The sequence below is a fragment of the Pseudomonas sp. H3_E07 genome, from assembly GCF_054668895.1.
Genome location: NZ_CP162795.1, coordinates 1,457,018 through 1,687,703, shown reverse-complemented (window position 1 = coordinate 1,687,703; position 230,686 = coordinate 1,457,018). Strand labels below are relative to the sequence as shown.

The 230,686-nt window shown below is 60.8% G+C and carries 197 protein-coding genes and 3 pseudogenes (2 of these 200 cut by a window edge); 113 read left to right on the top strand and 87 right to left on the bottom strand.

Annotation, left to right across the window (positions count from 1 at the left end; translation table 11 throughout):
• From AB4O08_RS07645 to yaaA, 10 genes are all read right to left on the bottom strand, one after another.
• Positions 1 to 1,517, bottom strand: the 5' portion of a protein-coding gene (locus tag AB4O08_RS07645; protein ID WP_010212981.1) for an MBOAT family O-acyltransferase. It extends 16 nt beyond the left edge of the window; 1,517 of the gene's 1,533 nt are visible here — the first part of the coding sequence; the start codon lies at positions 1,515 to 1,517; the stop codon falls past the left edge of the window.
• Positions 1,518 to 1,743: 226 nt separating this feature from the next.
• Complete coding sequence (locus AB4O08_RS07640; protein WP_010212979.1) at positions 1,744 to 2,853, bottom strand: mannuronate-specific alginate lyase; 1,110 nt, start codon at positions 2,851 to 2,853, stop codon at positions 1,744 to 1,746.
• An 8-nt stretch (positions 2,854 to 2,861) separates the two neighbouring features.
• Entirely contained in the window at positions 2,862 to 4,310 is a 1,449-nt protein-coding gene (locus tag AB4O08_RS07635; protein WP_010212978.1) for an alginate O-acetyltransferase, read from the bottom strand.
• Positions 4,311 to 4,321: 11 nt separating this feature from the next.
• A complete protein-coding gene (gene algG / locus AB4O08_RS07630) occupies positions 4,322 to 5,911 on the bottom strand; it encodes a mannuronan 5-epimerase AlgG (protein WP_029529241.1) in 1,590 nt (529 codons plus the stop codon).
• A complete protein-coding gene (locus tag AB4O08_RS07625; RefSeq protein WP_460114787.1) occupies positions 5,911 to 7,398 on the bottom strand; it encodes an alginate export family protein in 1,488 nt (495 codons plus the stop codon). Before AB4O08_RS07625 ends, algG begins: the two co-directional genes overlap by 1 nt.
• Positions 7,395 to 8,819 (bottom strand): alginate biosynthesis TPR repeat lipoprotein AlgK, encoded by a 1,425-nt coding sequence (algK, locus tag AB4O08_RS07620; RefSeq protein ID WP_392397716.1) that lies wholly within the window; start codon positions 8,817 to 8,819, stop codon positions 7,395 to 7,397. Before algK ends, AB4O08_RS07625 begins: the two co-directional genes overlap by 4 nt.
• An 89-nt stretch (positions 8,820 to 8,908) precedes the next feature.
• Positions 8,909 to 10,075, bottom strand: coding sequence for an alginate biosynthesis protein Alg44 (locus AB4O08_RS07615; protein ID WP_010212971.1), 1,167 nt, complete (start codon positions 10,073 to 10,075; stop codon positions 8,909 to 8,911).
• A gap of 38 nt (positions 10,076 to 10,113) precedes the next feature.
• Positions 10,114 to 11,595: a mannuronan synthase gene (alg8, locus tag AB4O08_RS07610; protein ID WP_032882964.1), complete on the bottom strand. Its 1,482-nt coding sequence runs from the start codon at positions 11,593 to 11,595 to the stop codon at positions 10,114 to 10,116.
• Between the two features lie 83 nt (positions 11,596 to 11,678).
• Positions 11,679 to 12,995 carry a nucleotide sugar dehydrogenase gene (locus tag AB4O08_RS07605; RefSeq protein ID WP_010212967.1) on the bottom strand — a complete coding sequence of 439 codons (1,317 nt, stop codon included), beginning with the start codon at positions 12,993 to 12,995 and terminating at the stop codon, positions 11,679 to 11,681.
• Between the two features lie 836 nt (positions 12,996 to 13,831).
• Positions 13,832 to 14,611, bottom strand: a complete 780-nt coding sequence (gene yaaA, locus AB4O08_RS07600) for a peroxide stress protein YaaA (protein WP_010212966.1) — start codon at positions 14,609 to 14,611, stop codon at positions 13,832 to 13,834.
• A 169-nt stretch (positions 14,612 to 14,780) separates the two neighbouring features.
• On the opposite strand from yaaA, the gene AB4O08_RS07595 reads away from it, so the two are divergent.
• The 7 genes from AB4O08_RS07595 to AB4O08_RS07565 all read left to right on the top strand — a co-directional run bounded on the left by AB4O08_RS07595 (position 14,781) and on the right by AB4O08_RS07565 (position 25,012).
• Positions 14,781 to 15,905 carry a polysaccharide deacetylase family protein gene (locus AB4O08_RS07595; protein ID WP_154847405.1) on the top strand — a complete coding sequence of 375 codons (1,125 nt, stop codon included), beginning with the start codon at positions 14,781 to 14,783 and terminating at the stop codon, positions 15,903 to 15,905.
• Positions 15,906 to 16,244: 339 nt separating this feature from the next.
• Entirely contained in the window at positions 16,245 to 17,639 is a 1,395-nt protein-coding gene (locus tag AB4O08_RS07590) for a PhoH family protein (RefSeq protein ID WP_005785025.1), read from the top strand.
• 167 nt (positions 17,640 to 17,806) lie between these two features.
• Positions 17,807 to 18,280: a cyclic pyranopterin monophosphate synthase MoaC gene (moaC, locus tag AB4O08_RS07585; RefSeq protein WP_010212961.1), complete on the top strand. Its 474-nt coding sequence runs from the start codon at positions 17,807 to 17,809 to the stop codon at positions 18,278 to 18,280.
• A complete protein-coding gene (gene moaD / locus AB4O08_RS07580) occupies positions 18,277 to 18,519 on the top strand; it encodes a molybdopterin converting factor subunit 1 (protein ID WP_010212960.1) in 243 nt (80 codons plus the stop codon). Before moaC ends, moaD begins: the two co-directional genes overlap by 4 nt.
• A 2-nt stretch (positions 18,520 to 18,521) precedes the next feature.
• Complete coding sequence (gene moaE, locus AB4O08_RS07575; protein ID WP_069672387.1) at positions 18,522 to 18,971, top strand: molybdopterin synthase catalytic subunit MoaE; 450 nt, start codon at positions 18,522 to 18,524, stop codon at positions 18,969 to 18,971.
• A gap of 246 nt (positions 18,972 to 19,217) precedes the next feature.
• Positions 19,218 to 20,189, top strand: a complete 972-nt coding sequence (locus AB4O08_RS07570) for a hypothetical protein (protein ID WP_069672386.1) — start codon at positions 19,218 to 19,220, stop codon at positions 20,187 to 20,189.
• Between the two features lie 53 nt (positions 20,190 to 20,242).
• Positions 20,243 to 25,012: an RHS repeat domain-containing protein gene (locus AB4O08_RS07565; RefSeq protein ID WP_460114786.1), complete on the top strand. Its 4,770-nt coding sequence runs from the start codon at positions 20,243 to 20,245 to the stop codon at positions 25,010 to 25,012.
• Positions 25,013 to 25,127: 115 nt separating this feature from the next.
• Here the strand turns inward: AB4O08_RS07565 and rhlB are convergent, their stop codons facing one another.
• Together rhlB and AB4O08_RS07555 are read right to left on the bottom strand one after the other, a co-directional pair.
• A complete protein-coding gene (gene rhlB, locus AB4O08_RS07560) occupies positions 25,128 to 26,591 on the bottom strand; it encodes an ATP-dependent RNA helicase RhlB (protein ID WP_010212956.1) in 1,464 nt (487 codons plus the stop codon).
• Positions 26,592 to 26,693: 102 nt separating this feature from the next.
• Complete coding sequence (locus tag AB4O08_RS07555) at positions 26,694 to 27,350, bottom strand: alpha/beta hydrolase (protein ID WP_010212955.1); 657 nt, start codon at positions 27,348 to 27,350, stop codon at positions 26,694 to 26,696.
• A 346-nt stretch (positions 27,351 to 27,696) separates the two neighbouring features.
• On the opposite strand from AB4O08_RS07555, the gene AB4O08_RS07550 reads away from it, so the two are divergent.
• From AB4O08_RS07550 to AB4O08_RS07525, 6 genes are all read left to right on the top strand, one after another.
• Complete coding sequence (locus AB4O08_RS07550; protein ID WP_010212954.1) at positions 27,697 to 28,728, top strand: amino acid ABC transporter substrate-binding protein; 1,032 nt, start codon at positions 27,697 to 27,699, stop codon at positions 28,726 to 28,728.
• Positions 28,729 to 28,800: 72 nt separating this feature from the next.
• A complete protein-coding gene (locus tag AB4O08_RS07545; RefSeq protein WP_010212953.1) occupies positions 28,801 to 29,982 on the top strand; it encodes an amino acid ABC transporter permease in 1,182 nt (393 codons plus the stop codon).
• 10 nt (positions 29,983 to 29,992) lie between these two features.
• Complete coding sequence (locus tag AB4O08_RS07540) at positions 29,993 to 31,090, top strand: amino acid ABC transporter permease (protein WP_021491844.1); 1,098 nt, start codon at positions 29,993 to 29,995, stop codon at positions 31,088 to 31,090.
• A gap of 11 nt (positions 31,091 to 31,101) precedes the next feature.
• Positions 31,102 to 31,866 (top strand): amino acid ABC transporter ATP-binding protein, encoded by a 765-nt coding sequence (locus tag AB4O08_RS07535; RefSeq protein WP_003171943.1) that lies wholly within the window; start codon positions 31,102 to 31,104, stop codon positions 31,864 to 31,866.
• A gap of 212 nt (positions 31,867 to 32,078) precedes the next feature.
• Entirely contained in the window at positions 32,079 to 32,738 is a 660-nt protein-coding gene (locus AB4O08_RS07530) for a FadR/GntR family transcriptional regulator (protein WP_045791294.1), read from the top strand.
• Positions 32,728 to 33,993 carry a CynX/NimT family MFS transporter gene (locus AB4O08_RS07525; protein ID WP_183701201.1) on the top strand — a complete coding sequence of 422 codons (1,266 nt, stop codon included), beginning with the start codon at positions 32,728 to 32,730 and terminating at the stop codon, positions 33,991 to 33,993. The genes AB4O08_RS07530 and AB4O08_RS07525 overlap by 11 nt, the downstream gene beginning before the upstream one ends.
• Here AB4O08_RS07525 and AB4O08_RS07520 read toward each other — a convergent pair.
• The 9 genes from AB4O08_RS07520 to AB4O08_RS07480 form a co-directional block, all read right to left on the bottom strand.
• Positions 33,990 to 34,628 (bottom strand): DUF1120 domain-containing protein, encoded by a 639-nt coding sequence (locus AB4O08_RS07520; RefSeq protein ID WP_010212946.1) that lies wholly within the window; start codon positions 34,626 to 34,628, stop codon positions 33,990 to 33,992. The two genes, AB4O08_RS07525 and AB4O08_RS07520, sit on opposite strands and share 4 nt — an antisense overlap.
• Before the next feature lie 17 nt (positions 34,629 to 34,645).
• The gene (locus AB4O08_RS07515; protein ID WP_460114785.1) at positions 34,646 to 35,770 is read right to left on the bottom strand and encodes a DUF1120 domain-containing protein; all 1,125 of its coding nucleotides are present in this window, start codon (positions 35,768 to 35,770) and stop codon (positions 34,646 to 34,648) included.
• Between the two features lie 10 nt (positions 35,771 to 35,780).
• The gene (locus AB4O08_RS07510) at positions 35,781 to 38,222 is read right to left on the bottom strand and encodes a fimbria/pilus outer membrane usher protein (RefSeq protein WP_460114784.1); all 2,442 of its coding nucleotides are present in this window, start codon (positions 38,220 to 38,222) and stop codon (positions 35,781 to 35,783) included.
• A 124-nt stretch (positions 38,223 to 38,346) separates the two neighbouring features.
• On the bottom strand, positions 38,347 to 39,069 hold the full coding sequence (locus tag AB4O08_RS07505) for a fimbria/pilus chaperone family protein (RefSeq protein ID WP_080923181.1): 723 nt from the start codon (positions 39,067 to 39,069) through the stop codon (positions 38,347 to 38,349).
• A 79-nt stretch (positions 39,070 to 39,148) separates the two neighbouring features.
• Complete coding sequence (locus AB4O08_RS07500) at positions 39,149 to 39,775, bottom strand: DUF1120 domain-containing protein (RefSeq protein ID WP_010212939.1); 627 nt, start codon at positions 39,773 to 39,775, stop codon at positions 39,149 to 39,151.
• Positions 39,776 to 39,827: 52 nt separating this feature from the next.
• Positions 39,828 to 40,451: a DUF1120 domain-containing protein gene (locus tag AB4O08_RS07495; protein WP_044286668.1), complete on the bottom strand. Its 624-nt coding sequence runs from the start codon at positions 40,449 to 40,451 to the stop codon at positions 39,828 to 39,830.
• 82 nt (positions 40,452 to 40,533) lie between these two features.
• Positions 40,534 to 41,160, bottom strand: coding sequence for a DUF1120 domain-containing protein (locus tag AB4O08_RS07490; RefSeq protein ID WP_187516725.1), 627 nt, complete (start codon positions 41,158 to 41,160; stop codon positions 40,534 to 40,536).
• A gap of 46 nt (positions 41,161 to 41,206) precedes the next feature.
• Positions 41,207 to 41,827, bottom strand: coding sequence for a DUF1120 domain-containing protein (locus AB4O08_RS07485; protein ID WP_010212936.1), 621 nt, complete (start codon positions 41,825 to 41,827; stop codon positions 41,207 to 41,209).
• A gap of 41 nt (positions 41,828 to 41,868) precedes the next feature.
• A complete protein-coding gene (locus AB4O08_RS07480) occupies positions 41,869 to 42,498 on the bottom strand; it encodes a DUF1120 domain-containing protein (RefSeq protein WP_047541258.1) in 630 nt (209 codons plus the stop codon).
• A 417-nt stretch (positions 42,499 to 42,915) separates the two neighbouring features.
• Between AB4O08_RS07480 and AB4O08_RS07475 the strand changes: the two genes are divergently transcribed.
• The 7 genes from AB4O08_RS07475 to dacB all read left to right on the top strand — a co-directional run bounded on the left by AB4O08_RS07475 (position 42,916) and on the right by dacB (position 50,491).
• Positions 42,916 to 43,743 carry a response regulator gene (locus tag AB4O08_RS07475; protein WP_021491839.1) on the top strand — a complete coding sequence of 276 codons (828 nt, stop codon included), beginning with the start codon at positions 42,916 to 42,918 and terminating at the stop codon, positions 43,741 to 43,743.
• A 181-nt stretch (positions 43,744 to 43,924) separates the two neighbouring features.
• A complete protein-coding gene (locus tag AB4O08_RS07470; protein ID WP_029529239.1) occupies positions 43,925 to 44,560 on the top strand; it encodes a response regulator in 636 nt (211 codons plus the stop codon).
• Between the two features lie 104 nt (positions 44,561 to 44,664).
• Complete coding sequence (locus AB4O08_RS07465) at positions 44,665 to 45,135, top strand: nuclear transport factor 2 family protein (RefSeq protein WP_010212931.1); 471 nt, start codon at positions 44,665 to 44,667, stop codon at positions 45,133 to 45,135.
• A gap of 37 nt (positions 45,136 to 45,172) precedes the next feature.
• Entirely contained in the window at positions 45,173 to 45,448 is a 276-nt protein-coding gene (locus tag AB4O08_RS07460) for a GIY-YIG nuclease family protein (RefSeq protein ID WP_010212929.1), read from the top strand.
• A 75-nt stretch (positions 45,449 to 45,523) separates the two neighbouring features.
• Positions 45,524 to 46,459 (top strand): glutathione S-transferase family protein, encoded by a 936-nt coding sequence (locus AB4O08_RS07455; protein WP_460114783.1) that lies wholly within the window; start codon positions 45,524 to 45,526, stop codon positions 46,457 to 46,459.
• 108 nt (positions 46,460 to 46,567) lie between these two features.
• Positions 46,568 to 48,994 (top strand): TonB-dependent siderophore receptor, encoded by a 2,427-nt coding sequence (locus tag AB4O08_RS07450; RefSeq protein WP_154847646.1) that lies wholly within the window; start codon positions 46,568 to 46,570, stop codon positions 48,992 to 48,994.
• A 51-nt stretch (positions 48,995 to 49,045) separates the two neighbouring features.
• Positions 49,046 to 50,491: a D-alanyl-D-alanine carboxypeptidase/D-alanyl-D-alanine endopeptidase gene (dacB, locus tag AB4O08_RS07445; RefSeq protein ID WP_154847643.1), complete on the top strand. Its 1,446-nt coding sequence runs from the start codon at positions 49,046 to 49,048 to the stop codon at positions 50,489 to 50,491.
• A 1-nt stretch (position 50,492) separates the two neighbouring features.
• On the opposite strand, the gene AB4O08_RS07440 is transcribed toward dacB, so the two are convergent.
• Positions 50,493 to 51,272 carry an IclR family transcriptional regulator gene (locus tag AB4O08_RS07440; RefSeq protein WP_010212925.1) on the bottom strand — a complete coding sequence of 260 codons (780 nt, stop codon included), beginning with the start codon at positions 51,270 to 51,272 and terminating at the stop codon, positions 50,493 to 50,495.
• 120 nt (positions 51,273 to 51,392) lie between these two features.
• Here AB4O08_RS07440 and hmgA point away from each other — a divergent pair, with 120 nt between their 5' ends.
• From hmgA to AB4O08_RS07420, 4 genes are read left to right on the top strand one after another with little or no spacing between them, the layout of a single operon-like run.
• Positions 51,393 to 52,676: a homogentisate 1,2-dioxygenase gene (gene hmgA, locus AB4O08_RS07435; RefSeq protein WP_010212923.1), complete on the top strand. Its 1,284-nt coding sequence runs from the start codon at positions 51,393 to 51,395 to the stop codon at positions 52,674 to 52,676.
• A gap of 3 nt (positions 52,677 to 52,679) precedes the next feature.
• Positions 52,680 to 53,966 carry a fumarylacetoacetase gene (fahA, locus tag AB4O08_RS07430; RefSeq protein ID WP_044286673.1) on the top strand — a complete coding sequence of 429 codons (1,287 nt, stop codon included), beginning with the start codon at positions 52,680 to 52,682 and terminating at the stop codon, positions 53,964 to 53,966.
• Between the two features lie 12 nt (positions 53,967 to 53,978).
• Positions 53,979 to 54,620, top strand: coding sequence for a maleylacetoacetate isomerase (maiA, locus tag AB4O08_RS07425; RefSeq protein WP_460114782.1), 642 nt, complete (start codon positions 53,979 to 53,981; stop codon positions 54,618 to 54,620).
• A 39-nt stretch (positions 54,621 to 54,659) separates the two neighbouring features.
• Positions 54,660 to 56,027 carry an MFS transporter gene (locus AB4O08_RS07420; protein ID WP_021491836.1) on the top strand — a complete coding sequence of 456 codons (1,368 nt, stop codon included), beginning with the start codon at positions 54,660 to 54,662 and terminating at the stop codon, positions 56,025 to 56,027.
• Here AB4O08_RS07420 and AB4O08_RS07415 read toward each other — a convergent pair.
• Positions 56,024 to 56,827, bottom strand: a complete 804-nt coding sequence (locus tag AB4O08_RS07415) for a SirB1 family protein (RefSeq protein WP_010212919.1) — start codon at positions 56,825 to 56,827, stop codon at positions 56,024 to 56,026. The two genes, AB4O08_RS07420 and AB4O08_RS07415, sit on opposite strands and share 4 nt — an antisense overlap.
• Positions 56,828 to 57,014: 187 nt before the next feature.
• On the opposite strand from AB4O08_RS07415, the gene AB4O08_RS07410 reads away from it, so the two are divergent.
• Entirely contained in the window at positions 57,015 to 58,034 is a 1,020-nt protein-coding gene (locus AB4O08_RS07410; RefSeq protein WP_045791286.1) for a Leu/Phe/Val dehydrogenase, read from the top strand.
• 8 nt (positions 58,035 to 58,042) lie between these two features.
• Here the strand turns inward: AB4O08_RS07410 and AB4O08_RS07405 are convergent, their stop codons facing one another.
• Entirely contained in the window at positions 58,043 to 59,350 is a 1,308-nt protein-coding gene (locus tag AB4O08_RS07405) for an acetamidase/formamidase family protein (protein ID WP_154847638.1), read from the bottom strand.
• Between the two features lie 247 nt (positions 59,351 to 59,597).
• Here AB4O08_RS07405 and AB4O08_RS07400 point away from each other — a divergent pair, with 247 nt between their 5' ends.
• Positions 59,598 to 60,311 (top strand): dienelactone hydrolase family protein, encoded by a 714-nt coding sequence (locus tag AB4O08_RS07400; RefSeq protein ID WP_021491833.1) that lies wholly within the window; start codon positions 59,598 to 59,600, stop codon positions 60,309 to 60,311.
• An 89-nt stretch (positions 60,312 to 60,400) separates the two neighbouring features.
• Here AB4O08_RS07400 and AB4O08_RS07395 read toward each other — a convergent pair whose 3' ends face one another.
• Positions 60,401 to 60,661 (bottom strand): YebG family protein, encoded by a 261-nt coding sequence (locus AB4O08_RS07395; RefSeq protein WP_010212914.1) that lies wholly within the window; start codon positions 60,659 to 60,661, stop codon positions 60,401 to 60,403.
• A gap of 274 nt (positions 60,662 to 60,935) precedes the next feature.
• Here AB4O08_RS07395 and AB4O08_RS07390 point away from each other — a divergent pair, with 274 nt between their 5' ends.
• The gene (locus AB4O08_RS07390) at positions 60,936 to 61,424 is read left to right on the top strand and encodes a phosphate-starvation-inducible protein PsiE (protein WP_016978246.1); all 489 of its coding nucleotides are present in this window, start codon (positions 60,936 to 60,938) and stop codon (positions 61,422 to 61,424) included.
• Here the strand turns inward: AB4O08_RS07390 and AB4O08_RS07385 are convergent.
• The 3 genes from AB4O08_RS07385 to AB4O08_RS07375 form a co-directional block, all read right to left on the bottom strand.
• Positions 61,421 to 61,735, bottom strand: a complete 315-nt coding sequence (locus tag AB4O08_RS07385; RefSeq protein WP_010212911.1) for a DUF3509 domain-containing protein — start codon at positions 61,733 to 61,735, stop codon at positions 61,421 to 61,423. The two genes, AB4O08_RS07390 and AB4O08_RS07385, sit on opposite strands and share 4 nt — an antisense overlap.
• A 277-nt stretch (positions 61,736 to 62,012) precedes the next feature.
• Complete coding sequence (locus AB4O08_RS07380; RefSeq protein ID WP_042571693.1) at positions 62,013 to 63,299, bottom strand: serine/threonine transporter; 1,287 nt, start codon at positions 63,297 to 63,299, stop codon at positions 62,013 to 62,015.
• A 61-nt stretch (positions 63,300 to 63,360) separates the two neighbouring features.
• Positions 63,361 to 64,737, bottom strand: coding sequence for an L-serine ammonia-lyase (locus tag AB4O08_RS07375; protein ID WP_010212908.1), 1,377 nt, complete (start codon positions 64,735 to 64,737; stop codon positions 63,361 to 63,363).
• 137 nt (positions 64,738 to 64,874) lie between these two features.
• Here AB4O08_RS07375 and AB4O08_RS07370 point away from each other — a divergent pair, with 137 nt between their 5' ends.
• Both AB4O08_RS07370 and AB4O08_RS07365 read left to right on the top strand, forming a co-directional pair.
• Positions 64,875 to 65,822: a LysR substrate-binding domain-containing protein gene (locus tag AB4O08_RS07370; RefSeq protein ID WP_010212907.1), complete on the top strand. Its 948-nt coding sequence runs from the start codon at positions 64,875 to 64,877 to the stop codon at positions 65,820 to 65,822.
• A 212-nt stretch (positions 65,823 to 66,034) separates the two neighbouring features.
• A complete protein-coding gene (locus AB4O08_RS07365) occupies positions 66,035 to 66,445 on the top strand; it encodes an HPF/RaiA family ribosome-associated protein (protein ID WP_010212906.1) in 411 nt (136 codons plus the stop codon).
• Between the two features lie 64 nt (positions 66,446 to 66,509).
• Here AB4O08_RS07365 and fecA read toward each other — a convergent pair whose 3' ends face one another.
• The 3 genes from fecA to AB4O08_RS07350 all read right to left on the bottom strand — a co-directional run bounded on the left by fecA (position 66,510) and on the right by AB4O08_RS07350 (position 70,364).
• A complete protein-coding gene (gene fecA / locus AB4O08_RS07360) occupies positions 66,510 to 68,846 on the bottom strand; it encodes a TonB-dependent Fe(3+) dicitrate receptor FecA (RefSeq protein ID WP_029529237.1) in 2,337 nt (778 codons plus the stop codon).
• A gap of 91 nt (positions 68,847 to 68,937) precedes the next feature.
• On the bottom strand, positions 68,938 to 69,879 hold the full coding sequence (locus AB4O08_RS07355; RefSeq protein ID WP_042571695.1) for a FecR domain-containing protein: 942 nt from the start codon (positions 69,877 to 69,879) through the stop codon (positions 68,938 to 68,940).
• Positions 69,876 to 70,364: a sigma-70 family RNA polymerase sigma factor gene (locus tag AB4O08_RS07350; RefSeq protein WP_010212902.1), complete on the bottom strand. Its 489-nt coding sequence runs from the start codon at positions 70,362 to 70,364 to the stop codon at positions 69,876 to 69,878. Before AB4O08_RS07350 ends, AB4O08_RS07355 begins: the two co-directional genes overlap by 4 nt.
• Positions 70,365 to 70,534: 170 nt before the next feature.
• On the opposite strand from AB4O08_RS07350, the gene AB4O08_RS07345 reads away from it, so the two are divergent.
• Genes AB4O08_RS07345 through AB4O08_RS07325 form a run of 5 tightly spaced genes read left to right on the top strand, consistent with a single transcriptional unit; the run spans position 70,535 to position 74,296 of the window.
• Positions 70,535 to 70,837, top strand: coding sequence for a DUF3649 domain-containing protein (locus tag AB4O08_RS07345; RefSeq protein ID WP_010212901.1), 303 nt, complete (start codon positions 70,535 to 70,537; stop codon positions 70,835 to 70,837).
• Complete coding sequence (locus tag AB4O08_RS07340) at positions 70,834 to 72,408, top strand: PepSY-associated TM helix domain-containing protein (protein WP_460114781.1); 1,575 nt, start codon at positions 70,834 to 70,836, stop codon at positions 72,406 to 72,408. The genes AB4O08_RS07345 and AB4O08_RS07340 overlap by 4 nt, the downstream gene beginning before the upstream one ends.
• Positions 72,409 to 72,735 (top strand): DUF3325 domain-containing protein, encoded by a 327-nt coding sequence (locus tag AB4O08_RS07335; protein WP_106118903.1) that lies wholly within the window; start codon positions 72,409 to 72,411, stop codon positions 72,733 to 72,735.
• Positions 72,736 to 72,743: 8 nt separating this feature from the next.
• Positions 72,744 to 73,322 (top strand): RNA polymerase sigma factor, encoded by a 579-nt coding sequence (locus AB4O08_RS07330; RefSeq protein WP_010212898.1) that lies wholly within the window; start codon positions 72,744 to 72,746, stop codon positions 73,320 to 73,322.
• Entirely contained in the window at positions 73,319 to 74,296 is a 978-nt protein-coding gene (locus AB4O08_RS07325; RefSeq protein WP_010212897.1) for a FecR family protein, read from the top strand. Before AB4O08_RS07330 ends, AB4O08_RS07325 begins: the two co-directional genes overlap by 4 nt.
• On the opposite strand, the gene AB4O08_RS07320 is transcribed toward AB4O08_RS07325, so the two are convergent.
• Both AB4O08_RS07320 and yejK read right to left on the bottom strand, forming a co-directional pair.
• On the bottom strand, positions 74,297 to 74,647 hold the full coding sequence (locus tag AB4O08_RS07320) for a glutaredoxin family protein (protein WP_010212895.1): 351 nt from the start codon (positions 74,645 to 74,647) through the stop codon (positions 74,297 to 74,299). It lies immediately after the preceding gene.
• Complete coding sequence (gene yejK / locus AB4O08_RS07315; protein WP_010212893.1) at positions 74,647 to 75,651, bottom strand: nucleoid-associated protein YejK; 1,005 nt, start codon at positions 75,649 to 75,651, stop codon at positions 74,647 to 74,649. Before yejK ends, AB4O08_RS07320 begins: the two co-directional genes overlap by 1 nt.
• Positions 75,652 to 76,047: 396 nt before the next feature.
• Here yejK and AB4O08_RS07310 point away from each other — a divergent pair, with 396 nt between their 5' ends.
• Positions 76,048 to 76,329: an HU family DNA-binding protein gene (locus tag AB4O08_RS07310; protein WP_005785131.1), complete on the top strand. Its 282-nt coding sequence runs from the start codon at positions 76,048 to 76,050 to the stop codon at positions 76,327 to 76,329.
• Positions 76,330 to 76,395: 66 nt separating this feature from the next.
• On the opposite strand, the gene rlmF is transcribed toward AB4O08_RS07310, so the two are convergent.
• The 5 genes from rlmF to AB4O08_RS07285 form a co-directional block, all read right to left on the bottom strand.
• The gene (gene rlmF / locus AB4O08_RS07305; RefSeq protein ID WP_460114780.1) at positions 76,396 to 77,412 is read right to left on the bottom strand and encodes a 23S rRNA (adenine(1618)-N(6))-methyltransferase RlmF; all 1,017 of its coding nucleotides are present in this window, start codon (positions 77,410 to 77,412) and stop codon (positions 76,396 to 76,398) included.
• Between the two features lie 238 nt (positions 77,413 to 77,650).
• Positions 77,651 to 80,497, bottom strand: a complete 2,847-nt coding sequence (locus AB4O08_RS07300; RefSeq protein ID WP_010212889.1) for a valine--tRNA ligase — start codon at positions 80,495 to 80,497, stop codon at positions 77,651 to 77,653.
• Between the two features lie 212 nt (positions 80,498 to 80,709).
• Entirely contained in the window at positions 80,710 to 81,093 is a 384-nt protein-coding gene (locus tag AB4O08_RS07295) for a hypothetical protein (RefSeq protein WP_010212888.1), read from the bottom strand.
• Positions 81,094 to 81,100: 7 nt separating this feature from the next.
• Positions 81,101 to 81,529 carry a DNA polymerase III subunit chi gene (locus AB4O08_RS07290; RefSeq protein WP_010212887.1) on the bottom strand — a complete coding sequence of 143 codons (429 nt, stop codon included), beginning with the start codon at positions 81,527 to 81,529 and terminating at the stop codon, positions 81,101 to 81,103.
• A 67-nt stretch (positions 81,530 to 81,596) separates the two neighbouring features.
• Entirely contained in the window at positions 81,597 to 83,087 is a 1,491-nt protein-coding gene (locus tag AB4O08_RS07285; protein WP_010212886.1) for a leucyl aminopeptidase, read from the bottom strand.
• Between the two features lie 283 nt (positions 83,088 to 83,370).
• Between AB4O08_RS07285 and lptF the strand changes: the two genes are divergently transcribed.
• The 10 genes from lptF to tadA all read left to right on the top strand — a co-directional run bounded on the left by lptF (position 83,371) and on the right by tadA (position 93,905).
• On the top strand, positions 83,371 to 84,489 hold the full coding sequence (gene lptF / locus AB4O08_RS07280; protein ID WP_042571699.1) for an LPS export ABC transporter permease LptF: 1,119 nt from the start codon (positions 83,371 to 83,373) through the stop codon (positions 84,487 to 84,489).
• The gene (gene lptG, locus AB4O08_RS07275; protein ID WP_010212884.1) at positions 84,482 to 85,561 is read left to right on the top strand and encodes an LPS export ABC transporter permease LptG; all 1,080 of its coding nucleotides are present in this window, start codon (positions 84,482 to 84,484) and stop codon (positions 85,559 to 85,561) included. Before lptF ends, lptG begins: the two co-directional genes overlap by 8 nt.
• Positions 85,562 to 85,712: 151 nt before the next feature.
• Positions 85,713 to 87,512, top strand: a complete 1,800-nt coding sequence (lepA, locus tag AB4O08_RS07270) for a translation elongation factor 4 (protein WP_460114779.1) — start codon at positions 85,713 to 85,715, stop codon at positions 87,510 to 87,512.
• 5 nt (positions 87,513 to 87,517) lie between these two features.
• Complete coding sequence (gene lepB / locus AB4O08_RS07265) at positions 87,518 to 88,372, top strand: signal peptidase I (RefSeq protein ID WP_010212881.1); 855 nt, start codon at positions 87,518 to 87,520, stop codon at positions 88,370 to 88,372.
• A gap of 150 nt (positions 88,373 to 88,522) precedes the next feature.
• Entirely contained in the window at positions 88,523 to 89,212 is a 690-nt protein-coding gene (gene rnc / locus AB4O08_RS07260; RefSeq protein ID WP_010212880.1) for a ribonuclease III, read from the top strand.
• Positions 89,205 to 90,107 (top strand): GTPase Era, encoded by a 903-nt coding sequence (era, locus tag AB4O08_RS07255; protein ID WP_010212878.1) that lies wholly within the window; start codon positions 89,205 to 89,207, stop codon positions 90,105 to 90,107. The genes rnc and era overlap by 8 nt, the downstream gene beginning before the upstream one ends.
• A gap of 165 nt (positions 90,108 to 90,272) precedes the next feature.
• On the top strand, positions 90,273 to 90,959 hold the full coding sequence (gene recO, locus AB4O08_RS07250) for a DNA repair protein RecO (RefSeq protein WP_021491823.1): 687 nt from the start codon (positions 90,273 to 90,275) through the stop codon (positions 90,957 to 90,959).
• A 51-nt stretch (positions 90,960 to 91,010) separates the two neighbouring features.
• Complete coding sequence (gene pdxJ, locus AB4O08_RS07245; protein WP_460114778.1) at positions 91,011 to 91,754, top strand: pyridoxine 5'-phosphate synthase; 744 nt, start codon at positions 91,011 to 91,013, stop codon at positions 91,752 to 91,754.
• A gap of 277 nt (positions 91,755 to 92,031) precedes the next feature.
• Entirely contained in the window at positions 92,032 to 93,408 is a 1,377-nt protein-coding gene (locus tag AB4O08_RS07240; RefSeq protein ID WP_029529236.1) for a multicopper oxidase family protein, read from the top strand.
• Entirely contained in the window at positions 93,408 to 93,905 is a 498-nt protein-coding gene (gene tadA / locus AB4O08_RS07235) for a tRNA adenosine(34) deaminase TadA (RefSeq protein ID WP_010212871.1), read from the top strand. The genes AB4O08_RS07240 and tadA overlap by 1 nt, the downstream gene beginning before the upstream one ends.
• Positions 93,906 to 93,983: 78 nt before the next feature.
• On the opposite strand, the gene cmoB is transcribed toward tadA, so the two are convergent.
• The 6 genes from cmoB to AB4O08_RS07205 all read right to left on the bottom strand — a co-directional run bounded on the left by cmoB (position 93,984) and on the right by AB4O08_RS07205 (position 100,459).
• Complete coding sequence (gene cmoB / locus AB4O08_RS07230; protein WP_010212870.1) at positions 93,984 to 94,940, bottom strand: tRNA 5-methoxyuridine(34)/uridine 5-oxyacetic acid(34) synthase CmoB; 957 nt, start codon at positions 94,938 to 94,940, stop codon at positions 93,984 to 93,986.
• Positions 94,937 to 95,680, bottom strand: coding sequence for a carboxy-S-adenosyl-L-methionine synthase CmoA (cmoA, locus tag AB4O08_RS07225; protein WP_010212868.1), 744 nt, complete (start codon positions 95,678 to 95,680; stop codon positions 94,937 to 94,939). The genes cmoB and cmoA overlap by 4 nt, the downstream gene beginning before the upstream one ends.
• Positions 95,681 to 95,716: 36 nt before the next feature.
• Positions 95,717 to 96,373, bottom strand: coding sequence for a lysoplasmalogenase (locus AB4O08_RS07220; RefSeq protein ID WP_042571702.1), 657 nt, complete (start codon positions 96,371 to 96,373; stop codon positions 95,717 to 95,719).
• Between the two features lies 1 nt (position 96,374).
• The gene (locus tag AB4O08_RS07215; protein WP_010212864.1) at positions 96,375 to 96,764 is read right to left on the bottom strand and encodes a protease inhibitor I42 family protein; all 390 of its coding nucleotides are present in this window, start codon (positions 96,762 to 96,764) and stop codon (positions 96,375 to 96,377) included.
• Between the two features lie 192 nt (positions 96,765 to 96,956).
• Positions 96,957 to 99,377, bottom strand: a complete 2,421-nt coding sequence (gene lon, locus AB4O08_RS07210; RefSeq protein ID WP_154847632.1) for an endopeptidase La — start codon at positions 99,375 to 99,377, stop codon at positions 96,957 to 96,959.
• Positions 99,378 to 99,469: 92 nt separating this feature from the next.
• The gene (locus AB4O08_RS07205) at positions 99,470 to 100,459 is read right to left on the bottom strand and encodes a GntR family transcriptional regulator (protein WP_042571704.1); all 990 of its coding nucleotides are present in this window, start codon (positions 100,457 to 100,459) and stop codon (positions 99,470 to 99,472) included.
• Between the two features lie 337 nt (positions 100,460 to 100,796).
• Between AB4O08_RS07205 and AB4O08_RS07200 the strand changes: the two genes are divergently transcribed.
• The 9 genes from AB4O08_RS07200 to AB4O08_RS07160 all read left to right on the top strand — a co-directional run bounded on the left by AB4O08_RS07200 (position 100,797) and on the right by AB4O08_RS07160 (position 111,859).
• Complete coding sequence (locus AB4O08_RS07200; RefSeq protein WP_044286684.1) at positions 100,797 to 102,119, top strand: amidase; 1,323 nt, start codon at positions 100,797 to 100,799, stop codon at positions 102,117 to 102,119.
• Positions 102,120 to 102,130: 11 nt separating this feature from the next.
• Positions 102,131 to 103,009, top strand: a complete 879-nt coding sequence (locus tag AB4O08_RS07195; RefSeq protein ID WP_021491817.1) for a polysaccharide deacetylase family protein — start codon at positions 102,131 to 102,133, stop codon at positions 103,007 to 103,009.
• A 140-nt stretch (positions 103,010 to 103,149) separates the two neighbouring features.
• Complete coding sequence (locus AB4O08_RS07190) at positions 103,150 to 104,490, top strand: MFS transporter (protein ID WP_010212856.1); 1,341 nt, start codon at positions 103,150 to 103,152, stop codon at positions 104,488 to 104,490.
• A 10-nt stretch (positions 104,491 to 104,500) separates the two neighbouring features.
• Positions 104,501 to 105,262 carry an SDR family NAD(P)-dependent oxidoreductase gene (locus tag AB4O08_RS07185; RefSeq protein WP_042571706.1) on the top strand — a complete coding sequence of 254 codons (762 nt, stop codon included), beginning with the start codon at positions 104,501 to 104,503 and terminating at the stop codon, positions 105,260 to 105,262.
• Positions 105,263 to 105,304: 42 nt separating this feature from the next.
• Positions 105,305 to 106,054: an SDR family NAD(P)-dependent oxidoreductase gene (locus AB4O08_RS07180; protein WP_010212852.1), complete on the top strand. Its 750-nt coding sequence runs from the start codon at positions 105,305 to 105,307 to the stop codon at positions 106,052 to 106,054.
• A 13-nt stretch (positions 106,055 to 106,067) separates the two neighbouring features.
• Positions 106,068 to 106,361: a hypothetical protein gene (locus AB4O08_RS07175; protein ID WP_205517942.1), complete on the top strand. Its 294-nt coding sequence runs from the start codon at positions 106,068 to 106,070 to the stop codon at positions 106,359 to 106,361.
• A gap of 87 nt (positions 106,362 to 106,448) precedes the next feature.
• Positions 106,449 to 107,423 (top strand): CobW family GTP-binding protein, encoded by a 975-nt coding sequence (locus tag AB4O08_RS07170; RefSeq protein ID WP_038452746.1) that lies wholly within the window; start codon positions 106,449 to 106,451, stop codon positions 107,421 to 107,423.
• Entirely contained in the window at positions 107,420 to 108,595 is a 1,176-nt protein-coding gene (locus tag AB4O08_RS07165; protein WP_460114777.1) for an ABC transporter substrate-binding protein, read from the top strand. The genes AB4O08_RS07170 and AB4O08_RS07165 overlap by 4 nt, the downstream gene beginning before the upstream one ends.
• Before the next feature lie 927 nt (positions 108,596 to 109,522).
• The gene (locus tag AB4O08_RS07160; RefSeq protein WP_021491812.1) at positions 109,523 to 111,859 is read left to right on the top strand and encodes a putative bifunctional diguanylate cyclase/phosphodiesterase; all 2,337 of its coding nucleotides are present in this window, start codon (positions 109,523 to 109,525) and stop codon (positions 111,857 to 111,859) included.
• A 61-nt stretch (positions 111,860 to 111,920) separates the two neighbouring features.
• On the opposite strand, the gene AB4O08_RS07155 is transcribed toward AB4O08_RS07160, so the two are convergent.
• Both AB4O08_RS07155 and AB4O08_RS07150 read right to left on the bottom strand, forming a co-directional pair.
• Positions 111,921 to 114,338: a glucose/quinate/shikimate family membrane-bound PQQ-dependent dehydrogenase gene (locus AB4O08_RS07155; RefSeq protein ID WP_460114776.1), complete on the bottom strand. Its 2,418-nt coding sequence runs from the start codon at positions 114,336 to 114,338 to the stop codon at positions 111,921 to 111,923.
• Between the two features lie 380 nt (positions 114,339 to 114,718).
• Positions 114,719 to 116,737, bottom strand: coding sequence for a TonB-dependent receptor (locus AB4O08_RS07150; protein ID WP_044286686.1), 2,019 nt, complete (start codon positions 116,735 to 116,737; stop codon positions 114,719 to 114,721).
• Positions 116,738 to 116,877: 140 nt separating this feature from the next.
• Between AB4O08_RS07150 and AB4O08_RS07145 the strand changes: the two genes are divergently transcribed.
• The 12 genes and pseudogenes from AB4O08_RS07145 (at position 116,878) to AB4O08_RS07090 (ending at position 127,324) form a co-directional block, all read left to right on the top strand.
• Positions 116,878 to 117,111, top strand: a complete 234-nt coding sequence (locus tag AB4O08_RS07145) for a VF530 family protein (protein ID WP_010212838.1) — start codon at positions 116,878 to 116,880, stop codon at positions 117,109 to 117,111.
• A gap of 4 nt (positions 117,112 to 117,115) precedes the next feature.
• On the top strand, positions 117,116 to 117,739 hold the full coding sequence (locus AB4O08_RS07140) for a Pr6Pr family membrane protein (protein WP_010212837.1): 624 nt from the start codon (positions 117,116 to 117,118) through the stop codon (positions 117,737 to 117,739).
• Positions 117,740 to 118,441: 702 nt separating this feature from the next.
• The gene (locus tag AB4O08_RS07135) at positions 118,442 to 118,951 is read left to right on the top strand and encodes a fimbrial protein (RefSeq protein WP_032883091.1); all 510 of its coding nucleotides are present in this window, start codon (positions 118,442 to 118,444) and stop codon (positions 118,949 to 118,951) included.
• A 50-nt stretch (positions 118,952 to 119,001) separates the two neighbouring features.
• A pseudogene (locus AB4O08_RS07130) lies at positions 119,002 to 119,561 on the top strand (fimbrial protein).
• Between the two features lie 19 nt (positions 119,562 to 119,580).
• On the top strand, positions 119,581 to 122,184 hold the full coding sequence (locus AB4O08_RS07125; protein ID WP_021491809.1) for an outer membrane usher protein: 2,604 nt from the start codon (positions 119,581 to 119,583) through the stop codon (positions 122,182 to 122,184).
• Complete coding sequence (locus AB4O08_RS07120) at positions 122,181 to 122,942, top strand: fimbria/pilus periplasmic chaperone (RefSeq protein ID WP_010212832.1); 762 nt, start codon at positions 122,181 to 122,183, stop codon at positions 122,940 to 122,942. Before AB4O08_RS07125 ends, AB4O08_RS07120 begins: the two co-directional genes overlap by 4 nt.
• Before the next feature lie 21 nt (positions 122,943 to 122,963).
• Positions 122,964 to 123,536 carry a fimbrial protein gene (locus tag AB4O08_RS07115; protein ID WP_010212831.1) on the top strand — a complete coding sequence of 191 codons (573 nt, stop codon included), beginning with the start codon at positions 122,964 to 122,966 and terminating at the stop codon, positions 123,534 to 123,536.
• A 10-nt stretch (positions 123,537 to 123,546) separates the two neighbouring features.
• A complete protein-coding gene (locus tag AB4O08_RS07110; RefSeq protein ID WP_010212830.1) occupies positions 123,547 to 124,041 on the top strand; it encodes a fimbrial protein in 495 nt (164 codons plus the stop codon).
• Between the two features lie 13 nt (positions 124,042 to 124,054).
• Entirely contained in the window at positions 124,055 to 124,534 is a 480-nt protein-coding gene (locus AB4O08_RS07105) for a fimbrial protein (protein ID WP_010212829.1), read from the top strand.
• Between the two features lie 11 nt (positions 124,535 to 124,545).
• Positions 124,546 to 125,094, top strand: coding sequence for a fimbrial protein (locus AB4O08_RS07100; RefSeq protein WP_042571708.1), 549 nt, complete (start codon positions 124,546 to 124,548; stop codon positions 125,092 to 125,094).
• Between the two features lie 98 nt (positions 125,095 to 125,192).
• Positions 125,193 to 126,158, top strand: coding sequence for a fimbrial protein (locus tag AB4O08_RS07095; protein WP_010212825.1), 966 nt, complete (start codon positions 125,193 to 125,195; stop codon positions 126,156 to 126,158).
• Between the two features lie 194 nt (positions 126,159 to 126,352).
• Positions 126,353 to 127,324 carry a fimbrial protein gene (locus AB4O08_RS07090; protein WP_047541288.1) on the top strand — a complete coding sequence of 324 codons (972 nt, stop codon included), beginning with the start codon at positions 126,353 to 126,355 and terminating at the stop codon, positions 127,322 to 127,324.
• A gap of 14 nt (positions 127,325 to 127,338) precedes the next feature.
• Here AB4O08_RS07090 and AB4O08_RS07085 read toward each other — a convergent pair whose 3' ends face one another.
• On the bottom strand, positions 127,339 to 128,106 hold the full coding sequence (locus AB4O08_RS07085) for a siderophore-interacting protein (RefSeq protein WP_021492549.1): 768 nt from the start codon (positions 128,104 to 128,106) through the stop codon (positions 127,339 to 127,341).
• Positions 128,103 to 128,672 carry a PadR family transcriptional regulator gene (locus tag AB4O08_RS07080; RefSeq protein WP_044286688.1) on the bottom strand — a complete coding sequence of 190 codons (570 nt, stop codon included), beginning with the start codon at positions 128,670 to 128,672 and terminating at the stop codon, positions 128,103 to 128,105. Before AB4O08_RS07080 ends, AB4O08_RS07085 begins: the two co-directional genes overlap by 4 nt.
• A gap of 158 nt (positions 128,673 to 128,830) precedes the next feature.
• Between AB4O08_RS07080 and AB4O08_RS07075 the strand changes: the two genes are divergently transcribed.
• Together AB4O08_RS07075 and AB4O08_RS07070 are read left to right on the top strand one after the other, a co-directional pair.
• Positions 128,831 to 134,533 (top strand): dermonecrotic toxin domain-containing protein, encoded by a 5,703-nt coding sequence (locus AB4O08_RS07075; protein WP_460114775.1) that lies wholly within the window; start codon positions 128,831 to 128,833, stop codon positions 134,531 to 134,533.
• A gap of 431 nt (positions 134,534 to 134,964) precedes the next feature.
• Positions 134,965 to 139,050, top strand: a complete 4,086-nt coding sequence (locus AB4O08_RS07070; RefSeq protein WP_460114774.1) for a hypothetical protein — start codon at positions 134,965 to 134,967, stop codon at positions 139,048 to 139,050.
• A 42-nt stretch (positions 139,051 to 139,092) separates the two neighbouring features.
• Here AB4O08_RS07070 and AB4O08_RS07065 read toward each other — a convergent pair whose 3' ends face one another.
• From AB4O08_RS07065 to AB4O08_RS07055, 3 genes are all read right to left on the bottom strand, one after another.
• Positions 139,093 to 144,189 carry a dermonecrotic toxin domain-containing protein gene (locus AB4O08_RS07065; protein ID WP_460114773.1) on the bottom strand — a complete coding sequence of 1,699 codons (5,097 nt, stop codon included), beginning with the start codon at positions 144,187 to 144,189 and terminating at the stop codon, positions 139,093 to 139,095.
• Positions 144,190 to 144,272: 83 nt separating this feature from the next.
• Positions 144,273 to 147,374, bottom strand: a complete 3,102-nt coding sequence (locus tag AB4O08_RS07060; RefSeq protein ID WP_010212813.1) for a transglycosylase domain-containing protein — start codon at positions 147,372 to 147,374, stop codon at positions 144,273 to 144,275.
• Positions 147,375 to 147,485: 111 nt separating this feature from the next.
• Positions 147,486 to 148,115, bottom strand: coding sequence for a hypothetical protein (locus tag AB4O08_RS07055; RefSeq protein ID WP_047541302.1), 630 nt, complete (start codon positions 148,113 to 148,115; stop codon positions 147,486 to 147,488).
• A gap of 480 nt (positions 148,116 to 148,595) precedes the next feature.
• Between AB4O08_RS07055 and AB4O08_RS07050 the strand changes: the two genes are divergently transcribed.
• Complete coding sequence (locus AB4O08_RS07050; RefSeq protein WP_010212811.1) at positions 148,596 to 150,014, top strand: amino acid permease; 1,419 nt, start codon at positions 148,596 to 148,598, stop codon at positions 150,012 to 150,014.
• A gap of 96 nt (positions 150,015 to 150,110) precedes the next feature.
• Here AB4O08_RS07050 and AB4O08_RS07045 read toward each other — a convergent pair whose 3' ends face one another.
• From AB4O08_RS07045 to AB4O08_RS07015, 7 genes and pseudogenes are all read right to left on the bottom strand, one after another.
• Complete coding sequence (locus tag AB4O08_RS07045) at positions 150,111 to 151,259, bottom strand: OpgC family protein (protein ID WP_021492543.1); 1,149 nt, start codon at positions 151,257 to 151,259, stop codon at positions 150,111 to 150,113.
• A gap of 132 nt (positions 151,260 to 151,391) precedes the next feature.
• Positions 151,392 to 151,490: pseudogene (locus tag AB4O08_RS07040) on the bottom strand (cupin domain-containing protein); the annotation flags it as partial.
• Positions 151,491 to 151,583: 93 nt separating this feature from the next.
• Entirely contained in the window at positions 151,584 to 153,203 is a 1,620-nt protein-coding gene (locus AB4O08_RS07035) for an FMN-binding glutamate synthase family protein (RefSeq protein WP_010212809.1), read from the bottom strand.
• A gap of 104 nt (positions 153,204 to 153,307) precedes the next feature.
• On the bottom strand, positions 153,308 to 154,708 hold the full coding sequence (locus AB4O08_RS07030; RefSeq protein ID WP_010212808.1) for an ATP-binding protein: 1,401 nt from the start codon (positions 154,706 to 154,708) through the stop codon (positions 153,308 to 153,310).
• On the bottom strand, positions 154,705 to 156,522 hold the full coding sequence (locus AB4O08_RS07025) for a DAHL domain-containing protein (protein WP_106118915.1): 1,818 nt from the start codon (positions 156,520 to 156,522) through the stop codon (positions 154,705 to 154,707). The genes AB4O08_RS07030 and AB4O08_RS07025 overlap by 4 nt, the downstream gene beginning before the upstream one ends.
• Positions 156,519 to 157,454, bottom strand: coding sequence for a cytochrome-c peroxidase (locus AB4O08_RS07020; protein WP_231501110.1), 936 nt, complete (start codon positions 157,452 to 157,454; stop codon positions 156,519 to 156,521). Before AB4O08_RS07020 ends, AB4O08_RS07025 begins: the two co-directional genes overlap by 4 nt.
• Positions 157,455 to 157,512: 58 nt before the next feature.
• A complete protein-coding gene (locus AB4O08_RS07015) occupies positions 157,513 to 159,387 on the bottom strand; it encodes a putative bifunctional diguanylate cyclase/phosphodiesterase (protein WP_010212803.1) in 1,875 nt (624 codons plus the stop codon).
• Positions 159,388 to 159,602: 215 nt separating this feature from the next.
• Between AB4O08_RS07015 and AB4O08_RS07010 the strand changes: the two genes are divergently transcribed.
• The 3 genes from AB4O08_RS07010 to AB4O08_RS07000 are packed head-to-tail and all read left to right on the top strand — an operon-like array spanning position 159,603 to position 161,866.
• Positions 159,603 to 160,904: a response regulator c-di-GMP phosphodiesterase, NosR family gene (locus tag AB4O08_RS07010; RefSeq protein ID WP_010212802.1), complete on the top strand. Its 1,302-nt coding sequence runs from the start codon at positions 159,603 to 159,605 to the stop codon at positions 160,902 to 160,904.
• A gap of 45 nt (positions 160,905 to 160,949) precedes the next feature.
• Positions 160,950 to 161,357 carry an NUDIX hydrolase gene (locus AB4O08_RS07005; protein WP_010212801.1) on the top strand — a complete coding sequence of 136 codons (408 nt, stop codon included), beginning with the start codon at positions 160,950 to 160,952 and terminating at the stop codon, positions 161,355 to 161,357.
• Positions 161,354 to 161,866 (top strand): GNAT family N-acetyltransferase, encoded by a 513-nt coding sequence (locus tag AB4O08_RS07000; RefSeq protein WP_010212799.1) that lies wholly within the window; start codon positions 161,354 to 161,356, stop codon positions 161,864 to 161,866. Before AB4O08_RS07005 ends, AB4O08_RS07000 begins: the two co-directional genes overlap by 4 nt.
• Here AB4O08_RS07000 and metR read toward each other — a convergent pair.
• The gene (gene metR, locus AB4O08_RS06995; protein ID WP_021492540.1) at positions 161,863 to 162,780 is read right to left on the bottom strand and encodes a transcriptional regulator MetR; all 918 of its coding nucleotides are present in this window, start codon (positions 162,778 to 162,780) and stop codon (positions 161,863 to 161,865) included. The genes AB4O08_RS07000 and metR overlap by 4 nt on opposite strands.
• Before the next feature lie 91 nt (positions 162,781 to 162,871).
• On the opposite strand from metR, the gene AB4O08_RS06990 reads away from it, so the two are divergent.
• Complete coding sequence (locus AB4O08_RS06990) at positions 162,872 to 162,994, top strand: hypothetical protein (protein ID WP_021492539.1); 123 nt, start codon at positions 162,872 to 162,874, stop codon at positions 162,992 to 162,994.
• On the opposite strand, the gene AB4O08_RS06985 is transcribed toward AB4O08_RS06990, so the two are convergent.
• Positions 162,991 to 168,642 carry a dermonecrotic toxin domain-containing protein gene (locus AB4O08_RS06985; protein ID WP_460114772.1) on the bottom strand — a complete coding sequence of 1,884 codons (5,652 nt, stop codon included), beginning with the start codon at positions 168,640 to 168,642 and terminating at the stop codon, positions 162,991 to 162,993. The genes AB4O08_RS06990 and AB4O08_RS06985 overlap by 4 nt on opposite strands.
• Before the next feature lie 206 nt (positions 168,643 to 168,848).
• Here AB4O08_RS06985 and AB4O08_RS06980 point away from each other — a divergent pair, with 206 nt between their 5' ends.
• From AB4O08_RS06980 to AB4O08_RS06960, 5 genes are all read left to right on the top strand, one after another.
• Positions 168,849 to 169,868 carry an alpha/beta fold hydrolase gene (locus tag AB4O08_RS06980; RefSeq protein ID WP_460114771.1) on the top strand — a complete coding sequence of 340 codons (1,020 nt, stop codon included), beginning with the start codon at positions 168,849 to 168,851 and terminating at the stop codon, positions 169,866 to 169,868.
• Positions 169,869 to 169,923: 55 nt separating this feature from the next.
• On the top strand, positions 169,924 to 170,577 hold the full coding sequence (locus AB4O08_RS06975) for a DsbA family oxidoreductase (protein ID WP_010212791.1): 654 nt from the start codon (positions 169,924 to 169,926) through the stop codon (positions 170,575 to 170,577).
• Positions 170,578 to 170,659: 82 nt separating this feature from the next.
• Positions 170,660 to 171,580 (top strand): arginase family protein, encoded by a 921-nt coding sequence (locus AB4O08_RS06970; protein WP_010212790.1) that lies wholly within the window; start codon positions 170,660 to 170,662, stop codon positions 171,578 to 171,580.
• Positions 171,577 to 171,957, top strand: coding sequence for a DMT family transporter (locus tag AB4O08_RS06965; protein ID WP_010212789.1), 381 nt, complete (start codon positions 171,577 to 171,579; stop codon positions 171,955 to 171,957). Before AB4O08_RS06970 ends, AB4O08_RS06965 begins: the two co-directional genes overlap by 4 nt.
• Positions 171,954 to 172,358 (top strand): DMT family transporter, encoded by a 405-nt coding sequence (locus AB4O08_RS06960; RefSeq protein WP_010212788.1) that lies wholly within the window; start codon positions 171,954 to 171,956, stop codon positions 172,356 to 172,358. Before AB4O08_RS06965 ends, AB4O08_RS06960 begins: the two co-directional genes overlap by 4 nt.
• A gap of 80 nt (positions 172,359 to 172,438) precedes the next feature.
• Here the strand turns inward: AB4O08_RS06960 and AB4O08_RS06955 are convergent, their stop codons facing one another.
• On the bottom strand, positions 172,439 to 173,311 hold the full coding sequence (locus AB4O08_RS06955; RefSeq protein WP_010212787.1) for a fatty acid desaturase: 873 nt from the start codon (positions 173,309 to 173,311) through the stop codon (positions 172,439 to 172,441).
• A 55-nt stretch (positions 173,312 to 173,366) separates the two neighbouring features.
• Positions 173,367 to 174,137, bottom strand: a complete 771-nt coding sequence (locus AB4O08_RS06950) for a MipA/OmpV family protein (RefSeq protein WP_010212785.1) — start codon at positions 174,135 to 174,137, stop codon at positions 173,367 to 173,369.
• A gap of 228 nt (positions 174,138 to 174,365) precedes the next feature.
• Between AB4O08_RS06950 and AB4O08_RS06945 the strand changes: the two genes are divergently transcribed.
• Genes AB4O08_RS06945 through AB4O08_RS06920 form a run of 6 tightly spaced genes read left to right on the top strand, consistent with a single transcriptional unit; the run spans position 174,366 to position 181,713 of the window.
• Positions 174,366 to 175,067, top strand: a complete 702-nt coding sequence (locus tag AB4O08_RS06945) for an MtnX-like HAD-IB family phosphatase (RefSeq protein WP_021492535.1) — start codon at positions 174,366 to 174,368, stop codon at positions 175,065 to 175,067.
• Entirely contained in the window at positions 175,060 to 176,454 is a 1,395-nt protein-coding gene (locus tag AB4O08_RS06940; protein WP_021492534.1) for an aspartate aminotransferase family protein, read from the top strand. Before AB4O08_RS06945 ends, AB4O08_RS06940 begins: the two co-directional genes overlap by 8 nt.
• Positions 176,451 to 177,401: an alpha/beta hydrolase gene (locus AB4O08_RS06935; protein WP_010212779.1), complete on the top strand. Its 951-nt coding sequence runs from the start codon at positions 176,451 to 176,453 to the stop codon at positions 177,399 to 177,401. The genes AB4O08_RS06940 and AB4O08_RS06935 overlap by 4 nt, the downstream gene beginning before the upstream one ends.
• A 31-nt stretch (positions 177,402 to 177,432) precedes the next feature.
• The gene (locus AB4O08_RS06930; RefSeq protein ID WP_460114770.1) at positions 177,433 to 178,557 is read left to right on the top strand and encodes a GNAT family N-acetyltransferase; all 1,125 of its coding nucleotides are present in this window, start codon (positions 177,433 to 177,435) and stop codon (positions 178,555 to 178,557) included.
• Positions 178,557 to 180,326: a sensor histidine kinase gene (locus AB4O08_RS06925; RefSeq protein WP_010212774.1), complete on the top strand. Its 1,770-nt coding sequence runs from the start codon at positions 178,557 to 178,559 to the stop codon at positions 180,324 to 180,326. The genes AB4O08_RS06930 and AB4O08_RS06925 overlap by 1 nt, the downstream gene beginning before the upstream one ends.
• Entirely contained in the window at positions 180,316 to 181,713 is a 1,398-nt protein-coding gene (locus AB4O08_RS06920) for a sigma-54-dependent transcriptional regulator (protein WP_460114769.1), read from the top strand. Before AB4O08_RS06925 ends, AB4O08_RS06920 begins: the two co-directional genes overlap by 11 nt.
• A 34-nt stretch (positions 181,714 to 181,747) precedes the next feature.
• On the opposite strand, the gene AB4O08_RS06915 is transcribed toward AB4O08_RS06920, so the two are convergent.
• The 11 genes from AB4O08_RS06915 to AB4O08_RS06865 form a co-directional block, all read right to left on the bottom strand.
• On the bottom strand, positions 181,748 to 182,077 hold the full coding sequence (locus tag AB4O08_RS06915) for a GlpM family protein (RefSeq protein WP_176332300.1): 330 nt from the start codon (positions 182,075 to 182,077) through the stop codon (positions 181,748 to 181,750).
• An 8-nt stretch (positions 182,078 to 182,085) separates the two neighbouring features.
• Positions 182,086 to 183,366, bottom strand: a complete 1,281-nt coding sequence (gene aauR / locus AB4O08_RS06910; RefSeq protein ID WP_231501111.1) for a two-component response regulator AauR — start codon at positions 183,364 to 183,366, stop codon at positions 182,086 to 182,088.
• A 65-nt stretch (positions 183,367 to 183,431) separates the two neighbouring features.
• Positions 183,432 to 185,333: a two-component sensor histidine kinase AauS gene (gene aauS, locus AB4O08_RS06905; protein WP_010212767.1), complete on the bottom strand. Its 1,902-nt coding sequence runs from the start codon at positions 185,331 to 185,333 to the stop codon at positions 183,432 to 183,434.
• A gap of 158 nt (positions 185,334 to 185,491) precedes the next feature.
• On the bottom strand, positions 185,492 to 186,226 hold the full coding sequence (locus AB4O08_RS06900) for an amino acid ABC transporter ATP-binding protein (protein WP_010212765.1): 735 nt from the start codon (positions 186,224 to 186,226) through the stop codon (positions 185,492 to 185,494).
• Entirely contained in the window at positions 186,223 to 186,894 is a 672-nt protein-coding gene (locus AB4O08_RS06895) for an amino acid ABC transporter permease (RefSeq protein WP_010212763.1), read from the bottom strand. The genes AB4O08_RS06900 and AB4O08_RS06895 overlap by 4 nt, the downstream gene beginning before the upstream one ends.
• A complete protein-coding gene (locus AB4O08_RS06890) occupies positions 186,894 to 187,640 on the bottom strand; it encodes an amino acid ABC transporter permease (RefSeq protein ID WP_010212762.1) in 747 nt (248 codons plus the stop codon). Before AB4O08_RS06890 ends, AB4O08_RS06895 begins: the two co-directional genes overlap by 1 nt.
• A gap of 193 nt (positions 187,641 to 187,833) precedes the next feature.
• Positions 187,834 to 188,760 (bottom strand): glutamate/aspartate ABC transporter substrate-binding protein, encoded by a 927-nt coding sequence (locus AB4O08_RS06885; protein ID WP_010212760.1) that lies wholly within the window; start codon positions 188,758 to 188,760, stop codon positions 187,834 to 187,836.
• Positions 188,761 to 189,065: 305 nt separating this feature from the next.
• Positions 189,066 to 190,604, bottom strand: a complete 1,539-nt coding sequence (gene glpD, locus AB4O08_RS06880; protein WP_460114768.1) for a glycerol-3-phosphate dehydrogenase — start codon at positions 190,602 to 190,604, stop codon at positions 189,066 to 189,068.
• A gap of 299 nt (positions 190,605 to 190,903) precedes the next feature.
• A complete protein-coding gene (locus AB4O08_RS06875; RefSeq protein WP_010212755.1) occupies positions 190,904 to 191,659 on the bottom strand; it encodes a DeoR/GlpR family transcriptional regulator in 756 nt (251 codons plus the stop codon).
• Positions 191,660 to 191,742: 83 nt separating this feature from the next.
• Positions 191,743 to 193,248 (bottom strand): glycerol kinase GlpK, encoded by a 1,506-nt coding sequence (glpK, locus tag AB4O08_RS06870; protein WP_010212752.1) that lies wholly within the window; start codon positions 193,246 to 193,248, stop codon positions 191,743 to 191,745.
• Positions 193,249 to 193,326: 78 nt separating this feature from the next.
• Positions 193,327 to 194,184 (bottom strand): MIP/aquaporin family protein, encoded by an 858-nt coding sequence (locus AB4O08_RS06865; protein WP_010212751.1) that lies wholly within the window; start codon positions 194,182 to 194,184, stop codon positions 193,327 to 193,329.
• Between the two features lie 327 nt (positions 194,185 to 194,511).
• On the opposite strand from AB4O08_RS06865, the gene ybaK reads away from it, so the two are divergent.
• A complete protein-coding gene (gene ybaK / locus AB4O08_RS06860) occupies positions 194,512 to 194,982 on the top strand; it encodes a Cys-tRNA(Pro) deacylase (protein ID WP_010212749.1) in 471 nt (156 codons plus the stop codon).
• A 142-nt stretch (positions 194,983 to 195,124) separates the two neighbouring features.
• On the opposite strand, the gene AB4O08_RS06855 is transcribed toward ybaK, so the two are convergent.
• Positions 195,125 to 196,234, bottom strand: coding sequence for an ABC transporter ATP-binding protein (locus AB4O08_RS06855; protein ID WP_010212748.1), 1,110 nt, complete (start codon positions 196,232 to 196,234; stop codon positions 195,125 to 195,127).
• On the bottom strand, positions 196,231 to 197,151 hold the full coding sequence (gene argF, locus AB4O08_RS06850) for an ornithine carbamoyltransferase (RefSeq protein WP_010212747.1): 921 nt from the start codon (positions 197,149 to 197,151) through the stop codon (positions 196,231 to 196,233). Before argF ends, AB4O08_RS06855 begins: the two co-directional genes overlap by 4 nt.
• 435 nt (positions 197,152 to 197,586) lie before the next feature.
• Here argF and AB4O08_RS06845 point away from each other — a divergent pair, with 435 nt between their 5' ends.
• Together AB4O08_RS06845 and grxD are read left to right on the top strand one after the other, a co-directional pair.
• A complete protein-coding gene (locus AB4O08_RS06845) occupies positions 197,587 to 199,695 on the top strand; it encodes a molybdopterin oxidoreductase family protein (protein WP_047541310.1) in 2,109 nt (702 codons plus the stop codon).
• 77 nt (positions 199,696 to 199,772) lie between these two features.
• Complete coding sequence (gene grxD / locus AB4O08_RS06840; protein ID WP_010212745.1) at positions 199,773 to 200,111, top strand: Grx4 family monothiol glutaredoxin; 339 nt, start codon at positions 199,773 to 199,775, stop codon at positions 200,109 to 200,111.
• Positions 200,112 to 200,180: 69 nt separating this feature from the next.
• Here grxD and bfr read toward each other — a convergent pair whose 3' ends face one another.
• Positions 200,181 to 200,651, bottom strand: a complete 471-nt coding sequence (gene bfr / locus AB4O08_RS06835) for a bacterioferritin (RefSeq protein WP_010212744.1) — start codon at positions 200,649 to 200,651, stop codon at positions 200,181 to 200,183.
• Positions 200,652 to 200,852: 201 nt separating this feature from the next.
• A complete protein-coding gene (locus AB4O08_RS06830) occupies positions 200,853 to 201,071 on the bottom strand; it encodes a bacterioferritin-associated ferredoxin (protein WP_003208706.1) in 219 nt (72 codons plus the stop codon).
• A gap of 244 nt (positions 201,072 to 201,315) precedes the next feature.
• Here AB4O08_RS06830 and AB4O08_RS06825 point away from each other — a divergent pair, with 244 nt between their 5' ends.
• Positions 201,316 to 201,918 (top strand): peroxiredoxin, encoded by a 603-nt coding sequence (locus tag AB4O08_RS06825; protein ID WP_003172097.1) that lies wholly within the window; start codon positions 201,316 to 201,318, stop codon positions 201,916 to 201,918.
• A gap of 106 nt (positions 201,919 to 202,024) precedes the next feature.
• On the opposite strand, the gene rnt is transcribed toward AB4O08_RS06825, so the two are convergent.
• Both rnt and pyrC read right to left on the bottom strand, forming a co-directional pair.
• Positions 202,025 to 202,696 (bottom strand): ribonuclease T, encoded by a 672-nt coding sequence (rnt, locus tag AB4O08_RS06820; protein ID WP_010212742.1) that lies wholly within the window; start codon positions 202,694 to 202,696, stop codon positions 202,025 to 202,027.
• On the bottom strand, positions 202,693 to 203,739 hold the full coding sequence (pyrC, locus tag AB4O08_RS06815) for a dihydroorotase (protein ID WP_198831893.1): 1,047 nt from the start codon (positions 203,737 to 203,739) through the stop codon (positions 202,693 to 202,695). Before pyrC ends, rnt begins: the two co-directional genes overlap by 4 nt.
• Positions 203,740 to 203,895: 156 nt before the next feature.
• On the opposite strand from pyrC, the gene AB4O08_RS06810 reads away from it, so the two are divergent.
• The 3 genes from AB4O08_RS06810 to AB4O08_RS06800 all read left to right on the top strand — a co-directional run bounded on the left by AB4O08_RS06810 (position 203,896) and on the right by AB4O08_RS06800 (position 207,407).
• Positions 203,896 to 204,804, top strand: a complete 909-nt coding sequence (locus tag AB4O08_RS06810; protein ID WP_010212739.1) for a flagellar protein MotY — start codon at positions 203,896 to 203,898, stop codon at positions 204,802 to 204,804.
• A 129-nt stretch (positions 204,805 to 204,933) separates the two neighbouring features.
• Complete coding sequence (locus AB4O08_RS06805; protein WP_010212738.1) at positions 204,934 to 206,151, top strand: argininosuccinate synthase; 1,218 nt, start codon at positions 204,934 to 204,936, stop codon at positions 206,149 to 206,151.
• A 623-nt stretch (positions 206,152 to 206,774) separates the two neighbouring features.
• Positions 206,775 to 207,407: a response regulator transcription factor gene (locus tag AB4O08_RS06800; RefSeq protein WP_010212736.1), complete on the top strand. Its 633-nt coding sequence runs from the start codon at positions 206,775 to 206,777 to the stop codon at positions 207,405 to 207,407.
• Positions 207,408 to 207,491: 84 nt separating this feature from the next.
• Here AB4O08_RS06800 and AB4O08_RS06795 read toward each other — a convergent pair whose 3' ends face one another.
• From AB4O08_RS06795 to metG, 4 genes are all read right to left on the bottom strand, one after another.
• Positions 207,492 to 207,674: a PA3496 family putative envelope integrity protein gene (locus AB4O08_RS06795; RefSeq protein WP_010212735.1), complete on the bottom strand. Its 183-nt coding sequence runs from the start codon at positions 207,672 to 207,674 to the stop codon at positions 207,492 to 207,494.
• A gap of 107 nt (positions 207,675 to 207,781) precedes the next feature.
• Positions 207,782 to 208,420 carry an endonuclease III gene (nth, locus tag AB4O08_RS06790; RefSeq protein ID WP_010212734.1) on the bottom strand — a complete coding sequence of 213 codons (639 nt, stop codon included), beginning with the start codon at positions 208,418 to 208,420 and terminating at the stop codon, positions 207,782 to 207,784.
• 65 nt (positions 208,421 to 208,485) lie between these two features.
• Positions 208,486 to 209,439, bottom strand: a complete 954-nt coding sequence (gene rsxB, locus AB4O08_RS06785) for an electron transport complex subunit RsxB (protein WP_460114767.1) — start codon at positions 209,437 to 209,439, stop codon at positions 208,486 to 208,488.
• A gap of 214 nt (positions 209,440 to 209,653) precedes the next feature.
• Positions 209,654 to 211,705, bottom strand: a complete 2,052-nt coding sequence (metG, locus tag AB4O08_RS06780) for a methionine--tRNA ligase (protein ID WP_021492527.1) — start codon at positions 211,703 to 211,705, stop codon at positions 209,654 to 209,656.
• Positions 211,706 to 211,876: 171 nt separating this feature from the next.
• Between metG and apbC the strand changes: the two genes are divergently transcribed.
• Positions 211,877 to 212,971, top strand: coding sequence for an iron-sulfur cluster carrier protein ApbC (gene apbC, locus AB4O08_RS06775; RefSeq protein ID WP_010212730.1), 1,095 nt, complete (start codon positions 211,877 to 211,879; stop codon positions 212,969 to 212,971).
• 489 nt (positions 212,972 to 213,460) lie between these two features.
• Here the strand turns inward: apbC and fdxA are convergent, their stop codons facing one another.
• The 4 genes from fdxA to AB4O08_RS06755 form a co-directional block, all read right to left on the bottom strand.
• A complete protein-coding gene (gene fdxA, locus AB4O08_RS06770; protein ID WP_003208688.1) occupies positions 213,461 to 213,784 on the bottom strand; it encodes a ferredoxin FdxA in 324 nt (107 codons plus the stop codon).
• Between the two features lie 142 nt (positions 213,785 to 213,926).
• Positions 213,927 to 216,518, bottom strand: coding sequence for a DNA mismatch repair protein MutS (gene mutS, locus AB4O08_RS06765; RefSeq protein ID WP_460114766.1), 2,592 nt, complete (start codon positions 216,516 to 216,518; stop codon positions 213,927 to 213,929).
• A gap of 169 nt (positions 216,519 to 216,687) precedes the next feature.
• Positions 216,688 to 217,059, bottom strand: a complete 372-nt coding sequence (locus AB4O08_RS06760) for a hypothetical protein (RefSeq protein ID WP_010212726.1) — start codon at positions 217,057 to 217,059, stop codon at positions 216,688 to 216,690.
• Entirely contained in the window at positions 217,052 to 217,540 is a 489-nt protein-coding gene (locus tag AB4O08_RS06755; protein ID WP_010212724.1) for a Panacea domain-containing protein, read from the bottom strand. The genes AB4O08_RS06760 and AB4O08_RS06755 overlap by 8 nt, the downstream gene beginning before the upstream one ends.
• Before the next feature lie 267 nt (positions 217,541 to 217,807).
• On the opposite strand from AB4O08_RS06755, the gene AB4O08_RS06750 reads away from it, so the two are divergent.
• The 21 genes and pseudogenes from AB4O08_RS06750 to AB4O08_RS06650 all read left to right on the top strand — a co-directional run.
• Entirely contained in the window at positions 217,808 to 218,542 is a 735-nt protein-coding gene (locus tag AB4O08_RS06750; protein ID WP_010212723.1) for a LexA family transcriptional regulator, read from the top strand.
• A gap of 597 nt (positions 218,543 to 219,139) precedes the next feature.
• Entirely contained in the window at positions 219,140 to 219,484 is a 345-nt protein-coding gene (locus tag AB4O08_RS06745) for a phage holin family protein (RefSeq protein WP_021492472.1), read from the top strand.
• Positions 219,485 to 219,505: 21 nt separating this feature from the next.
• Entirely contained in the window at positions 219,506 to 220,021 is a 516-nt protein-coding gene (locus tag AB4O08_RS06740) for a hypothetical protein (protein WP_021492471.1), read from the top strand.
• A 3-nt stretch (positions 220,022 to 220,024) separates the two neighbouring features.
• The gene (locus AB4O08_RS06735) at positions 220,025 to 220,636 is read left to right on the top strand and encodes a phage baseplate assembly protein V (protein WP_010212718.1); all 612 of its coding nucleotides are present in this window, start codon (positions 220,025 to 220,027) and stop codon (positions 220,634 to 220,636) included.
• A 9-nt stretch (positions 220,637 to 220,645) separates the two neighbouring features.
• A complete protein-coding gene (locus AB4O08_RS06730) occupies positions 220,646 to 220,978 on the top strand; it encodes a phage baseplate protein (protein ID WP_010212717.1) in 333 nt (110 codons plus the stop codon).
• Positions 220,975 to 221,970: a baseplate J/gp47 family protein gene (locus tag AB4O08_RS06725; RefSeq protein ID WP_044286706.1), complete on the top strand. Its 996-nt coding sequence runs from the start codon at positions 220,975 to 220,977 to the stop codon at positions 221,968 to 221,970. Before AB4O08_RS06730 ends, AB4O08_RS06725 begins: the two co-directional genes overlap by 4 nt.
• Positions 221,967 to 222,605 (top strand): phage tail protein I, encoded by a 639-nt coding sequence (locus tag AB4O08_RS06720; RefSeq protein ID WP_021492468.1) that lies wholly within the window; start codon positions 221,967 to 221,969, stop codon positions 222,603 to 222,605. Before AB4O08_RS06725 ends, AB4O08_RS06720 begins: the two co-directional genes overlap by 4 nt.
• A complete protein-coding gene (locus AB4O08_RS06715) occupies positions 222,602 to 223,132 on the top strand; it encodes a hypothetical protein (protein WP_106118926.1) in 531 nt (176 codons plus the stop codon). Before AB4O08_RS06720 ends, AB4O08_RS06715 begins: the two co-directional genes overlap by 4 nt.
• A 48-nt stretch (positions 223,133 to 223,180) precedes the next feature.
• Positions 223,181 to 223,963: a hypothetical protein gene (locus tag AB4O08_RS06710; RefSeq protein ID WP_010212713.1), complete on the top strand. Its 783-nt coding sequence runs from the start codon at positions 223,181 to 223,183 to the stop codon at positions 223,961 to 223,963.
• Position 223,964: 1 nt separating this feature from the next.
• Positions 223,965 to 224,267 carry a hypothetical protein gene (locus tag AB4O08_RS06705; protein WP_010212711.1) on the top strand — a complete coding sequence of 101 codons (303 nt, stop codon included), beginning with the start codon at positions 223,965 to 223,967 and terminating at the stop codon, positions 224,265 to 224,267.
• An 88-nt stretch (positions 224,268 to 224,355) separates the two neighbouring features.
• On the top strand, positions 224,356 to 224,529 hold the full coding sequence (locus tag AB4O08_RS06700; RefSeq protein ID WP_010212710.1) for a hypothetical protein: 174 nt from the start codon (positions 224,356 to 224,358) through the stop codon (positions 224,527 to 224,529).
• Between the two features lie 2 nt (positions 224,530 to 224,531).
• Positions 224,532 to 225,698: a phage tail sheath protein gene (locus AB4O08_RS06695; protein WP_042571729.1), complete on the top strand. Its 1,167-nt coding sequence runs from the start codon at positions 224,532 to 224,534 to the stop codon at positions 225,696 to 225,698.
• Positions 225,698 to 226,204, top strand: coding sequence for a phage major tail tube protein (locus tag AB4O08_RS06690; protein ID WP_010212707.1), 507 nt, complete (start codon positions 225,698 to 225,700; stop codon positions 226,202 to 226,204). The genes AB4O08_RS06695 and AB4O08_RS06690 overlap by 1 nt, the downstream gene beginning before the upstream one ends.
• A gap of 52 nt (positions 226,205 to 226,256) precedes the next feature.
• Positions 226,257 to 226,829 (top strand): phage tail assembly protein, encoded by a 573-nt coding sequence (locus AB4O08_RS06685; RefSeq protein ID WP_010212706.1) that lies wholly within the window; start codon positions 226,257 to 226,259, stop codon positions 226,827 to 226,829.
• Entirely contained in the window at positions 226,826 to 226,951 is a 126-nt protein-coding gene (locus AB4O08_RS06680; protein WP_010212704.1) for a hypothetical protein, read from the top strand. The genes AB4O08_RS06685 and AB4O08_RS06680 overlap by 4 nt, the downstream gene beginning before the upstream one ends.
• A gap of 5 nt (positions 226,952 to 226,956) precedes the next feature.
• Complete coding sequence (locus AB4O08_RS06675; RefSeq protein WP_460114765.1) at positions 226,957 to 228,423, top strand: tail tape measure protein; 1,467 nt, start codon at positions 226,957 to 226,959, stop codon at positions 228,421 to 228,423.
• Entirely contained in the window at positions 228,423 to 228,806 is a 384-nt protein-coding gene (locus tag AB4O08_RS06670; RefSeq protein WP_010212701.1) for a phage tail protein, read from the top strand. The genes AB4O08_RS06675 and AB4O08_RS06670 overlap by 1 nt, the downstream gene beginning before the upstream one ends.
• The gene (locus AB4O08_RS06665; RefSeq protein ID WP_010212700.1) at positions 228,799 to 229,011 is read left to right on the top strand and encodes a tail protein X; all 213 of its coding nucleotides are present in this window, start codon (positions 228,799 to 228,801) and stop codon (positions 229,009 to 229,011) included. The genes AB4O08_RS06670 and AB4O08_RS06665 overlap by 8 nt, the downstream gene beginning before the upstream one ends.
• 9 nt (positions 229,012 to 229,020) lie before the next feature.
• Positions 229,021 to 230,028 carry a contractile injection system protein, VgrG/Pvc8 family gene (locus tag AB4O08_RS06660; protein ID WP_010212698.1) on the top strand — a complete coding sequence of 336 codons (1,008 nt, stop codon included), beginning with the start codon at positions 229,021 to 229,023 and terminating at the stop codon, positions 230,026 to 230,028.
• 6 nt (positions 230,029 to 230,034) lie between these two features.
• Positions 230,035 to 230,593, top strand: a pseudogene (locus AB4O08_RS06655) (glycoside hydrolase family 19 protein).
• Positions 230,557 to 230,686: the 5' end (the start) of a lysis system i-spanin subunit Rz gene (locus AB4O08_RS06650; protein WP_010212694.1), read on the top strand. 365 nt of this gene lie beyond the right edge of the window; 130 of the gene's 495 nt are visible here — the first part of the coding sequence; the start codon lies at positions 230,557 to 230,559; its stop codon lies off the right edge, out of view. The pseudogene AB4O08_RS06655 and the gene AB4O08_RS06650 overlap by 37 nt, the downstream one beginning before the upstream one ends.

The following is a 230,686-nucleotide window of genomic DNA, read 5'->3' as shown; positions in this document are numbered from 1 at the left end:
AGGAACGGCGAGAAACTCTGCGCCGACAGTTTGAGAATCGACGCCACGAACAGCAGCAGCACCGCAGCGCGCATCGCGTAGCGTGGCCAGTCAGCGGTCCAGTAGGCCGGTTGCACGGCGGCATCTTTGCCCACGGTGAAACCGGGTTCGTGGATGCTGCCTGGGTTGTCGCCCGGCACAGCCTTGATCAGGCTAGGGTCGGCCGGTTTGGTCTTCTCGGCAGGACGATTGGTGTAGAAGTCGCGCAGGCCGAAGAACGCCAGGGTTGCATACGCCACCACCAGGGTTGCCACTTGCAGGCCGGTGAGGTTGGCGCGGTTGAGTTCCGACAGCGACCACTCGCCAAAGCTGAACATCGCACCGTACATACGGCCGGCGACGTGCAGGTTCTCGGCGCGGAAGATCACCCAGCCCATCACCACCAGCAGGAAGGTGAAGGCCCAACGCACCGGGTTGAAGCTGCGCGGCGAAGTGTTGAGGCCGATGGCTTTTTCAATCGCCAGCCACATGCCGTGCCATGCACCCCACACGATGTAAGTGATGTTCGCACCGTGCCACAGGCCGCCGAGCAGCATGGTCAGGAACAGGTTGCGGTAGGTGGTCAGCGTGCCTTTACGGTTGCCGCCCAGGGTGATGTACAGGTAGTCACGCAGCCAGGTGGACAAGCTGATGTGCCAGCGCCGCCAGAACTCGGTGATCGACTGGCTGATGTACGGCTGCTTGAAGTTCTCCATGAAACGGAAGCCCATCATCAAGCCCAGGCCGATGGCCATGTCGCTGTAGCCGGAGAAGTCGAAGTACAACTGCGCGGTATAGGCCAGCGCGCCGAGCCAGGCATCGCCCGTCGTCGGGTTTTGCAGGGCGAAGCAATGGTCGGCCACCACCGCCAGGGTGTCGGCGATGAAGACCTTCTTGATGAAACCCTGCATGAACCGCGTGCAGCCCTCGGAGAACTTGTCGAGGGTGTGGGTGCGGTTGTTGAACTGATCGGCCAGGTCGCGGAAACGCAACACCGGGCCGGCAATCAGGTGCGGGAAGATCGCCACGAACGCCGCAAAGTCGATCAGGTTGCGGGTTGCAGGGGTATCACCGCGATACACGTCGATGATGTAGCTGATGGACTCGAAGATGTAGAACGAGATCCCGATCGGCAGCAGCACGTGGGTGAGAATGAACGGCTCCAGGCCGGCCGACTTCATCATCACGTTGATGCTGTCGACGCCAAAGTTGGCGTACTTGAAGTAGCCGAGGATGCACAGGTCGACCACCACGCCCAGCAGCAGCCAGCGCTGGGCCGGCTTGGTGCGCACGCCTGCCGCACCGACCTTGAGGCCGATCCAGTAATTCCACAGCGTCACGGCGGCGAACAGCGCCAGGAAGTCCACTCGCCACCAGGCGTAGAACACGTAGCTGGCCAGTAGCAGCAGCAGGTTGCGATAGCGTTGCCCGCTCAAGTAGTACAAGCCGAGAAAGATCGGCAAGAACAGAAACAGGAACACATTGGACGAGAAAACCATCCCGATCTCTCCATGTTTAACCAACAGTCAAGGGCCAGAGCCCCCCCAAACCCCCCCACGATTTCGGGGGAGGGCTGTATTGCATTCTCACTGTCGAAACCGGGTTAACCGTGGGAGCGGGCTTGCTCGCGAATGCGGTGGTTCAGTAACAGATGTGTCGATTGACACACCGCATTCGCGAGCAAGCCCGCTCCCACATTGGGACCCTGCTTCGTCAGTTGATTTTTCAGCTGCCTTTGTTGCCTTTTTCGTGCGCCGGGTCGTAGACCTTGGTCAGGTCACCCCCGAGGCGGAACGTCTTGAAAGGCTGCATCCCGTGCTTGCGCTCGATCACATCCGGCGCACAGGTGTAGAGGGTGCAGAACGGCTCAAGCCAGGCATATTTCATGTCCTCCTTGAGGTCTTTCATATCCTGCTCTTTGCCGTTCTTCTGTTCGAAGATCTCCGGATCCTTGACCCCGGCCAGCACTTTTTCGCCCAGGCGCTTGAGCGCGCTGTTGTTTTCCTGGCGCAGGTCCACACCGTTGACCAAGGCAAAGCTGGCGATCATCGACAGCGGCGGCAGGGCGTAGTTGTGGTACGACAGGGCGCGTTGCTGGCGCTTCAATTCGTTCGGCAGGAAGCCTTGGTCGTCGACCTGATTCGCGCCGACCTTGTATTCCTTCACGGCCCAGTCGAACAGGTCGCGACGGTTGGTGGCGACGGACGTTGCCATCACCGACCAGGCGGCCCAGTAAGAGTGGTTGTTGGTTTTTTCCAGCGGCAGGTTGTCCCAGTCGCTCACCACCTGGTCGGCCAGTTTGTTGAACCAGGCTTCGATCAGCTGCGATTCCTGCTGGTGGTTGGCCAGCGGGTGCGACTCGGAGAACTTCAAGCGCACATAGGCCGACGCCATGCTGCCCAGTGCCCATTTGCGCATGGACTTGCCGGTGTGGTTGAAGTCTTTGGACATCAACGCATCTGCCCGAGCCCATGTAGCCAGCCAGTTGAGCGTGCATTCCAGTTGTTCGGGCCGGCCATCGCGCATGAACTGCATCACCCGCTTGCTGGTGTCTTTTTCCAGCTTGGTGATGTCGGCGGTGCTGTCACGAAAGGCTTTTTCGGATTGCACATTCAGCGTGGAACGGGCCTTGTCCGAGCCTTCGTACTTGCTGCGAAATTGCAGCGAGCCGGTGTACGGCGCGGGCATGGCGTCGCAGTCATTCTTGAAGTCGCCGGTCTTGAACGCTTCAATCGGTGCGAAATAACCCTGGGGTGGACGCAGTGGGGCGGCGGCGTTGACTGAGCCGGCGAACATCGCCAGGCCGAGTAACGTGGGAATCAATAACTTCTGCATAAGTAACCTCATTGCCCAGTTGAGGCGGTCTGTTGACCACCGGCTGGGAATACGTTGCGTGTGCAAATTTTCGCTTCGACTTTCTGCGCGGCAGCGCCCGCTTCGGGACCCTGCACTTCCACGGCCAGCAAGTTCTGCGAGGCCCAGTCTTCATCGGTGCGCAGTTCAAAGGCGAAACGCCCGTCTGTATCGGATGTTTCGGGTTTTTCGATCTTGATGTCCTCGTGGCGCCCGTTCATGTACCAGAGGGTGGCTTGCAGGGTTTTCACCGACGGGTCGGCGAAGCGGATATCAACCTGGTGGTTGGCGTTGCGCAGGTCTTTATTCGAACTGTTAACCAGCAATTCGTTCTTGCCGGGCTTCAATGTCGTGCTGGCGGTCATCTGCGCGGTCTTGCCTTCGCAGCCGTTGTCCAGCAGCGCCATCATCTGGCGGTAGATGGTCTCCTGGTCCAGGCGATACAGCGGCGAGAATTCCCAGATCAGAATCTTTGGCGGGGTCTTCTGGAACTCTTCGCTGCCCAGGTACTGGATCATCGAGCCTTCCAGGCCACCGCCGGGGAAGGCGACGTTGAGGATGTCAGCACCGATTTCCTGCTCCAGGAAGCCGGCGAAGTTGTAGTTCTTGCCACTGTGACTGGTGCCCACCAGCGTGATCTGCGGGTTGCCCGAATCGCTGAACAGGTCGCCGTCGCCCGCTTCGCCCTTGGGCTCGGTGGAGAACTGATCCATGTACTGGATCGCGTAGCTGGTGCCACACAGTTGCCCGGCCATGTTGTGCAGGGTGCCGGTCTTGCCCATGCGTCCGGACACTTTGGTCTCGAATTCACGCTTGGGAATATCGGCAAATTCAGGCATTGCACGCACTTTGGCGCCGACGATTTTCGCCGTGCGCTGGGCACCATACGGGGTCCAGTGCTGGTCGCCACGGAAGTAGAAATCGTGGGCTGGCAGCTCATCCGGCAGTTGCTCGTTGGTCAACGGCGACAGGTCCGGCACCACGTAGCCCATCTTGGCGAAACGGCCGAGCATGGTCTTGTAGTTGGCCAGTGCCTTGTCGAAATCGAACTTGGCTTTTTCTTCCGGGTTGAGCTTGTTGCGGTTCACCAGGCCACGGGTCGGCTGGTAGACCACCACCAGTTCCACGCCCTTGGCCTTGAACGCATCGTGCAGCTGTTGCATGCGCTTGTAGCCGGACGGGGTGGTATCGAATTCGGTGCGCAGGTCTTCCTGGGTCCGGAACAACCAGTCGCCCTGGGCTTGCACCAGGGTGGTGAAGTTCTGCTGGTAGCGCGTGGTGTAGTTGCGCGCATCGTGGGCGGCCGGACACAGGCTGCAGCACGGCTCGGCGGTGAAGGTCGGCGCCTTGACTTCGTCGGCGCGCACGCCCTGGCTGGCCGCGAGCAGGCCGAGGGTCAGACCCGAGAGGCTCAACAGTTTGATCATGTGTGGGTGCATAAGGGTCATCCTCAGTCCTGCAATTCGGTCTGGCGTTCGACAGGGTCGATCAGCACGGCTTTCTGCTGGCGTACCAGCAGGTCGAGAATCTCTTCCTGGCGATCGCCCAGCACGCCGTTGAAGCTGATGCCGCTGGATTTGGTCGGCGCCAGCATCGACACGCGGTACAGCTCCACGCTCAACGGCGAGTCGATGGACAGCGGCCCGCTGCCGTTACCCGCCAGTTCACCACCGACCACGATCAGCGAGACCTTGGCGTCGAACGGGTCGAGGGCGATGTCGCGGTCGGTGTCGGTCAAGTCCTTGATGTGGCCATAAAGCCCGGTCAGGCCGTTGGCCATCGAGGTGTTTTCGTACAGCTTGATGTTCACGCTGTTACGCACGCGAATACCGTGGCGACGGTTGGCAATCACTTTGTTGCCCCACAGCAGGTTGTCGCCGCTCTCATAGAGGGTGATGCCGTCGGTGTGGTTACGGTAGAACTCGTTGTCGGCCACGATGTTGTTGACGCTGTTACGGTCGAGTACCAGGCCCGAGAGCTTGTTGTCGTAGCTGCGGTTGTTGAAGATGAAGCTGTCGTTCACTTCCCGGGAAATGATGATGCCGTGCTTCTTCTTGGTGCCGTAGACGGTGTTGTCCGCGATGATCAGACCGTGGGAACGGTCGTGGGGGTCAATGCCGTAGACGATGTTGTCTTTGTAGGTATTGCCCTTGATCACGAAGTTCGTGGTCTCGTAGCAGTAGAAGCCGTACCACATGTCCGAGAACTCGGAGTTGATGATCCAGCCGGTCGGCTCTGGACGCTTGAGCACCTTGGCCATGTTCGGCGTGTACTGGGAAATACTCACCCCGTACGACTTACTGTTGGCGTAGCCGAAACTGGCCATCTTGGTGTTGGAGATGTAAGTCTCGGTGCCGCCCCACGCCAGTAGAAACGGACGGAATTCCTTTGGCGACTTGAACAGCGCCGGGCCGTTGGCTTTTTCGCTCCAGCCGGTGACTTTGGTGTCACGCACAAACAGCTGGCCGTCGTTGATCAGGAACGAACCGCCTTCCTGGGACAGGCGCAACTCCTGGGTTTTCTTGTCGATTTCCAGGATGCCCTTGCGACCGACCACGATTGGCAACTTGGCCAGGAATACACCCGGCGATGTCTCGCTCAGGTACTGTTTGGGCACCTTGCCCAGCAAGTCCTTGAGGTTCATGTAGCCGTCGTCGACAAAGATCGCCTGGGGAATGCCGTGCTGGCGCACCACCCATTCGGCCATCTTGTTGTCACCGCCGATGAAGTCCTTAAGGGCATCTTCCTGCATCATGCGGCGGATGCTGATCTTGCCTGGCTTGGCGCGCACGATCTTTTTTTCCATCGCCGCGTCGGTATAGCCCGACAGGTCCGGCAGGGCCGGCTTGGCCATTTCCAGCGGCGCGGTCGGCGGGCTGGAGATGGTGTAGGTCTTGGCCTGTTGCAGCTCTTTGGCGATGGTCGGCGCTTTAGCCTGCGGCGCGACATCGGCCATGGCAGCAGCGCTGGCCAGCAGCATCGCTGCCGCCAACATGGCCGAGCCTTTGAGGGCTTGAGGGTTCATTGCGCAGGCTCCCATCAGAACTTCCAGATCACGTCGACAAAGGCGCGATGCATGTACGAGTCAACCTGGCTGCCATAGGCGTCGCCCGGCTTGAACACACCTGCACGGAAACGCACCAGGGCCGATGGCTCGTCGATCGACTGGCTGAGCGCAGCCGGCAACAGGCCGGTCTTGAAGTACTTGGTGACCACCAGGTCCATCTCCTGGCCCAGGTCTTTCTTGCCGTCTTCGAGCGGCAGGGAAGTGCTGGACAGGATCGCGCCGGTCACGTCATCGGTGTTGTTCTGTATGGCATCGATGCCGTTGCTGCCCACCGGCTTGTTGCCGTCGACGCGCCAGAACTTGTGGTACACCAGGCTGGCGTCGTAGTCCTCGCGCAGCTGCCAGGAGCCGAACAAGCTCATGGACTGCATGTTGTTCATCTCGCCACGGAAGGCTTCGCCGAAGCGGTGCACGCGGGACTGGGTGCCGGTCCAGTTCGAACGGTTGCTTTGCAGGCCGTTCTGCTCGTATTCGGCGCTGGCGCGGGAGTAGGCCGCACCGACTTGCCACTGTGGGTCCAGGCGCAGGCGGATACCCAGGTCGGTGGCCCAGCCATTCACGTCATCGCTGCGCTTGGCCGTGGTCGGACGGGTGCCGTCGGCGTTCAAGGCGTTGACCGTGTCGCGGTCGCCCTGCATACCGGTGATGCTCGCCCAATAGTTGACGGTGTTGGTGTTGCGCCAGTTGTAGGCGTCGCTGTTGGCTTCGATGCCGAGCCAGGTCAGGTCGCCGTTCTCGCGCTTGTCCAGCGAGTCAGTGGCGACGCCCGGTTCCGGGTAGTCCAGCTTGCCGTCGTCATGGGTGTGGTGAGCGCGCAGGCCGATCCACTGGCCTGGCGTCCACTGGTAGGCGGCGTCGGCGTAGAGGTGCTGACGGTCCTTATCCTTGGGCGACAGTTCCTTGAGGTCGGTGCGGTATTCGCTGAAGCGTTCAGCGACGCCGACGTTGGCCTTGAGCAAGGTGGTGTCGAAGGTCCAGTTCAGCGCTTCGATGTTGGTGTCGCGCCATTGGCCGTCGTCATTGCGCAGGCGTTGGCGGCCCAACTTGAGGATCTCGCCAGGGTAAGGCGTGAAGCCGCTGTAGCCGACCCAGAACTCACGCATGGCCAAGTAGTTTTTCTTAGTTTTGCGGTCGTTGTTGGTGGTCTGCTGGTTTTCGTCATCCGCCGACTGCTGCAGCGTGTCGGTCTCGATGATGTCGCTCGATACTACCGCCTGGCCCATGGCATAGGCGCTCCACGCGCCGCTTTCACCGTAGATCCACGGGCGCAGGTCGAGGCCGATACCGTTGACGTCGCCGCCTTTCTGCGTGCCGAGGTCGCGGTCATCTTCGGACTGGACGGTGGCTTTGACTTCCAGGCCGAAGTTTTTGGCTTCGGTCAGCGCGGCCAGGGTAGGGCACGACCACAGCAGGGCGAAGGTCAGGCCGATGCCGGCCTTGACGAATGGGTTGAGCTTCATAGGGATTCCTCGCCGTCTTCTTCTTCCAGGGCGTGCAGTTGCAGCGTGCTCTGAGCCAGGGTGCCGCGAGCGGCCAGTTCCTGTTGCACCAGGCGTTGGCCTTGGGCGCGTTGCTCCGGAGTCAGTGGGGTTTCCAGCTGCGTGGCCAAGTCATTGGCCTCTGGCGTGTCTTGGGCTTTAGCCAACTGGCTGAAGACATAGGCATTCAATGGGTCGGGCTTGGTGCCCTTGCCTTGGGAAAACAATTGGGCAATCGCGAAATCGGCGCTGTTCTGGCCATTGCGCGCAGCGGTCAGCAAGTGGTCCAGGGCTTTTTGCGGGTAAACCTTGCCCAGGTAGCCACGGCGATAGATCTGGCCGAGGTAGTAATCGGCGGCCACTTCCTTGCCCACGGCTTTTTCGAAGTGTGCTTCGGCGGCCTTGGCGTCGGCGGGCACCCACTTGCCTTCGTAGTAGAGCTTGCCCAGCAACAGCTCGGCGCGCGGTTGGTCGGCGGCGCGGCCGTTGTCCAGGTACTTCATCATCTGGTCGACATCGCCCAGTTCGGGGAAGTCGTAGAGCAGTTGTGCCAGGCTGACCCACGAAGCCGGGTAGCCGGGGGCGATTTTTTCCAGCAGCGCCTGGGCGGTTTTTTCGTCGGTCTTGCCAAGCGATGCATCACCCAATACACGGGCTACGCTGTCGACGCGTTGTGCAGTGACGGTGCCACGGCTGTAGCCGGCTTCCATCTGTTTGAGCAGCTCGGCCTGCTTTTCCGGCTCGGCTTTTTTCTGGTAAACCGTGGCCAACTCGACGTAGCAGATATCGGTGGTATTCAGCGCGGCCTTGCAGATGCGCTCCACGTCATCCAGATGCTGGTCGTAAGTGTCCTGAGTGCGATACAGCAGCACTTGGGCGAGGCCGGCTTCCGGGTAACCGGCGGCCTGCCATTGGCTGATCTGCTGCTGGGCATTCACATTCGGGAAGCTGTGCGGGTATTGCAGGTACAGCATCGCCAGTGGAATCAGGGTGTTGCCTTCGCCATTGGCAAAGGCTTTTTTCAGCAGGCCTTCGGCTTCATGGTGTTCGGCTTCGGTGCTGCCAGGCTTGGCCACCAGCAGGCGACCGAGACGGGCCTGGGCGCGGGGCGAAGTGTCCGCCGCGGCGCGGTAGGTGGCTTCAGCCTGTTTGATTTGCGCCGGATCGCGGGTGCCGACCTGGATGTCAGCCAGGCCCACCTGGGCCTCGCTGTAACCCAGGTCTGCCAGTTGCTGGTAATTCTGCTGGGCGGTGACGGTGTCGCCACGTTTCAACGCTTCGTTAGCCAGGCGTTGGTCGGGCAGGCCGGCGCAACCGGCGAGGCTGACTGCAACAGCTAGCAACGCCGCAGTACCCATGTGGGAGCGGGCTTGTTCGCGAAGGGGCCCTGTCAGTTGATGCATGTGCTGGCTGACACACTGCTTTCGCGAGCAAGCCCGCTCCCACAGGGATTGCGGTGTTTTTGAGAAAGTCGTCACAGGCATGTCCTCGCTTACAGACCGTGGGCCATGGCTTTATCGATCAGCCAGTTCAGGGACGGGCCACGGTCGCTGGTCACTTCCACCGGGCGACCGGCGTAGGTGCTGTCCAGCGGTGCGTCAGGCTTGATCTGCACGCGAATGTCGGAGGACAGGTCGGCGCTGTTCAGGCTGGTGCTGCTGACGATGGTGCCGGTACGGATCTGTTCTTCGTCGGCCACCTGGAAGCTCACCGGTGTACCTGGGCGAACGTCGGCGAACTGGCGATAGGTGAAGCGCGCTTCAACATTGGCGAGGCTGCCGCGCGGCACCAGTTGGAAGATCACATCACCTTTGTTGGCGTACTGACCGTCCGCGACCATTTGCTGGGCCACCACGCAATCGCAGGGCGACGTCAGGGTGCCGGTCATTTGCTTGCCGAACAGCTCTTCAACCTTGGCCGGTTGCAGTTGGTCTTCGTCCAGGTGACCCTTGAGCACGTCCAGCATGCTGGTGCTGAAGGTCGCCAATGGCGCGCCTTTGGCAGCGATCCCGTCACCCTTGAGCAGGCTTTGCACAGTGCCGTCGCGCGGCATGGTCACGTTCATGCCGGGTACGTTGACCAGGCCTGCCTGGGCGTGGCTGACGAAGTACATGCCGTAGATCGACTTGAAGACAAAACCGAACGCGGCGAGGCCGACTAGGAAGATCGCCAGGCTGAACGTCACGGCGCGCAGGCGGCCGAAGGCGCTCATGTTGCTGCCGCCGTCCTTGACCTTGCGCGCCTTGGTGAAGTTGTCGCGTTGCAGGGTCGCCAGCACGTCGCCCATGGTCACGATGTCACCGGACAGGTGCGAGGTGATCAGGTGGCGCAGGGTGGAAATGTCCTGAGCGTCGAGGTTCTGGAACTGGCAACCGGTACGGCCGCTCTGGCGATCGTAGGAGCGGATCTGCAACTCCACATCCATGGCCAGGCCGAGGTTGTCGATGACGAATTGCAGACGACCCTTGTGCACTTCCCCCACGGTCAGCGGCTGCGTGGCGGTGAACGCCAGGCCGCCAGCCGACAGGTCGATGACCCGTGCTTCGGTCTGGGTGCGGTCGGTGTTGAAGAAGCGCAGCTTGGCCGGGATTTTTACCCGGGCATGTTGGCGCTGGGCTTCGGATTCGTGGACAACGTTGGCGTTTACTTGGCTGTTCATGACGGTGTAATTCCTTGGTTAATTCAGGCTTGGCAGGGTCAGACCATCATCAGCAACACGGCGACGAAAATGCTGCCGGCGGAGAAGGTCATGGTCCGAGACGACCAGGTGTTGAACCAACGTTGAAAGCTGGCCAAATCGCGGGTCAGTTTGGTGTCCTGGCGGGTCCAGGACTGTTGATCAAGGCGGAAGAACACGTAGATCTTCACCAGCGCGCCCATGATCTGGTTGTAATAGAGAATCACCGGGTACGCCGGGCCGATCTTGTGGCCGGAGCACGACAGCAGCAGGGTCAGAATCAGACGGGTGATGCCGATCCACAGCAGGTACGCGAGGATGAACGCGCCGCCGTACTTGAAGGTGGCGATAATTGCCACGGTCAGGCCGAGCAGGGAGGTCCACATCGAGACGCGCTGGTCGAACAACACGATGCTGGTGAACAGGCCCAACCGACGCATACCCAGGCCCAGGGCACGGGAGTTCTGGCGCAGGTTGTTGCCGTACCAGCGGAACATCAGTTTGCGGCTGGCCTTGATGAAGCTCTTTTCCGGCGGGTGTTCCACGGTGTGGATCGCCGCGTCCGGCACGTAGAACGTGTCGTAGCCCAGGCGCATCAGGCTGAACCAGCTGGACTTGTCATCACCGGTCAGGAACTTGAAGCGGCCCAGGCGCCAGTGTTGCAGCGAGTCGCTTTCCACGTCGGCGATAAAGCCCGGGTCGGTCACTACACTGGCGCGGAACACTGACATACGACCGGTCATGGTCAGTACGCGCTTGGACAGGGCCATGGAGCACATGTTGATGTGGCGCTGGGCGAAGCGCAGCTTGTGCCACTCGCTCATGATGTAGCCGCCGCGCACTTCGCAGAACTCGTTGGTGGTCAGGCCGCCGACATTGTCGAACAGCTGGAACCACGGCACGGTTTTGCGTACCACGCCTTCGGCGAGCACGGTGTCGCCATCGATCACCGCAACCACTGCGCGGTCATCCGGCAGGTGGCGGGAGATGGCGCGGAAACCGAAGGCCAGGCCGTCGCGCTTGCCGGTACCGGCGATACGCACAAAATCGAGCTTCACATGTTCCGGCGGGTTCATGCGTTCCCACAGGCTTTTCACCAGCAGCTCATCGGACATTTCCACCAGCGAGCAGACCACGGTGGTGGGAAAGCCACATTCGATGGCTTCACGGATCACCGAGCTGTAGACCTGCGCGGTGGTCAGCGCATCGATACGGAAACTGGTGACCATCAGGAACACATGGGATGGGTCGGCAGCTTTGCCCAGCTTGCGCACTTTACGGCGCAGGTGTGGGTAGACCACGTAGAGAAACAGCATGCCGCGAAAGAAATGCGTAGCACCCATCGAGTAGCGCCAGATGCCGACGGCGCCAATCAGGAAAATAAAATTCTTCGACTCGGAGTCGAACGTACTCGCCGGCAAAAGCAGGGCGAGTCCCATCAGCAGGCTCAGAAAGAACAGCCAGCCGGCGGATTGGAGCAGTACGTGTTTTAACTTGGACATAAGCGTCATCCGAAGGTGAAGAAGGCTCCAGGCTGCAAGCGCTGGGGATGGGTACGCTTGCAGCCCGGAACTTGCCGTTGCTCTTACCAGCAAATACCTTCGGTGCGGCTACCGGCGCTGGTGGCATTGGCCATGAAGCCCACCAGGTCGATCACTTGCTTGCCGTGCGGTGCGTTATGCGCCAGGGCACGGAACTTCTCATCGCGGTTGCCCAGGATGATCACGTCGGAGTTGTTGATCACGTCGTCGAAGTCCGAGTTGAGCAGGGACGACACGTGCGGGATCTTGCCTTCGATGTAGTCTTTGTTCGCGCCGTGGACACGGGCGTACTCGACGTTGCTGTCGTAGATGCTCAGATCGAAGCCTTTGCCGATCAGCATTTCGGCCAGCTCCACCAATGGGCTTTCGCGCAGGTCATCGGTGCCGGCCTTGAAGCTCAGGCCCAGCAGCGCGACTTTGCGTTTATCGTGGCTGGAAACGATGTCGAAGGCGTTCTGTACCTGGGATTCGTTGCTGCGCATCAGCGAGTTGAGCAGCGGTGCTTCCACATCCAGGGAACTGGCGCGGTAGGTGAGGGCACGCACGTCTTTAGGCAGGCACGAACCACCGAAGGCGAAGCCAGGGCGCATGTAGTACTGGGACAGGTTGAGGGTCTTGTCCTGGCAAACCACTTCCATCACTTCGCGACCGTCGACGCCGACGGCCTTGGCAATGTTGCCGATCTCGTTGGCGAAGGTCACTTTGGTGGCGTGCCACACGTTGCAGGTGTACTTGATCATCTCGGCAACGGCGATGTCCTTGCGGATGATCGGTGCGTCGAGTTCTTCGTACAGCGACTGCAGGACATCGCCGGAGGCTTTGTCGAATTCGCCAATGACCGTCATCGGTGGCAGGTCGTAGTCGGCGATGGCGGTGGATTCACGCAGGAATTCCGGGTTGACCGCGACACCGAAGTCGACGCCGGCTTTTTTGCCGGAGCAGTCTTCGAGAATCGGGATTACCACGTTGGCCACGGTGCCCGGCAGTACGGTGCTGCGCACGACCACGGTGTGGCGGGTGGCTTTGTCACGCAGGACCAGGCCGATTTCGCGGCATACCGCTTCGATGTAGTCCAGTTCCAGATCGCCGTTTTTCTTGCTCGGCGTACCGACGCAAATCATCGACAGGTCGGTATCACGGATGGCTTCGGCGAAGTTGGTCGTGCCGCGTAGTCGGCCGGTTTCGATACCCTGGCTCAACAACTCGCCCAGACCCGGTTCAACGATTGGCGATTTGCCGGCATTGATCAGGTCAATCTTGTCCTTGGAGATGTCTACGCCAACCACTTCGTGGCCACGGGCAGACAAGCAACCGGCACATACTGCGCCAACGTAACCGAGACCAAATATGCTGATGCGCATCGCATTTACCTCTTTGTCATTGAAGACTGTATTAATCATGCCAATTAATGGCCGGAGTTCATGTTTGCAAGCGTCACTGATGCCACGGAAGTTGGGCGAATAGACGCCGACTTACCGCGTACAGGCATGTTAATTAGTGAGTGACTAACTATTGCACTCAAGTTGTGCGCAACTTGGCCTTGTTATTGGGGCTTGCCCTGAAATGCAGCCGGCCTTCCTGGTGGAAGGTGCCGACGCCAGTGCCTCAGGGTGCAGATAGAAGCTTTAAGCCTTTAACTATCAACACCTTGGGTGTCATCACTGACACATTTGGGTAAGCGCTCCCTTGGCCTATAGGGGATAGCAATTCATCCTTATCGCCGCCCTCAACTCATATCAGTTGATGTTATGACCCATGAGTCAAAGTTGATGGGGCAACTTTGCTACTTCCTTGGGTCATGGTGTAAGTCATCTCCTACAGAAACAGAGAATTTCGTTACCGGTGGTATGAGCCGTGCGTTTAGACGAAGTTCCAGGCCGCTCATCCTGTTTCCGGAAATTTCTTGAAATATTAGTAAAGATGGCACTGGTACTATATTGATAGCACTTGCTACTTGGGCCAGTAGTTGTGGGGCGTTGGTACAGGGAGATAGTTTTGTGCCACTACGTTTTAAAAAAAGTGGTGCCACTACGAAAAAAAACGACGAATGTCGAGTGAAAGAATTGTCAGAGAGGTTTAGGAATATTTTTTGACGTCAAAATAATGACTATTTTCTGAGTGAGCTGGATAAAAAAAGTGGGAGCTGGCTTACCTGCTCCCACAGTTGATATTCCGTGCGATGACGGGCGGAGCCGCCTTATTCCGGTGCGTGATCGCGCAAAAACACCAGGTTATCCGGCTTCGATTGCTCGGCATTGAAGCGGTAACCCTGCACATCAAACGCCTTGAGCTTGGCCGGGTCATTGATGCGTTCTTCGATCACAAAGCGGCTCATCATGCCCCGTGCTTTCTTGGCATAGAAGCTGATGATCTTGTACTGGCCGTTCTTCAGGTCCTTGAACTCGGTGTTGATGATCCGCGCGTTCAGGGCCGTACGCTTGACCGCCGAGAAGTACTCGTTGGAGGCCAGGTTCAACAGAACGTCATCGCCTTGTTCAGCCAACGCTTCGTTCAGCCATTCGCTGATACGTGTGCCCCAGAACGCGTACAGGTCCTTGCCACGGGCATTGGGCAGCTTGGTGCCCATCTCCAGGCGGTACGGCATCATCAAGTCCAGGGGGCGCAGCAGACCGTACAGGCCCGAGAGCATGCGCAGGTGGTCCTGGGCGTAGGAGAAGTCGGCATCGCTGAAAGTGTCGGCATTCAGCCCGGTGTATACGTCGCCTTTGAACGCCAGCAGCGCTTGCTTGGCATTGGCGGGGGTGAACGCCGGGGTCCAGCTGCCGAAACGGGCGGCGTTGAGGCCGCCGATCTTGTCGGATACGTGCATCAATTCGCTGATTTGCGCCGGGCTGAACTCGCGCAGTTGCTCGATGAGCTCCTGAGAGTGGTCCAGGTACTGCGGCTGTGTAAAGCGCTGGGTCGCAGGCGCGGTCTCGAAATCGAGGGTCTTGGCGGGTGAAATCACCATCAGCATGAAGTCGTCTCCTGTAATCGTGAAGGGATTCTAGGGGCTGGGGCGTTTTGACTCCACCTATGAAGCCCATAGATACCCCGATTTCTGTAGGCGCGAGCAAGCGCGCGCCGACGATAATCGGCAGTTAGTCCGCTATGATGGCCGGTGACTCTGGAGAGGGAGACCCCGTGTGCGAATAGCGCTTTTGTTGTTGGCTTGTATGTTGTGCCTGAATGCCCGGGCGGCGCCCGTGGATGTGGCCAGCCTGGACCGTGGCACCTGGCCCGAAAAACTCGGCAGCCCGGCGTTGTTCGACGTGGCCTCACGCGCCGAAATCCTGATGTTCGCCCACAGCCTGCTGGCCAGCGAGAATCAGGACGAAGCCGCGCTCAAGCAGCGCCTGGGCCTGAAGATCATTAACCTCTCCGCCATTGACGACCTGCGTCGCCAGCTCTGGCAGCGATTGTTGGAGAACTACACCTTTGCCCAGCAGAGCTGCGAGGTAGATGCCTCATTCTGCTACCTGGTAGAGAGCATGGACGACCTGCGCGAGCAGGCGGGCAAGTTCGAGGTCAGTGCAGATTCCTTCTATATAGGCTGGGCCGACCCCAGCCGGCACTTTCATGAGCGCTATCTGGACGAGCTGCTGCGCAAGGCCGCGCTGTTCCCGCAGATCAGCAGCGAAATCGCGCGCTTTGGCGACCATGAGCGTAATGGCGATGAATTCAACGACCGCCTGTTCCTGCTGACCTTCGACGGCGGCCCGGCCCCGGTCAGCGGCAATACCGACTGGCTCACCGACTACCTGCGCAAGCAGAAGATGAACGCCACGTTCTTCGCCCTCGGCAGCAGCCTGCAAACCCGTGTCGAACGCAGTTCGGTTGCCGATGTGCAGGCGCTGTACCAGGGCCAGTGCGTGGGCACCCAAGGTTGGCAGTACCGCTCCCACAGCCATTGGGTGGACTGGCAGAGTTCCATCACCCGCAGCGCGACACTGGCGCAAAACCTGATGCCGGAAAACTACGTGCCGCTGTTCCGTCCTCCCTATGGTCAACGTCGCGCAGACAGCCAGGGTTTCTTTCAAGCCCAAGGCTTGCAAGTGGCATTGTGGGACATCGATTCCCAGGACGAGCCGGGCAAGCTCAAGGCCGATGAGTCGGCGCAGCGGGTGCTGACGTTGATGCTGCTGTGGCGCAAAGGCGTGATTGTGTTTCACGACACCCAGGACAAGGCGCGGGTAGCATTACCCATGCTGTTGCAGGCGACGGCGCAGAGTGGTCTGGGTTGGCAGGACTGCCGGGAGGCATTTCGCTGAAGTGCCCGGCCCTGTTGGGTGTAAGGCGATTTCGGGGTGATTTCGTGCGAGATTTCGATGCAGGCGGACTTCCGACTTTAGCGGGGTACGTGGCACGCGGCTAGTGCTATTCGTCATCCTGAAAAATAAACTTCAAAAAAACGTCAAAGTGCTTTTTTCTGTCACACGTTTTGCGGTATTACGAAGTCAGATCGCCGAAACCTGCAGCACAGGTGGCGTCTTCCAAGACTCCTCAGGTGGGCACTGCGCTTGACGTCACTCAGGTGCAGTCGGTGGTCGAATCGAGGCGCAGCACCGCCCAGGTATTGCGTCGACTGGCTCCCACAAAGGTGACCGAGTATGGATGATCATGGACGTAACCCTTCTTCCGACCAGCCAATCCTTTATGTGCTTGATACCAACGTACTGATTCACGATCCAAACGCACTGCTCAACTTCGAAGAACACCACGTCGCCATCCCGATGATCGTGCTTGAGGAGCTCGACAAACTCAAAAGTGGGCACCACAGCGTTGCCGCCGAATGCCGCCAGGCCATCCGCCTGATCGACAAGACATTGGGCGAAGCGTCGCCGGAGGACGTCGAAGTCGGCGTACCGATCCAGCGCGGCAAAAGCGGGCCCAAGGGCTTGCTGTCGATTCTGATGAGCAAGCGCAGCGAGCCCAACAGCCTGCTGCCGGAGAATCTGAACGACAACAAAATCATCAACCAATTGATCGACCTGCACGCCCGCGACAAGGACCTGCGCGTGGTGCTGGTGACCAAAGACATCAATATGCGTCTCAAGGCCCGAGCGTGTGGGATCGCGGCCGAGGACTACAGTACCGACCAACTGGTCGACGACGTGTCGATGCTGTCCCGTGGTTATCACATGATGACTGGCTCATTCTGGGACCGCGTCAGCAAGGTCGAAACCCGCCAGGACCATGGCCGCACTTGGCACCAGGTGCAGTTGATCGACAACCTGCCGGCCGTGCACATCAATGAATTCATCGTCGACGAACAAGGCTTCGTGGGCTGGATCAAAGAGATCCAGGTCGACAAGCTGCTGATCCTCGACCTGCATCAGGAACCCCTGTTGCACCAGGAAGCCTGGGGCCTGAAACCGCGTGACATCTACCAGAGCCTGGCGCTGTATGCGCTGCTCGACCCGGACATCCACCTGGTCAACCTGACCGGTGCTGCCGGTTCCGGTAAAACCATTCTTGCCCTGGCTGCCGCCATCGAGCAGACCATGGTGACCAAGCGCTATCGCCGCATCATCGCCACCCGCAGTGTGCAGGGCCTGGACCAGGAAATCGGCTTCCTGCCCGGCACCGAAGCGGAAAAAATGGAACCGTGGCTGGGGGCGATTACCGACAACCTCGAAGCCTTGCACATGGATGACGAAAACACCCATGGCAGCGTCGACTACATCCTCAGCAAAGTGCCGTTGCAGTTCAAATCCCTCAACTACATCCGAGGTCGCAGCTTCCAGCAGAGCCTGATTTTGATCGATGAATGCCAGAACCTCACCCCGCACCAGATGAAAACCATCATTACCCGTGCCGGCGCCGGTTCCAAAGTGGTGTGCCTGGGTAACCTGGCACAGATCGACACCCCTTACCTGTCCGCGACCAGCTCCGGGCTGACCTACCTGACGGAACGCTTCAAGGACTTCCCGAACGGCGTGCATATTGCGCTGCAAGGGGTACCTCGTTCGATTCTGGCTGAATACGCCGAATCGCATTTGTAAACGCAATCACTGTGGGAGCGGGCTTGCTCGCGAAAACGGTGTGTCAGTCGCCGGCTTTATTGGCTGACACGCCGCATTCGCGAGCAAGTCCGCTCTCACGTAAGGCTGCTGCCACATTTTGATCGGTGTTAGGTTTACAATCGACGCTCCTGATCAGGAGTATCCCCGTGCTGACTCATCTCGATTCCCAAGGTCGCGCCCATATGGTCGACGTCACCGACAAGTCCGTGACGTTCCGCGAGGCGGTGGCCGAAGCGCGCGTGCGCATGTTGCCCGAGACCCTGCAAATGATTGTCGACGGCGCCCATCCCAAGGGCGACGTGTTTGCCGTGGCCCGCATTGCCGGGATCCAGGCCGCGAAAAAAACCAGTGACCTTATCCCGCTGTGCCATCCGCTGATGCTGACCGGCGTCAAGGTCGAATTGAGCGCCGAGGGCGCAGACTCCGTACACATTGTGGCGCGCTGCAAACTCTCGGGGCAGACCGGCGTGGAGATGGAAGCGCTGACGGCCGCCAGTGTCGCCGCATTGACCCTCTACGACATGTGCAAGGCCGTGGACCGCGGCATGACCATCGAAAACATCCGCCTGCTGGAAAAGCTCGGCGGTAAAAGCGGGCATTTCAAGGCGGATCAGGCATGAGCATCAACGTATTGTTTTTTGCACGTTACGCAGAGGCCGTGGGCTTTGATTCGCTGGAGATGGAGGGCGATTTCGCCACCGTCGATGCTGTGCGCCTCGCGTTGGCCAGCGACCCTGCGTTTGCGGTACTCAACGAGACCAGCCTGATGTGCGCGCGCAACGAAGAGTTGTGCGACCTCGAGGAACCGGTGCAGGCAGGTGACGACGTGGCGTTCTTCCCCCCCGTGACGGGAGGCTGACCATGGCCGTTCGTGTGCAAGCCCAGGCGTTTGATCCGGGCGTCGAGGTGAATGCCATGCACGCGGCCAATGTCGGCGTGGGGGCGGTGGTGAGCTTTGTCGGCTATGTGCGCGACTTCAACGACGGCCTGGATGTGGCGGGAATGTTCCTTGAACACTACCCCGGCATGACCGAAAAAGCCCTGGCCAAGATCACCGTCGAAGCCGAGCAGCGCTGGCCGTTGCTCAAGCTGGAAGTGCTTCACCGCATCGGCGCGCTGGAGCCGGGCGAGCCGATTGTGTTTGTCGCGGCAGCCAGTGCCCATCGTCAGGCAGCGTTTGATGCCTGTGCGTTTGTGATGGATTACTTGAAGACGCGGGCGCCGTTCTGGAAGAAGGAAAATACGCCTCAGGGCCCCCGCTGGGTAGAAGGTCGCAGTAGCGACCATGATGCGGCGCTGCGCTGGAAGTAATGCAAGGTTAAAAACCTCGTTAATACATGCTCAAGGTGATAACGAGGTTTGAGCGCATGGCTCAGTTGAAACGCTCTGAGCGACAGTCTTTTAATTCAAAACTAATCTGAAAAACACCGCTTGCCTGTCAGTTCTGACAGTAGGCACGGTGCCGCGCTGAATATTAAATAAGTCTAGGTAGTTAAATTTACTTTGATGGTCATGCCGCCAGTGCGACAGCATGAGGCATGCGTGAAGGAGAGCGTTATGGCCGCGGGCGACATTGTTATAAGAGCCTTTGAGGTGAAGCTGCCTAACGGGCAGAACTGGACTAATGAGCTTTATGCCAACGGTCGGCATCAATGCCAGTTAAATATATTGATAAAGAAAGAAGTCGAAGATGCCAATGGCAGCTACATTGAAACTCCGTTAACTACAACTGAGCGCAATAGCGCAACAATTACGGCTTATGGTTTCCCTGAATCCGTACTTCCTCGGGGGTGGTCGTGCGATAAAACTAAAAACCAATTCGACGTAGGCCTGCGGCCGCTAGGCACGGAAGACTCCGCGGAAGAGCCTAGGGCAGAATTCGACCCTGTTGACAGCAGTTTTGAATTGATAAAGTTGTATATGAGAGCCGGTACGAGCGCGTCCATAGGGACCGAAAGGTTAATGGCAAAAATTTACGTAGGGGGAAAAACGTATACCACCAATGGATCGGTGGGGGGGGTACCCTTTCAGAGTTACGTGGATATCCAACTCACTAGACCCTACCGGTTAGAGATTAACGAGCTGAGTACCTATGTCGACCTTGATGCGTACTCCCACAACCACAATAAAGTCGATATAGATATCTATTATATGACGCCAACCGTTAAAGGTATTCGTTTTGTTGAAAATCGGGGTTTGGATTCGCCCGTGGTTGTCGAGGGAGAAGGGTCACATTTTCATACCTCGTATGTTCAGCATACGAACGATGGGATCCGGTTTAAAGGTGGTGTTGTAATGGTTGAGAGCGGTAGGTTAACAGTGGATAAAATTCAGAAGGACAATGGTTCGGGGGAGGTTCTTTATAATAAGATGTCTACCATTATGCGTGCTGCGCGATATAGAGGGTGGATCAATACTCCCGATGACAACCGGCAAAGTGGATGGCGTCTGTGGGATAACTATGGGTGTGAGCACGTTTTTTATATTGGCTTCACCGACAAAGGAAATGTGCTGGTGTTAAGAACTTAGTTGTTGATTGGGGTTGTGACGCGCATCTATTTTGAATAGGGGCTTTCACTTTTATGAACGTTTACTCCAATGCTTTTAACTTCAATAGCCGCCTCAATGGCGTTGTCGACACGCGCACGGGTCAGTACGTTTGCCGTATTGCACTGGCCACACTCTACCCGCAGGGGCCGTTGGAAATAAGTCGTGAAATTGCACTCTCCTTCTCCCTGTTGAACTCAGATGTCTCAGGTAACTATGGCGCCGGGTGGCGCCTTGACAACACGGAGTTTGATCTGGCGACTTCAAAGCTGACGTTGTTGACAGGTGAGCAATACCAAACCCATGGGCTGCCGTCTGTGGGGCGCACATTGGTGATCAAGGACCGAAAGCTCAAGGACCTGGTGGTCCAGCGTGTCGGCGAGTCCACGCTTCATGTGATTTATAAGGACGGCACCCTTGAAATCCTAGGGCGCCCGAGTAGCTCTGGGCCTTACAAGATCACAGCCATTCAGTTTGAAAACGGTGAGCGCTTGCGCTTTTCTTATCTCCAGGGGGGGCCGTTGGAGCGCATTCAGAACGATCAAGGGCAAGACTTGTTGGTGTTGACCTACATGGGCGCCTTACTTGTGGAGGCCGACGTTTTGATTGACGGTGGCCGGTATGCCCGTACTCGAATTGCCTATGGGAATGTTAACAACCAACTAGTGCGCGTCACTGTCCCTTACGATCGTACACAGGCTCCGGAAACTGCGGCCTATACATTTGTCTACCACAGACCGTTTCGCAACGGCCTCATCGCGATCAGCGAAGTCAACTCACCGATGGGGGGTAACACACTCATCAGCTACGAAGAGAATGGCCATCAATACGCAAACAATCAGTACATCCCGCGCGTGGTGGGGTGGCGGCAAACCCCGGGGGGTAATCAGCCACCGATCGGTCGTAAGTACAGTTACAGTGCGGGGACTAACTTCACAGGTTATCCCTACTCGGGTGGCTTCACTCCGGGTGAAGAAAACATGTACCTGATTGCCGGTGACTATGCCTATTGGGGCGAAGAGACGGTCATTGATGTGAGCAACAATGATGCCCCGTTGTATGCCACCCGCATGACCTATAACAAGTTCCACCTGTTGACCGAGGAGCGCGTGACCCGCGAAGGGACCCGAACCACCACAAGTCTTGCCTATAACATCCTCCCTGGAAAATTGTTCCCTGATCAGCCGCCCAACCTGCAATTGCCTCGGCAGGTGGTCAGACGCTTCGAATTGGTTGCTGGCGGCAACGCTCGTGAAGAAGTGCAAACCATGGAGACCGATGACTATGGCAACGAGCTAAGTCGTACCGAAGCCTCTGGCGTTTGTGTCGAACGCAGCTATTACCCGGTCGCGGGCGAGGCGGGAAAGTGTCCGGCCGACCCCCATGGTTTGTTCCAGCGCTTCGTGAAGCAAGAGCGCCTTGTTGCCGCAGGCGATACGCCAGCCGCACGACTCACCGAGTACACACATACCCGTGTGCCACAGACGGGTAACAGCTACTTTGTGGTGCAGGAGTCGGTGACTCAACCTGACCTGTTCAGCACGCGGCATACCTACTACGACACACCCGTCTTGTTGGTTGGTCGATTGAAAAGCACGTCCAATACAATCGACGAGCTCGCGTTGACCAGTCACTTCACCTACACCGTTGCGGCGGGCAACCTTGTTGAGACCCGGCGCATGATGGGGCGTGAGGGGCAATGGCTTGAGTCGGCACGCACGCTCTCGCTGGTCAATCGGCGGTTGCTGTCGATGACTCGAGACGGTGGTTGCTCACTGGATCTGGCGTTCGATGTCAGTGGCCGTTTGACAGCGGAAACAGTTTCTCTCGGCAAACCCCAGCAAGCCGGGCGGCGTTACGCCTATCATTTTGCGACGCCGGAAAAACGTGCTCATTTGATCACCACTGATGCGCAAAATAACCAGGTCATTACCTACTTTGATGGTGTCGGGCGCCAAGTGTCCGAAGCTCAATTGATCGGTGCCAACCGTGACCAGGAGCGTGTCACCAGAACGTGGCGTTACGACGCGTTGGAGCAACTATCGGAAGTGGTCAAGCACGATTACCTGACCGATGGGCAGCGCTCATTGAAAAGCACCTACTCCTATAACCATTGGGGCAACTCCAGTCGTGTGACCCGCGCCGATGGCAGTGTGCAGATCGATGAGTACGATCCACTGCTCAACCTCAGGGTCGAAGGAGTTGAAGGCGGCGAGCGCTTGAGGCGTTACTTCAATGAGCACAATCAGCCGGTAAAAGTGGAACGTCTCGACGCAGGCGGCGCGACTGTCGAAGTGGAGTCGCGCACCTACGATGGCTTGGGGCGCTGCCTGTCGGTACTGGATAATATGGGCAACAAGCGCACCGAGTTTACCTATGATGCCTTCGACCGGTTAATGACGACCCTTGAAATACCGCTTGATGGCACGCCGCAAAGGCTGCAAAAAACGGACTATGCCCCCGGCACCAGCGACGCAATGATCAGTGCGTTGGCGGTCGATGGCAAGTGTCTGGGGGCCCGTACTTATGACAGCCTGGGCCGCTTGACCAGTCAGACGCGCGGGACGGGGCAGGCCACAACCTGGGAGTATGAGCCTGGATGGAATGAGCCTGTCGCCATGACTTCCCCACGGGGTCATCGTCAGACGCTGACTTACGATAAGGAGTTGGGTGTACCGATCCGTAGAGAGATGACAGGGCTTCCGGTGAGCGCCTACCGACATGATGCAACTACCAGCATGTTGACCCGCTCGGAAACCGATGGCCTGATTCACGAGTATTTTCAGGACGCGAATGGCCATCCAGAAAAGGATATTCAAACCGCCAACGGTGCGTCACTCACTGCGCTGTATAGCCATTCTCCTGGTGGGCGCCTGTTGTATCAAACGGCTGCCGATGGTCAGCTCAGCACGCTTGAGTACGATATTTACGGGCGTTTTTCCCGGATCACCACCGGGCCCCTGGTGATCGAGCAAGGCTACGATACCCTTGGCCGGCCTCAGGACCTGACCACGGTCTATGAGGACACGACGGTGGTGACCAAGGTGTCTTATGATGCATGGGGACGGGAAGCCGAACGCCGCTTCGAGGAGAACGGTGTACTGCTGCAGGTGATGACCAATACGTATCACGCCAACAGTCTGTTGGCGACCCGCTTTCTTCGAGACGCGAGTTCGCGGGTGGTGATTGGTGAAACGTTCACCTACGACGCTTTCTTACGGTTGAAAACCTACCGTTGCGAAGGCCTCGAACAGCCTCAGGATCATTTGGGGAGAGGCATTGTCGGGCAGGACTTCAGCTTAGATGGCCTCAACAATATCACCGGCGTAGTGACCACCTTTGTCGATGGCACGCAGGACATCTGCGAGCGATTTTTCACCGGCGCCGATCCGACACAATTGACTCGCCTGACCCATACGGCACCACCACAAGATGTGACCCTGACGTACGATGCGGCGGGCAACCTGCAGGCAGGACCGTCTGGGCAGGTCTATACGTACAATGCCTTTGAGCAACTGACAGGTGTGCACGCCGGTTCCGACCAGTACAGCTACCAGTACGATGCCGACTCCCGACAGGTCGTTGCATCCCGGGGCGATGAGCCGCCAGTGAGGTTGGCCTATAGCGGCGAACGCCTTGAACTACTGGTTGAGGGGAACAAAACCATCCGTTACGCCAACGGCGATGATCAAGTGATGGCACTCAGCGGTGGGGTGGATGGGGTGCAGTTGTATGCCAACGATGCCTCTGGCAGCGTGCGCGGCATAACCGCCCCAAGCGAGGCTCATGTGCGGCGACACTACACGCCCTATGGCGATACGACGATATCGCTGGACGATGGTAAGGCCCGCAGCATGGCCGACCTGCAACTACCTGGAATCAATGGCCAGCGACTGGACGTAGCGACCAACCTCTACGTCCTCGGCAGCGGCGTGCGCGCCTATGACCCGCGCCTGATGATATTTCTGCAGGCTGATCCGCTGAGCCCTTTCGATGAAGGTGGGGTCAATGGTTATGGGTACGCTGCGTGTAATCCGACCAACATGATGGACCCCAGCGGGTTGTGGCCGACCTGGTTGAAGTGGGCTTTCACGGGGGCTGCGTTGGCGTTTGGCGTTGTGACACTGGGGGCAGGTTTGGCAGGCATTGCTGCTGCTGGTTTAGCCGCCGTTACCTCGGCCCAGATAGTAGCCGTCGTCGGAGCGACGATGGGTGTCATTGGCAACATCTTAGGGGTGACCGCACTGAGTATAGAAGCGGTTGATAACGCAAACGGATGGGATCGCTCCCATCACATTAAAAATCTGGGGTGGGCGTCTTTCTCCTTTTCCATCGCCAGTTGGTCAGCCAGTGGATACAACGCCTGGGGGGCTGCGAGTAAAGCGTATGGCGCGGCGAAGACGGGGGTGGATGTAGGGAAGAACACAGCTGGTTTTGTTGTCGACGTCCCACTGCGTGAGGCGCTGAGGAGTGGGAGCAAATTAATCTTGGGTCGAACCTTTAAATTCGGTAAAGCGGTGACCACTAGCAGTAAGGCGTTCGGTTCCACACGAGCATTTGTCAGAACGGCTAATTTGATGCGCTCGTTGGTGGCGCGTTACGACGCTCTCGACTCCCCTTCCGAAGTGGACGACGCGACTAAGGGGGAAAGACGTGAGGCGCAGTCGCAATCACGTTCGGAGCTGGCGCACATCGCCGACATGCCAGACACCGCAAACCGGTTTTATCAGGCGTTCAGGGAGGAGGCTTTACGTATTCGTCAGCCGATCCTGAGTGAGCTTTACCAGGCGGCACCACAACGGTAAGGGTGATTCAAACACATCAGCAACGTGGAAAGCGTTGCGGCGATGTCGCTCCGCAGGAAATAGTGGACAAAAAAGCAGGTACATAAAGCCCTGCTTCTTCGTCCTTGGTTCAGGCTTACGGGCGTTTGCGCTCGACAGGGCGCAACAGGTGCGTCGGCGGCGTTTCACAGCTGATCTTGCGCCCCAGCAGCGTCTCGATCGACGGCAACTGATACGAGTCATCTTCCCCGGCAAAGCTGATCGATACACCCGCCGCCCCGGCACGACCGGTACGGCCGATACGGTGTACGTAATCGTCCGGCACTTCCGGCAGGGTGAAGTTGATCACATGGCTGATGCCATCGATGTGAATCCCGCGACCGGCCACGTCGGTGGCCACCAGCACGCGGATCTTGCCTTCGCGGAAGCCTTCGAGGGTCTTGATGCGCTTGTGCTGCGGCACATCGCCCGACAGTTGCGCAGCGTTGACGCCGTCACGCACCAGGCGTTCTTCGATGCGACGCACTTCGTCCTTGCGGTTGGCAAAGACCATCACGCGCTCCCAACCGTTGTCGTTGACCAGGTTGTAGAGCAGCTTGTACTTGTCGGCACCGGCCACGGCATAGATGTGCTGCTCGACGTTCTCGCTGGCGACGTTTTCTGCTTCGATCTCGACGATGGACGGGTCGGTGGTCCACTGCTTGGCGAGGTTCATCACGTCTTCGGTGAAGGTCGCGGAGAACAGCAGGGTCTGACGCTCGGATTTCGGCGGGGTCTGACGAATGATCTGACGCACTTGTGGGATGAAACCCATGTCGAGCATGCGGTCGGCTTCGTCCAGTACCATCACTTCTACCATGTCCAGGTGCACGTCGCCGCGCTGGTTGAAGTCCAGCAGTCGGCCCGGCGTGGCTACCAGAATGTCGCAGTGACGGGCTTCGAGGTGCTTGAGCTGTTTATCGAAGTCCATGCCGCCGACGAACGTCATTACGTTAAGGCCGGTGTACTTGGTCAGGTCTGCGGCGTCCTTGGCAATCTGTACCACCAGCTCCCGGGTCGGGGCGATGATCAGCGCGCGCGGCTCACCCATGTAGCGTTCTTTCGGCGGCGGCGTCTGCAGCAACTGGGTAATGATCGAGATCAGGAACGCGGCGGTCTTGCCGGTGCCGGTCTGTGCGCGACCGATGGCGTCTTTGCCGGCCAGGGTGAAGCCCAGCACCTGCGCTTGGATCGGTGTGCAGTACGGGAATCCCAGGTCCTGGATGGCGTGCATCAGTTCAGGCGCCAATTTGAAATCGTGGAAGCGCGTCTTGCCTTCCTGCGGCTCGACGACGAAGTCTTCGAGTTTCCATGGGATCACCGGCGGCGTTGGCGCACGTTCGCGACGTGGCTTCGGTGCCACTGGCGCGGCAGCGGGTTCAACCGGCTTTGCCTGTTCAGGCGGTGTCACCGTTGGCTTCTTTGGCTGGGCAGCCGGTGCGTGCCGTGCGGGCTGTTTGCCGTCATTGCGGCTACCGGCTGTCGGAGCAGGAGCACTGGAATCAGGCGCGAGCGGCTCAGCCTCGCTTTTGCCGAACATCTTCTTGAGTGCTTTGAGCACGGTGATCTCATTAATTGGTTAAGGAATGTACGCCGGCCAGTGTAATGCAAGAATCGGGCGCGGCGTAGTGCGTCTGTCATACAGCTACATAAACTGTGGTTTTCAGCCCAGGCGAACGGTCAACCAGGCACCGATATCGCGTATCTCCTCGGGTAACACTTCGTGGCCCATTGGGTATTCCTGCCATGTCACGGTGACACCACGGGTTTTCAAATGCTCGTAAGCGCTGCGGCCCATGGCGTTCTGTACCACATCGTCGTACTGGCCGTGCAGGCACAGGGCGGGAATGCGCTGTTGGCTGGCTGATAATTCCAGCTCGTCGCTGAACGTAGGGGCATAGGTGGAGAGGGCGATCACGCCACCCAAGGGACCTTCCCAGTTCAGGAATGCGGTGTGGAAAACCACGGCGCCGCCCTGGGAAAAACCGGCGAGGAAAATTCGCGAAGCGTCTATTCCGGTTCTCTTCTGCGCTTCGATCAGGTCCGTGACCATTTTTGATGATGCTTCCAGTTCTTCCAGGCTGATCGAACGGGCCGGGCTCATGGCCTTGATGTCGTACCAACTGGGCATTTCATAGCCCCCGTTGATCGTCACCGGACGGGTCGGTGCCTGAGGCAAAACGAAGCGAGTGGTCAGCAAGCTTTCTTGTAGCGCCTCGGCCACCGGCAGGAAGTCGTAGCGATCGGCACCCAGGCCATGCAACCAGATTACGCAGGCATCTGCGGGCTTGGCGGGCTGAAGAATCAAGGGGTCGGTCATGTCTGCTCCATTAATGTGCGTGCGCTCCGATTAAGTGCGACGGAACGGTGCGTGGCTTGTCGATCTGTTAAGAGAATGTCGCAAGGTTGAATCTTTTGCACTTGATCATGGGCTGAAACGGCTCAGCCAGCACTCTGGTACGCGCCTTGCTACGTGTAGGTCGATGTCAGAACTTTCCTCAAGCGGTAACACTATCAGTGCATGCCGCTTGTAGGAAACAAGCTGGAATTACTGCGACAACTTCATGCCGCTTGACCCTAAAAAAAGCCAACACGGGTCGATATCGCCTCATAAGGGTGCGCTGAGGTTCGAGCTCCGACACAACAAGAGCAAACTGGAGGTTTGAATGAAGGTATTGAAATCCACCCTGGCCATCGTTTCCGCGGCGGCCGTTCTGGGTGTCAGCGGTTTCGCCCAAGCCGGCGCCACTCTGGATGCCGTGCAGAAGAAAGGCTTTGTGCAATGTGGCGTGAGTGACGGCCTGCCGGGTTTCTCGGTGCCGGATGCCAGCGGCAAGATCCTCGGGATCGACGCTGATGTGTGCCGCGCCGTGGCCGCTGCCGTTTTCGGCGACGCTACCAAGGTCAAATTCAGCCAGTTGAATGCCAAGGAGCGTTTCACCGCGCTTCAGTCCGGCGAAGTCGACATTCTGTCCCGTAACACGACCATGACCAGCTCCCGCGACGCCGGCATGGGCTTGAAATTCCCAGGCTTCATCACTTATTACGATGGCATCGGCTTCCTGGTAAACAACAAGCTGGGCGTGAAAAGTGCCAAAGAGCTGGACGGTGCAACCATCTGCATCCAGGCCGGTACCACCACTGAGCTGAACGTTTCCGACTACTTCCGCGGCAACAACCTGAAATACACCCCGATCACCTTCGATACCTCCGACGAAAGCGCCAAGTCGCTGGAGTCCGGGCGTTGCGACGTGCTGACCTCCGACAAGTCCCAACTGTTCGCCCAGCGCAGCAAGCTGGCCGCACCGAAAGACTACGTGGTACTGCCGGAAACCATTTCCAAAGAGCCATTGGGCCCCGTCGTGCGTAACGGCGACGACGAGTGGCTGGCCATCGTGCGCTGGGTTGGCTACGCCATGCTCAACGCTGAAGAAGCCGGCATCACTTCGAAAAACGTTGAAGCTGAAGCCAAGTCCACCAAGAACCCGGACGTTGCACGTCTGCTCGGTGCTGACGGCGAATACGGCAAAGACCTGAAAGTGAAGAAAGACTGGGTCGTACAGATCGTCAAGCAAGTCGGTAACTACGGTGAAGTGTTTGAGCGCAACCTGGGCAAGAGCACCCCGCTGGAAATCGACCGTGGCCTGAACGCGCTGTGGAACAACGGCGGCATTCAATACGCACCCCCTGTGCGCTGATCGCTGATGGTTCTGTCACCCGGTGGGCCAACCGCCGGGTGATGTTCTGTTCCATTATTTTCGGGGCATTTCATGCAAAAACAAATCGGCGCACCCAAGCAGAAGCTCAGCTTCAGCGATCCCAAATTGCGTGCGTGGCTCTTCCAGATCATCACGATTGTGGCGGTGGTCTCGCTGGGCTGGTACCTCTTCAACAACACCCAGACCAACCTTCAGCACCGAGGCATTACCTCGGGTTTCGATTTTCTTGAACGCAGTGCCGGCTTCGGCATCGCGCAGCATTTGATCGACTACACCGAATCGGACAGTTATGCCCGGGTGTTTGTGATCGGTTTGCTCAACACCTTGCTAGTGACTTTTATCGGCGTGATCCTGGCGACGCTGCTCGGGTTCGTCATCGGCGTGGCGCGGTTGTCGCCGAACTGGATGATCAACAAGCTGGCGACCGTGTATGTGGAAGTGTTCCGCAACATCCCGCCGCTGCTGCAAATCCTGTTCTGGTACTTCGCGGTGTTCCTGACCATGCCGGGGCCACGCAACAGCCACAACTTCGGCGACACCTTCTTTGTCAGCAGCCGTGGCCTGAACATGCCGGCAGCGATTGCCGCTGACGGTTTCTGGCCATTTGTGGTCAGCATCGTGGTTGCCATCGTGGCAATCGTGCTGATGGCGCGTTGGGCCAACAAGCGCTTTGAAGCCACCGGCGTACCGTTCCATAAGTTCTGGGCGGGCCTGGCGCTGTTCATCGTGATCCCGGCGTTGTGCGCCTTGATCTTCGGTGCACCGCTGCACTGGGAAATGCCCAAGCTGCAAGGTTTCAACTTTGTCGGTGGCTGGGTACTGATCCCTGAACTGCTGGCACTGACCCTGGCGCTTACCGTGTACACGGCAGCGTTTATCGCCGAGATCGTGCGTTCGGGTATCAAGTCCGTCAGCCACGGCCAGACCGAAGCCGCGCGCTCACTGGGCCTGCGCCCTGGGCCGACGCTGCGCAAGGTCATCATTCCGCAGGCCCTGCGGGTGATCATTCCCCCGCTGACCAGCCAATACCTGAACCTGGCGAAAAACTCGTCGCTGGCAGCCGGTATCGGTTACCCGGAAATGGTTTCGTTGTTTGCCGGCACGGTGCTCAACCAGACCGGCCAGGCCATCGAAGTCATTGCCATCACCATGAGCGTGTACCTGGCGATCAGCATCAGCATTTCCCTGCTGATGAACTGGTACAACAAGCGCATTGCGCTGATCGAGCGGTGAGGAAACGCCCATGAGTTCACATACTTTCAAACCGGATATGCCGCCGCCGAACAAAGTGTTCGGGCCGATGGCATGGATGCGCGCCAACCTGTTTTCCAGCTGGCTCAACACCCTGCTGACGCTGTTGGCGTTCTACCTGATCTACCTGGTGGTGCCGCCGATCCTGAGCTGGGCGATCATCGACGCCAACTGGGTTGGCACCACGCGTGCCGATTGCACCAAAGAGGGCGCCTGCTGGGTGTTTATCCAACAGCGCTTCGGGCAGTTCATGTACGGCTACTACCCCGGCGACCTGCGCTGGCGCGTGGACCTGACCGTGTGGCTGGCCATCGTCGGTGTGGCGCCGTTGTTTATCTCGCGTTTCCAGCGCAAGGCGGTCTACGGCCTGGGTTTCCTGGTGCTGTACCCGATCATCGCGTTCTTCCTGCTACACGGCGGGGCGTTTGGCCTGACCAACGTGGCGACCAGCCAATGGGGCGGCCTGATGCTGACCCTGGTAATCGCCACTGTCGGCATCGCCGGCGCCTTGCCGCTGGGCATCATGCTCGCGTTGGGGCGGCGCTCGAACATGCCGGCGATTCGGGTGGTCTGCGTGACCTTCATCGAGTTCTGGCGCGGTGTACCGTTGATCACTGTGCTGTTCATGTCCTCGGTGATGCTGCCGTTGTTCCTGCCGGAAGGCATGGGCATCGACAAACTGCTGCGGGCGCTGATCGGCGTGATCCTGTTCCAGTCGGCCTACGTGGCTGAAGTGGTGCGCGGTGGCTTGCAGGCGATTCCCAAAGGTCAGTACGAAGCGGCCGCTGCGATGGGCCTCGGCTACTGGCGTTCGATGGGCCTGGTGATTCTGCCGCAAGCCCTGAAGATGGTGATCCCCGGCATCGTTAACACCTTTATCGCGTTGTTCAAGGACACCAGCCTGGTGATCATCATCGGCCTGTTCGACCTGCTCAACAGCGTCAAGCAAGCCGCCGCCGACCCGAAATGGTTGGGCATGGCCACTGAAGGCTACGTGTTCGCGGCCCTGGTGTTCTGGATTTTCTGTTTTGGTATGTCGCGCTATTCCATTCATTTGGAACACAAGCTCGACACTGGCCACAAGCGTTAGGAGTTGATGTTATGAGCGAAGCGATCAAACAGCCTGTGAGCCCTGAAGGCATTATCCAGATGCAGGGCGTCAACAAGTGGTACGGCCAGTTCCACGTGTTGAAAGACATCAACCTCAACGTCAAGCAAGGCGAGCGTATCGTGCTGTGCGGCCCCTCGGGTTCGGGCAAGTCCACCACCATCCGCTGCCTCAACCGTCTGGAAGAGCACCAGCAGGGCCGCATCGTGGTCGATGGCGTGGAGCTGACCAACGACCTCAAGCAGATCGAAGCGATCCGCCGTGAAGTGGGTATGGTGTTCCAGCACTTCAACCTGTTCCCACACCTGACCATCCTGCAGAACTGCACGCTGGCGCCGATGTGGGTGCGCAAGATGCCTAAGCGCAAGGCCGAGGAAATCGCCATGCACTACCTGGAGCGCGTGCGCATCCCGGAGCAGGCGCACAAGTTTCCGGGCCAGCTCTCTGGCGGCCAGCAACAGCGTGTGGCGATTGCCCGTGCACTGTGCATGAAGCCGAAAATCATGCTGTTCGATGAGCCGACTTCGGCACTCGATCCGGAAATGGTGAAGGAAGTTCTGGACACCATGATCGGTCTGGCTGAAGACGGCATGACCATGTTGTGCGTGACCCACGAAATGGGCTTTGCGCGCACCGTGGCCAACCGTGTGATCTTCATGGACAAGGGCGAGATCGTGGAACAGGCGGCGCCAAATGACTTCTTCGACAACCCGCAGAATGACCGGACCAAGTTGTTCTTGAGCCAGATTTTGCATTGATCGATGTCTGAAAAAATAAACCCGGCCAAGTGCCGGGTTTATTTTTGCCTGCTGAAAATTTTCAGGAGGCTTGTAGGGCGAGTTGTTGTGCGTCAATCGAAAATACCGCTCCTTTTTCCTACCTAAGAACCCCTAGTGCGTTGCCTTTGTAGGTCAGTCCGAATAGGCTGTAGGAAAATTCATCCTATGATGGGACGAAAGCGCAAAATCCTATGACAGACATCGCCCCCCTGATCAAACGCTCTCTGGTCGACCAGGCCCTGGAGCAACTGCGCCAGCGCATCAGCCAGGGCATATGGGCCATCGGCGAGCGCCTGCCCACCGAGCCCGAGCTTTCCGCAGAGTTGGGCATCAGCCGCAATACCGTGCGCGAAGCCATGCGCGTATTGGCGTTTTCCGGCTTGATCGAGATCCGTCAGGGCGACGGCAGTTACCTGCGCTCGATGACCGACCCGCTGGGCGCCATGCGCGCGTTGTCCCATTGCACTCTGGAGCAGGCGCAGGAGACGCGGCAGATCCTGGAAGTGGAGGCCATCGGCCTGGCCGCCCTGCGTCGTACCGAGCAAGACCTGCATCGGTTGCGCGCGGCGCTCGACACCAGCGCCGCGCTGTACCACGGGGAACTGGAGGCCTACATCAGCGCCGATCTGGTATTCCACCAACAGTTGGTGGACGCGGCGCACAACCCGGCGTTGAGCGAGTTGTACCAATACTTTTCCAACATCATCGGCGCGCAACTGCGCCAGACCCTGAACCTCTCGCCGCGCCGCCAAGCGGTGTTCGACCTGCACACCGCCCTGCTTGATGCCGTCGCACAGCAAGATGCGGAGCGCGCCAAATCCCTTTGCCGGCAGTTGATCAATGAACCTTGATGCCCCACGCACGCCTGAGTTGGAACAACTGCTGATTGACGCCGAGGCCGATGACGATGAGGTCCAGCACAGCCCCCCGCCAGTGAGCCGGCCGTGGCTATTGCTGCTGGGCCTGGTGCTGGTGGCGCTGAACCTGCGCCCGGCCCTGTCGAGCCTGTCGCCGCTGCTCAGTGAGGTTTCCAACAGCCTGGGGTTGTCGGCGGCCAGGGCCGGTTTGCTGACCACCTTGCCGGTGCTGTGCCTGGGTCTGTTCGCGCCGCTGGCGCCGATCCTTGCCCGGCGTTTCGGCGCCGAGCGGGTGGTGCTGGGGATTTTGCTGATGCTGGCCGGCGGTATTGTGCTGCGCAGTGCGTTCGGAGAAGTCGGCTTGTTTGTTGGCAGCCTGATCGCCGGCGCCAGCATCGGCATCATCGGCGTGTTGTTGCCCGGTATCGTCAAGCGCGACTTCGCCAGACAGGCGGGCACCATGACCGGGGTCTACACCATGGCGCTGTGCCTGGGCGCGGCGTTGGCGGCGGGGGCCTCGGTGCCCTTGAGCGACTACTTCGGCCACCGTTGGAGCATCGGGTTGGGCTTCTGGATGCTGCCGGCGTTGCTGGCCGCGTTGTGCTGGTTGCCGCAAATCGGGCACAAGCATGGCGCGCATCGCGTTGCCTACCGGGTGAAGGGCTTGCTGCGTGATCCGCTGGCCTGGCAAGTGACCTTGTACATGGGCCTGCAATCGTCCCTGGCCTACATCGTGTTCGGCTGGGTGCCGTCGATCCTCATCGACCGCGGCCTGAGCGCCACCGACGCCGGGCTGGCGCTGTCCGGTTCGATCATCGTGCAACTGCTCAGCGCCCTCACCGCGCCGTGGCTGGCCACGCGCGGCAAGGACCAGCGCCTGGCCATCGTGGTGGTGATGCTGCTGACCCTCGGCGGGCTGATGGGCTGCCTGTATGCGCCGCTCGACGGGCTGTGGGGCTGGGCGATCCTGCTGGGCCTGGGGCAGGGCGGCACGTTCAGCCTTGCGCTGACCTTGATCGTGCTGCGTTCGCGGGATGCCCACGTCGCCGCCAACCTGTCGGGCATGGCCCAAGGTATCGGTTACACCCTGGCGTCCCTTGGCCCGCTCGCGGTGGGCCTGATTCACGATTGGACCGGTGGCTGGGCCGCCACCGGCTGGGTTTTCGCGGTGATCGGCCTGGGCGCCATCGTCGCCGGTCTCGGTGCGGGGCGGGCCAAGTACGTCGGCGTGTGCAGCGAAAAAGTCTAGAGGTACACCACCTCCAGGGTCGCCGAACCGTCCATGAGGATGTCGGTGCTCAGGTCCAGATTCTGTTTGGCGTTGATCACCGTCTCCAGGGTCAGCGTGCTGGTCAGGTTCTGGATCGCCATGGGGCCGGCGGTGCTGCCCGCAGTATCGGTGAAGCCCAGCAGGCTTTTGGCGCCCACGTCGATCGGGTTGCGGTTGGCCGTGCGCCAGGCCAGGCCGCCGGTGGTGGATTCGGTGCCGTAGACCTCGGCCACGGCGTCCACCACGGTCAGCGTTGGATCGAACGTCACTGAGTACACGCCGATCTTGTTCGCGCTGTTGTCCAGGCCCAATCCGTAATAAATCTCGCTGTTGACGTAGGCGGTGCCGTCGCGGTTGTCGCGCATGCGCAATGCGTAACGCACCGGGCCGTTGCAGGTCACCGTCAGGCCCAGGGACTTGAGCGGCAGCCGCGTGCCCGTCGTGAGGTTGAGGTCTTGCTGGGCGATCTTGCCGAAGTCCACCTGCCCGTTGTCCGACAGGCTCGGCACACAGGACGCCGGGGTGATTGTGCCGTTGACGTTCAGGTCGACAGCGGCGGCCTGCGCCGGTTGGCTGAACAGCAGGGGTACGAGGATCAGGTAGCGAGTAATCATGGGAGCCTCCGAGGTGCTTAGAAGTAGGTGATTTCCAGGGTCGCCGAACCGTCGAGCCGCACTTCACTGCTCAGGTCCAGGCTGTCGAGCGGCGCGACAAAGGCTTTCAGGCTGAGTAGCGCGCTGAGGTTTTGCAGGGCCGTCGGGCCTTCTGTGCTGCCGGTTGTGGCGGTAAACCCCAGGAGGCTGCGTGCGCCCAGGGGAATTGTGCTGGCGCTGGCGTTGCTCCAGGCGGCGCCGCCGGTGGTGGAGTCGGTGCGATACAGCTGTGGCAGGTTGTCGGCGCTGGCCTGGGCGGGGTCGACCAACAGGTAATAGCGGCCGATTTTCTGCCCGCGTGCATCCAGGCCCAGGCCGTAGGCGGTTTCATCGATGCCGCCGGTGGCTGAGCCGGCGCGGTTGTCGTGCATGACCAGGGCAAACGGGGTCGGGCCGTCACAGCTGACCGTGAGACCCAACGCGCGGGCGGGCAGGGCGGTGTCTTTGTCGCGACGCAAATCGCTGACCGACAACTTGCCAAAGTCCACCGTGCCGTTGTTGGCCAGGGTGGGCGTGCAGGCCGCTGGCGCGAAGCGCGCTTGCAGATGCAGCTCGCGCGAGCGTCCGGACGCGGGGGCATCGACCAGCGCCGAGGCGTCCCAGATCTCGGCATCGCGCACCCGAAACGCCTCTTCCCGGGCCCAGGCATTGACCTGCAGTTGTGCAGAAAAACTGCGCCCGGCGACGGGCTGGCCGTCGTGCAGCGGGACGATGCCATGGTCGGCGCGCCAAGTCAGGCTCGCCGCCACCTGGGCGGGCGCCTGGCCGGGGCCGGCGAGCAGGCCCAGTTGCACCGCGCGGCCATCGAGCACGGCGTCATGCACTTGCACGCGGTAACTGCCACCGTCGGTGAAGCGCAAACGCTCGGTGCCGGCGGCCAGGGCGCGGTAGAACAGGCTCATGTCGGCGGTTTCCGGGCAGTTGAGGGTCAAGGACAGGCGTCGTTCACCGAGCAGTCGCTCGGCGGTCGGCGTTGACGCAATGGCGCGGTTCATCAGGCCAAAATCCAGGCGCGATTCGCTCAGGTCCAGGCGGCAGTCGTCCTGGGCCAGGGCGGTGCCGGTACACAGCAGCAGGGCTGCCAGGCAGTGGTGACGTTTCATGGGGCGTTCCTCAAGGCCGCTGGCAGCGAGCCGGGGCGGTTTCGAAATACACGTGGGGGTCGGCCTTGGCCGGCAGTTCAAAGCGCAAGTGGCAGCGCGGCTGATCGGCGGCCTTGATCCAAAGCGAACGGGTGTCGAGCACGTCGGACAAGAACACTTGGTTGCCTTCCTGGACCAGCGTGATGAACTCGCCGTCCTCGGTGGTCACGGTCGAGCCGCGTGGCATCGGGGTGTCCAGGGTCAGCAGCGCGCGGCGGGTGAGCGACACGCCGAACTCGATGCGGTCCACCGCGCCGCGCCCTGCCGAGACCACCGCGAGCCCGTTGTGGATGTCCGCATTGCGCGGCAGCGAGCGGGTTTGCACTTCCAGCGGGCTGCGCCCATAGGCGCTGAGCTGGGGCGCGACGGCCTGACCCTGCCAGTCGGTCCACACCGGGCCGCTGGGGGTATTGACCTTGATCCCGGCCATGTCGCCCACCGACAGCACGGCAAAGGTGTCGCGCACCGGGTAGGGCGAGAACGTCAACCCGTCGCTGTGCAGTACCACCGCGCCGCGTGCGCCGCCCTGGTAGCTGGAGCGTTCGGCGTCGGAGCGGGTGTAGTTGAAGTCCAGCTGGCTGTAGAACGGCAGGGCCGAAACGCCCAGGGACGACTCGACCTCGCGGTCGCGGGTGTCATGTTCGACGCCGACCCGATACGCCAAATGGTCGTTGATCTGTTCGTTGAGCCCAAGCCCGGTGCGGTGCTCGCCGCCGGAATTGCGCACCCACGCGCGGCCACGGCGGCTTTCGCCCAGGGGCAGACTGACCGTCAGGTACAGGCTGTCGTCGTTATAGCGACGCCCGCCCATGTGCCATTCGGCGGTGGCGGACACCGACATGCCGGCGATTTGCGTGCCCCAGGACGCCAGGGCACGGCTGCTGCTGTCGCCCTGGAACGAGGACGAACGCGAAAACCCCGCGCTGAAGGCGCCCAGCCACGGATGCGACCACGAGGTGGTGGCGCTCTGCTGGTCGCGGTAGCGCGTGCGTTGCTGCTCGCGGGTGTCGACGATGTAGGTCGACTCGCTGAGGTCGCGGTAGCCCAAGGTGCGCCAGGAATTGGCCGCCGTGAAGGCCCAGCGCTCGCTCAGTTTCTGCGACCACGACAGGTCGGTCTGCACACCGCGCTCCTGGGTGCGCCGCGAGGCTTCGGAGGCGACCACGGCGACTTGCACCTGGCTATCCTGCCAAGGCAACAGCCCCAGGCTCAGGCCCGCCGAGCGATAATCCTCGGCCGCCAACAGCCCGCTGCCGAAGCTGACCTGCGGATGCGGCGAGGCGCTCCAGCCCGCACTCACCACCCAGGGCTCGGCGCCCGGGCCGTCGCCGATATTGCGCACCCGCCCGGCCGCCACCGAGTAACCAGGCGCGGGCAGGCCCAGGCCGAGCATGGCGGCGGGCACGGTGAACCGGCGTTCTTCGCCGGTGCTTTCCTTGACCGTGACTTCGACGTCGGAGCGCCCATTCAGGCGCGGCACATTGCTCAGGCTGAACGGACCGGCGGGTACCACCGTGGAGTTAATCAACGTGCCGTTCTGGCGCACTTCCACCTGGGCCGGGCCATTGGCGATGCCATCGATGGTCGCGCCCTGGTTCTGATCTTGCAGGGCCTGTTCGGTGAGCACTTGCACGCCGGTGATTTGCGCGCCCGCGAGCACCGGGTTGTAGAGGTTGATCTGCCCGGCCTGCAACACCGCCTGGTGGCTGGCGAAGGTGCGCTGGGCGTAGGCGTCCAGGTGGGTGGTGCTTGAGGTGCTGTCTTGCCAGGTCTGCACTTGGCGGCTGCGCACGATCCAGTCGCCGGCATTGAAGCCGACCTCGGTATTGGCCGAGCCGAAGCGGCTGGCGTCGTCGCCGTAGTGGTTGTACAGGCCGGTCACGTCGTAGTTGAGCAGCGCGGCAAACCCGCCGGTCTGATAGCCGGAAATGTCCTGGGTGACCGGGCGCAGCGCCTGGGTCGGTACCACCAGGTTCAGGTTCAGGTTGGCCGGGTCATGCTCAATCACGGTTTGCGGGTATTGCTGGAGAAAGTCGTAGCAACGGCTTTCCTCGGCCGGGCCCGAAGACGGCGTCACCAACTGCGCGGCGTTCAGCAGCGGCGGGTCGAAGCAGGTTGCGCCGTGCTGATCGATGCTCACATCGACGCGCCCGCGCCGCTGGCCGTTGACCGTCAGGTTGAGCGCGTGGCGGCCTTGGGTAAACCGCGGGGCCTGCATCAGCAGGCTCGCGAGTTCAGGGTCGATGCCGCGCTGGAGCAGGGTCTGTGGGTCAAAGGAATCGCTCGACGACGGCGTCTGTGCCCAGGCCAGGTTTGTCGGCAACCCCAGGCTGAGTGTCAGCACAAGCAAGGCGAGGTGCGGTGAAACGCCGGGCACGGCTTTGCCGTCACGGTAATGAATGACTGTGTTCACACAAATGCACTCGGATGATGGAAGTACCCGGCGTGATTCCCTATCGCGTCAGGTCTTCCCGGTGGCCTTCAGTGGGTGGCCACTTCGTTATCGTGGCGCCGTTGCATCCCTGGGCGCCGTTGCATCACAGGGTTATGGGCGCGTCGTGGGGCTCGACGGCAAAGCCATACACGGTGGCCGGTTGCAGGCGCACGCGGGTGGCGCCGGTGCCGGTGCCGCTGGCGGTCATGGTCAGTGTTTCGCCGGGCAGCACATAGGTGCGCGGCAGCATCGCCGAGGCATTGCCGGGCAGCAGTTGCAGCTCCTGGGCCAGGCGCACTACATACGGGGTAGGGTTGTGGACGCTGAGTTGGTCGGCCTTCAAGGTCCAGCTCAGGCCCAGCCACGGTGTGCGATTCGGTGCCAGCCCCTTGGGATGAATGATCACCGGCAGGTTCTGGCGTACCGTCACGCCCACTTGCGCGCGCCCGGCCTGGGCCGGGTCGCGTTGGGCGGGCATGCCTTCGAATATCGCGCGCTTGAGGCGCTGGGTTTGCAGCGGCGCCTGGGTTTGCAGGATGAAGCGCACCAGCTGGCTCTTGGACGCTTCGACGCGGGTCAGGGGTGGGGTCACGAACAGCAAGGTGTCGCTGTCCTCGGGAATGTTTTCGAGGGTGACGTGCAGCAGGGCCATTTTGTTGTCGGTGTTGGTGACCGAGACCGTAGCCTCGCCGTCGGCCTCGTTGACGATCACCACCGAGGTGTCCGGGACCATGCCGTCGGCACGCGCGACGGTTGCGCCGAAGACGGCCAGTGCCACGCAGCAGAGGCGCGGCATCGCACGCCAAACGGAAAGAAACAGGTTCATAACAGGGCTCTTCAATACAAGGTGCTTCAAGGGGGCCGCCATGTGCTCGGCACGTGACCGGGGCGCTGACGACGCAGGGTCAGAGGTAACGCAGGTTCAGCGTGATCGAGCCATCGAGGGGCACCTCTTCGTGGAGCGTCAAGGTGTTGGCCGGGCTGATCGAGGTGTCGACCCGCAGAGAGGCCACCAGCAGCCGGATCGGCGCGGGCAACGCATCGCCAGCGTGGGCGAAGCCCATGAACAGGCCGGGGTACACGTAAGGCTCGGGTTTCCAGGTGGCGCCCTGGTCGGATGAGGTCAGGGTCTGCATCAACTGCGAATCGCCAACCGGCCCGCGCAATGACAGGCTGACCGAGCCGAGGCGTTCGTCGGGGGCGTGAGGGTTCATGCCCAGCCCATAGAAGTAGTCCGGCGCCAGCGATGACTCGCGTTTGTTGTCGATGCCCACCAGAGCGAACAACACCGGTCCTTCGCAACTGATGCTCAAGCCCATTTGCTGATTCGGCAGCACGGTGTACTCACTGGGGTGCAGTGTCGTCGCGAGGATCCTGCCGTGGTCGACAAGGCCGTTGTCCGACAACGATACGGTGCAGGCGCTGGGGGTTATTCGCCCGTTGACGTCCAACTCCACAGTCGAGAGGGCGAAGGCCAAGGGCGTCGTCAGCAACAGCGAGGCGAGGGCCGGCAAGCGAATAAGCAGGGTCATGGCGTGAGTTACCTGGTGTTGAACGGTGGTACGGGCATCGGCTCAGGCGGCGTTACAGGTACTTGACTTGGATCGTGACCGAGCCATCAATCGGGGTATCGTCTGTGAGCGTCAGGTTCTTTGCCGCCAGGATGAACGGCCTTACCGCGAGCTCCATCGCGGTGTTCTTGGCCGCGACAGGGATGCGCCCTGCGTTGGGGTCGCGGATTGAAATAATGAGGTTTTTTGACCAGTTAGTGTCCGGATCATGGGTGCCCCAACTGGCGCCGTTGTCCATCGAGAAGATATGTGTGACGGCAGCCCCGTCGGCGACCCCTTTGTCGAGGAGCATGATGTAACCACCGATACGCTCACCCGCGAGCGTCTTGCCGATGCCATATCGGCCGATGTCACCGGAGTCTGCCCGGTTGTCAGTGGTCTGCATGGCAAACAGTGTCGGTGCCTCGCAGTCGATGCCCAATTGCAGGGTGGCCGGGGTCAGCCAGGTTGACGCCTCCGGGTTCAGGTCTTTGACCGAAATCCGGCCGACGTCGACGGTGGTGGCCGACAGGCTTGGCGTACACGCCGAGGGTACGATCAGGCCCTTGACGCTCAGGTCGACGGTGGATGCGGCGAATGCCGGGAATGCGCTGGCGATCAACAGGCCGGCAACGCTGGTGCTGAGTAGTTTTTTCATCAGGGGTAAAGCTCCAGGGAAAGGGGGCATGCCCAGCCCATACAGGTGAACGGCGATACGGGCTTCGGAAAGGGCAGTGGCGTTACAGGTACTTGACTTCGATGGTGGCCAAACCATCGATCGCGGTGTCTTCGCTGATGGTCACGTTCTTTGCCGGGTGGATGAACGGGTTGACGGAAAGCGCCATCAGCGTGTTCTTGGCCGGGATGGGTGTTGACGCCGTACCGATTGCCTTGATCGAGATCAGACTCGTGGATTGCCAAAGGTCGTCTTCATAATGAGTGAACCAGGTGGTGCCGCCGTTGTAAGAAACAATGGTTTGGACGGCGACCGCGTCGGCCACGGCGTTGTCGAGAAACAGACCGTAGCCGCCGATCGGTTCGCCGGCGGCGGTCTTGCCGATACCAAACTCGCCGGCGTTGGCACTGGAATCAGTGCGGTTGTCGGTGGCCTTCATGGCGAACAGCGTCGCGGCCTCGCAGTCGACGCTCAGCGTCAAGGTGCTCGGGGTCAGCAGGGTGCGGCTTTCCTGATTAAGGTCCTTGACCGACACCCGGCCCACGTCGACGGTGTTGGCCGACAGGCTTGGCGTACACGCCGAGGGCACAATCAGGCCCTTGACGGTCAGGTCCACGGTGGACGCGGCGAGTGCCGGTAATGCGCTGGCGATCAACAGACCGGCAACGCTGGTGTGGAGTAACTTTTTCATGCGGGTAAAGCTCCAGGGAAGGATAGGCATACAGGGGGTGCAGGGGTTACAGGTAACGCACTTCGACGGTCACGTGCCCGTCGAGGGGGGCTTCATCGGTCAGGGTCAGGCCGTCGGCGCGGGCGATCCGGGTGTAGAGCGCAACGTCCGCGTCGAAACGCGTCACCGCCATGGGCCGGGTGGTGTTGTCGGCCGAAGCAGCCGCGAGCAGGTTGAGGTGGCTCAGCTGGGTTCCGGCGGCCCAACTGGTGCCGCCATCCAGTGACACGATGGTGCGCGCGGCCGCCTCATCCGCCACCGGGTTGCTCAAAGCCAGGGACACGCTGCCCAGGTTCTCGCCTTGGGACGTCGTGCCCAGGCCGTGATGGTTGGGAATCACCGCGGTGCCTTGACGGTTGTCGATGGTGGTCAAGGCAAAGAGCGTCGAGCCCTCGCATTGCACGCTCAGGTGCAGGGAATTGGGGGGCAACAGCGTGTGTCGGTCCGGGTTGAGGTCGCGCACGGTGACTTTGCCGTGGTCGATCACGCCGTCGTTCGACAAGCCCGTGATACAGGCTTTGGGCGTGATCGCGCCGGTCACGCGCAGGTCGGTTTGGCTGCCAGCCAAGGCGCTGGGCACAGTGGCCAGTAACAGGCTCGCCAGCAGCGCTGGGACATATTTATCCATGGAACGAACAACCTCTCTGGGTAATGTCCTGAGTGGATGGGTCACAGGTACTTGACTTCGATCGTGGTGGAGCCGTCGATCAGCACTTCATTGCTCAGGTCCAGGCTGTTGGCGGCGGCGATCTGGGTGTCGACCAACAGGTCGACGATCACGTTTTTGAGCGGGATCGGCTTACGGTTTTGCCCCGTCGAACCGTCGCCGAACGCCGCCAGGTACTGGCTCTGCCACATCACATCGTCGATGGAGCGCCAGCTCACGCCGTCCAATGACTCGATGGGCTCGGCGGCGACGTTGTCGGCCACCGGGCTCCTGAGGGAAATCCAGAACGTGCCGATTTTTTGCAGGTTGTTGATCAAGCCCAGGCCGTAACCGTAGCTGCTGGTCGACGACCCGGCGCGGTTGTCGGTGGTGCGCAGCGCAAACAGGGTCTGGGCTTCGCAGTCGACGTTGAATTGCAGCCGGGCGGTGGGCAGGTTGGTCGCCGTGGTGAGGTTCAGGTCTTTGGCCGAGAGCTTGCCGTGATCCACCAGGCCATTGCCGGACAACGTCGGTGTGCAGGCACTCGGGGTAATCACGCCAACGACCGCCAGTTCCACGGTGCTGGCGGCAAACGTCATGCCGCTGCAGACAAGGGCGACGGCGGCGGTGAGGGCGGCTAAGGGCTTTTTCATGTGATCGAGCTTCCAGTGCAAAGCTGATTGCCGAGGGGTCAAGGGAGGACGCGTCGGCAACGAGGTGGCGAACGCCTGGAGTGGCCGGTCGCGTCCCGCTTAGGGGATGCCGGGCAATTTATCGGGGGGAAGGCGTCTGGCAAATACAACAAATACGACAATGGGCGGGTGTCGCACACGCCCAATCGACTTGTCGGAACTCGTTTTAGTGTGTGTAGGAAATTTAAGGATTTCGTAGTTGTTGTATCGCTTCAGCGCGCTCATTCAACTAGCGTTCCGGCCGATAGTTTTTCCACAGCACATTCGAACAGGTCTGAGCGTCAGCGCTTGAACCGCGGCCCCTCCGTCGGTGGATGGTGTGCCAGCCGTTGAGGTTGCCGATTCCGGCGCCGCGCGCTTTTTGAAGTTGAGGTAGTCATGTCTTCAGACCCTATCCCAGGCGACCAAGCAGGGGATGACCGGGTCGCGCAGCCCCCGTCGACCGTGCATTGGCGTGAGCTCAAGGTGTTGTTGGTGGACGATCACCCCGCGTACTGCCTGCTGATGGGCGCCATGTTCGAGCGGCTGGGGCTGGCTTTTGAAGTGTGCGCACATGGCCAGGCCGCGTTGGCGTTTCTGGATGTGACCTGTGTCGACCTGATTTTCAGCGACTGCCAAATGCCGGTGATGGACGGCTTTGCCATGACGCGCGAACTGCGCCGCCGCGAACAGCGCGCCGGAACGCAGGGCGTGCCGGTCATCGCGTTCACCGGCAAGCTGGGCGCGCATGAAATCCAGCAGTGCCAGGCCGCCGGCATGGATGCCTGGTTGGACAAACCGGTGACTTTCCAACAACTGCGCCAGGTGCTCGGCGACTGGCTGCCCGGCCCACGTATCAGCGAGGCGGTGCAGCCGATGGTGGCGGTCGAAGGGCGCTGGCCGAGTCGCGCACGGCTGGGTCAACTGTTCGGATGCCCGGAGGCGTTGCCCGGCATCCTGGCGAGCCTGGTGTACGAAGCCGAGATCGATCTGCATGCGCTGGCCCAGGCCGCCGACGGCCTGCACGCGCAGGCAACGGTCGAGCACTTGCACCGCTTGATCGGTAGCGTGGCATTCTTCGGTGCCACACCGCTGGAAAGGCGTGGTCAACTGTTGATCGAAGCGATCAACCGCGACGGCGTGGCCATGCACCTTCCGCGCTTGCTCGCATTGCGCAGTGACTTGATCGGGTATTTGAACTATTTGTCGGCGTTAGGAAATGGATGACAGCTCATGCTGATGCGTGTTGTAGGTCTTCGGAGTGGGGTATTTCCTTTTTTTCTGTAGGGCAAAATCCTGTTTCCAGGGATTGCTGGGCTATCTGCCATTACTGCTTTCAGGGGCGGTTGTTGCTGATCCGATCCGGGAGTATTTTGCGCGGATTCAAGTTGCCATCATGGTGGTGCTCATGCTTCGCGTAATTATTGCTGACGATCATCCCATTGTGCGTATCGGGCAGAAAGTGGTGATAGAAGCCAATGGCCGATGCAAAGTCGTTGCCGAGGCCGACGGTCCGGATCAGTTGCTGGCGCTGGTGGACAGCACGCCGTGCGACATCCTGGTCACGGACTTTGCCATGCCGGGTAACCAGCAAGCCGACGGTTATAGCTTGCTGGGCCTGATGCAGCGCCGGCATCCGGACTTGCCGGTGATTCTGGTAACCATGTTTGCCAGTGTCGCCACCTTGCGCGAATCGTTTGCCCAGGGGGCCCGGGCGGTCCTGGCCAAAAGCGCGTCGGCCCGTGAACTGCCGCTGGCGATTGCCGCCGTCAGTGAAGGGCGCACCTTCGTCAGCGAATGTTTGCGTGCGCAACTGGCGGAGGCCGGGACGGGCAACCAGCAAGCCGTGCCGCAGTTGTCCTGCAAGGAGCGCGAAGTGGTGCGCATGCTCGCCAGCGGCATGACCGTCAGCCAGATCGCGGCGCGGGTCAACCGCAGCATTTCGACCATCAGCAAGCAGAAAAGCACGGCGATGAACCGGCTGTGCATTTCTACCGATGTGGATCTGTTCGCCTACGCCCGCAGCAGCGGCATGGTGCCCTGAGCCCGGCGCGGCAAGCCGCCCATTTGCGCGGCGAATGTTGCTAGCCTTGGCGCTGCCGGCGGCTTATCGTGCGGCTATCTTTTCGACGCCAGCGGACCCTGCCCATGAGTGATGCCCATAACGCCCTGATCACCGAGTTCTACAGCGCCTTCCAGCGCCTGGACGCTGAAGCCATGGCCGCCTGCTACACCGACGACGTGGTGTTCAGCGACCCGGCCTTTGGCGAGCTGCGTGGCCGCGATGCCGGGGATATGTGGCGCATGCTCACCACCCGTGCCAAGGACTTCTCCCTGACCTTCGACCATGTGCGCAGCGATGACAGCACCGGCAGTGCGCATTGGGTAGCGACTTACCTGTTCAGCGCCACCGGCAATACGGTGGTCAACGACATCGGTGCGCGGTTCGTGTTTCGCGATGGCAAAATCTGCGAGCACCATGACCACTTCGATCTGTGGCGTTGGTCGCGCCAGGCCCTGGGCTTGAAAGGCCTGCTGCTGGGCTGGTCGCCTGCGCTGAAAAACGCCGTGCGCGCCCAGGCGCTCAAAGGGTTGAAGGCATTCCAGGCCGGTCGTTGATAAGATTAGCGTTCCTCTGGTTTGCAGACATCGCCCCGTGACTGATCCTTCCGCACCCAAACCCTGGTTCGTCTACCTGGTGCGCGCCGCCAATGGTTCCCTGTATTGCGGCATCAGCAATGACCCGGTGCGCCGCTTTGCCTCGCACCAGAGCGGCAAGGGCGCCCGGTTCTTTTTGTCGAGCCCTGCCGTGGCGTTGGTGTACACCGAGCAATGCGCGTCCAAGGGCGAAGCGCTGCGCCAGGAACGCCTGATCAAGAAGTTGAAGAAGAGCGCCAAGGAGTGCCTGGCGGCCAGTGGCTCATTGATTTGACTGATGGGTTCCCATCGCCCCGTTTCCTGTGGTTGCAGGCTAAGCTAGCGGTTCATTTCTAGCGCGGAGCCTGGCATGTCTGAGTTAATCCTCCACCATTACCCGCAGTCCCCCTTTGCTGAAAAAGCCCGCCTGCTTCTGGGTTTCAAGGGATTGTCCTGGCACTCGGTGCATATCTCGCCCGTCATGCCCAAGCCTGACCTGACAGCCCTCACCGGCGGTTATCGCAAGACCCCGGTGTTGCAGGTCGGCGCAGATATCTACTGTGACACCGCCTTGATTGCCCGTCGCCTGGAGCAGGAAAAGTCTGCGCCGGCACTGTTCCCCCAAGGCCTGGAACTGGTCACTCAAGGCTTCGCGGCCTGGGCGGACTCGGTGGTGTTTTCCCATGCTGTGGCGCTGGTGTTCCAGCCGGAATCCCTGGCGGTGAAATTTGCCAAGGTGCCGCCGGAAATGATCCAGGTGTTGGTGGCGGATCGCAGCAAGCTGTTCAGCGGCGGCACCGCAACCCGTGTGCAATTGGACCAGGCCAAGCACCAGTGGCCGACGATCATCCACCGCATCCATCAGCAGTTGCAGCACCCGGCGGGGGATTTCCTGTTCGGCGAGCCGTCGATTGCCGACTTTGCCCTGGCCCACCCACTGTGGTTCCTCAAAGGCTCTTCAGTGACGTCGCCGTTGGTGGACGCCTATCCGACCGTCGCTGCCTGGCTGGACCGTGTGCTGGGGTTCGGCCATGGCACCTCTATCCAGATGAGCGCCGAGCAAGCCTTGGAGGTATCGCGTAACGCTGCACCGGCTGTTTTGCCTGAAGAAGTGTTCGAGGACTTGAACGGCTTCAAGGCCGGCCAGCAGGTGACCATTTCCGCCACCGACTACGGCACCGACCCGGTCGCTGGGGAACTGCTGTTCGCCGGGCGCGAAGAGCTGATCCTGCGCCGTACCGACGAACGTGGCGGCACCTTGCATGTGCATTTCCCGCGCCTGGGGTTTTGCATCCAGGCGCAATAAACAAAAAAGTTGCAAATAAAAGTGAGGTAAATCCACGGCCCATCCGTGTAGTGCTTGAAACTGCGATCTATTCGCATTAACAGCGTTTTCTACACGGGTTCTCACAGCATGAAGTCGACGGCGGGCGGTTGGGTTAAACAGTGGCTGGGAGCCTCGGTATTGGCGGTATCGGGGCTGGCGCTGCTGCCCTTGAGTGTGGCGCAGGCGCAGGAGCAGCAAAGCGCCCGGTTCAACTTCGCCCTGACGGCCAAGCCGCTGCCCCAGGCCTTGAGCGATTTCAGCCGCGTCACCGGCATCAGCGTGATCTACACCGATGAAGCGCCCTACGGCCTCAGTGCCCCGGCGGTCAACGGGCAAATGAGCGCGACCCAAGCCCTGCAACGGCTGCTGAGCAACACCGGCTTCACCTTCCGTCAGATCGATGCCCGCACCCTGGCGCTTGAGCCGGTGCCGACGGAGGGCGCGGTCAACCTCGGCGCAACCACCATCAGCGGTGTCGGCCAGCAAGTCGAGGACAGCACCAGCTACCAGCCGCCGCCCACCAGTTCGGTGATGCGCTCCCACGCGCTGCTGCTGGAAACCCCGCAAACCGTCAACGTGGTGCCTGCCCAAGTACTGCGTGACCAGACCCCGCGCAATCTGGATGACGCCCTCGCCAACATCAGCGGCATCACCCAGGCCAATACCTTGGCCAGCACCCAGGACGCCGTGATGCTGCGGGGCTTCGGCGACAACCGTAACGGTTCGATCATGCGCGACGGCATGCCCATCGTGCAGGGGCGCGCGCTGAATGCTACGGCCGAGCGCGTCGAAGTGCTCAAGGGCCCGTCGTCGCTGCTGTACGGCATTCAGGACCCGGGCGGCGTGGTGAACATCGTCAGCAAAAAGCCGGAGCTGATGCGCTCCACTGCTCTGACCGTGCGCGGCTCCACCTTTGGTGACGGCAAGAACGGCAGCGGCGGCAGCCTCGACACCACCGGCCCGATTGGCGACAGCGGCTTGGCCTACCGGCTGATCGTCGACCATGAAGACGAAGATTACTGGCGCAACTTCGGCACTCACCGTGAGAGCCTGATCGCGCCGTCCCTGGCCTGGTACGGTGACAGCACCCAATTGCTGTTTGCCTACGAACACCGCGAATTTCTCACGCCGTTCGACCGTGGCACCGCCATCGATCCCAAAACCAATCACCCGCTGGACATCCCGGCCACACGCCGTCTGGATGAACCTTTCAACAACATGGAAGGCCGTTCCGACCTGTACCGCTTCGAAGCCGATCATGACCTGAACGATGATTGGAAAGCCCATTTCGGCTACAGCTGGAACCGCGAGACCTACGACGCCAGTCAAGTGCGTGTGAGTGCGGTGAACGCCAACGGCACGCTGACCCGCAAGATGGACGGCACCCAGGGCGCGATCACCACGGACCGCTTCGCCACGGCGAGCCTGGAAGGCAAAGTCAATGTGTTCGGCCTGCAAAACGATGTGGTGTTCGGCCTGGATGACGAGTACCGCAAGATCTACCGCGCCGACCTGATCCGCCAGAGTTCGCGCGCCACCAGCTTCAACTACAACAATCCGGTGTACGGCAACGAAGTGGCGGGCACGACCGTCAGCCCCGCCGACAGTGCCCAGACCGACCTGCTGCGCAGCGATTCGTTGTTCTTCCAGGACGCCATCCACCTGAACGAACAGTGGATTTTTGTCGCCGGCGCGCGCTACCAGATGTATGACCAATACGCCGGCAAAGGCGTACCGTTCAAGGCCAACACCAACGGCAACGGCCAGGCCTGGGTGCCGCGCGCGGGCCTGGTGTATCGCTACACCGATGAGTTGTCGTTCTACGGCAGCTACACCGAGTCGTTCAAACCCAATTCCACCATCGCCGCCTTGGCCGATGGCAGCACCTTGACCGGCGACCTCACGCCCGAGGAGTCCAAGTCCTGGGAACTGGGGGCCAAGCTCGACATTCCGGGACGCATCACCGCCAGCGCAGCGTTGTTCAATATCGACAAGCGCAACGTGCTCGTCTCTGTCGGCTCAGGCGCCAACACCGTCTACAGCATTGCCGGCCAGGTGCGTTCCCGTGGCCTGGAACTCGACGCTACCGGGCAGTTGACCGACAAGGTGAGCCTGATCGGCAGCTACGCTTACACCGATGCGCTGGACGTCAAGGACAAGGACCCGACCCTGGAAGGCAACCGTCTGCAAAACGTCGCCAAGCACACCGGCTCGTTGGCTGTCGCCTATGACTTCGGCAACATCTTTGGTGGCGACCAGTTGCGGGTGGGGACCGGTGCACGTTACGTCGGTGAACGCGCAGGCGATGCGGCCAACGATTTCACCTTGCCGGGGTATACCGTGGCGGATGCGTTCGCCACCTACGACACCAAGATCGATGGGCAGAAGGTCAAGTTCCAGCTCAACGTGAAGAACATGTTCGACCGCGTCTACTACACCTCGGCGGCGAGCCGCTTGTTTGTGTCCATGGGCGATGCACGGCAGGTGTCGGTGTCCAGCACCCTGGAGTTCTAAGGGGGTTGTGGTAGCGTTGCCGCCATTGATGTCTTGGCGGAAACGATACTGATGCATTTTGGACGATGGCTACATCTGCTGTGCTTGAGTTTTTTGCTGGGTGGTTGCGCGAGTGTTTCACCGACTTCCACCCCGGCAACCCTGGAGCAACTCCTGGCTGACCCGGCCCTCAACGGCGCCACTGTTTCCCTGATGGTGCGTGATGCCCGTAGCGGTAGCACGCTCTATCAACACAACTCGCGTACACGGTTGATCCCCGCGTCCAATCTCAAATTGCTCACCACCGCAGCGGCGATGGATGTGCTGGGGCCGCAGTACCGTTTTTCTACCCAATTGCTGAGTAATGGCACGCTGCAAGGCGAGCGCCTCACCGGTAACCTGTACCTCAAGGGCCTGGGTGATCCGACCACGCAGTTCGCTGATTACCAGGCATTGGCGGCACAGCTTGCAGCCCAAGGCGTGCGTCAGGTCCAGGGCGACCTGGTTTTCGACGATACCTTTTTCGACGCCGAGCGCCTGGGTGTGGACTGGGCTCACGACGATGAAAGTACCTATTACGGTGCGCAGATTTCAGCGTTGACCGTATCGCCGAACACGGATTTTGATGCGGGGACGTTGCTGGTCACGGCGAAGGCCCCTAGCGGGGTTGGCCAACCGGTCAGCGTGGTGGTGAGCCCGTCTACCGACTACGTGCAACTGAGCAACCGTGCTGTCAGCGGCCCCGGCAACAACTACGGCATCACCCGCCAGCATGGCACCAATCTGTTGCAGCTCACCGGCACGCTGGCGCCGGGCAAGCAAAGTCGACAGTGGGTGAGTGTGTGGGAGCCGACGCAACTGGTGGCCAATCTGTTTGAGCAGGCGTTGGCGCAGCAGGGCATTCAGGTGCTGGGGCGGCGTGTGATCGGTGGCGCAAGTCCGGTCACGGCCAGGGTGCTGGCCGAGCATCAATCGGCGCCGCTGCAGGCACTGCTCACACCGCTGCTCAAACTGTCGAATAACAACATGTCCGAAGCCTTCCTCAAGGCCATGGGCCGCAAGGCGTCCAATGCAGGGACGGCGCAGGCCGGTGTCGCGGCAGTGGCAGACTTTATCCGACGCCAAGGTTTGGACCCGATGACGCTGAGCCAGGTCGATGGTTCGGGCTTGTCGCGGCGCAATCTGGTGTCGTCGCAAAACCTCACCGATCTGCTGCTGGCGACGGCCAAACAACCCTGGTTCGAGGCCTGGTACAACGCCTTGCCGATCGCCGGTAACACCGATCGCATAAGCGGCGGCAGCCTGCGTTATCGACTGCGCGGGACGCCGGCCGAAAATAACCTGCATGCCAAGACCGGCTCCATGGCCGGCGTGTCATCGTTGAGCGGCTACATCACCGACGCCCAGGGCCGGCGCCTGGTGTTTTCTATTATCAGCAACAACTACCTGAGTACCGCCGCACCGATCCGCGCCCTGGAAAACCGCGTGGCGCTGGCCCTGGTCCAGTGGCACGACTAGTTCAGGGCTGATAGCCCATGCGCCAACTCACGGCCCGGGTCGCCGCCAGCAAGTGCTGCGCCGCCGGGCCATCTTCGTCGGCATGGAACAACGAGGTGGGGCCAACGACGGTCATCACCGCCGCCACTTGGCCGATGGCATTGAAGACCGGCGCCGACAGGGCATCGACGCCGGGCATCAACAACCCGTGCACGAAGTGCAGACCACGGCTGCGGATCTGCTCGCAGGTGGTGGCGTAGGCCTGGTCATCCGCCAGGGCATGAGCGATGCCGGCCTGGATTTCCCGCTCACGCAGCTCCACGGTTTCCCGCGACGGCAGGTAAGCGCTGAACACCAGCCCGGTGGACGAGCTGAGCAGCGGCAGCACCGAGCCCAATTGCGTGACCACTGTTACCGCGCGCACCGCCGGCTCAATCTGCACGACGGTGGCGCCCTGGTTGCCCCACACGGCTAAAAAGCAGGTTTCATTCAGTTCATCGCGCAGCTCCGCCAGGGGCATCGCGCCGACTTTCAACACATCCATGCTGCCCAGCGCCGCCAAGCCCACGCGCAACGCTTCACGGCCCAGGCCGTAGTGGTTGGTGGCGGTGTTCTGTTCGGCAAAACCCGAGGCGATCAGCGCCTGTAAATAGCGGTGCACCTTGCTCGCCGGCATCTGCACGTGCTCGGCCAGGCGTGACAGCGAAGTGGCCGGCGACAGTTCGGCCAGAGCCTTGAGGATATCGGTGCCGACTTCGGCCGAGCGGACTTTCTGTTTACCGGTGTCGCGGGGCTTTTCCATGGAAGGGCGAGAATCCGAGAGATGAATGGGCGTCTTTATAGCTTGACGGTCGATGGTGATCAAATTACGTTATGCGTAACTGGATTACGATAAAAACAACTTCCGTGTAGAGGACGATCCATGAACCTCGAATACCTGTCGGGCTTCGGCAATGAATTCGCCAGCGAAGCCTTGCCCGGCGCGCTGCCGATCGGCCAGAACTCCCCGCAAAAAGCGCCCTACGGGCTGTACACCGAACTGTTCTCTGGCACTGCGTTCACCATGGTGCGCAGTGAAGCCCGGCGGACCTGGCTGTACCGCATTCAGCCGTCGGCCAATCACCCGGCATTCATCAAACTTGAGCGGCAACTGGCCGGGGGGCCGTTGGGGGCGGTAACGCCTAATCGCTTGCGCTGGAACCCGTTGGATATGCCGAGCGAACCGACGGACTTCATCGATGGGCTTGTAGGAATGGTCGCCAATTCAGGGGCAGAAAAGCCCTCAGGCATCAGCATCTACACCTACCGCGCCAACCGTTCCATGGAGCGTGTGTTCTTCAACGCTGATGGCGAGTTGTTGATTGTGCCGGAGCTGGGGCGCCTGCGTATTGCTACCGAACTTGGCGTGCTGGAGGTGGAACCGCTGGAAATCGTCGTGTTGCCCCGTGGTCTGAAATTCCGCGTCGAGTTGCTGGATACGCAAGCGCGCGGTTACGTCGCCGAGAACCATGGCGCGCCGCTGCGTCTGCCGGACCTGGGCCCTATCGGCAGCAATGGCCTGGCCAATCCACGCGACTTCCTGACGCCGGTTGCCCGCTACGAAGATGTGAAAAAACCAACAACGCTGGTGCAGAAATTCCTCGGCGAACTCTGGGCCTGTGAGCTGGACCATTCGCCACTCAACGTGGTCGCCTGGCACGGCAACAACGTGCCGTACAAATACGATCTGCGCCGCTTCAACACCCTTGGCACCGTGAGCTTTGACCACCCGGATCCGTCGATCTTCACTGTGTTGACCTCACCTACCAGCACCCACGGCCTGGCCAACCTCGACTTCGTGATCTTCCCGCCACGTTGGATGGTGGCTGAGAACACCTTCCGTCCGCCGTGGTTCCACCGCAACCTGATGAACGAATACATGGGCCTGATCCAGGGGGCCTACGACGCCAAGGCCGAAGGCTTCCTGCCCGGTGGCGCGTCGCTGCACAGCTGTATGAGCGCCCACGGCCCGGACGGCGAGACCTGCACCAAGGCCATCAACGTGGACCTGGCGCCGCACAAGATCGATAACACCATGGCCTTCATGTTTGAGACCAGCCAAGTGCTGCGTCCCACCCAGTTCGCCCTGGACTGCCCGCAACTGCAAAACACTTACGACGCGTGCTGGGCCTCGCTGCCCGCCACCTTCAACCCGAACCGGAGATAACCCATGACTCAGCCTACACTTACCCGCAGCTGGGTGGCCTCCGCCAATGGTCACACCGATTTTCCCCTGCAAAACCTGCCGTTGGGCGTGTTCAGCGTCAACGGTTCGACCCCGCGTGCTGGCGTGGCGATCGGCGACTCGATCCTGGATCTGCAAGCCGCCATCGATGAGTTTGACGGTGAAGCCCGCCGTGCGGTCGAAGCGACCGCGGGTGGCCAACTGAACGCGTTTTTTGCACTGGGCCGCGGCCCGCGCGTGGCCTTGCGCGAGCGTCTGCTGGAGTTGCTGGCCGAGGGCAGCACGTTGCACACCCGTGAAGCGCAGGTGCTGCATCGCGCCGCCGATTGCCAGATGCACGTTCCGGCGCGGATCAATGACTACACCGACTTCTACGTCGGCATCGAGCACGCGCAAAACGTCGGCAAACTCTTCCGCCCCGACAATCCTCTGCTGCCCAACTACAAGTACGTGCCGATTGGATACCACGGCCGTGCGTCGACTATTCGCACCTCGGGCACCGATGTACGCCGCCCCAAAGGCCAAACCCTGCCGGCCGGCCAGAGCGAGCCGACCTTCGGCCCGTGCGCACGCCTTGACTACGAACTGGAGCTGGGCATCTGGATCGGCCAGGGCAATGAGATGGGCGACTCGATTGCCATTGGCGATGCGGCCGATCATATCGCCGGTTTCTGTTTGCTCAATGACTGGTCGGCACGGGATATCCAGGCCTGGGAATACCAGCCGTTGGGGCCGTTCCTGTCGAAAAGCTTTATCACCACTATCTCGCCTTGGGTGGTGACGGCCGAAGCCCTGGAACCGTTCCGCAAAGCGCAGCCGGCGCGCCCTGAAGGCGACCCGCAGCCGCTGTCGTATCTGCTGGATAAACGTGACCAGGCCGCAGGTGCCCTGGATATCGAGCTGGAAGTACTGCTCACCACCGCCGCCATGCGCGAGCAGAACCTGCCGGCCCATCGCCTGGCCTTGAGCAACAGCCTGCACATGTACTGGACTGTCGCGCAATTGGTGGCGCACCACAGCGTCAACGGTTGCCAATTGCAGGCGGGCGATCTGTTTGGTTCGGGCACCTTGTCCGGCCCGCAAGCCGGCCAGTTCGGCAGCCTGCTGGAAATGACCGAAGGCGGTAAAAAGCCGGTCGAATTACCGTCCGGTGAGGTGCGCAAGTTCCTCGAAGACGGTGATGAAATCATCCTGCGTGCGCGCTGCAACCGTGAAGGCTTCGCCTCCATCGGCTTCGGCGAATGCCGCGGCACCGTGATCGCGGCACGCTAGGAGGGCAGGGCGATGGAACTCTACACCTACTACCGTTCCACCTCGTCGTATCGGGTGCGCATCGCCCTGGCGCTCAAGGGCCTGGACTTCACCGCCGTGCCGGTCAACCTGCTGGTGCCGGCGGGCGGTGCCCATCGCCAGCCCGAGTACCTGGCGATCAACCCGCAAGGTCGTGTCCCGGCCTTGGGTACCGAGGAGGGCGAACTGTTGATTCAGTCGCCGGCGATCATCGAGTACCTCGACGAACGTTATCCACAGGCGCCGCTGCTCTCCAGGGACCTGGCGACCCGCGCTCATGAGCGTGCGGTGGCCTCGATCATCGGCTGCGATATCCATCCGCTGCATAACTCCAGCACCCAGAATCTGCTGCGCCAATGGGGGCATGACGAGGCGCAACTGTTGGAGTGGATCGGGCATTGGATCAGCCAGGGCTTGGGCGCGGTGGAACAGTTGATCGGCGACCAAGGGTTTTGCTTCGGCGAGCAGCCGGGGTTGGCCGATACGTTCCTGATCCCGCAACTGTATGCGGCCGAGCGCTTCAAGGTGCCGTTGGCCAGTTACCCGCGCATTGGACGGGTGGCGGCGTTGGCGGCCCAGCACCCGGCATTTGTGCGGGCACACCCCGCCAATCAACCGGATACACCCGCTGCCTGATTCCTGCTGTTCCATAAAAATAAAAAACAGGTACTTGCGATGCACAATCAGCTTGCCAGCTTTCGCGCGGCACTCGACGCCCGTCCGGTGTCGCGCTATCAGTGGTTGATTCTCCTGTTGCTGGCGCTGCTGCTGGTGACCGACGGCTATGACGCCCAAGTGCTGGGTTACGTGGTGCCGGCGCTGGCCCAGGACTGGGGGCTGGAAAAGGCTGCATTTGGCCCGGTCTTCAGCGCCAACCTGCTGGGGCTTACCTTGGGGTCGTTGCTGGTGACGCCGCTGGCGGATCGGTTCGGCGTGCGGCGCATCCTGCTCGGCTGTGTGCTGATCTACGCCAGCCTCACCGTGTTGATGGTGTTCGCCAACTCGCTGACCACACTGATGGCCGCCCGGTTTATCTGCGGCATCGGTATGGGGGGCGCGATGCCGAGTGCGATGGCGTTGATGTCGGAATACTCGCCGCCGCGCCTGCGTACCTTGATGGTGACCTTGGCGGCGTGTGGCTTCTCGTTCGGCGGTGCGGCGGGCGGGTTTGTGGCGGCGGGGTTTATCGAAGGCTTTGGGTGGCAGGCGGTGTTTCTGGCGGGTGGCGTGACGCCATTGCTGTTGTTCCCGTTTCTGGTATGGCTGCTGCCGGAATCATTGCCGCGTTTGCTGCGTGATGCACCACCCTATGCACGGTTGCAGAACGTGACGTCACGCATGCTGCCGGGCTGGCAACCGCCGCTGGCGACCGAGGCCGAAAACCAACAGGAGCAGGGCAGCAAACTGACGGTGGTGGAACTGTTCCGCAATGGCTACGCACGTCCGACGCTGCTGATCTGGTCGACGTTTTTTGTCAGCCTGATCCTGCTGTATTTCATGATCAGTTGGCTTCCGTCGTTACTGCTGGAGAGTGGGTTGGCGTTGAAAGAGGCCAACCTGGTGACCTCGATGTTCCTGTTCGCCGGTACTTTGGGTGCCATCGCCATGGCCTGGTTCGCCGACCGCTTGAAACGCAAAGTGCGGCTGTTGTCCGGCGTACTGGCCGCCGCAGCGGTGTGCACGCTTCTGCTCGGCCTGAACCATGATAACCCGCGCTACTTGGTGGCCTGTGTCGTTGCGGCCGGTTTTTGCATCATCGGTGGTCAACTGACCCTCAATGCCTTCGCCAGTAACTTCTACCCCGCGCATGTACGTGCCACCGGTACGGGGTGGGCGCTGGGAGTGGGGCGTTTTGGTTCAATCCTGGGGCCGTTGTTTGGCAGCCTGTTGCTGGCAATGCATATCCCGGTGCAGCAGATTTTCTTTTTCTGCGCGATCCCGGCGGTGATCGCGGCTCTGTTGATCATTCAGGTGCGTTCGCCCGAAGCTGAAGGTTCGAAGAGCCCGTTGGCTGGGGATACCCTCAAGGCGCCACAGGCCTAATGCACCACTGAATTGGGCGGCAGGTGCCCCAGGCGCTCGGTCAGGCGCAGGCGCTGGATCGGGTCTTCGCTGAGCATCAGCGCATGTTCCAGGTCGAAGCGTTCGGCGTTGGGGCAGTCGAGGCGCTGATACAGGCTCGCCCGTGCCAGGTAATCGGCGGCGCTGGCATTGCCCAGTTCCAGCACGCGTTCGGCGTCGATCAGGGCCTGGAGTGGAATGTCGTTGGAAAGGTGCAGTTGTCGCAGGTTGCGTGACAACCGTTGCAGGATCGAACGTGGATCGGCGGTGTGCAGGTGATCGGCCTGCAGCTTGAGGTTGGGGCCGTATTGGCGCTGCAACAGGTCGCGGCAATCGTTGGGGTACAACCGCCGACCGCCGCAGGGATCCAGCAGGTGATCGGCGCCGGGTACCCGCAGCAGGAAATGGCCGGGGAAATTCACGCCGACCATGGGGATTTCCAGGCGGCGCGCCAGCTCAAGGGCGATCAGGCCCATAGCCAGGGGTTGCCCACGTTTGCGCTGCAAGACTTTGTCCAGCAGGGCGGCGGCGGGGCGCAAAGGGGTGAATTCATCCTGGGCAAACCCCAGGTCATTCAGACGTCGCAACAGCGGCTGGCCGAGTTCATCCGCCGGCAACAGGGGCATGCCCTGGCTCACCTGTTGTTGCAGCAAGGTCAGTTCCTGCAGGGTCTGCGAGGGTTGTACGGTCGGGTCATGCTCGGCAGCAATCCACAACGCCGCTTCAAACAGCGCAGGTGGGGAGCGTTCCAGGCAGGCGAAAAAGGCTTTGCGGGGATTCATTGCATTCTCCGGCGTATGCCCCCGTTTTAGCCTTGCTGGGAATTTTCGTCCAGTGGCTTAAAGAATATCCTGCTCGCTTATGTCGCAAGTTCTGCGAAAACGGGCGTCTTATTCCAGCGTGGTCCGGCAGTTTTCTGCCGCAAGCCTATACTTGGCCCACTACCAGAAGTGATTCGGGAGCTTGACGATGTTTGCTCTCATGCACAGCACCCGCCTTGAATCGCTGCACTTGAGCGTCGACCCGGTCACCGGGCTGAAGGCGGTCATCGCCATCCATAGCAGTCGCCTGGGCCCGGCCCTGGGTGGCTGTCGCTATCTTTCCTACCCCGACGACGAAAGTGCCGTGGCCGATGCCGCGCGCCTGGCCCAAGGCATGAGCTACAAGGCGGCCCTGGCCGGTTTGCCGGTAGGCGGTGGCACCGCCGTGATCCTGCGCCCTGGCCACGTGGAAAATCGCGCGGCCCTGTTTGAAGCCTTCGGCCGTTGCATCGAGCAACTCGACGGCCGCTACATCACCGCCACCGACAGCGGCACCTCGGTGGCCGACATGGATTGCATCGCCCAACAAACCCGCTACGTCACCAGCACCACTGCCGCAGGCGATCCTTCGCCCTATGCGGCAATGGGCGTGTTCGCCGGCATCCGCACCACCGCCATGGCGCGCCTTGGCAGCGACAACCTCGAAGGCCTGCGCGTGGCGGTTCAGGGGCTGGGCAATGTCGGTTACGCCCTGGCTGAACAGCTGCACGCCGCCGGCGCGGAACTGCTGGTGAGCGACATCGATCATGGCAAGGTGCAACTGGCCATGGAGCAGTTGGGCGCGCACCCCATCGCCAACGACGCGTTGCTGAGCACGCCGTGCGATATCCTCGCGCCCTGCGGCCTGGGCGCCGTGCTCAACCGTCAGAGCGTTGGCCAGTTGCGCTGCGCCGCCGTGGCCGGTTCCGCCAGTGCGCAACTGACCAACCTGCAAGTGGCCGACCAACTGGAAGGCCGCGGCATCCTCTACGCCCCCGACTACGTGATCAACTCCGGCGGCCTGATCTACGTCGCGCTCAAGCACAGCGGAGCGGAACTGCCAACGATTACCGCGCACCTGTCCAATATCGGCACGCGCCTCACCGAGATCTTCGCTCACGCCCAGGCGGAAAAACGCTCACCCGCACGGGTGGCGGATGAGCTGGCCGAGCGTTTGCTGTACCGCTGATACACCGGTCAGAGTTGATACTTCTCACGCACCAGTGAGCCGACCCCCATGCGATCCAGAATGTGCATCGGACACAGGAGCGTGACGCGGACGGTCCCCGGTAGCCGACTGATTTCAATCGAGCCGTTAAGCGTTGCGCGGTTGCGCACCTCATCCATCGACAGGCCCGTGACGGCCGCTGCGCGCTCCAGGCCGTTTTCCGTCGCTAAGTTGAGGTCGGCGCCACTGCCGATAAACGTAATGGGTCCGTTGTCTTCTATCTCGAACTGCCCCCAGCGCTCGCCCAATGCCCTGACATGCAACCGTTGCTCGGCAGTCATCGGACGAGCCATGGGCGGCAGGTCATCAAGGTTCTGCAGCAGGATCGGGCCGTCGAGTGCCAACCCCTTGATCACATGGGCGGTCAGTTCGGTTTCACCCGATACATCGGTGGCATGCCCGGCAATTTCGCCGTTGCCTTGCTGGGCGTGCATATCGCCCATGTAAACCCCGGCGCCGGGGACTCTCACCGGGCAAATCAGCACGCAACCTTCACGTACCGAGTTGGTGTCCATATGCCCGTCGGTTTTCGCGGCATGCAGTTGTTCATGGGTCATGCTGTAGCGATGGGGCGCGCCGACCAGGTACTGGCCGAAGTCGGCACAGTTGTGGGAATCCGGCAGATCCCGTGAAGGCGTGGTGCCAATATTGCCCAGGAACGGCCGCATGTGCGCGGCAAGGCCGGGGATATCGGCGCGGGCCAGGGACAGAATCGAATGCTGGGCGGACATCTCCGGCAACGCCGCCATATCCGGTGCCTGGCCGGCGAGGCGGTCGGCTACCAACTGGTTCACGGTCAGGCTCAGCTGATGCTCGGCATCGAACACGATGACGTAGCCATGGCTGAAACGAAATGCGCTGACCTCCGCCCCGCAGGCGTTGCAACGAATGGCGTCGGCGCCGATGCCGTCGACATGGCTGGCGGGATGCTCCTGCCCACAGTTGGAACAGAACTTGGCGACAAAGGGATCGCCATGATAACGCCCCTCAACAAAACGCATGACACCTGACGAAGTGGCCAGAGACGTCACGCGCATGCGTTTGATCTTCAGGGCCACGGCGTCACCAACCTCTGCGCCGGCGATGAATACGGGTTGAGTCACCTCATGACCACCCTCAAATGCGGGCGTGATCATCGGGCCCCAACACCCCGGCGGAGTACCGGTGATAAGCGTGCCGCCATCGGCGAGCGGGCCGAGCATCTTCTGGCTGGGGCCGATGAGGCCATTGGTGTAGGTGTTGACGATCAGGCGATCAACCGGTGCTGAGTGGTGCATTTTTATTCTCCGGGTCCTATGTGATTGAACCTTCGGTCACGGCTTATTGATCAGGGAAGGTTCAGGCAGGCCCAGTAGACCGGTGTTTTGTATCCCGAATATGTCGCGCGGGTGCGCTAATACACAGTGGTACATAACGATGGGAGAGGAGGGTTTGTAACTGCAAAAATCCTGATAGGGTTCTGTGGGCTGGCGCTTTGAGGTGCTTGCTCAGCTATCGTTTTCCTACTTGCTGCGGAGAATATTCATGTCCAATCAAGCAACAGCCCATTCCGTAACGTTCAAGCGTCCGGACGGCGCCGAGGTCAATGGCTATCTGGCCAGCCCGGCGGTGCTGGAAGGGGCGCCGGCCATCGTATTGATTCAAGAGTGGTGGGGGCTGAACGAGCAGATCAAGGGTGTGGCCATCCGCCTGGCCGAGTGCGGTTACCGGGTGCTGGTGCCGGACCTTTATCGCGGCGCCTCGACCGTGGAAGAGGAAGAAGCCCATCACCTGATGGACAGCCTGGATTTTGGCGATGCAGTATCCCAGGACATCAAGGGCGCGGTGCGCTACCTGCAGGCCGACTCGCAAAAAGTGGGCGTGACCGGCTACTGCATGGGCGGGGCGTTGACGCTGTTGGCGCTCAATGCAATTCCGGAGCTGGCTGCGGGTGTGGTCTGGTATGGCTTCCCACCGCTTGAATATCTGGATGCGGCAAAAATCAAAGCACCGCTGATTGGCCATTGGGGCACACAGGATGCTTTTTTCAACATCGAAACCGTCGCGGAGCTGGAGTCAACGCTGCACGCGGCAGGTGTGGACGCGACCTTCTACCGTTACCTGGCGCGCCATGCCTTTGCCAACGAAACAGCGATCGGCAACGGCCGTATCCCCGACACACAATACGACGCCGCATGGTCGCAACTGGCGTGGGACCGCACGTTGACCTTCTTCGGTAAAACCCTGTGGCAGGCGTAAGGCGCAAATAGCCTTCGGTAAAACGATCAGTTGCCGGTCTGCCTGAACCTGTTGGTTCACCCTGAATCAACGGAGGCGGGCCGGCCTCCTTACTCTGCCTCTGGCTGCCCGATCTCGGCCAGGGCGCTGGCGTTGTTCTTGAACGCTGCTGCAAAGGCGGCGCGGTTCTTGGCCATGAAAATACCGGCGTCTTCTGCCTGCTTTTCAGTCAAGCCTTCCACGTTTTTCAACAGGACTTCCATCAGGGACTCTGCCAGTTCGAGCATCTGGTCGTGTGCGTCGGCAAGTTTGCGGTCCACGAATGTAGTCTCCAAGTCGCGGGTACTGCGATACAGGGTTTCAACAGCCATTTTTTGGCCTCGTCATCAGGGTGCAGTAGTGAAGGGGAATAGCCCTTGTGTTCGGGTGTCGCTAGAGTGCTGTATTTATATACAGTAAAAAGAGTAAGCCAAACCCTCGGGTTTGGGTAGCAGTTTTTTAATGTAGCCCGTAAATACAGGTTTGGAGTGCCTCATGTCACCCCGCCATCATCTTATACCTGCCCCTGGCCTTTTTTCTGCATGCAGAACAACCGTCACGTCTAACCCGCATTATCCGGTCGAGTCGACCTAAGGAAGCATCATCGTGAAGATCAATTGGGCCGAAAGGCTGCGCCAGCAAGTACACGGGCTGGCCGAGTCACTGGGCAATCTGTTTGTCGAGTCGTTTCACTACCTGGCGCTGTTCGCCATTGGTGCGGTGACGGCCTGGGCGGCGGTGATGGAATTTTTGGGGATGCTGGAGAACGGGCACATCAAGATCGATGACATCTTGTTGCTGTTCATCTACCTGGAACTGGGCGCTATGGTCGGGATTTATTTCAAGACCAACCACATGCCGGTGCGCTTCCTGATCTACGTGGCGATCACCGCGCTGACGCGTCTGCTGATCTCCAACGTGTCTCACCACAACCCACCTGATGTGGGAATCATCTACTTGTGCGGTGGGATTCTGCTGTTGGCGTTTGCGATTCTGGTCGTGCGTTACGCGTCGTCAGCCTTCCCATCGGTGAAGGTCGAAGGCCCGCGTCGCAAGGGCGAGGCGAGCCTGGAGACCGAGAAGGGCGAGCTTTAAAGCCCGACGCTGAACGGCAGGGCGCGGGTCGGCGGTCGCTGTAGGACTTTGTGATCGCCATCCGTCATCATCGCCAGGATCTCCATGGCGCTGTGGCCCTGTTCGATGGCGATGCCGAACTGGATGCTTTGCACCAGGCGTTTTAGCCGCTTTGGGTCATTGCGCTGTTCGGCGCTGATCATGCGCTTGGCCACCACGCCTTGTTCGTTGGAGAGGGTCAGCATGATGCTGCCGTCCAAGCGTTGGATGCTCAGGTTGACGCGATATTCGGGAGTGAATGTGTCGGTGATGATCTGAAAAGGATTGTCCATGGTGCGTACCGCCTAATAAGAACATGCAGTCATTGACGACCGGTGTCGGGATTAGTTCGCGTCTCCTGACCATCGGCCAAATTCCGTTTCCCTCATAAGCTGTACAGCAAGGGCCGTGCCGTATAGAGATCTTTCAGGCGGTAAGGGGCCAATGTGGGAGCGGGCTTGCTCGCGAATGCGGTCCTTCAGCCGAGTATTCATTAGCTGATACACCGCGTTCGCGAGCAAGCCCGCTCCCACATTTGTTCGGTAATGTCGTTTCGGTCAGTGATCTGTTTCAGGGCAGGACGGAAAAAACGATCGCAGACAGCGCAATCAATCCAATCACCACCACAAATACGTTGGAGACCTGGCCCGAGTACTTGCGCAGAGATGGCACGCGGCGAATCGCGTACATCGGCATCAGGAACAACAGGCACGCGATGATCGGCCCGCCCATGGTTTCAATCATGCGCAGGATGCTCGGGTTGAAGGTGGCGACGGCCCAGCAGGTCAGCACCATGAACAGCGCGGTGCAACGCTCCAGCCATTTGGCCGACATCGAGCGATTGCGCCCCCGCAGGAATTTGACGATCAAGCCCTGGAAACCTTCGCTGGCGCCTATGTAGTGGCCGAGAAAGGATTTAGTAATGGCCACCAGCGCGATCAGCGGTGCGGCGTAGGCGATCACTGGCGTCTGGAAGTGGTTGGCGAGGTAAGACAGGATCGAGATGTTCTGGGCCTTGGCGGCTGCCAGGTCGGCCGGCGACAGTGCCAGTACGCAGCTGAAGCAGAAGAACATCACGGTCAGCACCATCATGCCGTGGGCCGTGGCCAGGATGCCGCTGCTTTTGCGCTCGGCCTGCGCGCCGTACACGCGTTTCTGGTCGACGGCGAACGCGGAGATGATCGGCGAGTGGTTGAAGGAAAATACCATCACCGGAATTGCCAGCCACAGGGTCTTGAAGAACAGTGGCATGGGCATGCCATCACCGGCGGAGGCGAAGAATGCGCCGTTCCAGTTGGGAATCAGGCTGAACGCAAGCAACAGCAGGGACGCGACGAACGGGTACACCAACACGCTCATGGCCTTGACGATCACGCCCTGGCCGCAGCGCACGATGGCCATCAGGCCAAGAATCAGCACCAGCGACAGAATCGCCCGAGGCGGTGGGGTCATGTGCAGTTGGTGTTCCATGAAGCTGCCCAGGGTGTTGGTCAGCGCCACGCTGTACACCAGCAGGATCGGGAAAATGGCGAAGAAATACAGCAGGGTGATCAGCTTGCCCGCACCGACGCCAAAGTGCTCTTCGACCACTTCGGTGATGTCGCCGGATTTGCCCGACAACACAAAGCGCGTCAGCCCACGGTGGGCGAAGAAGGTCATCGGGAAGGCCAGCAGTGCCAGCACGATCAGCGGCCAGAAGCCGCCGACGCCGGCGTTGATCGGCAGGAACAGGGTACCGGCACCGATGGCGGTGCCGTAGAGGCCCAGCATCCAGGTGGTGTCGTATTGGGTCCAGCCGGTGGTCACGGTTGTTGTGGCAGCGGGATTTTCAGCAGCAGGTGTACGTACATCGGTCATCGGTATTGCCTCGTTATTATTTTTGCGCGGGCTCACGTTGGGGCGGGTAGAGGTGCTCCGATCAGCACTCCACCCAGCTGACCGCCAGGCCGCCCCGTGAAGTTTCTTTGTATTTGTCATGCATATCGGCGCCGGTATCACGCATGGTGCGGATCACCCGGTCGAGAGAAATGAAGTGTTTGCCGTCACCGCGCAGGGCCATTTGCGTGGCGTTGATTGCCTTGACCGCCGCGATGGCATTGCGCTCGATGCAGGGCACTTGCACCAGGCCGCCGACCGGGTCGCAGGTGAGGCCGAGGTTGTGCTCCAGGCCGATTTCGGCGGCGTTTTCCAGTTGCTCGGGGGTGGCGCCGAGGACATCGGCCAAGCCGGCCGCGGCCATGGCGCAGGCAGAGCCCACCTCGCCCTGGCAGCCGACTTCGGCGCCGGAGATCGAGGCGTTTTTCTTGCAGAGGATGCCGACAGCAGCGGCAGCCAAGAAGAAATTCACCACGTCGTCGTCGGACGCCTCGGCGTTGAACTTCATGTAGTAATGCAGCACAGCGGGGATGATGCCCGCAGCACCATTGGTCGGTGCGGTGACCATGCGCCCACCGGCGGCGTTTTCTTCGTTGACGGCGAGGGCGAACAGGTTGACCCACTCCATGGCCGACAAGGTCGAGGTGATGACATTCGGCTTGCCGATTTCCAGCAGGCTGCGGTGCAGTTTCGCCGCGCGACGGGGCACGTCCAGGCCTCCCGGCAAGATGCCTTCATCGCGCAGGCCCTGTTCCACGCATTCACGCATTACCGACCAGATATGCAGCAAGCCACTGCGAATGTCGGCGTCGCTGCGCCAGGCGCGTTCGTTGGCCATCATCAGCTCGGAAACCCGCAAGCCGTGCTTGTTGCACAACGCCAGCAGTTCCACGGCGCTGGAAAAGTCGTAGGGCAATTGCACATCGCTGGTCGGCGCAATGCCCGAGGCCGCTTCCGCCGCTTCGATGATGAAACCGCCGCCCACCGAGTAATAGGTTTGCTCGCTCAGCAGGCCGTTTTCGCCGTAGGCGTGCAGGGACATGGCGTTGGGGTGGTAGGGCAGGCTTTCGTCCAGTAGTCGGAGATCCTGTTGCCAGTTGAAGGCAATGTCCTGCAGGCCAGCGAGCAAGAGTCGGCCGGATTCGCGCAGTTGCTGGATGCGTGCATTGATCGAGGTGGGGTCGACCCGGTCCGGCCATTCGCCCATCAGGCCCATCACGCAGGCACGGTCGGTGGCATGGCCGACACCGGTAGCGGACAGTGAGCCATACAGGCGCACTTCCACACGACGAGTCTGGCTCAGTAATTGTTGATCGATCAGGGCCTGGGCAAAGGTTGCCGCCGCCCGCATCGGGCCGACAGTGTGGGAGCTGGAAGGGCCGATGCCCACTTTGAATAGATCGAAAACACTGATAGCCATGCTAAAGCCTTACAAGCAATGGAGTAGGAATCGCTGCCATGTTTTGTAGAGCGAGCGGAATTGGCGTGATACTGAGCCTCTGGAACGGCACTGACCAACGAATTATCCTAAGACACTCTTTAGCAGGACTAAACGCTATGACCCGGCCCCTCCATGGCCAGACTTATGTCTGGTTGCACGTTTTTTCCTGTGCTGCGCGGCATTTGTCGTTCACCCGCTGTGCCGAGGAACTGCACATCACACCGGGTGCGGTGAGCCAGCAGATTCGCCAGTTGGAGGAGCGATTGGGTTTCCGCTTGTTTCATCGGCGCGCGCGTGGGGTGGAGCTGAGTGCCGAGGGGCAGCGGTTGGCGGCCACGGTGGGCGAGGCCTACGGCAGCATCGACGCGGAGTTGCAGCGCCTGGATGCAGGGATGATCAGCGGCACCTTGCGCCTGCGCTCGATCCCGTCGTTTCTCGGTAAGTGGCTGACCCCGCGCCTGCCGCGTTTGCAGCAGCGCTTTCCGGATATCCAGCTGCGCATGGTCGCTGAAGACAGCAGCATCGCCCTCCATGAGGGCGACTTCGACCTGGCCATCGACTTGAACGACGGCAGCTACCCTGGCTTGTTATCCACAGCCCTGTTGGACGAGCAGATTTTCCCCGTCTGTGCCCCGAGCCTGCTGCGCGGCAGACCGCCGCTGCATGGTCCCGCCGACCTGGTGCATTTTCCGTTGCTGCACGACATCACCGCCTGGCGTGGGAGTTATGAGTACGCCGAATGGGAGTTTTACCTGAATGCTATCGGCTATCACCACGCCGACGTGCGACGCGGTCACACCTTCAACCGCAACCACCTGACCATCGAAGCCGCCATCGCCGGTATGGGCGTGGCCATTGCGCGACGCACCTTGCTCAACGATGAGCTGGAGCGTGGCACCTTGATCGTACCCTTCGGGCTTGCCGTGCCTAACTACAAGCGTTACGTGTTGCTGTATGCGCCAGGCGCACTGAGCCATCCGGGCGTACGCGCGGTGCATGATTGGCTGGTTGAAGAAGCGGGGATTTTCCGGGGATTGCACCCGTTGGGAGAGGGGCAATTATGAGGTTAGCAGGGCGTAAGAAGATGTAACTAACTCCCCACCCTAACAGTGTTTTTGCTCGTAGTCAGACTTAATTTGTAATGTGGGATTTATCTTTGCAAAGGGGTTGAATTGTTCTGCTGACTGCTCAATTGTGTAGTTAAGAGGTCATGGTTTCACCGACCCGGTGTTGCAGTTGTGACCTCTCGCGAGCTAGCTGAAATAAGGGAAGAACTATGCAAATCCAAGTCAATAGCGATAACCATATTGAAAGCAGCATCCGACTGGAGGAGTGGGTACGTACTACCATTGAGAGCACGCTCGAACGTTACGAAGAAGACCTGACCCGAGTGGAGGTCTACCTGCGGGATGAGAACGGCGATAAGCCCGGTCCCCACGATTTAAGTTGCCGCCTGGAAGCGCGGCCAAAAGGCCATCAACCGCTGTCCGTGCTGCACAAAGCCGATACCCTGGAACAGGCGATCGACGGTGCGGCCACCAAGCTGGAACATGCGTTGGAACATCTGTTTGGTAAACTGCAAGGCAAGCCACGCGCTGCCGGGAAAAACCAGCCGACCACCAAAGTCAACGAAGACGAGCTTGAGCAGGAGTTTCTGGAAAAAGAACGCGCTGTGTTCAACGGCTGATAGATTTATCACGCTCCACTAAAAACGGGCCTGCATATGCAGGCCCGTTTTCGTTTGGGCGGCGTTAGAACGCGATAGAGGTCTGCACGTAGACCGTGCGTGGTTCGCCTACGTATTTGCCCTTGTTGTTATCGTCGAACGAGCGGGTGAAGTACTGGGTGTTGAAGATGTTTTTCACACCCACTGCCACATTCAGGTCCGACAGCTGCGGGCCGAAGTCATAGGCCGCACGGCTGCTGAACAGCATGTAGCCAGGGATGCGTCCGTTGGCGCCGTTGGCGGTTTCCTTCTCGGTGTTGGCGTTGTCGGCGAACTGGCTGCTCTGGTAGCTGCTGTCCAGGTTGAGCTTCCAGCGGCCTTCGGTGTAGCCCACGCCGAGGGTGCCTTTGTGCTTGGAGGAGAAGGGCACGCGGTTGCCTTTGTTCGGGCCGTCTTCGCGAATGGTGGCGTCGACGTAGGCGTAGGTGGCATACACATCGAACCCCGCCAGCGCCGGGCTCAAACCATCAAGCGCGTAATTGATGCTGGTCTCGATCCCCTGGTGACGGGTTTCGCCACGGGCAATTACCGAGTCATTGGTCTGGTTGCTTTCGTATTGGTTGTCGAAGTTGATCAGGAACGCGCCGATTTCCGCACGCAAGGTGCCGTCGTCGTAGCGGGTACCCAATTCCCAGGTACGGGCTTTTTCCGGTTTCACTTCGCCGCTGGTCACGCGGTTCGGCATCTGGCTGTACTGCACGCTGCCGAACGAACCTTCGGTGTTGGCGTAGAGGTTCCAGTTGTCGGTGAGGTGGTAGAGCACATTCAGCGCCGGCAGCGCGGTGTTGTAGTCGCCCTTGTATTTGACGTTGGTCAGGTTGTTCGTCTGCTGCGACTCGATAATCTCGTAGCGAATGCCCGGGGTGATGGTCCACTTGCCGATATCGATCCGGTCATCGACGAAGAAGGCATTGGCCTCGGTGCCGCCACGGGTGTCGCGGTCGTTGCGGCTGTTGGTAGTGGGGATCTGCTGGTTGGCGGCAATCGGCGTGCGGTAACGCAGCTCGTGGCCGGCCTCGTTGATGTATCGGTAGCCGACGCCCACTTCGTGGCTGGTCGGGCCCAGGTCAAAGCCTTGGGCGAAGCGGGTCTCGATGCCACGCACCCAGTACTCACGCGGGGACAGCGAAAGGAATGTGCCCTGGTCCAGGTAACCGCTGCGCAAGGTCTTGGTGAAGAAACTGTTCACAGTGAATTCACGGCGGTCCTGCTCATAGCGATAGCCGACGTTGAACATCGTACGGCGGCCCCAGAATTTGTCGTAGGGGCGGGTGGACTGGTAGGGATCCGCCTTGTAGTCCGCGACGTTCAAGCCACCCGGCATATCGGCCTGGCCTTCGTAGTACTGCGCCATGGCGTTAAAGCTGTTGGCGTCATCCAGTTGGTATTTGCCCTTGAGGATCAGGTCGTCGATGCGCGTGTTGCTGTTCTCGCGCCAGTCACCACCACGGGTTCCGGAGTACAGAATCGCGCCACCCAAACCATTGTCGGCGGTGCCGCCGGCCAGCAGGTTGCCGGTGGTCTTGAAGCCGTCGTGGCTGGAGGACGGGCTGGTTTCGGTCTGCAAGCCGCCTTTGACCGTGGGGGCATCCGGGATCGCACGGGTCACGAAGTTGACCACACCACCGACGTTCTGCGGGCCGTAGCGCACCGCACCGCCGCCGCGCACCACGTCGACCGCGTCCATATTGCCCATGCTGATCGGCGCAAAGGAAAGCTGCGGTTGGCCATACGGCGCGAATGGCACCGGGATGCCATCCATCAGCACCGTGGAGCGCGATGCCAGGCGCGGGTTGAGGCCACGAATGCCGAAGTTCAATGCCATGTCGTGGCTGCCGGTGCCGTTGTTGTCCGGGGCATTTACGCCGGGAATGCGGTTGAGCACGTCCTTGGCCTGGGTCGCGCCCTGGCGTTCGAACTCTTCACGGCGGATCACATCGCGGGCGCCGGGGTGTTCGAACACATGGGTTTGCGCCGCGTCGCCCAGCCAGTCGCCGACGACGCTGGACGTGCCCAATTCGATACTGGCCGGTGCCGTGGCCGGTTGCAGGCTGTAGGCATTGTCGCCTTCGGCGCGGGCTTGCAGGCCGGTGCCTTCCAGCAGCTTTTGCAGGCCGTCCGCGGCGCCGTAATTACCGGACAAACCGCGGCTCTGCATGCCCGCCGTGACTTCTGAACCGAACGAAATCAGCACGCCCGCTTCGCGCCCAAACTGGTTCAGCGCAGCTTCCAGCGACGTCGGGGCGATGTGATACGGCTTGGCATCGGCCGCCATCACAGGGGGAAGTGCCGTAAGACTCAAGCTGGCGCCGAGTAGGAGTTGGCGCAGAGTGCGGGCAAGAAGCGTCGGTTGCTGGGGCATGAAGAGCGGTCCTGAGAAGGAAGGATCAAGGTGGCTTTCCTTCTCTGTCACGCGAGGGGTGGAAAACGGCTCAGTGTTTTTGAAATAAATTTCAGGCGCGTGCCTGCACCGTCACCCAATACCGCGTAAAGCGCCGCACTTTCACGGGCAGGCTGACTTCCAGCAGGTCGAGAATGCGTTCGCTGTCGTCCAGAGGGTAGCTGCCGGAGATCAACAAGTTGGCCACCTGCGGATCGCAATTGACCTGGCCACGACGATAACGGCCCAGTTCGCCAAGGAAATCTTCCAGGCGCATGTGCGCGGCGACCAGCATGCCGTCCGCCCAGGCGCCGCTGTTGGCGTCGGTGGGGCGCGGAGTGTCCCAGCCTTTGCGCGTAAAATTGACTTGGCGCGTGGCGTCGACCGCCAGCGGCAGGCCGCTGTACGTAGTGGGCATCACCTCGACGCGACCGTCCAAGACCGCCAGTTGGGTATGGTCGTTGAACTGGCGCACGTTCATGTGTGCCGCCTGGCTGGTGAGCAACCCCTGGCCGGTCAGCACCTGCAGCGGCGTACCGGCTGCGTGGCCGGTGAGCAGTATCTCGCCTTCAAGCAGGCGGATCAGCCGTTGTCGGCCATCGAAATGCACATCCACCGCGCTGCCGGTATTGAGCTGCAACTGGCTGCCGTCGGCCAATTGCACCTTGCGTCGCTGGCCAACGGGGCTGCGGTAGTCGGCGGTCAGTGGCGGCAGGATATGTTGCTGGCGAAGGCTCCAGGCGGCAGCGGAACCGGCGCCGAGTATCAACAGCAGTTTCAACGCCTGGCGACGGCTGGTGGAGGTTGGTGCATTCAACGCCGCATGGGCCAGTGGCGAGGGCATGCCGCGCAGGCGCTGGTTGACGCGTTGCATGTGGTCCCAGGCGCGCTGGTGTTCGCTGTGGGCGTTCAACCATTGCTGCCAGGCGGCTTGCTGGCGTGGGTTCAGCGCGCCGTGCTGCATTTCCACCAGCCAATGCACGGCTTGTTCGGCGACTTGAGTGGAGAAGTTCATAGGGCGAAGTAGCAGCGCATGGCCGCTTTGCTCAGGTGGCGTTTGACGGTGGCAATGGAAATACCCAGTTCAGCGCCGATTTGCGCGTAGGTCAGGCCATCGCATTGGGCCAGCAGGAACGCACGCTTGACCTGGACGGGCAGGCCATCGAGCAGTTGGTCCAGTTCGACCAGGGTTTGCAGGATGATTGCACGTTCTTCTTCCGACGGTGCCACGTGCTCGGGCATCTGCGCCAAGGCGTCGAGGTAGGCGCGCTCAAGGTCCTGGCGGCGGTAGAAGTTGAACAGTACGCGCTTGGCGACCGTGGTGAGGAACGCACGGGGCTCGATCAGCGTGGGTGCTTCCCGCGCAGTGAGCACGCGCATGAAGGTGTCCTGGGCCAGGTCGGCGGCGCTTTCCGGGCAGCCGAGCTTGCGTCGCAACCAGCCGGTGAGCCAGTGGTGATGGTCGTTGTACAACACTTCGACGGTATTGGGCGGGCTCAACGCGGACACTCCACAAGCATCGCCATGCTTTAGAGAACAAGAATTGTTCGCATTGTAGGGGCGGAGACTGGCTTCGGCAATCCGTCGGGACAGGTCTTTCATCCGTTCTGTTTTGCTTATGAGAATATTTATCATTAATATTGCGACCTGATGAACCTGGCGCCTCCCGCATGAAAAGCAAAACCTCGCTGCCCGTCTCCTATCGTCTCGCCGTCACCTCGCGCGTGCTGGCTGCCGTGGTGGGCGGTTATCTGATGGCCTCCCTGGCCAGTATCTGCCTGGCGCTGTGGATACCCACTTCCCGCGCTGATGCCGTGATCACCGGGATGATGAGTTCGTTCGTGTTCTACCTGCTCGCCGTGCTCTGGTGTTTCGCCTGCCGCAGCGCCGCGCGCGCCTGGTTTGGCGTGATGTTACCGAGCGCGGCATTTGCCACCCTGGCAGGTGTGGGCTTCTGGATGGCGCGCACATGAAAGAGGGTTTCCGCCAGGCCATGGCCTGGTTGCACACTTGGGCGGGCCTGATCTTTGGCTGGCTGCTGTTTGCGATTTTCCTGACAGGCACCTTGGCGTATTTCAAGGATGAGATCAGCCATTGGATGCAGCCTGAAGTGCAGGCCCGTGCCCTGGACGATGCACGCAGCCTGACGGCCGCCCAGACCTATTTGCAGCAGGTCGCGCCGACCGCTGCGCGTTGGTTCATCACCCTGCCGGACAGCCGCGACCCCGGCCTGTCGGTGATGTGGCAAGACAAGGTCGACCCTGGCAAACGCGGCAACTTCATCCAGAAAACCCTCGACCCTGTCACGGGCCAGGCCGTGGAAGCCCGTGAAAGCATGGGCGGCGAATTCTTCTATCGGTTCCACTTCCAGCTGCAAATGCCCCATCCCTGGGGCCGCTGGCTCTCGACCCTCGCCGCGATGGTGATGTTCGTCGCCTTGATCACCGGCATCATCACCCACAAGAAAATCTTCAAGGACTTCTTCACCTTCCGCCCCCGCAAGGGCCAGCGTTCCTGGCTCGACGGGCATAACGCGGTGGGGGTGCTGGTATTGCCCTTCCACCTGATGATTACCTACAGCAGTCTGGTGATCTTCATGAGCATGGTGATGCCGGCCCCGATCATTGCTTCCTATGGCAATGACACCCGGGCCTTTTTCAGCGAAGTGTTTCCGAATACCAACAACGCGCCAGCACTGGGCCAGCCAGGCACATTGCTGCCGCTGACGCCGATGTACGAGCAAGCACGGGCGCAATGGGACGGTGGCCACGTGGGGCGCGTCGCCGTGAACAACCCCAGTGATGTGAACGCCTCGGTCAATGTGTTCCGTGCGGGTTCCGACAGCGTGGTGCATGACTTCGGCAGCACCGTGTCCTTCAACGGCACCACCGGCGAGCTGTTGCGGGTCAGTGGCGGGCAGTCGCTTCCTGCTGCCATCGGCGGCACGTTCTATGGCCTGCACATGGGGCATTTCGCCGGGCCGGTGCTGCGCTGGTTGTACTTTATCTGCGGCCTGGCGGGCACGGCGATGATCGGCACCGGTCTGGTGATCTGGCTCGGCAAGCGCCAGCTCAAACATGCCAAAGCGGCCGCAATGCCTTTTGAATTACGCTTGGTGGAAGTCCTGAACATCGCCAGCATGTCCGGGTTGATGATCGCCATCACGGCGTTTTTCTGGGCTAACCGGTTGTTGCCGGTCAGTTTCGCCGAGCGTTCCGACTGGGAAGTGCAGACCTTCTTCATCGCCTGGGGCCTGAGCCTGTTGCATGCGGTCCTGCGCCGAGGCCGTCAGGGCTGGGTCGAGCAACTGAGCATTGGCGCGCTGCTGTTTAGCGCCATTCCATTGCTCAACGCCTTGACGACGTCGCACCACCTCGGTGTTTCGTTGAGAACCGGCGACTGGGCCATGGCGGGTTTCGACCTGACGTGTCTGGCCAGCGGTGTGTTCCTCGCGTGGGCCGCCTGGAAGATGCAGCATCGCACCGCGCCTGCGACCAAGGCTGCGCGCGCACGCCCATTGGCGCTGAAGCAGGAGGCCAACTAAATGCTCCTCGCACTGCTGATGTGCTATGCCGGATTCACCGCACTCTGCCTGTCCACCGACCGTCACCACGGCGAGTTACTGCACCGCAAACTCTCGCCCCGTCGACGCCTGGGCTTGCGTGTGACCGGTTGGATGCTGCTGGTGGTGTCGATCTGGCCGGCGGTGGACGTCGCCGGATGGGGCCAGGGCCTGGTGGAGTGGTGCGCCGTGCTGATGCTCAGCGCATTGCTGCTGGTGCTGTTGTTGCCGTATCGGCCACGGCTGGCCTTGATCCTGGCGGGCGTCGGCCTGCTCGCCAGCCCTGTTGCAGCCTTCGCCACCCTCTGAGCCCGCCCATGATGATCAGCACGCCACCCGAATCCCAGGACAGCCAGCACGCTGACGCGGCAGGCGGGCGTGCGCATTTTCTGCAGGTGTTTTTGTCCCAGCGTTCGCAGATGGAGGCCTTGGTGAGTCGCCGCGTGGGCTGCCGCGCCACGGCGGCCGACCTGGTGCAGGATCTGTTCCTGCGTTTCTGGCGCCGGCCTTTGGTACAGGTCGAGGAACTCAGCACTTACCTGCTGCGCTGCGCCGGCAACATCGCCATCGATCACCTGCGCAGCGAAGGCGCGCGGGCGCGCAGCAGTGAAGGCTGGTTGCCCGAACAGCAAGACAACCAAGGTTCGGAACCCCAGGCGGCACTGGAAGCCGGCAATGATCTGCGTCACGTCGAAGCGGCCTTGCGCAGCCTGCCCGAGCGCACGCGGCAGATTTTCCTGCTCAACCGCATCCATGGCCGCAAGTACGCGCAAATCGCCAAGGCGATGGGCCTGTCCCAAAGCGCCGTGGAAAAACATATGATGCGTGCCCTCGAAGCCTGCAAAGCCAGCCTTCGCGAACCCTCATCCCCACGCACGCCAGGGAAAGCACCGTGAACGTCACCCCTACGCCCGCCCAGGAACAAGCAGCACTGGCCTGGCTGAGTCTGCTGCATGACCAGCCCAGCGGTGGTGACCAGGCCACGTTCAGCCAGTGGCTGCGGGCTGACCCGGCGCACGTCGAGGCCTATGCCCAGGCCCAGGTGCTGTGGGAGTTGAGCGAAGTGCCAGCGCGCAAGCTCGCGGACGAAGAGGCGTTGGTGTTGCAGGGTTATCTCAACGCGATGAACCCTTCGAAGCGCTCGCGGGTGGCGCGTTGGTCTGGCGCGTTGGCGATGGCCGCCTGTCTGCTGTTGATGGTGTTCATGGGCGTCGGATGGCAGCCGTCACGCTGGGTTGATGATTTCGGCGCCGACTATGTGACGGCGCCGGGCGAAGTCAAAACCGTCACGCTGGCCGACCAATCCCAAGTGACCCTTGATGCCGACAGCGCCATCGCCGTGGACTTCACCCAGGGCGAACGGCATATCCAGTTGCGCCGCGGGGCCGGCTTTTTCAGCGTGACTCACACCGGGCAATCTTTTGTGGTGGAGGCGGGCAGTGGTGAAGCGCGGGTGCTGGGTACACAATTTGAAGTGCGCCTGCAGCCGGCAGGCGCTGAGGTGACGGTGTTGTCCGGGCGGGTTGGCGTGACGCCGTCCAAGCAGGGTCAACAGCAAATTCTTACGGCAGGGCAGCAGGTGGCCTACGCCGAGGGCGTCGCCGACGCCCTGCACGCGGTCGACAGCGAATCACGCCTGGCCTGGCGCGACGGTTGGCTCAACTATTACAAAGCGCCGTTGTCGGACGTGGTCAAGGACCTGGAGCGTTATTACCCAGGTCGCATTCTGTTGCTCAACAAAGAGATGGGTGCCAAGCGCGTCAGCGGCAGTTTCCCGAGCAAGGACCCGCAGGCCGTGTTGAATGCGTTGCAAGCCGTGCTTGGCTTCGAACAGCACACATTATTGGGACGGATGATCGTGGTGCGCTGATTATTTCAGCGCCGCCATGATTTTTTCCGGTGCGTAATCGCGAATCAGCGTGCCGTTCACGTCCACGAACGGAATTCCGCCCCCGCCCAACGCCTCATACGCCTTGCGCGCCTGGGCATCTTTCTCGATATCGAACGCCTGGTAGGGAATGCCCTTCTGGTCCAGAAAGCGGCGGATCTGCTTGCAGTACCCGCACCACTCGGTGGAATAGAGCACCACACGCGCCGAAGTGCGCACGTGCTCCGGCGCCACCTGCGACGGGTTGAACACCCGCTCGATCTTGCCCCAGTTCTGGATCACTACCACCACCAGCAACACCAGCAGGACTTTCTTGAAAACCCCGCCAAGCATCAGTTACGGCGCTTGAGCTGATCAGTCAGTTGAGTCGGCAGGCCCTTGATGATCAAGGTGCCGGCGGCTTCGTCGTATTCGATCTTGTCGCCCAGCAGATGGGCTTCAAAGCTGATGGACAAACCCTCGGCGCGGCCGGTGAAACGGCGGAACTGGTTGAGCGTGCGCTTATCCGCCGGGATCTCCGGCGACAGGCCGTAGTCCTTGTTGCGGATATGGTCATAGAACGCCTTAGGCCGATCTTCATCGATCAACCCCGACAGTTCCTCCAGGCCCATCGGCTCGCCGAGCTTGGCCTGGCTGCTGGCGTAGTCCACCAAGGTCTTGGTTTTCTCGCGAGCGGACTCGTCCGGCAAATCTTCGCTTTCGACGAAGTCGCTGAACGCCTTGAGCAGGGTACGGGTCTCGCCCGGACCGTCGACGCCTTCCTGGCAGCCGATGAAGTCGCGGAAATACTCCGAGACCTTCTTGCCGTTCTTGCCCTTGATAAAGGAAATGTACTGCTTGGACTGCTTGTTGTTCTGCCACTCGGACACGTTGATGCGTGCCGCCAGGTGCAGCTGGCCGAGGTCCAGGTGGCGCGACGGGGTCACGTCCAGCTCGTCGGTCACCGCCACGCCTTCGCTGTGGTGCAGCAGGGCGATGGCCAGGTAGTCGGTCATGCCTTGCTGGTAGTGGGCAAACAACACATGGCCGCCGGTGGAGAGGTTGGACTCTTCCATCAGTTTTTGCAGGTGCTCGACCGCCGTGCGACTGAAGGTGGTGAAATCCTGGCCACCGTCGAAATACTCCTTCAACCAGCCGCTGAACGGGTGCGCGCCGGACTCGGCGTGGAAGAAACCCCAGGCCTTGCCTTGTTTGGCGTTGTAGCTCTCGTTGAGGTCGGCAAGCATGTTCTCGATGGCGGCCGACTCGGCAAGCTCGGAGTCGCGGGCGTGGAGAACTGCGGGTGTGCCGTCGGGTTTTTTGTCGATCAGGTGGACGATGCAATGACGGATCGGCATAGGCTTCTCGGCTGGTTGAAGGGGAGCAGTTGGCCTCCCCGAAAAGTCGCCCAGTGTACCGCACCCATTGGCCAAGACACGCTTCGAAGGCGGTTTTGGGCACCCTCCGACGGTCTATATGCCTTTTTTTCACGGTTTAGAGCGATAAAGCTGACCAAATGGGTAGGTAGAAGCGGATATTTCCCCGTCTCTGTGCTAGTTTTGCCCCGTCTTACGCCAAGTCTCGGCGATAAGCGTGCATTCAGCATCTGTCAGGTCGAACCAATCCCCGTTTCAAGCATCTATAACCCCGATCTCCGTGGTTATAGCCGGGGGTGCCAGGCCATGACGGTCAGGCTCGACGGCTGACACTGCACTCTGCAATCCATATGAATTTGATAGGGAAGGAACACCACAATGGCTTTGACTAAAGACCAACTGATCGCTGATATCGCTGAAGCTATCGACGCGCCGAAAACCACCGCGCGCGCAGCTCTGGACCAACTGGGCCAGATCGTTGCCGATCAGCTGGAAAACGGCGGCGAAATCACTCTGCCAGGTATCGGCAAGCTGAAAGTGACCGAGCGTCCTGCCCGTACTGGCCGTAACCCTTCGACTGGCGCTGCCATCGAAATCGCTGCCAAGAAAGTTATCAAGCTGGTTGTGGCCAAAGGCCTGACCGACGCTGTTAACAAGTAAGATGCGGTAAAAAAACCGTGCACCGGAGTGATCCGGGCACGGTTTTTTGTTGCCTGGGATTTGTGCTTAACGCACCCAGCGCTGACGCCAGATCTGCTGTTCGTTCTTGGTCTGGAAGGTCCATGCCACGAAACGGCTCTGCTTCTGGCCCTGGGACATTTCCACTACCTGGCTTTCCAGAACACCGGCTTTTTTCAGGGCTGTCTCGATCGCGGGCAAGTTCGACGCTTTTGACACAAGGGTGCTGAACCACAGCACTTTATGAGCAAAGTGTGCGCTCTCGGCAATGAGTTGCGTCACAAAGCGCGCTTCACCGCCTTCACACCACAGCTCGGCCGATTGGCCACCAAAGTTCAGCACCGGCAACTTGCGCTTGGGATCCGCCTTGCCCAAGGCGCGCCACTTGCGTTCGCTGCCCTTGGTCGCCTCATCCATCGACGCGTGGAAGGGCGGGTTGCACATGGTCAGGTCAAAGTGCTCGCCCGGCTCCAGCAAGCCCAGCAGGATCTGTTTGGGATTGGTTTGCTGGCGCAATTGGATGACCTTGCTCAGGTCGTTGGACTGCACGATGGCCCTGGCTGCGGCGACGGCTATAGGGTCGACTTCCGAACCGAGGAAATTCCAACGGTATTCCATGTAGCCAATCAGCGGGTAGACGCAGTTGGCGCCCATGCCGATGTCCAGCACCTTGACGATAGAGCCGCGCGGGATCTTGCCGTCGTTGGTACTGGCCAGCAGGTCGGCGAGGAAGTGCACGTAGTCTGCACGCCCCGGTACCGGCGGGCACAGGTAGTCGGCCGGGATGTCCCAGTGCTGGATGCCATAGAACGCTTTCAGCAGCGCTCGGTTGAACACACGCACTGCATCCGGGCTGGCAAAGTCGATACTTTCCTTGCCGTATGGGTTGATGATCACGAATTGCGCCACTTCCGGCGTGGTCTTGATCAGCGCCGGGAAGTCGTAACGGCCTGTGTGGCGGTTGCGCGGATGCAGGGTGGCCTCCTTGCGCGGCACAACGGGCTTGGTCGTGGCTGCGGTTTTAGGCTTCTTGCGCGGAGGTTTTGGCGTGCTGGGGGCGGTCATGATGATTCTGGTGTTGGCTCAAAGTGGTGGGCATTGTCACACATCTTGAGCGCAACTCGGTCAAATGTGGGCGCGGGCTTGCTCGCGAAGGCGGTATATCGGATACACATTCAGTGACTGACCCAGCGCTTTCGCGAGCAAGCCCGCTCCCACATTGACCGCGTTGCCAGCAGGAGATCGGAAATGTCCAGGCAAAAAAAAGAGACCCGAAGGTCTCTTTTTTCACACGGCTCACACCTTACAGGCTGGAGATCCGCGCATGTTGCTCCGCCAGCTTGCCCAGGGCCTGTTCAGCCTCGGCCAGCTTGGCGCGTTCTTTCTCGATCACTTCAGCCGGGGCCTTGTCGACGAAGGCCGCGTTGGACAGCTTGCCGCCCACTCGTTGCACTTCGCCTTGCAGACGGCCGATTTCCTTGTCGAGACGTGCCAGTTCGGCGCCCTTGTCGATCAGGCCCGCCATCGGCACCAACACTTCCATCTCGCCAACCAGCGCGGTGGCGGACAGCGGTGCTTCGGCGTCGGCCGCCAAGACGGTGATCGATTCCAGCTTCGCCAGCTTCTTGAGCAGTGGATCATTTTCGGTGAGGCGACGCTGATCTTCCGCACTGGCGTTCTTCACAAACACGGCCAATGGCTTGCCCGGCCCGATGTTCATTTCGGCGCGGATGTTACGCGTGCCCATCATCAGGGTCTTGAGCCATTCGATATCGCTTTCGGCCGCTTCATCGATGCGTGCTTCGTTGGCCACTGGCCAAGGTTGCAGCATGATGGTCTTGCCTTCGATACCGGCCAGCGGCGCCAGGCGCTGCCAGATTTCTTCGGTGATGAATGGCATGAACGGGTGGGCCAGGCGCAGCGCCACTTCCAGCACGCGCACCAGGGTGCGACGGGTGCCGCGCTGGCGCTCGACCGGCGCGTTTTCGTCCCACAGTACCGGCTTGGACAGTTCCAGGTACCAGTCGCAATACTGGTTCCAGATGAACTCGTACAAGGCCTGTGCGGCCAGGTCGAAACGGAACTGGTCGAGTTGGCGGGTCACTTCGGCTTCGGTGCGCTGCAGCTGCGAGATGATCCAGCGGTCGGCCAGGCTCAACTCATAGGCTTCGCCGTTCTGGCCGCAGTCTTCGCCTTTGTCCAATACGTAGCGCGCCGCGTTCCAGATCTTGTTGCAGAAGTTGCGATAGCCTTCGACGCGGCCCATGTCGAACTTGATGTCGCGACCGGTGGACGCCAGTGAGCAGAACGTGAAGCGCAGGGCGTCGGTGCCGTAGCTGGCGATGCCGTCGGCAAATTCGTCGCGGGTTTGCTTCTCGATCTTCTTCGCCAGTTTCGGCTGCATCAGGCCCGAGGTGCGTTTCTGCACCAGGGTTTCCAGGTCGATACCGTCGATGATGTCCAGCGGGTCCAGCACATTGCCCTTGGACTTGGACATCTTCTGGCCCTGGCCATCACGCACCAGGCCGTGCACGTACACGGTCTTGAACGGCACTTGCGGCGTGCCATCCTCGTTTTTCACCAGGTGCATGGTCAGCATGATCATCCGGGCAACCCAGAAGAAAATGATGTCGAAACCGGTGACCAGCACGTCGGTGGAGTGGAATTTCTTGAGGAATTCGGTCTGCTGCGGCCAGCCCAGGGTGGAGAAGGTCCACAGGCCCGAGCTGAACCATGTGTCCAGTACGTCGTTGTCCTGTTGCAGCGCAATGTCGGCACCGAGGTTGTGCTTGGCGCGCACTTCAGCTTCGTCACGGCCTACGTAGACCTTGCCCGACTCGTCGTACCAGGCCGGAATGCGGTGGCCCCACCACAGTTGACGGCTGATGCACCAATCCTGGATGTCACGCATCCACGAGAAGTACATGTTCTCGTACTGTTTCGGCACGAACTGGATGCGGCCATCTTCCACGGCGGCGATGGCAGGTTCTGCCAACGGCTTGGTGGAGACGTACCACTGGTCGGTCAGCCACGGCTCGATCACGGTGCCGGAGCGGTCGCCCTTCGGCACTTTCAGGGCGTGGTCGTCAACGCTGACCAGCAAACCGGCAGCGTCGAAGGCGGCGACGATCTGCTTGCGTGCTTCGAAACGGTCGAGGCCTGCATATTCGGCCGGAATCTTACCGTCGATGCTTTCGTTCAGCGTGCCGTCCAGGTTGAACACCTGGCAAGCCGGCAGTACGGCGGCGTTTTTGTCGAAGATATTCAGCAGCGGCAGGTTGTGGCGCTTGCCGACTTCGTAGTCGTTGAAATCGTGGGCCGGGGTGATTTTCACGCAGCCGGTGCCGAATTCAGGGTCGCAGTAGTCGTCTGCGATGATCGGGATGCGCCGGCCGACCAATGGCAGCTCGACGAACTTGCCGATCAGCGCCTGGTAGCGCTCGTCAGTCGGGTTAACTGCAACGGCGGCATCGCCGAGCATGGTTTCCGGACGGGTGGTGGCGACGATCAGGTAGTCGTTGCCTTCAGCGGTCTTGGCGCCGTCGGCCAGCGGGTACTTGAGGTTCCACAGGAAGCCTTTCTCATCGTGGTTTTCCACTTCGAGGTCGGAAATCGCCGTGTGCAGCTTGGTGTCCCAGTTGACCAGACGCTTGCCGCGGTAGATCAGTCCGTCTTCATGCAGACGCACGAAGGCTTCTTTCACGGCTTCCGACAGGCCGTCGTCCATGGTGAAACGCTCGCGGCTCCAGTCCACGGATGAGCCCAGGCGACGAATCTGACGGCTGATATTGCCGCCGGATTGGTCCTTCCATTCCCAGATCTTTTCCAGGAATTTCTCGCGCCCCAAGTCGTGGCGACTCTGGCCGGTGGCTTCGAGTTGGCGTTCCACCAGCATCTGGGTGGCGATACCGGCGTGGTCGGTGCCCGGTTGCCACAGGGTGTTGCGGCCCTGCATACGGCGGAAACGGATCAACGCATCCATGATCGCATTGTTGAAGCCATGGCCCATGTGCAGGCTGCCAGTGACGTTCGGTGGCGGAATCATGATGGTGTAGGAATCGCCCGCGCCTTGCGGGGCGAAATAATTCTCGGACTCCCAGGTCTGGTACCAGGAAGTTTCAATAGCGTGCGGCTGGTAGGTCTTATCCATGCGCGGCGGGACCCTAGTTGGCATTAATTCAGGAAAGCCGACAAGTATAACGGGGGATAGGGCGCAGGGCGAGGTGAAGACAGGCTTGAGATGTACGCTGAGCAAATGTGGCAGCGGGCTTGCTGGCGAAAGCGGTGTGGCAGTCAGCTCAGGCGTTGACTGATCCAGCGCTTTCGCCAGCAAGCCCGCTCCCGCAGGGTGACGTGTATGGCTTAAGACTGGTATTGGCTGAGCAACCGCTCCATGCGCGCATCCAGCCGGCGCTTGATCTCGGTTTCGATATGCGGGGCAAAGTCGTCGATCACGTCTTGCATGATCAGTTGCGCGGCAGCGCGCAGTTCGTTGTCCAGGTGCAGCAGCAGGGCATCTGGGCCTTTTTCAGCAGGCGCAGGTTCGACGGCGGGGGCCACGGCGACGGGCTCCGGCGCGACGGGTTTGCCGCCGACCATGTCGAACAACAGCGGAATCTGTACCTCGCCCTCGACCGGTTCGGTCAACAGCGGCGGTTGCAAGTCATCATCACCCAGCAACTGACGGATCGACTCGAGGTCGTCCAGCAGGTGGTCATCTTTTTTTAGAGGGTTTGGAGTGTCCATCGTGTGCTCAAAGTCGTTGTAGCCGGTGATCCTGCAGAGGATAGCCCTGTTCGCGGTAGAAACGGAAACTCTCCCGCGCGGCCTGACGAATAGCCGGATCCTCAACCACCACTTCCGCCACACGGGCGAATGCCTTGGCGAACGGCGGTACTTTCAGGTCCAGGTTGACCAGCAGGTCCTGGTGGTCGCCGCAACTGTCTCCCAAACCCAGGACAACCAGGCCTTCAGGTTCAGATTCGGCGGGGCCGTGGGGCACGAAGCTTTCGCCCTTGAAACGCCAGAGGCGGGCATCCAGCTCATCGCGTTGGGCGGCATCGCTGCAATGCAGGTAGATGCGGTGGCCCATGCGCCAGGCTTTTTCGGTGAGTTTGCAGGCAAAGTCCAGGCGCGCGAGCGGGTCGGCGCTGGGCAATATATAGAAGTCGACTTGGGTCATTGCATTTCCTGGGCTTGCGCATCCCCCCGCAGGACCGGGCAAGCCGGCTCCTGCAGGGGGATTGCGTTTAGGCCTTGGCGCGGTCCAGCAGGTACTGGGTCAGCAGGGGAACCGGACGGCCGGTGGCGCCCTTGTCCTTGCCGCCGCTGGTCCAGGCCGTGCCCGCGATGTCCAGGTGGGCCCAGTTGAAGTTCTTGGCAAAGCGCGACAGGAAGCAAGCAGCAGTGATGGTGCCGGCTTTCGGGCCGCCGATGTTGGCGATGTCGGCGAACGGGCTGTCCAGTTGTTCCTGGTACTCATCGAACAGCGGCAATTGCCAGGCACGGTCGTCAGCGGCTTTACCGGCGCTGAGCAGTTGCTCGATCAGTTCGTCGCTGTTGCCCAACAGGCCCGAAGTGTGGGAACCCAGGGCGACGATGCAGGCACCGGTCAGGGTCGCGATGTCGATCACGGCCTGTGGCTTGAAGCGCTCGGCGTAGGTCAGCGCGTCGCACAGCACCAGGCGGCCTTCGGCGTCGGTGTTGAGGATTTCGACGGTCTGGCCGCTCAGGGTGGTGACGATGTCGCCCGGACGGGTCGCGCCGCCGCTCGGCATGTTCTCGGCGCAGGCCAGGATGCACACCAGGTTGATCGGCAGCTTGAGTTCCAGCACAGCACGCAGGGTGCCGAACACGCTGGCGGCGCCGCCCATGTCGTACTTCATCTCGTCCATGCCCAGGCCCGGCTTGAGGCTGATGCCGCCGGTGTCGAAGGTGATGCCTTTACCGACCAGTGCGTAAGGCTTCTCGGACTTCTTGCCGCCGTTGTATTGCATGACGATCAGGCGTGGCGGCTGGTCGCTGCCCTGGCCCACGGCATAGAACGAGCCCATGCCCAGTTCCTTGATCTTCTTCTCGTCCAGCACTTCGACTTTCAGGCCCTTGAACTCTTTGCCCAGCGCCTTGGCTTGTTCGCCGAGGAAGGTCGGGTGGCAAATGTTCGGCGGCAAGTTGCCCAGGTCGCGGGTGAACGACATGCCGTTGGCGATCGCTTGTGCGTGGGTCACGGCGCGCTCGACTTCAGCCTGGGCGGCCTTGATGGTCAGCAGGGTGATTTTTTTCAGCGCGCGGGGTTCGGCTTTGGTGCTCTTGAACTGGTCGAAGACATAACCGCCATCCACCAGGCTCTCGGCCAGCAGGCGAGTCTTGCCATAGCTGTCGCGGCCTTTGACCACTACTTCGTCGAGCGCCAGCGCGGCGTCAGTGCCGCCCAGGCCCTTGAGGGTGGTGAGGATGCCGCTGATGATTTTGCGGAATGGACGGTCGCCCAGTTCAGCGTCCTTGCCCACGCCCACCAGCAATACGCGGTCGGCCTTGAGGTTAGGCAGGCTCTGCAGCAGCAGGCTCTGGCCGACTTTGCCGGCCAGGTCGCCGCGCTTGAGCACTGCGCTGATGGCGCCGCCGCTGAGTTCGTCGAGTTGCTTGGCGGCAACGCCGAGCTTGCGGCCTTCGCCGATGGCGACCACGAGGGTGGCGGTTTTCAACGTTTCGGGGCTAACGCTTTTTACAACCAATTCCATTTTCGGGTCCCTTATAAAGGTCGGTTAGCCAGGAGTCTGTACTCCGGCTTTAATACCAGGCAGCTGTGTAAGCCGCCGGCGACAAAGGCCGCAGTTTGAACCTCGCCGGCGGAGCCTGACAACCCTTGTCACCCGCTTTGTGCATGCGCATGAGGTTGCGCAGTGACAGGCGCGGTCAATCACAGGATAATGCGCCATCTTTTTAGTCGGCCCCTGCAAATGGGCTGGCTCGGTATGCTTGCTTGTTTGGCCGCCTTAGCCTGACAACCCTGGAGTGTCTGGTTTGATCGTCTTCCGTTATCTGTCCCGCGAAGTCCTGTTGACCCTGAGTGCCGTGAGTGCGGTGTTGCTGGTCATCATCATGAGTGGTCGTTTCGTCAAATACCTGGCTCAAGCCGCCTCGGGCGCCCTGGATCCGGGCTCGCTGTTCCTGATCATGGGCTTTCGCCTGCCGGGCTTCCTGCAGCTGATCCTGCCGCTCGGCCTGTTCCTCGGGATCCTGCTGGCTTACGGCCGCCTGTACCTCGAAAGCGAAATGACCGTGCTTTCGGCCACCGGCATGAGCCAGCAGCGCCTGCTGGGCATGACCATGATCCCGGCCGCCGGCGTCGCGCTGATCGTGGCCTGGCTGAGCCTGAGCCTGGCCCCCCAGGGCGCCATGCAGTTCCAGCTGGTCCTGAACAAACAGGACGCGATGACCGAGTTCGACACCCTCGAACCGGGCCGCTTCCAGGCGCTCAATGACGGTTCGCGTGTGACCTACACCGAAACCATGACCGACGACCGCGCCAACCTGGGCGGTGTGTTCATCTCCGAGAAGCGTCTGGGTCAGGACAAGAAAGATCGTGGTATTTCCGTGCTGGTGGCCGATTCAGGTCGCCAGGAAGTGCGTCCTGACGGCAGTCGCTACCTGATCCTGGAAAATGGCTATCGCTACGATGGCAGTCCGGGCATGGCTGATTACCGTGCGATCAAGTACGACACCTATGGGGTGATGCTGGCTCGTCCGGATATCAGCGACGAAGTCACCGACCGCGACGCCATCCCGACCACCGAGCTGTTCGGTAGCAAGGAACTGCGCTCGATCGCCGAGTTGCAATGGCGGATTTCCTTGCCGTTGCTGGTGTTCATCGTGACCTTGATGGCGGTGCCGCTGTCCCGCGTCAACCCACGTCAGGGTCGCTTCCTCAAGCTGTTACCGGCGATCCTGCTGTACATGGCGTACCTCACCATTCTGATTTCCGCCCGTGGCTCCCTGGAGAAAGGCAAGCTGTCGCCGACCCTGGGGCTGTGGTGGGTGCACGGGATCTTCCTGGTGATTGGCCTGGGCCTGCTGTATTGGGAACCGATCCGTTTGAAAATGAAGAGCCGTCGTGGCCAGAAGGAGTTGGCTCGTGGCTAAGCTCGATCGCTACATTGGTAGCAGCGTACTGATCGCCATCCTGGCGGTACTGGGCATCATCCTCGGGCTGGCATCGTTGTTCGCCTTCATCGATGAAGTCGGCAACGTCACCGACACCTACACCGTGTGGGACGTGCTGAGCTATGTGGGCCTCACCGCGCCGCGCCGTCTGTACGACATGATGCCGATGGCCGCGCTGATCGGCTGCCTGATCGGCCTGGGCAGCCTGGCCAGCAACAGCGAACTGACCATCATGCGCGCCGCCGGCGTGTCCATCGGTCGTATCGTATGGGCGGTCATGAAGCCCATGCTGCTGCTGATGGCGTGCAGCGTACTGATCGGCGAATACGTGGCCCCACCGGCGGAAACCACGGCCCAGGCCAATCGCGCCCTGGCCCAGGGGTCGGGCGATGCACAAAGCGCCAAGCACGGCCTGTGGCATCGCCAGGGTGATGAATTCATCCATATCAACGCCGTGCAGCCGGGCGGCCTGTTGATTGGTGTGACCCGCTACACGTTCGACAAAGAACGTCATTTGCTGGAGTCCAGCTTCGCCAAACGTGCACAGTACAGCGGCGAAAAATGGCAACTCAGCGACGTTACCACCACCTATTTCCGTAATGTCGGCCAAGGCACCAAGGCCAGCACCGAAGTGATCAATGTGCCGAGCCAGGAGTGGGACATTGCCCTCAAGCCGGAATTGTTGAATACCGTGGTGATGATCCCTGAGAGCCTGCCGATCTCCGGGCTGTGGGGTTATATCCACTACCTGAAGGACCAGGGCTTGAACAACGGCCGTTATTGGCTGGCATTTTGGGTCAAGGTGTTGCAACCCGTGGTGACTGCCGCGTTGGTGCTGATGGCGATTTCCTTCATCTTTGGTCCGCTGCGTTCCGTAACGCTGGGGCAGCGCGTATTCACGGGTGTACTGGTGGGCTTCACGTTCCGCATCGCCCAGGACCTGCTGGGCCCATCGAGCCTGGTGTTCGGCTTCTCGCCGCTGTTTGCGGTGCTGGTGCCCACGGCGATTTGCGCCCTGGCCGGCTTCTGGCTGCTGCGCCGGGCCGGTTGATTCCGCGCTTATGAACAAAAAATGCCCCGGTCGGTAGATCGGGGCATTTTTGTTCTGGTCAGCAAAGATGACGTCTGGCCTGAGCATCAGGTACAATTCCCGGCTATTTTTCAGCGGGCAATCTGCCTGCAGCCTTTTTGAGTGTTGATCCGTGAGTGATTTGAGTCATATCCGCAATTTCTCCATCATCGCCCACATTGACCATGGCAAGTCGACGCTGGCCGATCGATTCATCCAGATGTGCGGCGGCCTTGCCGAGCGTGAAATGGAAGCCCAGGTCCTGGACTCCATGGACCTCGAGCGGGAGCGCGGGATCACCATCAAGGCCCACAGCGTTACGCTGTATTACAAAGCCAAAGACGGCGTCACCTACCAGCTGAACTTCATTGACACCCCGGGCCACGTTGACTTCACCTACGAAGTCAGCCGTTCCCTGGCGGCCTGTGAAGGTGCCTTGCTGGTGGTCGACGCCGGCCAGGGCGTTGAAGCGCAGTCGGTTGCCAACTGCTACACCGCGATCGAGCAGGGCCTGGAAGTCATGCCCGTGCTGAACAAGATCGACCTGCCCCAGGCCGAGCCTGAGCGCGTCAAGGAAGAGATCGAGAAGATCATCGGCATCGACGCCACCGACGCCGTTACCTGCAGCGCCAAGACCGGCCTGGGTGTCGACGAAGTGCTCGAACGCCTGGTGCACACCATTCCAGCCCCGACCGGCAACTACGAAGATCCGCTGCAAGCGTTGATCATCGACTCCTGGTTCGACAACTACCTGGGCGTTGTGTCCCTGGTTCGCGTTCGTCACGGCCGCGTGAAGAAGGGCGACAAGATCCTGGTCAAGTCCACCGGCAAGATCCACCTGGTGGACAGCGTCGGTGTATTCAACCCCAAGCACACCGCGACCGTTGATCTGAAAGCCGGTGAAGTAGGCTTCATCATCGCCGGCATCAAGGACATTCACGGCGCACCGGTGGGTGACACCCTGACCCTGAGCTCCACGCCGGACGTCGACGTGCTGCCAGGCTTCAAGCGCATCCAGCCGCAGGTCTACGCCGGTCTGTTCCCGGTCAGCTCCGATGACTTCGAAGATTTCCGCGAAGCCCTGCAGAAGTTGACCCTCAACGACTCGTCGTTGCAGTACACCCCGGAAAGCTCCGACGCACTGGGCTTCGGCTTCCGCTGCGGCTTCCTGGGCATGCTGCACATGGAAATCATCCAGGAGCGCCTCGAGCGCGAATACGACCTGGACCTGATCACCACCGCGCCGACCGTTATTTTCGAGTTGTTGCTGAAAACCGGTGAAACGATTTACGTCGATAACCCGTCCAAGCTCCCGGATCTCTCGGCGATCGAAGACATGCGCGAGCCTATCGTGCGGGCCAATATCCTGGTACCGCAGGAGCACCTGGGCAACGTCATTACGCTGTGTATCGAAAAGCGTGGCGTCCAGCGCGACATGCTGTTCCTCGGCACCCAGGTCCAAGTGACCTACGACATGCCGATGAACGAAGTGGTATTGGACTTCTTCGACCGCCTCAAATCCACCAGTCGCGGCTATGCTTCGCTGGATTACCATTTTGACCGTTACCAATCGGCTAATCTGGTGAAACTGGATGTATTGATCAACGGCGACAAGGTCGATGCCCTGGCACTGATCGTGCACAAGGACAACGCGCACTACAAAGGTCGCCAGTTGACCGAGAAGATGAAAGAGCTGATTCCGCGCCAGATGTTCGACGTCGCGATCCAGGCCGCCATTGGCGGGCAGATCATTGCGCGGACCTCCGTCAAGGCACTCAGAAAGAACGTACTGGCCAAATGCTACGGCGGTGACGTAAGCCGTAAGCGCAAGCTGCTTGAGAAGCAAAAGGCCGGTAAAAAACGCATGAAGCAAGTAGGTAACGTGGAAGTTCCACAAGAAGCCTTCCTTGCGGTGCTCAGGTTGGATAGTTAGGTCCTATGTCGCTAAATTTCCCGCTGTTGCTGGTCATCGCCGTTGCCGTTTGCGGCCTCCTGGCGTTGCTCGATCTGGTGTTCTTCGCCCCGCGTCGGCGGGCGGCTATCGCGTCCTATCAGGGCAGCGTCAGCCAGCCCGATGGCGTGGTGATCGAGAAGCTGAACAAAGAGCCCTTGCTGGTTGAATATGGCAAGTCGTTCTTCCCGGTGTTGTTCATCGTGCTGGTGCTGCGTTCGTTCCTGGTGGAACCGTTTCAGATTCCTTCGGGGTCGATGAAACCCACCCTGGACGTGGGCGACTTCATCCTGGTGAACAAGTTTTCCTACGGGATCCGCCTGCCGGTGATCGACAAGAAGGTCATCGAAATCGGTGACCCACAGCGTGGCGATGTGATGGTGTTCCGCTACCCGAGCGACCCGAACGTCAACTACATCAAGCGTGTGGTTGGCCTGCCGGGCGACGTGATCCGTTACACCAGCGACAAGCGTCTGTTCATCAACGGTGAGTCGGTGGCCGAGAAACTGGTCGGCTCCGAGCCGAACAGCCTGGGCAGCGCCGAGCTGTACCAGGAAAAACTCGGTGCGGTGGAGCATGAAATCCGTAAGGAAATGAGCCGCTACCGTGCCCAGCCAGACGGCCAGTGGAAAGTGCCGGCCGGGCACTACTTCATGATGGGCGACAACCGCGACAACTCCAATGACAGCCGGTACTGGGATGACCCCAACATTCCCAAGGACCTGCTGGGCATGGTTCCCGACCAGAATATCGTCGGCAAGGCCTTCGCGGTCTGGATGAGCTGGCCGGAACCCAAACTCAGCCACCTGCCGAACTTCTCGCGGGTCGGGCTGATCAAGTAATACAGGCGGCGCTGTGAACACAGCGCCGAATGCTTTTCTGGGGTGGGGACAAATCGGTCCTGCCTCATGCTGCACCAACCAGGATTTGAATTTGAACACTGCGTCAATCGTCGATGGCCGCCGGTGCCACCAAACAGATATGGGTAAACCGTGAGCGTTTCTCTAAGTCGTCTCGAGCGCCAGCTCGGCTACACCTTCAAGGACCAGGAATTGATGGTCCTTGCCCTTACACACCGCAGCTTTGCAGGGCGCAATAACGAGCGCCTGGAATTTCTCGGTGATGCCATCCTCAATTTCGTCGCCGGTGAAGCTCTTTTCGAGCGCTTCCCCCAAGCCCGTGAAGGCCAGCTGTCGCGCTTGCGCGCACGCCTGGTGAAGGGCGAGACCCTGGCCGTGCTGGCCCGTGGCTTCGGCCTGGGCGAGTACCTGCGCCTGGGTTCCGGTGAGCTGAAGAGCGGCGGTTTCCGCCGTGAATCGATCCTGGCCGACGCCCTCGAAGCGCTGATCGGTGCCATCTACCTCGATGCAGGTATGGAAGCAGCCAAGGAACGTGTCACCGCGTGGCTGACCTCCGAGATCGAAAGCCTCACGCTGGTCGACACCAACAAAGACCCCAAGACCCGCTTGCAGGAATTCCTGCAATCGCGCGGTTGCGACCTGCCACGCTATGAAGTGGTGGATATCCAGGGTGAGCCGCATTGCCGCGTGTTCTTCGTGGAATGTGAAATCACCTTACTGAACGAAAAAAGCCGAGGTCAGGGTGTGAGCCGTCGTATTGCCGAACAGGTAGCGGCCGCTGCAGCACTGATTGCCCTGGGCGTGGAGAATGGCCATGACTGATTCAAACGCAACACGCTGTGGCTATGTTGCCATCGTCGGCCGCCCGAACGTGGGCAAGTCCACGCTGCTGAACCACATCCTTGGCCAGAAGCTCGCGATCACCTCGCGCAAGCCGCAGACCACCCGCCATAACATGCTGGGCATCAAGACCGAAGGCAACGTGCAAGCGGTCTACGTCGATACCCCGGGCATGCACAAAGGTGGCGAAAAAGCCCTGAACCGCTACATGAACAAGACCGCTTCGGCGGCGTTGAAAGACGTCGACGTGGTGATCTTCGTGGTCGACCGCACCAAGTGGACCGACGAAGACCAGATGGTCCTGGAGCGTGTGCAGTACGTCACCGGCCCACTGATCGTCGCGCTGAACAAGACTGATCGCATCGAAGACAAAGCCGAGCTGATGCCGCACCTGAGCTGGCTGCAGGAACAGCTGCCGAACGCCCAGATCATCCCGATCTCCGCCCAGCACGGCCACAACCTGGACGCCCTGGAACGTGTGATCGCCGAGCACCTGCCGGAGAACGAGCACTTCTTCCCGGAAGACCAGATCACCGACCGCAGCAGCCGCTTCCTCGCCGCCGAACTGGTGCGCGAGAAAATCATGCGCCAGATGGGCGCCGAGCTGCCGTACCAGATCACCGTCGAGATCGAAGAGTTCAAGCAGCAAGGCAAGACCCTGCACATCCATGCACTGATCCTCGTCGAACGTGACGGCCAGAAGAAGATCATCATTGGCGACAAGGGCGAGCGCATCAAGCGTATCGGCACCGAGGCGCGCAAGGACATGGAGTTGCTGTTCGACTCCAAGATCATGCTCAACCTGTGGGTGAAGGTGAAGGGTGGCTGGTCCGATGATGAGCGTGCATTGCGCTCTCTGGGCTACGGCGACCTGTAATCGGCCTCCAGTAACACCGCAGGACAAAATGTGGGAGCGGGCTTGCTCGCGAATGCAGTGGATCAGTCACCGGATGCTTGGCTGACCCACCGCATTCGAGAGCAAGCCCGCTCCCACATTGGATAGTCGTTGTTTTCCAGACCGTGTTCCCGCAGCGAGAACCCAATGTCCCAATCCCCCCCCAGCCAGCCCGCGTACGTCCTGCACAGCCGCGCCTACCGCGAGACCAGCGCCCTGGTGGACTTCCTCACGCCCCAGGGCCGCCTGCGCGCAGTATTGCGCAGTGCGCGGGGCAAGGCGGGCACGTTGGCGCGACCCTTTGTGGCCTTGGACGTGGAGTTTCGCGGCAAAGGCGAGCTGAAAAACGTCGGGCGCATGGAAAGTGTCGGCACTTCTGCCTGGCTTAATGGTGAGGCGCTGTTCAGCGGCCTCTACCTCAACGAATTGCTGATTCGCCTGCTGCCCGCCGAAGACCCACACCCGGCGGTCTTCGATCATTACGCCGCCACCTTGCTCGCCCTGGCCGAAGGGCGTCCCCTGGAACCGCTGCTGCGCGCCTTCGAATGGCGTCTGCTCGACGACCTGGGTTACGGCTTCGAACTGGCCAACGACCTGCACGGCGATCCTGTCGCCGCCGATGGCATGTATCGCCTGCAAGTCGACGCCGGCCTGGAGCGCGTGTACCTGTTGCAGCCGGGCCTGTTCCAGGGCACCGAACTGTTGGCCATGAGCGAGGCGGACTGGACCGCACCCGGTGCGCTTTCTGCCGCCAAGCGCCTGATGCGCCAGGCCCTGGCCGTGCACTTGGGCGGACGGCCGCTGGTCAGTCGCGAGTTGTTTCGAAAGCCCTGACAACCCCGTGTATGCTGTGCAGCGTTTCTTTCCCTATTCAGGAGCGCTTCCGTGACCACCAGCAATCGCATTCTTCTTGGCGTCAACATCGACCACGTCGCTACCCTGCGCCAGGCCCGGGGCACCCGTTACCCGGACCCGGTCAAGGCCGCGCTGGACGCCGAAGAAGCGGGCGCCGACGGCATCACCGTGCACCTGCGCGAAGACCGCCGTCACATCCAGGAGCGCGATGTGCTGGTGCTCAAGGACGTGCTGCAAACCCGCATGAACTTCGAAATGGGCGTCACCGAAGAAATGATGCAGTTCGCCGAGCGCATCCGCCCCGCGCACATCTGCCTGGTGCCGGAAACCCGTCAGGAACTCACCACCGAAGGCGGCCTCGACGTGGCCGGCCAGGAAGCGCGGATCAAGGCCGCCGTGGAGCGCCTGTCGAAGATCGGCAGCGAAGTGTCGCTGTTCATCGACGCCGACGAGCGCCAGATCGAAGCCTCGCGTCGTGTCGGCGCACCGGCTATCGAACTGCATACTGGCCGTTACGCCGATGCCACCACGCCGACCGAAGTGGCTGATGAGCTGCAACACATCATCGACGGTGTGAGCTGCGGTCTCAAGGAAGGCCTGATCGTCAACGCCGGCCATGGCCTGCATTACCACAACGTCGAGGCGGTGGCGGCGATCAAGGGCATCAACGAGCTGAACATCGGCCATGCGCTGGTGGCGCATGCGCTGTTCGTCGGTTTCAAAGGTGCGGTTGCCGAGATGAAGGCCCTGATCCTGGCAGCCGCCAGAACCTAAGCGAACACAGTCTAAAGAACGCTGAAGATCAACAATGTGGGAGCGGGCTTGCTCGCGAATGCAGTGGCTCAGTCAAAGATGTATTCACTGACCTGTCGCCTTCGCGAGCAAGCCCGCTCCCACATTGGATCTTCAGTGTATCCAGAGTCCTGACCACCCAGCTAAACCCTTTGAATTCAGCTGTGCGGCAATGCGAACCCTTACTGTTTAGCGCCTGCGGGTGTATCGTATCTGCCCTTTGCAGGCCCCGTGCCTGCTGCAGATACGTGAGGTTGTTGTGTCCCAATCGTTTTCCCGTCGACAGATTCTCGGTGGCCTTGCCGGCCTGGCAGTAGTCGGTGTGGGTGCCGGTGGCGCCTACCGCTACTGGCTGGGCAAGGTTGCCGATGCCAACGCAGGAAGCGATTACCAATTGATTGCCGCGCCGCTGGACGTGGAACTGGTGCCGGGTCACAAGACCGAAGCCTGGGCATTCGGCCCTTCGGCGCCTGGCACCGAGCTGCGCGTGCGCCAGGGCGAATGGCTGCGAGTGCGCTTCATCAACCACTTGCCGGTCGCCACCACCATCCACTGGCATGGCATCCGCCTCCCGCTGGAAATGGACGGCGTGCCTTACGTCTCGCAATTGCCGGTGCTGCCCGGCGAATACTTCGACTACAAGTTTCGCGTGCCCGACGCTGGGAGCTACTGGTATCACCCCCATGTGAACAGCAGCGAAGAACTCGGCCGCGGCCTGGTTGGCCCGCTGATCATCGAAGAGCGCGAGCCCACCGGTTTCAAATATGAACGCACCCTGAGCCTAAAAAGCTGGCACGTGGACGAAGAGGGCGCTTTCGTGGCCTTCAGCATTCCCCGTGAAGCGGCGCGTGGCGGCACCGCCGGGCGGTTGTCGACGATCAATGGCGTGTCCCAGGCCGTCATCGATCTGCCCGCCGGGCAGATCACCCGCGTGCGCCTGCTCAACCTCGACAACACCCTGACCTATCGCATCAACATCCCGGATGTCGAAGCGCAGATCTACGCGCTGGACGGCAACCCCATCGAGCCGCGCCCGCTGGGCAAGGAATACTGGCTGGGCCCCGGCATGCGCATCTGCCTGGCGATCAAGGCACCGCCTGCCGGTGAGGAACTGTCGATTCGCAACGGCCCGGTGCGCCTCGGTACGTTTCGTTCGGTGGCCAACTCCGATGCACCGACTGCGTGGCCGCCCGCATTGCCCGCCAATCCGATCAGCGAACCGGACCTGGCCAATGCGGAGAAACTCAACTTCAATTTCGAATGGGTTGGCACCGTTTCAGTCGATGACGGCAAGCCACCCAGCCTGTGGCAGATCAACGGCAAGGCCTGGGACATCACTGACAAGACCTGCGCCGACCGCCCGATTGCCAAGCTTGAGAAGGGCAAGAGCTATATTTTCGAATTGAAGAACATGACCCAGTACCAGCACCCGATCCACCTGCACGGCATGAGCTTCAAGGTGATCGCGTCGAACCGCCACAAGGTGATCCCGTACTTCACCGACACCTACCTGTTGGGCAAGAACGAACGCGCCCGCGTGGCGTTGGTGGCGGATAACCCAGGCGTGTGGATGTTCCATTGCCACGTGATCGACCATATGGAAACCGGCCTGATGGCCGCCATCGAGGTGGCGTGATGCGCCAGTTTCGCCCCCCCGCGATCATCGACCGCAGCCGCGACCAGGACTTCATGCGCGAAGCCCTGGCCCTTGCTGCCCAAGGTGCTGCATTGGGTGAAGTGCCCGTCGGTGCAGTGCTGGTGCAGGACGGTGAAATCATCGGCCGTGGCTTCAACTGCCCCATCAGCGGCAACGACCCCAGTGCCCACGCCGAAATGGTCGCCATCCGCGCCGCCGCGCAAGCGATCAGCAACTACCGCCTGGTGGGCAGCACGCTGTATGTGACCCTGGAACCCTGCAGTATGTGCGCCGGCTTGATCGTGCACTCACGGATTGCGCGGGTGGTGTACGGCGCGCTGGAGCCCAAGGCGGGGATCGTGCAAAGCCAGGGGCAGTTTTTTACCCAGGGCTTTCTCAATCATAAGGTGCTGTTTGAAGGCGGCGTGCTGGCCGAGGAGTGCGGCACCGTGTTGAGTGAGTTCTTCAAGGCTCGCCGGGCCAAACCACCACGCTAAAGAACACTGAGGACAAAAATGTGGGAGGGGCTTGCCCCCTGCCACATTTGGCCCTGTGTTTCTTCAGGGCGATCGGGACTATTTCTTGGCGATGATCACCGCCCGCATTGGCGCCGGCAGCCCTTCGATGGTCTTGCTGTGATCTTCCGGGTCCAGGAAATCGCTGAGGGACTGGTACTTCATCCACTGCGTCCCACGCTGTTCCTCAACCGTGGTCACACTCACATCCACGCACCGTACGTCGCTGAAACCTGCACGCCGCAGCCACAGCATCAAGGCCGGCACCGAGGGCAGGAACCATACGTTACGCATCTGCGCGTAGCGATCTTCCGGCACCAGCACCTGTTGCTGATCGCCTTCCACCACCAGGGTTTCCAGGACCAGTTCGCCGCCTTTGACCAGTGTATCTTTCAGTGCAAGCAGATGCTCGATGGGCGAACGACGGTGGTAGAACACGCCCATGGAAAACACCGTATCAAAGCCTTCCAGGTTCGACGGCAGGTCTTCGAACGGAAACGGCAGGTGCCAGGCCTTGGGCTCGGACAGGTAACGCTGCACCGCCTGGAACTGGCAGAAGAACAGCCAGTTGGGATCAACGCCAATCACGCTATCGGCGCCGGCGCCGAGCATGCGCCACATGTAGTAACCGTTGCCGCAGCCCACGTCGAGGATGCGCTTGCCCTTCAGGTTCAAGTGCGGTGCAACGCGGGACCACTTCCAGTCCGAGCGCCACTCAGTATCCACATGCACGCCGAATAGGTTGAATGGCCCTTTGCGCCAAGGGCTCAGGCCCATCAGCGCGGTATGCATCTGCGCGCGGGTGTCATCGTCGCAGTGGGTATCGAGTGTCAGGCCGTTGAGCAAATCCACTTCGCTGGGTTGGATCTTTGGCAACGCATCCAGCGCACTCTGCCAGCGCTCCAGGTCGCCATGACCCTTTTCCATCTTGCTATCGAGTTGCGCTTGCAGGCCCTGGGCCCACACGGCCAGGGGAGTGCCGACCAGGTGGCGGGCGAGGGGAGACAGATCAATCATGGCAAGGCAATCAACGAGGCAAAGTTAAGACACTGGAACCATGGCACGACTGTCGAGAACCCGGCCGCCAACAGGCGTTCGCGATGTTCTTCGAGGCTGTCGGGCTTCATGACGTTTTCGATGGCGCTGCGCTTCTGGGCGATTTCCAGTTCGCTGTAGCCATTGGCGCGTTTGAACGCGATATGCAGGTCGGTGAGCAGCGCATGTTCTTGCGCATCGTTGAAACGCAGCTTCTCCGAAAGGATCAGCGCACCGCCCGGCAACAGCGATTGGCGGATGCGCGAGAGCAGCGCCAGGCGCTCATCGGGTGCGATGAATTGCAGGGTGAAATTCAGCGCGACCACTGACGCCGGCTGAAATTGCAGCGCGAGGATATCGCCTTCGATGACCTCGACCGGCAGCAGCTCCTGGAACATCGAGTCCTGGCCATTGAGGTATTCACGGCAACGCTCGACCATCGCCGCCGAGTTATCCACCGCGATCACTCGGCAACCGTCGGTGCGCACATGACGGCGCAAGGCCTGGGTCACTGCGCCGAGGGATGACCCCAGGTCATACAGCACGCTGTTGGGTTGGGCGAACTGCGCGGCGAGTACGCCAAGGTTCTCGACGATGGTCGGGTAACCCGGTACCGAGCGCTTGATCATGTCCGGGAACACCCGCACCACGTCCTCGTTAAAGGCGAAGTCCGGCACCTGGGGCAGGGGCTGGGCGAATAGGCGATCGGGTTCTTTGCTCACGGTTGTTCCGGCGACGAAGGGGGAAAGGCCGGCATTTTAGCCAACTTGGCCCTCATGTGCGCGGGTTGTCTGATGGAAAGCCGAGGCCGTGATGCCCCATTGGCCGAGCCAATACGTCGTGATCAGCAAATACGGCGCTGCATCGAACGCCACCACAAACCGGTTGATGCCGATCAGCGTGTCGGAAAACACGAACGACGCCGCGCCCGCAGCCGCCAACCCTGCCGAACGCTTTGGCACATCGCTGCCTAGCCGGGCCAATGCGCGCCAGAGCATGGCGCTGATTACCAGGGCATACACCACCACTGGAATCAGCAGGTCGCCCAGCCCATGGGAAATCAGGATGCTCAGCAGGATCGCGCCCACGGCCAGCGCCAATACCAGCGGCAGCAGCGCCAAGCGGCGACAGTCACTGAAATAGGCTTTGAGGTAGGCCAGGTGCGCCAACAGAAATGCACCCAAGCCAAAGATGAACAGGTCACCCGGCCAGGCAAGCAGCACATCGCCCACCAGGGAAAAAATCAGCCCCAGGCTGATCCAGCGTCGATAGTCGGTGGGTGGCGCATCATGCAGCCAGCCCAGCAGCGCCAGTACTGGCAGCGGCTTGACCAGCAGGCACAGCAACGTGGCATGGGTGGTCAGGCCGTAGATAAAGGTGCCGGCGCCCATCAACGCAAGAATCAGCCATGGCATATCAGTTCACCGTGATAGCGCAGTCAAAGGTCTCGACGGGTTCGGCTTCCGGCTCCCAGGGTTGTTGGGAGGTCAGGCGCAAACGGCCCTGCCCGGTGGCGAACGCCTGGAAGCGCCAGGTCGACTGGCCGCCGCCACCGATCACGCCGGATTCCGAGCTGCTGTAGACCTCCGGGCTCAACGCACGCAACACGCCGCCGGCGGAGTCCTGGATCGCCCAGCGGTAGCCAGTGGTGGGGTTGCTCGGCAGGGTCAGGATCAGGTTTTGTCCGCTTTTAAGCTGCAGCGGGCAGGCGCTCTGATTGTCCACGGTGACGTTTTGCTTCGGTGCACTGGCGCACGCGGCCAGCAGGGCAAGGCTCAAGGGGAGAAGCAGGCGGGCAGCGGTCATGGGGGCTCCGTTGATTCACGACGAAGGGCGAGCATAACCGAAGATGAGACAAGGTGTGACTGGATGGGAACTTGTGGTGACCGGGCCGGCCCTTTCGCGAGCAAGCCCGCTCCCACCTGTCGACCGCGTACGCGGTCAACATGGAGGAGCGGGCTTGCTCGCGAAGAGGCCGCTCCAGGCGCTACATAACGATCAGAACAGCACTTTGGCCACATCCGCAAACCGCTTGGCAAAGTGCACCGTCATGCCTTCTTTCAGGTACTCCGGCAACTCTTCAAAACTCCCGCGATTCGGCTCCGGCAAGATCAGCTCATGGATCTTCTGGCGCCGCGCCGCAATCACCTTCTCGCGCACCCCGCCAATCGGCAGCACATGCCCGGTCAGTGTCAGCTCGCCGGTCATCGCCACGCCTTTTTTCGGCGGCTGGTTGCGTGCCAGGGACAGCAGCGCACTGGCCATGGTTACCCCGGCGCTTGGGCCGTCTTTCGGCGTGGCGCCTTCCGGCACGTGCAAGTGCACGAAGGCTTCGTCGAAGAACTTCGGATCACCGCCAAACGACTTCAGGTTCGAGCTGATGTAGCTGTAGGCAATCTCCGCAGACTCCTTCATCACCTCACCCAATTGCCCGGTGAGCTTGAAGCCGCGATTGAGGGTATGGATACGCGTCGCCTCGATCGGCAGGGTCGCGCCGCCCATGCTGGTCCAGGCCAGGCCGGTGATGACGCCGGTGCCGGACAGCACTTGCTCATTGCGGAACACCGGCACGCCCAGGGAGCTTTCCAGGTCCTTGTTGCCGATCTTGATCACCGAGTCCGGCTCATCCAGCAACTTGACCACCGCCTTGCGCACCAGTTTGCCCAGCTGTTTCTCCAGCTGACGCACGCCGGCCTCTCGCGCATAGCCGTCGATCAACGCACGCAGCGCGCCATCGCTGATGGTCAGGGTGTTTTTTGACACGCCGGCTTTTTCCAGCTGTTTCGGCCACAGGTGGCGCTTGGCGATGGCGACTTTCTCTTCGGTGATATAGCCCGACAGGCGGATCACTTCCATACGGTCCAGCAACGGGCCGGGGATGGAATCCAGGGTGTTGGCGGTGCACACGAACAGCACTTTGGACAGGTCCAGGCGCAGGTCCAGGTAGTGGTCGAGGAATTCGACGTTCTGTTCCGGGTCGAGGGTTTCCAGCAGCGCCGACGCCGGGTCGCCCTGGAAGCTCTGGCCCATCTTGTCGATCTCGTCGAGCATGATCACCGGGTTCATCACTTCCACATCTTTAAGCGCCTGCACCAGCTTGCCGGGCATGGCGCCGATGTAGGTGCGGCGATGGCCCTTGATCTCGGCCTCGTCGCGCATACCGCCGACGCTGAAGCGATAGAACGGCCGCCCCAGGGACTCGGCGATGGATTTACCCACGCTGGTCTTGCCCACGCCCGGCGGGCCGACCAGCAGCACGATGGAGCCGGCGACTTCGCCCTTGTAGGCACCCACCGCCAGGAATTCGAGGATGCGGCTCTTGATGTCATCCAGGCCCGCGTGGTGTTTATCCAACACTTTTCGCGCATGTTTCAGGTCGAGCTTATCCTCGCCATACACGCCCCATGGCACCGACGTGGCCCAGTCCAGGTAGTTGCGTGTCACCGCGTATTCCGGCGAGCCGGTTTCGAGGATCGACAATTTGTTCAGTTCTTCATCGATGCGTTTTTTCGCCTGGGCCGGCAGTGCTTTGCCTTCCAGGCGTTGCTCGAACTGTTCGACGTCCGCACTGCGATCGTCCTTGGTCAGCCCCAGTTCTTGCTGGATGACCTTGAGCTGTTCCTTGAGGAAGAACTCGCGCTGGTGTTCACCGATCTTGCGGTTCACCTCGGCGGACAGTTCTTTTTGCAGGCGCGCGACTTCGACTTCTTTGCGCAGCATCGGCAGCACTTTTTCCATGCGCTTGAGCATGGGCACGCAGTCCAGCACTTCCTGCAACTCATTACCGGTGGCCGAGGTCAGCGCAGCGGCGAAGTCTGTCAGTGGCGATGGGTCGTTGGGGCTGAAGCGGTTGAGGTAGTTCTTCAACTCTTCGCTGTACAGCGGATTGAGTGGCAGCAGTTCCTTAATCGCATTGATCAGCGCCATGCCGTAGGCCTTGACCTCGTCGGTCGGCTCGCTCGGCTGGTGCGGGTATTCGACTTCCACCAGATAGGGCGGGCGGTGGTGCTTGAGCCAGGTTTTGATGCGCACACGGGTCAGGCCCTGGGCCACGAATTGCAGCTTGCCGTTCTCGCGGCTGGCGTGGTGCACCTTCACCAGGGTGCCGTACAGCGGCAGGGCTGAGGTGTCGAAGTGGCGTGGGTCTTCCGGCGGCGTGTCCATGAAGAACAGGGCCAGGGAGTGGTGGTCGGATTTGCTCACCAACTCCAGGGTCTCGGCCCACGGCTCTTCGTTGACGATCACCGGCAGCACTTGCGCAGGGAAGAAGGGCCGGTTGTGGATCGGAATGATGTAGACCTTGTCCGGCAGGTTTTGCCCAGGCAGGGCCAAGCCGGTATTGGACGAGGTGGATTCAGCGTTTTCGGGGTCGGCGTAGTCGTTGAGGTCGTAATCAGGGAATTCTTGCTGGTCGCTCATGGGGCACCTGCATAAGGAAGTATGCAAGTTAGATGGGGCGGGGTAGCGGTGGTTTCAATGGTCGGGTGAAGTTAGCAACAAATTGCATGAATTCAGCTGATTTTGTGCAGGTAGCTCGGCAATGGCTGCTCCGGCAGCACTGACAACACTTTCAACCGCTGCAACATACGCTGCCGTGCGCGTTGCAAATGCTCGCGCAGGTTCAGCGCCGCCGCGTCAAATGCGCCGTGCAACAACAACTCTAGAATCAGCCGATGTTCGGCCAGCATGGCTGGATCGGCGCCGATCCCCAGCAAACGGTAGAAAATCCGGCTGATGATCATCGGGCTCTGTCCTTGGCGGATCAGTGCCGCGATCTTGCGATTCTGCAGGCCGGCGAGGCAGCGCTGGTGCAGGTCCTCCTCGATCTGTTCGATGGCCTCCAGGCTGCAGTGGGGGCTGTCCTGGGCATCGAGCACGCGTTGCAACATGGCCTCCAGCAATTCGCGGTCGAGGTGGGGCGCGCTCTGGCGCAGGGCTTCGGGTTCCAGGCAGGCGCGCAGCTCGTAGTCTTCGGTGACTTCGCGGGCGGTCAGCGGTCCTGCCAGCCATTGAGAGTAGGGCTCTTTTTCCACCAGGCCTCGGTCGCGCAGGCGCATCAGCGCTTCGCGCACCACTGCGCGGCTGACGCCGTAGTGGTCGGCGGCGGCTTGCTCGTCCAGGCGGTAGTGACCGAAGGCAATGCAGGTGGACAGCGCAGCGCCGATTTCCTCGACGATGCGCTCGCCCAGGGGCCGCGTGTCCACCAACTCATCTTCCCCGTTGAGGCCCAAGTGCGCATGGCTCAAGGGTAGGCGCAGCGGTTCCAGCGCCAGGCCTTCGGGGTTGATCAGGTAACCCCGGCCGTTGAAGCGACAGATCAGCCCTTCCTCATGCAGCAGGTCGAGGGCTCGGCGAACCGGCACGCGACTGGTGCCGAACAATTCGGCCAGCGGCGCTTCCAGCAAGACCAGGCCGTGGCGTGCGGTGCCGTTGACGATCGCATCACGCAATACCTGGTGAATCATCGCGTAACGGGAGGCCGAGGCGGACACTGCTTTCATCGCTTTCTCTGGGGCTTGTAGGACGGTGGCCGGGGATTCTCTCATAAGTTGCGCCTGTCACCCTGCGCCACAGCGGCGGCACTTTTTTGGGGCTTGAAATGTGGTGATGTTACTTTTCTGCACCAAAATGTACTTATTAATAAAAGATACATTATTTCATTCGGCACGCTTTCCGGCGTGCTCCCGTCCTTTTTTTGCGCTGTTTAAAACCTTCTATCCCGTAGCTCTGGGCAAAATCCACGGTTTGCGTAGAGCCCGTCAAACAGAGACTGGCACGAAAGCTGCCTTTGTAAAATGTATATTTTATTAATATGTACGTTTTATAAGGGGCAACCTGATGTCAGACGCCACTTCAATGGCCGAGGATTTCGCCAGCGGTCGCAGCGACCCGGTGCAAGTCCTTGAACAGGCACTCGAGAAGGCGAGCCAGGTCCCGGCTGTGTTCATCAGCCTGACTGCCGAGCGCGCGCGCCGGGAAGCTGAAGCCGCTGCCGCCCGTTGGCGCGCCGGCCAGCCTTTGAGTGTATTCGACGGCGTACCCTTGGCCTGGAAGGATCTGTTCGACGTGGCCGGCAGCATTACCACTGCTGGCGCCGCCTACCGCCGCAACGCGCCTGCCGCATTGCTCGACGCACCGACGGTCGGCTTGCTGTGCCGCGCCGGGATGGTCAGCGTGGGCAAGACCAACCTCAGCGAATTGGCGTATTCCGGCCTGGGCCTGAACCCGCATTTCGGCACGCCACACAATCCCCATGGCACTGACCAGCCACGCATTCCCGGCGGCTCGTCGTCCGGTTCAGCCGTGGCCGTCGCTGCCGCAATTGTGCCCATCGCCATGGGGACCGACACCGCCGGTTCCATCCGCATCCCCTCGGCGTTCAACGGCCTGGTGGGTTACCGCAGCAGCAGCCGACGCTATAGCCGCGACGGCGTGTTCCCCCTGGCCCACACCCTCGACAGCCTGGGTCCGCTGACGCGCAGCGTGCGTGATGCCCTGGCCATCGACGATCTGCTGCATGGCCGTCGCCAAACGCACATCGCCCGCAGCCTCAAGGGCCAGCGTTTTGTGTTGGCGCAGCAAGATGTCGAACCCGCTGTACGCAACAACCTGCTGCGCGCAGTGGAGCAACTCAAGGCCCACGGCGCGTTGATCGAAGAACGCGAGTGCCCGACCTTCCAGGCCACCTTGGACCTGATCAAGCACCATGGCTGGCTGGGTTCCTTCGAAGCCTTCGCCTTGCACGAAGCCTTGCTCGACAGCCCCGACGCCGAACAACTCGACCCCCGTGTACGCCGCCGCCTCGAAGCCGCGCGCGCGCTGCCGGCCAGCCAACTGCTCCACTTGTTCGACGCCCGTCGCCGCCTGCAACAGCAATTGATGGCCGACCTCGACGGCGCCCTCCTGATCACCCCCACCATCGCCCATGTCGCTCCGGCGTTGGCACCGCTGGAAGCCGATGACGAGCTGTTCGTCAAAACCAACCTCGCCACCCTGCGCCTGACCATGCCCGGCAGTTTGCTCGACATGCCGGGCGTGACCCTGCCCAGTGGCCGTGATGCCCAGGGCCTGCCCACCGGGCTGCTGCTCAGCGCCCCGACGGGGGAAGACGCTCGCCTGTTGCGCGCGGCGCTATCCGTCGAATCCGTACTCAACGTTTAAGGAGACACATCATGGCTAAAGACATTCTCTGTGCATTCGGCGTCGACGTTGACGCCGTCGCCGGTTGGCTCGGTTCCTACGGCGGCGAAGACTCGCCGGACGACATCTCCCGTGGCCTGTTCGCCGGCGAAGTCGGCGCGCCGCGCCTGCTCAGGCTGTTCGAACGCTATGGCCTGCGTACCACCTGGTTCATCCCTGGCCACTCGATGGAAACCTTCCCCGAGCAGATGAAGGCCGTGGCCGACGCCGGTCACGAAATCGGTGTGCACGGCTACAGCCACGAAAACCCCATCGCCATGACGGCCGAGCAGGAAGAAATTGTCCTGGATAAATCCATCGAGCTGATCACCCAAGTCACCGGCAAGCGCCCGACGGGTTACGTGGCGCCGTGGTGGGAATTCAGCAAGGTCACCAACGAACTGCTGCTGAAAAAAGGCATCAAGTACGACCACAGCCTGATGCACAACGACTTCCATCCCTACTACGTGCGCAAGGGCGACAGCTGGACCAAGATCGACTACAGCCAGCACCCCGACACCTGGATGAAACCCCTGGTGCGCGGCGAAGAAACCGACCTGGTGGAGATCCCGGCCAACTGGTACCTGGACGACCTGCCGCCAATGATGTTCATCAAGAAAGCCCCCAACAGCCACGGCTTCGTCAACCCGCGTCACCTCGAAGAAATGTGGCGCGACCAGTTCGACTGGGTGTATCGCGAACACGAACACGCCGTGTTCACCATGACCATCCACCCCGACGTCTCCGGCCGTCCGCAAGTGCTGCTGATGCTTGAGCGCCTGATCGAACACATTCAGAGCCATGCCGGTGTGCGCTTCGTGACCTTCGACGAAATCGCCGACGACTTCATCCGCCGCCAACCCCGTACCTGACACACCCCACCTGTAGCAGCGGGCTTGCCCGCGGAAACCGTCAACGATGACGCGGGCATCCTGGATGAACGCGGTGTCGAGGCGTTCTTCGCGAGCACGTTCGCTCCTACGGTGGGCCACTAACCCTTGAGGCGCGACCCATGTCCATCTACAACAAGCTTGACCTGACTGGCTGGAAGCCCCGGCAACTGACGTCCAAGGAGGTGCGATTCGCCACCTGGATCGCGTTTTTCGCCTGGGTGTTTGCGGTGTATGACTTCATCCTGTTCGGCACCTTGCTGCCGGAGATCGGCCGGCATTTTGGCTGGGGTGAAGTGGAGCAAGCTGAAATCGCGACGTGGGTGGCGGTCGGCACGGCGGTGGTTGCGTTTGCCATCGGCCCGGTCGTGGACAAATTGGGGCGGCGCACCGGCATTATCTTCACGGTGGCCGGCTCCGCGCTGTGCTCGGCACTCACCGCGATCGGCGGTGCGTGGGGCAAGTCGCCGCTGATTCTGATCCGTTCGTTGGGTGGCTTGGGGTATGCCGAAGAAACCGTCAACGCGACGTACTTGAGTGAGTTGTATGGCGCCTCGGAAGATCCGCGACTGACCAAACGCCGTGGTTTTATCTATAGCCTGGTGCAAGGCGGCTGGCCGGTGGGGGCTTTGATTGCCGCCGGGTTGACCGCGCTGTTGCTGCCGATCATTGGCTGGCAGGGCTGCTTCATCTTCGCCGCGATCCCGGCGATTGTCATCGCGATCATGGCGCGCAAGCTCAAGGAGAGCCCGCAGTTCCAGATCCACCAGCGCATCAGCGAACTGCGTAAAAGCGGCGCAGTGAAGGAAGCGCAAAACGTTGCCGTGACCTACGGCGTGGACTATGACGAACACAGCAAGGCCGGCCTCAAGGCCGCGTTCCGGGGCCCGGCGCGGCGCGCCACGTTAGTGATCGGCGCGGCACTGTTGCTCAACTGGGCGGCGATCCAGGTGTTCAGCGTGCTCGGTACGTCGGTGATCGTCAGCGTGCACCATATCTCGTTCGAGAATTCGTTGATCATCCTGGTGCTGTCGAACCTGGTGGGTTACTGCGGTTACCTCAGCCACGGCTGGATGGGTGACAAGATCGGCCGTCGCAACGTGATTGGCCTGGGCTGGATGCTCGGCGGCCTGTCGTTCGCCGGGATGCTGTTTGGCCCGAGCAATATGCCGATGGTAGTCGGGCTGTACAGCCTGGGCCTGTTCTTCCTGATCGGTCCATATTCGGCGGCGTTGTTCTTTATCAGCGAGAGTTTCCCCACCAGCATCCGCGCCACTGGAGGCGCAATCATCCACGCCATGGGGCCGATCGGTGCGGTGGTTGCAGGCTTTGGCGCAACCCAGGTGTTGTCTGCCGGCAGCGACTGGCAGACCGCCGCGCTGTGGTTCGGTGCGCTGCCGTGTTTCCTGTCCGGCGCCTTGATGTTTGCCGCACGCCATGTGCGCCCGGAAACCGTTCAGTAAGGAGTGTGTGATGAGCCGTAAAGTCGCCTTGATTACCGGTGCCGCCAGCGGCATCGGCCAAGCCCTCGCCGTGGCCTATGCCCGTAACGGCGTGGCGGTGGTCGGCGGGTATTACCCGGCCGATCCCCATGACCCGCAGACCACCGTCAGCCTGGTAGAAGAGGCCGGTGGCGAGTGCCTGATGCTGCCGTTGGACGTGGGTGACACCGCTTCAGTCGATGCCCTGGCCGCGCAAGCCATCCAGCATTTCGGTCGACTGGATTACGCCGTGGCCAACGCCGGCCTGCTGCGTCGCGCACCGTTGCTGGAGATGACCGACGCGCTGTGGGACGAAATGCTCAACGTCGACCTGACGGGGGTGATGCGCACCTTCCGCGCGGCGACCCGGCACATGCAGGAAGGCGGTGCGCTGGTGGCGATTTCGTCGATTGCCGGCGGTGTGTATGGCTGGCAGGAACACAGCCATTACGCGGCGGCCAAGGCCGGCGTGCCGGGGTTGTGCCGGTCGCTGGCGGTGGAGTTGGCGGCCAAGGGCATCCGTTGCAATGCGGTGATCCCAGGGTTGATCGAGACGCCGCAATCGCTGGATGCGAAGAACTCGTTGGGGCCGGAAGGCTTGGCGAAAGCGGCGCGCGCGATTCCGTTGGGCCGGGTAGGGCGGGCGGATGAAGTGGCGTCTCTGGTGCAGTTTTTGACCAGTGACGCATCGAGCTATCTGACCGGGCAAAGCATCGTCATCGACGGTGGCCTGACCGTACGCTGGCCCGATTGACTGTACCCACATCAGAACTGTGTTTGTCTCGGGAGAATTTACATGCCCCAACTCATCCACCGCCGCGCCGTCATCACCGGCGCCGGCAGCGGCATCGGTGCCGCCATCGCCCATGCCTACGCCACTGAAGGCGCGCGCCTGGTACTGGCCGACCGCAACGCCGCCAGCCTCGCGGAAACGGCGATCACCTGCCGCAACCTCGGTGCCGAGGTGTTCGAGTGCCTGGCTGACGTCGGCACCGTCGAAGGCGCCCAGGCCAGTGTCGATTGCTGCATCGAACACTTCGGCGGAATCGATATCCTGGTCAACAACGCGGGCATGCTCACCCAGGCACGCTGCGTCGACCTGTCCATTGAGATGTGGAACGACATGCTGCGTGTCGACCTCACCAGTGTGTTCGTCGCCAGCCAGCGCGCCTTGCCGCACATGCTCGCGCAACGTTGGGGGCGGATCATCAACGTCGCGTCGCAACTAGGTATCAAGGGCGGCGCCGAGCTGACCCATTACGCCGCAGCCAAGGCCGGGGTGATCGGTTTCACCAAGTCCCTGGCCCTGGAAGTGGCCAAGGACAATGTGCTGGTCAACGCCATCGCGCCAGGCCCGATCGAGACGCCGCTGGTAGGCGGTATCAGCGACGACTGGAAGCGCGCCAAGGCCAAGGAACTGCCCCTGGGTCGCTTCGGTCTGGCTGATGAAGTTGCGCCAACGGCGGTGCTGCTCGCCAGCGAGCCCGGTGGCAACCTGTTCGTCGGCCAGACCCTGGGCCCGAACTCCGGCGATGTCATGCCATGAGTGGGGTGTAGCCATGTGCGGACTCTGCGGACTGCTTGGCGAAGACCTGCACTGGAGCGATCCCCTGGGCGATGAACTGCCCCGGCGCCGCGAACGCCTGCGCCGGATTACTGCGATCAACCAGGTGCTGGCAGTGTTCCGGCTCAAGGTCGAAGATTTCCAGGGCGCGTCGTATTTGCTGTTGGGCGCCACCGGCAAACAGGCGCTGGCCAGCGGCCTGGATCAACTCTGGCAGGCGGCCGAGAGCATGCTCGGCCGCCCGCTGGACCCCCTCGACCCCCACTTGCTGGATCACCTGGACTTGTAGGCGCCCGGCTTGCCGGCGATGGCATTCTGAAGGACGCCATCGCCGGCAAGCCGGGCTCCTACAGGGGCATCATTGAGGTAGTAAACAATGAGCATGGCTCTGAATGTGATCACCGGCTTCCTTGGCAGCGGCAAGACCACCTTGCTCAAGCGCCTGCTGCAAGGCGAAAGCCTGGGCGACACCGCGCTGCTGATCAACGAATTCGGCGATGTCGGCATTGACCACCTATTGGTGGAAGAGGTGGCACCGGACACCGTATTGTTGCCGAGCGGCTGTGTGTGCTGCTCGATCCGTGGCGAGTTGAAAGACGCACTGCTCGGCCTGCTGCAGCGTCGCGAACGGGGTGAAATTCCGGCCTTCAAGCGGGTGATCCTGGAGACCACCGGCCTGGCCGACCCGGCACCGATTCTTGCCACCTTGAACAACGACGTGCAACTGCGCGGGCGTTTCCATGTTGGCTTGGTGATTACCCTCGTCGATGCCAGCCACGCCTCTGTGCAAGAACGCCTGCACCCGGAATGGCTGGCGCAAGTGGCGGCGGCGGATCGCCTGCTGCTGAGCAAGACCGATCTGGCCGGCGATTGCACGGCGTTGCGCGCCCATTTGCAGGCGCTGAATGCCGGCACGCCGATTCTCGATACCCACGAGATCCACAGCGGCGATCAACTGCTGCTCGGCGAAGGCCTGCGCAGCCCCGAACCCGCTGTGGAGGTCAGTCGCTGGCAACTGCATCGCACCACCACCGCCACCCACGGCGCCGCACAAGTGTGCAGCCTGACCTTCGACCAGCCCCTGGACTGGGTGGGGTTCGGGGTGTGGTTGTCGATGCTGTTAAGATGCCACGGCGAACGGATCCTCCGTGTCAAAGGGCTGCTCAACGTGAACGCCAGTAACGCCCCCATCGTCATTCATGGTGTGCAGCATTGCCTGCATGCGCCGGTGCACCTGCCTGCGTGGCCGGGCAGTGATCGGCAATCGCGCCTGGTGTTTATCCTGCGCGGCCTCGACCCCGAACTGTTGCGACGTTCCTTCAACGTGTTTTCACGACGGTTTGCGGCATGATCACGTTAAGAGTCCTCGGTACTTCGGTCACCCTGCTTGAATGCTTGCGCGTGCGCGCTGAGCAGGAGCTGGGCATTCGCCTGATCTATCAGGTGCACGACGTCGAACAGGCCCAGCGTATCGCGGTGATGCAACCCGACAGCTACGACCTGTACGACCAGTGGTTCCACAACGTTGACTTCGTGTGGCCGGCCCGGGCGATCCAGCCCATCGACACCCGACGCATCGCGCTGTGGCACGAAATCAATGATCTGCCCAAGCGCGGTCGCCTGTCACCCGATGACCGCCTCGGCAGCGGCAGTGTGCCCAGTGAACGGTTGTTCGTGCAGCACGATGGCAGCCTCGGCAGCACGGTCACCGACCGCATCAGCATGTTACCCCTGACCCACAACGCCGACAGTTTCGCCTACCGCCCCGAACGGTTGCCCGAAGGCTTTTGCCACGGTAACGAAAGCTGGGGCTGGCTTTTGGACCCCGCTTGGCGTGCGCGCACGGCCTTGCAGAGTGACGCCGCCATCGGTGCGTTGGATGCGGCGTTGGCGGTGCAGGGCGCGGGGCTGGCGAGCTTCAGGGACATCGGCAACATGAGCATTGAAGAGATCGACGTGCTTGCTGACATCCTGGTGCGCAAGCAGAAGGAGGGGCACTTTGCGGCGTTCTGGTCCGATGATGAAGAGGCCGCGCAATTGATGCTCAGCCCGAGTATCGATATCCAGAGCCTGTGGTCGCCGACCTTGATGCGGCTGCATCGCGCGGGGGTGAAATACCGCTTGGCGGTGCCGCGTGAAGGGTATCGCGCGTGGTTTGGTGGGTTGTCGTTGTCGCGGCATGCCAAGGGCGCGGTGTTGGATGCGGCGTATGCGTATTTGAATTGGTGGTTGTCGGGGTGGCCTGGGGCGGTGATGGCGCGCCAGGGTTACTACATTGGGAACCCGGCGCGTACGCGGGATCACTTGAGCAGTGCGGAGTGGGATTATTGGTACGCGGGGGAGCCGGCGTGGGAGGAGTTGCTGGGGAGTGACGGGTTGCCGTTGATTGATGTCGGGGAAGTGCGGGATGGGGGGTCTTATGAGCAGCGTATGGGGCATATTGCGGTGTGGAATTCGGTGATGGATGAGCATAATTATTTGGTGCGGCGGTGGGGGGATTTTATGCGGGCTCGCTGTCTTTGATTGATTGATTGATTGATTGATTGATTGAGTACATATCCGTTTCTTTGGTAACGGCGACTATGGGTTCCGCTCTTACAGCGGGTCACTTTTTGAAGAGCGCAAAAAGTAACCAAAAACGCTTCGCCTCAACACTCGGTGCCTCACCTAGGCTCGGCATGCCCTCACTCCGGCTTGTTTGACGGGGCGCCCCAGATCAAAAGCAAAAGCGCGGCGGCCTTAGAGCCGACCGGTTTGGGGAGGCGTACGCGGTCAAATGTGGGAGCTGGCTTGCCTGCGATGGCATCACCGGGGTGTGCCTGCGGTACCGAGTCGTTCGCATCGCCGGCAAGCCAGCTCCTACAGGTAACAGCCTTTGATCCAACCACTCGGGCTGGCTGTCAGGGCGCCGTGCTTTTGTTTTTGCTTTTGCTTTGCTTTTGATCTCAGGCGCCCCGTCAAACACGCTGGCCGGAATTCGGCAGGGATTTGGGGGGTAAACCGACAGGGATGCCGGCTTAGCCGCCCCGCGCCATGGATGGCGCGTGGCGGCGGCCCCCCAAATCACTGTCGGATTACGGGCACACCGAGCGTGAGCGAGGTGCCGAGTGTTGGGGCAAGAGCCTTTTGGTTACTTTGGGGCTTTTCCAAAGTGACCCGCTGTAAGAGCGGAACCCATAGTCGCCATAACCTAAATAAAGGATATGTACTCAACCCCGCGTCCCCCCCCGAGCCGCCGAGCCCTTCAGTCAACCCATTGTCGCCAAAAAACCGCCACAAAACTCCCCGTTTTTATTGGGTGCACTTAACCCTACTCCCAGCTAATCTCCTAAAACCTAATATCCACTCAAAATAGATGTTTTTTTGACGCCAGGTCAGCGGTCGCAGGGAATGCACATGACAAAGGGACGTAGTGGCAGAGAGAGGCGAACGCTGCCAGAGGGCACTGCAATGAGGTGGCGCCATACGTTCCAAACCCGCATTGCCGGGGTGCTGGCTCTGTTGCTGCTGGTGGTCGTCGCCGCCACATATTTCGCCGTCAAGACCGCCACCACCCGCGCCGTGGAAAACCAGGCGCGAGTCCAACTGCAAACCGGCAGCCAGGTATTCGAGCGCCTGCTCGACCTGCGCGGGCGTCGCCTGCAGTACGGCCTGGACTGGCTGACCGCCGATCTCCCATTCAAACATGCCGTGGCCGAAGGCAAGACCGGGCCGGTTCTCGCTGCATTGCGTCGCCACGGCACGGGCATCCGTTCCAGCGAAGTGTTTGTACTGGGGCTGGATGGCAAGGTCATGGTCAGCACCTTGCCAATCTTCGTGCGCGGTCAGTCTTTTCCCTATGACGACGCCTTGCGCCACGCCCGGCGTACGGGCCTGCAGATGCTGATCGTGGCCCTGGATGGGCGGCCCTATCTGTTGGTGCAGCGCGAAGTGATCGACGATTTACCCATTGCGCGCGTCGTCATGGGCTTTCCCATGGATAAGCTGTTCGCCAGTGAGCTGCGCTCCATGAGCAACCTGGAGGTGTCGTTCCTCAGCGTGCAAAATGACACGCCCGGCCCGCTGTTCAGCACCCAGCCGCAGGCTTACCAGGCCGGTACGCTTAGCCTGTTGCGCGAAGGGCATGTCGACCCCGAACCGAAAATCCATATGTTCTACGGTCAGCGTGTGCTCAGCCTGGTATTGCCGCTGGCCAATACCGGCAATGGCGATGAAGTGCGTGTGCTGCTGCAAAGCCCGCTGGACCATGCCCTGGAATCCTTTGCACCGCTGGACCGGCAGTTCCTCGGGATTGCCCTGGCGGTGCTGCTGGTGTCGTTGGCCGCCGCGTTGTTTCTGGCGCGACGGGTGTCGCGCCCGCTCAACGCCCTGGTGCAGGCGGCCGAGCGTATCGGCGCCGGTGATTACCGCACGCCGGTGCGCGTGCGCAGCCACGATGAATTCGGTCTGTTGGCCCGCGCTTTCAACGCCATGCAAAGCGGTATCGCCGTGCGCGAGCGGCAATTGGCGCACAACGCGCTGCACGACCCGCTCACCGGCCTGCCCAATCGGGCCCTGGCCATGGAGCGCCTGGGCAGCGCGATCAGTGCACGCCGGCCGGTGGTGTTGCTGTACCTGGGGATCGAGAACTACCGAGTGATCAACGAAGGTTTCGGCCCCCAGGGCGTGGAAGAGATGCTGCGCGAAGCCAGCCGTTGCCTGTCTATCAGCCTGTTGGCCAGTGATACGGCGGCGCGTATCGCCGGCAGCGAATTCCTGCTGTTGTTGGAAAACACCGAGGTTGACCGCGCTGTGGCCCGTGCCGACCGCCTCTACGCGCTGCTCACCGAGCCCCAGCGCATCGGCAATGACGAACTGCGCCACGAGGTGAGCATGGGGATTGCCGCCTACCCGGCAGACGGCCAGCAAGTGGAAGAGTTGATCAGCCGCGCCGCCATCGCCCGGCATGACGCGGCCAGCCTGCCGGGGCATTTGCAGATCTACCAGCAGGACCGCGACCTGGCCCATCAACGCCAGATCACCTTGATCCGCGACCTGCGGCGTGCCGCCATCGAGGGCGAATTGTTCCTGTGTTACCAGCCCAAGCTCGACCTCAAGCACGGCCATGTATGCCAGGCCGAAGCCTTGTTGCGCTGGCAGCATCCGACCCTGGGCCAAGTCTCTCCCGTCGAATTCATCCCCCTGGCCGAACGTACCGGCAGCATGCGCAGCCTGACGCTGTGGGTGATCGAAGAAGCCATCCGCCAGATCGCCGAGTGGGCGCAGCGCGGCATGCTGATCCAGCTGTCGGTGAATATTTCAGTGGACGATCTGGCTGATGATGACCTGGCGATCCGTGTCACCGCGCTCTTGATGACGTACCAAGTGGAGGCCGAGCAACTGATTTTCGAGATCACCGAGAGCGCGATCATGCACAACCCGCAACAGGCGCTCAGCGTCCTGGAGCAACTGCGCGGCTGCGGTATCAGCCTCTCGGTGGATGACTTTGGCACCGGCTATTCGTCCCTGGCGCAATTGCAGCGCCTGCCGGTGCAGGAGTTGAAGATCGACCAGTCCTTCGTGCGCAACCTCGACAGCACCAGTGGTGACGGGGTGATCGTGCGCTCCACCATCGAGATGAGCCATAACCTTGGGCTCAAGGTGGTGGCCGAAGGCGTGGAATTCGCCCCCAGCCTGAAACTGCTCAAACAATGGAATTGCGACACCGCCCAGGGTTATCTGATCAGTCGGCCGTTGAATGCGATGGCGTTCGAGATGTGGATGCGCCGGGAGCGGGTGCCGCTTTAACCGGCATAAAAAAGGCGGCTACCTTCACAGGTAGCCGCCTTTGTTTTACCGCCGGTGACGCTTATTCCGGCAGTTTGAACGCCATCACGTAGTCACCCTGTTTGGTGCCCAGGGAGCCGTGACCGCCGGCCATGACCAGCACGTACTGCTTGCCGTCTTTACCGGTGTAGGTCATCGGCGTGGTTTGCGCGCCTGCTGGCAGGCGGCCTTCCCACAGTTGCTTGCCGTTTTTCACGTCATAGGCACGCAGGTACTGGTCGAGGGTACCGCTGAGGAACGCAACACCACCGGCGGTGGTGAAGGTGCCGCCCAGGCTAGGTACGCCCATGGTCAACGGAATTGGAACCGGCGCGCTGTCACGCACGGTGCCGTTCTTGTGCATCCAGATGGTCTTGTGGGTGGTCAGGTCGACCGCCGCTACATAACCCCATGCCGGCGCCTGGCACGGCAGGCCCATTGGCGACAACATGGCTTCGAGGATCACACCGTATGGCGCGCCTTTGTTTGGCTGCACGCCTTCGGTTTCGCTGACGCGTGGGCCTTGCTTGGCGATGTCGGCGGCCGGGATCAGCTTGGATTTGAACGCCATGTAGCTTGGGTTCACGAAGGCGATCTGGCGCACCGGGTCGACGGAAATGCCACCCCAGTCGAACACGCCGAAGTTGCCTGGGTAAACGATCGAACCTTGCAGCGAGGGCGGCGTGAAAGCACCGTCGTAACGCATGGATTTGAAATCAATCCGGCACAGCAGTTGGTCGAACGGTGTCACGCCCCACATGTCACGCTCTTTGAGCGGCGGTGGCATGAAGTTCAGGTCGGACTTCGGTTGGGTCGGGGAGGTGCGGTCGCCCGCCACTGCGCCTTGCGGTACCGCCACTTCGTGGATCGGCACGACCGGTTGGCCGGTGGCGCGGTCCAGCACGTAGATGCTGCCTTGTTTGGTCGACGCCATCACTGCCTGCTTCACGCCGGCTTCGGTCTTGATGTCGATCAGCGAAGGCTGGCCGCCCACGTCCATGTCCCACAGGTCGTGGTGAGTGAACTGGAAGGTCCACTTCACGTGGCCAGTGTCGATGTCCAGGGCGGTGAGGCCGGCAGCGTATTTCTCGGAATCGTCGGTACGGTCGCCGCCGTATTGGTCGGGCATCTGGTTGCCCATCGGCAGGTAGAGCATGCCGAGTTTTTCATCCACGGCGAACATGGACCACATGTTCGGCGAGTTGCGGGTGTAGGTCTTGCCTTCGGCCAACGGGGTGGTGTCGTCCGGGTTGCCGCTGTCCCAGTTCCACACCAATTTGCCGGTGTGCACGTCGAACGCACGGATCACGCCGCTCGGCTCGTCGGTGGAGACGTTATCGGTCACGTGACCGCCGATCACGACCAGGTTCTTGGTCACGGCCGGTGGCGAGGTGGAGTAGTAACCGCCTGGGGCGAAGCCCCCGATGTTCGCGCGCAGGTCGACTTGGCCTTTGTCACCGAAGTCTTCGCACATCTTGCCGGTGTCGGCGTTGAGGGCGATCAAGCGGGTGTCGGCAGTCGGTACAAAGATGCGTTTCGGGCAGGCATTCGGTGCGGCAGCCGGGCTGGCGCTACCGGTTGGGCTCTGCTCGGAAGCGTAGGCGGCGTCATCGTGGTACGACACGCCACGGCAAGTCATGTGCGCCCAACCCTTGAAGTTCTCGGCACCCATGCTGCTGATCTTCGGATCGAAGCGCCAGATTTCCTTGCCGGTGTCCGGGTCCAGGGCAATCACTTGGCTGTGTGGCGTGCACACGTAGAGCATGCCATTGACTTTCAGCGGGGTGTTTTCCGCGGTGGTTTCGCCTGGATCGTTCGGGCCAGGGATGTCACCGGTGCGATACGTCCACGCCGGCACAAGCTTGTGGGCGTTTTCCGGGGTGATCTGCGCCAGTGGCGAGTAGCGATCGCCGTAGGCCGAACGGCCGTAGGAGTTCCAGTCACCCTCAGCCTGGGACGGCGCAGCACTGGCCATGCCAGGTACTGCGTCGCGGTCCAGTTGGCCGGTCTTGACCATTTCACCTGGGTTGGTGAATTGGCTGGCCAGGGCGGTAGCACCCGCCAGCACCACGGCCACACTCAGTGCGCCAGTGCCCAGCGGGGCAGGTTGGCCACGCAGCAACGGACGGCGAAACCACGGAAGCAGCATGACGATGCCCAGGGTGAACAGCAGCGCCAGGCGCGGCACCAACTGCCACCAATCCAGGCCGACTTCCCACAAGGCCCATACGGTGCTGGCGAACAGCACCAGTGCATACAGGCCCAGTGCAGCGCGGCGGGTGGCCAGCAGCAGGACGCCGGTCAGGGTGATGCCGATACCCGCCAGCAGGTAGTACAGCGACCCGCCAAGCATCGTCAGCTTGATACCCCCGGCCAGCAAGGCCAGGCCCATGATCAGCAGCAAGACGCCTAGCAACCTGGGCAGCAGGCGGCTTGGGCTTGAAGCACCATCAGTGCTCATAGTGTGTTTCTCCGTGACGTTGGAATTATGTATCCCCGTGTTTCTTCACTGTAGATGACGATTCGACACGGGCTTGGTTCAGCGTTAATTCGGATTTTCTGGGGATAAGTAGGGTTATCCACAGGCGGGCGATTTATCCTCAGGCGCAGGTCTGGGTAAGACAGCGCTGTCTTGATAGGCGGTTTGAAGCAGCAAGATGGGGTCGACCGGGAGGTGAAACGTTTCAGATTATTGCGGGCAAGGATAAAGGGAGTTTTCTTGGAGAGAAAGGACGAATCGCGATATGCATCATTTCTGAATTGGTAACAGTGACCAAGTGTCGCTGCAAAACCAATGTGGGAGCGAGCACGCCCGCTCCCACAGGGGGCATAGGGTGTGAGTTAGAACGTGGTGCGAATGCCGAACTGCACGCTTCGACCCGGTGCCGGCGCAATATCGCGCAGGATCGAACTGGCATAGCGCACAGTTTGATTGGTCAAGTTTTCACCGTTCACAAACGCCAGCCACTGGCTGCCACCGACATTGAAGCGATAACCCGCGCTTGCCCCCAACGTGGTGTAGCCATCGGTGCCGCTCTCGTTATCCGGCACACGGCCCTGGCCTGCGGCATGTTCCACGTCGATGCGCGCCTGCCAGCGGTCCAGTTCCCACAGCAAACCGCTGTTCAAGCGCAGCGGTGCAATACGCGGCAGGGCTTCGCCGGTGTCCAGGTTGGTGGCGCGGGTGTAGTCGCCCGACAGTTCCAGTGCGAACTTGCCGTAGGCGCTTTCGCCAAGTTTCCAGTGATCCTGGGCTTCGAAGCCAGCGAAACGGGCGCGCACGCCGGAGTATGTGTACTCGGGGATGCCGCCAGCGTCTTCTTCGCCTTCATCGTTCAGCGTGCGACCGCTGCCCAGCAGGCCGATGTAGTTGGAGAAGCGGCTGTAGAACATGCCGAAGCTGCCCTTGTGAGTGCCATTGTCAAAGCGCAGCGCCAGGTCGCTGGACACGGCTTTTTCTTTCTTGAGGTTGGCATCGCCCAACTCGTAGGTGCCGGTGGCGACGTGGGCGCCATTGGCATACAGCTCGTAGAACGTCGGTGCGCGTTCGGTGTAGCCCAGGGTTGCGGCCAGGGACCAAACCGGCGTGAGGGTGTAGACCGCACCGGAAGACAGGCTGCCGGCGGTGAAATCGTTGGATTTATCGGCACCGGCAAAACGTGCGTTGCCCTTGGCATCCGGGTCGACGTTGGTGTGTTCCAGGCGTCCGCCGAGGCTGAGTTTCAGGCGTTCAGTGGCCTGCATTTCTTCGAGGATGAACAGCGCGCCGGCATTGGTGTTGGTCTGCGGGACAAAGGCTTCTTCACCCAGGGCCGAGAACTCGTTGCGGGTCACTTGCGCGCCGACCACACCGTCGAACGGACCAATGGGTTGGTGGCGTGCTTCGACGCGTGCTTCATAGCCTTTGTTCTTGAAGATCGTACCGGTTTCGCCGCCTTCGATTTCGCGGTGTTCGTAGTCGGTGTAGCCGGCGTCGAGTTTTACCGAGGTAAATGGGCCTTGCAAGTTGCGGATTTCCGACGCGAAGGCGTAATGATCCTGCTTCATGCGGATGCGTACGTCCTGCTCGGCCGGGGAGCCATAGTTCGCGTCGTAATTGCTGTAGGACAAACCAGCATAGCCGTCGTCCCAGGTGTAGGAACCGCCCACGGCACCGCCATCCTGGCGTCCGTCGCTGTTGCCCAGGCGACCGTTTTTGCCGGGGGCGTCTTCGGTTTCCGGGGCGTGACGGCTGCGTGCCTGGCCGGGGATTTTCAGGTCGTTGAAGGCCCGCGCATTGGCATCCAGGTGTAAGGCGAACGTACCGTTGCCGGCTTCCAATTTGCCCGCGCTGCTGCGGGTGGTGTCGGCGCCGCCGTAGCGCAGTTCACCGGCACCGTGGATGCCTTCGATGGCCTCGGTAGGGATGCGGTTGTCGAAGGTATTGACCACGCCGCCGATGGCGCTGCCGCCATACAACAACGCGGCCGGCCCGCGCACGATTTCGATGCGGTCGACGTTGACCGGGTCCAGCGGCACTGCGTGATCGTAGGACAGCGACGAGGCATCCAGCGCGCCCACGCCGTTGCGCAGGATGCGAATGCGGTCGCCATCCTGGCCACGGATGATGGGGCGGCTGGCACCGGGGCCAAAGTACGACGATGAAACACCCGGCTGCTTATTCAGGGTTTCACCAAGGCTGCCTTTTTGTTGCAGGGTCAGGTCATCGCCCTCCAGTACCGTGGTCGGCGAGGCGAGTTGTTCGCTGCCCAGCGGGTTGCCGGTAATGACTTGGGGTTGCAGCTCCAGGGCGTGGGCTTCGGAGCAGATCAGCAGGGCGGCGGCAAGCGGGGACAAGCGCCATACAGAAGAGAAGGGCATCAAACACATTCCTTGGCAAAACGACTAAAGATCTGAAATTCATGGTTACAATATAACATTACTTTTTAACTGAGAACGGGAACTTTTTTGTTCGTGCTAAAGTGACCGGCTGTATTTCTACTTACTGCAAAAGGCCCGGCATGACCGCGACAAGCAACGACCCACTCCACGGCGTGACCCTGCAACACGTCCTCACCACCCTGGTGGAACATTACGAATGGAGCGGTCTGGCCGAACGCATTGATGTGCGCTGTTTCAAGAGCGACCCCAGCATCAAGTCGAGCCTCACGTTCCTGCGCAAGACCCCTTGGGCGCGGGAGAAAGTCGAAGGCCTCTACGTAAAACTGATGCGCACCAAACGTCCGCTGGACTGAACCTATGAAGCGCTGTGTAGCGGCGGCCGCCTTGGCCGGTTGGGTGGGGCTGGCGATTCAGCAGTACCTGATTTTCCATTCGCGCTGGTCGACAGGCGCCAGTCTGTTGGGCGGGCTGGTCAACTTCTTCAGCTTCTTTACGGTGCTGACCAACACCCTGGTGGCGGTGGTGCTGAGTTATGCCGTGGTTCATCGTGATTCAGCGGTGAAGCGGTATTTTCTGGCGCCCGGGGTCAGCAGCGCGATTGCCGTCAACATTGTGCTGGTGAGCCTGGCCTATAACGTGTTGCTACGGCATTTGTGGCAGCCCGAGGGGTTCCAGTTCATCGCCGACGAATTGCTTCACGACGTGATGCCGCTGCTGTTTGTCGTCTACTGGTGGCGCTGCGTGCCCAAGGGCGCCTTGCGGTTCAAGCACATTGGCCTGTGGGTGTTGTACCCGCTGGCGTACTTCGCCTATGTGTTGCTGCGCGGGGATTTGCTCGGGCAGTACCAGTACCCGTTCATCGACGTCGGTACCCTTGGTTATCCACAGGTGTTTGTGAATGCCGGGGGGATTTTGACGGGGTTTGTGCTGATCGCGTTGGCGGTGGTGGGCTTGGACAAATGGCTCACGCGGGCACAGTAAAAAAGCGCGGGCTTGCCCGCGATCACGCCTGCCCGAACACCTTCCCTCTCAAACCTCTGCACCCCTAAGTCTCCACCCGCCGTATGCGCCGCCGCTGACAGCTCTCTGCGCGTCGCTCGCCCCTGGCTTGGTTTCCATCGTGACGAAGGTATACAGCGCACCGCGCGGCAACGGATGGACGCTGAATCAGCGTCTGGTCGCACGAAACCGATAACTAACTCGCCGAGGCACAATCGGCTGCCTCTACACGCTCGTGTCTTAATTAGTTAGTGGGTTTGGCCCGGTAGAGGCTGTTATTTTTCTACGCTTGTAATCCCGTTCTTACATACCTGTTTGTAGTTGATGGATGCTCATTAACTTGCATGTAGTCTGTTTCTTACGGATGGTTTTAAAGTTTTGGCAAGTTGCCATTATTTTCCTATGTGTCTGCGTGTAACAAAGCTACGCACGTTTGCGAATCGGACGGCTTACTTCTTAATGGCGACGGGGGAAACTTGCGCTGCTTCGAACAACATCCTGATTAAGCAATGCAAATAGTTGGAAAAGCCGTTTTACGCACAATCGCGTGATCCAAACTTTTACCGAGATAAATCAGGCGCTACACCCTGTTCGTCGCTCGCTTAGTAAGTCCTGTAGCACTGTTGTTGCAGGGGGTCTTAATGAAAATTATTAATGTGTGAGTACTGGAAAATGAAAAGCAAAATGAAAACTGCACTGTTGTCTGTCGGGCTGTTGCTGGGTTCGGCGTCCATGGTTCATGCGGCGGATGGAACGGTTACGTTTATCGGGTCGGTCCACTCGGGTGCTTGCTCTATTAAGCCTGACTCCGTCGATCAGACTGTTCACCTGGGGGCGATCGCAAAGCATCAGTTGCAGAGCGGAGGCAAGTCTGAGGCCCGACGTGTGCTTATTGAACTTGAAGGCTGCGATTTGACTGGCCTCACTGATAACACCGTGACGACCACCTTCACCGGGGCACCCTCGGGCGCTGTGCCTGGCGCGATCGGCACGGTCGGCGGTGCGGGTGGTATCGGCATCATGATGACGCATGGCAACAAACTCGTTGAGCTGGGTGTCCCTACGGCTCCGCAGGCCATTGTCGTCGGTGATAACACCCTGGAGTTCGGTGCCTATGTACAAGGCGCCGCTGCGGACCCGATCGTCCCTGGCAGTTTCAGCGCGGTAACCAATTTCACCTTGGCTTATCAGTGAGTTTTCCCCCCGCCACTTAAGGTGGCGGGGGACGCTGGCGGGAGAAAACGGTGAATACATTCATACGCCTTGCTATCACCTCTTCATTGACGATTTTCATCAACCCTAGCGTGTTCGCGCAGGAGCCTGCGCAAGGCGCCGGGGTCGTCACGTTGGGGGGGAGATCATTGATTCAGCTTGCGGGCTGGAATTGGTCAGTGCCGATCAATCCATCGAGATGGCGCCCGAACCCATAGGTCGGCTCTTGCGAAATACGATGGGCGAACCACACCCCTTCCAATTGCGTCTGGTCAATTGCTCATTGAGTCGCCCCGACCCGTCGCGGCCAGGCGTCAGTTTGCCGGATTGGCAGCATCTGCAAGTGACCTTTGACGGGGCTCGCGATAGAAACGGTCGCTCCTTTGCTGCCTTCGGCGATTCAGAGGGGATTGCCCTTCATATCTGGGATGCGGCTGGTCAAGAGAGTGTTCCGGGTGAGCCGATGCCTCTGCTGCCGTTGGCTGAAGGTGACATGACACTTCACTACACGCTTCGCCTGATTGGAAACGGACTGCCGCTGGTGCCTGGCGCTCACCTTGCTGCGGTGCGGTTCAAGTTGGAATACTTTTGAACAGTGATGGGTTGTTTTCATGTTGAATGCGTCGAAGATCAAAAAAACGCTCCGCCCAAGCCTGTTTGGCGGGTTGATGTCAGCGGTGGGAACGGCATTGGGTGCAGGGGATATCGAGTTTAATACCGATGTTCTTGATCTCGTTGACCGCACCAATATTGACTTGTCTCAGTTTGCTCGCAGTGGGTTTATTCTGCCGGGCACTTACTCGATGGTTGTGCAGATCAATAGCCAGCCTATTTCTGAGCAATCGGTGGCGTTCTATCCCCCCGATGATGATCCCAAAGGCAGTCAGGCCTGTGTGTCGCGCGCGCTTGTGGAGGAGTTGGGCCTCAAGGCCTCCGGCGCTGCCGGGCTTACTTGGTGGAAAGGCGGGGAGTGTCTGGATATTCAAGGCTTGCCGGGTATGGAAGTCGCTGGCGATCTGGCCACCTCCACCCTGAGCATCAACCTCCCCCAGGCCTACCTTGAATACAGCGCCATCAACTGGGACCCACCCTCCCGCTGGGACGAGGGGGTGCCGGGGTTGCTGGTTGACTACAACGTGACGGCGCAAGCCAGTCACCAAAAGAATGACAGTGTCCGCCATAACTTCAGTGGCAACGGCACCGTGGGCGCCAATGCCGGGGCCTGGCGCCTGCGGGCGGACTGGCAGGGGCGTGTCGACAGAGACCGCGATCAGGCGGCCAGGCATCCGACACTGGAGTGGAGCCGCTACTATGCCTATCGCGCCATTCCTGCGCTCAAAGCGCGCCTGGTACTGGGTGAGGACTACCTGTATTCGGAGCTGTTCGACAGCTTCCGTTTTACCGGTGCTGCACTCAACTCGGATGAAAGTCAGCTGCCACCCAACTTGCGCGGTTACGCACCTGAAGTGGTCGGGGTCGCCAAGACCAATGCAAGGGTCATCATCAGCCAGCAGGGGCGTGTGCTGTATGAAACGCTGGTCGCGGCCGGACCTTTTCGTATTCAGGACCTGAATGACGCCGTGAGCGGCAGGCTCGATGTGCGGGTCGAAGAGCAGGATGGTTCGGTCCACACGTTCCAGATCGATACGGCAGGCGTGCCCTACCTGACGCGGCCTGGACAAGTGCGTTACAAACTGGCGAGCGGGCGACCGTCGAATCTTCAGTACGGCGGTGATGGTGACTTCTTCGGCAGTGGCGAGTTTTCGTGGGGCATCAGTAACGGCTGGTCGTTGTATGGCGGCGGTATAACCGATAACAACTACCGTGCGCTGTCGGTCGGTGCCGGTCGTGACCTGTTGGCGTTCGGTGCTGTGTCACTGGATGCAACTCAGTCGCACGCGAGTGTGTGGAATGAGACGCTCTCGGGGAAATCCTACCGCCTTCAATACTCCAAGAAGTTTGAAGAATACGACAGCCAAGTCACCTTTGCCGGTTATCGCTTTTCCGAGAAGAACTACTTGAGCATGAGTGAATACCTCGATGCTCGACATTACGGGAGAAACGGCGAACTCGCCGGGCTCGACAAAGAAAGTGAGTACAGCGGCAGTTGGAAACCGATTGGGGGCAGCAAGGCACTTTATACGGCCACGCTGAATAAGCAGTTTCGGGATCTGGGGGCCACGGTTTACCTGAGTTACAACAAACAAACATATTGGGAGCGCCCGGCCACTCAGCGTTGGAACGTGTCGATGTCACGCTACTTCAATGTGGGTAGCGTCAAGAACTTGAGCGTTTCGCTGAACATGTATCGCACTCAGGAGTACAACTATAAGGATAACGGCATGGCGCTGACGGTCAGTCTGCCGTTGGGGCGCAGCGGCACGCTGTCGCTGGATGCCAATAGGGCAGCAGGCAAGAACAGTTTTTCGACGCGCTACAGTGATCGCCTCGATGAGCGTAATAGCTACCAGCTCAGTGCCAGCGATAACGCTGCCAGTGGTTATCTGAGTCATATCGGTGACCAGGCAGACATCGATCTCGCTGCCAGTAAGCAACAAGGCGATTACACCAGCCTCAGTGTCTCGGCGCGTGGCGGCGGCACACTCACCGCTCACGGTGCGGCATTGCATCGTACCAACAGCACGGGCGGTACGCGCCTGATGGTCGATACCGCCGGTGTGCCCGATGTGCCTGTGCGGGGTTATGGCGCGCCGACGCGCAGCAACGCCTTCGGCAAAGCGGTCATTTCCGATATCGGCAGCTATCAGCGCACGGCGGCCAGTGTCGATCTGGAGAGTTTGCCGAGCAATGTCGAAGCCACTCAATCCGTCACGCAACTGACGCTCACCGAAGGGGCGATCGGATATCGATTCCTGGACGTGATTTCCGGCCAGAAGGCCATGGCCGTTCTGCGCCTGCCGGATGGCAGTTCCCCGCCCTTCGGCGCGACGGTGAAGAACGTCAAACAGCAGGACACCGGGATTGTGAATGACGGCGGCAATGTCTACCTCAGCGGTATTCAGCCCGGCGAAGAGATGATCGTCAGTTGGGGTGGGGCCGAGCGATGTGTCCTCACGCTGCCAGGTGTTTTGCCGGCCGATGGCTTGACCCATGCCCTGCAACTGGGCTGCCGCAGGGTAGCCACTGATCAATCCTTGCCCGAGCCAGCCAAGCTGACCGGGAAGCCTACCGATATGGAGAACACATCCTCATGATGCTCAAAACGCGCCTCACACTCCAAGCCTTTACGCTGCTGGCCCTGGGCTTGAGCCAGAGCGCCAACGCGGCGGTTGGCCTGGATCGTACCCGAGTGATTTTTGATGGTGGCAAAGAGGCCACCAGCGTGAACATCACCAACAACAACACCCAGTTGCCCTATTTGGCTCAGGGCTGGATCGAGGACGAGGCGGGCAAAAAAATCACCTCGCCGTTGATCGTACTCCCGCCGGTTCAACGCCTGGAGCCAGGGAAGCAAAGCCAGGTGAAAGTTCAGGCGTTGCCGGCGGCCAAATCGTTACCGCAGGATCGAGAGACGGTCTACTACTTCAACCTGCGGGAAATTCCGCCGCGCAGCGATAAGGCCAACACCCTGCAAATTGCGCTGCAGACTCGGATTAAATTGTTCTATCGGCCGCAAGCCATTGCGCCAAGCCAGCAAGACTTATCCAACCCGTGGCAGGAAAAACTGACCCTTACCCGCGAAGGCGAGCGTTACCAGGTGAATAACCCTACGCCTTACTACGTGACCCTGGTGGATGCACGCAGCACCAAGGACGGTAAAACCGTGCCGGGCTTCGAACCCCTGATGGTTCCGCCCAAAGGCACGCTGACCTTGGGGCCAACGGCCACCGTACTCGGCACAACGCCTTATTTGGCCTATGTGAATGATTACGGCGGGCGTCCGGTACTGGCATTCACCTGCGGTGGCAATACTTGCAAGGTCAACTCGCAAGTATCGACGCCTAATGAATAGTGCCTGCTGCTGGAGAACGTCATGAAGTCGCGCAATGTGAAGGTCTTGGGCGGCCTGTTGCTGGTCTTTGCGGGGGGCGCACAGGCCGAGGATGTCGAGGGCATGAATGGGCTGCTGAACATTTCCGGGGCCATGCATGAAACCCCCTGCAGCCTGGAGATGGCCTCACTCCATCAAACGGTCGACCTGGGCGCCGTGTCGACCAGCCAGTTGCAGCGTCCCGGCGATCAGGCAAAACCGGTGGCGTTTCAGCTGCGGTTTACCGATTGCCACCGCACCGCAGGCAGCATCCGCAGTGAACGTACCGGGAACCTGACCTGGAGTGCCTTTCAACCCGTGCTGTCGGTGGCGTTTTCCGCACCCGCCGATGCTGATGATCCGCGGTTGGTCAAAGTGCAAGGCGTCACCGGGATGGGCCTGCAATTGACCGATGCACTGGGGCGGGATGTGCAGTTGGGCGCCAGGGGCGAACCGTTGTTTTTACCCCTGGGCGGCAATGTCCAGACCTGGAACGTTCAACCCACGCGCACTTCCGCGGCGTTGACCAGTGGGGCGTTTCGGGCCGTGGTGGATTTCAGGCTCAATTATGAGTAGGGGCAGAGTGATGGCAACCTCAACCGGCCCGTGGGCCATTCTTATCGCTGGCAGCCTGCTGTGGGCTGTCGGCCAAGGCGTGCAGGCTGAAACCAGCCTGACCATCCGCGCGGTGATCATCGCGCCGCCGCCCTGTGTCATTAACAACGGCAGTACGCTCGATGTGCCGTTTGGGAACGACCTGCTGACGTCGCGGGTGGACGGGGTCAATTATCGTCGAGACGTGCCTTACACCGTCAGGTGCGACTCCCCCTTCAGCAACGCGTTGACCCTCGAACTCAAGGGCTCGGGGGCTGCGTTCGACAATCGTGTGCTGGTGACCCGCAAACCGGATCTTGGGGTCAAGCTGTTCGTGAACGGGGCTGACTGGCCGCTGAATACGGCGGTGAATTTTACCTATCCGAACTTTCCGGTGGTGCAGGCGGTGCCGGTCAAACGGGCGGGCAGCACGCTGACGGGAGGCGCATTTGATGCGACCGCCACCCTTGTGGTCGATTACCAATGAAGAGGAACGATCAATGACATTTTGGCAACCGCGAGCGTTGCTCGTCTGGTGGTCCATCGGCCTTTGCAGTGGTGCTTCGGCCAACCTGACCTTTAGCGGAACGCTGAACGAGCCTCCTCCTTGCACGATCGATGGCGGCAACACCATCGAAGTCGACTTTGGGGACGTCGGCGTCAAGCGAGTCGATGGCGTGAAATATCGCAGGGGGCTCGGTTACACCATCAGCTGCAGCCCTGCCACGCTCCCGTGGGAGCTGAAGTTGAGTGTGAACGGCACGCCCACGGTGTTCGACGGCTCGGCGGTGCAGACCAATGTGCCTGAACTGGGCATTCGGATTTTTCAGAATAACCTGCCGTTTCCACTCAATACGCCACTGGAGATAACCCTGTCGTCGCCGCCGGTGTTGGAAGTCGTACCGGTCAAACCGCTGGGCGCCATTCTGGCCCCGGCAAGGTTTACGGCGGTGGCCACGCTATTGGCCGAATACGAGTAGGAGTTGAGCCCATGCGACATGAAATGCGTCATAAAGGCTGGGCATGTGCCGGGCTGGCATGCCTGTTGATCTTCGGCCTGATCCCGGCGGGGCAGGCGGCGGACAACCTGAGTTTCAAGGGCAATCTGGTTGAAGAGGCTTGTACGATCCGCCCTGGCGACGAGGCCATCACCTTGGAACTCTGGGACGTTACCAGCAAGCACCTCTATATCAACACGCGCTCACAGGGGAAGGGTTTCAAACTGCACCTGGAGGATTGCGACACCACGATTGGCAACACGGTCACCATCACGTTCGGCGGTAGGGAAAACATGGCGCTCCCTGGATTGTTCGCGCTGGACGGTGGAAGCGGTGCATCAGGTATTGGCGTCGGTTTAGAGACGCCGAGCAACAAGCCATTGCCGCTCAATACCGTCAGCGATGAACAGGTGCTGAGTAATGGCAACAATGTCATTGAACTCAAGGCCTATGTGCAGGGTGAGCCGGATGCGATCAGGGATCAAACCATCGGGCATGGCCTGTTCACAGTGACCTCGACGTTTACGCTGGACTACCCGTAACCGCCTCAGACAAGCCTCAACTCTCCCCTGGGCGGCGTTAAAGCGTGGGCTGAATGTTCGCGGGGCAATGCATGGGTAGAGCAGCAAGAGAGATCAAAATGAAACAACTCTATAGTGCGATGGCGCTGTTCGTCCTGATGGGTTTCAGTACGATCGCAAGCGCCGCTACATGCCGTGTGAATGGCGGACAGTGGACAGAGATAGTCGGGGAACTCCCCCTACGGGTCCCTGTTACGGTGACCTTGGCCGCAGATCGTACACGGATAATGATGGAAGGCGCACGGCTTGAATGTGGGTTCTCCAGAGGCTCGCAGAGCCCGTCTTCCCGGCGGGACTACTGGGCAACGGGTAGCTCGGCGGGGACCCCCTGGGTACCGGGTATCAAATTCAGCCAGGAAGGGGCTGGTTTGCGAATCAATGGAACGTACCGAAATAACCCTATCCCGAACGGAATAAGGTTCGCCACACTGCCTGACGACCTGAGAGGTTATCCGATCGATGTCACGCCCTACATTCTGCTGCGCAACAATCCGTCCAATCCGATCGATATTCGAGTAGGGGATACGCTGGGAATCCTGCGTCTCACCGCCACGAACAACTACAACGCCAATACGGCAAGGATCTCGGTTACCTACACCGCCGCCAACAACTTCACCATCACACCGTCAACCTGCACGATCAACAATAACAACCCGATCGAGATCAATTTCGGCAACGTTCACCAGCGGGCCATCGGCGCCGATCCGTTGACCACGACGATCCGTAGCGACCGCAGGCTTACCTACTCATGCCCGGACGGCGGGATTACCACGCCGATAACTATTACCTACAAAGGCAGCCCGTCATCGTTCGACACACGCCTGCTGATGATGTCCAACCCGGACGTGGGCACGGCCCTTATTCGCGCGGGATCTGCGGTTCCAGTCAACGGTTCGTTCCTGACCCGCATTACCAACAGCGTGGGGGGCGACGATGTGACGTTTTCTCTGGTTCGGCGCGCGGGGTCGCTACCTGCCGCTGGCGCCACCAGCGGGAGCGGGGTACTCGTGATGGGGGTACCGTGACATTCCCACTCGTTTACTCGTTTTAGTCGAGACGACCAGCGGCCTACTTTTACGCTGGAATAACCGTCGCGGTGACCCGCCACTCGTAGTCCGGAAACCGCTTCAGATAAACCTCACCTTACCCCAGGCGGCTTTAAAGCGCCGGCTGAATGTTCGCTGGGCAATGCCTGGGTAGAGGTGCAAGAAGGATCAAAATGAAACAACTCTATAGTGCGATGGCGCTGCTCGTCCTGATGGGTTTCAGTACGATCGCGAGAGCAACGGATTGTCGTGTAAATGGCGGGCCGTGGAATTTTGTAGGCGCCGGCGGGACGCTCAACCTGCAAGTCCCTGTCACCGTCCAGCTGGGGGCGGACAGAACCCGGATCATGCTCGAAGGGGTGAGGTTGGAGTGCCGATTCTCCGGTTTTGGTGGTAGCCAGCCTTGGTATACGGACTACTGGGCAACGTCGGCAAGAGTCGGTCCCGCCTGGGTGCCCGGTCCCAAATTCACCCGCGAAGGTACCGGTCTTCGCATAAATGGAAGCTACTACAACACCCCTGTTCCGAATGGGATTCGAATGACGACCATGCCCAATAACGGCGTAGGGGTTCCGGTCGATGTAACGCCGTATATTTTGATACGCAACAATCCGACTAACCCAATCGATGTTCGAGTAGGCGATGTCCTCGGAAGGTTAAACCTCGACCAGACCAATAACTATAATTCCGGCAGTTCAGCACTTGCCCTGACGTATATCGCTGCCAACAACTTCTCCATCTCCCCATCAACCTGCACGATCAACAATAACAACCCGATCGAGATCAATTTCGGCAACGTCCACCAGCGGGCCATCGGCGCCGATCCGTTGACCACGACGATCCGTAGCGACCGTAGGCTTACCTACTCATGCCCGGACGGCGGGATTACCACGCCGATAACTATTTCCTACAAAGGCAGCCCGTCGTCGTTCGACACACGCCTGCTGATGATGTCCAACCCGGACGTGGGCACCGCCCTTATTCGTGCGGGATCTGCGGTTCCAGTCAACGGTTCGTTCCTGACCCACATTACCAACAGCGTGGGGGGCGACGATGTGACGTTTTCTCTGGTTCGGCGCGCGGGGTCGCTACCTGCCGCTGGCGCCACCAGCGGCAGCGGGGTATTGGTGATGGGGGTGCCGTAACACCCGCACCAGGCTCATTCTTCCTCACTGCCCTCGGCACGCCAATAACCGACGGCCTTGAGGAACGCTTCATCGACCTTGTGCGTGTCCAGCAACACCCGACGCACCTGACGCGACAGCTTGGTTTCCATCGCGACGAAGGTGTACAGCGCGCCGCTCGGCAACGTCAGTGTGCGCACGGTGTCGAGCAGGTCAACCTGGCCGCGTAGCACCCAGATCACTTCCAACTCGGCCGCGCTTTGCAGCGCCTGTTGCTCGGCCGCATCGGCGATTTCAATCACCGCCAGCACCTTGCGCCCGGCCGGCAGTTCTTCGAGGCGGCGGGCGATGGCGGGCAGGGCGGTTTCGTCGCCGATCAGCAGGTAACTGTCGAAGATATCCGGCACGATCATCGAGCCCCGTGGGCCGCCGATGTACAGGTGCTGGCCGACTTGGGCCTGTTCGGCCCAGGTGGAGGCGGGGCCATCGCCGTGCAGCACGAAGTCGATATCCAATTCGCCAAGGCTGAGGTCGAAACGCCGTGGCGTGTAGTCGCGCATCGCCGGCTGCGGGCCATCGCCCTTGATGCTGAACGTCGGGCTTTGCAGCGCGGCCTGCTCGGCGGCGTTTTGCGGGAACATCAGCTTGATGTGATCGTCACTGCCCAGGCTGACAAACCCCGCCAGCTCAGGCCCGCCGAGGGTGATGCGGCGCATGCGCGGGGTGATATCGACCACCCGTAGCACGTCGAGGCGACGGCGTTTGATTTCGTGGGTGACGCGATGGATGACGGGCGTATTCATTGGGAGTCCCCCTGGACAGGTTGAACGGCCGGGCCGTCGACGATGGCCCGGGCGGTGCTGTTGAGCAACGCGGCGACGCGCGTGATTTCTTCGGCGCTCCAGCGCCCATGGTGCAGTTGCAGGGCATGGCGCAGGTTATGCACCGCCTCGTGGATTTCCGGCGGGCGATCATGGCCGCGCAGCGAGCGTTTGCTGACATCGATGCGCATGCGCACGCCTTCCAGTGCAATCGCCTGCTCACCTAAAGAAAGACGACCGGCGTCGGTGAGGGTGTAGCGTTTTTTTCCACCTTCGGCGTCGCCGCTGATCAATTCGCTTTCTTCAAGAAAGGTCAGGGTGGGGTAGATCACGCCGGGGCTGGGACTGTAGGCACCGTCGAACAGGCCTTCGATCTGGCGGATTAAGTCGTAGCCGTGGCACGCCTGTTCGGCGATCAACGCCAGCAACAGCAACTTCAGGTCGCCGGGGGCGAACACGCGTGGGCCGCGGCCGCCGCGTTCTCGGCCGGGGCGTTTTTCGAAGCCGTCGCGGCCGTCGCCGTGGTGGTGGGAATGATGCTCTCTCATTTTGGGCCTCTCCGTTCTGGTTAAGATATAACTTAAGATATATCTTAAGGCTGTTCAAGATCAGTCGACCAATGGTCGCGGCCCTACTTAACTACCACCGCCTCGCGTGATGCGCCCAGCATGCTGATAGCCCTTCCCATGTGCATGGAGCCAGTGCGATGAGCACATTGATTTCTCCCCCTTACTCGCCGACCTCCTTGGAAATACGGGGCTATCTGCATCAGATCGGTCACCAGTTGCTCGAAACCGACACCCCTTTGCTGTCCAAACGGCCGCTCCCCATCGAGTTGCAGCAGTTGGAAAAACTCAACCAGACGCTCAAGGCATACACGCAAGCGCATGTTGAAGAAAATCGTGCGCTGTACGCCGATGTGGCCCAGGTCGACCTGCAGAGTGACGAGGGCAAGCGACGGCTGGCGACGCTCAAACGCGACCTCACCCCGCAGTTGCAGAAGCTGGACGAAGTCGGTGTGCTGGGCAGCAAAAGCCTGCGCACGTTCATGGCCAACGACGCGGGCCTGGTTGCGTTGGAACTGGAAGCCAGGCTCAACATTCAGGACTATCTGCTGCATCGTGAAGAAGCCCGGCTGGTGCAGAACCTGGGACTGGGGCCGAGCTTTCGACCGGGCATCTATGCGCTGACCTTCACCTACCAAACGCAGACGATCGAATTCGCCGGGGCCTTTGTGCTGACCGAAAAAAACACCCCCGTGGTCACGCAGTTGACCGCTGCGGAGGACGTCGGCTACGTGTTGCTGTTTACCCCAGCCCGTGGCTTTGAGTCGTTCGGCACGCTGGCCGAGATGAACAGCCAACTGCGCGAAGCAATGGCGGTCGGCAGTTGGCGCAAGGAGTTCATGAGCCTGCTGCCGCGCCAATACCAGGGGCTGTCCGCCATGGGCGTCTGGCCTCTGCTGTTGACGTCCATCGATGGCGAACCGCTGTGCGAACACACCTACGACGCCCGGCTGGCCAAGCGCGCGCTGGATATCGACTGGGCCCTGAGCAACCCCGGCCCCAGCGCCCAACACCTGCTTGCCGAGCTGGACGCTGCGATACGCGCCGCGTTGCCCGACTTCAGTCAGCGCCTGGAATTGCGCGCCCAACGCCTGCTGGACCGCTGCCTGGAACACAGCGCCCCGGCCTGGTACCGCAACGCCCCCAGCCACCAACGCGAGGCTCTGGCGCGGCACCTGGCCGAGTACGACGAGGCCCGGCAAACCCTGCTGAACCTGTTCGGCCATGCCGCCTCGCCGCAGACCCTGGCGCGCTATCAGTTGCTCGAACAACTGGCCACTGACCTGGAAATCAACGACCTTGACCCCGACCGCCTGCACGTGCGCACGCGTCGCAGCGTGGCCAGGGTCGGCACCTACGAACAAAAACACGGCCTGACCGAGCTGGCGCTGCGCGGCCTGCACAGCGGCGACGAACTGGCCGGGTCGACGTTTTTGCTCAATACCTCCTTCACCTATGCCGACGCGCCGCTGCCCGAGGCCTATCAAGACTTGACCGCCGACTATCTGGTCGGCCTGCTCGACACCCTCAAGCCGCGTGTGGCGTTTGAAACCGTGCGCCGCGAGTACTACGCCAAACCCGAGATCCATGCCGCCATCGAACAGTTGCTCGACCGCCGCCTCAACGCCCTGGCCTACACCGCCAAGCTGCAACGCCACATCACCGCGGCCGACTATCAACGCTTCACCCGCCTGCGTCGCGGCACCGACGCGCAACTGCGCGCGAGCAGCGTTGCGCTCAATGGCTATGTGCTCAAAGACCTCTGGCTGCTGCGCGAAAGCGACGAGCAGGGCGGCCTCACGCGCTTGCTGCTGTGTACCCCCGAAGCGCCCCAGGCCCAGCAGTTTCATGGTTTCGACTCAGAAGTGCTGTGCCAGGCCCACCTCCTCGCGTGGTGTGCAGACGACGCCATGCGCGCGTATCTGCTGGAGCAAGTACCCCTCAAGTCCCGTGCGGGCCTGAACACCTTCATGACCGGCCTGGGCTTTATCCCGGCACACCAGGAATACCGTCACGTCACCTTCAGCGAGGCGAGCAGCCACGCCGACTGCCTCAAGACCTTGCGCGGCCAGCTGCTGGCGGTGCAGACCGACGATTACCACTGGGGCACCCCAACATGGTACCGCGCGGCCAGCGAGGCCCAGCGCCGACAATTGACGCTGTTGGCCGAGCAGGCCGAAGGCGCCGCCAACACCTACGCGCAGCACCCGTTGTCCGACGCCAGCTTCATCACCTTCGAGCGGTTCCTGCATGCCCAGGCCAAGGTACAGCTCAATACTCTGCTTGGCCGCCAGCGGCAAAACGATGTCGACCCCGATACGGTGTGGGTGCATTACCCCAAAAACTTCCCGGCGTTAACGCGCCCCGCGTCCGTGACTTATACCCGGCTGTATCGCGATGGTTATGAGGAGTCGCTGGGGTTTCTCGACGCGAAGTTCGAAACCGTCGCCACCTTCATGGGCCCGGCCGGGGTCGACCTGAGCAAGCTCACGCCGCGCAATGTCGGGCTGTCAGTGCGCGGCGTGTGGATCGGCCAGCGCTACGCCAATGAAGTCCAGGCCAAACTGCAAAACCCCACCAGCCCCGGTTACGCCCTGCGCCGCGATGCAACGCTGGCCATCAACCAGTTGCAGTTGCGCAACGCGGCGCTGGAGTCGCGCCTCAAAGGCCATATCGTCCAGGCCGATCTGGACTGGTTCGAGCGCGCCGTCCAGAGCCTGGACGACACCTCGGTCGAGACGCGCAGCACCTACCGCGTGCATCGCCTGATGATCGATGGCGACTGGGTGATCGACACCCTGCTGTTCAGCCACGCCGCGAACCCGGTGTTGCTCTATACACCGCAGGCCCCGGACGGCGTGTTCTTCCGTGAAGCCAGGCAGTTCAACTACCTGCTGAAAAAAGTCGACGGCATGCTCGACTACTTCTGCACCCGCGTCGCGGTGCAGTCTCAGGTGCGCGTGCGGCATTTTCTGCAAACCGCCCAGGCCGGCCTGCCCGCGGACCTCAACAGCACCGACCTGAGCCTGGCGCGCTACGACACGATCGAGCACGTGCCGCCCGTGCTCGACCTGCGTCACCTGCTGCACGACATGAAGCTGCAACGCAAGATCGACGACGTGGCCGCCACCACGGTCAATCGCACCGACATGATCATTGGCCTGGTCTGGCGTTGCCTCGAACCGCTGATCGCGATTGCGACCGCGCCGTTCCCGATGTTGAGCCTGAGCCTGGGCCTGCTGCTGGCGCTCAAGGACGGCATGCTCGCCCTGCACGCCTACAACCAGGGCGACACCGACGCCGCGCTGCAACACTTCGTCGGCTACCTGAGCAACAGCCTTGGCGCGGTGTTCACCGACCTGCGCCCGGCACTCAAGTCCATCGGCCCGCTGGTGCGGCCGATGCGCCACCTCATGCGCCCAGCCGCGCCGCGCGAGGCCATGGCGCTGATCAAACAACTGCAGCCACCGCCCCCCGCGCCCGCCGCTATGCAGGCCGTACTATTCGAAGGCCGGCCGTTATGGGCGCCCAAGCAACCCGATGCCTTGGGCCGCTATCTGCTGTTTCGCCAAGACCCGGTAAGCGGCAAACTGTTGTCGACTGCGCGCCTGGTCAACCAGACGGTCGAGGGGCGCTGGGTGCGCTCGGGCCTCACCGGCGGCGCGCCGAAACGTGCGCTGCCGACACCCCATGCGTTGCAGCGCTATGAAGTGCCGATCGAACAGGCCAAAGACTACGAAACCCTGATGACATTGGAGTTTGGGCAACACTCCAGTGTCGATCAGTTGTTAGGCGAGGGCACCCGTGACAGCCTGCTGACCTATGAAATGAGCCCGCTACGGGCTCCGTATTTAAAGGCATACCTGCAGTTGCGCAGCGACGCCGACACCTTCTTCGCCCAGCTCAAACCCATCGTCCCCAGGGCCGATGTGCTGGCCTTGGAAGTGAACGCGAGCCATCGGCATATCCTGGAAAGCGCCTTCAAGGAAAACCAAGGCTTGGTGCTGGGCGCGGTGCCTGGCTCGCTCGCCGCCAAACAGCTGCTGATCGACAACATGCCCACCCTCTACGAGCAGGGCGTGCGACGCCTGTATATCGAATACCTGCCGGGCGACTTGTTCCGGGCCAAACTGGACAAGTTCAACGCCGGCGGCAGCTACAGGCACATCGGCGACTATCTGAAAAAAATCGAGACAGCCCTGGGGATCGCCAAAGACTCGCCGCACTCCTATCGCGCCCTGATCCTGGCGGCACGCCGCGAAAAAATCGCCGTCTGTGCGCTGGATGCGTCCACCGGCTACGAGGTGGACAAAGCCTTCAACCTGAGCAACGGTGCGATGGTCAGCCCGCGACCCAACGCCCAGCGCAATTTTTATTCCCACAAACTGATCGAGACCGACCTCGCCGAAAAAACCAGCGAAGGTTGGGTCGCGCTGGTCGACAGTCGCCGCCTCAACACGCACACACAGACCCCAGGGTTGGCGGACCTGCAAAAGACCCTGAGTGTGCGCGTCGAAGACGTCGCTGCCGGCCAGCCGGTAGGCATCTGGAACGACGTGCCCGGCTCGATCGCCGACGATCCGTTGGCCAAAGCCGATTTCAAGCTGACCCTGCAAACCTCCTACAGCGCGCCCCCTGTGTTCGTCAGCGCACCCCGCGCGGCTAACACCTTCAGCGACTTCGATATCGACCCACGATTCACCCAAGAACTGCACGAAATGGGCAAAGACCCGCATCCGTTCGACACCCGTTACGGCTCGCTCAACCCGAAAATCGCCGCCGCCGAAAACGCCTTTCGGAAAACCCGCGACCGTCTGAATAAGCGCGCGCAAGAGTTCTTCAAAACCCATGAACTGCCACCCCGGCCCACCTTGCCGGACCTGCCGGCGAGCACCACGCCCGCCGACTTTATCGAGCGCAGCTACCAACACGCCCCAGGGCTGATCATCTGCGAGAGCCACGCCGAGCAATCGAGCAAAGCCCTGCTGATCGATCAGATGAGCGTACTCAAGGCGCAGGGGGTCAAAACCCTGTACATGGAGCACCTGTTCACCGACCTGCACCAGGTGCACCTGGATGCCTTCCATCAAACCGGGGTGTTGGCCAAACCGCTCAAGGACCACCTGTGGACCTTAGACCGTGGCCACATGATCGAGTACCAGGGGCCGCACACCTACACCAGCGTGGTGGAAGTGGCGGGCAAACACGGCCTGCGCATCCGCGCATTGGATTGCGTATCGAGCTACTACACCAAGGGCATGAGCGAACCGCGCACGTCGCGGACGTCGATGTTCAACTTCTTCGCCAGCGAGGTCATCCGTCAAGACCAGGTCGCCCAGGGCGCGCACAAGTGGGTGGCGCACATGGGGAACGGCCATGTGTTTCCGGTCGAAGGGATTGCCGGGGTGGCCCAAACGCAAGGCGCGATCAGCCTGCGGACGTTCGATGTACCGACGGGCACGACCACCGAGTTGCGTTCAGGGCTGGAGTGGACAGTGGCCTACGGCTCGTCGTTGTACCCCAACCGGCTGACGGCGATCCGCAGCGACTTCACCTTGAGTGTCGGCATTCCTGGCAAGCGTCCTCCTCCCGCCTATGTGCCCGCCGATCGTTCACGCTTGACGCGACCGGGGCAGTTCATGGTCGAGCAGCGTTCACCCCACGAAGTGAACCTGGTGCATCACTCGCGCAGTGGCGAGATCCTCTCCACGCCGATCCAGATCGACGATCAAGGCCGCTTCTTCATCGAGCGCTGGGCAGAACTGAAGGACGAGCGCTTTACCGTGTTCGAACGACTGCTCAGCGCCCTTGATCAGGTGCTCAAGCTCACGCACGTCCAGTAGGCCTGGCGCCCCCTGTCGGCATGCGGCAGGGGGAAAGCGCGAATTGCCGTTCGGCTCAGAGCGAATCTTGCCCACACCGTTTATCCCGGATTGGCTGCAAGGCCTGTGTTGCCGGCGCGAGCAAACCATGCGTTCAAACCCGGTGACTGAAACCCTGAGCGCGGTGGACGCTTACCTCGCCGCCGGTGTTGTTCAACGGCCGCGACAACATTGCGCTCAAAGTCACCTGCAACCCACCGAAACTGGGGCTTGACGCCTTGCGCGTGGTACCCATGAGCGGCGCGCCGTATCGAGGACGAGTGAAGCCGGTGCGCATAAACCACACGTCACGGTGATCCGGGACTAACTGTCTACCGCCGTTGCCCATGGCTGCGGAACTAGTTTCCCAGGCTTGGGTGAGTCGTCGACTCACCAGGCAAGGAGCTAGTTTTGTGACACAAGCCAATCCCACGGCGCTGCTGCGTCAGACTCACATCGATACGATCCACGCCCTGTTCGCCGATCCACCGTCCCTGCGGGCGGTGGCCCAGGCCAGTGCCCAGGCCCATCTGGACGAGCACTTCGCGGCGCGTACACTGGCCGTCGAGCAGCTTTACCTGCGCACGCCGCTGGCGAGCCAGACCGCGACGTATGACTACACCGCGTTGGCGGACGCACTGGTGGCGCGGCTGGTCAATGGTGAACCGGTGCTCTACGTGCCGGGCCACCTTGAGAGTGTCCAGCGGGTGGGGGATGACTATGAGCCGAGCACACTGGATCTGTTCGAGTGTGAAGTGCTGGTCAATGAGCGCGGCGCGCTGTTGTTGGCGTCTTACCGGGAGCAGTTGCAGGCCTGGTGGAAAACGCGCTGGTGGCCGCTGGTCGAGGCGTTGATGGGCGTCGTCAGCGATACGCCCAGGCAGCCTGGCATGAGCCAGCGCCATCTTGATACGTTCTTTTCGCTGTCTTTCACCAACCCCGGCGGGGAGCTGGCCGCTCCGGCCGGTCCGTTGCGTGTCTCTACGGTTCACCTGCGCCGCGAGGACGCGGGAGACGACGATTCGGGCGAAATCCTGCCCCTGTGGTTGCTCCAGGCAACGCATTCCACGGACATGGCACTCTACAGCCCAGCGATGGGCGTGCAGTTGATCGATCAGTTGGACGATATCGGGCCGTTGCTGGCCGATCACCTGAGCCCGTTGTTGGATGAACCGGCAGGTGAGTGGTTTGTCGTTGAGCACGCAGGCCTGGCCCCTGAATCGCTGGCAAGCGGTTACCTGGCACGCCAGTTGAGTGAAATTGCCGCCATCGACCCCACGGTGCGTAGAACCGCGCAACAGTATCAGGCGCTGCTCAATGCCATCACCGACACGCGTCGCTGGTTTGTGTCCCCCCTGACAGCGTTCGGACAAGGCGTTCACGAGGCCATCCCGGCGTGGCTGTTCAACGCCGCGCAAACTGATCGACTTCAATATGGGCGTCTGCTGGTCGAGCAGGTGCGCCACTTGAACCAGGGCGCGGGCAAGCGGTTTTTCCCCGAAGTCCCGTCTCTGGCGGCGTTTGCCGAAGCAGCGTTGCAAGACTGTCTGGACAACGAGCCACGCGCGGTCGAGCTCAAGGTCCTGGATATCCATGGGGTGTTCGGCCCGCCGAGCGCTGCGCCCCTTGAGTTGACCCTGACCGAGTGGGCGCTGGAAACCCTGGGCGGGTTCACGCCGAGCCCCATCACTGTCACGCTCAAAGGCGCCCCCGCACCCGCCTGGCTGACCGAGCCCTTGCTCAGAGACTGGCTGGCCAAAGCCGATATCGCCAAGACTTACGGCGCGGTTCTGAGGCAACGGTTGGCCAAGGGCAACGCCGCCAAAGACTGGGACCGGGACCTGGCCGGCGATCAGGTGCTGTCACAGCTGAAGATGCTGGCAATGGCATACAAAATCCAGGGGCTGCACGGGCTGACCCAGCAGGGCTATCGCCTCATTAGCGAGCGTGCCGCGGGACTGCGGGCATCCTCCCGTCTGTTGCCGCTGACGCTCAAGGCCATGCCTCAAGGGCAGACGGCCGTTGTGCAGCACATGCACCTGTTGATGCCCCGGCAGGCGCCACCGGGCGCGTGCCTGTTGTATCGACCGCTGTTGAATCCGGTCGTACAGGAATTTGCCTCGCTGGAGGATCTGCACGCAGCGATCAAGGCGCCTGGTGCCTTGCGCGACAGTGTCCTGGCATGGCTGCCGACGAGTCACCGAGCGGTGTTCGAGCCGCTGCTCAGCGCCCTGCCGGTCGATGACAACGCGGCGCTGGCGGTGGAGGTGAGCGAGGACCTCGAGTCGGTGCATTCCCTGCGCGAGGCGTTCTATCTGGCGCTGGAAACCTTGAGTGAATGGCCCGTATCGGGTGGTGATGCACGGCACTGGGCCTGCTTCAAAGCGGCAGGCTGGTCGCTGACCGATGGGCTGATGCCACTGGTGCAGGGCGTGGACACGCTGACCGGGTGGCTGGGGCAGTTGATGGACACTGTGCGCCAGGATGTCGGGGCTACCACGGGTGTCGACGTGCTGGGCAACCTGGCGTGGGTGCTCGCGCAGCGGGTTTCGCCGGCCAACGTGCAGTTGCAACTGGACCTGTCAGCGTTGATGTTTGCGACGCCGCAGATGGGGCAAAATCCGTTGGAGTTGACCCGTATCCCAGCGCCCAAGCAGTTCAAGCAGCCGGATAAATGGGGCTCCGTTCTCCGTGTGAAGGCGCTCATTCAGCAGGCTCGGCTACAGACGAATCTGCGTCTTGAAGAGTGGCAAGCGCTCTACGATGGCGCCGACAGCACACGTGCTGAGGCTGAGAGCCAAGTGAGCGTGCTGTCGAGTCTGGTGGACAGCATTGTCGACAACCTTGCAGATGCAGCCGCTAACCAGGTGCGTGAGCAATACCACCAGATCTTGCAGTTCAAGTTGAAGGCGCTGTCCCAGCAATTACACGCGCTCCGGCAGCTGCGCGCCCTGGCACCGCGCCTGGGCTATGAGGTGCAAGTCTGTGCGCTGCTTGAGTCTCTGGTGGGCACGGCACGCACCCTCGGTAGTCTGGAAGCACGCTACATCGCGTCACTCGATACCTCGCTGGCGTCGATATCGCAAGAGCAAGTGAGCGAGAACCGGCGCAACCGCTTGGCCGCCTACAATGGGGCGATTCACTGGCGTGAACTGGAAAACCGTCACCTCGATGAGTTGACGGCAGTCATCGGCTGTGGCGCCGATAAGGGCCAGGCCCTCACGCTGGCCGTTGCGCCAGCCTCGGTGCTGGCACTGCAGGCGCAGCAGGTCCGGCGTTTGTGGCAGGCGGCCTGGCGCGCCGAGGATTCGGGAAGCGACGCGATGTTTGCCGGGATGCTGGCACAGACCCTTCAGCGCGTCGCGTGCGCGAGTCAGTCCCATGCAGGATTCATGGCGCTGACGCAAGCCGAGCGGATCGAGTTGTTCGACAGCGTGCTGCAGGTGTATGGCGATACCGCCGACCGGTTGGCGTTTTGCAGGGCCATTACGCCGCAAGCGTTTGATCTGGACTACCTGCATGAGCTTCAAACCTTGATCGACGAGTTGCACGCCACCGCCGAAAAAAATCTGCTGGAGGCGCTGACGGACAACGCCCCGGCTGCAGCTGTCGGCGCGCCGCGCAACAGCCTGATTCGTACCCGCGGCGGCGACGTTTATCGGGGGCGTATCGTTGAGCCGACTCACGCACAGCCCGCGCGCATCGCTCAAGTGCACGACCGCGCGGATGAGTTGATTGCCTCCTTCAAACAGGCGGCCGATGGTTTGTGGGACCCGCTGGAGCGAGCACCCGCCACGCTTGGCTGTGCAAGGGCCGGCACCTTGGTTGAGATGATCGAGCACGGCAAGCAAACGGTGGCCGGTGTCGAGCGCATGATCGCCCAGGTGTTGAGGATGGTCCCCACGGCCAAAAGGGCTCATTCGCTGCAAGACGTGCTCGCGGTGCCGGCGTTTTTCTTGCTTGAGTGCGCCGAAGCGATGCGTCGCAAGTTGGCGCAAGCGAGCGCTGCCCGCTGGCCGGTGAAGCACCGCAGCACGGCGCAACGCATTGAAGCGGATTGGCGCGCGGCGGCGGCCCGTTTGTATGAACAGGGGGTGCATGCCAGGATCGCGGTGATCAAGGCACGCGCACCGGTCCAGGCCGGGGTCGACGCGCTCCTGGCGGGCCATGAGGTGCAGTTGGTCAACCGACCGGGGCGGTATCGGGTGGACGACGCTGCGGATGATTATGTGCAGTTCTGCCAGGTCGTGGACGTTCATACCCGTCAGCCAGAGGGGTATATCCACCTTTACTATCAGCAGGCTGTCGGTCGGGACGACTTGTTTACCGCTGCGTATCTGAAGACCCCCGAGCAGCACCACGCGACCCGGCAAACCGAGCTGCCGCTGTCATTTTCGCGCTGGATGACCCCGACGGCGGCGACAATACTGGCCGACCATCGGCGTCAGGTCAGCCGGTCCCAGACCTGTCGCTGGATGGCCGATGCCGATACCCGCTGAGCAACGAGGGCAGGCGCGAACATGCTCGCGCCTGCACTGGCCTCACTGTGTGGGCAGAGGCTCGCGGTTACGGCGCAGGTGCGCCTTTTTCAGCGCCTCGCGTGTCAGGCCGCGCATCCATTCCTTCTCGTTGTAGCCCAGGTCATTGAGCAGGCGGTTGTACAGCGCGTCGCTGATCGGCGTGTCGGCGAACACCACGCTTTCCTGCGTGTGCAGTTCGTCGGCCAGGGCCTTGAGCTGTTCCCTGAGCCGGGCTTTCTGCTGCGGCTCCTGTTCGGCATGCCATTGCGACTGCAGGGTTTGAAGGTCGTCCAGGCGGTAGAACTTCTCGGTGTATTCGGTGAGATTCTGTTGATAAAGGCTGTCGTAGGTTTCCTGCAGGAAGGTCTCCCAGTACGGCTCCAGTAACATCTGGTTGACCAGGCCATCGCCCCGGCCCAACTCCATGACGCTGATGCGCGCCTGTTGGATACGGCTCGCGCTGACGTCGGCGGTGTCGCGGTAGAGCATATGGTCCGACAGCCAGGGCAGGTCCAGCTCGTTGGCCAACGAGGTCTGGTAGGCCAAATGGATGTCCACTTCGTCCACCTCGCCCGCTTCGCCGTTCAGCACTTCTGAGCGCAGGCGCTGGCCTTCGCCGCCGGCCGCTTTGGGTCGCAGACGCCGGGCGACTTCTTCCTGGGCCACCTGATTGAGCTGCTTGAGCCGCGCCGCGCCCTTGGCCAGGGTCACCAGGCGGCCTTCGAGTTCAGGCAAGGTCGTTGAAAAACGCCGCGCTTCGCTGGCCATGACCTCGATCCCCATTTCATTGAAAATTTGCGCGCCGCCATCGCCACACAAGCCGGGGAAGCTCGACAGCTTGAACAGGCGCTCGCGCAGGGCGCTGTCGGCGTGTGCGGCGTTGATCAAGCGCCAGACCTGCTGGGTCAACCCGGCCTGGTTGGCGGCGTGGCGCTGCCGGTCTTGGGGGTTTTCAAAGAACTCGGGGGGCTCCAGGTACTTGATAACCTCGAAAAAGCCTTGGGAGCCGTGCTCGTCTTCGACGGCGTCCCACAGGTGCTCGCGCACCACGCGGGTGCCCGCATCGGCGTCTACCAGCCACGGGTCGCTGTTGCCCTGCGGTTCATAGGTGCGATACGGGTCCAGCCCGGCCTCGGTGCGGTAGCGTTCGTACAGGGCGCGCTGATCGTCGTTCAGCGTGTGGCGGTCCAGCCGCGTGCGCGCCACGGTGCGCGCGGCCGTCGGCTCGGCGGTCAGTGCGGGCAGGGTGGTGATCGGGTTGCCGCTCAGGTTCAGGTCGAACAGCTCGTTCCTGGCGTGCGCGAACAGGCCGATGGGCCATTGGTGGATTTGCGTGTGGTTCAAGTCGAGGCGGCGCAGGTTGGGCATGCGCGTGATATCCGGTGCGGCGGTGAGGGGGTTGTGGTCCAGAATCGCAATGTGCAGGCGCCGCAGATTGCGCAGGCGCGTCACGTCTTCTGGGAACAGCACCATGCGGTTGTTCGACAGGTTCAGGTTGCGCAACTGCCGCAGCGCCGTCAGTTCGACCGGCAAGCTCGTCAGGTGGTTGTGGCTCAGGTCCAGGGAGCGCAGCGCCGGGAAGTGTTTGAGCAAACCGCAATGGGATTGCCCGACGCTGCTCTGGCTCAGATTCAGGAACGTCACATGTTCAAAATTGACGGTCAGCGCGGGCAGCGACTCGGGTAACGGCATGCCGTCCAGATCGACCCGCGCGCCGGATTGGGTCCTGCCCCAATCGTCGGTGTATTCGGCGTAGCGTTCGCCCCAGCACTGTTCCAGCAGGAGGGCCAGGCGTCTGCGGGCGGCCAGTTGTTGCCGTTCCTGGGCGCTCCCTTTGGGGTGATGGGTGGGCGATTGCTTCCAGGTGTGCAGCTGGGTGTTCAGGGTGTGTTTCTGCAAGGTCAGTTCGTTCAGGGTGCTGCTCAATTGGTCGGCGGGGATGTCCTCGATAAAGCGGTTCAGGCGTTGCTCGCTGAGGCTCGGAAACAGGCGTTGCAGGACGTCCCTGGCAAACGCCGTGTGGTTCTCGGCCGGGGCGGGGCGGCAGCGGCTGAGCAGCGGGCCGCCGAGCAATTGCGCGGTTTCCCGCTCCATGACGCGGTGGGTGTCGGGCCCGGCGAGGACCTTGCGTCGCTCGGCCAGGGGTTCAAGGTGGGTCATCAGCCAGTGCTTGAAGTCTTCGCCCTCGCCGGGTTGGTAGCCCAGGGCGGTGCGTGGCTCGCTGGGCAGTGCGAGCAACACGGCTTCATACAGGCTGGCCGGGCGGTGTAACGGTTGGCCGGCATTGTCGTAGACCGAATAGCCCAGGCGGGTGTGAACCAGCACCCGGCGTGTGGCAGCCGTGTCCGAACCGGCCTGGCTGCGCAGGGAGCCCGTGACCGTGGCTTCGCGGATTTCAAGGTGCAGATCGGTGAGCGCATCGGTATTGAACAGCAGGCTCTTGAGCAGCAGGTGTTCAGTCGCCGGGTTGGGCATGGCCGGTGGATAAAAGCCTTCGTAGGCATGCACCGAGTCAGCCGCCAGCTGCAATTCGCTGGCTTGATTGCGCAGGCGCAGGGGCGCATGCCGGTCGTTCGCCAAGGCCTCGCGTTCGTGGGGACGGGCGCGCTCCAGCAGGCGGCGGGCCAGGCTCAGGTCGAGGTCGGGATGGTCCCGGCGCAGGCCGATGATGCCGGGGGCGTCGCTCTGTTCGCGGGCGCGGTAGACCGCCGGGGCGATATCGCGGCTCTGGCTCAGTACGTAGTTGGCCAGCAGATCGCGCAATGCTTGTACCCGCTGCGATTCCGGCACTTCGGCGCCGAGCAGGAGGGTGATCGCCGCTTCATCGAGAAAGCCCAGCACCCGCTCCGGCAAGTGCCCGGACAGCACGTCGCCGAGGCTGATGCGCAAGGTGTCGGCGGGGCCGGCTTGCGCGGCGCCGTAGCGGTGCGAGCTGCCGCTCAGGTCGGGCTTGAGGAACACTTGCAGCGCTTTGTCCTGGGGCCAGCCATCGAGTTCGGTGACCATTTGCTCGAACCAATCCGAGCTGGGGTCGGCGCTCAAGGCTTGCCCCGCACGGATTCTGTCACTGGCGACCTGGATCGATTCGGCCGCTTCGAGGCGTTTGAGGCCGGCATCGAGGAGCGGCGGCAGCGCTTCGTTGTGCTCGTACACACGACGCAACGCGCCGTCTTCGGTGGCGCTGGCGACCCTGAGCTGTTCCAGTTGGGTGTCACTGAACGGTTGCACCCGATGCCCGAGACGCCGCAGCAGCCGCGGGCGCTCCCAGGTGCGCGGGCGTTCGCCCTCGTGGGTCACGGCGCCGTCGCCATTCAATTGCAGGCGCGGCCGGTAGGCGTCCGCGCGTTCGGGGTGGACCACGCGGTGCACGTCGCTGAGCGGGTCGTAATGCACCTCCAGGTGATGGCCGTCCAGCGCCAGCAGGGTTTTGCCTTGGTGTGTGTGCAAGCCCGAGGGCGCGGGAGTCGAGCCTTCGGGGATCAGGTCTTGCTGGGCGAACGCGCTGATATCCGGGTTCCACAAGCGCCGTGAGCCGTCGGCCCGTTGCACCGGCACCAGGCCCTCGACAAACGGCGAGAGCTTGAGCCGCGCCAACTGACCGATGCTGGCGCCCGCCGCGAACAGGGCGAACTGGATCACGCTGTCGGCCACCCCCACCACATGTTCCCAGGCTTCGGTGCGCAGGCCTTCGCTCCAATCGACGATGCCTTCGAACACCTCGTCCATGACCTGGTACGCGCTGTAGACCAGCATCAATTCGCCGAGTACCGGCACGAAGGGCGTGACCACCAGCAACGCCGCGTTGAGGATGTCGGCGAGCATCTGCTCCAGGTTGTCCCACCAGGCCCAGCGGGCACGGCGGTCGACGTCGACGGTGGACAGCGCGATGTTGCGTGCGTCGTTGACGATTTTGTTCAGCTGGGTGCGAAACAGGTAGTCCCACAGCGTATCGGCGGCCGGCGAAGGCGGGCGTTGGCGATAGTCGTCCTGCCAGGCGTGCAGGCTGAAGTGCAGGTTGGGATCGCTGATCGGCGTGTCTTGCCAGCTCGGCCCGCTGTCGGTGGGCTGTTTCTGATGCCATTGGATGTGGCTCAGGCGCGCATTGATCCCGGCGAAAAAGGCCGCGCGTTTGGCATGGGGCACGAACTGGCTGAAGAACACTTGGTAGCGCGCCTTATCCCGCAATTGGCGGGTCAGTTCCTGCATGAACGCCTGGGGCGAAGGGTATTCCTTGAGCGGGTGCGCGGGGTCTTCGGCGACGTAGGCGATCACCCGCGGGCTGGGCGCGGCGATAAACAGCACGATGCCCACCAGGGCGATGTTCATCACGCTGAGGGTGTAGGCCTGGAGCGCGGCGCCGTCGAGCCGCGGGGTCGGCTGGTCGTCCACCAGATTGAGCATCGCGGCATGGGCATCGGGCTTCAGGTCGGCCTTGGCCAGGGCCAGGTGCGCGGCGCTTTTCAGCGCGGCCTTGTGGCGTGCCGTGACTTCGCCGTGCAGGGTGCGGGCGAGTGCCGGGTTCTTGAAACCGAGGGCCTGGCTGAGCTTGAGTTGATACTGCGCGCCGATATCCAGCTGGCGGCAAATGTCTTTGAACTGTTGCGCGGTGAGCCGCGTGCCGCTGCGGCGGTGGGTGATCGAGAGCACGTCGCGTTGCCCGCGCGCATCGGTCGGACCGAGGAAGGCGAAGTCGAGAAAGGTCTGGTCGGCGGCGAAGTTGTACAGCGCCGCATCGAGCAACGAAAAGGTCTTGCTCACCTGGGCGCCGGTCACATTGAGCTTCCACCCACTTGTCTTGGCGTCGACGTAGAGGCGCAGGTAGGTGTTGCGTACATCCAGGTTGCCGTAGTTGCGCAGGGCGTGTTTGAGCAAGGGTTCGGCGAAGGCGTACACGTCGTTCAAGCCGGCGAGGCGTTGGTCCAGGCGGTTTTGTTGTTGCCAATGCTCGGCAATGGCGGCCTTGAGCGGGGCTGGCGCGGTCAGGTGTTTGACGCCTGCGGCTTTCAGTGCGCCGAGGCGTCCCGGCGTGGCGTGGGTGAGCCAGTCTGGCAGGGCGTCGCGGATGTGTGTGTAGTGGGCGCCGTGGAAGGCGCTGTTGGGTTGGGGTAATTCGGGCACGGATCAGGTCCTGTCAAAGGGTGATCCAGGAGTGTGTTCAACGCTGCCGCGCTGGGGTGGCAGATAGGTAGTGCAGCCGCGCGTCAGTGTTTGCCCGCCAGGCACAACGCCGGGTCGCCCGGTTGCAGCAGCGGGTTGAGCAGCGGCGCCATGCCCTTGAGCACCTGCACCGGCAAGGCCGAGGTGAAGGTGAAGTGCTGCGCCGACGCCCCCGGCACAAACGCGGTGAGGGTGCCGAAGTGATGGGCGCCGATGTAGAACACGAAGGTCGCGGTGCGGTTGATCGATTTGGAACTGAGCATGCGCCCGCCGGCCCCCATGGCTTCGATGCGGTTATCGCCGGTACCGGTTTTGCCGCCCATCGCCAGCGCAGTGCCGTCGGCCAGTTTGAAGCTGCCGGCCACGCGCTTGGCGGTGCCGGCGTCGACCACTTGCGACAGCGCGCCGCGCAACGCCGTGGCAACTTCACTGCGCAGCACCCGTTTGCCACGGTTCGGGTCGTTGGCGACGTGGGTTTCGTAGGGCGTGCCGCGGGCGAATTGCAGGCTGTCGATACGCAACACGGGCAGGCGCACGCCGTCGTTGAGGATGATCCCCATCAGTTCCGCGAGAGCGGCGGGGCGGTCGCCGGAGCTACCGATGGCGGTGGCCAGCGACGGCACCAGGTGGTCGAACGGGTAGCCCACGGCCTGCCAGCGCTGGTGGATATCGAGGAACGCTTCGATCTCCAGCATGGTGCGGATCCGGCTGTCGCGCGCACTCTGGTGACGGCTCTTGAACAACCAGCTGTAGACCTCTTGGCGCTCGAATTCACTGGCTTTGACGATCTCGTCGAAGGTCGCTTCGGGGTGGTTGAGCAGGTAGCCCAGCAACCACAGGTCCAGCGGATGCACCTTGGCGATATAGCCCTGGTCCGGCAGGTCGTAGGCGCCGGGGCCGTAGCTCTGGTAGAGCCGTTCGAGGCGCTCGTCGGTGAGCTTATCGGTGGTTTTCAGGTTTTTCAGGTGCGAGCGCACGAAGCCGTTGAAACTTTCCTGGCTGGCCTGGGGCAGCAGGTAGCGGTGGACGGCGGCCAGGCGGATCGCGGTGGGGTGCAGGCTGTCCATGAAAGTGTCGAGCCGGGCCTGGGTGTCTTTGTGGCGGTATTTTTTCCAGAACTTGAGCAGGAACGCGGTGCCTTCATGGTCGGCGAATTTGGCCAGGTATTCCTGGCGGCGCGGGTCGTTGTCGTCCTTGAGCAGGCGCGCACTGTTGTTTTCGCCAGAGTAAGTGGTGTAGCGCACCAGGTCGCGCATCAGGCGAATGAACGGCAGGTTGATCGACTCGCGCAGGGCATCGCGCAAGGTCGGGTTGCGGCCGTTGTCTTCGTTGCGAAAGTTATGGAAGCGATGCAGGCCGCCGCCGGTGAAAAACGCCTCGCCGGGGTTGGCCGAGTAGGTGCGGTCGAGGGCGGCGTCGAGCATCTTCGCCAGGTCGCGGTCGCTGTGCTGGGTCAGGTAATTCAGCGCCCAGCGCGAGAGCACATCCTGCTCGGGCAGTTCGACGTTTTTCAGCTCGGCGGGCGTGCGTGCCTGATAGCGTTCATGCAGCTCGGTGATGATTTGCAGGTAGGTGGTCAGCACCCGCAGTTTGGCGGTGGAGCCCAGTTCCAGCTTGCTGCCTTCGTTGATGTCGAACGGCTGGTCGGTGTTGTCGGTCTGCACCCGCACGCGTGCGCCATCGGGTGTCAGTTCGTAGAGGGTGAAGCTGTAGCGCACCTGCGGCGTGCTTTGTGGCGTCAGCAGGCGCGGGCCGAGCAGGCCCATTTGCGCGGCGAACGTCGGGTCGGCCAGGTGCTTGAGGTAGTCGGTGGCCTGGGTTTGCAGCGCGTAGTGCAAGGTGCTGGTGGCCGACAGGTCGAGGCGGTCGAGGTCATACAGCGAGCGGTCGAGCAGGCTGGCGAGACGGCTGCGGGCGACGTTGATGGCCTTGTTGGTTTCCACTGGCTGGACGGTCGGCTGCTGCTGCCAGTCGCGGTAGGTCACCGAGCTGGCGAGGGCGGCGGCGGACAACGTGGCGGGGATCACCTGGTTCTGCGCGAGCAGGCGCAGATGGCTGTCGGTCAATTGCGCCAGTTCTTCGCGGCCTTTGGTCAGGTAGTGCGAGGGCCGGCGTTGGGCAATCATCAGCGACAGCACCTGGCGCAGGGCCAGGCCACGTCTGGCCAGGCTCGCCGGGTCTTGCGCGCTGTCGCTCAAGGCCTGATTGACCTGGTTGAAGTCGGCGCCGTACCAGACCCGCAGGCCTTCGGCCAAGCCATGCACTTCGCCGTGGCCCGGCACGGCGGACAACGGCACGCTGTTGAGATAGTCGCGCACGATATTCTGCCGACTGACCAGGGTGTCCGGCCCGGCCTGGTAGGCCCGGACGCTGGCGGACAGCATCTGGCGAATTTTCTCGCCGCCGGACACGGTCAAGCCGTCGGGCGAATGGCGATATTTTTCCAGCTGCGTGGCCAGGGTGCTGCCGCCGGCGGTCTGCCCCGGCAATTGCACGAGCTTGGCCACTTGCGACCAGGCGGCCTTGGCAAAGCGCGGCCAGTCCACCGACGGGTTGGCCAGCGGTTGCGTGGGGTCGAGCAGGTCGCGGTCTTCAATGAACAACAGGCTCTGCACCACCAGCGGCGGGATTGCGGCGAAGCGGGTGTAGAGCTGTTGCGGGTAGGTGAAGGTGTACAGCGGCGCGGCGCGGCAATCGGTGATGCTCAGGCCCGCCTGGACTTTTTCTGCGTAGGGCACGAACAGCCCGCGCTCGGCATAGTCCATCAACGCCGGTGAGAAGCGCGTTTGTGCCTGGATCAAGTAATTGCGCTTGAGCAGGCGCGGCAGGAATTCGTTCAGCGCGCTGTAGCCCAGGCGCCGGTCGAACGGGCCGTCGCCGGGATACACGATGGCATCGCTGGCGCCGGGTTCCAGGCGATAACTGAGCGATGCGGCCAACGGGCTCAGGTAGCGGGCCTGCAGGCGCGAGGTGCGCATTTCCACGCTGGCGGCCCAGCCCAGCGCGCATAGGGCGAGCAACAGCACCAACCACACCAGTCGCCACCACGCTGTTCGCGTGCGGGCGCTGTGTGGCAATGGCGGTTGATCCGGGCTGTCAGGTGGCAGCGCAGCCTGCTTCGAATCGGTTTGCCATAAAGCGCCCATAGTCGATTGATCCATTGACGTAGATTGATCGGACTTGGGTGAAGCTTAGTCGTTAGTTGCGAAATGTGTCGGTTCACGGCGGTGGGCGTTTCACTGCGCTGCGTAGCAGGGTCAGCCAGTTGCGGTCGTTGGCGCGGCCCCAACGCTAGGTGCCGTGGTCGTTGAATAACACCGAAATGTCCGCCAGGTGCCAGGCGAATAGTTTGATGTTGAGCTCGCGAAGGTATTCGCTTGCCGGGCAGACGATGGCCGCCCAGGGTCACATATCCACAGGCCCCTCCAGCCCGCTTCGCTGAAGTCCAACGTCGAACCCAATGTCGGGGGCGTTATACCCACCACCACAAACGCGTGAGCCGGTGGGCTGGTGCCCCAAACACGCGAGGCACCGCCGTTGAAACGGATCAATTCGTTCGCCACATGGGCCATCTGGTCGCAATTGCCCGCGCCGGTCTTGAGGATCACTTCGGTGTAGCTGGGCTGCCCGGCCCGGCTGCACTGCCACATCACCTGCGATTCGGCGATGGACAGCCGTTCCAACTCGTCGACCCCCACCCCCGCGACGTTGGACGGGCCGATGCCGGTGGCCTTGACCATTGATCGAGCGCCCGAGTGGCACGCCCAAGCCCGCCAGCTCCACCAGCTGGCGCATGGTCCAGGCCTGCAAGTGTCGCTGATCAATTGGCCATCGGCGGCCAGGCGTTGCGTTCGACCTTGCTGGAGTACGTCGAAGGGGGTTGGCATGGGGAGATCCTTTCGCTGGGATTGCCGTCCTGGCAATCGGAGTGTCCCATGGTGAATGGACGTCCTGGCCGCTGATAGGGCGATGCTTCTCGTCCGACCGTGGCCGGCTTCCGCATTGCCTGCCTGATGGTCTGAAAGCATTGAAGCAGAGCCTTCCGCTGGGTATATACGGCCTAGGTAGGGGCATGACGCTGCACCAAAGCTGTGCAATACTCGGCGCGCATCAAACGGAGAAAAACCCTCCGCTATCCAGGTAATGCCCCTCCATGAAAGCGGCTTTTACCGCGACTTCTCGCTGAATCTTGGCGTTTATTAAGTGAAAAACCCTGGGTTGGGCTTTTTATACTGCACCCCCGCTGATCTGGCCCTGCCAGACGTGTTGGCCCATGAGGCCGGCACGGTGTAAGGGCGTCGTGGCAGACCCGCCGTGGCGCCGAGCACTCGGTGATCAATCCAATAACAAGACGAGGTTGTACCCCTATGCCAGTTGGCAACCACCTGCCCCATGGCGAGACCGCTCAGGGCGGCCCGCTGAAACGTGAACTGGGTGAGCGGCATATTCGCCTGATGGCCCTCGGCGCCTGCATCGGTGTCGGCCTGTTCCTGGGCTCGGCCAAGGCCATTGAAATGGCCGGCCCGGCGATCATGCTGTCCTACATCATTGGCGGCCTGGCGATCCTGGTGATCATGCGCGCCCTCGGCGAGATGGCGGTGCACAACCCCGTCGCCGGCTCCTTCAGCCGTTACGCCCAAGACTATCTCGGCCCGTTGGCGGGCTTTCTCACCGGCTGGAACTACTGGTTCCTGTGGCTGGTGACCTGCGTGGCAGAAATCACCGCCGTGGCCGTGTACATGGGCGTCTGGTTTCCCGACACGCCGCGCTGGATCTGGGCCCTGGCGGCCTTGATCAGCATGGGCAGCATCAACCTGATCGCGGTCAAGGCCTTTGGTGAGTTCGAGTTCTGGTTTGCCTTGATCAAGATCGTCACCATCATTGCGATGGTGATCGGCGGCGTCGGCATCATCGCGTTCGGCTTCGGCAATGACGGCGTGGCGCTGGGTATCTCCAACCTGTGGGCCCACGGCGGCTTTATGCCCAACGGCGTGCAAGGCGTGTTGATGTCCCTGCAAATGGTGATGTTCGCCTACCTGGGTGTGGAGATGATCGGCCTTACCGCCGGTGAAGCGAAGAACCCGCAGAAGACTATTCCGAGTGCCATCGGCTCGGTGTTCTGGCGCATCCTGCTGTTCTACGTGGGGGCGTTGTTCGTGATCCTGTCGATCTACCCGTGGAATGAAATCGGCACCCAGGGCAGCCCGTTTGTGATGACGTTCGAACGGCTTGGCATCAAGACCGCCGCCGGCATCATCAACTTTGTCGTGATCACCGCCGCGCTGTCGTCTTGCAACGGCGGCATTTTCAGCACCGGGCGCATGCTTTACAGCCTGGCGCAGAACGGCCAGGCACCGGCCACGTTCGCCAAGACCTCCAGTAATGGCGTGCCGCGCAAAGCGCTGCTGTTGTCGATCTTCGCGTTGTTGCTGGGGGTGTTGCTCAACTACCTGGTGCCGGAGAAAGTCTTCGTCTGGGTGACGTCCATCGCCACCTTCGGCGCGATCTGGACCTGGCTGATGATCCTGCTGGCGCAGCTCAAGTTCCGTAAGAGCCTGAGCCCGGCGGAACAGGCGGGACTGAAGTACCGCATGTGGCTGTACCCGGTCAGTTCCTACCTGGCGCTGGCGTTCCTGTTGCTGGTCGTGGGCCTGATGGCGTACTTCCCGGACACCCGCATCGCGCTGTATGTCGGCCCGGTATTCCTGGTGCTGCTGACGGTGCTGTTCTACGTGTTCAAGTTGCAACCGACCCAGGTTGCTCAGGGCGAAGCCCGCCCGGTCTAATGGCAAACACTGTGTGGCGAGGGAGCAAGCTCCCTCGCCTCCTTTTGCAAGTGCCCGATTCGGGAAAGCGCCGCACCACCAACGCGGCTGCCTGGGTTAACCAGTGGATGACGGCATGGCTAAGACGCGGCGGTCTTGCAGTGACTTATCCAGCCTCTTGTTGAACTCCAGCCAGGCTGCCAGCAGCCCCATCAGCACCACGCCCACTGTTGCACTGAACAACTGCATGGCCAGCGCATCGCCCGCCAGGGCATTGAGCATGTCCGCCAACGGCGCCAGCAGCACACCGAGGCAGAACACCTCCAGGGAATAGCGGCCCATGCGGCAACTTTGTTGCGCCAGCCAGTGGCGGGTCCAGCCCATGCCAGGCAAAAGCTTGGCGGTGACATAGGCCAGGGCCAGGAAGTGCAACAGGCGCACGGGTGACAGGTCCGTCTTGCTGATGGGATACAACAGGTCGCTGAGCGGCGATGGCATCCACGCGTCATGCACCTCGGGCCAGCGCCAGGAAATCGTGATGATCCCGGCCATGACCGAGTAGACCGCCGCTGCGACGAACAACGGCTGGCGCAGCAGCCCACGCGTCTCGACAGGACGTGGCTGGCGCGCATGAATCGCCGCCGCGCCGCCGAGCACGAACAGCAATTGCCAGGTGACGGGATTGAAATACCACACGCCATCGGCAATCGCCCGCAGGTTCCAGCCCATCCACGGTGCCAGCAGGTACACAGTCAACGAAACGCCCACCACCGCCCAGGTCTTGCGCAGCAGCAGCGGCAGCACCAACGGCAAACCGCTCAACAGCACGATGTACAGCGGTAGCGGGTCCATCAGGTTGGGCTTGAAGCGCAGCAGCAACTCATCGGTGAGCGCCTGTTGCGGGTGGGTGACGAAGTGCGTCAGTCCCATCTCCTCGACAAGGTCGCGGGTTTCCACATGACTGTTGGCGAAGAACACGATGCCCATCAGCATCGCCAGCAGGAAGATATGCACCACGTACAGCACCCAGGCGCGCCGCAGGATCTTCAGCGAGGCAATCCAGTAGCCGTCGCGCTGCAGGATCTTGCCGTAGGCCAGTACGGCGGCGTAGCCGGCGAGGAACACAAACACCTCCGCGGCATCGCTGAAACCGATGTTGCGCAAGGTGATCTGGCCGAGGGGGTTGTGGGGGACGTGATCCCAGAAAATGAAGATCAACGCCAGGCCCCGAAAAAAATCGATGCGTGGGTCGCGTCCGTTCAGCATGGCAGCGGGCTCTTGTACGAAAGGTTTAGTAATGACAGGCGAACGCGGGTGAAGTCGTACGCCGCACGTCGGGCGGGGGCAGGTTGGCGTTATTCGTAAGTAATTGCAAAGGTTGGGTATTACTGGATGTCTCTAGACATCCAGGGTAACCAGAGTGCCTTGGCTGCCTGCATGCACGGCATGGGCGGTGCCGGCTTCCACCAGATACATCTGACCCGCGCCGACCCTGATCCGCGCCGGACCAACCTGGCCCTGGCGCGTGAATCACCTCGTTTCAACGATGCCGTCGGTGGTCCGGTTCAGCAAACAGGGAGTGTTTATTGATCAGGCGGCAGCCGCTTCATGGGGTTCAAAGCTGTCGGCCCGTGCCATCTGCCACATGCGCGAATAGAACTCGCCATTCACCTCACCGGTGAGCAACTCGCCAGGTTTGAGGAACACATGCAATTGCGAAAACAGCTTGATCTCGGTCGCCGACATGCGCCGCACCAGATGCTTGGCCGACAGTTGCGATGGATGATCCAGGCCGGCAGCGGCGAGCATTTCGGCCAAGGCCTTGAGGGTGTTGCGGTGGAAGTTGAACACGCGCTGGGCTTTGTCCGGCACCACCAGGGCGCGTTGGCGCAGCGGATCTTGGGTCGCGACGCCGGTCGGGCATTTGTTGGTGTGGCAGCTCTGGGACTGAATGCAGCCAATGGCAAACATGAAGCCACGCGCCGAGTTGGCCCAGTCCGCGCCGATGGCCAGGACGCTGGCGATATCGAATGCGCTGACGATCTTGCCGCTGGCACCGAGCTTGATCTTGTCGCGCAGGTTCAAGCCCACCAGGGTGTTGTGCACAAACAGCAGGCCTTCACGCAGCGGCACACCGATATGGTCGGTGAACTCCACTGGCGCGGCGCCGGTGCCGCCTTCCTTGCCGTCCACCACGATAAAGTCGGGGAGGATGCCGGTCTCCAGCATGGCCTTGGCGATGCCCATGAATTCCCAGGGGTGGCCGAGGCAGAACTTGAAACCCACCGGTTTGCCACCAGACAGCTCACGCAGTTGGGCGATGAAGTGCATCAGTTCGATCGGGGTGGAAAACGCGCTGTGGCGCGACGGCGAGATACAGTCTTCACCCATCAGGATGCCGCGGGTGTCGGCGATTTCCTGGGTGACCTTGTGCTTGGGCAGGATCCCACCATGGCCGGGTTTGGCGCCCTGGCTCATCTTGATTTCGATCATGCGCACTTGCGGGTTCTGCGCCTGCACGGCGAAGCGTTCCGGATCGAAGCGGCCGTCGCTGGTGCGACAGCCGAAGTAGCCGCTGCCCAACTCCCAGGTCAGGTCGCCGCCGTTCTCCCGGTGGTAGGGGCTGATGCTGCCTTCGCCGGTGTCATGGGCAAAATTGCCCAGTTTGGCGCCTTGGTTCAACGCACGAATGGCGTTGGCGCTCAACGAGCCAAAGCTCATCGCCGAGATATTGAATACCGATGCCGAATACGGCTGCGTGCATTGCGGGCCGCCGACCATCACACGAAACGCGCTGGGGTCGCTGAGCGGCGCCGGGCGCATGGAGTGGCCGATAAATTCGAAGCCCGACTGGTACACGTCGATCAGGGTACCGAAGGGTTTGTCGGCAGTTTCATTTTTGGCGCGGGAATAGACCAGTGAACGCTGGGCCCGGGAGAAGGGCAGGGCGTCGCTGTCGGACTCCAGCAGGTACTGGCGGATTTCCGGGCGGATGGCTTCGACCAGGTAACGGATATTGCCCAGGATTGGATAGTTGCGGCGTACGGCGTGGGGGCTTTGCAGCAGGTCGAACATACCGATCAGGCTCAACACGCCCGTGACCAGGGTGATCGGCCACAGCCATTCGTGTTCGATAAAGGGGAGGCTGGCGAGGGTGAAGATGACGCACACGGCAAAGAAGGCGTAACGGCTTAGCAAAGACAGGCTCATACGGTTTCCTTGAAATCGGACTCTTACAGGTCGGTGCCGCATTCTGCGCCTGTCGGCAAACCCCAGACAACCTTTGCCGGGCGGATACGGTCCGCTCCTGCGCCCTAGGCGGCCGTCTGCCGAATCGGCAACACCACGCGAAAGGTCGTGCCTTTGCCCGGTTCGCTGCTCACGCAAATATCGCCGTGGTGCTTCTTGATAATGCCGTAGGACAACGACAATCCCAGCCCCGTGCCTTCACCCACCGGCTTGGTGGTGAAGAACGGGTCGAAGATTTTCTGCACGGTCTCCGGGGGAATGCCACAGCCGTTGTCCGCGACTTCCAGCCAGATGTTATCGCCTTGCACGCCATTGCTGATGGTGATGGTGCCGCGCTCCGGGCCCATGGCCTGGGCGGCGTTGATAACCAGGTTCATCACCACCTGGTTGAGCTGTGAGGCCAGGCATTCGATTTCTGGCAGCGGTGTGTAATTTTTCACGACGTCGGCCTTGTACTTGAGTTCGCTGGCGACGATGTTCAGCGTTGAGTCGATGCCCTGTTGCAGGTTGGCGAATTGCCAGGTCTGGTCGTTGTCGACCCGCGAGAAGTTCTTCAGGTCCTTGACTATCTGCACCACCCGGCCGATGCCTTCCTTGGATTCCCTGATCAGGATGGGGATGTCTTCCCTGAGGAAATCCAGCTCCAGTTCAGCACGCAAGGCCTTGAGCGCGGCGCACTGCTCGGCCGCGGCGGGGCTTTCTTCGAGCTGCCGGTAGGCGTCCAGCATCCGCTGCAGTTGGTTGAAGTAGCTGTCGAGGGTACTCAGGTTGGAGGAGATGAAGCCTACGGGGTTGTTGATCTCATGAGCGACGCCAGCTGCCAGTTGCCCCAGCGACGCGAGTTTTTCCGATTGCACCAGTTGGCTTTCCAGTTGCTTGCGCTCGTCGATTTCCAGTTGCAACGCCTCGCTGGCCTGGGTCAGCGCCTGGGTGCGCTGCGCCACCAGTTGCTCCAGGTGTATGGTTTGCAGCGAGGCGCGGCGGGCCATGTCCCATTTGTTGGCAAGCATGTTGGCCATCTGTTGCACCTCGATGTTATCGAAGGGCTTTTTCAGGATCAGCAACCGGTCATGGCCGTTGAGGCGATACAGCAATTCATCCCAGGAGTAATCCGTATACGCGGTGCACACCACCACTTGCAGGCCGGGGTCGACGGTCCATAGCTCTTCGATGGTCTTTGCGCCGTCCCAACCTTGCGGCATGCGCATGTCGACGAATGCCAGGGCGTAGGGGCGTTTTTCCGCCATGGCGGTGGTGAGCAATTGCAGGCCTTCTTCGCCGCCATACGCCGAATGCAGCTCGAAGGTACGCACCTCGGGCTTGCTGGTGTCGCCGAACAGCGCTGACTCCATATCGTCGAGGGCCTGGTTGGTCTCGACGGTCGGCATCAGGATTTTGCGAAAATCGTCGTGAATCGACGGCGTGTCGTCGATCAACAGGATGCGCCGATTGGGAGGCTGATTCATGCGGGACTTCCGGCAAGGGTCATAGGGATCGTCAAGGTAAACACCGCGCCCAGGCCAGGCCCGTCGCTGTGGGCACTGAGCTGACCATTCATTTCTACGGCGGCCAGCGCGCAGCTGTGCAGGCCGAAGCCGTGGCCTTCCTTGCGAGTGGTAAAACCGTGGGTGAAGATCCGCGTCATGTTTTCCGCGGGAATGCCCTCGCCATCGTCCTTGACGCTGATCTGCAAGGTATTGTCCTCCAGGGGCTGGACCTTCAGGGTCATCTGCCGGGGTCGGTCACTGAGGTTGGACATGGCGTACTTGGCGTTGCTGATCAGGTTGACCATGATCAATAGCAAGCGGTGTTTGTCGGCGAGGATTTCCGGCACCTGCGCATATTCCTTGACCACCGTGACGTGGTGACGACTCAGGGCTCCGGCGTTCATGCGCAATGCATCTTCCATCAGGCCGCTGATGTGCACCGGCTCCAGCAGTGTGGCGGCGCCGGCATAGGATTGCTGGGTGGAGACGATGTCCTTGATGTGGTCCACGCTTTTACTCAACTGCGCCAACTCGTCGGTCATGCCCTGCTGCTCAACGGCGATGGCGTCCACCAGTTGGTTGAGATAGCCGGGCAGCAGCTTGCCTTTCTCATCTTCGGTAAGGAAGGTGCCCAGGTCGTCCTTGTGCTCATTGATCAACTGCATGGCTTTGCCCAGCCCCAGGGCCTTGCTGCTGCGCAGCTTGCGCGTGACCAGTTCGGCGGAGATGTTCACGCTGTTGAGTACGTTGCCCACGTTGTGCAGCACATTGGTCGCGATTTCGGCCATGCCGGCCTGGCGTGCGCTGTCGAGTAATTCGCTCTGCGCATCCTTGAGCTGCCGGGTGCGTCGCTCCACGCGCTGCTCCAGGGTTTCGTTGGCAGCGTGCAACGCGCGATTGACCCGGTTGATTTCGGCAAAGCTGCGCAACAGGCGCACCGCCAGATAGAGCAGCAACCCCACCAGCAAGGTCGAGAAGATCAGCAGGTAGCGATGGTATTGATGGTCGATCAGGTCTGCCGCTTGCTGGTCCTGGTCGAGGTGGGTGGTCAGTGCGTCCAGGTGTTCGGCGACGGGCACCGTGGCAATGCGCTCGAGCAGGTCGTTGACCACGGGCTGTTCGCGCAGGATCAGCGAAATGTGATTGCTGAGTATGTCCACCGGCCCTTGGAACTCGCTGGGCAGTTGCTCCTTATTGATCGCCAGTTTGCCCAGCCCCACCAGGATATCGGCGGCGCGATCGTCGCTGGTGACTTGGGCGAACTCCAGGCTGCTGAGCAACAGGTCATAGGTGTCGGTGGCCACGTCTTGCAATTGCAGGCGGCCTTCAGCGTCAAGGCGGTTGAACTGCGCCTGGATGTCGTCTTCGGCGGTCGGCAGGAACGCCAGTGAATTACGCAGCAGCGCGTTGTGGGATTTGAATTGGTCGACCAGGCGGGCTTTTTCCTGGATCGCCGTCTGGTAAGCCGTTTGCGTGGCCTGCCAGCCGCTCAGGTTGGACGGGTTGTGGTAGGTGTCGCGGCTGTTCAGTTCGGCCCATATTCGGGTCATCTGCGTGAGTGGCGTGACCAGCGGGTCGTAGTTGTGGGTGATCGCGATGCGGGCCTTGAGGACCTCGCTGTCCCACTGCGCATTGAGCTGCTGCAGTTGGCGGATCAGATCCCGCGACTGGGTGTAGCTGGCGGTCTGATCGCGGGAAGCCTTGAGGTACAAAAACACCAGGGTCGAGGCCAGCAGCAGGGTCACCAGGCCAAGTACAACCTGGGTAAAGCGGCGACGGGAGTGAGAGGTCATAGCGGCTTGCCTGCCCATTCGCCGGTCAGGGTTTTGAGAAACTGCACGATCAAGTCCCTGTCTTCCTTATTCGGATTGCGCCCCAACTGGTACTTGAACATCACATCGACGGCTTCTTCGAGGGTCTTGGCCGACGCATCGTGAAAGTACGGCGCGGTCACCGCCACGTTGCGCAGGCTGGGCACCTTGAACACATGGCGGTCCTCTTCGTCCTGGGTCACCAGATAGCGGCCCAGGTCGGCTTCGACCGGGTTGCCTCGGGCCTTGAAGTAGTCGCCCATCACACCGAATTTCTGGAACATATTACCGCCGATATTGATGCCCTGATGGCAGGCGATACAGCCGTAGTCCTTGAAGCGCTGGTAGCCATATTTTTCCTGGATTGTCAGGATCTCGGTGTTACCTAGCAGGTACTGGTCGAACCGCGAGTTGGGGCTCAGCAGTGTTTGCTCATAGGTGGCCAAGGCGTCCTGCACGTTGGCGGCGGTGATGCCATCGGGGTAGGCCTGTTTGAAAGCGGTCTGGTAGGTGGGCAGGGCGGACAGGTTCTGCACTACGGTATTCCAATCGCTGCCCATTTCCAGGGGGCTGATCACTACCTGTTCGATCTGTGCTTGCAGGGTGTCCGACCGGCCATTCCAGAACTGCTTGAAGTTCAGGCTGGCGTTGAACACGGAAGGGGTGTTGATTGGCACCGGCTTGCCGTTGAAACCCAGGGAAAACGGCTGGTTGTCTGCACCTCCGGACGCCAGTCGATGGCAGCTGGCACAGGACAGTGTGTTATTGACCGACAGGCGCGGCTCATTGAACAGCTGGCGACCCAACTCGACTCTGGCCGGGTCCAATACGGGCACCGGTGGCAGTGGTTTGAGCGCTTCGTTCAACGGCGCGGCCAGCAACGGCTGGGCCAGCCCCGACCACACCACCAGCAGAACGCCGAAACGGTAACGTGAGACTTTGCTCAAGCGAGCACTCCTTGCAGGCACGCGGCTATTGGGCAGGCATCAGTGTGGCGCTGCCCACTTGCAGCAACCGGGCGAAATCCTTCGGCGGCACCGCCTTGCTGAACAAAAAGCCCTGACCCTCTTCACACTGCTGGCTTTTCAGGAAATTCAGCTGTTCGACGGTCTCCACCCCCTCGGCGATGATGTTCAACTCCAGGCTCTTGCCCATGCCGATGATAGCGCTTATCAGCTGGGCATCCTGGTTATTCTCGTTCAGCCCACGCACGAACGACTGGTCGATTTTCAACACATCGATGGGAAAGCGTCGCAGGTAACTCAGGCTCGAGTAGCCCGTGCCGAAGTCATCCAGCGCCAGGCGCACGCCCATGGCCTTGATTGTTTGCAGGATCTGCACCGTGTCGTCGACATTCTGCATCAGTACGTTTTCGGTGATTTCCAGCTCCAGCCAGGCGGGCGGCAGGCCGGTCTGCTTGAGGATCGCGGCCAGGTTGTCGACGAAGTCATGCTGGCGAAAGTCGATGGCCGATACATTCACCGCCATGTACAGCGGTGGCAGGCCCATGCCGCGCCAGGCCTGCGCCTGTTCGCAGGCCTGGTGCAGCACCCACTGCGTCAAGGGCACGATCAGCCCGCTGTCTTCGGCCACCGGAATGAAATCGCTCGGGCTGACCCACCCCGAGCGCGGCTGAAACCAGCGTATCAGCGCCTCCGCGCCGACGATTCGCCCGGAGTTGAGGTCCAGCTTGGGTTGGTAGTGCAGTACGAATTCATCCAGCTCCAAGGCCAGGCGGATCGCGCTCTCCAGATTTTGCTGGCGCCGGGCGCGCAGGTTCATGTCTTCGGTGTAGAAACTGAAATCGTTGGGGCCGCGTTCCTTGCTGTTATGCATGGCGGTTTCGGCGTGCTTGATCAACTCCACCGTGTTGTAGCTGTCATTGGGGTAGATGCTGATGCCCAGGCTCGCCGTGATGCTCAAGTCATGCCCGGCCACATGGCGTGTGGCACTGATGGCCTTGAGCACTTTGTGCGCGATGTGCTGGGTCTGCTGCGGGTGCTGCACGTCGTGGAGCAGGATCACGAACTCATCGGAGCCGTAGCGAAACACCGAGTCGGAGCTGCGCACTGTTGCTACCAGGCTGTGGCTGACATGTTGGAGCACCTCGTCGCCCACCGGGTAACCCAGGGCATTGTTGATGCGTTTGAAACGATCGAGCCCGATAAATATCACCGCCAGTTGCGTGTCATGCCGCCGACCAAGGGCTATGGCCTGGCTGAGGCGGTCGCCGAGCAGCGTGCTGTTGGGCAGTTCCGTCAGCGCATCGTATTGCAACAGATGCGAGACCTTCAGCAGTTCCTGCACACGTTCTTCGATGGTGCGCTCCAGTGCCACCACTTTCAGGGCGACATCCTGGGCCAGCTGCCATTTCCACGTCAGGGCACTGGCCATCTGGCGGATCTCCAGATGGTCGAAGGGTTTCTTCAGAATCAGCAACTGATCGTTGTATTTCAATCGCGCCTCGATCGCTTCGAACGAATAGTCGGAATACGCGGTGCACAGGGCGATCTGCAGATTGGGGTCGACGTTCCACAGCTGTTCGATGGTTTGCAGGCCGTCCCAGCCGGGCGGCATGCGCATATCGATGAACACCATGGCATACGGAGCGTTGGCGGCCAGGGACCGGGCTACCAGTTCCAGCGCTTCCTGGCCCTGGTAGGCCGAATCCAGCACGAATGCGTGGCGCGGGGTGGCGGTGGTGCCGAACAGGGTTTCCTCAAGACTGTCCAGGGATTTCTCGCCCTGGGCGTTGGCACACAGGATCTTGCGAAAGTCATCATGGATCGATGCGCTGTCATCGACGATCAGAATACGCCGGTTGGCCCGCGCTGAGTCCGGGGTCATGACGCACTCCGCGATTGCAAAAGGCTCGACGGCATAATGATTCCTTCCCTGATTCTGCGGCTGAGCGAAATTGTCTACTGTGACAGCATAGTCGAGTGCCTTGAAATCGAAGGCCAGTTGGCGTCAAATCGACCCCGCGCCGCGGTCGAGGGAAGATGGCTTGGCACGATGGTCAAATGTGGTTCCATTCAGTTCAATTTGAAGGCGCAGCAGGCATGGACGAACAACTTGCGACGAAACCCACGATATTACTGGTCGACGATGAAGAATCGATCCTCAACAGCCTGCGCCGCTTATTGCGCGGGCAGCCCTTCGATGTAGTCCTGGCCGGCAGCGGTGCCCAGGCCCTGGAGATCATGGCCGCCCAACCCATCGACCTGGTGATGAGCGACGCTCGTATGCCCGGTATGGACGGCGCGCAGCTGCTGGCCGAGGTGCATCGGCTGTATCCGGCCACCAGTCGCATTCTGCTCACCGGTTACGCCGACCTGCCGACGATCGTCAAGGCCATCAACGAAGGGCAGATCCACCGCTACATCAGCAAGCCCTGGAATGACGAGGAGCTGCAGCTGGTCTTGCGCCAGACCCTGGAGCACCAGCGCCTGGAGCGCCTGACCCAGGTGCAGAACGATCAGCTCAAGCAACTGAACGCCACCCTGGAAAAACGCGTAGCGGCGCGTACCAGTGAGCTGCAGCAGACCGCCGACATGCTCGACCTGGCCTACGACGAACTCAAGCACAGCTACGTGACCGGTACCGAAGTGTTTTCGCTGTTGGCCAACCTGCGCTTGCCCAAGAACAAGCAGACCAACCGCTCGCTGATCGAATTGGTGCGGGTCTATTGCGCCGCCCAGTCTATCGACGACGCCAGTTCGCGTGACCTGACGATGGCCGCTGCGTTGTACAACATTGGCAAACTGAGCTGGAGCGACAGCATGCTGATCGAACCGGCCGATAAGCTGCACAGCACGGATCGCGAGCGCTACCGCAGCTATCCGACCCAGAGCGAATCGTTGTTGATGACCTTGGAGCCGATGAAAGATGCGGCGCGCATCATTCGTCACCATCAGGAGCGCTGGGATGGCAGCGGTTTTCCCGACCACCTCAAGGGCGATGCGATTCCGTTCGGTTCGCGCCTTTTGAAACTGGCGGTGGACTTCATCGAGTTGCAGAAGGGGCTGATTCTTGAGCGGCAGATGAACAGTGACGAAGCGCTGCTCTATATCCGCAAATATGCCGGGCGCCTCTATGATCCCGAGCTGGTCGAGGATTTCGTTCTGGCCTGCGCCACATTCCTCAGTGATGTGACGCTGGGCGATCCCACCGTCAAGGTCCTGACCACGCGCGAACTGGCCGACGGCATGGTGCTGGCTCGCAACCTCAACGCCGACAACGGCATGTTACTGCTCAATGCCGGCAAGGTGCTGAACCTGCCGCTGGTGGACAAGCTGATTGCGTTTGAGGCGATGGAAGGGGCGAAGTACAACGTATTTATCAAGGCGCCGGACGAGGCGTAAGCCTTGCCGGTTATTTTCACTGACTCAATTCAAGGCTTTTACTGCATGTCCACGACTATCCGCATCGCCGCCGCCCTCCTGATCGGTGGCGACGGCCACACCCTGCTGGTGCGCAAGCGCGGCACCCAGGCCTTCATGCAGCCCGGCGGCAAAATCGACGCAGGCGAGCAACCCGCCGAGGCATTGGCCCGAGAGTTGTTCGAGGAACTGAACCTGCGCATCAACCCCAGCGATGCCGCTTACCTGGGCCACTTCTCGGCCCCGGCGGCCAACGAGCCCGGCTTTACGGTGGAGGCCGAATTGTTCCAGGTCACTATCGACGTGGCGGTGACCCCCGCCGCCGAGATCGAGGAAGTGCGCTGGATCGACCCGGCCGGTGACGGTGGCCTGCAATTGGCCCCGCTGACGCGCGATCTGATCCTGCCGTTTTACCGCGCCTCGCTGACGGCATGATCATTCGCACGCTGGGGGCCAGCGACGCCGAGGCTTATCGGGCGTTGATGCTTGAGGCCTATGGCGCCTATCCCCAGGCATTCACCTCCAGCGTGGCGGAGCGTGCGGCGATGCCGCTGAGCTGGTGGGAAAAACGCTTGAGCAGCCCCTTGGATTGCTTGCTCGGCGTTTTTGTCGGTGACGAACTGGCCGGCATTGTCGGCCTGGCGTATGAGCCGCGAGAGAAAGCGCGGCACAAGGTGACGCTGTTCGGCATGTACGTGAACGAGGCCTATCAGCAACAGGGCCTGGGTCGTCAGTTGGTCGAGGCCGCACTGGACGAAGCACGCAAACAGCCGCGCCTCAAAGTGATCCAGCTTACGGTCACCGCCGGCAATGACGCGGCCTTTGCCCTGTATCAACGCTGCGGCTTCGTCCAATACGGCCTGGAGCCGCTGGCAGTGCGGGTCGGGGTCGATTATTTCGACAAGATCCACATGTGGCGCGAATTGCCGGGCTCCTGCAATTAGCGCACCGCGCTGACCCCATCCAGGGTGGAAAACGACGTGTCCTTGGCCGTCAGCAAGAAATCGCGCATGTACGGTGCATCCAGCATGTCTGCACGAATCCCCGCATACAGCGTCGCAAACAACCCTTTCTCGCCCAACCGCTTGGCCTTCACATAGCCGCGCGCGCTGTACTCATGCAGCGCCCAATGGGGCATGCCGCACACACCACGGCCGCTGGCCACCAGTTGCATCATCATCACCGACAGCTCCGATGTACGCACCTGGGCCGGTTCCACATCGGCAGGCTCGAGGAAGCGGGTGAAGATGTCCAGGCGGTCGCGTTCCACCGGGTAGGTGATCAGTGTTTCGGTCAACAAGTCTTCCGGCACGATGTACGCCTTATTCGCCAGCGCATGCTGGTTGGCGACCGCGAGCATGGCTTCGTAGGTGAACAGCGGCACATAGGTGATGCCCGGCAACTCCAGCGGGTCGGAGGTCACCACCAGGTCCAGGTCGCCTCGGGCCAGAGCTGGCAGCGGGGCAAAAGCGAAGCCGGAGGCCAGGTCCAGTTCGACCTCCGGCCAGGCGTCGCGGAACTGATCGATGGTCGGCATCAGCCACTGGAAGCAACTGTGGCATTCGATGGCCATGTGTAAACGCCCGGCGGTTCCGCCGACCAGGCGCGCAATATCACGCTCTGCGCCGCGCAGCAGCGGCAGCGTTGCGTCGGCCAGTTGCAGCAGGCGCAGGCCGGCGCTGGTGAAACGCAGCGGCTTGGTCTTGCGCACGAACAGCGGCACCCCCAGGCGTTCTTCCAGCTCTTTGAACTGGTGGGACAGGGCGGACTGCGTCAAATGCAGGCGTTCGGCGGCTTCGACCAGGCTGTCGGCCTCGCGCAGGGCGTGCAGGGTTTTCAGGTGGCGGATTTCCAGCACCGTGGCCTCCATGAGAAATATTGATGATTAATGCGAAGAGGGTGAGTTTGTCTCATGTTGTGCGGGTTGTCGACCTGCAGGCCTGGGCGTGATGTACCCGGCCAAAGGTTCGCCGCGCAATCTCTACACGGCGGCGAACCTGAAGATCCCGCCGCAGCGCACCAAGACCCCGAAAGTCCTGGTGACCGAGACAGCCGCGGGCCTGCGCGGCTAGAGGGCAACCCATAGCGGCCGGATATGCGACAACGCGGCGGACTGCTTGCCGATGTCCGAGAATGGCAGTGACGGGTCGTCGGCATGGGTCAAGTAGCGATGCTCCGGCAGTTTCAAGTGGGCCTTTTCGAACTCATCGAAGGTAGCCGTGCGGCGGTTGTAATGAAAGTGCGCGTACCACAAGGGACGCGGTGGGGTGGCGGTCAGGTCCCAGACTTCATATTCCTGCATGAAGTCGCGGTGCCCGTTCGCACGCCTCGCCAGCTCGGTCATCGACGCGGTTCGACGCACCTCGACCACGTGATGCCTGGCCAGATCATCAAGCATGCCGTCGGTGGGTTGGCGGCTGGCCAATGATTGGCGGGTGCGCAGGGTGCGGCCCGCGGCGGTCAGCTCGGTGGCGGTCGTGCGCAATGGCTGGATGCTCGGCTCCTCGGGGTCAAGGCGTGCGATGCGGTTCGAGCGCAGGGTGAGTTCGGCGGCTTCGCTGACCAGCATGTGTTCAAGGTCCACCGGCAACATGCCTTGGCGGGCGTAGGCTTCGACTTTAGCCTGATACACCGGCACGGCGCGCAGGCGGCTCTGGGCTTCGTTCACCATCACCGACTTCACGTTCGCCTCGGGTGGGAGCGCCACCGGTGGTGCCGATTGGCGTTGAGCCCGACCGTTTGGGCGTTGCTCCCAGGTCTCGGTGTGGCCGCTGAGGTTGTCGATGGTGTAGCGCGTGGTGTTGGTGCGTGGGTCGGTGCTTTTTATGCCGATCAGCATCCGGTTGTCATCGGTTTCAAACACTGTTCCTCGTGGTTCGTCGGGCCGCGGGCGATGCAGGCGAGCGGGCGTGCCGATGCGCTGACGGGCCAGTTGAGTCATGCGCTCGAGGTTGTTCAGCAAGGCGCTCAGGTTATCCAGGTCAAAATGTTGCGGGTAGCCTGCGCTCAAGGTTTTAACGCTGAGGCTGAAGCGCGCGTAGGCATCGATACATTCATTGAGTATTCGCGTGCGCTGGCTGACCGTGGTGGGCGTATTTGTCAGTGCAAAATGCGTGTTCAGGGCCAGGTGGGCGTCGAGATAGACGCGATTGACCTCACTTTGCAAGTACAACCAGGAAGGATCGGTGACGTGATCGTAGCGGTTGAACGTGTCGATGCTGTGGACGGTGCGCAGGTGCGTGCGAAAGCCTTCATCGTACAGTTCGTTCCAGCGCGCCGCGTCGTCGCGAGCCTCGCCCACCATCGTGCGCGTGTTGTGAAGATCCGCGTCGATCTGTTGCGCGGTCCTGCGCGTACTTCTGCCGTGCAGGCGTATATCGGCTTCCTGCGCCATTAGGTTGATATTGGCGCTCCATTCGTTCATGACCAGGAAGAGGCGGTCGATCCGGTCGAGTGCCTGCACGATGTTCTGGCTGAGACCTTTGCGGGTTTGCAGAAACTGCAAAATGGCGGCCGGGCGCGTCGGCGGCACTTGGAGGTCGCCGAATTGCCCGGTCAACCCCTGCAGCGCGGCCGCGGCGACTTTCAAGCGCTCCACGGCTCTGCTGGTGACAATCAGGGCGGCGCGGCTCTGCATGCCTTTGAGGGCCAGGTGCTCTCTGTTGGGGGTGAAGGCGATCACGTCCTGAACGGCGTTGGCCTGCTCAATCGCCAGCTCGATGTCTTTGGCGTAGGCCTCATCCAGGGTCGGTTGCAAGGTTTTGCGGGTGGCGATGTCGCTTTGGTTGGACAGGTGTTGCAGGTTGCTGGTCGCGGCCAGTTGAGTATCGAGCCGACTGCTCAGCGTATTGATCGCATCGTTGAGCGCCAGTTGGCGGCGCAGCACATGATCGGTCCACCAGATCGGCAGCCGTTGTCGAATCGCCATCGGCCAGAGCGGTTCGAGGGTGTCCGCCAGGTGCCCGAGCACGCCGCCGCCGCCCGCCAGGCCGACCGGTTGCGCGGTGCCGTAGACGCCGAAGTGGGTGTCCCATTGGCCGGCTTCATCCAGGGCAATCGGCTGTTTGTAGGTCTTCAGCGTGTTGCCACTCAAGCGCCAATGCCCGCTCTGCAGTTCGACCTGATAGACGCTGCCCTGCCGCACAATGAAGTCGCCGTCGGTATGGCGGTAGACGTTGCGATAAACACCGTGGCTCGCCGGGGTCAGATGGGCCAGGGCGATCTCCTTGCCATATTCATACCCGCTGAAGCGCTCGGCGATGCGGCGCGCCTTGCGGCTCATGGGCGGTTGCAGGTAACGGCCACCCTTGAAGGCATTGCGCAACTGGCGCCCAAAGGTGCGCGTGCGCGCTGCATTGGGTGTGATCAGCACCCCGCCGGCCACATCGATGCCGGCGTCGATCAATGATTGCAGGACTTGGGTGATGGCGTGCATGCCTTGCACATGATCACCGCGGCGAAACGCAGCCACCGCGTCATTGGCGCTGACCCAGCCATCGTAAAGGCCGATCACGCTGCCCACCACGGGGACCACGCCGAGTGCCATCTTGATATAGCTGAAGGCCTGCACGCCTTTGATGGCATAGCGTTCCAGGTACAGATCGCTGTTGGAACGGGCACTGGCGCGGTGGGCCTCCTTGACGCGGCCCATTTGCGCGTTGAGCAGATGGCTGGCCAGCGACGTGGTGACGGGCCAGGCGGTGCCGACGCCGATCAGCGCGTCGAAATGCCGGAGTACCGCTTGATTGATCCGGCTGACGTGGTTGGCCACGTTACCGAGCAAGGCGCGGCCAGCCAGGTAGTTGACCATCGTGGTGGTCAGGCACAGGCGGAACAGCGCCAGTCGCGCCGCCTCAAGGCTGTTGTAACTGCGCAGGGCCTGGCCGTCCGGGCTCTCGGGCAGATAGAGCAGGGTGCTCCCGGAATTTTTCTGACGGATGAAGGTGACCCCGGACAAGGTGCTTGAGCCGTCCTGGGTGTCTGGCCCGCCGACGCTGAGGTGAGCGGGAAGCAGCTCAATGTCATTGCCATTGGCGCGCCAGGCTTGAGCGGTGCTGGCATTCACGGCGATGTTGAAGGTGTTCAGTTCGGTGGCGGTGATGTGCTTTTGCAGGAACGCCAGGCGCCCCTGAAGGGTGAGCAGCAGGCGATGAGGTTCGAGCAGGCATTCGAGGCGATACTCACGGCTGAAGTCCGCTTCGCGATCCGCGCCTTGGTAAGCCTCGACGATCAGGTCTTCATACGCTTGGGCCAGGTCCAGTTCCGGCACCAGCCGGCGCAGGTAGTTGGCGCTGAGCCCGGCGGTGAGGGCCTGGCCTTCGGTGGCGTCCTGGGTGCTGACCTCGACCTTCATGAACGTCAAGCGTTCGGAGGTCGGCGTATCGATGTTGCTCAGCGCCAGCTCATCCAGGCTCATTTTGACCCGCGTGGCGCTGGGCACCGGTACGGTCTTGGTCGGGGTGCCGGGCGCGCCGGGGGCTTCGACGAAATGCTGTGAATACGTGACCGATTCCGGGACGTCGAGCTGAACGTGGAACGGTTGTTTGAGCGAGAAGTCCCGGGACAGCCGTGCGTGCAGGCGTTTTTTGCAAAAGCTACTGATCAGCGGCAGCTTCAGGTTCAAGGCCTCGTCGGCGCGCTCGAACGCGAGGATGTAGCGTTCCAGCAGGGCTTTGAGTTCGACGCTATCGGCAGCCGACACCTGGCCGAGCCAGGCCGGCAGTTGTGCGGCCAGGGCGCCGCTCTGGTTCTGTTCCAGAAGCTGCGCATAGGCCAGTTCGCGCACGCTGTGGGTCGATACGCCCAGTTCCTGGATCGCTTGCACGCGCAGGGGTTCCAGTTCCCGGGCTTGGCGCTCGGTGTCGTCCGGGGCACGCTGAAGCATCGCTTCGATCTGGGTGACCCACCCATCGAGTTGCACGGTGAGGCTGTATTCGAGCGGGGTCTGATTGAGCAGGGCCAGTTCCAGCGACGCAGCGTCCGACGGCGTTACGCCAAGCCACTGTTCAAGCGCCTGCAGCGAGGCGAAATGCTGCAGCCCGCCCTGGCTGCCCGGCCAGTACAGCAACAGGTCCTGAGGTGTTGAAGCATCGAGCAGCGCCGCTTCCAGGGTGATCAGCAGCACGCCGTCCAGCTCTTTGCGCTGGATGTTGACCGCGCCGTTGCTGCGCTCGCTGATCGACAGGGTCAAGGTTGCCACCGACACCTTGAGTTCGGGGTCTGGCGCGTTGAGCGGGTCAAGCGCGGCCAGAAGCATGTCGTGCCCGGCCTGGCTGATCTGGTTGAGTTGACGCTGCAGGCCGGCCTCGGCAAGCAGCCCGTTCAGGCGTGCCTGGAGCAAGGTGTGGTAATCGGGGTTCGCTTGCTGGGACAGCTCCAGCAGTTGGTGCTGGGATTGACCCCACAGCGCGGTGGCGGCTTCATGGGCCTGCTGTTGCGCCTCGTGCAAGCGGTTGAGTTGGCTGCGTAATGTGGCCAGTTGCTCATCGTTCGGCGGCGGCAGCAGGGCGGACGCGTGCTCGGCACCGAAGAGCGGCTGCTGTTGCCGTGACAGTGCGTGGCGGCGCTGGGCCAGGGGCAGGTCGGCGGTCAGTCCGGCGAAGAGCATGGGGGGAGTGTCGCGGGCGACATCGCTCTCAACGGCAGTCAGTTCGGCAGCGCGCGGCAAGGCGAAAAAACCCTGGCTGTGCTGGTGCCGGTCAACCTGATCGGCCGCATCCAGCGCTCTGTGACCATGCTCGGCGAGGTCTCTGCCGTGGGGGTAGGCCAAGCTCGCCTGTTTTTCTCTGAGGCGATGTTCCAGCAGATGCGTCACGCCGGCTTGCAAGGGGTCGTTGACCTCGCGGTAGTCGATCTGGTTGTCTCGGGTGATTGCCGTCACACCGGGGAACAGCGTGGGGTGATCGAGCAACCATTGCTCCATGCTGACGCGGCTTTTGAACAGGTTCAGCGCCGGTTCCTCAGAGGGCAGGTACAACAGCTGGAGGACGATCTCGGCATCCAGGGTGATGACCAGCGCACCGGGTATCTCGGCATCGGCCAAGCCCGTGCGCTTGAGCAGCAGTTGCTCGGTGTAGATCTTCTGACCGTCAAGCTGCAGCGCGCCGCTCGGCGGGTCGAGCACCGTCAGCAACGGTTTCAATTGATCGGCGGTGATCACCCCACAGGCACAGGCCAACTGAGCGGCCGCCTGGAGGTGGCTGCTGTACTGCGCGACCGCGTGATCACGGCGTGAAACCGACGTGCCGGGCGCGCGCGTGAACCACCAGTAGCGCACCCAGGCGGTTCGCAGGGCCTGTTGCACATTGAGCTGGGTAAAGGGTTTTAGCAGCTCGAACGGTTGCGCCGCGTACTGGGTTTTGCCCACCGGCAGGCCGATGACCCGACAACGTTGCGCGAGCGAGCTGGGGACCGGGATTTGATGAACAAAGGCGCAGGCCTGGGTCAGCGTGACGTGACGCTGTGGCTGGTCGACAGTTGCCGCGAAATGCAGCTGCACGCTGTCGCCGTCCAGGCCCAGTTGCTCTTGGATGAACGCCGTGAGGGCGGCGCGAATGCTGGGGGCGGCGGCGGTGAGCGTGAGCATGTGTTCCCGGCTGGCGTGCCAGCGGGCCGTGGCTTCCAGCAGCAGGCTTTCATTCAACGGGCGAAACGGCGCGGGGGAGAGCGGCAGGAAATCGCGCACGGCAAGGGGGGAGAGCGGGTTGGGTGTATCGGTCATGTGACGGCACTCAAAAAAAGGGGCAGAACGGTGCTTTACCGGTCGGTGCCCTATTTAAAGGTGGGGAACACGGCGCGTAGGGATAGATAGTTAGTGGGCCGACCGTTGAGCGTTATTCATCAAACTGTCACGCAACTGTGGCAGCGCGCTTGAACAAACTTCATCAGACTCGCGCTCTACTGGGGTTCTGCGTTTCGGTGTTTTTCATGCGCGTGTTGTATTTACTGGCCGCTCTGTTGTTCGGCCTGCCGTCCTTTGCGGCTTCTCGATGTGACGTCAATGTCCCGACCCAAACGGTCGACCTGGCTCAGGTGAGCATCGCCTACCAGAGTATCGGCCGTGCGTCCGACCCTGCCTTGCTGCTGGTGATGGGCTTGGGCGGGCAGCTAATCCACTGGCCGGATGAAGTGGTGGTCGCGCTGTGCGAACAGGGGTTCCGGGTGATCCGCTATGACAACCGTGATGTAGGCCTGTCCACTTGGCGCCAGGCGCCGGCCAATGCCAACCTGACCTTTGAAGTGCTGCGCTACAAGCTCGGCCTGCCGGTGGCGGCGCCTTACACGCTGACTGACATGGCCGATGACGCCATCGGCTTGATGGATGCCTTGCAGATCCAGCAATTCCACGTACTGGGCGCAAGCATGGGCGGCATGATCGCCCAGCACCTGGCGGCCATGGCACCGCAACGGGTCGAGAGCCTCACGCTGATCATGACCAGCTCCGGCGCCGAAGGCTTGCCTGCGCCGAATGCGGCGTTGGTGCAACTGCTGTCGCGGCGCAGCGCACCGAATCGTGAAGTGGCTCTGGAGCAGCAGGCCGATCTGCTGGCGGCGCTGGGCAGCCCGAACGTGACGGATGATCGAAAGGCGCTGTTGCACCAGGCGGCGCTGTCCTACGACCGTGCCTTCAACCCGGACGGCGTGAAGCGCCAGATCATGGCAATCCTCGCCGAACCGAGCCGCGTGCCGTTGCTCAACCAACTGCGTGTGCCGACCCTGGTGGTGCACGGCACCGCCGACCCGCTGTTGCCGGTGATGCACGGCGTGCACCTGGCGGCGCATATCCAGGGCAGCCAGTTGAAATTGATTCCCGGCATGGCCCATCGTTTCCAGGAGGCGTTCAAGGCGCCGCTGCTGACGGCGGTGCTGCCTTACCTGCAAGCCCATCGCGAGGACGCGGCGCACTGGGCGCAGATTGACCGGGGCGAGCCTTCGAAGGTGTTGTGACATTGGTGTATCGTGCAACCTTTGTGGCCCATTCAAGCCAGCGAGGTTGCCTGTCATGAGTACCCCCCTGAAAATCGATTTCGTCAGCGACGTGTCCTGCCCCTGGTGCATCATCGGCCTGCGCGGCCTGACCGAAGCCCTCGACCAGCTTGGCGCCGAGGTGCAGGCCGAGATTCATTTCCAGCCGTTCGAACTGAACCCGAACATGCCCGCCGAGGGGCAGAACATCGTCGAGCACATCACCGAAAAATACGGCTCCACCGCCGAGCAATCCCAGGCCAACCGCGAACGTATCCGCGACATGGGCGCCGGGCTGGGTTTTGCCTTTCGTACCGATGGCCAAAGCCGTATCTACAACACCTTTGATGCACATCGCCTGTTGCATTGGGCCGGGTTGGAAGGCTTGCAATACAACCTCAAGGAAGCGCTGTTCAAGGCGTATTTCACTGACGGCCAGAACCCGTCCGACCACGCCACATTGGCGATCATCGCCGAAAGCGTCGGCTTGGATATCCAGCGTGCGGCCGAGATTCTCGCCTCCGATGAATACGCCGCTGAAGTCCGTGAACAAGAGCAGCTGTGGATCTCCCGTGGCGTGAGCTCGGTGCCGACCATCGTGTTCAACGACCAGTACGCCGTCAGCGGTGGGCAGCCGGCGGAAGCTTTTGTGGGAGCGATCCGCCAGATCATCCAAGAGGCCAAAGGCTAAGCGCTGGCCCGTCCCTTGCATTGACCCCCTAAAGCCCGTCCGGTATCCGGATGGGCGCTGCCATTAGGGGTGAAACATTACCTTGAATATTCTTGACCTTGACCACAGCCTCACCGGCCAGGCACCGATTGCCCGGCGTCTGGCCAGTGGCCGTGCCACCCGTATCGACCTGCTGGACCTGGGCCCGAAGCTGCGCCTATGGTCCACCGAGAAAACCTGGAGACGCTTCGCCGAACGCCTGGCCCAACGGCCTCGGCCCACCGATGCGCGACCGGAAATCCTGTTTGTCGGCTCTGGCGACTATCACCACCTCACGCCGGCGTTCCTCGCCGATTTGAAAGAGCCCATCAGCCTGATCCACTTCGACAATCACCCCGACTGGGTGCGCTTTGCGCCCAAGCGTCATTGCGGATCGTGGGTCAACCGCGCGCTGAAGATGCCGGCGATCAAGCGCATCGTCACCCTCGGCCCGTGCAGCGACGACCTGCATAACCCGCAACTGCGCGGTGGCAACCTTGCAGCCCTCAAGCGCGGGCACTTGCAGCTGTTTCCCTGGCAGCATCCGCCGTCGAAAGTCTGGGGCAGGGTAGGGGACGGTGCCGGTCACCAGCAGCAGGAAAATCACCTGTATTGGCGCAACCTGGCCGAGCTGGATTGGGCGGCGTTCCTCGATCAGATGATCACCAGCCTGCCCACCGAAGCCATCTGGATCACCATCGACAAAGACGTACTCGCCAGTGAAGACGCGGCCACCAACTGGGACCAGGGCGGCATGCGCCTGACCCACTTGCTGCAAGCTTTGCGGGCGTTGGCGGCGCGCAAACGCATCATCGGCATTGACGTATGTGGTGAGTTCGCCACGCCCGCCTTCAGCAATGCGTTCAAGCGCTGGGAAGCCAAGTCCGACCAGCCGCCGCCCGAGCGTTGGAGCGCCGAAGATCTGCAGCGCAACGCCGCCACCAATGAAGCCCTGATCGACCTGTTTGAGGAGTTGTTCCCGTGACGTTGACTGTGGTGTTGCTGGTGGCGTTTTCCATCGTGCTCGATGTGATCGGCCAGCTGTGTTTCAAGATCGGCCTGGACCGTTTGCCCGAGTTGGACGGCGGTTTCCGCCTGAATGCCTTCTGGGGCCAGGTGTTCAATGCGCCGCTGCTGTGGGCCGGGATCGGCGCGTATGCCATCGAGTTCTTCGTGTGGCTTGAAGCCTTGTCCCGTGCGCCGTTGAGCCTGTTGTTCCCGGCGGCGGCGCTGGCCTATTGCGGGGTGGTGTTGGCGGGCAAGGTGGTGCTGGGGGAAACCGTCAGTCGCCGTCGTTGGTTGGGCACGCTGGTGATCACCCTGGGTGTGATGTTGGTAGCGATTGCAGGGAGTCAGGCATGAGTACGCAGACGATGAACAACGGGTGGCTACACGGGCGTTTCGGCACGGTGGTGCTGTGGGCCTTGCTGATTTGCACCGAGAGCGCCGGCCAGTTGTTTACCAAAGTGGCCGGGGACCAACTGGGGCAAATGGATCTAAGCTGGCAATGGCTGGCTGACGTGGCGCGCAACCCCGGGATCGTGGCGGCTATTGCTAGCTACATCGGCGCGTTTTTCGTGTGGATGCTGATCCTGCGGCGCAGCAGTCTGTCCCTGGCGTTTCCGCTGAGTTCGCTGGTGTTTGTGGTGGTGCTGCTGGGTTCGTGGCTGGGGCTGGGGGAACATATCAGCCCGCTGCACTGGGTGGGCGTCGCGGTGATTATCGGGGGTATTGCCCTGTTGGCCGAAGGCGAAGAAAACTGATCACGCTGGCCTGGGCTGATCGTTGTGGTGAGCGAGCTTATCTCGCGCAGGGCAAGCCCGCTCACCGCAAGAGCTGGGGTTCAGCCCTGGCGTTTGCGGTGCGCCACCAGGAAGCCCAGACCGTGTGATACCGAAATCTGCTTCACCCCCGCCTCACGCTGCTGCTCGGCAATCTCCCGATGAAACGCCTTCACCTTGGTCCAGTGCATCTTCGGCCGGTAGTGGTGCTCGGCGTGGTAGCCGTTGTTCATCCAGATCAGGTTGTACAGCACGCTATAGGAACTCACGCCCCAGGCGATCGGCAGGTCCGGGTTGCCGCCGAAGTGCTCGTAGTAGCCATTGAGTGATGACAGGCACTGGCCCAGGTACCAGAACGGCAACAGCCACAGCACCGCCTGCCAGTTGTAGAGCGCCAGGGCGATATAGAACGCCACAGTCACTGCGATCTCAACCTTGACCCAGCGCGCATCCGCCGGGCGCTTGCGCTTCATCTCGTCATAGAACGGCTTGGGATCGTCGCGAAAAAAACTCAGGAAGGTATAGGCCCACGGGTTTTCGGGCTGACCCTGCTTCCCGCGCTGGTAGATCGACAGCGGGTCGATGGTTTTGCCATCTGGGCCCGGCAGGTCGGCGTTGCCACGGTGATGGCGGTTGTGGATATCGCGGTAGAGCGTCTGGGAAAAACCGATGGTCACCGACAGCAGCAGGTCGAAGGCGCGGTTCATTGCGCGATGGCTGAAGTAGGCATTGTGGATCTGGTTGTGGGAGATGCTGTTGATGCTCCACGACATGCTGATCGCGTAGACCAGTGCCAGGGGCACCAGGGCCCACCAGCTCAGGCTATGGAAGGCGGCAACCAGCCAGACGACAAAGGCAAAATGCCCTAGGCCCAGGGCGATGGGCACCAGGTCCCAGAGCGAGTGATGCAGCAAACGGTAAGCAGGGCGAGCCATGAAGAGTGTCCTGGAAAAATGGATTCCAGGACCTCATTGCAAACCCCAGACCAACCTAATCGAACTTATAGCTGATGGCCGTCTGCACCTGGCCCTGGTTAACGTCGCCAGTCTGCCGGACGATGCTGCTGTCCGCCGCCGAACCCACCAGATGCACCCAGCTCGCGCTGGTCAGCAACGACCATTTGGCAGCCAGGGGAAACTCGAAACTCTGGGTCAGCGTCACGTTCTGGAAGCCGCCGCTGGCGTTGTACGGCCGAAAGCCCGACGCGGCTGCCTCGTTGTCATCCACGCCGAAAAAGGTCTGGGTTTGGCGGGCGTCGGCGAAGTGCGCCACCAGCCCGCTGCTGCCGATGATCCCGTTGCCCAGCGGGTAGCCCAGTTCGCCGCCGACCTTGCCCAGCGTGCCGCTCTGCGCGTGGCCCCCCCCGACGGCCTGGCCCAGCTGTGCATACACCCGCCAGAAATCAGCCGGTGCGTATTGGACAAAACCGCCCACCTCGGCCATGTCCGACACATTACGCAACCCCTGCAGCGAGCCGTTCGAAGTGCGCCCCTGCAGATAATTGATATACGGGCCGGCGGTAAAGCCATTGCTGTTCAACGCGCTCCAGGTCAAGCCGTCGTCGGTACTCAGGCTGACATCGCCCCAGTCCAAGTCGAAATAGGGAACGGGCCGCGTTTCGTAGCGGCTGCCGGTAGGGTCATGGGGCTGGTAGCTGACGCCTGCGCCGACTTCGCCGGTGATACCCTCGGCCTGAGCCGCGTTCGAAACGCTCCAGAGGCCCAATAAACCGGCCAGTGCAGCGCAAGTGATCCTCAACATGGTCACTGTTCCTTGATTGATTACGTGCGCATGAACGCGCAAAGCGTCGACCTCGCGCAAGCACTCATCTTGTTTGTAGCAAGCTACAAAAATTGTAGCTTCCACGACACAAATCGCCCTCCATGCCGAGCAAAGCCCCAGCCCCGCTGGGCCTGCGCCAGTTGGCACACTCCCTGCTCTACCCCTTGTTGCAAGCGCACACAGCGCGCTCTTCCAAGGTAAACAACGATGATCCAATGGCATATCGTGTGTGACTTCGACGGGACCATCACCCCCACCGATGTCATCGACAACGTCCTCCAACGCTTCGCCGGCCCCGAGTGGGAAACCATCGAACAGGAATGGCTGGATGGGCATATCGGTTCACGCGAATGCCTGAGCCGCCAACTGGCGCTGATCAAGGCGACCCCCTCCGAACTGTTGGCGTATTTCGACAGCGTCGAGATCGACCCGGACTTCCCGGACTTCGTCGACCACGTGATCGGCCTGGGCGCGTCCATCGAAGTGGTCAGTGATGGCATCGAGCAGGGCATCGCGCGAATCCTGTCGCGCAACTACGTGACCTTGCTGCCGATCCTCGCCAACCGCCTGCGCCAGGTCGATCAGAACAGCTGGCGCATCGACTTCCCGTATTCCAGCGATGCCTGCCGTGCCGCCTCCGGCAACTGCAAGTGCAAGTCCACCCCGCGCCACAAGCGCGTGCTGGTGATCGGCGACGGCAAGTCCGACATGTGCGTGGCCTCCACTGCCGACTTCGTGTTCGCCAAGGGCAGCCTCGCCGACTACTGCGTCGCCAACCACATTCCTCATGCGCGCTTCGACACCTTTGCCGAAGTGACGGCGCTGCTGGCTCAACTGCCACAAAGCCTCGCCGCCAACGCCACCACCTTTACTGCTGCTGACAATCAGGAACTCTTCCACCATGTCTGATATCCGTATCGCTACCGCCGAAGACCAGATCCTTCTGGATAAAGAAGCCAAATACTGCTCCTACGGCGACACCGTCCACTACATCGAACCGCCGCGTATTTTCAGCCGTTGCGAAGGCTCCTACGTGTGGGACACCGAAGACCAGGCCTACCTCGACCTGCAAATGTGGTACTCGGCGGTCAACTTCGGCTACGCCAACCCACGCCTGAACAATGCGCTGAAGCAGCAGATCGACACCCTGCCGCAGATCGCCAGCCAGTACTTGCACAAGGGCAAGATCGAGCTGTCGGAAATGATCGCGGTCGACGCCAAGAAGAAGTTCGGCCTCGACGGTCGCGTGCACTTCAACGTCGGCGGTTCGCAGTCCATCGAAGACTCCCTGAAGGTGGTGCGTAACGCCACCAACGGCAAGAGCCTGATGTTCGCCTTCGAGGGCGGCTACCACGGGCGTACCCTCGGCGCGTCGTCGATTACGTCCAGTTACCGCTACCGTCGTCGCTATGGCCACTTCGGCGAGCGCGCGCAGTTCATCCCATTCCCGTACCACTTCCGTGGCCCTAAAGGCATGACCAAGGAAGAATACGGCAGCCACTGCGTGCAGCAATTCGCCCGTCTGTTCGAGACCGAATACAACGGCGTGTGGGACCCGAAAGTCGGCCAAAGTGAGTACGCTGCGTTCTACGTCGAGCCGATCCAGGGGACCGGTGGTTATGTGATCCCGCCGATGAACTTCTACCGTGAGTTGAAGCACGTGCTGGATCAGCACGGCATCCTGATGGTCTCCGACGAAATCCAGATGGGCTTCTACCGCACCGGCAAACTGTGGTCGATCGAGCACTTCGACGTGCAACCGGACGTGATCGTGTTCGGTAAGGCGCTGACCAACGGCCTCAACCCACTGGGCGGCATCTGGGCCCGTGAAGAGTTGATCAACCCGAAGATCTTCCCGCCAGGTTCGACCCACTCCACCTTCGCCTCCAACCCGTTGGGCACGGCGGTAGGCTTGGAAATGTTCAAGATGACCAACGAAGTCGACTACGGCGCGATGGTCATGGCCAAGGGCAAGTTCTTCCTCGAAGGCCTGCAAGACCTGCAGAAACGCTTCCCGATCATCGGCGACGTCGACGGCCTGGGCCTGGCCCTGCGCTGCGAAATCTGCGGCCCGGATGGCTTCACACCGGACAAGGCGACCCTGGACTACATGGTCGAGGAAGGCATGAAGGGCGACATGGTGGTGGACGGTCAGAAGCTGGGTCTGATCCTCGACGTGGGCGGTTACTACAAAAACGTGATCACCCTGGCACCGTCCCTGGAAATCAGCTACCCGGAAATCGAACTGGGCCTGAAGCTGCTTGAGCAACTGCTGGTGCGGGCGACCAACCGGTGAACACAGTAGAGATCGACCTCGGTGAGGGTGATGCCGGTTTCGTTCTCGGTGATGGTCCGGTCGGGATCCTGTTGATCCACGGCCTGACCGGCACCCCGACGGAGTTGCGCCAGGTCGCCAAGGGCCTGGTCAAGGTGGGCAACTGCACGGTGTACGTGCCCACCCTGGCCGGGCATTGCGGCGACAACAGCGACCTGCAAGCCACCGGCTGGCGAGACTGGTACGAAGGCGTGCGCAAGACCTTCGCGGGCGTGAAGCAGCGCCATGAACAGGTGTTTGTCGGTGGCTTGTCCATGGGCGCGGTGATGTCGATGTATGTGGCCGCCGAGCACCCTGGGCAAGTCGCCGGGCTGCTGATGTATTCCACCACCTTGAAGTACGACGGTTGGAGCATCAACAAGCTGGCATTCCTCACGCCGTTGTTGATGAAAATCCCCTTCGGCGTGCATCTCTGCCGCTTCGAAGAGAAGCCGCCGTACGGCATCAAGAACGAGCGCCTGCGCGGCATCGTCGAGCGGCAGATGAAGGAAGGCGAGAGCAGCGAGGCGGGGTTGTTGACCATGGAGGGCATCACCGTGCGCGAATTGCACCGGATGAACGCTGTGGTCAAGAAGCGCATGCCGCAGATCAACGTGCCGGCGCTGGTGTTGCACTCCATCGAGGACGACATCACCAGCCGTTGGAACGCGGACTATGTGGAGCGCCATCTGGGCGGGCCCGTGACCAAGATCCTGTTGGACAACTGCTACCACATGATCACCGTCGACCTGCAATACCGCCGCGTGATCGAGTTGAGTGCCGACTTCGTCGAGCAGCACGCGGGCCTCAAACCCATGCAGGTCGAGGTGGGACTCCAGCGAGGCAGCGATGCAGGCACCTCGGTCTTTCAAATGCACCGAGGTGATGCCATCGCAGCCTCGCCGGGGCTCGACAGCTCCCACGTTTGATCGGCGCTCACCCCAGATATAAGGGAAACCTGTGATCACCACCCAAGCCTTCCCGACCATTCGGGCCATCCAGCGCAGTGCCTGGAACGACTGTTTTGCGGGAGCCCTGGAGGATTGGGACTATTACGTCGCCGTGGAGAACGCCGCCATCGAAGATTTCCAGTGGCGTTACCTGGCGGTTTACGAAGATGGAACGCTGGCGGCTGTGGCGGCGGCGTTCATCACCCATTATCGCCTCGACACGACGGTGTCGGGCGCCGGCAAGCGCGTGACCGAGCGTGTCGAGCGCTTGTGGCCGGGGCTATTGCAATTGGGGCTGTATGCCCTCGGTTCCCCGGTGGCTGAGCGTTGCGACGTCGGTTTTGCCAGTGGCGTGGCGGATGGGCGCCGACCGCTGTTGCTCAAGCACCTGCTGGCAGCCGCGCGCCAGGATGCCGATGACTTTGGTATCGGCCTGGTGGCGGTCAAGGATGCACCGAGCAAAGACCCGGATTGGGTCGAAAGTTGCCGGGCTGCTGGCTTCCAGAGCATGCCGAGCTTGCCCACGGGGGTATTGCCGCTGCCGTACGGCTCGGTGGACGCTTACTTGGGCTCCTTGGGAAAATCCACGCGCAAGGACCTGCGCCGCAAACTGCGCGCACCGGGGCCACGGGTGGAATGGCGGCGCAATATCGACGACGTGCTGCCGCAGATCATGCGCCTGTACGAGGCTACGCTGACGCGTGCCGAATTGCAGTTCGAGCGGCTGCCCGCCGGCTACTTCACCGGTGTGCTCGAACGCCTTGATGAGCGCGCGGTCTGTGTTCTTTACTGGGTGGACGAGCAACTGGTGGCGTTCAACCTGATCCTGGTGGACGAACATCGACTGGTGGACAAGTTTTTCGGGCATGACGTTGAGTTCACTCGCGACTACAACCTGTACTTCCGTAGCTGGCTGACCAATGTCGACTACTGTATTCAACACAATATTGCGGTGTATGAGTGCGGCCAGGCCGGGTATGCCAGTAAGCTACGCCTGGGCTGCGAGTTCCAAGGCAACAGCGTGTTTTTCCGCCACCGCAACCGGCTGGTCAACGGCCTGCTCAAGCTTGTAAAACTGTTTATTCGACCGGATCGTTCCGACCCTGCCATGGCTGCTGCGATAAGCGAAACCTGATGATCACCAAGACCCGCCAGAAAGCCCGCCCCTTTGCCATTTCGCGTTGGAGCGTCCAGCGCAAGCTGGTGCTGGCGTTCTGGTTGGTCAGTGTGATTCCCACCATGATCGCCGCCGAACTGGCGGCCACCACGCTGTCGCAGATCTTCGACAGCAACGTGCGCATCTGGCTGCAGGAGTCGACCAAGATCGTCAAGGACGAGATCGGCGATATCCTTCATGACAACGCACGCATGGCTAAATTGTTTTTGCGCTACACCAGCCCGCCTGCGAGCAAGCAAGCGGCCAAACACGACCGGCTGACCGCCGACATTGCCGATGCCACCGATATTGATGTGGTGGCGTTGATTCGCACCAGTGACCAAAAAATCGTGTTCAGCACCGCGGCATCCGACATCGTCAAGCAGATCAGCCTGGCCAAAAATACGGTGTTGCAGACTGTGCAGGTAGGGGGCGCGTCCACCGGCATCGTGGTCTCGACTTTCGAGACCTCCCAGGACGGCGTCGATTACGAGCTGCTGGTCGGGACTTACCTGGACAGCAGTTTCCTCACCAGCGTGGCCGACGTGCATTCCCTCGACCTGCGCCTGTACCTGGCGAACCCCGAAGGTTTCTCTGAGATTTTCTCGACCCAACGTTTTGAGGATCACCCTTCGCGCATCCCCAAGAGCGTCGAAACCGCGATGCGCGCCACCAGGCAGCCCAGCGAGCAGTTCACCAACAACTACAGCGGGTTGTACTGGCCGATCTTCAACGATGCCGGTGACCTGCAAGGTGTGATCTTCAGTGGCTTGCTGCGCCACACCAGCCTGGTGGGGCTGGTAAACCAGAGCAATCTGTTTGTGTTGATCTTCCTGCTCAGCTCGGCCTTGTCGCTGGCTGCCGGGGTACTGGTGTCGCGACGTTTGACCAAGCCGCTGCGGGACCTGTCCCAGGGCGTGAGTGCGGTGATTTCCGGCGACTATGCGCACCGCGTGGTGGTCAGCGGTGGTGATGAACTGGCGCAGTTGAGCAGTACCTTCAACCATATGACCGAGCGCCTGGGTGAGTTGCATCACCTTGAAGCGCAGCTGCGTCGACGTGATCGCCTGCATGCCCTGGGTGAAGTCGCCATGGGCCTGGCCCACGAGATCCGCAACCCGCTGGGCATCATCAAGACGGCAACGCAGTTGCTGCACCGCCGCGCCGATCTGGCGGACACCGACAAGCGCCACCTGGAATACGTGATCAGTGAAGTCAGCCGTATCAACGACCTGATCACCGAATTCCTCGACTTTGCCAAGCCCAACCCGCCGTTGCGCGTATTGCTGCCGGCGCGCCCGTTGGTGGAGGAAATCCTCGGCTTCTGCGCCCCGGAGCTGGCCACGCATACTATCGATGCGCAGATCGACGACCAGGCGCCGGGAGCGACGATCTACGCAGATGCCAAACAGCTCAAGCAGGCGTGCCTCAACCTGATTCTCAACGCCATCGACGCGATGCCCGAAGGTGGGCGCCTGACCCTGGGGATTCGCGCGGACGGCGAGAACACGGTGATCAGCATCGCCGACACCGGCCAGGGTATTCCGGCGGACATGATCGAACGCATCTTCACGCCTTTCGTTACCACCAAGGCCTCCGGCACCGGCCTGGGCCTGGCCAAAGTCTATTCGATCATGGAAAGTCACGACGGCAGCATCGAATGTGCCAGTGAAAAAGATGCCGGCGCCACCTTCAGCCTGTACATTCCGGCGAGTGGCGAAGACGACGAGGACAGTCATGACGCATAACATTCTGGTAGTCGACGACGAACCCAAGCTCTGCGACTTGCTGGCATCGGCCCTGGGGCAGAACGATGTGCAGGTGTTCATCGCCGGCAACGGCCTGCATGCGCTCAAGGTGCTGGAACAGGAAGACATCGACCTGGTGATCAGCGACTGGCGCATGCCGGGCATGGACGGTCCGGCGCTGCTGGCCGAGATCAAGGCGCGCTACCCCCATGTGCCGGTGATCGTGATGACCGCCTACAGCACGGTGAAGAACGCCGTGCAGTCGATGCGCAACGGCGCCTACGACTACATCGCCAAGCCGTTCGACATCGACGAGCTGGACATCACCGTGGCCAAGGCCCTGCAGTTTCGCGACATCATGCGCGACAACGCACGCCTGCGTGCCGAGCTGGACGAGCACGCGCAATTCGACAGCCTGGTAGGCGACAGCCCGGCGTTTCGCAAAGTGCTGCAAGCCGTGGACTCGGTGCGCGACAGCAGCGCCACCATCCTGCTGACCGGCGAAAGCGGCACCGGCAAGGAAATGGTCGCCCGCGCCATTCACAAACATGGCAGCCGTGCCGACAAACCCTTCGTGGCGGTCAATTGCGCGGCCATCCCGGAAGGGCTGCTGGAAAGCGAAATGTTCGGCCACCGCAAAGGCGCGTTCACCGGTGCCGTGGCTGACCGGGTAGGGCGCTTCCAACAGGCCGACAAAGGCACGCTGTTTCTCGATGAAGTGGGCGACATGCCCCTGGCGTTGCAGGCCAAGATCCTGCGCGCGTTGCAGGAGCGGGTGATCGAACCGGTGGGCGATCCCCGCGAGCGCAAGGTGGATGTGCGAGTGATCGCCGCGACCAACAAGAACCTGCTGGACGCGGTGGCCAACAAGGAATTTCGCGAAGACCTGTACTACCGCCTCAACGTGTTCCCGATTCCCTTGCCGTCATTGCGCGAACGGGTGGAAGACATCGCGCCCCTGGCCCGTCACTTCGCCCAGACCCTCAGCGCCACTGCCGGTAAACGCATCACCGGTTTCAGTGCTGAAGCGTTGCAGGCCATGGCGGCCTACCACTGGCCAGGCAATATTCGTGAACTGCAGAACTGCGTAGAGCGCGCGACCATTGTGGCGGCGTCGCCGGTGATCGAAGACATCGACTTGCCGGGCTACCTGTTTGCGTCCAAACCGAACCAGGGCGACGTGACGGCGATCCTCAGCGACGGGCCGGGCATTCCCCAGGACCTGGATGCGGCACTGGCGGAAGTGGAAAAGGCCTACATACTCGCGGCGTTGCAGGAGAGCAATGGCGTGCAAGCGGCGGCGGCGGCGAAGATCGGGATTTCGGAGCGCAGCTTCTGGTACCGCCTCAAGAAGCTGGGCATTCAGGTCGACAAAATAGTCCGCTGATCTTTCCGGCACACCTCAATTCAAATGTGGTGTGTCAGGTATGGACGCGTACCCAGATGCTCACTAATACGGTTGCCGCCATCAACCAGGCGACAGCCGCCACGGCCAGCGACGCCTCCAACCGCATCCGATCCACCACCACATACAACGTCGCCAAATATACAAAATACGGAATGATCGACCACATCCCGAACAGGATCGTGGTCTTCAAATCCTCCACCGAGCGGCCCTTGCCGACGATGTAATGGGCGATCAACGCAAAGGTCGGAAACAGCGGCACCAAACCAGCGATGTAGTAGTTTTTGGTCTTGGCCAGCGCGGCCAGAATCAACACCACCGCCGCGCCAAGAGCGGCCTTCAACACCAGATCCATCAGTGGCTCAACCCGTATTTTTTGACTTTATCGAACAGCGTGGTCTTGGCCATCCCCAGTTCCTGACTGGCCTGGGTCAGGTTGCCGCCGCTGCGTTGCAAGGCGTCGTTGAGCAGGTTGCGTTCGAACGCTTCCACTGCCTCGGTGAAAGCCAGGCCTTGGCTGCCGCTGCTGGTGCCGCTTTTCTTGAAGGCCGGCAGGCCGAGGGCGAAGCGTTCGGCGACGTTGCGCAGTTCACGCACGTTGCCCGGCCAGTCGTGGCTCATCAGGCTCGACAGGGTCTGGTTGTCCAGCTCCGGCACACTGCGGTCAAAACGCAGCGACGACTGCTGAAGGAAATGTTCGAACAGCTGCAGGATGTCTTCGCGGCGCTCGCGCAACGGCGGCAGCTCCAGGGTCACCACGTTGAGGCGATAGTACAGGTCGCTGCGGAACTGATTGGCACGGCTCAGTTCATCGAGGTCAGACTTGGTGGCGGCGATCACCCGGCAATCCACCGCCACGCTCTGGTTCGACCCCAGGCGTTCCAGGGTACGCTCCTGCAAAACTCGCAGTAGCTTGATCTGCAGGTTGATCGGCATGCTTTCCACTTCATCGAGGAACAGCGTGCCTTCGTGGGCGTGTTCGATCTTACCGATACGACGTTTGCCGGCGCCGGTGAAGGCATTGGCTTCGTGACCGAAAATCTCGCTTTCGAACAGGTTCTCCGGTAGGCCGCCGCAGTTCAGCGCGACGAACTGGTGAGCATGACGCCGGCTGAAATCATGCAGGCAGCGCGCAACCAGTTCCTTGCCGGTGCCAGTCTCGCCTTCGATCAGCACGTTGGCCGAGGTGTCGGCCACGTTGGCGATCAGCTCGCGCAGGTTCTGCATGGCCGGTGAGCGGCCGATGATGCGGCCTTCCAGCGAATCGCGCTCGGCCAATTGGCGGCGCAGCGACCAGACTTCCCTCGCCAGTCCGCGCTGTTCAAGGGCGCGGCGGGCCACGTCCACCAAGCGTTCGGGGGAGAAGGGTTTTTCCATGAAGTCATAGGCGCCGTTGCGCATGGCGCCGACGGCCATGGAGATGTCGCCGTGCCCGGTGATCAGCACCACCGGCAAGCTTTTATCCAAAGCCTTGAGACGGGTGAGCAGCTCCAGGCCGTCAATGCCGGGCAAGCGGATGTCGCTGATCACAATGCCGGCGAAGTTCTCGCCGATGCGCTTCAACGCCTCTTCAGCGCTGCCTACGCCGACACTGGGAATGTCTTCCAGGGCCAGGGCCTGCTGGCAGCCGAGCAGTACATGGGGGTCGTCTTCGACGATCAGCACCGTGAGCTCGTCTTTAATGGCTTTAGCGTCTGTATTCATGTCGACTCAGCTTTTTGAGCGCCCGCCAACGGCAGGCACAAGACAAAGGCCGTTCCACCACTGGCCGGGTGTTCCACGGCAAGGTTGCCGCCGGTGGCCGCCGCCAGGCTGGCGGAGAGGGTCAGGCCCAGGCCCAGGCCTTGCTCGCCGGGCTTGGTGGTGAAGAACGGTTCAAACAAATGCTTGCGCGCCTCCGGGTCGATACCGTGGCCATTGTCGCGCACGTGCAGGCGGTATTTACCGTCGGCGCTGCTGCCTTCCAGCCACAGCTCGGGAGCCGGCTGAGCCTGCATAGCGTCGAGGGCATTGCCGATCAGGTTGACCAGGATCTGCTCCAGGCGCGTCTGGTCGATTTGCAATTGCGCGTGGGAAAAGTCGCGGTGCAGGGTCAGCGGTAGGCTGTCCAGGCGTGCGCCGAGTACTTGGAAAGCCGCGTCTACCGCTTTGGCCAGGCTGGCTTCGCCCTGGTCATCGCCGCGCCGGGCGAAGGAGCGCAGGCTGGCGGTGATGCGACCCATGCGGTCGATCAGTTCGTTGATGGTTTTGAGGTTGGCACTGGCGGTGTCCAGGGCGCCGCGCTCCAGGAAGCGTACGGTGTTGCCGGACAGGGTGCGCAGGGCTGCCAGGGGCTGGTTCAATTCGTGGGCGATGCTGGTCGACATCTGGCCGATGGCCGCCAGCTTGCCGGCCTGCACCAGTTCATCCTGGGCGCGGCGCAGCGTCTCCTCGGCCTGGCGCCGTTCGCGGATCTGGCCCTTGAGCCGTTCGTTGCTGGCACGCAGGTCGGCGGTGCGTTCGGCAATCCGTCGTTCCAGCTGGCTGTTGGCTTCCTGCAGGGCTTCCCGCGCGGCGAGGCGGGTGGCGATGACTTTGCGTCGCTCGTTCCAGGCAATCAGCAAAAACGCCACCAGGCCAAACGCGACGGCCACCAAAATGCCTTGGTTGATCGCCGCACGGCGCAGGTCGTTGAGCGGGGTGAGCAGGGTGAAATTCCAGGGTGTGTCATTCAGCGGGCGGGTTTGCGCCAGGTAGCTGACTTCGTGCTCGTCGTTCACCACTTCGCTGTTGGCCGGGAAGGTCAGTTTCTCGGTACCTTCGTTGAGGCGCTCGCGGGCCAGGGGTTCCAGCTCGTTCAACGTCGCCCAGTAGTATTGCAGGCTGTGGGCCAGGCGTTCCTTGACGTCATCGCTCAGCGGACGCACAGCCTTGAGGCGGCGGGCCGGGTCGCTGGAGAGGATGATGATGCCGTTCTCGTCGCTCACAAAGGCTTCGAGGCGCGCGCGTTGCCAGCGTTCCTCCAGGGCTTCGAGGCGCACCTTGACCACGGCGACGCCGATGATCTTGCCATGCTCTTCCAGGCCGTGGGCCAAGTAGTAGCCGGGTTCGCCGTTGGTGCTGCCGATGCCGTAGAAACGGCCAGGCTGGCCACGCACGGCGTTCTGGAAATAGGCGCGGAAGGACAGGTCTTCACCCTGGTAACTGTCGGCATCACGCCAGTTACTGGTGGCCAGCACGCGGCCGGTGGTGTCCATCACGTAGATGGCCCGGCTGCGACTGCGTCGGTTCAGGCCTTCGAGGTAATCGTTGACGGTCTTGCGGGTTTCCTGATTGGGGTCGGCCAGCAGCGCGGACACGCTGGACTCCAGTTCCAACAGGCTGGGCAAGTAGGTGTATTTGCTCAGTTCGCTTTCGACGGTGCGGGCATGCAGCTCCAGCTGGCGTTCGCCAGTGTCGCTGAGGGTGCGGATGCCGTAGTACTCGCTGACCCAGAAGCCGATATAACCCAGGCCGATCATCAGGGCGATGATCAACGGCGGCAGGAACAGTTGGCGGATCAGGCGTGGTTTCACGGCAAGTGATGGCGGTGCGGCGCGAAATTGGTTGGGGTCGCATTTCATCACAGATGCCTTGGGTCAGCTACCGCTCACCCTTCCTGTAGGAGCGAGCTCGCTCGCGAAAAAACCAAGGGCACCGCGTTCATCCAGGATGTGCGCGTCATCGTTGCCGTTTTTCGCGTGCAAGCTCGCTCCTATAGGAGGAGCAAGCTGTGGCTTTTTTAGTGCTGCAGGATTTTCTCAAGGAAGTGCTGCGCGCGTTCGGAGCGGGCGCTGATGTCGCCGAAAAACTCTTCTTTCGGGCAGTCTTCGATGATCTTGCCGGCGTCCATGAAGATCACGCGGTCGGCCACTTTGCGGGCGAAGCCCATTTCGTGGGTCACGCACATCATGGTCATGCCTTCTTGGGCCAGCTGCACCATTACGTCGAGTACTTCGTTGACCATTTCCGGATCGAGGGCCGAGGTCGGTTCGTCGAACAGCATGACGATCGGGTCCATGGCCAGGGCGCGGGCAATTGCCACACGTTGTTGCTGGCCGCCGGAAAGCTGGCCCGGGTGCTTGTGGGCGTGTGCCGACAGGCCCACACGCTCAAGCAGTTGCAGGCCTTTCTTGGTCGCTTCTTCCTTGCTGCGACCGAGTACCTTGATCTGCGCGATGGTCAGGTTCTCGGTGATGGTCAGGTGCGGGAACAGCTCGAAGTGCTGGAACACCATGCCCACGCGCGAACGCAGCTGCGGCAGGTTGGTCTTCGGGTCGGCGATGGAGGTGCCGTCGACCACGATGTCGCCCTTCTGGAACGGTTCCAGCGCGTTGACGCACTTGATCAGGGTGGACTTACCCGAGCCCGACGGCCCGCACACCACGATCACTTCGCCTTTTTTGACATCGGTGCTGCAATCGGTCAGCACCTGGAAGTCGCCATACCACTTGTTGATATTCTTGATAGAGATCATACGGCAAACCTTTTTTGCAGACGCTTGACCAGCAGCGAGGCGGAAAAGCTGATGATGAAGTAGACGACACCGGCGAAGATCAAGAACTCATTGGAGCGGCCGATGATGTCGCCGTTGGAGCGGGCGGAGTTGAGGAAGTCCACCAGGCCCACGGTGTAGACCAGCGAGGTGTCCTGGAACAGGATGATCGACTGTTGCAGCAGCAACGGGGTCATCTTGCGGAACGCCTGGGGCAGGATGATCAGGCGCATGGTCTGGCCGTAGGTCATGCCCATGGCCTGTGCTGCTGCCATCTGGCCTTTGGGGATCGACTGCACGCCGGCCCGTACGATCTCGCAGAAGTACGCGGCTTCGAACATCATGAAGGCCACGACGCAGGAGGTGAACGCACCGATCGGGGTGTCTTCGCCGGTGATCCAGCGCAATACGAACGGCACCGCCAGGTAGAACCAGGTGATCACCAGCAGCAGCGGGATCGAGCGGAAGTAGTTCACATAAGCGCCGGCCACGCGGGACAGCAGTTTGCTGGACGACAGGCGCATCAGCGCCAGGACCGTACCCAGCGCAATGCCGCCGACTACGCCCATGACCATCAACTGCAAGGTCATGACCATGCCGTTCCACAGGCCTGGGATAGCGGGGATGATGCCGCTGAAATCGAAGTCCATTATTTACCCCCCACGGAGATCAGGCCGGGCACTGCGACTTTCTTCTCGACCAGGCGCATGAGCAGCATCAGGCTCATGTTCAGGGTGAAATAGATCAGCGTGGCCAGGGTGAAGGCTTCAAACAGGTTGGCCGAGAACTCGGCGGTCTGTTTGGTTTGCGCCAGCAGTTCCATCAGGCCGATCAAGGACGCCACGGAGGAGTTCTTGAAGACGTTGAGGAATTCCGAGGTGAGCGGTGGAATGATGATTCGGTAGGCCTGCGGCAGCAGCACGTTCCAATAGATCTGCGGCAGCTTGAAGCCCATGGCGCGCGCGGCGGATTCCTGGCCGCGTGGCAGCGCCTGGATACCGGTACGCACCTGCTCACACACACGGGCGGCGGTGAACAGGCCCAGGCACACGACAACGCTCAGGTAGGCCGAGGTGGTCGGGTTGAGGTCTTGTTTGTACCAGTCCTGCAGGTTCTGCGGCAGCATGTCGGGTACCAGGAAGTACCAGATGAACAGCTGCACCAGCAACGGCACGTTACGAAACAGTTCCACGTAGCAGGTCGCGATGCCCGATACGATGCGGTTTGGCACGGTGCGCATGACGCCCAGAATGGACCCCAGCAGCAAGGCGATAATCCATGCCACGACAGCGATGGCGATGGTCCAGCCCAAGCCGGCGATGTACCAGTCGAGATAAGTCTCGCTGCCCACGCCAGTGGACTTGAAGAACACGCCCCAGTCCCAGTTGTAATTCATTAGGGTCTCCCCTCGAAATCGATCGATGTACAAGCACCCGCTTGGGGAAGATCCTTTCCCGCCTGACGGTGAACGCCAGGCACACACGATCGGCTCGAAAACCGCCAGGTCGAGTGTTCCAATTAAAGCCAGCAGGTAGTAACAGACGCCTGAGGGAGGGTTGGCTCCCTCAGGAGATAAGCTTAGTCAGGTATCAGATTTTTACGTCAGGCGCTGGCTTGTCGCTTGGGTTGGCGATCAGCTCCTTCACCTTGTCGCTCATCGGGAAGTTCAGGTTCAGGCCTTTTGGTGGGATCGGGCTCTCGAACCACTTGCTGTAGATCTTGTTGATTTCGCCGGATTTGTACAGGGCAACGATGGCGTCATCGACCGCTTTCTTGAAGGCCGGGTCGTCTTTACGCACCATGCATGCGTAGGCTTCGAAGGACTGCGGAGTACCGGTGATGACCCAGTCGTCCGGCTTCTTGGCCTTGGCTTCTTCACCGGCCAGCAGGGCGTCGTCCATCATGAAGGCAACGGCGCGGCCGCTTTCCAGCATCTGGAAGGATTCGCCATGGTCTTTGGCGGAGATGACGTTCATGCCCATTTGCTTGTCGGCGTTCATCGCTTTGATGATGCGCTCGGACGTGGTGCCGGCGGTGGTCACGACGTTCTTGCCTTTCAGGTCGGCAAAGTCAGCGTAGGACGGCTTGCCATCCTTGTCTTTCTTGACCAGCAGACGGGTGCCGATTTCGAAGATGTTGACGGTGAAATCAACTTGCTGGGCGCGTTCGGCGTTGTTGGTGGTGGAGCCGCACTCGAGGTCCGCGGTGCCGTTCTGGATCAGCGGAATACGGGTTTGCGAAGTGACCAGGTTGTACTTGGCTTTCAAGTCGGGTTTGTTCAGGTCTTTTTTCAGTTGCTCGACGACGGCCAACTGAATGTCGTGGGAGTAGCCCACGGGTTTGCCCGAACCATCCGCGATGTAGGAAAACGGAATGGAGCTGTCGCGGTGAGCGAGAGTGATGGTGCCGGAGTCGTTGATCTTTTTCAGCGTGCCGGTGAGTTCGGCGGCGAAAACTGGAGTGCTGATCAGAGCAGCAGCGATAGCTGCGCCCAGAATATGGGGAACGATGCGCATCAATACTTCCTCGACATTTGTTTTTTTTATGAAGCCGGCTAAACGGCTCTCTTGTACAGCGAATGCCCGTGACGGCTCCTGAAGCGTTCCAGGCAATCGTCCAAGAGTGTAGAGCATGAGTCGTGCCAGGCCCGAGATAAAAGGTTAACTCTATGATTTATAGGGTGATTAAGTTTGTGTGACGATGTTTTTTCAGGACTGAGGTCCGGCAAACCGAATAGATGGCACTGTGACGTTCGGAAAACCGAATGCGAAAAAAAGCCCCTGAGCCTTTCAGCGCAGGGGCTTTTTATAGTAGCGATCCGTCAGGCGGCTTCGATCTTGCTGCGATTCTGCTCAACGGTCGACAAGTAGCGCTGCACGTTGGCCTGTTCTGCCGGCGTGGTGAATAGACCCAGCTTGGTGCGGCGCCACAGCACGTCCTGAGGCTGGGTCGCCCATTCCTCAGCGCACAGGTAATCAACCTCACGGGTATAGAGGCCACCGCCCAGGTGTTCGCCCAGGTCCGCCAACGACTGCACGCCTTCCAGCAAGCGCCAGGTGCGGCTGCCGTAGGTGGTGGACCAGCGGCGCGCGATCTCACTTGGCACCCAGTCGAATTTGCTGCGAATGGCCTCGGCCAGGGCCTCTGGCGTGGTCATGTCTTCGCCGCCAGGCAGGCTGGCCTTGGCGGTCCAGCTTGGGCGCATCTGAGTGAAATACGGTGCCAACTGCGCCATCGCCGATTCGGCAAGCTTGCGATACGTGGTCAACTTGCCGCCAAACACCGACAGGATCGGCGCTTCGCCTGTGCCGCCGGACAGTGCCAGGGTGTAGTCGCGGGTAATGGCCGACGGGTTGTCCGATTCGTCGTTGCACAGTGGACGCACGCCGGAGTAAGTGTGGACGATGTCGTCGCGGCTCAGTTGTTTCTTGAAGTGCGCGTTGACCACCTTGAGCATATAGTCCGTTTCACCTTCGGTGATCGCCACTTTTGCTGGGTCACCGGTGTATTCGCGGTCGGTGGTGCCGATGATGGTCAAGTGGTTCAGGTACGGAATGGTGAAGACGATGCGTTGGTCTTCGTTCTGCAGGATGTGCGCGTGGGCGCCTTCGTACAGTTTCGGTACGATCAGGTGGCTGCCCTGGATCAGGCGGATGCCGTAAGGCGAATCCTGCTTCAGATCGTCCTTGATGAACTTGGCGACCCATGGGCCGGCGGCGTTCACCAATGCGCGGGCACGGATTGAGAACAGGCTGCCATCGGCGCGTTCCATGTTCATTTCCCACATGCCGTTGCTGCGGTGTGCGCTGATGCAGCGGGTCTGGGTGTGGATGTGCGCCCCTTTTTCACGGGCGGCCATGGCGTTCAGCACGACGAGGCGGGCGTCATCGACCCAGCAGTCGGAGTATTCGAAGCCCTTGGTGATTTCGCTTTTCAGCGGGCTGTCGGGGCCGAACCTCAGGCTTTTGGAACCCTCAAGTTTTTCGCGCTTGCCGAGGTTGTCGTAGAGGAACAGGCCGGCGCGGATCATCCATGCCGGACGCAGGTGTGGGCGATGCGGCAACACGAAGCGCATCTGCTTGACGATGTGCGGGGCCTTGGCCAGCAGCACTTCACGTTCGGCCAGCGCTTCGCGCACCAGGCGGAATTCATAATGTTCGAGGTAGCGCAGGCCGCCGTGGATCAGCTTGCTGCTGGCGGATGAGGTGTGGCTGGCCAGGTCGTCCTTTTCGCAAAGGAATACCGACAAACCGCGACCGGCTGCGTCCGCTGCAATGCCGACGCCATTGATCCCGCCGCCGATAACGGCAACGTCATAGACTTCGGCAAGCGGTGGAGCAGGCAAGGTGGAAGGGTTCATCGGCTGGCCTCGCGATTTTTTCGTCTTGGAATTCGAACATTAATGTTCATTTGCGAAAATGGTAGCTGATAAACGCGCGCGCAGCCAGCCGACTTCGATTGAAAAAACTCATCGAAGGGCGGGAAAAGGAAAATTTGTGAACATGAGCCGGGGACAGGCTTGAGGAAATGGGGGGATAGATAGCCTTCGCGAGCAAGCCCGCTCCCACATTGACCGAGTTCCAGCATGAGAATCCGGTCAAATGTGGGAGCGGGCTTGCTCGCGAAGGCGGCGGTACAGGCGCCAGAGATATCCAGTGTTTAAACCACTTCCAACCGAACCTTGTGCTGATTCAATAACTGCACCAACGCCGGCACGGGCTGTTGATCGGTCACCAGGCAATCCACCAGGCTGATCGGGCCCAGTCGAATCATGGCATTGCGCCCGAATTTGCTGGAGTCTGCCGCCAGGATCACCTGACGCGCATTGGCGATGATCGCCTGGGAAACCCGCACTTCCTGGTAGTCGAAATCCAGCAGGCTGCCGTCTTCATCGATACCACTGATGCCCACCAGAGCAAAGTCGACCTTGAACTGGTTGATGAAGTCGACACTCGCCTGGCCCACCACGCCGCCGTCACGGCGCACGTTACCGCCGGTCAGCAGCACGTCGAAGTCGTCCTTGGCACTGAGCATGGTGGCGACGTTGAGGTTGTTGGTGATGATTTTCAGGTGATTGTGGTTGAGCAACGCACGGGCGATGGATTCGGTGGTGGTACCGATATTGATGAACAGCGAGGCGTGATCGGGGATCTGCGCGGCAATCGCTTCGCCAATACGCTGTTTCTCGTCGCGCATCTGGTCAGCACGCATGGCGTACGCAGTGTTCTCGACACTGGAGTCATAGGCCGCGCCACCGTGGTAGCGGCGCAGCAGATTGGCATCCGCCAGCTGGTTGATATCGCGGCGGATGGTTTGCGGGGTGACAACGAACAGCTGCGCCATTTCCTCGATGCTGACGTAGCCGCGTTCGCGGACCAACTCGAGGATTTGTTGTTGGCGGGGAGGCAGATTCATGGGGCGTCCTTTGGGCTGCCATACAAAAGTGGCCCATGATGACGCAGGAATCCGCTCCCTGCCAGTTACAACCGGATGTTGGCTTATTCAGCCCCTTCGTGGGGCTCCCAGTCACGGGTGCGGCTGACTGCTTTTTGCCAGCCGGCATAGAGCTTTTCTTTGGCCGCTTCGTCCAACTGCGGTTCGAATTCGCGCTCGATAACGGCCTTGCCGCGCAACTCTTCCAGGCTGCCCCAGAAGCCGCACGCCAGGCCTGCCAGGTAGGCCGCGCCCAGTGCGGTGGTCTCGCGCATTTGCGGGCGCTCGACCTGGGTGCCGAGGATGTCGGCCTGGAATTGCATCAGGAAGTTGTTGGCCACTGCGCCGCCGTCCACGCGCAGGGCTTTGAGGCGTTCGCCCGAATCCTGTTGCATGGCGTCGAGTACATCGCGGGTCTGGTAGGCAATCGACTCCAGGGCTGCACGAATAATGTGGTCCACGCGTACGCCGCGGGTCAGACCGAACAGTGCGCCACGGGCGTAGGGGTCCCAGTACGGGGCGCCCAGGCCGGTGAAGGCGGGCACCAGGTACACGCCGTTGCTGTCCTTGACCTTGCCCGCGAAGTATTCGGTGTCGTGGGCGTCGTTGATGATTTTCAACTCATCACGCAGCCACTGCACGGTGGAACCACCATTGAACACGGCGCCTTCCAGAGCGTAGGCCACTTCGCCACGCGGGCCGCAAGCAATGGTAGTGAGCATGCCGTGCTTGGATTTAACCGCTTTGTCGCCGGTGTTCATCAACAGGAAGCAGCCGGTGCCGTAGGTGTTCTTGGCTTGGCCGGCTTCGACGCACATCTGGCCGAACAGCGCGGCCTGCTGGTCACCGGCGATACCGCCGATGGCAATGCCGCTTTTGGTGCGGCCGTAGATTTCGGAGGAAGACTTCACTTCCGGCAACATCTCGCGCGGGATGTCGAGGATTTCCAGCATCTTCGCATCCCACTCCAGGGTGTGGATGTTGAAGAGCATGGTGCGCGAGGCGTTGGTGTAGTCGGTGACGTGGGTCTTGCCGCCGGTAAATTTCCAGATCAGCCAGCTGTCGACGGTGCCGAACAGCAGTTCGCCGTTGCGCGCACGCTCGCGGCTGCCTTCGACGTTGTCGAGGATCCACTTGAGCTTGGTGCCGGAGAAGTAAGGGTCGGTAACCAGACCGGTGGTGTCGCTGATGTACTGCTCGTGGCCATCGCGCTTGAGCTGCTGGCAGATCTCGGTGCTGCGGCGGCACTGCCAGACGATCGCGTTGTAGATCGGGCGACCGGTGACCTTATCCCACACCACGGTGGTTTCACGCTGGTTGGTGATGCCGATGGCCGCGACCTGATCATGGTGCAGGCCGGCCTGGGCCAGGGCTTCGACCATCACGGCGCTCTGGGTGGCGAAGATTTCCATCGGGTCATGTTCGACCCAGCCTGCTTGTGGGTAATGCTGGGCGAATTCACGCTGGGCAGTGCAGACCACGTTGGCGTCACGATCAAAGATGATCGCCCGGGAACTGGTGGTGCCTTGGTCAAGGGCGATGATGTAGTTCTTATTCTGAATATCGGTCATGTCGAATGCCTTGGAAAATAAGAAAATCGGTAATCAGCCTGGGCCGCAAAAAGGGCAGGTGCGTCCAGGCTGGCGCTATCAGGAAATACGGGTCTTGCCGTTGACAGCCGTGTCAGGTGTTTCTTCATCTATAGCAGGTGCGGCGCTCGGCAGATGACGGGCAATCAGCCCGCGATAGGCTGCAGCACCGAGGCATGCGCCAACGATCGGCGCGAAAATCGGCACCAGGAAGTAAGGAATATCGCGGCCACCGGTAAAGGCCATTTCACCCCAGCCCGCGAAAAAGGTCATCAGCTTGGGCCCGAAATCCCGCGCGGGGTTCATCGCAAAGCCTGTCAACGGGCCCATGGCGCTGCCGATCACCGCGATCAGCAGGCCGATCAGCAGCGGGGCCAGCGGGCCGCGGGGCAGGCCGTTGTTGTCGTCGGTCAGGGCCATGATCACGCCCATCAGGATGGCAGTGATGACCATTTCCACCAGGAACGCCTGGGCGGTGCTCAGCAGTGCATGGGGGTAAGTAGAGAACACCGACGCCAACTCCAGGCTGGCCTGGGAGCCGCGGACCATGTGGTGGGTTTGTTCGTAATCGAAAAACAGGTTGCTGTAGAGCGTGTACACCAAGGCCGCCGAGCAGAAGGCGCCGGCAATCTGGGCAAGGATATAGAAGGGCAGTTTGCGCTTGTCGAAGTCAGCGAAAATACACAGGGCAATACTGACGGCGGGGTTAAGGTGGGCCCCGGAAATCCCGGCGCTCAGGTAGATCGCCATGCTGACGCCGACCCCCCAGATGATACTGATCTCCCACAAGCCAAAGCTGGCACCCGCGACCTTGAGCGCAGCGACACATCCTGTACCGAAGAAGATCAGAAGCGCAGTCCCCAGAAATTCGGCCATGCATTGGCTCGAAAGTGAAGGTTGTTGAAGAGCAGTTGTCATGGAAAACCTCAGTTGTTGTTCTTGTCTGGCGCACAACCTCAACGGATTGTTGCGCGATTTTCACCGTGGCAAGGATCCCCATCCCGGTCACGGCTTACTGCTTCGGTGCTGCAGGTGTATTCCTACAGTATTCGGAAACGAAAAAATATAGACAAGAATGACGGCTGTCAAAGGTCGAAAGTGAACTGCCAGTCACTTTCAAACTATTGGTCTGGTGAATGATCACGCTTGCCACAAGGTGCCTGCACCTTAAGAGTGGGCGGACTAGAGCGTTTTGCGTGGGCTTGGCCTAGAATTGGCCATCTGTTTGCCACGCCCGGAGACGTCATGACCCCCGCATTGGACCTGTTGAAAAAAGTTCGCGCCGAACATCGTATCCACAGTTATGAACACGACCCGAAGGCGGCTTCCTATGGGCTGGAGGCCGCGGAAAAGTTGGGGCTCGATCCGGCGCAAGTGTTCAAGACCTTGTTGGCGAGCAGCGAGAAGGGCGAATTGTTGGTGGCGGTGGTGCCGGTCGTCGGAAGTCTGGATCTGAAGGCCCTGGCTCACGCTGCGGGCGTCAAGAAAGTCGAAATGGCCGACCCGGCGGCAGCGCAGCGTTCAACCGGTTACCTGTTGGGCGGCATCAGTCCGTTGGGGCAGAAGAAGCGATTGCGCACGTTTATCGATGTGACGGCTGAGCCGTTTGCGACGATTTTTGTCAGTGCGGGGAGGCGAGGGTTGGAAGTGGAGTTGCCGGCGGCGGTGTTGGCTGAGCATACCCAGGCCAAATTCGCGCCGATTGGCCGGGCCTGAATCTCGTTTGAAACGCATGAAATCAAAATGTGGGAGCGGGCTTGCTCGCGAATGCGGTGTATCAGTCAAAGATGTGCTGACTGAATCTCCGCATTCGCGAGCAAGCCCGCTCCCACATGGTTAAGCCGGTTTCGTCAGCTATTCAGTGGGCGGGGCTGTGGCGCCGCACGCCGGACTCGCTCTGAGGAATCTGCGCGGCGGTGCTGCCTGAGGCCTGAAACAGCACCAAGTGTTCGGCCGCCACACGGATCCCCACATCCGCGCCGACCTGATGATCGGCATGGCTGGGGAAAATCGACTCCAATAGCGCGCCGGTCGGCAGTTGCAGGCGGTACAAGGTCGACGCGCCAAGAAAGGTCTTGCCGATGATCCGCGCTTTCAACGCGCTGTCAGGCGCGTAGACGATATCGTCCGGGCGCAGCAGCACATCCACTGCGCCGCCGATAGGCCAGGTGTAGGCGCGGTTGCCGCGCAACTCGCCCAGTTCGGTGCTGACCGATTCCGGCGAACTCAATTGGCCACGGATGAAGTAACCCTGGCCGATAAAGCTGGCAACGTAAGGCGTCTGCGGTTCGTGATAGAGGTTGTAGGGCGTGTCCCACTGCTCAAGACGGCCCTCCTTGAAAACCCCGACCTGGTCGCTGACGGCAAAGGCCTCCTCCTGGTCGTGGGTCACCAGGATCGCACTGGTGCCGCGTGCCTTGAGGATGTCGCGCACCTCATGACTGAGCTTGCGGCGCAGTTCGCCGTCCAGGTTGGAAAACGGCTCATCCAGCAGCAACAGGGCCGGTTCCGGCGCCAGGGCGCGGGCGAGGGCGACGCGTTGTTGCTGGCCGCCGGAAAGCTCATGGGGGAAACGCTTGCCCAGGTTCTTCAGGTTGACCAGCTCCAGCAACTCGGCCACCACGCGGTCTTTCTGCGGGTGTTTGCGAATACCAAAGGCGATGTTGTCGGCCACGCTCAGGTGAGGAAACAGCGCGTAGTCCTGGAACACCATGCCAATACGGCGTTTTTCCGGTGCCAGGGTGAAACCGGCACTGGAAATCACTTCGCCCGCGAGGCTGATCTCGCCATCGTGTACCGGCTCAAACCCGGCAATCGCGCGTAATGTGGTGGTCTTGCCGCAACCCGAAGAGCCCAACAGGCAGCCAATGTCACCGGCATTGAGGTGCAGGTTGAGATTCTGCACCACCCGTTGATCTTGATAGCCGCATGCCAGATTGCGCAGGTTCAGCAGTAATGAATGGCTCATGCGTGGTGGTACGACGGCGGAACGAGGAATTCGAGCAGCGCTTTTTGCGCATGCAAGCGGTTTTCAGCCTGGTCCCAAGCGACCGAGCGTGGGTCGTCGAGCAGGTCGGTGCTGATCTCTTCGCCACGGTGGGCCGGCAGGCAGTGCATGAACAGCACGTCTGGCGCGGCCAGGTCGAGCAGGGCGCGGGTCACCTGGTACGGGGCGAACAGGGCCAGGCGCTTGGCGGTTTCGTCTTCCTGGCCCATGGAGGTCCAGACGTCGGTGCTCACCAGGTGTGCGCCGATCACGGCGTCACGCGGGTCGCGGACAAGGGTCACGCGGTCGCCGGCCTGTGCCAGGAAGCGCGCGTCAGGCTCGTAGCCTTCCGGGCAGGCAACGCGCAGTTGGAAATCGAACTGGATCGCCGCTTCTATATAGCTATTGCACATGTTGTTGCCGTCGCCGATCCAGGCCACGGTCTTGCCCTGGATCGAGCCTCGGTGCTCAAGGAAGGTCTGCATGTCAGCCAGCAATTGGCACGGGTGCAGATCGTCGGACAGGCCGTTGATCACCGGTACGCGGGAGTTGGCGGAAAATTCGGTCACAGTGCTATGGGCAAAGGTACGGATCATCACGGCGTCGAGCATGCTCGACATCACCTTTGCGCTGTCGGCGATCGGCTCGCCACGACCCAGTTGGGTGTCGCGCGAAGACAAGAAGATGGCTTGGCCACCCAGTTGGATCATGCCGGCTTCGAACGACACGCGGGTGCGGGTCGACGACTTCTCGAAGATCATGCCGAGCACGCGGTTTTTCAAAGGCTCGAACAGTACGCCGCGGTTACGCAGGTCTTTAAGCTCAATGCCTCGACGGATCACGCTGACCAGCTCTTCGGGCGTGCAATCCATCAGGGAGAGAAAGTGCCTTGCGCTCATCATTAACTACCTTTTTGCAACAGACCGCAGATACTCAAAGCCTTGTTTATTGTGACAACGGGCGAGACCTGCGGCGAAAGCCGCACGGGGCGACGAAATAGGGGAAGGCGCGATCTTATAATTAAATGTCGCGTCTTACCAATAGGGCTACGGTTTTTAAGGGTGTTCAAGAAGGGCGCCGGAGCGCTTTTGAAGACAATTTCCAGACAGCAGCGAGCCATTTGTACACTGGCGCCGAGACCTTTTGCAACGTGCAGGGGCGGGCGCAAGCCAGGCAGCGTCGGTTTCAGAGGGCGGTATGCCGGGTTTTGAAACATTTGCTCACGCTTGGCCATGGTCAGGCCTGATGCTGGTCGATTCACGGGACGAACGTTGGTGGCGCCCACGTCGGTCTCGACCCATAGTGGGATCAAAGCCCCTATAAAGAGACTGGCCATGACCAAGACTCTCCACCACCGTGCCTGCCATCTGTGTGAAGCCATTTGTGGCCTGACCCTGGAAACCACCCAAGCGGATGATGGCAGCCTGGCGATTACCTCGATCAAGGGTGACGCCCAGGACAGCTTCAGTCGTGGGCACATCTGCCCCAAGGCCGTCGCGTTGCAGGATATCCAGAACGATCCCGATCGGCTGCACCAACCCCTGTTGCGAGTCGGCAGCGAATGGCAGCCGATTGCGTGGGAAGACGCCTTTGTGCTTGTAGCCGAGCGGCTGTCAGGCATTCAGGCGCGGCACGGACAGAATGCGGTGGCGGTGTACCAGGGCAACCCCAGCGTGCACAACTATGGGCTGATGACCCACAGCAACTACTTCCTGGGCCAGTTGAAGACGCGCAATCGGTTTTCTGCGACGTCGGTGGATCAGTTGCCCCATCACCTCACCAGCTACCTCATGTACGGCCACGGCCTGTTGCTGCCGATCCCGGACATCGATCACACCGACTTCATGCTGATTTTGGGAGGCAATCCGCTCGCGTCAAACGGCAGCATTATGACCGTGCCCGATGTGGAGAAACGCTTGAAGGCGATCCAGGCACGGGGCGGCAAAGTGGTGGTGGTCGACCCACGGCGCAGTGAGACGGCGGCGATGGCCGACCAGCATCTGTTCGTGCGTCCTGGGGGGGATGCGGCCTTGTTGTTTGGGGTGCTTAACACCTTGTTTAGCGAGCACCTGACCCGCGACAGCCATCTAGCCATTGAAGGCCTTGAGGAGGTGCGTCTTGCCATCGCCGGGTTTACCGCCGAGGCCATGAGCCGCCAATGTGCGGTGCCTGCCGAACAGATCCGCCAGTTGGCACGGGACTTTGCTGCAGCGGACAAGGCTGTGTGCTACGGGCGCATGGGCGTGTCGACCCAGGTATTCGGCACGCTGTGTCATTGGCTGGTGCAATTGATCAATCTGGTGACGGGTAACCTTGACCGTGTCGGCGGCGCACTGTGCACCACGCCGGCGGTGGACCTGGTGGCATCGACCGGTGGCGGTCATTTCAATCGCTGGCAAAGCCGGGTTTCCGGGCGTCCGGAGTACGGTGGCGAGTTACCTGTGTCGGCTTTGGCTGAAGAAATGCTTACCGAAGGTGATGGACAAATCCGTGCATTGGTGACGGTGGCGGGTAATCCGGTGTTGTCGACGCCAAATGGCCGGCAACTGGAACAAGCCCTTGATGGTCTGGAGTTCATGGTCAGCATCGACCTCTATATCAACGAGACCACGCGCTACGCCGACCTGATCCTGCCCTCCACGTCGGCGCTGGAAAACGACCATTACGACACCACCTTCAATATGTTTGCGGTGCGTAATGTCACCCGTTTCAACCGGGCGATTCTGCCCAAACCGGTGGGCGCGCTGCATGACTGGGAGATCTTTGTCGGCCTTGCCCAGGCGTTTGCCGCGCAGACTGGCGCGACGCTCAAGCCAACGATGCCGCCTTCGCACATGATCGATTTCGGCCTGCGCGCCGGGGTGTACGGTGATGCATCCAGCCACAAGTTGTCCGTGGCCATGCTGGCGGATCACCCGCACGGCGTGGACCTTGGGCCGCTGCAACCCAACCTTTCCGCGCGTTTGAAAACCGCTGACGGCAAGGTGCAAGCGGCACCCGCGGTGATCCTCGCCGACCTGGCGCGCTTTGCCGCGCAACCGGTGCCTGTGGTCGACGAACTGCTGCTGATCGGCCGCCGGCATGTGCGCAGTAATAATTCCTGGATGCATAACTATCACCGGCTGGTGAAGGGCAAGCCGCGCCATCAATTGCTGATGCATCCGGATGACCTGGCCAGTCGGCAGTTGAGCGATGGCCAGCGGGTACGTGTCAGTTCGCGCATCGGCATGATCGAAGTGGAAGTGGTGGCCAGCCTGGACATGATGCCCGGTGTGGTCAGCCTGCCCCACGGTTGGGGCCATGGGCGCCCAGGCGTGCAGATGACGATCGCCAGCGGGCAGCCGGGGGCGAGTGCCAACGATTTGACCGACGAACGGCAGTTGGACGAGCTGTCGGGCAATGCCGCCTTGAATGGCGTGCCCGTGCAGGTAGCAGCCGCCTGAGCACCACGCTGGAATTTTGCGTTACAATGCGCCACCGTGCCGACCTGTGAGTCGCAAAGTTCCAGCCGAGGTGTTCCATGGATATCATCGAAACGATCAAAGAGCAGATTGCCAACAACACCATTCTGCTTTACATGAAGGGCGCACCAAACGCTCCTCAGTGCGGTTTCTCCGCGAAGGCGTCCCAGGCCATCATGGCGTGTGGCGAAAAATTCGCTTACGTGGATATCCTGCAAAACCCGGAAATCCGCGCCAACCTGCCGAAGTACGCCAATTGGCCTACTTTCCCACAACTGTGGGTAGCCGGTGAGCTGGTCGGCGGTAGCGATATCATCACTGAAATGGCCGCTGATGGTTCGTTGCAGGCGTTGATCAAAGATGCAGCGGCAAACGCGGCAGCCAAGACCGACGCTTGATTCGCCGGCAATAAAAAGCCCCGCTTCTCGTGAGAGAGCGGGGCTTTTTTGTACCTGTGAGCGACGGGGTTATTCACCCATCTGCGATTGCAGGTAGTTTTCCAGGCTGACTTTGTCGATCAGGCCCAGTTGGGTTTCCAGCCAGTCGATGTGTTCTTCCTGGTCTTCCAGGATGTCTTCCAGCAGCTCACGGCTACCGAAGTCGCCCTTGGTCTCGCAGTGAGCGATGGCGGCCTTGAGGTCGCTGTGGCTCTTGCGCTCGAAACCCAGGTCACTGCCGAGCATTTCCTGGGTGTGCTCGCCAATGTTCAGCTTGCCCAGGTCCTGCACGTTCGGCAGGCCTTCCAGAAACAGGATGCGCTTGATCAGCGCGTCCGCGTCTTTCATGGCCTTAATGGATTCTTTGTATTCACGCTTGCCCAGCTTTTCCAGGCCCCAATCGTCATACATGCGCGCATGCAGAAAGTACTGATTGATCGCGACCAGTTCATTGGCAAGGATTTTGTTGAGTTGCTGGATGACTGAGATGTCGCCTTTCATGACTGGGGTCCTGCCCTGTAATAGCTGTGTATAGGGCGGAGTTTGAGCGGCGAAACCCCTAGTGTCAAACCTAAGTTATTGAATAATAAATGAAAATTAATCGGAATAAGAATGTTTGTGTTCCGCGTCTTGACGCTAACTAATTGAATTGCGGGCATAAAAAAACCGGACACTAAGTCCGGTTCTTTAAAACACGCCAAATCAGGCGTGTGTAAATTCTGCTGAATAGGGGATCGCGGCCTGGGCTGTCTGCAGCTGCGTCAGGGTTTCCCGTACCACTTGCTTGGCGAGGCAGGCACATTTGCCGCACTGGCTGGCAACGCCGGTGGTTTCACGCACTTCCTTGTAGCTGCAGCAACCTTCATAGATTGCTTCGCGGATTTGTCCGTCGGTGACGCCAGTACAGAGGCACACATACATAAGGGAGAACCGTCGCGGGTTTAAGGCTTAAGTGCGATGGATCTTAATGTTAACGAGAATGATTGTCAAAGTGGATTCGCAGGGTATTTGCTGGCATCGCGCCCTCACTGACGAACGGTTTTTTCAGTGTATGATGGTCGATCTTCACGAAGCGTGACTGCGTCACAGGGCTGTCGCTTATTCACGGCAGACTCGGGGCCGGTCCTTTTACTTCAATCGTCACCCCTACATCAGGAGATATCCAATGAGCGTACTCGTCGGCAAACAAGCCCCGGATTTCGACGTCCCAGCCGTCCTCGGCAATGGCGAAATCGTAGACAGCTTCAAACTGTCTGAAGCCATCAAAGGCAAATACGGCCTGGTGTTCTTCTACCCGCTGGACTTCACCTTCGTCTGCCCTTCGGAGCTGATCGCTCTGGACCACCGCATGGACGATTTCAAGGCGCGCAACGTTGAAGTGGTAGCGGTTTCCATCGACTCCCATTTCACCCACAACGCCTGGCGCAACACCGCCATCAATGATGGTGGCATCGGCAAAGTCAAATACACCATGGCTGCCGACATGAAGCACGACATCGCCAAGGCCTACGACGTTGAGTCCGAAGGCGGCGTGGCTTTCCGTGGCGCGTTCCTGATCGATGACAAGGGCGTTGTCCGCTCCCAGATCATCAACGACCTGCCGCTGGGCCGTAACATGGAAGAGCTGATCCGACTGGTTGACGCCCTGCAATTCCACGAAGAGCACGGCGAAGTCTGCCCAGCCAACTGGAAAAAAGGCGACAAAGGCATGAACGCTTCGCCAGAAGGCGTTGCCGCTTACCTGACCGAGAACGCTGGCAAGCTGTAAGCCTGGTTCGAGGTACAAAAAAACCGGCCTGAGAAGGCCGGTTTTTTTATGTGCGGGGTATGACCCGTGGTGAGCGGGGCAAGCTCGCTCACCACACGAGCTTTGCTCAGTCGTTGAAGTCTTCCCAGCCGCCCATGTCTTTCCAGCGGTTGACGATGCCGCAGAACAGCTCGGCGGTCTTCTCGGTGTCGTAGCGAGCCGAGTGGGCCTCACGGCCGTCAAAGTCGATACCGGCTGCCTGACAGGCTTTCGCCAGCACGGTCTGGCCATACGCCAGGCCGGCGAGGGTGGCCGTGTCGAAGCTGGAGAAGGGGTGGAACGGGTTGCGCTTCATGTCCAGCCGCGCCACGGCGGCGTTCAGGAAGCCCAGATCGAAGCTGCTGTTGTGGCCGACCAGGATCGCGCGTTTGCAGCCATTGGCTTTCAACGCCTTGCGCACGCCACGGAAGATGTCGGTCAGTGCCGCTTCTTCACTCACTGCCATGCGCAGTGGGTGATCGAGCTTGATGCCCGTAAATTCCAAAGCGGCGGCTTCGATATTCGCGCCTTCGAACGGCTCGACGCGGAAGAAGTGGGTGTGTTCCGGGAACACGAAACCCTGTTCATCCATGCCGATGGTGGTCGCGGCGATTTCCAGCAGTGCGTCGGTAGCGCAGTTGAAACCACCGGTTTCTACGTCGATGACAACCGGCAGATAGCCACGAAACCGCTCGGCCATCGGGTGACGGGAACCGCCACCGCTGTGCTCGTGTTCGTCGTCGTAATGGTCTTCACTCACTTGCTTTCCTCCAGCAGGCGCCAGCGCAGTGTTTCACCGGCGCGCAGCGGGATGACAGTCAGCTCGCCAAACGGCAGGCTGGCAGGGGCGGTCCAGTCTTCACGGACCAGGGTGATGCGGTCGGTGTTCGCCGGCAGGCCGTAGAAACGCGGGCCGTTGAGGCTGGCGAAGCCTTCAAGCTTGTCCAGGGCGTTACGTTGTTCGAACGCTTCGGCGTACAACTCGATCGCTGCATAGGCGGTGTAGCAGCCGGCACAACCACACGCCGCTTCTTTGGAGTGCACGGCGTGAGGGGCGGAGTCGGTGCCGAGGAAGAACTTCGGATTGCCGCTCGTCGCCGCATCCAGCAAGGCCACCTGGTGGGTGTTGCGCTTGAGGATCGGCAAGCAATAGAAGTGCGGCCGAATCCCGCCCACCAGCATGTGGTTGCGGTTGTACAGCAGGTGATGCGCGGTGATGGTCGCGCCGACGTTGGCCGAGGCCTCGCTGACGAACTGCACGGCATCGGCAGTGGTGATGTGCTCGAACACCACCTTGAGGGTCGGGAACAACTCGACCACGCGGCGCATATGCTCGTCGATGAAGATTTTCTCGCGGTCGAACACGTCCACGTCGCCACGGGTGACTTCACCGTGGATCAGCAGCGGCATGCCGACTTCGGCCATGGCTTCGATCGCCGGCAGGATCTTGTCGATACTGGTCACGCCGGAGTCGGAGTTGGTGGTCGCGCCGGCCGGGTACAGTTTGGCGGCGTGCACGAAACCGCTGGCCTTGGCCTCACGAATCTCTTCGGGCTGGGTGCGGTCGGTGAGGTAGAGCACCATCAACGGTTCGAAGCGGCTGCCGGCCGGTCGTGCAGCGAGGATACGCTGGCGATAGGCATCGGCTTGCTCGGCATTACGCACCGGAGGTACCAGGTTAGGCATGATGATGGCGCGGCCAAACGTGCGCGCTACATCGGCCACGGTGTGGGGTAACGCAGCACCATCGCGAAGATGAATATGCCAGTCGTCGGGACGCAGCAGGGTCAGGCGGTCGGACATTGGGGATTCCAGGCGGGTCAATCTGGTGGGAATGCTACCGGAAAAGACTCTATCAGGCACTCGCTATCAAGTTTTGCAGGATGCAACCGATAGCCTGGGGTATGCCTTATCGATGTATGACGCTTTGAAGTGTTGTAGAAACCAATGGAGCCTCCCGTGCGCCAGCAATATCTAGCCCTGCTCAGTGTGTTCGCCAGCCTCCCTGCAATGGCCCTCACGTTCCAGACGCGTCTGGAGAATATTGAGTGGAAGGTGGAAGGCGATCAGTTTGAGTGCCGACTGACCCAGCCGATCACCGATTTCGGTTCGGGTGAGTTCGTGCGCCGGGCCGGCGAGCAGGCGACGTTTCGTCTGAAAGCCTACAACGGCTCGCTGGGTGCCGGTTCGGCCACGTTGCTGGCGGCCGCTGCGCCGTGGCAGCCGGGGCGGGGTGATATCAACCTCGGCGCCGTACGTGCCGGCAGTGGCGACGTATTGTTCAACAGTTCCCAGGCCCAGGCCGGGCGTCTTTTCAACGGCTTGCTGGAAGGGCGCAGCCCGACCGTGCGGCACTATGGGCGTGAAGGTGGCTATTCGGAAATCCGCCTGCTGCCGGTCAAGTTCAACAAGGCCTACAACGATTACCAACTGTGTACCGCCAAGCTGTTGCCGATGAATTATGACCAGGTGAAACAGACCGAAGTCGGCTTCCCCGGTGGCGGGATCGAGCTGGACGCGGCCGCCAAGAAGAAACTCGACGTGATCCTCGCGTTCATGAAAGCCGACCCGACCGTCAACCATATCGAGTTGAACGGCCATTCGGACAACAGTGGCAACCGCCTCACCAATCGCGACGTCTCGCGCCGTCGCGGCCTGGCGGTCATGGACTACTTCAAGGCCAATGGAATCCCGGAATCGCAGATCACTCTGCGGTTCCACGGCGAAAGCTACCCACTGGCGCCCAACACCAATGCGGCCAACCGGGCACGCAACCGGCGCGTGAATATCCAGCTTGAACGCGTGGCAGCCCCCGAGAAACCGGCGCCTCAGGCCACCGGTCCCAGTAACGCCGCGCACACGTCATAAGGTGCGACCATCGGTCGCCCGCTCGACATAATCTGTCGCTTTATCTTCATTTGCTGTCGCGCCCCTGTAAATCCACGGTTTTGGTCGGTAGAATCGACGCCTTTCCGTACAACCCCGTGGAGTGATGGCATGGCCGACGTAAACAAGGTCGTTCTCGCGTATTCCGGCGGCCTGGACACTTCGGTGATCCTCAAGTGGCTGCAGGATACTTATAACTGTGAAGTGGTGACCTTCACCGCTGACCTGGGTCAGGGTGAAGAGGTCGAACCTGCACGTGCCAAGGCGCAAGCCATGGGCGTGAAAGAGATCTACATTGACGACCTGCGCGAAGAGTTCGTCCGCGATTTCGTTTTCCCGATGTTTCGCGCCAACACCGTCTACGAAGGCGAGTACCTGCTGGGTACCTCCATCGCACGTCCGCTGATCGCCAAGCGCCTGATCGAAATCGCCAACGAAACCGGCGCCGACGCCATTTCCCATGGCGCTACCGGCAAGGGCAACGACCAGGTACGTTTCGAACTGGGTGCCTATGCACTCAAGCCAGGCGTGAAAGTGATTGCCCCTTGGCGTGAATGGGACCTGCTGTCCCGTGAAAAGCTGATGGATTACGCTGAAAAGCATGCAATCCCGATCGAACGTCACGGCAAGAAGAAGTCCCCGTACTCGATGGACGCCAACCTGCTGCACATCTCCTATGAAGGCGGCGTGCTGGAAGACACCTGGACCGAGCACGAAGAAGACATGTGGAAGTGGACCGTCTCCCCGGAGAACGCGCCCGACAAGCCGCAATACCTGGAGCTGACCTACCGCAACGGCGACATCGTCGCGCTGGACGGCGTCGAGATGACCCCGGCCACCGTGCTGGCGACCCTGAACCGTATTGGTGGTGAACACGGTATCGGCCGTCTCGACATCGTCGAGAACCGTTATGTGGGCATGAAGTCCCGCGGCTGCTACGAAACCCCAGGCGGCACCATCATGCTGCGCGCCCACCGCGCCATCGAGTCCATCACCCTGGACCGCGAAGTGGCTCACCTCAAAGATGAGCTGATGCCCAAGTACGCCAGCCTGATCTACACCGGCTACTGGTGGAGCCCTGAGCGTCTGATGCTGCAGCAGATGATCGACGCCTCCCAGGTCCACGTGAACGGCGTCGTGCGCCTGAAGCTGTACAAGGGCAACGTGATCGTGACCGGTCGCAAGTCTGACGAGTCGCTGTTCGACGCCAACATCGCCACCTTCGAAGAAGACGGCGGTGCTTACAACCAGGCAGACGCAGCAGGCTTCATCAAGTTGAACGCATTGCGCATGCGCATTGCAGCCAACAAAGGTCGCTCGCTGTTCTAAGTCTCAGCGTGTTATGAAAAATGGCCCCTTGTTCAAGGGGCCATTTTTTTTGCCTGTGGTTTTGTATCGTCTTTTGATGTTTATGACGTTTAAACAGGTGTGGATATTTTTTCTCGAAATCTTTATCAACGGTGGGTTTGAATGAATTGTTGTTGAAAGTTTGTAGGGGGAATGAATTTTTTACATCTTTGTAGGAACTGGTCTTACAGATAATTCACTCATACAAGTGCGGCGAAGATGCAAAACACTGAATAGTCTGTAGGAATCAAGGATGTAAAAAAATATGTTGAATGGAACTAAAGCAGACAGATCGTTCTGGCCGTTTTTCCCCGCTGCAAGCGAGAGGCAAGGGGCATTTCCTGAGAGTCATGTGCGGCACGTTTACCCAACCCCCTATAAGCCAAGGATATTTCACTCAAAGTATGTAAGTCCCCGGAAAGGTCTGAAAGGCTCCATAAAACCGGATGCCTCCGAGATGGCGTTTTTTTGTAGGGCAATTCTTTTATCGCTGTGGGGTGGGTCTCTGCTTGCTGTTGCTTGGGGGGGAACGCTATGCCAACTAGGAAACGACTAGGCTATTGTGCTTGCTCTAAATAATTCGAACAGCGAAATTGGACTTTCTCATGAATAAAGTGCTGATCGTGGATGATCATCCCGTCATTCGTCTTGCTGTGCGTATGCTAATGGAGCGTCATGGTTATGAGGTCGTTGCCGAGACCGATAACGGTGTCGATGCGTTGCAACTTGCACGGGAGCATATGCCGGATATTGTGATACTGGATATCGGGATTCCAAAACTTGATGGGCTGGAAGTTATTTGTCGACTGTCTTCTACCAAGCAGCCTGCACCGTTCAAGGTGCTGGTGTTGACGTCCCAGGCACCTGGACATTTTTCCATGCGCTGCATGCAGGCGGGGGCTGCGGGCTACGTGTGCAAGCAACAGGACCTCACCGAGTTGCTGAGTGCCATCAAGGCGGTCTTGTCGGGCTACAGCTACTTCCCGAACCAGGCGCTCAACTCGGTACGCTCCACCATGGGCAATGCCAGCGAGGCCGATATGGTCGAGCGCCTCTCCGGGCGGGAAATGATGGTATTGCAGCAGTTGGCGCGGGGCAGGACCAACAAGGAGATTGCCGACGGCATGTTCCTCAGCAATAAGACCGTGAGCACCTACAAGACGCGTTTGCTGCTCAAGCTCAATGCGCGTTCGCTGGTGGACCTGATCGAACTGGCCCAGCGTAACGGCTTGGTATAGAGGAGGACATCGTACAGCGCATTGCCCGGGTAACCGGCAGAAAAAAGCCTCCGTGAAGGAGGCTTCCGGCTGTCGATCGCTCGATCAGAAATCGAAGTCGTAATCGGCCAGCTGTTTTTGCAAGCGTCGTTCTTCCAGCAGATTATCGATAGTACGGCGTTTGCTCAAATTGGTCTTGGCGACCTCTGCCTCAGGTGCCTCTGCTACATCGTCGTCCGACTCAACGAGGTCGTCTTCCACTTCCAGTTGCTCTTTGCCAGTGCTCATAAGGTTCACTCCGGGCTAAGACTGCCGTTGGCGCTCCTTATAACGATAATCCATGATCCGGTAAAAAAGATTTTTTCAATCGACTGATTGGGAAAACCAATGATCCGTCAATCGTCGGACGTCTTGTCCTTGTATTCGCACAGGTCTTCGATGCGACAGCTGCCGCAGCGTGGCTTGCGCGCCTGGCAAACATAGCGTCCGTGAAGGATCAGCCAGTGGTGGGAGTCCAGCAGATACGGCTTGGGCACGAACTTCATCAGCTGCTTTTCCACCTCCACCACGTTCTTGCCACGGGCGATGCCGGTGCGGTTGCTGACCCGGAAAATATGGGTGTCCACGGCCATGGTCAGTTGCCGGAACGCGGTGTTGAGTACCACATTGGCGGTTTTGCGGCCGACGCCAGGCAGCGCTTCCAAGGCTTCACGGGTTTGCGGTACTTCGCTGCCGTGCAGCTCCACCAACAAGCGGCAGGTTTCGATGACGTTCTTGGCTTTGCTGTTGTACAGGCCGATGGTCTTGATGTACTCCGACAGCCCGTCCACCCCCAAGGCATAGATCGCTTCGGGGGTATTCGCCACGGGATAGAGCTTTGCCGTGGCCTTGTTCACGCCGACGTCCGTGGATTGAGCCGACAGTATCACCGCAATCAGCAACTCGAACGGCGTGGTGTAGGCCAGTTCGGTTTTGGGTTCTGGATTGTCTTCGTGGAGCCTGCGGAAAATTTCCAGGCGTTTTGCGGCGTTCATGGGGTGGGGTTTTCCTGGCAGTCTATCGGCGGGATTGTAACAAGACACACAGCAGGTTATGCAGGTCAGGTGTTGCTGTGGGCATCCACTTGGCGCTGCGCCTCGTCTAAGTGGTGTTGCGCCTCGGCCAGTTGCTGCGGGCTGGCGTTCAAGTCCTTGGCCTTCTTCAATTCCGCGCGGCGCATCGCCAGTTGGATTTTGGCGCGTTTCAGGTCGCCAGTACTCACCGCTGTACCCGCTGCCTTCGTTTTGGTGCCCAGCTCCAGGGCCGTCAGCGCGTGTTCTGCCGCTTCGAACTGCTGCTGCAAGACGATCAACTGTGACTGCTGTTCAAAGGTGGGAGGGTGACCGAAGGCCTTCAAGGATTTATGCAGTTGGGCGCGACTCATAGCGACCGCAATTTTGGCTTTTTTTATCGCCGCATCCTGTGCTGTAGCCGCCTGCACAGGTAAAACCGGCACTGAGCGTTTGGCCCGAGCCACGCGTTCAGCAAGCTTTTGCGCTTCTTCCCGTTGCAGCCGCGCATTACGTTGCTCATAACGCCGCCTTGCCCGGTCGCGTTTGAGGCTGCGCTCATGGCGTTGCTGATCTGTGATGGTCAGGTCTCCCACGATCAGTACGGTGGTTGTCGGGCGCATTTCAATGCAGTCAACGGGGCAGGGCGCGACGCACAGGTCGCAACCGGTGCACTCATCGACGATGACCGTGTGCATCAGCTTGGCGGCGCCGACAATGGCGTCCACCGGGCAGGCCTGAATGCACTTGGTGCAGCCGATGCACTCGGCTTCGCGGATATAGGCGATCTGTGCCGGGGCTTCTCCTCGACTGGTATCGAGTTCCAGCACCGGCACGCGCAGCAATTGCGCAAGACCTGCAAGCGTCTCCTGGCCGCCAGGCGGGCACTTGTTGATCGCTTCGCCTTGAGCAATACCCTCGGCGTAAGGCTTGCAGCCTGGGTGCCCGCATTTGCCGCATTGGGTCTGAGGCAGCAGCGCGTCGATACGTTGAATGAGGTTCATGCTGTGATCATGGGCATGCCGGTTAAGCAAACTGGGCCTAGTGCGTGGTTGAGCGTTCTTGTGGCGAGCGGGCTTGCCCCGCGATGGGCTGCAGAGCAGCCTATCATTGCCAGCGCGGTTTTACAGATAGAACCGGGTGCGTGGTGTAGGGCCGCTTCGCGACCCAGCGCGGGCAAGCCCGCTCACCACAACCACACCTACAGACCTTGCAGGATTACTTGATGCGCTGACCCGGCTTGGCGCCGCTGTCAGGGCTGAGCAGGTAGATCTCTTCCCCACCAGGGCCGGCCGCCATCACCATGCCTTCGGACACGCCGAATTTCATTTTTCGAGGCTTGAGGTTGGCGATCATCATGGTCAGGCGACCATCGAGCTTGGACGGGTCCGGATAAGCGCTCTTGATCCCGGAGAACACGTTGCGTTGCTCGCCACCGAGGTCCAGGGTCAGGCGCAGCAGCTTGTCGGCACCTTCCACGGCTTCAGCTTTCACGATCAGCGCGACACGCAAGTCCACCGCGGCGAAAGCGTCAAAGTCGATTTCCGCAGAGATCGGGTCTTTGGCCAACTCGCCATTGCCAACGGGTGCAGCCGAACCGGTATCGGTCTGGCTGGCGACCAGGTCTTCTTTCGAAGCGTCGGTCATGGCCTGGACTTTGACCGGGTCGATGCGGGTCATCAGTGGCTTGAACTCGTTCAACTGATGGTTGCTGAGCAAGGTAGCGTGATCGTTCCAGGTCAGTGGCGCCACATTGAGGAACGCCTCGGCGTCGGCAGCCAGCAGCGGCAGCACCGGCTTGAGGAAGATCACCAGTTGGCGGAACAGGTTGACACCCGTGGCGCAGATCGCCTGGACTTCCGCCTGCTTGCCTTCCTGCTTGTTCAGCGACCACGGCGCCTTGTCGGCGATCCAGGCGTTGGCGCGGTCGGCCAGGCCCATGATCTCGCGCATGGCGCGGGCAAAGTCGCGGGCTTCATAAGCATCGGCAATGCTGGGTGCGGCGGCCAGGAAAGCGTCGGTCAGTTCCGGCGCAGCGTTCTCGGCCACCAGCAGGCCTGCGTTGCCCTTGTGGATAAATCCGGCACAACGGCTGGCAATGTTGACGACCTTGCCGACCAGGTCCGAGTTGACCTTCTGCACGAAGTCTTCCAGGTTCAGGTCGAGGTCATCGACGCCACGACCCAGCTTGGAAGCGTAGTAATAGCGCAGGTATTCCGGCGACAAGTGGTCCAGGTAGGTGCGCGCCTTGATGAAGGTGCCACGGGACTTGGACATCTTCTGGCCGTTGACCGTCAGGTAGCCGTGTACCGCAATGCCCGTCGGCTTGCGGTAGCCCGAACCTTCAAGCATCGCCGGCCAGAACAGTGCGTGGAAGTTGACGATGTCCTTGCCGATGAAGTGGTACAGCTCGGCCGTGGAGTCCTTGTTCCAGAACGCGTCGAAGTCCAGCTCCGGCGTGCGATCGCAGAGGTTCTTGAAGCTGGCCATGTAGCCGATCGGCGCGTCCAGCCACACGTAGAAGTACTTGCCCGGCTCGCCCGGGATCTCGAAGCCGAAGTACGGCGCATCGCGGGAGATGTCCCACTGCTGCAGCCCGGCGTCCAGCCATTCGGCGATCTTGTTGGCGACGGCGTCCTGCAAGGTGCCGCTGCGGGTCCAGGTTTGCAGCATCTGCTGGAAATCCGGAAGCTTGAAGAAGAAGTGCTGGGAGTCCTTGAGCACCGGGGTGGCGCCAGAGATCGCCGACTTGGGGTTCTTCAGTTCGGTGGGCGCGTACGTCGCACCACATTTCTCGCAGTTGTCGCCGTACTGGTCTTCAGTGCCGCATTTCGGGCAGGTGCCCTTGATGAAGCGGTCGGCCAGGAACATTTTCTTTTCCGGGTCGAAATACTGGGTCACCGAACGCTGGTCGATATGCCCGGCTTCTTTCAAGCGCAGGTAGATCTGGCTCGACAGCTCGCGGTTTTCTTCGGAGTGGGTCGAATGGAAGTTGTCGAAATCCACCAGGAACTCGGCAAAGTCGGCGCTGTGTTCAGCCTGCACGTTGGCGATCAGTTGTTCCGGGGTGATCCCTTCCTTTTCGGCGCGCAACATGATGGCCGAACCGTGGGCGTCGTCCGCGCAGACATAAATGCATTGATTGCCGCGATGCTTCTGGAAGCGCACCCACATATCGGTCTGGATGTACTCAAGCATATGGCCAAGATGGATGGAACCATTGGCATAGGGCAGGGCGCTGGTGACGAGGATCTTGCGTGGCTCGGACATGGGGCTCGGCTACTTGATGAAACGGAGGTCGGCCACTATAAAGCGCCGGGAAATATATTTCACCCCGTGACGCTGTTTCAGAATCTTCCTGACCTGCGAAAGCATGCCGTTACGCCGCTGGAACGGTTAGGATAGCCGCCTGTTTCAGTCAGTCTTTTTCGGGAGTAGCCCATGAGCGCCGTCAATCGCGCAGCGGTGGAAGCCGTGCTTCGCCAATACACCGACCCCTATTTGAACCAGGACCCGGTCAGTGCCGGCTGTGTGCGTTCCATCGACGTCCAGGGCGACCAGGTGTCGGTCCAGCTGGAACTGGGCTACGCCGCCGGCCTGTTCAAGAGCGGCTGGGCGCAGATGTTGCAGATGGCCATCGAAGGCTTGGACGGCGTGCGTTCGGCCAAGGTCGATATCCAATGCGTAATCGCCGCGCACAAGGCCCAGGCGCAGATCCCGGGCCTGGCCAACGTCAAGAACGTGGTGGCTGTGGCCTCCGGCAAGGGCGGCGTGGGCAAATCCACCACGGCCGCCAACCTGGCCCTGGCCCTGGCCCGTGAAGGCGCACGCGTGGGCATTCTCGACGCGGATATCTACGGCCCTAGCCAAGGCGTGATGTTCGGCATCGCCGAGGGCACCCGACCGAAGGTCAAGGACCAGAAGTGGTTCGTGCCGATCGAGTCCCTGGGCGTGGAAGTGATGTCCATGGCCTTCCTCACCGATGACAACACGCCGATGGTCTGGCGCGGACCGATGGTCTCCGGCGCCTTGCTGCAATTGGTCACCCAGACCGCCTGGGGCGACCTTGATTACCTGGTGATCGACATGCCGCCAGGCACGGGTGATATCCAGCTGACCCTGGCACAGAAAGTCCCGGTGGCCGGTTCGGTGATCGTCACCACGCCCCAGGACCTGGCGTTGCTCGACGCAAGGAAAGGCGTGGAGATGTTCCGCAAGGTCAATATCCCGGTGCTGGGCGTGGTGGAGAACATGGCGGTGCACATCTGCTCCAACTGCGGCCACGCCGAGCACTTGTTCGGCGAAGGTGGTGGCGAGAAGCTGGCCACCCAGTACGGCGTGGAGTTGCTGGCTTCACTGCCATTGTCGAGGGGGATTCGTGAGCAGGCTGACGGCGGCAAGCCGACTGTTGCAGCGGAGCCTGATGGCCAGATCGCTATGGTGTATCAAGAGCTTGCCCGTCATGTGGGCGCACGTATTGTGCTGCAGGAAGCCGCAGCGCCAGCGATGCCGACGATCACGGTCAGCGACGACTGAGAATCTGGAAGGGAAAGAGCCTCGACAGCGTCGGGGCTTTTTCATGTCTGGACGGCGACAAGGGAGAGATTTCTCATTTACGCAATTGGTCGTGTAAGCATTTGCTTACTTTTTCGTAAGCGTTTGGTTTTTTTACCCGCCAAGTACGTCCCATTTAGTCGAAAGATTTTTCTATCTTATTGAAAGATAACAATTAATTAACGGGTGTTGAGCGCGAAAGTCTGCCTGCCATAGGAATGGAACCCGTTGAACTTCCTTTGGAACTCTCTAACATCAGTCCTGTGTCCACGGATTGGCACAGCCATCAAGGACCGATGGTTGAAGGAACGTCGCAGGATGCGATTCATCAGGATGATGAAAAGGAATACAGGGACTAGGGAAAAAATGTGGGCGGGTCATACCGCCCCTTTTTTTTGCCTGCAGGAAAGTGAAACCCACCTTCCAGAAACGCAAAAAGGCCCGCAAGGGGCCTTTTGGGAGGCGACGCTATCAGCGTTCGAGGTCTGCAATCTTACCTTTTTTGCCATCCCACTCCGCTGCATCCGGCATCGGGTCTTTGCGTTCAGTGATATTCGGCCAGATTTCCGCCAGCTCGACGTTCAACTGAATGAATTCCTGCATCTCTGCCGGGACTTCATCCTCGGAGAAAATAGCGACGGCCGGGCATTCAGGCTCACACAGGGCGCAGTCGATGCACTCATCCGGGTGGATAACCAGGAAATTCGGGCCTTCGTAGAAGCAGTCCACCGGACACACTTCGACGCAGTCGGTGTACTTGCACTTGATGCAGTTGTCGGTAACGACGAAGGTCATTTCTAATTTTCTCCTCAGGCGGCGGCAGCGAAACCCTTTGTGGCAGGGCTCGCGAGGTTCGGGAGCGATAGTCTGCAGGCCAGGCTAAAAGCCCGCAGCATCCCAAACCGCGCGAGAGTCTACCAGCTTGCAAGCCTTAGCGTTATATCCGAGTCTTCAGTGCATATAACATTTCGAGCGCTTTCCGCGGCGTCAAGTCATCCAGGTCAAGCTTTGCCAGCTCATCCAGCACCGGATGGGGCAGGCTGGCGAACATGTCGCTTTGATGCGGTGCGGCCGGTTTGCTGGAGGCTTTGGCGGGGCTGGCTACCGCCGTTTCATGGGGCAGGGCCGTGGTTTCCAGGCGGCTGAGGTGTTCGCGGGCGCGGGTGATCACGTCATTCGGCACACCCGCCAGTTGGGCCACGGCCAGGCCGTAACTCTGGCTGGCCGGCCCCGGCAGTACGTGGTGCAGGAACACGATACGCTCGTTGTGCTCGGTGGCGTTCAGATGCACGTTGGCCACCAACGGTTCGCTCTCCGGCAAAACAGTCAGCTCGAAGTAGTGGGTGGCAAACAGGGTGTAGGCACGCAAGTGCGCCAGGCGCTCGGCCGCCGCCCAGGCCAGGGACAGGCCGTCGAAGGTGCTGGTGCCGCGGCCCACTTCGTCCATCAACACCAGGCTGCGTTCGGTGGCGTTGTGCAAGATGTTGGCGGTCTCGCTCATTTCCACCATAAACGTCGAACGGCCACCGGCCAGGTCGTCGCTGGAACCGATCCGGGTGAAAATGCGATCCACCAGGGACAGCTCGCAACTGGCCGCCGGCACAAAGCTGCCGATATGCGCCAGGAGCACGATCAAAGCGGTCTGGCGCATGTAGGTGGATTTACCGCCCATGTTCGGACCGGTGATCACCAGCATGCGGGTATCGTCGTCCAGCGACAGATCGTTGGCGACGAACGGCGTGGTCAGCACCTGCTCTACAACCGGGTGGCGACCTTGCACGATGCGCATGCACGGCTCGCTGACAAAACGCGGGCAGTTCAGGTCAAGGTTCAATGCACGTTCGGCCAAGTTGCTCAGTACATCCAGTTCGGCCAGGGCGCTGGCGGTGTCCTGCAGCGGCGCCAACTGGTTGATCAGGTCTTCAAGCAGGTTTTCATAGAGCATCTTCTCCCGAGCCAGGGCGCGGCTCTTCGCCGACAGCGCCTTGTCTTCGAATTCTTTCAGTTCGGGAGTGATAAACCGTTCGGCACCTTTCAGTGTCTGGCGACGTTGATAGTCGATCGGCGCCGACTCGGCCTGCTTGCTCGGTAACTCGATGAAATAACCGTGCACGCGGTTGTAGCCGACTTTCAGGTTGGCCAGGCCGGTACGGGCTTTCTCGCGGGCCTCCAGGTCAATCAGGAATTGCCCTGCGTTCTCGCTCAGGGCTTGGAGTTCGTCCAGCTCGCTGTCGTAACCGGTCTTCAATACGCCGCCGTCGCGGATGATTGCCGGCGGGTTGTCGATGATGGCTTTCCCCAGCAACGCCGCCAGTTCCGGGTAAGTACCGGCCGTGACCGCGAGCTGTTGCAGGTGCGGCGTATCCAGTTCGGTCATCGCCGCTTGCAATTGTGGCAAGGCTGCGAGGGCATCACGCAGGCGCGCCAAGTCACGCGGGCGCGCATTACGCAGACCGATACGCGCCAGGATGCGCTCGATATCGCCGATTTCCTTCAGCTGTGGCTGCAGCTTTTCAAAGCGATAGCCGTCTAGCAGGCAAGTAATAGACGTCTGACGCGCCTGCAGCACGCTCAAATCGCGCAACGGACGGTTCAGCCAGCGGGTCAGCAAGCGGCTACCCATGGCCGTCTGGCAACGGTCGACCACCGATTGCAGGGTGTTGTCACGCCCGCCGGCCAGGTTGGTGTCCAGCTCCAAGTTGCGACGGCTTGCGCCATCGAGCACCACGGTATCGTCCAGACGCTCATGACGCAGGCTGCGCAAATGCGGCAGGGCCGTGCGCTGGGTTTCCTTGGCATAGCCCAGCAAGCAACCTGCTGCACCGATGGCCAGGGTCAAGGTTTCACAACCGAAGCCTTTAAGGTCCTGCACCGAGAACTGCTGGCACAGGCTTTTCAGCGCCGAATCGCGTTCGAAGTCCCACGGCGCACGGCGCTTGGCCCCACGGCGTTTTTCCGCCGGTAGATCCTTCGGCCAATCATCCGGGATCAACAACTCCACGGGGTTGATACGCTCCAGCTCCGCCAGCAGGTTCTCCCAGCCTTTGATCTCCAGCACGCTGAAGTTGCCACTGGTGATGTCCAGCACCGACAGGCCGAACAGGCGCTCGTCGCCCAACACCGCGGCAATCAGGTTGTCGCGGCGCTCATCCAGCAGCGCCTCATCACTCACCGTCCCCGGCGTAATAATGCGCACCACCTGACGTTCCACCGGCCCCTTGCTGGTGGCCGGATCGCCGATCTGCTCACAGATCACCACGGACTCGCCCAATTTCACCAGTTTGACCAGATAGCCTTCCAACGAATGGTAGGGAATCCCACACATCGGGATCGACTGCCCTGCCGACTGCCCGCGCGCTGTCAGGGTGATATCCAGCAACTTGGCGGCCTTCTTCGCGTCTTCGTAGAAGATCTCGTAGAAGTCGCCCATGCGGTAGAACATCAACTGATCAGGGTGCTGGTTCTTGAGGCGCCAGTACTGCTGCATCATGGGGGTGTGGGAGGACAGGTCTGAAGTGGTTTTACTCATTGGGTCGTAGGCAAATTCGTTGAAAGGAGTGGGGCAAATGTGGGGCATTCCGCCCTGCGATTTTGCGATGGGCGCAAGGTTAACACGCGAGGTCGGGGCTTCGCAGGTCGCGTACGGTTAGTAAAGTGCAGGACGAAAGTCAGGGGCGGAGAGCCGGTTGTAAGAGCCGCTATTTTGCCCTGCGGCCACTGGCGGGGAACAAGCCTCGGATAACGCCGAGAAAAGCGGCAAACAAGTTGATTGAGGTTGCGGTAGTAATAGCAATCAACACGTTATCGGAAAAGGGGGCTTTGCCGGAGTAGTACGTTGACCAACCATTCCACACAAGTAACACCGCCCAAAAGATCACGCCGCACGCAGCAAACCAGAAAGCACGCCCCGCATATTTCTTGCGCAGCAGCCGTTCAGCCTTCTGATCTTTCAGGTTTTGGTTTCTTTCGTCGTCAGCGCCTACTGCCTGCTCGCCTCCGGGTTGGGAGTCCTGGTCGGGCCCTGATGCGGGGGGCAGGGTCAGTTCCAGGGTGTCGAGTTCCTCATTCACGGTTGCGGCTCTTTGGGTGAATGAGCTGCGCCATTTCCTTCCAGTCAATGGCGGAACCATCCGCGCCCCTGAGTGCCCAGGCGGTACCTTCCTCGTGGGAGAGGTTGGACAGTTGGGTGCCCGACCACTTTCCGTATTTATTGATAATGCGGTCAATCAAACGATGGGCGTAGGTGTCGCTTTCAGGAATTCTCGGGGTTACGAAGACAATGTCTTCGACGTCGGGCTTAAGGTTGCTGAGCAGCGACGTCACCGGGCGGCTGCCGTAGGATTTCAGCTCATGATAGAGCGATGGAATGACCGGGCCGTATTGCCAGCGGGCAAAGTGGTCATCCATAAGGGGGAGCTCCCTTTCACGCAGATGCCAGGACTGGGTGTAAAACAGCAGCTTTTGAAGCTTCATTGGAGTCAAGCCTGCAAGCTTGCCTTCTTTGGCGCGTTCAATGAAGGCGTTAGCAACAGCTAGAGCTGAATAGGCCATGAGCACCTCCGGAATGGCTGGCTACGTTGTTACAGAGTTTCATATATAGGCTCGGGCTTGTCGACATGCAATGACGTCGGCTGACTGATGTCGTGTTGTTTCCCGGCCTGGTTTGAAAAGCTGTATCCAGTGTGGTGGATAGTAGTGAGTAGACCACTGTTTGCATAGCCAGTATTTTGTGTCAAATTCCAGCGCAATAGGGATGAATGCATAAATTATGCAAATTAGCATTTGCTAATGCTAAAAACCCCCGGCACTATCCACGTTATGCAAAAACGCAACGTTTCTATCGTCTTACGCGAACTGCTGGACCGCGACCGGATCTCCCCCACGGAGCTTCACCGGCGTACCGGCGTGCCTCAATCCACGCTGTCCCGGATCCTCAGCGGCAAGATCGTTGATCCGTCGGACAAGCATATTTCCCGCATCGCAGAGTACTTCCGCGTCAGCACTGACCAGCTGCGCGGGCGCGCGGCAGTTGGCGTTTCGCGGGAGGACGGTCGCGACCCGATGCATTCGGAACTCAAGGACATAAGCCTGTGGGATGACGACACGCCCGTTAACGACGACGAGGTGTCGATCCCCTTTCTGCGCGAGGTTGAATTGGCTGCTGGATCAGGAAGATTCGTCATCGAGGAAAGCGAGAAGGCCAGCTTGCGGTTCGGCAAGCGCAGCCTGCGTCATAACGGCGTGCAGTTCGACCAGGCCAAGTGTGTGACGGTGCGTGGCAACAGCATGTTGCCGGTGCTGCGTGATGGCGCGACGGTCGGGGTGAATGCGGGCAAGAGTGGCATTGGCGATATCGTTGATGGCGACTTGTATGCCATCAACCACAACGGCCAGTTACGGGTGAAACAGCTCTATCGCCTGCCTTCCGGGATTCGCCTGCGCAGTTTCAATCGCGATGAGCACCCGGATGAGGACTATAGCTTCCAGGATATCCAGGATGAGCAGATCAGCATTCTCGGCCATGTGTTCTGGTGGGGCATGTACGCGCGTTAACCTTCTTCTGTAAGACGAAGCCCGCCAACGAGCGGGTTTTTTTTCGTCTGTGAAAAACCACCAAACCCGCTGCCCATAAGGTCGAAAATGCATTCGTGCATTTTTGCGGTAAAAATAAATGCATTTGTGCATTGACTGTATATGCATACATGCATATTCTTCGTCTCAAGCCAGCCAACAAGGTGGTGGAGGCGGCAAGGATGCTGCCAAGGAAGACAAGGAAGGCACGCAACACCGGCAAGGACGCCATCCGAGCGATGGCAAGGAAGCCAGCAACACCGGCAAGGATGCCGACGCTCTTTAGTTTCACCGCTTTACAAGAACAGGCAGCGATGAACCGGCCTTAACGGTTCAGAGGGTTGGCAACTGACCCGGGTGTGCAGCGTAAAGCACCAGAAGCAGTTATCCGGCAGACAAGGATCGTGGTCGGAAAAACATCTCAGGAAAGAACCGTACCGCGCCAGTAGCGCCGAACGTTCGAATATGGACCGCATTACTGAAAAGCCCGGGCGACCGGGCTTTTTGGAATGCCTACCTATAAATGGATTTACCCAAGAGCCGGCCCTGTGCCGGGAGTGCTCAGCCAGGAGGCGTGACATGACAAACGAGCAGCAAGCGTTAGCGGAAATGCCTATCTGGCTGGTGATCGTACTGGCCCTGATCGGTGGTGTATCCGGCGAAATGTGGCGCGCCGACAAGGAGGGAGCCCGCGGTTGGTCACTGGTACGGCGCCTGGCCTTGCGGTCCGGAGCATGCATGGTCTGCGGCGTTTCAGCGTTGATGCTGTGCTACGCCGCCGGCATGTCGATCTGGACCGCCGGCGCCATTGGCTGCCTGACCGCTATGGCCGGCGCCGACGTGGCCATCGGCCTTTATGAACGCTGGGCCGCCAAGCGCATCGGGGTCGACGAGACCCCAACTTCTCGCCCGGATCAGCAGTAACCGCTGCAAGGATGCAAGCAGATGACACTTCTCGAAAAACCTTCCCAACTGCCCGTGGCGATTGGGGATGCGCTGAAGAGCGCTTTCCCACAACTGCGCGTAGGCAATCACCATGACTTTCCTGGAACGGGCGATAAAACTGGCATTTTGATCAGCGTGGAGCGCAACGGCCCTGGCATTCGCTCGCTTGCAGGGCGCAAGGCGCACGCCTTGTCGGTTTCACTCAGGGTCATGGTTGCCGGTGGGTCGGCACCTTTTGATGCTTGCGATCTGGCCAGCCAACTGATGGACCTGGCCCTGGATAACCGCTGGGGCCTGCCGCCTGATCAGTGCGACCTGCCTACCGCAATTGTCGCTGCCCCTTCCGCGCGCTCCGGTGCGGAAACGGACTATGACACCTGGACGGTTTCCTTTACCCAAAACCTCTATCTCGGTCCGTTGCTGCTCGAGGATCCTACAGGCAAGCCGTTATTTGCCCGCACCTGGGAAGTCTCTGACATCAACGATCCGGATCAATATCGCCCACTGCAGGAGTAATCCATGTTTGATGCATTGCTACGCATGCAACTCGGGCCGATTGTCGAGCGCCTGGCAGAAATGGAAGCCCAGTTGGAAGACCTGTATCGACGTGCAGATAGCTTCTGCCGGATTGGCGTGTGCCAGGAGGTCGACGCCGCGACTAATACCTGCAAGGTCAGCCACGGTGATTTGCTCAGCCCGGCGATCCAGTTTTTCAACCCGAGTGCGGGGGCGCAAACCGAAACCCGCATCCCCTCTGTGGGCGAACAATGCCTGCTGCTCAATTACGGCGGCGGGGAAGGAGGCGCGCAGTCCGTCGCCTTGTTCGGCCTCAACAGTAGTCTCTTTCCACCCGTGTCCGACGTTGCCTCGCTGACGCGGCGTCGCCATCAGGACGGCACCCAAAGTGACTACGACGATGCCAGTCACATTTTCAACTGGGTCAACGGCCCGACTACGTTCAGTGGCTCTCGCGAGCAGGTCGACGTCAAGGTTGGCGCCGCCAGCCTGACCCTGAATGCCCAGAGCATCACCCTGCAACTCGGCGTCACCGGCGTGTTGCTGGATGCCGCCGGTGTACATTTGAGCGGCCCGGTGGTGGATCACCAGGGCCGCGTGATCAGCCGCGCATAAGGAGTTGCCATGATCGGAATCGATAGGAACACCGGGGCAGTCGTCGACGACTGGCTGCAATTCGTACAGCGCGCCACCCGAGCGCTGACCACCCCCCTGGGCACTCGCCAGAAACGCCCGCTGTACGGCTCGCTGATCCCGCAACTGCTTGGCCAGAACCTGGGGGATGACCTGCTGATCCTCGCCCAAAGCCACGCCGCGCAGGCGTTCTACAACACCCAGAACGGCATCGCCGACTTTCAACCCCAGATCATCGTCGCCACCCGTCAGGGCGCCGGGCTGTTGCTGCGTTTTGCCGGTACCTGGAAAAACCGCCAACAAACCTTTGAGGTCGCGACATGAGCATGTTGATCCCTGGCCAGAACCAACTGGCGGAACCGGCCATCATCGCCGTGGATGAGTTCGAACCGTTGTTGGCCGAGTTCAAGGCCTTCGTCGTCGACTACGTCGCCAACCGTGCGCCGCAAAGCGCGGCCAAACTCAAGGTCAGCCTCGACAATGAAAGCGAACTGCTGACCCTGGCCCTGGAAGCGTTTTGCGTGCGCCTGCAAACCCACGAACGCAAGTACAACGCCCGCATCAAGCAGATGCTGGCGTGGTGGGCCACTGGCAGTAACCTGGATGCTCGACTGGCCGACATGGGCCTGGAACGCCAAGTGCTCGACCCCGGCGACCCGGCCGCTTTCCCGCCTGTGCCGCCGACGTTGGAAAGCGATGACGACGCTCGCCTGCGTTACTACCTGGCGCCCCATGCTCCGGCGGCGGGCTCGCGGATGCAGTATCGGCGCGAGGTGTTCACCCTCGGCGAGCGGCCGTCGGTGAAAGTGCAAAGCGCGACGCCGGGCGTGGTGACGGTCAGCTACACCTTTGATCCGGACGGTTATGCGGCCCAGGTCAAAGATGGCAATGGGCGTCGAACAGCGCCCGGCGAAGTCATGGTCACCGTGCTTTCTCGTGAGGGCGACGGTACGCCATCTGCCGATTTGCTTGACGGCGTTCGTCGCCATTTCGCACGGCCGGATGTGCGACCGGAGACTGACTTGGTCAGCGTGCAAAGTGCGCAAATCCTGCCGTACAAAATCCGCGTGGTCGCCAAGATCAACGCCGGCCCGGATTCGGGACTCACTCAAGTCGCTGCGCAGAAACTGCTGCAGGACTACGCAGAGTCTTGTCATCGGCTGGAAGGGCGGGTGGATCCGAGTTGGATTGACTATGCGATTCACAGTGCAGGGGCTGCGCAGCTGCAGATTCTTGAGCCTCTGGTGCCGGTTATTGGCAGCGCGTTCCAGGCGCCGTATTGCACGGGTGTCGAAGTGGAGGTGCGTACGCTATGAGTGAGCCTAAAGCGAGCTTGTTGCCGGCCAATAGCTCTCCGTTGGAAAAGGCGTTGGACCTGGGGTTTGGCAAGCTGCTCGACCGCGTAATGCCGCCGTTTCCGGCGTTGATGGATCCACTGCAAACGCCTGCCGAGTTTCTTCCTTACCTTGCCGCCGATCGAGGGGTGAGTGAGTGGGATGCGGATGCCAGCGCCACCGAAAAGCGCATCACTGTGGCCTTGTCCTGGCAGATCCAGCGCCAAGCCGGCACGCCGAAAGCGTTGAGTTATGCGGTGGAATCGCTGGGGTTCACGCCCAACATCAGCGCGTGGTATCAGCAGCGTCCGATGGAGAAGCCTTACACCTTCGACGTGCAGGCCATCATCGGGCGCAGTTGGTCCCGTGGCGATCACAATCGACTGATCCGTCGTATCAACGCAGCCAAGAGCGAGCGGGACCAGGCGACGATCACCATCGTGCATGAAACCGAAGGTCGAATTGCGCTCACTCAGGTCCTCCACGCCCTTTTGAGCGATGGCGAGCTGTGCCTGCACGGCGCGTTGCCGGAGTTGGCGTTGGTTGCCCGACTGAACAGTGCTGGGGCTGCCCAGCACTACACCATTAACGACTACGACCTCAGGGCGCAGCCATGACAGATGACATTACGCGCCTGGTGCGCTTCACCTCCAAAGGTTTGGATGAAGTGCTGCAGGCAAAGAACCAGGGCCTGAAAGGCGAAATCACCCACATCGGCGCCGGCACCGGTCGCTACAACCCGGACGGCACGGAAGTGGCGCTGCGTGATGAGCGCCAACGGGTCGCCATCGTGGATTACGAGGACCTGGGCGACCGACAACTCAGGATGGCCGCGCTGTTTGATGGCGAGGGTGAGTATGAAATTGGCGAGTTCGGGTTTTATCTCGCCAGCGGGACTTTGCTGGCGGTGTACTCCGTGGCAGGGAAGTTGCTGACGTATAAAGCGGCAGCGGCTCGGGTGCTGCAAAAGTTCACGCTGGATGTTTCGCCGTTGCCGGCGGACAGCGTGACGATTGTGGTGGGGAGTGAAAATCTCAATTTGTTGCTGGCTGAAGAAATCGCAGTTATGGCGGCGGCTTCGGTGGCAAATATGTCTCGCCACATAGACTTGATGTTTAGAGTTATGCATCTGGAAGCACAGTAGTAGATGTCACACGTGTAATGAGAATACAGAATCGACAGGGAGTTGATGATGGGAATTGAAGCGACTATCACAAAAGTTGTAGATGCATGTAATAAGCTTACCGAAACAGTAACCAATCAAATTGGAAAAATAGATGCTCGCGTGGAGACGGCGTCGGCCCAGTTCACTGCGTGGCGTAACAGCGTACAAGCTAAGGATATCAACGGTCGTGCTTCCTACACACAGACGATCGATCTTACGGGACTATCTACCAACATTTTCTACCCCGTCTGGTGGCGGATGCCGGGTAACGAAAAAGGTATGTCGGAGATTGTTATTTCCAGGAACTACGCATTGGACGCAGGCCTCAATCCGTTCAATAACAATTTTGAAGCGCATGTTGCGGGTCTGAACCTGCAAATGGAGGGCTGTGGGATCCCGTGGAATGGGGACGCAAACTTTCTGACCATTAAACGAATCTCCCAAACGTATCGAGAGACCGTCCGGCGCGCACAATTCGGTATGTTGTCTTATGTCCGTCCGGTCACCGGCCTTAAACCCATCTGGCTTAACCAGACCCCCGGCACTTTGGTCTCGTCCCCACAGGAATCGGGTTGCTACTTGCGTGGCGGACTTACATATATCGTCACCAAGAGTTTTGAAGAACCTGTGAAGTTCAGCCGCTCCGATGCCGAGGTTGAGCTGAGTCAAGCCGTGACACCTGAATATGAAATCTCTTGGAAGGTGAAGCCGTTTGCGATGACCGCCCCCGAACTTGGAGAGACCTACCCGGAAAGCAGATTGGCTTACACATTGGATAACGATCTGCGCTATGCAGTGAAAGGAGTTTGATATGGTTGGGTCTATCAAAAAATTACTGTTGGCATCGGGTGAGACGCTCATCAATGTTCCTGCGGACCGTCTCATTTTGAAAGCGCTTGGGTTTGACGAAGTCCTTGTAGATCAACTCGTCAATGAAGCTGAAGATAGCGCCGAGCTGGAACGTGTTATCTCTGCGCGTCGCACGCTCTATATGACTGCAGCCGATCCTTTGTTTCTCGAGTGGCAATACGACGAAACCCCCGAAAAAGAAAAAGCCTGGCGTGACAAAGTTGCCGAAATCAAGGCGCTCTACCCACTGCCTGACCGTACCTGAAGCCTCGCCGCGAAAGCGGTTTTTTTTCGCCTCCCCAAAGCCCCTCCTCGCAGGGGCTTTGGTGTTTTACACCCGGAGAATTCCACTCATGTCTGACCGCCAAACCTACACCGTCCTCATCCCATTCCCCATCGGTAACGGCCATTGGTCCACCGCCGGCGAGGAACTGCAACTGCTGGACGTCGAAGCATCCGCCCTGCGCACCGCCGGCCGTCTGGAACTGACCAGCGTCCTCAACTCCACCCCCAAGAAGGCTGACTAACCATGGCTGAGGTTCTTAACTTCGAGCACAACGGCATCACCGTGAATGCCACCGAATCCCCCGAGGCCATGGGTGGCCTCGGCGATAATGTCATCGGCCTGGTCGGCACTGCGCCGAAGGCACACGCGTCGATCCCTAAAAACGCGCCGTTCCGCATCAACAGTTTCACCACCCAGGCGCTGCTGGACCCCACGGGTACTGAGTCGGGCACGTTGTTTCATGCCGTGTATCAGATCCTCAAGGTCGTGAAGGTGCCGGTCTACGTCGTGATCGTGGAGGAGGGCGCCACCCCGGCTGACACGATCAACAATGTGATCGGCGGCGATGAGCCGGTCACCGGTCGCAAACTCGGCCTGGCCGCGCTGGCCAGCGTGCCGGAAGACCTGACCATCATCGGTGCCCCAGGCTTCACCGGCACTAAAGCTGTAGCCGGTGAGTTTGCCTCCTTCGGCAAGCGCATCAAAGCGCGTGTGGTGTTGGACGGCAAAGACGCAAGCGTCGCCGACCAAGTGACCTACAGCGGCGAGCTGGGCGGTGCCGACCTAGGTTTCGACCGTTGCCTGCTGGTGCACAACATGCCGTCGGTGTACTCCAAGGCGGCGAAGAAAAACGTGTTCCTTGCGCCGTCGTCCCTGGCGATCGCTGCGCTGGCCAAGGTCAAGCAGTGGGAAAGCCCAGGCAATCAGGTGACGTTCGCAGAGGATGTTTCCCGCGTCGTCGAGTACAACATCCTCGACACGTCCACCGAAGGCGACCTGCTCAATCGCTACGGCGTGAGCTATTACGCTCGCACGATCCTTGGCGGCTTCTCGCTGCTGGGTAACCGTTCCATCACCGGCAAGTTCATCAGCTACGTCGGCCTGGAGGACGCGATCAGCCGCAAGCTGGTCAAGGCCGGCCAGAAAGCCATGGCCAAGAACCTCACCAAGTCCTTCATGGACCAGGAGGTCAAGCGCATCAACGATTGGCTGCAAACCCTGGTCGCCGACGAAACCATCCCCGGCGGCAGCGTGTACTTGCACCCGGAATTGAACAGTGTCGAGAAATACAAGAACGGCACCTGGTTCATCGTCATCGACTACGGGCGGTACGCGCCGAACGAACACATGATTTATCAACTCAATGCCCGCGATGAAATCATCGAGCAGTTCCTGGAGGACGTTCTCTAATGTTTACCAACCGAGTCAGACAGGCCATTGCGGCCACCCTTCAAGGCCTGCCGTTGTCCGCGACGGTGGAAGAATTTACCCCTCCGAAGATTGAGTTCGACATGGAGCCCATGTCCGGCGGGCGCTTCATTGCCGAGGAAATGGCCAAGAGCGGCAAGGTGCTGGGCGCCAAGTTGATCCTCCAAGGTGCGGGCCCGGAAATCATGCTGGCGTTGGGCGTGCGCCTGGGTGATGACATCCTGCTGAACGTTCGCGAGGCCGGTCAGGACCAGGATGGCAAGACCTACTTCACCTATCACACCGTGGGCGGCAAGCTCAAATCCCTGGAGGAAGCGAAGCTGAAAATGGGTGAGAAGGCCACCACCACCCTGGAACTCTCCTGCCGCACCTACAACCGTCTGGAAAACGGCATTCCGGTGATCGACATCGACGTACGCACCCAGAAATTCGTGCTCAACGGCGTCGACATCCTCGGCGATGCGCGCCGCGCCGTGCTGATGCCGTAATGCCTCCGGGGGCGGGTTCGCTCGCCCCCATACTTCACCAAGGAGCTACCCCATGGCCTGGATGCCACCGCTGCACCCCCTGCTCTCGCCGATCACCGCCGACACCGGCGCGACGATCGAGCAGGTGCAACTCAAGCCGCTGTACTACGCCGCGCAAAAAGAGGCGCTGGCCCGGGCCGGTGATGACGAGGACGACCAGTTCTTCGAACTGGCGAAACTCGCCACCGGCCTGTCGGAAAAAGAGCTCGACCAACTCAAGCGCCCGGACTACGTGACCATCGCCCAATACGTACATGAGATGTCGACACGTCCTGCATCGTTCTTCCTCGACGGGCAGGCGGAATCGACCCACGACCAGCCCATCCAACTGTTGCAGCCCCTCGATGCTGCTGGCCGTACCTTCACCGAGCTGTCCCTGGAAATGCCCGCCCTGCGCGCCACCAAGGTAATGAAAAAACTCGCCACCAACAAAGAGCGCGCCGAGTTCATCACCGCTCATTGCAGCGGCCTGATGATCCCCGATCTCGCCAACCTGACTGTGCCCGACTGGACCGAATTGCAGGAGCGCATCGACGATTTTTTAAATCAACCGGCGGCTTTCTTTCGCAACGCGACATCGACGTGATCCTCGATGTGGTGCCGCTGGTTTACTCGGTCAATGAGGCGGAGATCCTGGATTGGGATGCCGCAAAAGCATTGCGCCGCTACGACATCGCGATCACTCGCCTTGGCGTTAAACAGGAGTAAGCGGGATGCAAGAGACTAAATATGGGGTCCGGCTCGTCCAGGAGGATTTACGCTGGATGATCGGCGATGCGGACCTCGGCAGTGTGCTCACACCGTTTACCGCAGGCCTTGCCGCACCGGTGAGCCTGGAGGCTGCGCCGCAGCCGCAGCCGCAGCCGCCGCTCACTTCGGCGCTGATGACTGTCAGTACCGGCCTCAATGCCTTGACGCAAGAGCAAGTCCGGTTGCGCGAGACGCTGGAGACCCTCAACAGCACGCTGTCCGCCCGCGAACAAACGCTGGCAACCAAGACAGCTGATGTCACTGCTGCACCTGGCGCAAGTGAGCCAAAAAAGCCCGAGCCTGCTACCCGTTCCTGGCGCGAGCAGGGTCTCGAGATGGGAACCGATGCCGTTAAGTTCGTCGGCAAGGAGGTGGTCAGCGGTTTGTGGGATAAGGCCAAAGACAGGCTTTCAGGCAAAGCGCTTGATGCCGTGGCGGACAGGTATCCCACGGCCGCCAAGTGGCTTAAAGAGGACAAGGACGGTAACAAAGGTAAGGAGTGCTGCTGCACGGGAGCCCTTCCTCCGGATATTCGCGGGTCATTGGAACCGGTGCAGTCACAGGTGCCTGAGGGTGTGGGCAAGACCGCCAGGGCGCAAGAAAAAGCGCGCCCTAAAGACACCCGGAAAAAACCGCGTGGCCCGCGTAGCAAGACCCGTCAATCCAGCTCGCGCGAGGTCAAGACCAGCGTGGTCAGAAGGGCCATGGATCTCAAGTCGCCACGTGCTGTGTCTGCGGCCAAGGTGTCGCCTCCACTCAATGTCGTGGTCCAGCGGCAGCTTCCATTCGAGGGCACGCGTGCGAGTCAGGCCGCGACCGGTCTTCCCGGTCGGTCGTTTGCCTCCTCCGCAGCACTTCCGACATCCCGTCCCCTGATGCGCGGTGCGGGCAAAGGCCTGGCGGCCGGGTTGTCGGGCACCCTGGCGAAGTTGGAGTCATCCGCCGTCCGCCGTCTTGGCCCGTTGAGGTATGTCGACACGGCCATGGATGTGGCCCAAGGCGTACGCAATGGCGACGTCAAGGCCATCGGCGCCGGCCTCAGCACGGCCGGTGGCGCCTGGGCTGGAGCCTCTGCGGGTGCAGCCATCGGCACGCTGGTTTTCCCCGGTGTGGGGACTGCTGTCGGCGGAGCAATCGGAGGCTTGCTCGGCAGTGAGGCGGGCGCTTGGCTCGGTGACAAGCTGTTCGGGCCTAGGGACCGTCTGCCGGCGCCTGCAGATGTCGGCAAGCACCTGAGCAACGCCCAGGCTGACAACCGCCAACTCACCTTCTCCCCGCACATCACGATCAACGCACCTGAACAGGCCAGCTATCAGCAACTGGCTGCGCTGGTGGTGCAACAGATTGAGGCTCAATTCACGCCGTTGCCGATGGACAGCTTGCTGGCGACGCGACGTGACTCGGCCCTGACTGATACAGGAGTAGCGTGATGCGACAACAGATGGCATTGGGCACCTTTATTTTTGGGCTGTCCCGTGGGTTTGCCTACGACACCCTGGACCGTGCAAGCAGTGGGGGTTGGGTCAGCCTGGAGATCGTGGCCGGTAAACCCAAGTCCAGCCAGGTCGGCCAGGCGCTCGAAACGCTCGCCTTTGGTGGCAAGGCCGCACGTGCACAGGGTATGGCGCGGCTGGATGAGTTGCGTGCGCTGCAAGCCCTTCGTGTGCCGTTGCCTTTGGTCGACGGCGTAGGCCTCAGCTGGGGGCTGTGGACCATCAAGTCGGTGGACGAAAAACAGTCCAGCGTCATCGATGACGGTACGGCGATGGTGATCAATTGGTCGGTGGTACTGGAGGAGTTCGTCAATGCGTAGGGTACGAAGTATTGCGGGTGATTCGGTGAACCTGCTGCTCTACCGCGAGCTAGGGCGCTGTGATGATGCGGCCGAGGAAGTGTTGTGGCGCTTGAATCCTGAATTGGCCGAACAGGGCGCGGTATTGCCTGCGGGCGTCAACGTGATTGTGCCTGAACTGGAGACACAACCGACCGCCAATCAGCCGGTTTCGGCCTGGGATTAAGGAGTCACCATGACACTTGGATTTACACCGGTGGTGGAAATTTACGGCGACAACGCCGCGCTGCTCAACGAGCGGCTACTGGAGTGGGAACACACCGATTTGGCGGGTTTCGTGTCCGATCAGTTGAAGTTGACCCTCGACATCGAAGGCCTTGAAGGGTTGCCTGGCTTGGGCGGGCATATCGGCCTGCGCGTTGGCTACCGGGAATCCGGCCTGGTGGATAAAGGGCGTTTCAAGATCACTCAGCGTACGCCGTCGCTGTTTCCGCTGCGCGTGGTGCTGGTGGCGACGGCAGCGCCTTTTGATGAACCCGAGTTCAAGAAGCGACGAACCGCCAGTCACGGGCCGATCAGCCTGGGGGCGCTGTTTCGCCAGTTGACCACTCGCCATGGCTTCTCACCGCGTGTGGCACATGACTTGGAAGGCGAACAGATCCAGCATATCGACCAGACCAATGAAAGCGACATGGCGTTTTTGACGCGGTTGGCCAAGCGGTTCGATGCGGTGGCCAAACCCGTCGACGAGCTGTATGTGCTGGGCCGCAAAGGGCAGATCAAGTCGCTGTCTGGCAAGGTTTTGCCGGATGTGCAGCTGTCGATCACCCGTGATAACCGTCCGGGAGATCGTGCGTTTGTTTCCGCCAGCTTTACTGAAACCAGCCGCGCGACCTACTCCGGCGCCCAAGCGCGCTGGTGGGATGCAGCCGCCGGTAAACAACACGTGGTGGAGGTGGGGGGCGCGCCGTTCAAGGTCATGACGCAGCGTTACCAGAGCGAGGCTGAAGCCAGAACTGCCGCTGAGGGCGAGATGCGTCGAGTGGGCCGTGAGGGCTTGCAGGTCAGTGTGATCTGCCCTGGAAACCCCTCATTTGGCGCCGAAGGGCTGTTGCTGTTGGACGAGTCCTGGCCTGGCTTTATGCGGGGTCGTTGGTCGATCGACAGTGTGACTGCCAGCGGCAAGCGCAAAGAGAGCTACCGATGTGCGATCAAGGCCAGTGGTTTGTCCCCGGCCGAGTGAGGAACCATGCTGATAACACTGCCCCAACTGCTTCAAATCCTGCCGGGAGCCCGCCTTGGAGCGGGCTCTTTTTTTGCCCGCACTGAACATGGCAATGTCCAGGTTTGAGATCGGTCAACCCAAGCGCATTGCTGCGTTTCTCGCCCAGGTCGGTCATGAGTCCGGCGAATTGCGTTACGTGCGTGAACTGGGCAGTGATGAATATTTGAGCAAGTACGATACTGGCGCATTGGCCGCACGCCTGGGCAACACACCCGAAGCCGACGGCGACGGCCAGAAATACCGGGGCAGGGGGCTGATCCAGATTACCGGACGCCGCAATTACCTGTCTTGCAGCCAGGCACTGTTCGGCGATGATCGTTTGTTGCGGGAACCGACGTTGCTGGAGCAGCCGCAATGGGCGGCCGAGTCGGCGGCCTGGTTCTGGCAACGCAACGGCCTGAACGAACTGGCCGACAAGGATCAATTCACTGCGATCACGCGACGTATCAATGGCGGGCTCAATGGGCTGGAGGATCGCTTGCGGTTATGGGCGCGGGCGAAGGCGGTGTTGTGCGTTTCTTAGGCGCGTGCCGCTTGATCGGTGTATGCCTGCTGATGGCGGTTGTGTGGCAGGTACAGGCCTGGCGGTACGCGGCGCAGATCGCACATTTGTCGG

Excerpts from the sequence above, each read along its gene's own strand:
- AB4O08_RS07640 (WP_010212979.1), bottom strand. The coding sequence starts at position 2,853 with ATGCAGAAGTTATTGATTCCCACGTTACTCGGCCTGGCGATGTTCGCC.
- AB4O08_RS07635 (WP_010212978.1), bottom strand. The coding sequence starts at position 4,310 with ATGCACCCACACATGATCAAACTGTTGAGCCTCTCGGGTCTGACCCTC.
- algG (WP_029529241.1), bottom strand. The coding sequence starts at position 5,911 with ATGGGAGCCTGCGCAATGAACCCTCAAGCCCTCAAAGGCTCGGCCATG.
- AB4O08_RS07625 (WP_460114787.1), bottom strand. The coding sequence starts at position 7,398 with ATGAAGCTCAACCCATTCGTCAAGGCCGGCATCGGCCTGACCTTCGCC.
- algK (WP_392397716.1), bottom strand. The coding sequence starts at position 8,819 with ATGCATCAACTGACAGGGCCCCTTCGCGAACAAGCCCGCTCCCACATG.
- AB4O08_RS07615 (WP_010212971.1), bottom strand. The coding sequence starts at position 10,075 with ATGAACAGCCAAGTAAACGCCAACGTTGTCCACGAATCCGAAGCCCAG.
- alg8 (WP_032882964.1), bottom strand. The coding sequence starts at position 11,595 with ATGTCCAAGTTAAAACACGTACTGCTCCAATCCGCCGGCTGGCTGTTC.
- AB4O08_RS07605 (WP_010212967.1), bottom strand. The coding sequence starts at position 12,995 with ATGCGCATCAGCATATTTGGTCTCGGTTACGTTGGCGCAGTATGTGCC.
- yaaA (WP_010212966.1), bottom strand. The coding sequence starts at position 14,611 with ATGCTGATGGTGATTTCACCCGCCAAGACCCTCGATTTCGAGACCGCG.
- AB4O08_RS07590 (WP_005785025.1), top strand. The coding sequence starts at position 16,245 with ATGGATGATCATGGACGTAACCCTTCTTCCGACCAGCCAATCCTTTAT.
- moaD (WP_010212960.1), top strand. The coding sequence starts at position 18,277 with ATGAGCATCAACGTATTGTTTTTTGCACGTTACGCAGAGGCCGTGGGC.
- moaE (WP_069672387.1), top strand. The coding sequence starts at position 18,522 with ATGGCCGTTCGTGTGCAAGCCCAGGCGTTTGATCCGGGCGTCGAGGTG.
- AB4O08_RS07570 (WP_069672386.1), top strand. The coding sequence starts at position 19,218 with ATGGCCGCGGGCGACATTGTTATAAGAGCCTTTGAGGTGAAGCTGCCT.
- AB4O08_RS07565 (WP_460114786.1), top strand. The coding sequence starts at position 20,243 with ATGAACGTTTACTCCAATGCTTTTAACTTCAATAGCCGCCTCAATGGC.
- AB4O08_RS07555 (WP_010212955.1), bottom strand. The coding sequence starts at position 27,350 with ATGACCGACCCCTTGATTCTTCAGCCCGCCAAGCCCGCAGATGCCTGC.
- AB4O08_RS07550 (WP_010212954.1), top strand. The coding sequence starts at position 27,697 with ATGAAGGTATTGAAATCCACCCTGGCCATCGTTTCCGCGGCGGCCGTT.
- AB4O08_RS07545 (WP_010212953.1), top strand. The coding sequence starts at position 28,801 with ATGCAAAAACAAATCGGCGCACCCAAGCAGAAGCTCAGCTTCAGCGAT.
- AB4O08_RS07540 (WP_021491844.1), top strand. The coding sequence starts at position 29,993 with ATGAGTTCACATACTTTCAAACCGGATATGCCGCCGCCGAACAAAGTG.
- AB4O08_RS07535 (WP_003171943.1), top strand. The coding sequence starts at position 31,102 with ATGAGCGAAGCGATCAAACAGCCTGTGAGCCCTGAAGGCATTATCCAG.
- AB4O08_RS07530 (WP_045791294.1), top strand. The coding sequence starts at position 32,079 with ATGACAGACATCGCCCCCCTGATCAAACGCTCTCTGGTCGACCAGGCC.
- AB4O08_RS07525 (WP_183701201.1), top strand. The coding sequence starts at position 32,728 with ATGAACCTTGATGCCCCACGCACGCCTGAGTTGGAACAACTGCTGATT.
- AB4O08_RS07520 (WP_010212946.1), bottom strand. The coding sequence starts at position 34,628 with ATGATTACTCGCTACCTGATCCTCGTACCCCTGCTGTTCAGCCAACCG.
- AB4O08_RS07515 (WP_460114785.1), bottom strand. The coding sequence starts at position 35,770 with ATGAAACGTCACCACTGCCTGGCAGCCCTGCTGCTGTGTACCGGCACC.
- AB4O08_RS07505 (WP_080923181.1), bottom strand. The coding sequence starts at position 39,069 with ATGAACCTGTTTCTTTCCGTTTGGCGTGCGATGCCGCGCCTCTGCTGC.
- AB4O08_RS07500 (WP_010212939.1), bottom strand. The coding sequence starts at position 39,775 with ATGACCCTGCTTATTCGCTTGCCGGCCCTCGCCTCGCTGTTGCTGACG.
- AB4O08_RS07495 (WP_044286668.1), bottom strand. The coding sequence starts at position 40,451 with ATGAAAAAACTACTCAGCACCAGCGTTGCCGGCCTGTTGATCGCCAGC.
- AB4O08_RS07490 (WP_187516725.1), bottom strand. The coding sequence starts at position 41,160 with ATGAAAAAGTTACTCCACACCAGCGTTGCCGGTCTGTTGATCGCCAGC.
- AB4O08_RS07485 (WP_010212936.1), bottom strand. The coding sequence starts at position 41,827 with ATGGATAAATATGTCCCAGCGCTGCTGGCGAGCCTGTTACTGGCCACT.
- AB4O08_RS07480 (WP_047541258.1), bottom strand. The coding sequence starts at position 42,498 with ATGAAAAAGCCCTTAGCCGCCCTCACCGCCGCCGTCGCCCTTGTCTGC.
- AB4O08_RS07475 (WP_021491839.1), top strand. The coding sequence starts at position 42,916 with ATGTCTTCAGACCCTATCCCAGGCGACCAAGCAGGGGATGACCGGGTC.
- AB4O08_RS07470 (WP_029529239.1), top strand. The coding sequence starts at position 43,925 with ATGCTTCGCGTAATTATTGCTGACGATCATCCCATTGTGCGTATCGGG.
- AB4O08_RS07465 (WP_010212931.1), top strand. The coding sequence starts at position 44,665 with ATGAGTGATGCCCATAACGCCCTGATCACCGAGTTCTACAGCGCCTTC.
- AB4O08_RS07455 (WP_460114783.1), top strand. The coding sequence starts at position 45,524 with ATGTCTGAGTTAATCCTCCACCATTACCCGCAGTCCCCCTTTGCTGAA.
- AB4O08_RS07450 (WP_154847646.1), top strand. The coding sequence starts at position 46,568 with ATGAAGTCGACGGCGGGCGGTTGGGTTAAACAGTGGCTGGGAGCCTCG.
- dacB (WP_154847643.1), top strand. The coding sequence starts at position 49,046 with ATGCATTTTGGACGATGGCTACATCTGCTGTGCTTGAGTTTTTTGCTG.
- AB4O08_RS07440 (WP_010212925.1), bottom strand. The coding sequence starts at position 51,272 with ATGGAAAAGCCCCGCGACACCGGTAAACAGAAAGTCCGCTCGGCCGAA.
- hmgA (WP_010212923.1), top strand. The coding sequence starts at position 51,393 with ATGAACCTCGAATACCTGTCGGGCTTCGGCAATGAATTCGCCAGCGAA.
- fahA (WP_044286673.1), top strand. The coding sequence starts at position 52,680 with ATGACTCAGCCTACACTTACCCGCAGCTGGGTGGCCTCCGCCAATGGT.
- maiA (WP_460114782.1), top strand. The coding sequence starts at position 53,979 with ATGGAACTCTACACCTACTACCGTTCCACCTCGTCGTATCGGGTGCGC.
- AB4O08_RS07420 (WP_021491836.1), top strand. The coding sequence starts at position 54,660 with ATGCACAATCAGCTTGCCAGCTTTCGCGCGGCACTCGACGCCCGTCCG.
- AB4O08_RS07415 (WP_010212919.1), bottom strand. The coding sequence starts at position 56,827 with ATGAATCCCCGCAAAGCCTTTTTCGCCTGCCTGGAACGCTCCCCACCT.
- AB4O08_RS07410 (WP_045791286.1), top strand. The coding sequence starts at position 57,015 with ATGTTTGCTCTCATGCACAGCACCCGCCTTGAATCGCTGCACTTGAGC.
- AB4O08_RS07405 (WP_154847638.1), bottom strand. The coding sequence starts at position 59,350 with ATGCACCACTCAGCACCGGTTGATCGCCTGATCGTCAACACCTACACC.
- AB4O08_RS07400 (WP_021491833.1), top strand. The coding sequence starts at position 59,598 with ATGTCCAATCAAGCAACAGCCCATTCCGTAACGTTCAAGCGTCCGGAC.
- AB4O08_RS07395 (WP_010212914.1), bottom strand. The coding sequence starts at position 60,661 with ATGGCTGTTGAAACCCTGTATCGCAGTACCCGCGACTTGGAGACTACA.
- AB4O08_RS07385 (WP_010212911.1), bottom strand. The coding sequence starts at position 61,735 with ATGGACAATCCTTTTCAGATCATCACCGACACATTCACTCCCGAATAT.
- AB4O08_RS07380 (WP_042571693.1), bottom strand. The coding sequence starts at position 63,299 with ATGACCGATGTACGTACACCTGCTGCTGAAAATCCCGCTGCCACAACA.
- AB4O08_RS07375 (WP_010212908.1), bottom strand. The coding sequence starts at position 64,737 with ATGGCTATCAGTGTTTTCGATCTATTCAAAGTGGGCATCGGCCCTTCC.
- AB4O08_RS07370 (WP_010212907.1), top strand. The coding sequence starts at position 64,875 with ATGACCCGGCCCCTCCATGGCCAGACTTATGTCTGGTTGCACGTTTTT.
- AB4O08_RS07365 (WP_010212906.1), top strand. The coding sequence starts at position 66,035 with ATGCAAATCCAAGTCAATAGCGATAACCATATTGAAAGCAGCATCCGA.
- fecA (WP_029529237.1), bottom strand. The coding sequence starts at position 68,846 with ATGCCCCAGCAACCGACGCTTCTTGCCCGCACTCTGCGCCAACTCCTA.
- AB4O08_RS07355 (WP_042571695.1), bottom strand. The coding sequence starts at position 69,879 with ATGAACTTCTCCACTCAAGTCGCCGAACAAGCCGTGCATTGGCTGGTG.
- AB4O08_RS07345 (WP_010212901.1), top strand. The coding sequence starts at position 70,535 with ATGAAAAGCAAAACCTCGCTGCCCGTCTCCTATCGTCTCGCCGTCACC.
- AB4O08_RS07340 (WP_460114781.1), top strand. The coding sequence starts at position 70,834 with ATGAAAGAGGGTTTCCGCCAGGCCATGGCCTGGTTGCACACTTGGGCG.
- AB4O08_RS07335 (WP_106118903.1), top strand. The coding sequence starts at position 72,409 with ATGCTCCTCGCACTGCTGATGTGCTATGCCGGATTCACCGCACTCTGC.
- AB4O08_RS07330 (WP_010212898.1), top strand. The coding sequence starts at position 72,744 with ATGATGATCAGCACGCCACCCGAATCCCAGGACAGCCAGCACGCTGAC.
- AB4O08_RS07320 (WP_010212895.1), bottom strand. The coding sequence starts at position 74,647 with ATGCTTGGCGGGGTTTTCAAGAAAGTCCTGCTGGTGTTGCTGGTGGTG.
- yejK (WP_010212893.1), bottom strand. The coding sequence starts at position 75,651 with ATGCCGATCCGTCATTGCATCGTCCACCTGATCGACAAAAAACCCGAC.
- AB4O08_RS07310 (WP_005785131.1), top strand. The coding sequence starts at position 76,048 with ATGGCTTTGACTAAAGACCAACTGATCGCTGATATCGCTGAAGCTATC.
- rlmF (WP_460114780.1), bottom strand. The coding sequence starts at position 77,412 with ATGACCGCCCCCAGCACGCCAAAACCTCCGCGCAAGAAGCCTAAAACC.
- AB4O08_RS07300 (WP_010212889.1), bottom strand. The coding sequence starts at position 80,497 with ATGGATAAGACCTACCAGCCGCACGCTATTGAAACTTCCTGGTACCAG.
- AB4O08_RS07295 (WP_010212888.1), bottom strand. The coding sequence starts at position 81,093 with ATGGACACTCCAAACCCTCTAAAAAAAGATGACCACCTGCTGGACGAC.
- AB4O08_RS07290 (WP_010212887.1), bottom strand. The coding sequence starts at position 81,529 with ATGACCCAAGTCGACTTCTATATATTGCCCAGCGCCGACCCGCTCGCG.
- AB4O08_RS07285 (WP_010212886.1), bottom strand. The coding sequence starts at position 83,087 with ATGGAATTGGTTGTAAAAAGCGTTAGCCCCGAAACGTTGAAAACCGCC.
- lepB (WP_010212881.1), top strand. The coding sequence starts at position 87,518 with ATGTCGCTAAATTTCCCGCTGTTGCTGGTCATCGCCGTTGCCGTTTGC.
- era (WP_010212878.1), top strand. The coding sequence starts at position 89,205 with ATGACTGATTCAAACGCAACACGCTGTGGCTATGTTGCCATCGTCGGC.
- recO (WP_021491823.1), top strand. The coding sequence starts at position 90,273 with ATGTCCCAATCCCCCCCCAGCCAGCCCGCGTACGTCCTGCACAGCCGC.
- tadA (WP_010212871.1), top strand. The coding sequence starts at position 93,408 with ATGCGCCAGTTTCGCCCCCCCGCGATCATCGACCGCAGCCGCGACCAG.
- cmoB (WP_010212870.1), bottom strand. The coding sequence starts at position 94,940 with ATGATTGATCTGTCTCCCCTCGCCCGCCACCTGGTCGGCACTCCCCTG.
- AB4O08_RS07220 (WP_042571702.1), bottom strand. The coding sequence starts at position 96,373 with ATGCCATGGCTGATTCTTGCGTTGATGGGCGCCGGCACCTTTATCTAC.
- AB4O08_RS07215 (WP_010212864.1), bottom strand. The coding sequence starts at position 96,764 with ATGACCGCTGCCCGCCTGCTTCTCCCCTTGAGCCTTGCCCTGCTGGCC.
- lon (WP_154847632.1), bottom strand. The coding sequence starts at position 99,377 with ATGAGCGACCAGCAAGAATTCCCTGATTACGACCTCAACGACTACGCC.
- AB4O08_RS07205 (WP_042571704.1), bottom strand. The coding sequence starts at position 100,459 with ATGAAAGCAGTGTCCGCCTCGGCCTCCCGTTACGCGATGATTCACCAG.
- AB4O08_RS07200 (WP_044286684.1), top strand. The coding sequence starts at position 100,797 with ATGTCAGACGCCACTTCAATGGCCGAGGATTTCGCCAGCGGTCGCAGC.
- AB4O08_RS07195 (WP_021491817.1), top strand. The coding sequence starts at position 102,131 with ATGGCTAAAGACATTCTCTGTGCATTCGGCGTCGACGTTGACGCCGTC.
- AB4O08_RS07190 (WP_010212856.1), top strand. The coding sequence starts at position 103,150 with ATGTCCATCTACAACAAGCTTGACCTGACTGGCTGGAAGCCCCGGCAA.
- AB4O08_RS07185 (WP_042571706.1), top strand. The coding sequence starts at position 104,501 with ATGAGCCGTAAAGTCGCCTTGATTACCGGTGCCGCCAGCGGCATCGGC.
- AB4O08_RS07180 (WP_010212852.1), top strand. The coding sequence starts at position 105,305 with ATGCCCCAACTCATCCACCGCCGCGCCGTCATCACCGGCGCCGGCAGC.
- AB4O08_RS07175 (WP_205517942.1), top strand. The coding sequence starts at position 106,068 with ATGTGCGGACTCTGCGGACTGCTTGGCGAAGACCTGCACTGGAGCGAT.
- AB4O08_RS07170 (WP_038452746.1), top strand. The coding sequence starts at position 106,449 with ATGAGCATGGCTCTGAATGTGATCACCGGCTTCCTTGGCAGCGGCAAG.
- AB4O08_RS07165 (WP_460114777.1), top strand. The coding sequence starts at position 107,420 with ATGATCACGTTAAGAGTCCTCGGTACTTCGGTCACCCTGCTTGAATGC.
- AB4O08_RS07160 (WP_021491812.1), top strand. The coding sequence starts at position 109,523 with ATGAGGTGGCGCCATACGTTCCAAACCCGCATTGCCGGGGTGCTGGCT.
- AB4O08_RS07155 (WP_460114776.1), bottom strand. The coding sequence starts at position 114,338 with ATGAGCACTGATGGTGCTTCAAGCCCAAGCCGCCTGCTGCCCAGGTTG.
- AB4O08_RS07150 (WP_044286686.1), bottom strand. The coding sequence starts at position 116,737 with ATGCCCTTCTCTTCTGTATGGCGCTTGTCCCCGCTTGCCGCCGCCCTG.
- AB4O08_RS07145 (WP_010212838.1), top strand. The coding sequence starts at position 116,878 with ATGACCGCGACAAGCAACGACCCACTCCACGGCGTGACCCTGCAACAC.
- AB4O08_RS07140 (WP_010212837.1), top strand. The coding sequence starts at position 117,116 with ATGAAGCGCTGTGTAGCGGCGGCCGCCTTGGCCGGTTGGGTGGGGCTG.
- AB4O08_RS07135 (WP_032883091.1), top strand. The coding sequence starts at position 118,442 with ATGAAAACTGCACTGTTGTCTGTCGGGCTGTTGCTGGGTTCGGCGTCC.
- AB4O08_RS07125 (WP_021491809.1), top strand. The coding sequence starts at position 119,581 with ATGTTGAATGCGTCGAAGATCAAAAAAACGCTCCGCCCAAGCCTGTTT.
- AB4O08_RS07120 (WP_010212832.1), top strand. The coding sequence starts at position 122,181 with ATGATGCTCAAAACGCGCCTCACACTCCAAGCCTTTACGCTGCTGGCC.
- AB4O08_RS07115 (WP_010212831.1), top strand. The coding sequence starts at position 122,964 with ATGAAGTCGCGCAATGTGAAGGTCTTGGGCGGCCTGTTGCTGGTCTTT.
- AB4O08_RS07110 (WP_010212830.1), top strand. The coding sequence starts at position 123,547 with ATGGCAACCTCAACCGGCCCGTGGGCCATTCTTATCGCTGGCAGCCTG.
- AB4O08_RS07105 (WP_010212829.1), top strand. The coding sequence starts at position 124,055 with ATGACATTTTGGCAACCGCGAGCGTTGCTCGTCTGGTGGTCCATCGGC.
- AB4O08_RS07100 (WP_042571708.1), top strand. The coding sequence starts at position 124,546 with ATGCGACATGAAATGCGTCATAAAGGCTGGGCATGTGCCGGGCTGGCA.
- AB4O08_RS07095 (WP_010212825.1), top strand. The coding sequence starts at position 125,193 with ATGAAACAACTCTATAGTGCGATGGCGCTGTTCGTCCTGATGGGTTTC.
- AB4O08_RS07090 (WP_047541288.1), top strand. The coding sequence starts at position 126,353 with ATGAAACAACTCTATAGTGCGATGGCGCTGCTCGTCCTGATGGGTTTC.
- AB4O08_RS07085 (WP_021492549.1), bottom strand. The coding sequence starts at position 128,106 with ATGAATACGCCCGTCATCCATCGCGTCACCCACGAAATCAAACGCCGT.
- AB4O08_RS07080 (WP_044286688.1), bottom strand. The coding sequence starts at position 128,672 with ATGAGAGAGCATCATTCCCACCACCACGGCGACGGCCGCGACGGCTTC.
- AB4O08_RS07075 (WP_460114775.1), top strand. The coding sequence starts at position 128,831 with ATGAGCACATTGATTTCTCCCCCTTACTCGCCGACCTCCTTGGAAATA.
- AB4O08_RS07060 (WP_010212813.1), bottom strand. The coding sequence starts at position 147,374 with ATGGGCGCTTTATGGCAAACCGATTCGAAGCAGGCTGCGCTGCCACCT.
- AB4O08_RS07055 (WP_047541302.1), bottom strand. The coding sequence starts at position 148,115 with ATGCCAACCCCCTTCGACGTACTCCAGCAAGGTCGAACGCAACGCCTG.
- AB4O08_RS07050 (WP_010212811.1), top strand. The coding sequence starts at position 148,596 with ATGCCAGTTGGCAACCACCTGCCCCATGGCGAGACCGCTCAGGGCGGC.
- AB4O08_RS07045 (WP_021492543.1), bottom strand. The coding sequence starts at position 151,259 with ATGCTGAACGGACGCGACCCACGCATCGATTTTTTTCGGGGCCTGGCG.
- AB4O08_RS07035 (WP_010212809.1), bottom strand. The coding sequence starts at position 153,203 with ATGAGCCTGTCTTTGCTAAGCCGTTACGCCTTCTTTGCCGTGTGCGTC.
- AB4O08_RS07030 (WP_010212808.1), bottom strand. The coding sequence starts at position 154,708 with ATGAATCAGCCTCCCAATCGGCGCATCCTGTTGATCGACGACACGCCG.
- AB4O08_RS07025 (WP_106118915.1), bottom strand. The coding sequence starts at position 156,522 with ATGACCTCTCACTCCCGTCGCCGCTTTACCCAGGTTGTACTTGGCCTG.
- AB4O08_RS07015 (WP_010212803.1), bottom strand. The coding sequence starts at position 159,387 with ATGACCCCGGACTCAGCGCGGGCCAACCGGCGTATTCTGATCGTCGAT.
- AB4O08_RS07010 (WP_010212802.1), top strand. The coding sequence starts at position 159,603 with ATGGACGAACAACTTGCGACGAAACCCACGATATTACTGGTCGACGAT.
- AB4O08_RS07005 (WP_010212801.1), top strand. The coding sequence starts at position 160,950 with ATGTCCACGACTATCCGCATCGCCGCCGCCCTCCTGATCGGTGGCGAC.
- AB4O08_RS07000 (WP_010212799.1), top strand. The coding sequence starts at position 161,354 with ATGATCATTCGCACGCTGGGGGCCAGCGACGCCGAGGCTTATCGGGCG.
- AB4O08_RS06990 (WP_021492539.1), top strand. The coding sequence starts at position 162,872 with ATGTACCCGGCCAAAGGTTCGCCGCGCAATCTCTACACGGCGGCGAAC.
- AB4O08_RS06985 (WP_460114772.1), bottom strand. The coding sequence starts at position 168,642 with ATGACCGATACACCCAACCCGCTCTCCCCCCTTGCCGTGCGCGATTTC.
- AB4O08_RS06980 (WP_460114771.1), top strand. The coding sequence starts at position 168,849 with ATGCGCGTGTTGTATTTACTGGCCGCTCTGTTGTTCGGCCTGCCGTCC.
- AB4O08_RS06975 (WP_010212791.1), top strand. The coding sequence starts at position 169,924 with ATGAGTACCCCCCTGAAAATCGATTTCGTCAGCGACGTGTCCTGCCCC.
- AB4O08_RS06960 (WP_010212788.1), top strand. The coding sequence starts at position 171,954 with ATGAGTACGCAGACGATGAACAACGGGTGGCTACACGGGCGTTTCGGC.
- AB4O08_RS06955 (WP_010212787.1), bottom strand. The coding sequence starts at position 173,311 with ATGGCTCGCCCTGCTTACCGTTTGCTGCATCACTCGCTCTGGGACCTG.
- AB4O08_RS06950 (WP_010212785.1), bottom strand. The coding sequence starts at position 174,137 with ATGTTGAGGATCACTTGCGCTGCACTGGCCGGTTTATTGGGCCTCTGG.
- AB4O08_RS06945 (WP_021492535.1), top strand. The coding sequence starts at position 174,366 with ATGATCCAATGGCATATCGTGTGTGACTTCGACGGGACCATCACCCCC.
- AB4O08_RS06940 (WP_021492534.1), top strand. The coding sequence starts at position 175,060 with ATGTCTGATATCCGTATCGCTACCGCCGAAGACCAGATCCTTCTGGAT.
- AB4O08_RS06925 (WP_010212774.1), top strand. The coding sequence starts at position 178,557 with ATGATCACCAAGACCCGCCAGAAAGCCCGCCCCTTTGCCATTTCGCGT.
- AB4O08_RS06920 (WP_460114769.1), top strand. The coding sequence starts at position 180,316 with ATGACGCATAACATTCTGGTAGTCGACGACGAACCCAAGCTCTGCGAC.
- aauS (WP_010212767.1), bottom strand. The coding sequence starts at position 185,333 with ATGAAATGCGACCCCAACCAATTTCGCGCCGCACCGCCATCACTTGCC.
- AB4O08_RS06900 (WP_010212765.1), bottom strand. The coding sequence starts at position 186,226 with ATGATCTCTATCAAGAATATCAACAAGTGGTATGGCGACTTCCAGGTG.
- AB4O08_RS06895 (WP_010212763.1), bottom strand. The coding sequence starts at position 186,894 with ATGGACTTCGATTTCAGCGGCATCATCCCCGCTATCCCAGGCCTGTGG.
- AB4O08_RS06890 (WP_010212762.1), bottom strand. The coding sequence starts at position 187,640 with ATGAATTACAACTGGGACTGGGGCGTGTTCTTCAAGTCCACTGGCGTG.
- AB4O08_RS06885 (WP_010212760.1), bottom strand. The coding sequence starts at position 188,760 with ATGCGCATCGTTCCCCATATTCTGGGCGCAGCTATCGCTGCTGCTCTG.
- glpD (WP_460114768.1), bottom strand. The coding sequence starts at position 190,604 with ATGAACCCTTCCACCTTGCCTGCTCCACCGCTTGCCGAAGTCTATGAC.
- AB4O08_RS06875 (WP_010212755.1), bottom strand. The coding sequence starts at position 191,659 with ATGAATCTGCCTCCCCGCCAACAACAAATCCTCGAGTTGGTCCGCGAA.
- glpK (WP_010212752.1), bottom strand. The coding sequence starts at position 193,248 with ATGACCGATATTCAGAATAAGAACTACATCATCGCCCTTGACCAAGGC.
- AB4O08_RS06865 (WP_010212751.1), bottom strand. The coding sequence starts at position 194,184 with ATGACAACTGCTCTTCAACAACCTTCACTTTCGAGCCAATGCATGGCC.
- ybaK (WP_010212749.1), top strand. The coding sequence starts at position 194,512 with ATGACCCCCGCATTGGACCTGTTGAAAAAAGTTCGCGCCGAACATCGT.
- AB4O08_RS06855 (WP_010212748.1), bottom strand. The coding sequence starts at position 196,234 with ATGAGCCATTCATTACTGCTGAACCTGCGCAATCTGGCATGCGGCTAT.
- argF (WP_010212747.1), bottom strand. The coding sequence starts at position 197,151 with ATGAGCGCAAGGCACTTTCTCTCCCTGATGGATTGCACGCCCGAAGAG.
- AB4O08_RS06845 (WP_047541310.1), top strand. The coding sequence starts at position 197,587 with ATGACCAAGACTCTCCACCACCGTGCCTGCCATCTGTGTGAAGCCATT.
- grxD (WP_010212745.1), top strand. The coding sequence starts at position 199,773 with ATGGATATCATCGAAACGATCAAAGAGCAGATTGCCAACAACACCATT.
- bfr (WP_010212744.1), bottom strand. The coding sequence starts at position 200,651 with ATGAAAGGCGACATCTCAGTCATCCAGCAACTCAACAAAATCCTTGCC.
- AB4O08_RS06830 (WP_003208706.1), bottom strand. The coding sequence starts at position 201,071 with ATGTATGTGTGCCTCTGTACTGGCGTCACCGACGGACAAATCCGCGAA.
- AB4O08_RS06825 (WP_003172097.1), top strand. The coding sequence starts at position 201,316 with ATGAGCGTACTCGTCGGCAAACAAGCCCCGGATTTCGACGTCCCAGCC.
- pyrC (WP_198831893.1), bottom strand. The coding sequence starts at position 203,739 with ATGTCCGACCGCCTGACCCTGCTGCGTCCCGACGACTGGCATATTCAT.
- AB4O08_RS06805 (WP_010212738.1), top strand. The coding sequence starts at position 204,934 with ATGGCCGACGTAAACAAGGTCGTTCTCGCGTATTCCGGCGGCCTGGAC.
- AB4O08_RS06800 (WP_010212736.1), top strand. The coding sequence starts at position 206,775 with ATGAATAAAGTGCTGATCGTGGATGATCATCCCGTCATTCGTCTTGCT.
- AB4O08_RS06795 (WP_010212735.1), bottom strand. The coding sequence starts at position 207,674 with ATGAGCACTGGCAAAGAGCAACTGGAAGTGGAAGACGACCTCGTTGAG.
- nth (WP_010212734.1), bottom strand. The coding sequence starts at position 208,420 with ATGAACGCCGCAAAACGCCTGGAAATTTTCCGCAGGCTCCACGAAGAC.
- rsxB (WP_460114767.1), bottom strand. The coding sequence starts at position 209,439 with ATGAACCTCATTCAACGTATCGACGCGCTGCTGCCTCAGACCCAATGC.
- metG (WP_021492527.1), bottom strand. The coding sequence starts at position 211,705 with ATGTCCGAGCCACGCAAGATCCTCGTCACCAGCGCCCTGCCCTATGCC.
- apbC (WP_010212730.1), top strand. The coding sequence starts at position 211,877 with ATGAGCGCCGTCAATCGCGCAGCGGTGGAAGCCGTGCTTCGCCAATAC.
- fdxA (WP_003208688.1), bottom strand. The coding sequence starts at position 213,784 with ATGACCTTCGTCGTTACCGACAACTGCATCAAGTGCAAGTACACCGAC.
- mutS (WP_460114766.1), bottom strand. The coding sequence starts at position 216,518 with ATGAGTAAAACCACTTCAGACCTGTCCTCCCACACCCCCATGATGCAG.
- AB4O08_RS06755 (WP_010212724.1), bottom strand. The coding sequence starts at position 217,540 with ATGGCCTATTCAGCTCTAGCTGTTGCTAACGCCTTCATTGAACGCGCC.
- AB4O08_RS06750 (WP_010212723.1), top strand. The coding sequence starts at position 217,808 with ATGCAAAAACGCAACGTTTCTATCGTCTTACGCGAACTGCTGGACCGC.
- AB4O08_RS06745 (WP_021492472.1), top strand. The coding sequence starts at position 219,140 with ATGACAAACGAGCAGCAAGCGTTAGCGGAAATGCCTATCTGGCTGGTG.
- AB4O08_RS06740 (WP_021492471.1), top strand. The coding sequence starts at position 219,506 with ATGACACTTCTCGAAAAACCTTCCCAACTGCCCGTGGCGATTGGGGAT.
- AB4O08_RS06735 (WP_010212718.1), top strand. The coding sequence starts at position 220,025 with ATGTTTGATGCATTGCTACGCATGCAACTCGGGCCGATTGTCGAGCGC.
- AB4O08_RS06730 (WP_010212717.1), top strand. The coding sequence starts at position 220,646 with ATGATCGGAATCGATAGGAACACCGGGGCAGTCGTCGACGACTGGCTG.
- AB4O08_RS06725 (WP_044286706.1), top strand. The coding sequence starts at position 220,975 with ATGAGCATGTTGATCCCTGGCCAGAACCAACTGGCGGAACCGGCCATC.
- AB4O08_RS06720 (WP_021492468.1), top strand. The coding sequence starts at position 221,967 with ATGAGTGAGCCTAAAGCGAGCTTGTTGCCGGCCAATAGCTCTCCGTTG.
- AB4O08_RS06715 (WP_106118926.1), top strand. The coding sequence starts at position 222,602 with ATGACAGATGACATTACGCGCCTGGTGCGCTTCACCTCCAAAGGTTTG.
- AB4O08_RS06710 (WP_010212713.1), top strand. The coding sequence starts at position 223,181 with ATGGGAATTGAAGCGACTATCACAAAAGTTGTAGATGCATGTAATAAG.
- AB4O08_RS06705 (WP_010212711.1), top strand. The coding sequence starts at position 223,965 with ATGGTTGGGTCTATCAAAAAATTACTGTTGGCATCGGGTGAGACGCTC.
- AB4O08_RS06700 (WP_010212710.1), top strand. The coding sequence starts at position 224,356 with ATGTCTGACCGCCAAACCTACACCGTCCTCATCCCATTCCCCATCGGT.
- AB4O08_RS06695 (WP_042571729.1), top strand. The coding sequence starts at position 224,532 with ATGGCTGAGGTTCTTAACTTCGAGCACAACGGCATCACCGTGAATGCC.
- AB4O08_RS06690 (WP_010212707.1), top strand. The coding sequence starts at position 225,698 with ATGTTTACCAACCGAGTCAGACAGGCCATTGCGGCCACCCTTCAAGGC.
- AB4O08_RS06685 (WP_010212706.1), top strand. The coding sequence starts at position 226,257 with ATGGCCTGGATGCCACCGCTGCACCCCCTGCTCTCGCCGATCACCGCC.
- AB4O08_RS06675 (WP_460114765.1), top strand. The coding sequence starts at position 226,957 with ATGCAAGAGACTAAATATGGGGTCCGGCTCGTCCAGGAGGATTTACGC.
- AB4O08_RS06670 (WP_010212701.1), top strand. The coding sequence starts at position 228,423 with ATGCGACAACAGATGGCATTGGGCACCTTTATTTTTGGGCTGTCCCGT.
- AB4O08_RS06665 (WP_010212700.1), top strand. The coding sequence starts at position 228,799 with ATGCGTAGGGTACGAAGTATTGCGGGTGATTCGGTGAACCTGCTGCTC.
- AB4O08_RS06660 (WP_010212698.1), top strand. The coding sequence starts at position 229,021 with ATGACACTTGGATTTACACCGGTGGTGGAAATTTACGGCGACAACGCC.